The sequence below is a fragment of the Pseudomonas fluorescens genome (genome assembly GCF_902498065.1).
Classification (GTDB): domain Bacteria; phylum Pseudomonadota; class Gammaproteobacteria; order Pseudomonadales; family Pseudomonadaceae; genus Aquipseudomonas; species Aquipseudomonas fluorescens_BJ.
Genome location: NZ_CABVIR010000001.1, coordinates 627,308 through 847,168, shown reverse-complemented (window position 1 = coordinate 847,168; position 219,861 = coordinate 627,308). Strand labels below are relative to the sequence as shown.

The window sequence follows — 219,861 nt, the reverse complement described above, 5'->3', positions numbered from 1 at the left end:
TGGACTACGCCACGCTTTACGCCGAAGTGGTGTATCGCCAGCAGCGTCTGCGCGATGAACAGGTCAAGGTGGTTGCACTGGCCCTGGACAACGGCGTCGAAGCGATGCTCTGGGACCTCGCCGCGCTGTTCGAAGGCCTGACCTGCCTGACGCTGCCGCCCTTCTTCAGCCCGGCGCAACGCAAGCATTGCCTGGAACAAAGCCAGGCAGAGCGGGTAATTGCCGAACCTGAGCTGGCCGCTGAAATGCAATCGGCCGGGTATGAGCAAACCGGTGAGTTCTGGCGTCGTACTTTCGATGGGCCGAACCGGATGCCCGCAGGTACTGCGAAACTGACCTTCACCTCCGGCACCACCGGCACACCGAAAGGTGTGTGCCTGAGCGCCGACAGCATGTTGCGCGTCGTCCATGAGCTGGATCAGGCCAGCAAACCGACCAACCCCCTGCATCATCTCGCGTTGCTGCCCTTGGCGATCCTCCTGGAAAACCTGGGCTGTTATGCCGCGCTGTACGCCGGGGCGACCTTGAGCCTGCCGAGTCAGAAAACCCTGGGCATTCAGGGTGCCAGCGGTGTTGATGTGCCGCGACTGCTGGGCTACCTCGCCGCCCGTGCCCCGGAAAGCCTGATCCTGGTGCCGCAGTTGCTGTTGCTGCTGGTCAGCGCCGCCGAACAAAAAGCCTTCTCGCCCTCCTCGTTACGTTTTGCCGCCGTGGGTGGGGCACGGGTGTCCGAGGAGTTGCTGCACCGCGCACAACGTCTCGGTCTGCCGGTCTACGAAGGTTATGGGCTGTCGGAGTGCGCGTCGGTGGTGTGCCTGAATCGGCCGCAAGCCCAACGCCCCGGCAGTGTCGGCAAACCCCTGCCGCATGTGGAGATTCGCCTGGCGGACGACGGTGAGGTGCTGATCAAGGGATCAACCTTGCTGGGCTATCTGGGCGAAGCGCCACACACCGACGAATGGTGGCCCAGCGGTGATCTCGGCGAGTTCGACGCCGATGGCTTCCTCTACCTCAAAGGGCGCAAGAAGCATCAATTCGTCAGCAGTTTCGGGCGCAACGTCAACCCTGAGTGGGTCGAGGCCGAGTTGACTCAACGCCGACACATCGCTCAGGCCTTCGTCTACGGCGAAGCCATGCCACGTAACCATGCACTGCTTTGGCCGCATCGCCCGGACTGCAGCGACGAAGAACTGGCCGCCGCCGTGGCCGAGGCCAACGAGGCGCTGCCCGATTACGCCCAGGTCCATCACTGGACGCGCCTGGATCAACCCTTTACACCGGCCAACGGGCTGCTGACCGCCAATGGTCGACCGCGCCGCGACGCCATCGTCGCGCTTTACCGCGCGCAACTGACTGAATCGACACTTTCCGAGGAATCGGCATCATGAGTTTTTTCGACACCCTGCAAGAAGCCACGCAACAGGAACGACACGAACTGTTCAACCTGCCCATCATCCGCGATGCGCTGGAGGGCAAGGTCAGCCTGGAAGGCTACCGGGCCTTTCTGACCCAGGCCTACTACCACGTGCGCCACACCGTGCCATTGATGATGGCCTGTGGCGCGCGGCTGCCCCTGCGCCTGGAGTGGCTGCGCGAGGCCGTGTGCGAGTACATCGAGGAAGAATACGGTCACGAAAAATGGGTGCTCGACGACATCGAAGCCTGCGGCGGTGACAAGGCGGCGGTACTTGAAAGTCGTCCGTCCCTGCCGATCGAGTTGATGGTCAGCTTCCTCTACGACCTGATTGCCCGGGACAACCCGGTCGGTCTGTTCGGCATGGTCAATGTGCTGGAAGGCACCAGCATCGCCCTCGCCACCCACGCCGCCGGCAGCATTCGCCAGCGTCTGGACTTGCCCGAAACCGCCTTCAGCTACCTCAGCTCCCACGGTTCCCTGGACATCGAGCACATGCAGACCTACCGCCGGTTGATGAACACCCTTGACGATCCAGCCGATCAGGCCGCGGTGATTCACGCCTCGAAGGTGGTCTACAAACTCTACGCGGATATGTTCCGTGGCCTGCCGCGTGACGGGGGGAACTCGCATGCGCCTGTCTGAGGCTCGCGTGGTGCTGACCGGTGCCAGCGGCGGCATCGGCCTCGCCATCGCGTCGGCCCTGTGCGCCAGTGGCGCACGGGTGTTGGCGGTGGCCCGGCATCGGGAATCCCTGGAGCCATTACTTGCGCGCTATCCGCAGCACCTGTGCTGGGTCGGCGCCGACCTGACGTTCCTCGCCGACAGACGCAAAGTACTGGCCGCCGCCGAAGCCATTGGCGGCATCAACCTGCTGATCAATGCCGCCGGGGTCAATCACTTCGCCATGCTTGAACAGCTGGATGACAGCGACATCAACGCGATGCTGGCAGTCAACATCAGCGCGCCCATCTGCCTGACCAAACTCTTGCTGCCGCTGCTCAAGCAAGCCGACAGCGCGATGGTGGTGAACGTCGGCTCGACCTACGGCTCGATCGGGTACCCCGGTTACGCCAGCTATTGCGCCACCAAATTTGCCCTGCGCGGATTTTCCGAAGCCCTGCGTCGAGAGCTGGCGGACACCCGGGTCGGCGTTCTGTACGTCGCTCCCCGCGCCACCCGCACGACCATGAACAGCCCGGCGGCGCAGGCCTTGAATGACGCGCTCAAATCCAATGTCGATGATCCGCAAACCGTCGCCTCGGCCGTGATCCACGCGATTGCCGGCGACCGCCGCGACTTGTACCTGGGCTGGCCGGAGCGCTTTTTCGTGCGCCTGAACAGCCTGCTGCCCAATCTGGTGGACCGTGGCTTGCGCAAGCAATTGCCACTGATCCGTCGCCTGAGTCAGAAGCCCGACAACGAGAACCTCAAACCATGAAAAAATTCGCCGCTTGCCTGCTGTTGGGCGCCCTGAGCCAGAGCGTCTGGGCCCTGGACAACACAGATCAACAGCGCCTTTCCGGCATCCAGCAAAGCTGGGCGCACATTCAATACGAGCTGCCCGCCGATCAACGCACCACTGCGTTTGAAAAGCTCGCCGCCCAGGCGACAGCCTTTACACGGGAGCGCCAGTCGGTAGCCGAAGCCTGGATCTGGTCCGGCATCGTCACCAGCAGTTGGGCCGGCGCCCAAGGCGGGCTCGGTGCGTTGAGCAAGGTCAAGGACGCCAAGGCCGATCTGGAAAAAGCCCTGACCCTGGACCCCAAAGCCCTGCAAGGCTCGGCCTATACCAGCCTGGCCGCGCTGTATGACCGTGTGCCGGGCTGGCCCATCGGTTTCGGCGACGCTGACAAGGCCGAGCAGTTGCTTAAACAGGCCTTGCAACTCAACCCGAATGGCATCGATAGTCTGTACTTCTGGGGCGATCACCTCTACCGTCAAAAACGCTACAGCGAGGCCAAAGGTGCGCTGCAAAAAGCACTGCAAGCCGAACCAAGGCCAGGCCGGGAAACCGCCGACGCCGGACGTCGCAAAGAAATCGAAGCGTTGCTGGTGGACGTCAACAAGAAACTCGAGTGACAGGAGTCTGTGTGCGTTTATTACTGATCGAGGATGACGTGGCCCTCGGCGAGGGCATTCATCAGGCCCTGTGCCGCGAAGGCTACACCGTCGACTGGTTGCAGGATGGCAGCAGCGCGTTGCATGCGCTGCTCAGCGAAACCTTTGACCTGGCCGTGCTCGACCTCGGCCTGCCGCGCATGGACGGGATCGAAGTGCTGCGCCGCTTGCGTGACAGTGGTTCCAATCTGCCGGTGCTGATCCTGACTGCCCGAGACGCCACCGAAGACCGCATCGCCGGGCTTGATGCCGGTGCTGACGACTACCTGATCAAACCCTTCGATCTGGCTGAACTCAAGGCCCGTCTACGGGCCTTGTTGCGGCGCAGCGCCGGCCGCGCCCAAGTGCTGATCGAGCACGCTGGCATCAGCCTGAACCCCGGCACGCAGCAGGTCAGCTATCAGGGTGAGCCGGTGGCACTGACGCCCAAGGAATATCAGTTGCTCCACGAACTGCTGTCGCCACCGGGCCGGGTCATGACGCGCGATCATTTGATGCAGTTGCTGTACGGCTGGAACGAAGAAGCTGAGAGCAACACCCTGGAAGTCCATATCCATCACCTGCGCAAGAAATTCTCCACCGACCTGATCCGCACGATCCGCGGTGTCGGTTATTTGGTGGAGGAGCGCCGATGACGTCTATACGGCGCCGCACCCTGACGCTGATCATTGGCTTGATGCTTGCTGGCCTGGGAGTGATCAGTGCGTTGAACCTGCACGACAGCAACCACGAAATCGCCGAGGTCTACGACGCCCAACTCGCCCAGAACGCCCGGTTGCTACAAGGGGTGATGCGCATGCCCTTGGCGACCAAGGAACACGCCGAGCTTTATCAGGCGTTCAACAAGGCGCTGGGTGAAGCCGAGCCAAGGGTCGACGGCCATCCGTACGAAACCAAGATTGCCTTTCAAGTCTGGAATGCCAAGGGCGAAGTGCTGGTGCATACCGCCAGTGCCCCCTCCTTCATCGCGCCCCCGGCGAAACCGGGTTACAGCGATGTCGTGGACCTGAACAACCGCCACTGGCGTGCGTTCATGCTCGAAGATAAACAAAACAACCTGCGCATCTGGGTCGGCGAACGGGACGATGTGCGTTCGGACCTGGTGGACCGGATCGTTCGTCATACCCTGTGGCCCAATGTGCTGGGCAGCCTGATTCTCGCGGCGATGATCTGGATGGCGATCGGTTGGGGCCTCAAGCCTCTGGCCGACATGGCGGCCACCCTGCGGGCACGGCACAGCGGCTCATTGGAACCTCTGCAATTGAATCCGTTGCCCAGTGAGCTGGAACCGATGCAAGCCGCACTCAACCGCATGCTCGCGCAGATACAGGAAGTGCTCGGTCGCGAACGTCGCTTCATCGCCGACGCGGCCCATGAAATGCGCACGCCCCTGGCAGTGCTGCGGGTGCATGCGCAAAACCTGCTGGAGGCCGGCACCGAGCAGGAACGTCGGGAGTCTCTGGCGTTTCTGATCGCCGGGGTTGATCGCACCAGCCGCCTGGTCAATCAACTATTGACTATGGCCCGCCTGGAACCCAAAGCCACCGCCCCGGTGTTGCATGTCATTGACCTGAGCGCCACCGTGCGCGCCAGCCTGGTTCAACTCACGCCCTGGATCCTGAGCAAGAACCTTGAATTGGCATTCGACGTCAGTGAGCAGCCCTTCGAAATGGTTGCCGACGCAGCTGTGATCGATATTGCCCTGAACAACCTGATCAGCAACGCCGTAAATTTTTCCCCTGAACAGGGCGTTATCACGGTGAAGCTCAGTCAGGCGGACGGGTTTTATTCGCTGAGTGTCGAGGACCAAGGGCCCGGCATCAACGAATCGGATCGCGGGCGATTGTTCGAGCGTTTTTACAGTCGCGGGAATGCGCAAGGAGCGGGATTGGGCCTGACCATCGTCAACACCATCGCGACTCGACTGGGGGGCCATATCACCCTGGCCAACCGCCCCGAAGGCGGGTTGTGCGCAACCTTGTCGATTCCGGACGGCCATCCTCGCAACCCATTGCAGCGCACCACCCGAGATCTGCCGCCGAACACCTGAAACCGCTTGAAACGCCGCCCCTGCGAGAACTGCCTTGCCGGTGCGGCTCAAGACGGTATCTACAAGGGATCGGGGCCTCGCAGTAAATCCTGTTCCCGCTCACACAACTCCACCACGTAATCCCACAATACCCGCAGCCGCACGGATTTGTGCAGCTCGCGGCGGGTGCTGATCCAGTAACTGCGCTGGATGCTTTCATCCGGCAACAGCGGCACCAAGTCCGGATCGGCGCTGGCCATATAGCACGGCAGCACCGCAATCCCCAGCCCCGAGCGCGCCGCCTGTTGCTGGGCGATCACACTGGTGCTGTGAAACACCACCTGCGGGTTGCGACAAAAGCTGTTGAGAAACATCAGCTCCTGACTGAACAGCAAGTCATCGACATAGCCGATCCACGCGTGGCGCCCGAGGTCTTCGCGGCTGCGTAACGGTGGAGCGTTGTCGAGGTAGGCCTGGCTGGCGTACAGCGCCAGGCGATAGTCGGTGAGTTTGCGCGTGACCAGCATGTCGGCAGCCGGGCGTTCAAGGTGGATACTGATCTCCGCTTCGCGGTTGAGGATGCTGACAAATCGCGGCACCGCCACCAGTTCCACCTCCAGCCCCGGATAGCGTTCGAACAAGCCGTTCATGCGACTGGCGAGGAACATGATGCCCAGGCCTTCGGTCACCCCGACGCGAATCTTGCCCAGCGGCGCCGTCGATTGAGTGATTTCTTCCTGAGCCAGCAACGCGACGTTTTCCATCGCTTCAGCGTGTTTGAGCAGCGCTTCACCCGCTGGCGTCAATTCATATCCCTGAGCGTGCTGGACGAACAGCGCCGTGCCGAGACTTTTTTCGATGGCCTCGATGTGCCGGGCCACGGTGGCGTGAGTGGTATTCAAACGGCGGGCAGCGGTGAGCAAACGCCCGCTGCGCTGCAACTCGAGAAAAAACCGCAGGTCATTCCAATCGAACATGAACCTTCCTTAGGGCTGCGCTGTTTAAAAACGCACAGCAGCTGCGCAAAAACTAACATTCTTTTGACGAAAGCTAACAACTAGGATGACCGACAACAAGAACAACAATACGAGGTCAGGGATGCAGACTTCCCTTGATGAATACGACTACATCGTGGTCGGGGCCGGGCCGGCGGGTTGTTTGCTGGCCAATCGATTGTCGGCCAACCCGCAACACCGGGTGCTGCTGCTCGAAGCCGGCGGCCGCGATAACTACGCGTGGATTCACATCCCCGTGGGTTACCTGTTCTGCATCGGCAACCCGCGCACCGACTGGTGCTTCAAGACCGAAGCGCAGGCAGGCCTGCAAGGTCGCGCCCTGAGTTACCCGCGCGGCAAGGTGCTCGGTGGCTGTTCCTCAATCAACGGCATGATCTACATGCGCGGCCAGGCCAGTGACTACGACGGCTGGGCGGCCGATGGCAATCCCGGCTGGCGTTGGGACGATGTATTGCCGTTGTTCAAGAAAAGCGAAAACCATTTTGCCGGCGACTCGCAATTTCACGGCGCCGCCGGGGAATGGCGGATCGAACGTCAACGACTGTCCTGGCCGATTCTCGATGCCTTCCGCAGCGCGGCCGAACAAAGCGGCATCGCCAGCATCGACGACTTCAATCAGGGCGACAACGAAGGCTGCGGCTATTTTCAGGTCAATCAAAAGGCCGGGATTCGCTGGAACGCGGCCAAGGCATTTCTCAAGCCTGTCCGCCATCGTCCCAATCTCACCGTGCTGACCGACGTAGAAGTCGACCGCGTGCTCCTGGAAAACGGCCGTGCAGCGGCGGTCAGCGCACGCTGGCAGGGTCAGGCGAAAACCTTCAAGGCGCGCAAGGAAATCGTCCTTTGCGCGGGTGCCGTCGGTTCGCCGAGCATCCTGCAACGCTCCGGCATCGGCCCTCGCCCCCTCCTGGAAAAACTGGGCATCGGTGTGGCCCATGAGCTGCCCGGTGTAGGCGGCAACCTGCAGGATCACCTGCAACTGCGGCTGATCTACAAACTGCAAAACGCACGCACCCTGAACCAGATCGCTGGCAGTGTGTGGGGCAAGATGGGCATGGGTTTGCGTTACCTGTACGACCGCAGCGGCCCGCTGTCCATGGCCCCGAGTCAGCTCGGTGCGTTTGCCCGATCGGGGCCGGAGCAGACTTCGGCGAATCTCGAATACCACGTGCAGCCGCTGTCGCTGGAACGTTTCGGTGAACCGTTGCATGCCTTCCCGGCCTTCACGGCTTCGGTCTGCGACTTGCGACCGCAAAGCCGTGGGCGAATCGACATTCGTTCGGCCGATCCGCAGGACGCGCCGCTGATTCAACCTAATTATTTGAGCCATCCGGAAGATTTGCGTATCGCCGCCGATGCGATCCGCCTGACCCGACGCATCGTTTCCGCCCCCGCCCTGCAAGCGTTCAAACCGGTGGAGTACCTGCCTGGAGACAGTTTGCAAAGCGAAGAACAACTGCACGAAGCCGCTGCGCGAATCGGCACGACGATTTTCCATCCGGTCGGCACCTGCCGAATGGGCAACGACGTGGATGCGGTGGTCGATGCCGAACTGAAAGTCCACGGCATTCCCGGCCTGCGCATCGCCGATGCCTCGATCATGCCGCGCATCACCTCGGGCAACACCTGTTCGCCGACGCTGATGATTGCCGAGAAGGCCGCGCAACTCATTCTGGAAGCACCCACAAGGAGTCTTGCACCTGACAAAAACGCACTGACCGCAGTCTCTTGAGCAAAAGGAATAGCGGCACCGTCCACAAGACGTGCCGACAGTGGAACAACAAAAACAATCACTGTGAGGGATACCGATATGTCAGAACATGTTCAGCCTCTGGAAATCACGCGCAGCAGCACCGACGCCGGCCGTGACACCCGCAAAGTCATCTTCGCTTCGTCACTGGGAACGGTGTTCGAGTGGTACGACTTTTTCCTCTACGGCGCCCTCGCGGCGGTGATCAGCAAACAGTTTTTCGCCGGGGTCAACGACACCACGGCATTCATCTTTGCACTGATGGCATTCGCCGCCGGCTTCATCGTACGGCCCTTTGGTGCGCTGGTGTTCGGGCGGCTGGGGGACATGATCGGGCGCAAATACACCTTCCTCGCTACCATTGTTCTCATGGGTGTCGCGACGTTTTGCGTCGGGCTGCTGCCGACTTACGCGAGCATCGGCATTGCAGCGCCGATCATCCTCGTGGTGCTGCGCATGCTTCAGGGCCTGGCCCTGGGCGGTGAGTACGGTGGCGCTGCGACCTATGTCGCGGAACACGCGCCCATCGGCAAACGCGGTTTCCACACCAGCTGGATTCAGTCCACTGCAACCCTTGGCTTGCTGCTGTCGTTGCTCGTGGTGCTGGGTTGCCGCTACTTCACCGGCGACCAGTTCGAAGTCTGGGGCTGGCGGATTCCGTTCCTGTTTTCCATCGTGCTGCTGGGCATCTCGACCTGGATTCGCCTGAGCCTGCACGAATCGCCCGCGTTCGTGAAAATGAAAGAGGAAGGCAAACTCTGCAAGTCGCCTTTGCGCGACTCCTTCGGTAAATGGGAAAACCTCAAAGTCGTGCTGATCGCGCTGTTCAGCATCAACGCCGGGCAAGCGGTGACATTCTACGCGGCGCAGTTCTACGTGCTGTTCTTCCTCACCCAGTTCCTGAAAATGGACCCGGCCCTGGCCAACAGCCTGCTGATCGTCAGCGTGATCATCGGCGCGCCGTTCTTCATCTTCTTTGGTTGGCTGTCGGACAAGGTCGGGCGTAAACCGGTGTTGATGATCGGCCTGTTGCTGGCTACCGCGTTGTACTTCCCGATCTTCAAATCCATCGCCCACTACGCCAACCCGGCCATCGACCAGGCCAGCCGCCAGGCGCCGATCACCGTACTGGCCGACCCGGCCACTTGCACCTTCCAGTTCGATCCGGTGGGCAAGGCGAAATTTGACAGCCCGTGCGACAAGGTCAAAACCTTCCTGGTGAAACAGGGCTTGCCCTACATCAGCGAAGCGGCCCCGGCCGGCAGCGGTGTGCAGGTCAGCGTCGGCGAGGTGAAAATCGATGGCTACGACGAAGCGGCCCTGCGCGGCGCGGTAACATTGGCGGGGTATCCGTCAAAGGCCGATACGCAACAGGTCAACAAGCCGATGATCGTGGCGCTGATGGTTGTGCTGATCATCATCTCCGCGATGTGCTACGGCCCGCTGGCGGCGCTCATGGTCGAACTGTTCCCGACCCGCATCCGCTACACGTCGATGTCCTTGCCGTATCACATCGGCAACGGCTGGTTCGGCGGGTTCCTGCCGACGGTGTCGTTTGCGTTGGTGGTGTATACCGGGGATATCTTCTATGGGCTTTGGTACCCGGTGGTAATTACTGCGGTGAGTCTGGTGGTGGGGATGATCTGTTTGCGTGAGACCAAGAACGTGGATCTTGATACCAACTGAGTGAGGTTTGAACGGGGTGTGGGCAAGTGAGTGGGGGTTTATCCGTTTCTTCGGTAACGGCCACTTAAGGTTCCGCCCCTACGACGGGTCACTTGGAAGAGCGCCGCCATCCTTGGCCGGGGGCGGCTACCGCCACCGGCCGGCCTATCCCTTGCAGCGTACGCGTTCCCCCTGTGGGAGCTGGCTCGCCAGCGATGGACGTTAACGATAACGCGTGCTGTCTGAATGCACGCGCTGTCTGGACCTCCATCGCTGGCAAGCCAGCTCCCACAGTGGGTTGTTGGCAAACATGGGGGTTCACCGCCGATGACTTTGATGGCCATCAGGTCGGCTATCAAGCAGACTTTAAAGCACGCTATGACGCTCTTCGGGAGCGAAGCAAGAGCGCGAAAGTCGCGCTCATCGACTGCATGCGAGTATTACTGATCAAACTGAATGCCATGCTGAGAGACGGCACCGAATGGCGCTGACAAATGGCAGGTTGAAGACAGTTGCTCCCACAGGGTTTCAGGTACATCCGCGAGAACAGGTCGGCTGTCCGGCCGTCTTAGCGAGCAGGCTCGCTTCAACAGGAGTCCGTGGCCCCTTCCGCGGGATCAAACCGCAATCCATTTCCTCAAGTGAACAGAATTACCGCAAACGCGATCCGTTTTCGCTACTCTGACCCGATGCACCCATCGCCCCGCCACTCACCCGACCGAGGCACCATGATCATTTCATCCGCATCCGACTACCGCGAGGCAGCCCGCCGCAAACTTCCCCGTTTCCTGTTCGACTACATCGACGGCGGCGCTTATGCCGAACACACACTGAGGGCCAACAGCGCCGACCTGACGGGCATCAGCCTGCGTCAGCGCATTCTGAAAAACGTCGAAACCCTGAGCCTTCAAACCACCCTCTTCGACCAGCCCCTGGCAATGCCGATCATCCTCGCGCCCGTCGGCCTGACGGGCATGTTCGCCCGACGGGGTGAAGTGCAGGCGGTCAAAGCGGCGGAAAACAAAGGCATTCCCCTGTGCCTGTCAACCGTGTCGGTGTGTTCGATCGAGGAAGTGGTGGCGCAAAGCCAACAATCCATCTGGTTCCAGCTGTATGTGCTGAAAGACCGGGGCTTCATGAAAAATGCCCTGGAACGAGCGAAGGCCGCCGGCGTAAAGAACCTGGTGTTTACCGTCGACATGCCCACGCCCGGCGCGCGCTACCGGGATGCGCACTCGGGGATGTCCGGGCCGTTTGCATCATCGCGGCGAATGCTTCAGGCGATGACCCGACCCGACTGGGCCTTCAACGTCGGCGTCATGGGGCGCCCGCATGACCTGGGCAATATCTCGAAGTACCTTGGCAAAGCCGTCACGCTCGAAGATTACATGGGCTGGCTGGCGAACAACTTCGACCCGTCGATCAGCTGGAGCGATCTGGAGTGGATTCGTGACTTCTGGAAAGGCCCGATGATCATCAAAGGCATTCTCGATCCTCAAGACGCGCGGGACGCCGTCAGCTTTGGCGCGGACGGTATTGTGGTGTCGAACCACGGCGGGCGACAGCTGGACGGCGTGCTTTCCACGGCCAAGGCCTTACCGCCCATCGTACAAGCGGTGGGGAATGATCTGACGGTGCTGGTCGACTCCGGGATCCGCTCGGGGCTTGATGTCGTGCGGATGCTGGCGCTGGGCGCAAAAGGCGTGTTGCTGGGGCGCTCCATGGCGTACGCGCTGGCCGCCGACGGTCAGCGCGGGGTGGAAAACATGCTGGATATTTTTGCCAGGGAAATGCGCGTGGCGATGACGTTGACCGGGGTGACGTCGATTGCTCAGATCGATGAATCGACGCTGGTGCAGGCGGTTCGGTGAGCTGATCGTGATCATTAAGAAAACCGCGCAAAGGCGCGGCTTTTTTAATGAGGCCAGCGTCAGAAACTCGCTTTGACCGACACCATGAAGTTACGCGGGTCGCCGTAATAGTTGCCGAAACTCTCGGTACCGATGGTGGTGTAGTAGCGTTTGTCGAACAGGTTGTTGCCGTTCAACGCCACCGACCATGTGTCGTCGATGCGGTAGCCGATCCGACCGTTCCAGATTGCATAACCCGACTGAGTGATCTTGTCACCGGTGGCCGGAGAGACGCGGAAATTATCACTTTGCGCGTTGACGCCGGCACCAATGGTGAACTGCTCGAGAGCACCGCCCAGCGCGTAATCACCCCACATGCGCAACACGTGTCTCGGCACGTAACTGTTGAACGCGGCGCCGTTCAGGCTGGTGTCGATATCGTCCAGGGTTTTGGTCTGGGTGTAGGTGTAACCCGCGAGCAATTGCAATCGTTCGATCACTTCACCGCTGATTTCGGCCTCGAAGCCCTGAGCGCGCACTTTTCCTGCGTTGACATAGCAGTAGCCATCCGATGACGGGCAAGAGGAGTTGAAATCCGTCTGCGCCTGGTCCTTCTGGACGGTACGGAACAGGTTGAACGAGCTGTTCAGGCGACCGTCGAACCAGGCGCCCTTGATCCCCAATTCATAACTCTGTCCCACCAACGGTTTGAGGGCCGAACCATCTTCCGATCGGAAGTTGCCTTGCGGGGTAAAGATATCCGAGTAGCTGGCGTAAGCCGTCAGGTTCTCGTTCAAGTCCAGCAGCACGCCGGCAAACGGCGTCACCTGGCCTGTTTCCGTGGTGCTGGCGTGTTCCGAGGTGCCTGTATTGATGAAGTCGTAGTCGGTTTCCGAGTTGTACCAGCTCACACGACCGCCGACGACGAGGGTCAACGGATCCGCCAGTTTCAGGCGCAACGTCGAGTAAACACCTTTCTGTCTGGTCACGGAATTGACCGGCCCGCCGCGAGACGAGTTGTCGATGAAGTAGCTGTCGTCCGGTTCTGGAATGTGCTTGTCAGGGTTGAACACATTCTGTCGCTGCGGCAGAAACGCTACCGAGTAGAAATCGTCTTTTTTCGCACGGCTGGCGTTGAAACCCACCACCAATTCATGTTGTTGGCCGAACGCGTCGAACTTGCCGTCCACGTAGGCATCCAGGCCGTAATCGACCTGATCGTAGTCATACATACTGCCCAGCATGCCCGTGGTGTTGATGCCTGGGGTCACCGCGCCGGAGGCAAACGCATACTTGATGTCCTGGGTATTTTTTGTGTAAACGCTTGCGACCTTCAGGGACCAGTCTTCGTTGATCTGATGTTTCAGATCACTGAAGACGGTGGTGCGCTGGCTGCGCCAGGTATTCCAGGAGGGGTCGAGGCAGGTGGAGCGGCTGAGTTTCAGGTCACTGCGATCCCGATACCGCGGCAGACCGCCCCAGCAAGGATTGGCGTCGACATCTTCATAAGCCACGCCCAGCCCGAGTGTCGTGTCGGCGCTCACATCAAAATCGAGGGCGCCGTAATACACCTGATCCTTGCGATTGGCGTCGTCCACAAAGTAATGCCGGCTCTGCTCGGCGACCACGGCCCGACCGCGCACCGTGCCGGAGTCGTTCAGCGGTCCGCCGGTGTCGACCTGTCCGCGATAATTGTCCCAACTGCCACCGGACAGCGTGATGTCGGTATGCGGCGCGGTCTGGCCACGCTTGCGCACGAAATTCACTCCCCCGGCCGTGCCCCCCGAGCCCTTCATCATTCCCGCGGCACCACGGAGGATTTCGACCCGGTCGTAATACGCCATGTCACCGCTGAAACTGTCGGCCTGAACATACAGGTTGCCCATATCCAGCGGCACGCCGTCGTACTGATACTGGCCCGACATGCGGAAGCCGCGCGAATAGAAATATTTGCCACCCATGGTCGAGTCGTAAACAGTAATACCTGGCGTCTTTTCCATGACCTGTTCGATGGTATTGAGGTTCTGGTCATCGAGCATCTTGCGGGTCATCACCGTGACCGATTGCGGCGTTTCCTTGAGCGAGTGCTCGCCCTTGCCGATGGTCACCGCGCCCGTGGTATACGAGCCGCTGTTCTCGGTGGTCGCGCCCAGCATCTGCCCGTTGATGTTGGTCGCACCCAGTTCCAGCGCCGAACCGGCGGCCGGTACTGGCCGCAGCACGTACGTGCCGTTGGCTTGGGGTTCAGCTTGCAGACCGCTGCCGCCCAGAATTCGCGCGAACCCTTCACTGACACCGAACGTACCTTTGAGTCCGGGGGACTTCAACCCTTCGGTTTGTCGCGCATCAAAGGAAATGGCGGCGCCCGCCGCACTGGCGAAATGGCTGAGGACCTCGGTCAGACTGCCGCCGGCAATGTCGAAGGATTGAACCGAAGTTTGCTGTTGCGCCGCCATCGCCGCGACCGGCCATACGCACATCGACGTTGCCGCGATCAATCCGACGTTCACCGCAATCGCCAGGCGACCTGACGTGTAGACCCGAGACATGCTTACCCTCCCCCAAAGACCATCAATAAAAACTCACTGAGGGATGAGCCGAACGATGTGGTTGAAAAGTGCAAAAGATTGAAAATATTTTTTGTCGCCTCAGCCGGAAACATTGACCCAATAGCGGCTGAATCGGCTGATGCGCAGGGAAAAACCACTTTCCAGCGCAGCCAGCGCCAGGTCCGTGTTATCGATGGGGAACGCGCCGGACACCTTCAGATCGGCGATGCGCGGATCACAGCGCAGCACGCCAGTGCGGTAGCGCGACAAGTCGGTCAGCAACTCGGCCAACGGACGATTGATGGCGATGATACTGCCTCGCTGCCAGGCGCCCGTCGAAGCATCATTGCGTCGTACCGTCCCCAGAGAAGCGGGATTGAAACTGAGGGACTGGCCAGCCTCGAGGCGCACCTTCGAGCCACCGCCATATGAAGTCACCTCCACCGCTTTCTCAAGCACGGCCACCTCGCCCTCCTGATTCCCGGACCGGACGATAAACCGTGTGCCCAGCGCCAGCACCTCGCCATAGCGGGTGACCACCTTGAGTGGTCGCTGCAAAGGATCGACGGCGGTCGTGACAATCATTTCGCCCCACAACAGTTCCAGCACCCGTTGGCGCCCATCGAAACGCAGGTTGACCGAAGTATCGGTATTCAGCAGCAATGAACTGCCATCCGCCAAGCGGAACTGCCGGCGCTCCCCCACGGCGGTGCGGAAATCGGCAAACAGGTTCCGGGTTGTTTCGCTGCGCCATCCCAGCCAGCCCAGTGAACCGGACGAGGCCAGTACCACGACGCTACGTAACACCTGTCGACGGGAGCTGTCAGCGCCGCGCAGGGCCGGTGAGGCCAGGGCGCCAGGCACGCGACTCATTTGCTCGCCAACGGCGGCCATGCGCTGCCAGGCTTGAGGGTGCGCAGGGTCGGCGAGCAGCCATTCGTTCCATGCCGCGCGATCGGAATCGGTCGCGACACCTGACTGTAACCGGGCATACCACTGGGCCGCGACGCTGATCGCTTTCAATTCGGCGGGTGAAAGACTCATGCCAGTTGCAACTGGATTTGCATCAGGCAGCAATGCTCCATGGCCTTGGCCATGTGATTGTTGACTGTGCGCACGCTGACGCTCAGGCGCTCAGCAATCTGCGGGTAGGTCAGGCCTTCGAACTGAGACAGGATGAACGTCTGTTTGACCTTCGGCCCCAACCCTTGCAGCAAACGATCGATTTCCATGAGGGCTTGCAGCAGGATCGCCTGTTCTTCCAGCGAAGGTTGTTGCCATTCGGGCATGGTCGCCAAGGCTTCCAGATACGACTGTTCCAGCGAACGCCGGCGGAACAGGTCAATCAACAAGCCCTTGGCGATCATCGACAGGTACGGCCGCGGCTCGCGTATCTCCAGCGCGTTGCGCGCCTTGATCACCCGGACGAAGGTGTCCTGTGCCAGATCCGCCGCATCGAAGGCGTTGCCCAAGCGCTTGCGCAGCCAGCCATTGAGCCAACTGTGGTGGTCGCAATACAGATCATTGACGGCGCTGCGCAGGGACAAATCGTGGGCGGACATGACAATGGAATAATTCTCGACTGATAATGAATCGCATTGTCATCGGTACGGGAGGTGATTGGCAATAGCTGTATTGCCCAACCCCCTCCTCCCCCCGAAGGGGTGACGGAGTCGTTAGCGTCAGAGATGCTATCTTCGCTGAAGCGACCCTCATTCAACGTTTTTGAGAATCTCGAACGTCACTTGATCGGGATAGAACGCCACGTAATCTTTAATCTGTTCTACCGACACCTTGGGGTTTTCATAACTCCAGACCGCATTGGCCCCCTCATGCCCCGGGATCTGCAGGCTGAAATAGCTCGCGTCGCCCTTGTAAGGGCAATAGCTGGTGTGATCGGTGCGGGCAAAATACTGCTCGGCGATGTCCTCCCGCGGGACGTAATACACCGGAGGGTAATTGGCCTCCAGCAGCACCAGCGCGCGGGTGGACGCGGCCACCTGAATACCGTGAAACTTCACCAGCAGGCAGCCTGGCTGCTCGGCAATGGTGATGACAGGACTGGGACCGGAGCTTTTCATGAAATGCGTTCCTCGGGACGATGATAAACCTGTGGGAGCGTGCGAGCGGCGGTCCGACTTGCCCGCGATGGGTCGCGCAGCGGCCCCAAAACGTGAGAACACAACGTCAGGTATAACCCAGATTTTGCCATCACGACGGCTTCGCAGCCGAACGGGATCAAGTGCTTTATCCGTCCGAGGACCGGCTCACCGCTTCCCCATGCCTCGATATCACGCGTCATCGCCTCCAGCCGCTCGCGCACCAGCTGCAGCGCATCGCTACCGAGCAACAGGTGCGCAGGTGGCACCTCACTGTCAATCAACATCAGCATGGCTCGCGCGGCTTTCACCGGATCGCCCAACTGTTTGCCGCTCTTGTTCTGCCGCGCGCTACGGATCGGGTCGAAAGTGGCATCGTATTCGGCAATGCTGCGTTCGGACCGATGCATTGAGCGCCCGGTCCAATCGGTGCGAAACGATCTCGGCGCAACGGCCGTGACCGCGATGCCGAATGGCTTGAGTTCCTTGCTCAAGGTGTCGGAAATCCCCTCCAGTGCAAATTTGCTCCCGCAGTAACAGGCAATGCCAGGCATCGTAATGAAACCGCCCAGGGTCATTTCAAAGCGGTCACCCACACCTCGCCGATGCAGTACCTCAAGACCAGGCGCCTGCATCCAATGAATCGAAATACACGAACTGTACATCCATACAGATAAAGATTGCTCCATTGCTCATCAGCCGCCATTCTGTGCACCTCCCGGCAGTTGATGAACGATGGTGGTTATGCGGTTGTACCTCTGTGAAAAACCTTCCCAGGCCAAAGACATTGCGGCCGTGCTCGGCGCCCGGCGTCGCGGCGACGGCTGCTGGCTGGGAACGGACGTCACGGTAACCTGGTGCATCGGCCACCTGCTGGAAACCGCGCCGCCGGATGCCTACGACGCGCGCTACAAACGCTGGGTGCTGGCGGACCTGCCGATCATTCCGGACAAATGGAAAATGACCGTCAAACCGCGCACTGCCAGCCAATACAAGGCCGTCAAACGTCTGCTAGGCGAGGCCGATGAACTGGTGATTGCCACAGATGCCGACCGTGAGGGCGAAATGATCGCCCGGGAACTGGTGGAGCATTGCCGGTACCGCGGGCCGATCCAGCGGTTGTGGCTCTCGGCGCTGGACGATGCATCCATCCGCAAGGCATTGGCCGCGCTGAAACCGGGAGCGGAGACCTTCAGCCTTTATCATTCGGCATTGGGCCGCTCACGGGCCGACTGGCTGATCGGGATGAACATGAGCCGATTGTTCACGCTGCTGGGGCGCCAGTCCGGTTATCAAGGCGTCTTGCCGGTCGGTCGGGTACAAACGCCAACCCTGCGCCTGGTGGTGGACCGCGACCGCAGCATTGCCGATTTCGTCCCCGTGGCTTACTGGGCCATCGATGTGCAGTTGCTGCACGATGGCACCGCGTTTACCGCACAGTGGCGTGCGCCGTCCGATGTTTGCGACGATCAGGATCGCTGCCTCGATCAGGCGCTCGCACAGCAGGCAGCGGCGGCGATTGGCAGTGCAGCGAGTGCCCGAGTGATCAAACTGCGTACCGAGCGCATGCGCGAAGTGGCGCCCTTGCCGTTCGATCTGGGCACCTTGCAGGAAGTCTGTTCGAAGAAACTCGGGCTCGGCGCTCAGGAAACCCTCGACATCGCCCAGGCACTCTACGAAACCCACAAAGTCATCACCTATCCTCGTAGCGACTGCGGTTACCTGCCGGTGAGTCAACACAGTGAAGCGCCCGGTATTCTTGCCGCCCTGCGCCAGGCAGACCCGGCGCTGAACGCCTTGCAGGACTACCTTGAACCGCAACGGCGTTCACGGGCCTGGAACGACGCCAAGGTCAGCGCTCACCACGGCATCATCCCCACGGCTGCGGCAAAAAACCTCGATCGACTGGTGGGCAAGCAGCGAGCGGTCTACACGCTGATCCGTGCGCGTTATCTGGCGCAGTTTCTACCCAATCACGAATACGACCGGACTCAAGCCGACTTCGACTGTGCCGGTGAAGCCTTGCGCGCAGTCGGCAAGCAGATCGTCGAACCTGGCTGGAAACGCGCCCTGCCCGAGGCCCTTGCTCCGGCCAAGGGCCGCGAAATACCGGCGCCGCAAACACTGCCAACGTTGAGCGAAGGCCGTGATTGTGCCGTGGCCGAGGTGAAGCTCAAGGACCTCTGGACGCAACCGCCCAAACCGTTCACCGAGGGTGATCTGATCAAGGCGATGAAAAACGTCGCCAAACTGGTGAAGGATCCACTGCTTAAACAAAAGCTCAAGGACACCACCGGGATTGGCACCGAGGCCACCCGCGCCTCGATCATTCAGGGCCTGCTCGACCGTGGTTACCTCATCAAGAACGGCAAGGCCCTGGCCGCCACCCCGGCTGCGTTCAGCCTGATCGACGCCGTGCCACGCGCGATTGCCGACCCCGGCACCACAGCGATCTGGGAGCAGGCGCTGGACATGGTGCAGAGCGGCGAAATGAGCCTTGAGGAATTCGTCACAAAACAAGCGGCGTGGATGAGCAAGCAGGTTGCCCGCTGCTCCGGCCTGAGCCTGACCATCAGCGGGCCCGCAAGCCCGGCCGGGCGAGGTGCCACGCCCTGGAAAAACAAACGCAAACCGGCCAAGCGCAAGCCGTCTACCGGCGCCAAACGGGCAGCAAAACCGGCGAATAAAGCTTGATGGCACTTCGAACGGACCTTGATGGTCTAGTGTTCTTCAAACCCGGCTACAGCCCTGTTTCCTGAAAAGGCATCGACCATGATTATCGTGCATCACCTGAACAACTCGCGCTCCCAGCGCATTCTATGGCTACTGGAAGAACTGGCCATCCCTTATGAATTGAAACTCTATCAACGCGACCCGAAGACCAACCTGGCTCCGCCGGAACTGAAATCGATCAACGCCCTGGGCAAATCGCCAGTCATTGAAGACGGCACGCAAAAGCTGATTGAGTCCGCCGCAATCATCGACTACCTGATTCGCCGCCATGGCGAGGGGCGCCTGCAACCCGACCCGTCCACCCCGGCCTACGATGAATACGTGCAGTGGCTGCATTTTGCCGAAGGCTCGGCCATGTTGCCGCTGATGTTGAACCTGTACGTCGGCCGTCTCGGTGAGGCCGGTGCGCCGCTGCATCCGCGGATCAACGCGGAAGTCGCCAACTACCTCGGCTATCTGAACACGGCATTGAGCCAGTCCGATTATCTGTTGGGCAATGAGTTCAGCGCCGCCGATATCCAGATGAGTTTTATTGGCGAAATCGCCCGCGCCCAAGGCAAGCTCGGCGACTACCCTCATGTAGCGGCCTGGATCGAGCGCTTTCAGGCGCGCCCGGCTTATCAAGCCGCACTCAAGAAAGGCGGCAAATACGACTTCGCGCCCCACTGATTGATCCCGCTCTGAACAGGAGCCAGTCCGCATGCCCTCGATAGAACTGCACGCCGCTCAGCGCGACGAACTGGAAACGCTTGAAAACCTCATGCAGTTCTATATGTACGACTTCAGTGAGTGGCTGCCGCTCAAACTCGGGGGGCACGGCTTCTTTCACATCCAGCCGCTTCAGGACTACTGGCGCAACCCCGCAACCCGCCCGTACCTGATCCACGTCGACGGGGAACTGGCCGGTTTCGTGACCGTAGATGACAATACCCATCTGGCTGGGGCCCAGTACAACGTCGGCTACTTTTTTGTCAGCCGACGCTTTCGTGGCCAAGGCGTCGCGACGTTTGTCGTTTCTACCCTCTTGAGCCAACTGCCCGGTCAATGGCAGATTTTCCACATCGACGCCAACCCGCCTGCGCGGCTGTTCTGGGGCCGTGTGATACCTGATCTCACGGGGGGCGCGTTCTCCCGGCATCAGCAGCCGGTAGACGGTTATCCCTGCACCTTTTACCGCTTCCAAAGCACGCAGCCATCGTCCTGATTGGCGCTTTCCCCTGCTGCTTTCTAATTCCAAACGGCTTTGTCCGACAATATGTAGTGACTGAAAATAATCACTACAAAACCGTTGACGCCTCCGATTTGCCCTTGCATGATGCAGACATCTCCCCGATCGGGAGTACAGCAACATGTTTGAGCAAGCTCGTCTGACCGCCGAGCTGTTTTTCCCGGATACACGCTGCTCACAAGGCAGATTGAAGAAGCTGACCTGGCCCGAACGTCCAGAACAAGGACGAGAAGCGCTGGCGATCAATCCTCATGAAGCTTGTGGCCGACCCTGAAAACGTCGGCAGTGGCCTGAAGGTTTTCGCTGCTTCTCTTCGTTGTGACGCTATTGCGTAGCAGTTATTCAACACGACTACATGCAACAGACGCGGGCCCCCGTCAATCTCGACGGCCGACCGCTGACGTCCTGGTTTCGGTGCCAGGGATCAACTAACCGATGGGCTACCTGTATTAGCGAATCAACTTTGAAAGATCACCAAATGGTCAAGGGGCATATTATGAATCTGAACAATCAACCTACTATCGATGAACTGGCTCGTATGTTCGCTGCGCAAAAAGACAGCCACGACAGCCACATTCTGTGGATCAGCAAATCGGGCCAGGTTCATATGGATTGCCTGTCGCCGCACGCCCATGAAGCCGAGTTCGACCAGAACAACCAGAACCTGTTGGCCCGACTGAAAATGTACCGTCGCGGCCAGGGTTATGTCGGCAAGAAAGCCGCAGCCGACAAGGACTTCATTGGTAGTGTTCTGCAAACGCTGAAGCAGGCCTGGGCCTCGATGCAGAACCAGAATGAAGTTCGGGTGATTGATCGGTTCTACTGATAAACCATCGCAACAAAAAAGGCCCCGCTCGAATAAACGAGCGGGGCCTTTTTGTTTGTCTCCAGTTTGCCAAACAAAGCTATTGTTAAGCGTATCCGCTGTTGGTCCCTGGAGACTTGCGATGAAAAACAAGCTGATATTTCCACTATTGATGGTTTTGACGAGTGCTGTTCAGGCAAACAGCGTCGCCGGTGTCCCCTCGTTCGCGGTCGAGTGCCCCGGCAAGTTTCTCGTCCAGGCGGATCAGGATGGACCGGTAATGATCAACAGCAAGGAAGCCGACACCAAAGTCATCAATGATCGCCACTTCGAAGCCAAAGGTGCCGGCATTACCCTGTCCATCGTCCTCGCCGATGATGACTCGGTGGCCGTGACCTCCACCGGCAAGGCCCCCGACGGAGTGTGCCAGTCAGTGGATGACTGAGCTCGATGACTCGGCCATTCCCGACACCAGCTCCATAAACGCCACCGACGCCGCACTGTGGTAGTTGTTTTTACGCCGCAGCAGCGCGGCCCCGCGTTTGGGCGCCTCCCCCAGCAATGGAATCCTGCGCAACGCGCGGTCCTGAGTGGCGATGGGTTCCGGAAGGATGGTGGCGATAGCCGTGTGACGGATGACTTCTAGCAAGGTGCTGACCGAGTTCACCTCGATGGCCACTTTGGGCGTGATCCGCTGATCAGCAAAATACTCATCGATTCGGGTTCGGGTGACGAAATCCGTGGCCAACAAGGCAAATTCCAGCTGCGCCACCGCCTCAGCGGATAGCGCGGCCCGGCTTTGGTACAACGGATGATCCCGCCCCACCATCACCCCCAGGGTTTCGGTAAAGGCCGGGATCGATTCAATGTCGGCATTTCTGACCTCATTAAACGCAATGGCGATGTCCAGTGAGTCCTCCAGCAGCCCGGCCTCGATGTCGGCCATCGACAACTCGAAAATCTCCAGGTGAATATTCGGGTAACGCACCACGTAGTCGCGCACCAACGGCCCGACCAGATACGCCATGAACGTCGGCGTCATCGCCAATCGCAACGTCCCTCGGGACAAGTCCTTCACGTCATGCAGCGCCCGCTTGCCCGCCTCCAGTTCCACCAGCACCCGCCGGGCGCACTCGATGTAGGCCTCACCCGCATCGGTCGGCTTGACTGTGCGCGAGGTGCGGTCGAACAGGCTCACGCCGAGGGTTTCCTCCAATTGGCGGATCTGTTGCGACAAAGTCGGCTGGGACACGTGCAATGCCTCGGCAGCACGGGTGAAGCCACCGTGGTCGGCGACCGCGAGCAAGTAGCGCAAATGTCGGAGCAACATCGGGTTCAACCTATAGGCAGGGCTTATGCGAAGCATTGTATATCGATCTTGGACGCTATGAATCAATCGGCAGAAGATGGCTTCACACCCAAGCAATAGCCCACCCGATAGGAAAACCACCATGCAACAGTCCCACGCTTACAACGACCCGAGCCTGACCTTGACCACCTCGATCCTTGATGCCAAGGCGCGTAAAAACCTGTCCTGGCAGGACCTGACCGATGGCACCGGCCTCGGTCTGGCTTACGTCACCGCCGCCCTGCTCGGTCAACACCCGTTGCCGGAAAGCGCCGCCAAAGTGATTGGCGAGAAACTCGATCTGGACGCCGACGCCGTGGCCCGCCTGCAAATCATTCCGCTGCGCGGCAGCCTCTCGGGTGTGCCGACCGACCCGACCATCTACCGCTTCTACGAAATGATCCAGATCTACGGCACCACCCTGAAAGCGCTGGTCCATGAACAATTCGGCGACGGCATCATCAGCGCGATCAACTTCAAACTCGACATGAAGAAAGTCGAAGACCCGGAAGGCGGCTCCCGCGCCGTGATCACCCTCGATGGCAAGTTCCTGCCATTGCGTCCTTTCTGAGTTGAACCCGGCCCGCACTCCGATGCGGGCCCGATCCTGAACCCGAATTGCTTGTTTGCTCACCACATTGGTCTGGAGGATGCCCCATGAAAAAAATTCTGTTGGTGCTGTCGTTGTTAGCGGGCGTGTCTGCCCAGGTTCAGGCCCAAGAAGCGGCGGCTACGTACGAGTACGGCATGAAACTGGATATCGCGCATGTCGTGAGCATCTCGCCGATTGCCAATGAATGCGGGGTTGTCCCCGTGGAAATGACGTACCAGGACTCCAAAGGCGTCACTCACATTCTGGATTACAGCGTGTTTGGCACCGGCTGCTCGAACTGACCCCCATCACTTGAAAGGAAATGCCCCATGAAAGCGCTCATCGACGGTTTTTTGAAGTTCCAGAAAGAAGCCTTCCCGCAACGGACCGACCTGTTCAAGCACCTGGCCACCACGCAACACCCCGGTACGCTGTTCATCACCTGCTCCGACAGTCGTGTGGTGCCGGAACTGCTGACCCAGCAAGAACCCGGTGAACTGTTCGTGATCCGTAACGCAGGCAATATTGTGCCCTCCTACAGCCCACATCCAGGCGGTGTCTCGGCAACGGTCGAATACGCGGTGGCCGTGCTGGGCGTTACCGACATCGTGATCTGCGGCCATTCCGATTGCGGCGCGATGACGGCCGTCGCCAGTTGCAAATGCATGGACCACCTGCCCGCCGTCAGCGGCTGGTTGCAACATGCGGAATCGGCGAAGGTCATCAACGAATCCCGGCCGCACGCCAGCGACGCGGCGAAAGTGAGTTCGATGGTGCGGGAAAACGTGATCGCGCAACTGGCTAACATTCAGACGCATCCGAGCGTGCGGCTGGCTCAGGAAAAAGGCCTGCTGAACCTGCATGGCTGGGTCTACGACATCGAAACCGGTTCGATCGATGCACTGGATGCCAACAGCCGCACGTTCGTGTCGCTGATCGAACATCCGACCACGTGCGCCCTTCACGGCAAAGCGGCTGAAGCGGCTTGATCCGTGCCCCTGAGGGTCATCGCCCTCAGCCGGCAGCGCGCAGCACATCAGCGTCAGCGCTAAATAGCCGAGAGGTGAAGATGCAGCGCGCCCGGTTCACGGGAACGCTGCACCCCGCTTCATTTGTCTTCCGGTTTGGCTGACGATGACGGCCGGATCTCCGGGCTTTCCTCGGCGTTCGGCGCTGCTGGAAAGCTCCCAGGCGTGAACACGTGAGTCAGCAATTCCCTGGCATCTATTTCATTGACACCACTCACCGTACGGGCCAGCGCAACTGCCTGTTCACATTGCTTATGAGTGTTGACGCGACCACTCAACATCACCGTTCCGGCGAGGGTTTTGACGTGGACTTGCAGGCCAAGGCCCGGATCGGCCAACGCCATGGCCGACTTCACCCGGGCAGTCAGCCACGCGTCGTGCGCGGCCATTTCCAGTTGATGAGAGTAGTGCTCAAAGGATTGAAGTTTCATGGCGTACCCCTGTCTCAAGACGCAGTCACAGACACCCTTAATTATAGTGCGGTCCGCGCTTGAGGTCGGGAACTCAGCGTTTGACCGACAGATCGATCTGGGTCATGCGGCTGCGGATCGTGAACACGCCATCGCCCGAGAGAATCGCGCTGCGGGCAAACAGACGCCCGCTCTCCCAGTTCGAAAGACCCAGTTCCGGTTTATTCAGCGCGTACTGCCCGTCGACCCAGCGGGTAATCCCGTTGCCGACAAAAGGCGCATTGACCGCGTTGTAGAAGCGTTCATGGGCCTCGGCATTTTCACTGATCAACGACACGGTGAATTGCGGGCTATAGCGATTGAACAAGGTGATGGCCTGGCTCAGGTCGTCGACGATCTTGAGGCTGACTTCCGGGGTTTCTTCCCACTCCCACTCGCGGCCCAATTGGTCTTCGGGCAGTGGCTCGGCCAACGCTTCGGTCTGGTAGCCGTCGGCGCGATAGACCTCGACGGTTGCGGTCCGCCAATGGCTCGGCAAATACGCTTCGCTGCCCTCGACGATGTGCAATTTGCAGCCCTCTTCCCGGGCGGTGCCGGCTTTTTGCAGGGCGTCCAGAAACAGCGGCACCAGTTCGGCGGCACGATCGCGGTGGATCAGGCATACGTTCAGGGTGTTGCAGACTTTACGGTCCAGGGAATTGCGCACGACGGCGGCAAAACGCTTGGCGTCGGCGTCCTTGTCGGCGACCAGCCAGGCGCCGCCGGTGCCATGCAGGCTGACGGCAGTGCCGACCTGTTGCGCGATGCTGCCCAACTGACTGACCGCGCGCCCCGAACCCCGGGCGACCGCCAGTGACAGGCGCCGGTCGGCGAACATCGCCCAGCCGGCGGCGTGATTGACGCTTTCCACCAGCGACACCGCGCCCACCGGCAAACCGGCTTCACTCAATGCCGGATTCAACGCGTGGGTGACGATGGCTTGCGCCGTGCCCAAGGCATCGCTGCCAATGCGCAGCACCGCGGTGTTGCCGGTGCGCAACACGCCGGCGGCATCGGCGAAAACATTCGGCCGGCCCTCGAACACGAAGGCAACGATGCCCAACGGCGAAACCACCTGCTCGACTTTCCAGCCGTCATGCTCGACGCAACTGATCACTTTACCGCGCGTAGCGGAGGCATCGCGCCAGGCCCTGAGGCCAGCGATCATGTCGCGGCGCATGCGTTCATCGGCCAGCAACCGTGTGGTTGAGCGCCCACGTGACTTGGCCCATTCGATGTCGGCGCGGTTAGCAGCCTCAATCAAATCCCAGCAGTCCTGGTTTTCCAGGCGCAGGGCAAACAGGTCGAAAAACGCGCTGATCGCTTGGTCGGAAACAACGGACATCGCCGTAAACGCTGCTTCGGCCCGCTCAATCGCGACCGACGCCGCTTTCTGGTCTGCCACGGGAATCAGCAGCAACTCGCCGCTGAGCTGCTCCACCAACAGGTGGTCCCCGGGCTGAAACCGCAAGGCCAGTTCGGGGCTGACCACAGTGACACGGTTACCAGCGAAAGGGATTGGCGTGCCAGCGACTAGACGTTCGAGCGCAAGAGACATGAAGCGGTTTCACCATGCAGTGGGCGGTCGGAAAATGTATAGCAAATTTCCAGGAGCGTCATTAACCGGTGGGCATCCGGCTCCTTTCTGACCACGAACAGCAAAGGCAGTACGCCGCGCCTCCTGTGGGAGCGAACCTGTTCGCGAAAAAACTCCCGGACCAGCGGTCAGAACACCGACCAGCCAATCCGCTGACTCAGCAACTCCAGGGCGGCCATGCCCGCAAGCGAGTTGCCGGCCGCGTTCAGTTCCGGCGACCAGACGCACACCGTGAACTGCCCCGGCACCACCGCGACGATCCCGCCGCCCACGCCGCTCTTGCCGGGCAAACCGACGCGATAGGCGAAGTTGCCCGCCTCGTCATAGAGCCCGCTGGTGGCCATGATCGAGTTGACTTGCTGGGTCTGGCGGGCGCTAAGGATCTGTTCGCCGCTGTGCTTGCAGAAGCCGTCGTTGGCCAGAAAGCAGAACGCCCGGGCCAGGTCCACGCAGCTCATGCGCAAGGCGCAGTGGCTGAAGTAGCTGCGCAGCACCGCTTCGACATCGTTGTGAAAGTTGCCGAAGGATTGCATCAGGTACGCCATGGCGGCGTTGCGCGCACGGTGCTGGTATTCGGACTCGGCGACCTTGCCGTCTACCATCACCTGCGGATTGCCCGACAGACGCCGGACGAAATCACGCATCGACAACGCCGGGGCGGCAAAGCGCGACTGGTTGATGTCGCAGATCACCAGCGCGCCGGCGTTGATGAACGGATTTCGCGGGCGCCCGCGCTCGAATTCCAGCTGCACCAGCGAGTTGAACGGCTGGCCGGAAGGTTCGTGCCCCAGGCGCTGCCAGATGGCTTCACCGGAATGCTCAATGGCCTGCACCAGGCTGAACACCTTGGAAATACTTTGCACCGAGAACGGCGTGTGGGCGTCGCCGGCGCAAAACAATTCGCCGTCATTGCCATACACGGCGATGCCCAGTTGATTGGCCGGCACGGTGCCGAGGGCGGGAATGTAATCAGCCACCTTGCCCTGACCGATCAGGGGCCGGACTGCGTCAAGGATCTCGTTCAACAGCGCTTGCATGCCGGGTTCCGAAGTCTCGCCCCATGGGATTGCGGGGACACTGACGCTAGACGCTGTCGGTCGGCAGCGAATCACAGATGCCTGAGCACAATCTTATAAACTCCACGCCCCCTGTGGGAGCGACGGTGCCTGTGTATCAGCATGTATACAGAGCCGCCCTTGAAACACCCCGGCCATAAAACCCCACCCCGACGACACATCGCAGATACACCCGATTGATGAAATGTGCCTGTCGATTGGCTCAGCCGATCAAAGCGCTCAACTCACTCAATGCAACGGAGTATCACCATGTTCAAGCTCTCGACTGCTTCCCTGACCCTCGGCCTGATCATTGCGGGCGGCTTGGCCCTGTCCAACGTCGCATCGGCCTCCGAGTCCGAAGCGTTCAGCATGAAGCAACTGGCCCACGGCTACAGCCAGGTTCAGGCCGACACCGCGGAAAAACCGGCTGAAGGCAAATGCGGCGAAGGTAAGTGCGGCGCTGGCGAGTAACCCTTGCGCGGGGCCACGAGCCCCGCATCCCTGACTGAACGGAGACCACGTCCATGAACTCTGCAATCTCGTCGGCTGTGAAAGGCCTGCACCTGAATCTCGACCGTGCCGGTAGCTGGCTCGCTCCTCTGACCTTACGGCTGTTCATCGCCTGGGAATTTTTCGAGTCCGGCCTGGAAAAATGGAACGGCGAAAACTGGTTCGCTGATATCCAGGATCGTTTCCCGTTTCCCTTCGACCAAGTGCCGGCCACGCTGAACTGGGAACTGTCGATGTGGGCCGAACTGATTTGCGCCCTCGCCATCCTCGTCGGGCTTGGTACGCGGATTTCGGCCGTCGTGCTGATCGTGGTGACCATCGTCGCGACGGCTGCCGTTCACTGGCCAGCCGATTGGTCTACATTGAGTGAGCTTGCTCAAGGCTACTCCATCAGCAACAAGGGCTACGGCAACTTCAAGCTGCCGCTGATCTACCTCGCCGCCCTGCTGCCGCTGTTGCTCTCGGGTGCCGGCAAGCTCAGTCTCGATACGTTACTGGCTCGATTCTTCTGGCGTCGCAACCACCGCTGAGGCGCCGGCGTTTCGATAACGACCGCGCCCGCACCCACATGGCCCGGGGCATTTATGATTTCTACGGTTATGGCGCACTGGTCTCGGTGTTCGGCTACCATCTGTTTCCCGACTTCATTGGCGGGCAGAATGAGGATTCGCGCCGCCAAGGCATCGAGAACTCGAAACGAGTGCTGCGCGAACTAAACGGATGCAGGCGCTGAGAAGCTTTAAAGCCACACAGCCGCAGTAAGCTACCCTCCAACTCACTTGCGAAGACAGGAGCCACCATGAGCGTGACCACCCAATGGATCGAAATCGACAGCGCTGAAGGTAAATTCGACGCTTACCTGGCGATTCCGCATACCCAGAAAGGCCCGGGGATCGTGCTGATCCAGGAGATCTTCGGTGTGAATGAACACATCCGCTCGGTCGCCGAGCAATACGCCGCCGACGGCTACCTGGTCATTGCACCAGACCTGTTCTGGCGCAGCGGCCCGCGCATCGAACTGACCTACGACGAAGCCGGCTGGAAACGCGCCGTCGAATTGATGAATGCCACCGATGTCGGCAAAGCACAGAAAGACATCGAACTGGCCATCGACGCCCTGAAAGCACAGCCGGGTCTGGATGGCGGCATTGCCTCCATCGGTTATTGCTTCGGCGGCTTGCTCTCGTACCACACCGCCGCCAATGGGCTGGTGGACGTGGCGATCGCCTATTACGGCGGCGGCATCCAGAACCAACTGGACCGCGCCGACGAAATCGAAGTGCCGCTGCTGATGCACTTCGGCGAACAGGACAGCCACATTTCGCTGGACGACGTGGAGAAAATCGCCGAGCGTTTCGACACTAACGATAACGTGGAAATCGTGGTTTACCCGGAAGCCGAGCACGGCTTCAACTGCTCGCATCGCGACAGCTACAACCAGCGCGCAGCCGTTGAAGCCCATGGCAATACCTTGATCTTTTTGGGTATGGAACTCTAAGGCCGGCACGCGTTTCGCAGGAGCCAGGCTTGCTGGCGAGGGTGTCCTCGAATACGCCATTGCCAGCAAGTCGGATCGCCGCACCGCGCGGCTGACCCTCTCATCAAGCCCAGCCAATCTGCATTGGCCGGGCTTTTTAATGGCTATCGCGAAGGATCAGCCGGTGCAGCCGTTCAGCGAGGTCGATGGAACGTCTATTTCCAGTGAATGATTTTTGCAGCACCGCTTATTCAAGGCAAAAAAAATCCCAGGCAGCTGATGGACGCCCGGGATTTAAAAATGCATAAACCGTGGTGGTGAACGCGGGGCGGATATTACGGAATATTTCACCTTGTAACAAGATATTTTAACTCACCATCCGGTTACTAATACTTCCAAGTCCTTAAATATCCACACTTTTTTTGAGGTCGAGTGACGACAAGCGGTCAACTACAGGTACCAGCGATATTCACGCGCATTGATGTCCTGCATAAATGCCAAATGGTCCTGACGTTTGTTTTCGCAGTACACGTTTACAAACTCCGCACCCAATCCTTCGCGCAACTGCGGGTGGTGTTGCATGGACTGAACGGCCTCCAGCATCTCCAACGGGAAGTTGATGCCACTGCTGCGGTCTTCATTGAGCGGCGCGATCGGTTGACGACCGGCTTCGAGTCCTTGTTCCAACCCGACCAGAATCGCCGCCAACACCAGATAAGGGTTGGCATCGGCGCCGGCGAGGCGATGTTCGATGCGCAGATTCCTGGCGTCCGACTCAGGAACCCGCAGGCAGGCGTCCCGATCTTCGAAGCCCCAACTGGCACGCGTCGCGACATTCACGGTGCCGCTCAAGCGACGCAGCGCGTTGTGATTCGGCGCGAAGATCGGCATGCAATGCGGCAACAATTCCAGGCAACCGGCCACGGCATGGCGCAGCGGTTGTTGGTCATTGGCTGCCAACAGATTGTTGCCCGCCTCGTCGTACAGGCTCACATGAACATGCATGCCGCTGCCGGGATGTTGCAAGTAAGGCTTGGCCATGAAACTGGCGCGGTAGTTGTGCTTGAGCGCCACGCCGCGTGTGCTGCGGCAGAACAGCGCCGCCCAGTCGGCTGCCCGCAGGCCATCATCCAGGTGACCGAAGTTGATCTCGAACTGACCCGGTCCCAGCTCGGCAGTGATCACTGTGGTGTCGATGCCTTGCGCCCGTGCCGTCTCGACCATGTCATCGAGCACCGGCGCAAACCGCGACAGCCGCTCGATGTGCATGTTCGGCTGATCGTCCGCATCGTCGGTCAACGGATCGCGCGCAAACTGTGGCAAGCCGTCACGTAACTGGCGATCGAACAGATAGAACTCCAGCTCGAAGGCCACCACCGGAAAAATCCCTTTGCGAGCGAGGCGGTCAAGAACCTGCGCCAGTACTTCCCGTGGTTCGAAGACGATGGGTTTTTCAGTGCCGCTGGAGGTGATCAACATCTGCCCCAGCGGCTGTTTTTCCCAGTCGACGATTTTCAGCGTGCCTGGCACCAACCGACGGGGCGCATCCGGGTCGCCGTCGTTGAAACAGTAGTCGCCGATTTTGAACAGTCCACCTTGAGTCCCAAGCAATACACAATTCTGCGGCAGCTTGAGCGCACTGCCGGCGGCGACCTTTTCGAGCATCTCGATTGGATAGCGCTTGCCGTAGAAATGCCCGGGAATGTCCAGGGCAATCAGGTCCACGTAGCGCACATCCGGGAAGCGCTGGCGAAACGCGCGAACTTCAGCAACCAGATCAGAGCAGACAGCATCCATCATGTTGTTCCTTGTTGTTTTATCAGGTGTAAACCCAGAGCACCCGGGTGAGCTGATCGGTGAGATTGCCGTAGCGGCAATGGGCATGGCTGGCGAGCTGAAAGCTGTCTCCGGCCCCCAGGGTGACCGGTTGATCGTCACCCAGCCAAAGCGTCAGTTGCCCTTCCAGGACATAACCGCCCTGCTCCGAGCTGTCGTTCATGTGCCGGTCACCGCTGCTGGCGCCGGGTTCGAGCCGGCTTTCGAGCATCGAGAACGAGGCGCGCATTTTCGGCGAGACCAGGATGTCGGTGATGCCGTCGGCGTAATACAGCGTGCGGCGCTCATCCGGCCGGGTCACCCATGGCAAGGCCATGGGTTTGGGCAGGCTGTAGAAATAGGTGGTCGGTACGCCAAGGGTTTCGCTGATGGCGGTCAAATCCGCCACGGTCGGACGGGACAATCCACGCTCGACTTGTGAGAGGAATCCGACGGAGCGACCGATTTTGTCCGCCAGTTCCTTGAGCGTGTATTTTTTGTGTTTGCGCAGGTCCTGAATCAGGATCGCCAGCGCCGAAATCTCTTCTTGCATGTCCATCTGAAAGCTTCCAGAAAATGTGCGGTTCAAAGGCTGTCGCGCAACCGATACCAGGCCTTGCCGATAGCTTCCAGCGGCGCCGCCATGTATTTGCCGCCGGGGAAACGGCTGTTGACCAGGCCCTGATACAAGGCCAGCTCATCTGCCTGACCGAGTATCGCGTCGGACACAGCGCGGGCCCCGGCCAGGGTCGGCAGTACACCGTGGCCAGAATAACCCTGCAGCCAATAGAGATCGCCGCGTCGACCAATGTCAGGCGTGCGCTTGAGTGTGAGGTCGATATGCCCGCCCCAAGCGAATTCCAGTTCGACGCCCTTGAGCTGGGGAAACACCCGTTGCAGGAACGGCCGGGTCGCGGCAGCAATGTCCTTCGGCATGCCACCCAGGTAGGTGCAGCCACCGCCGAACAGCAAGCGGTTATCCGGCGTACGACGGAAATAATCGAGGACGAATTGATTGTCGGTGACGCAGACATTGCTCGGCAGCAGCGCGGTCGCCTGCGCCTGAGAAAGCGGCGCGGTGGCGACCTGATAGGTGCCGACCGGCAACACACAACTCGACAGTTGCGGATCGAGCCGATCCAGGTAGGCATTGCAAGCCAGCACCAGCACATCGGCCCGGATGCGCCCGCGCTCAGTGGTGACCACGTACCGGCCACCCTCCTCGCGGTAATTCAGTGCCTTGCTTTGCTCATGAATGCGACCCCCGGCGCACTCGATAGCCGCCGCCAGGCCGAGCGCCAGTTTCAACGGGTTAAGGTGACCGCCTTCAGGATCAAACAGACCTGCCTGATAGCGCTCACTGGCGACCCACTGCGGCAACGCTTCACGGGGAATGAATTGCAAACCATCGTGGCCCCATTTGTGGCTCGCTTCGTGTTGCCACTCGGAAAGCAGGCTCACCCGGCGCGGCATCACCGACGTCCAGAGGTGGCCGGGCCGGTAATCACAGTCGAAGTCATGTCGGCCGGGCAGCGCGCGCAACTCCTGTGCGGCCCAGCGCATGCTGTCCCACAACCGCCGCGCGCGCTCATAACCCAGCGCGGCCTCCAGCGGCGGCATATCGCACGACCAACCGAGAATGGCCTGACCGCCATTGCGCCCCGACGCGGCCCAGGCCACCCGACTGGCTTCCAGCAGCGTCACGCGCTTGCCCGCCAGCGCCAGTCGCAACGCCGTGTGCAAGCCACTGAAGCCGGCGCCGATGATCAACACTTCGGTGTCCTGCTCGCCCTCCAACGCCACACGATCCACCAGTCGATCTGCGCACGTGTGGGCGTAGTAACTGGCAACGTGGCGTGTGGATTGCTGGAACATGCGGGCCTCATGAAATTTTATTATTTAAATTTCATGAAAAAATACACACTTTATTTCACGCACGCAAGAACCTGCAGGAGCGAGCATGTTCGTTCCTACAGGGATCCAGGTGGTTTCCAGTTCGCGGAAGGCTCCCACGGAGCTCACGGCTCATGTTGATAACGGGATAAGTGATCGCAGGGACAAGTGAAGCGCGGCCCTGGCTGCTGGCGAGCAGACCAGTGAGGTCACCAACATTTGAAATGTGTTTGGCGAAGACGGTCTATCAAATGCCGCCACGACTCGCGGCCAAGCCCTACAAACAATCCCGAACCGCCTGACGCAGTGCGCCTGACTTGGCCCATGGCGGCCCTTGATACAGCGAGACCCGGCTGCCCTCTTTCGATTTCACAATATCCAGAATCTCGTCGGCCGTGATAATGCTCGGCGCCTTGATCCGGTAGCCATTGGAAATCGGCGTTTGAGTCGTATTGGAAATCTGTGTCTGCCACGCCGGCAATACACAGGCGGCATACTCCTTAGGCGCCTTCTCGCTGTATTTGCTGAAATTCGGCTCACCTGGGACCAGTGACGCGGGCAAGGAACAGCCTGCCAGTAGCACCACTACGACTCCTGCAATCAACGTCCGCATGACGCACCCTTATTCGGAAAAAAGGAAATGTAGCGCGCCGTCATACGGACATCCATTCATTGGGTATTTTTCATTGTTTGTCGGTGGTCTGGCCGGGGTCCGGATAGGACCGCTCGTTCAGGTAAGTCATCCACCGCTCATACGCTTCGTGCTGCCATTGAGTCACACGCTCCCATTCCGGGCCGCTGAGCTGATGAGCAGAAATGAGCGTCATCATCTCTGTGGTCGCCGCGTCCAGATCGACGATCAGCTCATGCGCGTGAAACCTGAAGTCATCGGTCGTCGTCATTTGAAGTTGCCTCTCCCCTGCGAAAATTCGCCACATCACTACGACAGCAGATCTGTTCGTTCGCACGCATCTTCCCGACCAAAGGTTATTGCGGGTGTTCGGACGAACAAAACGTCCTGCGTCAGGAATAGAGACTAAAATTTCGTAGCGGACAATGTTCAGGAGGTCGTCATGTGGCTCAACGAATCTGAAAACGAACTTCGACGTGACCTGCAAAGCGTTGCGTCGGATCTGAGATGGTCGGCGGTGGAGCTTCTACGCTTGGCAGATCAATTAAAGCTGTCTGGCAATGATGTCGATGCGCAGGCGGTGCTGCGGCTGTGCGACCTGTTCCAGGGCGACGAACAGCGCTTGGCCGGCTACGCCGAAGAAGTCAAAGCCAAGGCCATCAGTCGTAACAAAGCGCACTAAACAGGAGCGCGGTCATGAACAAGCCTCTATTCGCGCTGGTTTTCGGACTGTCAGCGTTAGCGGGCTGCAGCACTGAATCGCGCCTCTATGGCGACCTGCCATTGGTCGCCAAAGTTGAGACGGGAATGAGCAAGGATCAGGTCGAGCAAATCGGCGGACCGCCTCACACCATCACCGAGCGCACGGCGGTGCCCGGCACGTGCTTTGACTACAAGCTGACGAAAGCCGGCCATCAACAGGCGTACAACGTCAGTTTCGATGATCGGGGCAAGGTCGATCACACCAGCTTTATCACCTGCGCGGAATGGAGCCGCCTGCAAACAAAAGCCAGGGAACCTTCCCACAGCTCCGGCGGGGGCGGCGGTTATTGAGAAAAAGCCCCGGAAAAAACCGGGGCTACAAGCGTTTTACTTAAGCGTCGTCTGGTTGCTTGCCGGCCGTTTGGCCCGGGATTTGTAACCGGGAAGCGCCGCGGCAAAGGCCAACGCCTCTTCCCGGCTGGCAAAAGCGCCCAGCCGATCACCTTGGGTGCACACCCGCCATGGGCCGTTGTTCACGCTGAGTACGTCATAACCGTTCATGTGCATCTTATTCAGCATCGGAACGCTCATAAGTTACCTCCATTTTCGGTACTGATTCCAGGATTGACCCTGCCTACCTTACACCCACGTTTCGCCGGGGTGCCGACCAGACGTCGCGACAGGATTCCGTCATTCGATTGCACTTTCAGTCCTTGTGGCACCTCCAACCAGACCAAGAGGTCCGAGTAAACGTGGGCGGCCTGAATATTGCATTTTTATTACCGATTTATGACAACGGGCAATCAGGTAACACATGAAAGTACGCGCAACCGTCATTTGCGAGCAGGACCGGCACATTCTCCTGGTGCGCAAGCCAAGGTCTCGCTGGACGTTGCCCGGCGGAAAGGTCGAGCCTGGCGAAACCACGGCAGGCGCCGCCATGCGCGAGCTTCAGGAAGAGACCGGGCTCGGGATCGACGGCTTGCTGTACCTGATGGAACTGGAAACGGGCGGCACCCGCCACCACGTGTATGAGGCATCGGTGCTCAACTCGTCGGAGGCCCGACCGCAAAATGAAATCTTTGACTGCCTGTGGTTTCCGCTGGACGCGGTACAGAACCTGAACACCAGCGACGCCACGCTCAGAATTGTCAGAGCGTTTCAGCGTCGCCTGTAGCGTTCAACGGTTGTCAGCCCTGGTCGCCACCACCCACCGGCATGATCATGCCAGTGATGTAGGATGCTTCGTCACTGGCCAGAAACAGAATGGCGCCTGCCTGCTCATCCAGCGTGCCATAGCGTTTCATCAAACTGCTGTCGAGCGTCTGATCGACGATCTGCTGGTACCACACTTTTTCCTCGGCGCTTTGTTCGGCGCTGTTGCGCGGAATCACCCGCGGCGGCGCTTCAGTGCCACCGGGTGCCGTGGCGTTGACTCGCACGCCACGACCGGCAGTTTCAAACGCCAGGCACGCGGTCAGCGCATTCACCCCGCCCTTCGCCGCACCGTACGGCACACGGTTGATGCTGCGCGTGGCGATGGAGGATACGTTGACGATGGCGCCGCTGCCCTGCTCCAGCATGAACGGCAGCGCGGCATGGCAGCACCATAACGTGGGGAACAGCGAACGACGGACTTCGGCCTCGATCTGGTCGGCTTCGTAATGTTCGAACGGTTTGGCCCAGATCGTCCCGCCGACATTGTTGATGAGGATGTCGAGACGACCGAAGCGCTCGACGGCGGTTTGCATCACGCGGCTGCATTCGCCGTACTGCTCAAGGTCCGCGGTCAGCGCGAGCACCTGGCTGCCCGTCCCCAATTGCTGTTGCACTTCGAACACCAGCTCGGAGCGGTCGACCAGAATCAACCGAGCCCCCTCCTCCGCCATACGTTCGGCAACGCGCCGACCGATGCCTTGGGCGGCACCGGTGATCAACGCGACTTTTTCGTGAAATCTGTTCATACGTGCCTCGAATCGAAAATCGCTCTCGATCTGTAGGAACTGGCAAGCCAGCGCCTACAGAACGGCGTCGCCACACATTTTTATGCCGCGCTGGCGGCGAATTTTTCGTAGTAGAAATTCACCGGCGCAATGCCTTGTTCGCGAATGTACTGGCTGACCGCTTCGACCATGGGTGGCGGGCCGCACAGGTAGACATCGACATCGCCCTCGTTCAAATGTCTGGGCTCGATGTGCTGGGTCACGTAACCCTTGAGCGGATGCTGACTGTCGGGGCTGGCCACGCAGGCGCTGAAGCTGAAATTCGGGATGCGCGCAGCGAAGGCTTCCAGCCGATCCATTTCCACCAGATCGAAATCGTTGGTCACGCCGTAGATCAGATGCAACGGGTGCTCACTGCCCTGTTCGGCTATTTTTTCCAGCATCGCGGTGAACGGCGCCAGCCCCGTACCGCCGGCCAGCAGCAACAACGGCCGACGGATGTCGCGCAGGTAGAAACTGCCCAGCGGCCCGGCCAGGCTCATGCTGTCGCCAGCCTTGGCCATGCCGGTGAGGAAACTGCTCATCAAGCCACCGGGCACGTTACGAATCAGGAAACTGACCTCACCGTCACGCTGCAACGAGCTGAACGAATAGGCGCGGGTCTGCTCGCTGCCGGGAATCCCGAGGTTCACGTATTGCCCCGGCAGGAACGCCAGTTTGCTCAGTGCCTCACCTTTGATCGACAACGCGATGGTGCTGTCGGACAACTGGCGCACGGCGCTGATGGTGGCCTCAAAACTGGCCTGTTGCGTGCGACAGACCTCCGAGGAAGCTGGCACGCGCACCACACAATCGCTCTGGGCGCGCATCTGACACGTCAGGACAAAACCTTGCTCGGCTTCGTCCGCCGTGAGGGCGTCTTCGATGTACTCCTCACCGAGGTCGTAGCGACCGGCCTCGGCGAAACACTTGCAAGTGCCGCAGGCGCCGTCGCGGCAATCCAGCGGAATGTTGATGCCTTGGCGGTACGCGGCATCGGCCACGGTTTCGCCAACGTTGGCGTCGATGAAACGGGTGACGCCGTCTTCAAAATTGAATGCGATGGAATGAGTCATGACGGCCGCCTCACAGGTGGTAAACATCGATGACCTGGCGAACGTAGTCGTTCTTCAGGATCACTTTCTTGGCCTTGATCAGCGGGTTTTCGCCGCGCACATCCAGGGTGTAGAAACTGCTGCCGAAATAGCTGTCAACGGTCTTGTAGCGGAAGCTCAACGTGTGCCAGTTGAAGCGCACCTTGCAGAGGCCGTCAGCCTGTTCCAGCAGCTCGATGTTGCTGATGTTGTGCGAGGTGCGGGTGTCCGGCACGGTGGCGCTGGAACGCTCGGTCTTGATGCGGAAGACGCGGTCTTCAAGACCGGTGCGGTTGCCGTACCAGATCAGCGAGATTTCCCGCTGCGGATCTTCAGTCAGTTCGTCGTTGTCGTCCCAGGACGGCATCCAGAACGTCGCATCCGGGGCGTACAACTCCAGCCATTCATCCCATTGCCGATCATCGAGGTAGCGCGCTTCGCGGTAGAGAAAATCGCGCACGGTTTCATAGGTGAGGGTCATTGCACGGTCTCCAGGGCAATCAGCTTCGATTGCTCGGCGGCCAGAGCCTTGAGCATGGTCTGCTGCCAGTATTTGTGCTGCAGCACGAACAGGCCTTCGTCCTCGGTGCGCACGCCGCTGAGCAACGGATGCAAGTCGATTTCCTTCGCCGCATCATCGGCACCTTCGACCCAGTGCTCGGCGCCACGGGACATGTCGTTCCAGGCGGTCACGCTGCCCTGATAACCGGTCTGGCAGGAGCGAAACTCTTCCAGATCGTCCGGGGTGGCCATGCCGCTGACGTTGAAGAAATCCTCGTACTGACGAATCCGGCTCGAACGGGCGTGATCGCTTTCGCCTTTGGGGGCGATGCAGTAAATGGTGATTTCCGTGCGGTTGACCGAGATCGGCCGGGCGATGCGGATCTGCGAGCTGAACTGGTCCATCAGGTACACGTTCGGGTACAGGCACAGGTTGCGCGAGTTCTCGATCATCCAGTCGGCGCGGGCCTTGCCGAAGTCCTGGGCCAGTTCATCGCGGCGTTCATAAAGCGGGCGATCTTCCGGGTTGGCCCAACGGGTCCAGAGCAACATGTGGCCTTTGTCGAAGGAATAGAAACCGCCGCCCTGCTTGGCCCAGCTGCCGGCACTCATGGTCGGATTGGTGTCGCCGGCCTCGCGCTGTTTGCGCTGGTTCTGGGTGGCGGCGTAGTTCCAGTGCACCGAGCTGACGTGATAGCCGTCGGCGCCGTTTTCGGCCGTGAGTTTCCAGTTGCCTTCGTAGATGTAGCTGGACGAACCGCGCAGCACTTCCAGGCCATCGGCGGACTGGTCGACGATCATGTCGATGATCTTCGCCGACTCGCCCAAGTGCTCAACCAGCGGCACGACATCGGCCTTGAGGCTGCCGAACAGGAAGCCGCGATAGGATTCGAATCGGGCGACTTTGGTCAGGTCGTGGGAGCCTTCGCAATTGAAGCTCGCCGGGTAGCCAGCCGCTGCCGGGTCTTTGACCTTCAACAGTTTGCCGGAGTTGTTGAAGGTCCAGCCGTGGAACGGGCAGGTGTACGAGCTCTTGTTGCCGGATTTGTGTCGGCAGAGCATCGCGCCACGGTGACTGCAGGCATTGATAAAGGCATTGAGCTCACCGTCCTTGTTGCGCGCGATGAAGATCGACTGGCGCCCCATGGTGGTGGTGTAGAAGTCGTTTTTGTTGGGGATCTGGCTTTCGTGCGCCAGGTACAGCCAGTTGCCTTCGAAGATGTGTTCCATCTCGAGATCGAACAGCCGCGGGTCGGTGAACATCTCGCGCTTGCAGCGATAGATTCCTTGTTCTGGATCGTCCTCAAGCAGGGAGTGAAGATATTCGGGTCGCAGGGTCATGGCCGCCGCCTCCATTGTTATTGTTCAGGCAAGGCTCATGCTAGGACGGGGCAATGGGGTGGACTATCCACTGGGTGCAGATCTGTATCCATTTAGTGCAGAACGTATTTTCGGAATCGGACTACATAACTGCTTACAACTTCTGCCATAGACTGCCCGCCTGACTACAAGGAGTGGTTCTATGGCTAATCACGGTTACATGACCATAAACGGAAAAGCTCAAGGATTGATTTCAGCGGGCTGCTCAACCCAGGACTCTATCGGCAACAAATATCAGGCTGCGCACACGAACGAAATCATGGTGCTGTCCTACAGCCACAACATGACCAACGTCGGCAACATCAACAGCGCGACGCACAGCCCGATCATCATCACCAAAGCGGTGGACAAATCATCGCCGCTACTCGCCCAAGCGCTTTCAAACAGAGAGGAAATCAACTGCACGATCAGTTTTTACCGTGTGTCCTCCTTCGGCATACAGGAAAAGTTCTACACCGTGTCGATCAATGGAGGCGTCATTGTCGACCTGACACTTGAAGTCCCTCACGCCATTTTTCAAAACGACGCAGAGCCACAAGAGCAGGTGGCGATTCGTTACCGCGACATCGCGTGGACCCACCATCTGGCTAAAACCGCCGGTTACGGTTCTTGGGGGGAAGAAGGGTGAATTCCAGCCGTCACGACCTTGCGGACGTCAACAGCGTTGCCGGGAAACTGGTCGGGCAAGCCCATACTGTCAGCGCTCGATATCTTGCCCACGGTTCGGCGCGGGTACAGTTCAATCGGGAAGTTGCCTATTACGCGAAGCGTATTGCCGATGATGTCGCGCAAGGCAACAAAACGCCGAAGCAAGGCATACAGGCGCTTCTGCAAGAACAACGCGACCTGCTTATCCAATCGCAAGCCGTCGCGCGAAATGCTCAGGGCGCGATGACCGCACGGCTTAAAAGAACACCGACCTCGACGCTGACTCAGCCAGTATTAAAACCTGACCCTGAACGCTTGTTGCGCTTTGTCCATGCGCAAAACTTAAAGTCGACTACCGCGAATTCGCCCGATGCATTGAAGGCCGCCTCTTCGCCGCATCCGGTGTCGGATTTAAAGTTTTTTCCTCGAGAACGATGTCCAGCGGAAGTCCCGCAAGAAGACCCCGGTTTCTACATCGTTCCCAGAAGCACGACGGCTGACAAACTCGAAGCTCAGCTTTTCACCTCAGCCTCCCCCGCTGTCATCGCAAAATTCAAGGCCCTGAATCCGAATCTGGATCAGGTGAAAGCCGGGACGATGATCGTTCTCAGCGATCCAAACAATCATCTGTGTACTTTCGAAGAAGCGTTGTTGATGCAGGCGGCGGGCAATGTAAACAGAGCCTTGGAACCGCTGAGTTCGGAAGAGGCCGATTTCATGGCGCGGCACTATGACGAGATTGCGTTCCTGATTTCCAAGGGGTCACTCGGGGCTAGTGCCGGGCTGACGATGTTCTCGAAGAATCTGAAAGACGTAAGCGGCATTTTAAGTGACATCGAGAGTTTGCATACCCGGACCTTTCAAGCCAAGGGTCACCTGAACTCCCCCGAGTTCTATGCCGAACGCAAACGCCTGCTGGCTCAGTTGGACGTCCAGCTAACCAAACTGACAAAAAAGAGCATCGGCTTTCCGGATCATCCCAATCTGAAAAACGTGTTGGGCCTATCGACGAAAAATCTTGTACATCGCTGGAGAAAAGCTGGGGCTGTTGGTCAGATTCCTGGTTATGCCACACATATTGACGCTGTTTCTAAAGCGGCGAAGTACGTCAAATATGGTGGTTGGGTTGGCACTGCGGTGGGTGGTGGAGCGTCAGTCATCAAGGTTCAGGGTGTTTGTGCAGAAGGGAATGTGGAGGCGTGCGAGAAGGTGAAATTTACCGAAGCTGGAGGTTTTTTAGGAGGGATCTTGGGCGGAGTGGCAATCGGAGCAACATTATCGGCACCCGCGGTAAGCAGTCTATGCGTTGCACTTTCTATACCGACGGGTGGGACGGCCGGTCTCGTATGCGGCGTGTTAATAGTCGGTGCTGGATCTTACGTAGGTGGCTCGGCCGGGGGAATTCTCGGAGAGAGTGCAGGGGAAATAGTCCACGAGAATACAAAATGAGCACTGCTCGGTTTGTTGTAGGTTTGCTATCCGCATCTGTATTTTTATGTATGTCTGTTTGGTGCTGGGTCGCGCTTTATATGGCTTATAAAAAAATCGAAATGCTTTTACATCTATTCCCAAAAAGCGTTGGAGTAAAAACTTTGACTCCTTTAAGGCATGCAGGAATCTGGGGGAAATTGATGTTGATTGGAGGGATAACCGGTTACGTTGCTTTTCCACGACTTTATCTGAAAAATGGTCAGTTAAGCAGTGAAGACCTACAAGCCATTCCAAACTCACTGAGACTTAAATTGGCAATTATGCACTGGCTTCTCGTAACACTTGTGTTAGCGATGCTTGCACTTTGCTTTATCAGCAAATCCGGATTGTTTTATTAGCGGCACCCTAAAAATTTACGCCGGAGAAAAAATTCATGAGATCGCTAAATGAGCCAGGGAACTGTTGACGTGTTGATCGCCGGCATCGGCCTGATTTACTTTGCAGCAGCATTAGTTTGGATCACTGTCGCATTGCACATGGCTTACACCAAGATGGACTGGATGCTTGAGCAGCTTAAAAATTGTACGGCGATCATGGTGCGAGCCCCTCTCAAGCATGGTGGTCCATGGGGACGGCTAATGCTCATAAGAGGCATTTCCGGGATCGTGACTTTCCCGAACTTTTATCTGAAAAGAGGCGAATTGTGTCCGGAAGATTTGGAAAAATTTCCCGCGAATTTAAAGCGAAAATTGGCCGTTTTGCAGTGGACCTTATTGGGGCTCTTATTTGTGATGTGCTGTCTCGCAGCCATAGCCAGGTTTGACCTCGCATAAAACATGCTAATTGGCCGCATGATTCACTCCCGCCGCTTCAACGTATCCGAAGGCAACTCCCCAAACTGCTTGCGATAATTATCCGAAAATCGTCCCAAATGCAGGAACCCATAATCCATCGCCACCTCAGTGACGTTCCGCACATTGCAGGTGGGATCGATCAGGCATGCATTAATGCGTTCCAGGCGTTTCTGCCGAATGTAGTTTTTCGGCGTAGTGCCGGCGTTGCGTTCGAACAAGCCATACAACGAACGCAGGCTCATCCGCGCCTGGCGCGCCAGTTCTTCGCTGTCGATGTCCTGCTTGAGGTTGCGCGCGATGTAGTCGGCAATCACCTCGAACGTAGCCGTCTGTGAACCGAGGCTAATGCGGCTGACGTTGGTCTGCATCAGGCTGAGCATTTTGCTGACGATGATTTGTGCGTAGTGCTCCTGCACCTTGGGAACTTGCTCGGTGGCTTCGGCTTCCTGGCAAATCATCGCCAGCAGGCCGACAAACCCTTCCAGTTCATTGAGCTGATAACGGTTCTCCAGGAACCGCACGCCCTGCGCCGGATACCGCCAGCGCTGCTCGTTGCAAACCGATTCCAGCAATGACGTCGGGACTTTGAGGATGAATTTTTCGCAATCGTCGGAGTACGTCAGGTCTACCGGATCGTCGGGGTTGATCAGCAGCAACTCGCCGGGGGCAAAATAGTGCTCCTGACCGTGACCGCGCCACAGGCAATTGCCGCGCAGCAGCACTTGCAGGTGATAGATGGTTTCCAGTGCGCCGGAGGTGACGCGAACGCTGCCGCCGTAGCTGATACGGCACAGGTCGAGACTGGCAAATTTGCGGTGATTGAGACTGGCCAGCGGATGCCCGGCTCGGGGCATCAGGATGCAATGATTACCGACATGCTGATTGACGTAGCCCGACACCGCGTAGGGGTCGGCATGGTCGAATACGGAGCTGCGCTGACTCAACAGTTGCGCTTGCATCATCGGGTCACTCTCGTTGTTGTTATAAGTTGCGTCGGGCCATTCTAGGGCACAGCCTGCACCGATGTGTCATCTGAGCGACTAGTGGGAGCGAGCCTGCTCGCGAAAAGGCCATCAGCTTCAACATCAATGTTGACTGACACTCCGCTTTCGCGAGCACGCTGGCTCCCACCAGGTTTGGCTGTCGAGGGGATCAGTCCTCCAGTGCGCGAACCCGCTCGAGGCGCTGCTGCTCTTCAGGCTGGGCAGACGACTGCAAGGTGAAATCGAACTCGATTTCAGCAAAACGCCCGCTCACACCATAAGCCGCCGCACGCGTCTGATCATCGCTGAAAGTGATTTTCGCGATCAGCTCGTCACGGGTGGCGTAGGCGAAATCGTCGTGCAGGTATTGGTCGCCATCAAGGTTGATCTGGGTGGTCAGGTGGCGATGATCCGGCGCCGAAATGAAGAAGTGCACGTGCGCCGGGCGCTGGCCGTGACGGCCCAGTTGATCGAGCAGTTGTTGGGTCGGACCGTCCGGTGGGCAGCCGTAGCCCGACGGCACGATGCTGCGGAAGCGGTAGCGACCTTCGGCGTCGGTGACGATACGGCGACGCAGGTTGAATTCCGATTGGGTGGTATCGAAGTACGAATAAGTGCCGCCGGTATTGGCGTGCCAGACATCCACAATCGCGCCGGCCAACGGTTCGCCCGCGGTGTTGAACACGCGGCCCTGCATGAACAGCGTCACACCCGGGTCGACGCCATCATCCAGACGCGCTTCGCCCTGGGACAACGGTGCACCCGCCACGTACAGCGGCCCTTCGATGGTCCGCGGCGTGCCGCCAGCCTTGCCGGCCTGCTCGTCTTCGGCGTCCATCAGCAGGTCCAGGTAATGTTCCAGACCGAGCCCGGCCACCACCAGACCCGCTTCCTGACGCGCACCCAGCACGTTGAGGTAGTTGACGGCTTTCCAGAACTCTTCCGGGGTCACGGCGAGGTCTTCGATGATGTTCACCGAGTCACGCAGGATGCGGTAGACCAGGGCTTTGGTGCGTGGATCGCCGGCGTCGTTGTGCAGGCCGCTGGCCTCTTCGAGAAACTTCTGGGCGCTGGCAGTGTGGGAAATTTTTACGTTCATTTTCTGGGTTCCTCATCTTGTAATTATTAGCGTGGCGAACTGAACAGGCTGGGTTCAGCGGTCATCCTCGCGGATGGACGAAGGATGCCGGCACATCGCGGTGACTTCGATCGCCATGTACGGATACAACGGCAATTGCATGAGCAGGTCGTGCAGTTCCTGGACGCTGTCGACATCGAACACGCTGTAATTGGCGTAGAGCCCGGCGATGCGCCACAAGTGACGCCACTTGCCTTGATCCTGCAGGCGCTGGGCCAGGGCTTTTTCGTCGGCCTTGAGCTGCGCGGCGCGTTCGGGGTTCATGTCGACCGGCAAATTCACGGTCATCTTTACGTGGAACAGCATAATGCTCTCCTCAGGCTGAATGAATGGCAGTGGATGTCTTGTCGCGACGGAAAAACGCCAGGCGTTCTTCATCCAGGGTCACGCCCAGACCCGGTGTTTTCGGTACATGCAGCTCGAAATCGCGATAAACCAGCGGTTCGCTGAGAATGTCTTCGGTCAGCAGCAGCGGGCCGAACAACTCGGTGTCCCACGCCAGTTTGTTCAGGGTGATAAAGGCATGGGCCGACGCCATGGTGCCCAGGCCACCTTCAAGCATGGTGCCGCCATACAGGGCGATGCCGGCTGCTTCGGCGATTGCGGCGGTTCGCAGAACGGCGCGCGGGCCGCCGTTCTTGGCGATCTTCAGGGCAAACACCGACGCCGCGCCTTCACGGGCGAGGTTGAATGCATCTTCCACGCACTCGATGGATTCATCGGCCATGATCGGCGCCGGGCTCACGGCGTTGAGCCGCGCCATGCCCGAGCGGTTATTGCGCGAGATTGGTTGCTCGATCAGGTCGATGCCGTTGCTGCCGAGAATCCGGCAGGCGCGCAATGCGACGGCTTCGTCCCAGGCCTGATTGACGTCGACCCGCACGCTGGCGCGATCGCCGAGGGCTTTCTTGATCGCAATGACGTGGGCCAGATCGCGGTTGACTTCGCCGGCACCGATTTTCAGTTTGAAAATGCGGTGGCGACGCAGGTCGAGCATTTTTTCCGCTTCGGCAATATCCTTGTCGGTGTCACCGCTGGCCAGGGTCCAGGCCACTGGCAGCGCATCCCGAACCCGGCCGCCGAGCAGTTCGCTGACCGGCAGGCCAAGGCGTTTGCCCTGGGCATCAAGCAACGCGGTTTCGATACCTGACTTGGCGAAGGTGTTGCCGCGGATACTGCGCTCCAGGCGCAACATTGCAGCGTTGACGTTGGCGCTGTCCTGACCGAGCAGCAGCGGCGCGAAGTGTCTGTCGATGTTGGTCTTGATGCTGTCCGGGCTTTCATTGCCATACGCCAGGCCACCGATGGTGGTGGATTCGCCAATGCCTTCAATGCCATCGGCGCAGCGAACGCGAATGATCACCAGCGTCTGGTTCTGCATGGTGTGCATCGCCAGCTTGTGCGGGCGGATGGTCGGCAGATCGACGATGATCGTCTCGATCGATTCAATGGCAGTTGCAAGCATGGCGATACCCGTCAGGTTCTTAAAGTTCTGGAACTGATTCTGGTACGGCTTTTTTCGGGAAGCCAATATAGAATTGGTCTGACTTCATACCTTTAAGGTATGCAAACTGCTTTGCGGAGGCCTCATGGAACTGCGTCACCTGCGGTATTTTCAGGTGTTGGCTCAACACCTCAACTTCACCCGCGCCGCCGAATTGCTGCACATCGCCCAACCGCCGCTGAGCCGACAGATTCAGCAACTTGAAGATGAACTCGGGGTGCTGTTGCTGGAACGCGGGCGGCCGCTCAAGCTGACCGATGCCGGGCGGTTTTTCCATGAGCACAGCACAGCCCTGCTCGAGCAACTGGGCAAGGTCTGCGACAACACGCGACGCATCGGGCTGGGTGAAAAAACCTGGTTGGGCATCGGTTTTGCGCCGTCGACCCTTTACGGCGTGCTTCCGGAACTGATTCGCCGTTTGCGCAGCGGCGAACCTCTGGAGCTTGAGCTGGGGCTCTCGGAAATGACCACGCTGCAACAGGTGCAGGCGCTCAAGGCCGGACGGATCGATATCGGTTTTGGCCGCATCCGCATCGACGACCCGGCCATCATTCAGACGGTGTTGACCGAAGACCGGCTGGTCGCCGCCCTGCCCGCTGGTCACCCCTTGCTGGGCGGGCCGATCAGCCTTCGCGAACTGGCGAACGAGCCTTTTGTGTTGTATCCCGGCAACCCGCGCCCGAGCTACGCCGATCATGTGATCGCGTTGTTCGAATCCTATGGAGTGAGCATCCATGTGGCGCAATGGACCAACGAGCTGCAAACGGCGATTGGCCTGGTAGGTGCAGGAATCGGGGTCACCCTGGTGCCGGCCTCGGTGCAATTACTGCACCGCGACGACATCGGTTTCACGGCACTGCTGGAAGATAATGCGACCTCGCCGATTATTCTCAGCAGGCGAGTGGGCGATGTCTCGCCAGGGTTGAATCATTGTTTGCAAATGATTGATGAGCTGTTACCGCAAACGGTCTGAAGCAACCCGGGGCGAGCCCTGTAGGCTCGCCCCGGATCATGGCACTGCGATTTAGGCGATTTCGATATCGGACTGCGTCAAACTGGTAACCCCGGTGAGCTGGATCGCGAAGTCAGCCTCGGCCCCCAGATCCGTTGTCCCGTACAGCACACCGTCAATCAACTTCAGTTGCCCGACATCGGTGAAGGCCGTATTGCTGTCGAGCAGCTGGAAACTCCCCAACCCTGACAGATCAATATGATCGATACCGGATTTGAAGTCTGTGATGATGTCCCAGGTCGCACTGGTCTTGCCCAATTGACTCAGGTCGTCGAACTTGAACGTGTCACTGCCTAACCCCCCGGTAAAGACGTTCTGCGAGGTATTGCCGGTCAGCACGTTGTCCAGGGCGTTGCCGACCAGGTTGAGCTTGACGCCAGCGTTGGTATTGCTGAGGTCCAGGTTCTCCAGATTGGCGCCCAAGGTGATGGTGGCCACCTTGGTGCTGACAACCCCGCCGAAAACGAAAACAGTGTCGTTACCCTCGTTAGCCGACTCGATCAATTTGTCTTCCAACACATTGGTGCTGGTCAGGTCGACATTGTATTGGTCGTTGCCCGCGCCCCCCACCAACGTATCAACTCCCTCCCAGCCATCGAGTTTGTTGTCGCCACTGTTGCCGGTGATGATGTTGGCCAGTGTGTTGCCGTCACCATTGATGTTGCCGGTTCCCGTCAGTGTGAGGTTCTCGACGCCGTTCTCATCCAGGTTGAAGGTGATGCTGGACAGGACGGTATCCACCCCGGAGCTGTCAGAGATCTGGTCACCGATGTTATCGACGATGTAGGTGTCGTTGCCGGCGCCACCGATCATCAAATCGGCCCCCACGCCACCATCGATGCGGTTGTTGGCCGCGTTGCCTGTGAGGATATTGTCCAGGTCATTACCGGTCAGGTTGAACGCTACGGCGTTGACCAGCGTCGCATTCTCCACGTTGGCGCTCAGGGTGTAGGTACCCCCTGCGGCGGCAATGGCGACCTTGACCAGATCAGTACCCTCGTCTGCGTTTTCCGTCACGCTGTCGCTCAGGTTGTCGACTGTGTAGGTATCGTCGCCCAGCCCGCCGATCAGGATATCGACGCCCAGCCCGCCAATGAGTATGTCGTTGCCCGCACCGCCTGTGAGCGTATCGTTGCCGGCACCGCCGTCGAGGGTATTGTTCGCGCTGTTGCCGATCAGTTCGTTGTTCAGCGCGTTGCCCGTCAGGTTGAGCAGCGTGTTGCCGGTCAAGCTCGCATCGAGATTTTCCAGATTCGCGCCCAGGGTCAGCAGGGTGAAAGTCGCCAGTGCCGCACCGCCCTGCAGGCGCACGGTATCGACCCCCTCGCTGGCGTTTTCAGTCAGGGTATCTTCCAACTGGTTCTTGGCGTTCAAATCGACCAGATACAGGTCATCGCCCTTGCCACCCTTGAGGATGTCGACCCCCAGACCACCGTAAAGCTGGTTGTTGCCGGTGTTGCCGATCAGCGTGTTGATCAGGGCGTTGCCCGTCGCATTGATGTCGGCGCTGCCAATCAGGGTCAGGTTTTCAACATTGTCGGTCAGGGTATAGCTGACCATCGACTGGACCAGATCGGTACCCTCGTTGGCCAGTTCCTGCACGATGTCGCCGGCCCCCACAATGTAGGTGTCATTGCCCTTGCCGCCGGCCAGCAGGTTGGCGGCGCTGTTTTGCGAGCCGTCCAGGATGTTGGCTAACGTGTTGCCCGTGGCACTGACGACGGCGCTGCCGGTCAGCGTGATGTTTTCCAGGGTCAGCTTGTCGGCCAGGGTGAAATCAAGGCCGGTTTCCACCGTGTCGATGCCGGCGGTATCGGTGATTTTGTCGCTGACGTTATCGACCACGTAGGTATCGTTACCCGCCCCGCCCTGCATATCGTCAGCACCCACGCCACCGTCAATGCGGTTGGCCGCCGCGTTACCGATCAGGATGTTGGCCAGCGCATTACCGGTCACGTTGAAGGCCACCGTGTTAGTCAGCCGGGCGTTTTCCACGTTGTCGCTCAAGGTGTACAGCCCACCTGCCGCAGCGATAGCGATATTGGCCTGGTCGGTCCCTTCATCGGCCAGCTCTTCGATTTCGTCACCCAGGTTATCGACCACGTATGTGTCGTTGCCCTCATTACCCGCCATGAAATCGGCACCGGCCCCGCCGTCGATAAGGTTGGCAACGTCATTGCCCACCAATGAGTTGTCGCCAGCACCGCCTTTCAGGTTGAGCTTGACCCCAATCGCCTCCGAGGCATCAATGTTCTCGACGTTCGCCACGAGACCCAGGGTGACGGTCGTGGCGAGACTTGAATTACCTCCGTAGACCAGCAGCCAGTCATCGCCCTCGTTGGCCTTTTCAATGACTTTGTCGACGATGGTATTGGTCTGGCTCAGCTCAACCCCGTAACCGTCATCGCCCTTGCCTCCTTGCACGGTGTCAACACCACCTGCACCTACTATCAGATTGCTGCCATCGTTACCGGTGATGATGTTGGCCAGACTGTTGCCAAAACCGTCGGTGTCGGCGCTCCCCAACAGCGTGAGGTTTTCAACGTTGTTGCCTAACGTGTAACTCAGCTCGGTCTTGACCAGATCGATACCACCGTTCAAGCCTTCGACCACCGAGTCGCCAGCCCCGACGATGTAGGTGTCGTTGCCGGCCAGGCCGGTCAGCACGTTGGCGGCGCTGTTTTGCGAACCGTCGAGGACGTTGGCTATCGCGTTACCCGTGGCGTTGACGGCGGCACTGCCGGTCAGCGTGATGTTTTCCAGGGTCGGCTTGTCGAGCAGGGTGTACTCGAGGGCGGTTTCCACGGTGTCGATACCGGCGGTATCGATGATTTTGTCAGCAACGTTATCCACCACATAGGTGTCGTTACCCGCGCCACCGTTCATCGTGTCGGCGCCCGTACCGCCATCGATGCGGTTGGCCGCCGCGTTACCGGTCAGGGTGTTGGCCAGCTCATTACCGGTCAGGTTGAAGGCCACGGTGTTGGTCAGCGTGGCATTTTCCAGGTTCGCCCCCAGCGCGTAGGTGCCGCCCGCCGTAGCGATGGCTACGTTGACGGTGTCGATCCCGGCGTCGGCCTCCTCGGTGACGGTGTCACCGACGTTGTCGACGACATACGTATCGTCACCCAGGCCACCGATCAGGGTATCGGCGCCCAGCCCGCCATTGAGGGTGTTTTTGCCGGCATTGCCCTGGATGATGTTGGCAGAAGCGTTGCCGGTGAGATTCAGCGACAGCGTGCCGGTATCGCGGGCATCGACGTTCTCCAGATTGGCGTCCAGCACCAGTGTGGTGACCGTGGCGTTGCTGAACGCACTGGCCAGCGTCAGGGTGTCGATGCCTTCGCCGGCCTTCTCGACCACCTTGTCTTGCAACTGGTTGGTGGCCGTCAGATCGACCACATACTGGTCATTGCCCTTGCCACCGATCAGCGTATCCACGCCCTCGACACCGTCGAGTTTATTGTTGCCGTCGTTGCCGGTGATGATGTTGGCCAGGTCATTACCTTTGCCATTGATGTTGTCACCGCCGATGAGCGTGAGGTTCTCGACGTTGTCATCCAGCAAGTAGGTCTGGTCGGTCTTGACCAGATCGATACCACCGTTCAAGCCTTCGACCACCGAGTCCCCAGCCCCGACGATGTAGGTGTCGTTGCCGGCCAGGCCGGTCAGCACGTTGGCGGCGCTGTTTTGCGAACCGTCGAGGACGTTGGCTATCGCGTTACCCGTGGCGTTGACGGCGGCACTGCCGGTCAGCGTGATGTTTTCCAGGGTCGGCTTGTCGAGCAGGGTGTACTCGAGGGCGGTTTCCACGGTGTCGATACCGGCGGTATCGATGATTTTGTCAGCAACGTTATCCACCACATAGGTGTCGTTACCCGCGCCACCGTTCATCGTGTCGGCGCCCGTACCGCCATCGATGCGGTTGGCCGCCGCGTTACCGGTCAGGGTGTTGGCCAGCTCATTACCGGTCAGGTTGAAGGCCACGGTGTTGGTCAGCGTGGCATTTTCCAGGTTCGCCCCCAGCGCGTAGGTGCCGCCCGCCGTAGCGATGGCTACGTTGACGGTGTCGATCCCGGCGTCGGCCTCCTCGGTGACGGTGTCACCGACGTTGTCGACGACATACGTATCGTCACCCAGGCCACCGATCAGGGTATCGGCGCCCAGCCCGCCATTGAGGGTGTTTTTGCCGGCATTGCCCTGGATGATGTTGGCAGAAGCGTTGCCGGTGAGATTCAGCGACAGCGTGCCGGTATCGCGGGCATCGACGTTCTCCAGATTGGCGTCCAGCACCAGTGTGGTGACCGTGGCGTTGCTGAACGCACTGGCCAGCGTCAGGGTGTCGATGCCTTCGCCGGCCTTCTCGACCACCTTGTCTTGCAACTGGTTGGTGGCCGTCAGATCGACCACATACTGGTCATTGCCCTTGCCACCGATCAGCGTATCCACGCCCTCGACACCGTCGAGTTTATTGTTGCCGTCGTTGCCGGTGATGATGTTGGCCAGGTCATTGCCTTTGCCATTGATGTTGTCACCGCCGATGAGCGTGAGGTTCTCGACGTTATCATCCAGCAAGTAGGTATGAGCCGACTTGACGAGGTCGATGCCACCGTTCAAGCCTTCGACCACTGTGTCATCCGCGTCGACGATATAAGTGTCGTTGCCGAGCCCGCCTTGCAGGGTGTCGGCACCTGCGCCACCGTCCAGCACGTTGGCGGCAGCATTACCGATCAGCACGTTATTGAGCGAGTTGCCGGTGAGGTTGAACGCAACGGTGTTGACCAGCGTGCCGTTCTCAAGGTTGTCACCCAGCACGTAAGTGCCGCCGGCGGTTGCGATGGCGACCTTGACGGTATCGGTTCCTTGATCGACCCCTTCGTTGATGACATCAGCGAAGCTGTCGACAATATAGGTGTCGTCACCTGCCCCACCGCTCAACGTGTCGGCGCCAGCACCGCCGTTCAGGATGTTGGCTGCGTCGTTACCGATGATGTTGTTAGCCAGCGCATTGCCCGTGATGTTGATCTGCACACCGCTGTTGCTGAAACTCGCGTCGGCTTCTTCAAGGTTCGCGGCCATGGTGATGTTGACCGGTCCCAGGCTGGAATCCCCACCCCAGATCTCGACAAAATCGTAGCCTTCACCCGCCTTCTCGATAATGACGTCGACCACTTTGTTGTCGTCGGTCAACTCGATGACATAACCATCGTCACCCACGCCGCCCTGATAGGTATCCGCGCCGCCGAAGCCGTCAAAAAAGTTATTGCCGGTATTGCCGATCATCAGGTTATCAAGGGCATTGCCCTTGGCCTTGACGTTGCCGGTGCCAGTAAAAGTCAGGTTCTCAATATTGTCCCCGAGACGGATAGTGACCGACGACTTGACGGTATCGATTCCTCCCGCCGCACCCACGCCGGTTTCACTGACGACATCGCCCAGATTATCGACAATATAAGTGTCGTTGCCAGCGCCACCATCAAGCTTGTCGGCCCCGGCCCCGCCATCGAGCAGGTCGTTGCCGGCGTAACCCAGCAAGGTGTCATCACCCGAACTGCCAGTGATGGTGTCATTGCCACTCAGGATAAAGGCATAGGTCGCCTGGGTATCGCCCGGCGTTTGGGCGAACTCGGCCAGTTGCGCTGCGCTTTTGGATATCCCGGTGAGGGTGTATATCGGCACTCCGTTTTCCGCGTAGGTACTGCCCGTCACGGTGCCGGCGACAACGCCTGGAGAGGGGTAAGTGAAGCTCCCGGTAAAGACTTGCGTGTGCACCCCGTCACTGATGGTCAGCGAATTACTGGTAGCAACGGTGACAACCCAATCCCAATCCTGATCCGCTAGAAAACTGAAGCTATTCGATAAGGTTAAAGACGCCATGGTTAGTCACCTGATTATCAGTATTTTTTTAGTGGAGGTGTGCTGGAAGGGCTCACTGGAACGACACAGGGCCAGCAGAGAGCCATCATCGGAGCATAGTTGGATCCATCTAAAAAAAAACATCACAAGTGACTAATTCGAAACTTTCCCGCTGAGCGGTTATACCCAGACGGAATAGGGGTCAAACAAGGGTGTGGCAGTGCAGATTCGATTGAAATTTGACGTCAGGCAATCGTCTTTCAATCCTCCTGAAGGGCTGTCACAGGGACGACTTTTTTAGTGCCTGTCGCCATCCCAGATCCAGTTCCAGATTCCCGGCAGTTTTACCGCATCAGAGTTGTCGCGAACGGTACGCGCCATGGCAGCTCGTTGCAGCGCTGCCGTGTCGTCATAAAACGGCTTTTCAGCCAGCCTGACCCCAGTGGCCTGCGCACTGTCGAGCAGAATTTGCAGGTACTCCAGGGCATGCCGGGCGGTGTAGCGATTGAGATCGTGGAAGGTCACCACCACCGGAATCACCCCATCCACCGTCGGCAGCTCCCCCAAGGCAATACGCTCGCGGACTTCCGATAACTGGCGCAGCATGTTGGCCCGGCGGCGGGGGCTGGCGTTGAAGCCCCAAATCTTGCCGTCGTTGGCGCTCAGGTCGGTCAGCAGCACATGCATGCCGTGTTTTTGATAAGCGGCGAAGACCCGTTTGTCGTAGTTCCAGAAGGGTGGACGTACCAGGGTCGGCGGCGCACCGGTGATCGTGGCGATATCGGCACTGCCTTTGGTCAGCGACTGCTCCAGCTCTTCCGGGCTCAGTGAGCGGTGATTGGTGTGCCAGTGGGTGCCGGTGTGGAAGCCCAGAATTTGCCCGTCCGCGTGCTCACGGCGCATGACCTCGCGGCCGATCTCGCTGTCGCCCGCCCGTGGCGCGCCGGTCTGCACAAAGAACACCGCTTTGAGGTTCGGTTGCACCGGATTGATGGCGAGGCTGTCGAGAATCGTCATCGTCGGATTCCAGAAACTCGACGCACTGGGCCCATCGTCAAAAGTCAGCAGGAAGCGGATCGGAGGTTGCGCGCGCAGACGCTGTTCGGTCTGCGGCGTCATTTCGATTGGAGAAGCAATGCAACCCGCCAGCCCGAGAGCGACGGCCATTGCACAGAGAACCTTGAACAACTGTTTCATGATTTGCCTTGGCCAGACCGTTGCGCCCGCACATGGCTGCGGGCGCAGGTTGGATAAGGTACACAGTGTTTGGTTCCGACGCTGCACGGCGTCGTCGGTTACTGGTTAAAAGCCTGCTGGAACGAGTTGTCGATAATCGGTGCGGTCGCCAATTCAGCCGGCAGCGCCTTGACCTTGAACAGGAAATCCGCCGTGCTTTGCAGGTCTTTCGCGGCCGGTGCATCCACCGGCCCCACGGTCATGTGGGCCTGGCGCAACCAGTGACGCGAAACGTTTTGATCGAGATTGGCCTTCTTCGCCCACAGATCGGCATATTCGTCGGTGTGGTTGTCGACCCAGGCCCGCGCCTTTTTCAGGCGGACCAGGAAGTCGGCGATGGCTTCGCGCTTGCTGTCGATCGACGGTGTCGAGGCAGCGATGGCACTGAGGCCTGGCATGAGGTTCTTGGCGGTGAGAATCGGTCGCGCACCAGAGAACAGAATCTGTTGGGAAATGTACGGTTCCCACACCGGAAACGCATCGATGCTGCCCTGAGGCAGCGCGGCGGCGGCATCAATCGGCATCAGTTTGATGAAGTCGACGTAGTCTTCCGGCAGGTCGGCTTTTTCCAGAGCGCGCAGGGTCAGTTGCTGACTCCAGGCGCCAGGCCAGTACGCGACTTTCTTACCCTTGAGATCGGAGATGGTTTTGACCGGTGAATCCTTGGGCACCAGCAACGCAATGGTTTCCGGGTTCTGCCGCGAGACGCCGATCAGTTTTACCGGTGCCTGTTTGGCGGCGAGGAACAGGAAGCCTGAATCGCCGAGAAAGCCCAGGTCCAGTGCACCGGTGTTCAGCGCTTCGGCCAATGGCGCGGCGGCCTGGAAATGCTTCCAGTCGACGGTATACGGCGCCCCCTCCAGCACACCTGAAGCCTCCACCGAGGCACGCACGTTGTAGTAGTTCTGATCACCGACGTGCAGGACAACGGGCTCGGCGGCGTAGGCCATTGGTGCAGCAAACACAGCGCTGGTCAGCAAACTGCGAACAAATCCGGACAGGTTCATCGGGGGGCTCCTTGAGAGTGAATGTCATAGACCATAACGCTCTTACAAGATGCTTTTTAAATTCGATTTACGCATAAGCTCATGACTGTCCGCCAACACTGTTCAGCCAACAACAGTGAGTCGACAGACTGTTTTCACTGCAACACCCATCTGCAACGTCTTTGGCATGGAAACCTTTAAAACACGTGATCTCCACGACATGGCACAGAGCCTGCGATATTCCCGGCGTTCGTGTTTCAGGAGCCTCGATTGATGCCCTGGCTGACCGTCGAGCAATACATCGGTTTCAGCGCCGACAACCGCTACGACAAGGCCTGGGTCGCACAACTGATCGATGAAGTCGGCCTCACCGGGTTCGCCCAAGCCTTGCCCAAGGCGCTCTCCGGCGGCATGGCGCAGCGGGTCGCCATCGCTTGCGGCCTCTACTCGCGACCCGACGTGCTGTTGCTCGACGAACCTTTTAGCGCGGTGGACGCGTTCACCCGGATGAAACTGCAGGACCTGTTGCTGCAACTGGCCGAGCGTCACGCCATCGCCCTGCTGCTGGTGACCCATGATGTCGATGAAGCGCTGTACCTCAGCAATTGCGTCCTGGTCATGGACAATCGCCCCAGCAGCATTCGCCAGGAACTGGCGGCACAACTGAAGGCCTAGTCGTTGAACGAGTTGCAATGGGTGCATGTCATTTGAATCACCCCAAACGATCCGTAGGGGGCGGCTCCTACAGGCGAAGCGTCTAAGCTGAAGGCTTCAGCCAGAGGATTCAGTCGATGTGCGGAAGACTCTCGCAATACCGGGGCATTCATGACTTCGTGGCGGTGCTGAGTATTCCCGACGCACTGATCAACCATGTTGGCGATGAACCCTTGGCTCGATACAACGCCGCGCCGACGAATCAACTCGCGTTGTTTCATCGGGAAAGCAATGGGCTCCGGGCCGACAAGGTGCGCTGGGGATGGCGGCCGCACTGGGCGAAGGACCGGGCGGCGCCGATCAATGCACGCGTGGAAAAAGTCGCACACGGCCCGTTCTTCCGCGCCATCTGGCCGCACCGTGCGATTGTGCCGATCGATAACTGGTTCGAATGGGTCGATGCCCCAGACGCAACGAGACAGCCTTGGCTCATCCGTCGGCAGGACCGCGCACCGATTTTCTGTGCGGCGATTGGCCGGTTCCCCACAGACAGCGAGGCAGCAAGAGACGGCGACGGCTTCGTGATTATCACCGCGGACAGCGCCGGCGGCATGCTCGACATTCATGACCGGCGGCCGGTGGTGTTATCGCCGGAACTGGCGCGGGAATGGCTCGACCCCGCCACCCCCATGGAGCGCGCCGAACAAATGGCCTTGTTTCAGGGGGAAAGCAGCGAAGCGTTCGAGTGGTACAAAGTCAGCAGAGCGGTAGGTAACGTGAGGAATCAAGACGCGTCGTTGATTGATGAGAGTGCGTGAACTATCAATACCGACAGCAGCGCGAGCGTTAATGATAGTCATTAATGCAAACCCATAACTCAAACGTTACACAGACTGTTTCACTCAAGAAACACTTGTTGATAGGGGGTGCTTGGCAGTGTCAACCGCTTGTCCGACATCTCTATCGTCGTACATACATTTACAATCACTACGGATAGCATGCGCGCCGCATTTCCATTGGTATCGCCCAGTTGACCAAATAGTCAACAAATAAGGAAATCCCTACTACTACAAGCCTTACAGAGAATTAAATGCGCGACGATTTTACAATCAATCAAGTCGTTGGTCTGGAGTGCGTTTATCTTTCGACGACAGAACACTATCGGCTGGACTGTTTTATCGAGCAGTACATAAAGACCCGTAACCTGCGATCAGTTCCGGGGATAGACGGCACCTTGCGTTTAACGCTCAAACACTATCCGGGCAAGCCGCCGGTCATGGTCAACGAAGTGAACGCATGGATCGACAAAACCCTCGGTTATCGGGCGTTGCACCCAGATGTATTGCAACTGGACGACGTTTGAAACGACCCACGGAACCCGTTTGGCACAAAAACTGAACGAACCCGTCGTCGAACGACTCTGACCAGCTGAGGCTCGCTGAGCCTCATCCTTTTTCAGCCTTGTCATTTCTGCACGAACTCGCACCGCAGATCTCTCTGAATGTCCTGTTCTACGACTAAGCCAAATGACTTGGCTGGCTTCACGAGAAATACATGAGCGAACTCGTTCCTTATGCAGTGCATTACTTGTTCGACGGTGTGCGACAACACTTTTTCAAACTGGCCGTACATTTTACCGATGTCGAAGCGATTCATTCGGCGTCCGCGCATGCTTACCCGAAATCCGGCCGTAAGATCGCCGAACACGCCACCCTGGAAGCGGCACGGCTCAAAGCACAGCAACTGGGCATTACCCAGGTTCGCTGGAACGTGTCGATCTGATTGACTGGCAAAAAATAGCCCCGCTCATTGCGGGGCTTGTTGTATGCGCAGTTCTATCAGGGCTCCGACTAAAATTTTTTATCCAGATCTGACAGTTCCTTCCCATCGTCGGGGTGCTTCCAGTCAGGCGTCGAACGCTTCTGTTGCTCGATCTCTTCTTCCGTCGGTTCATCCATGTCTTCTTCATCCGGATCAGGACGCTTTTGTTCAGTTGCCATGCTCACCTCTCTTCCTAAGGGATCAGTCATCAACTTTAAGCGTAGAACAGTTTCGGGCACCTGGCTCAGAGCCACCAGCGCAGCAAAAAGAAAAACCCCATGCTCAACAACATGCTGAGCAAGGTGTTGCGGGTGTACAGCACCAGCCCCACCGCCACCAGCGAACTGATCAGGTACGGGTTGTCCCAGTGCAGGTTCAGTTGCTTGTCTGGCATGAACACGATCGGGCCGCAGATCGCGGTCAACATGCCCGGCACCGCGAAACCAAGGAATTGCCGGGCATTGCTGCTCAGGCGCAGCGGCAGCCGTGGCTCGAGAAATACATAACGGTTGAGGAAAACCAGAACCCCCATACCGACAATCACTGCCCAGACCATCATGTGCGCCCACCGTAGAATTTGTTGCAGATGAAGCCCGCGGTCATGCCCGCCAACCCCGACAGCACCAGCGCCGAGCCCCATTGCCAGTAGCTGAACAACACCGAGCAAAACAGCGAAACCGCCACACAGACCACCGTCGGTACGTTGCGCACCACCGGGGTGATCAGGGCAATGAAGGTTGCAGCGATGGAGAAATCCAGGCCCAGATGTTCCAGCCCCGGAATGCTGCTGCCCAGCACGATGCCGGCCAGCGTGAAGAGGTTCCAGGCGATGTAAAACGTCAGGCCGACGCCCAGTGCGTACCAGCGGTTGAACTGCTGTTTGTCATGCTGGCTGGTCAGGGCAAACAACTCGTCGGTGAGCAAAAAGCCCAACCCTGCACGCCAGCGACCTGGCAGCGGCGAAATCACCGAGCGCAGGCTCATGCCATAGAGCAAATGCTGCGACGTCAGCAGTAACGTGGTCAGCAGAATCGAAAAGATCCCGGCACCGCCCTTGAGCATGCCGATGGCCACCAGTTGCGCCGCCCCGGCAAATACGATGCTCGACAATCCCTGGCCTTGCAGCGGCGTGAGGTTGGCTTCGATGGCCATGGAGCCGGCCAGCAATCCCCACGGCGCGGTCGCCAGGGACAACGGCATGATTGCCGCGGCGCCGCGAAGAAAGGCACTGCGCGGCATGAGTGTGTGAGTCATAACGCTCTACAAACAGGAAAAGACGCCTGACTGTGCCAGCAGTCGCGCCCGATGGCTTGAACAATCTTGCGCACTTGTGCCGATTTTCGTGATTGACAAAAGGCCCGCCGACTTTTAAAACTGAGCGCCTCATTTAGGGTGTAAGCAAACATGTCCGCAACCTTCAACCTCAACATTGACGTCATTGGCTTGATTGCCAAGGCGCAAGGTTGCGTTGCGCACGCCCTCAAATCGAAGAAACAGTCGCTCATGTGACCGGGGCGCGCTGTCCCGTCAGATGAGCTGACAGGACATTGAGCGCGACGGGCACCCTCCCCCTGCTTACTTCCTTCTACGCTGCTGACGGTGACTAAATCGGTCAACTTTCAGGAGTAAGTGCATGTCATCGTTTCAAGGTATCTGGGTTCCGCTCGTGACGCCGTTTCAACACGGAGCAATCGATTTCGTCGGGTTGCGCCGGCTCGTCAGCCATCTGCTGGAAAAAGGCGTCGATGGCCTGGTGGTGTGCGGCACTACCGCTGAAGCGGCGGCGCTGAGTAAACATGAACAATTGGCAGTGTTGGATGCCGTGCTGGAGTCAGTGCCTGCAGATCGGGTGGTCATGGGGCTGGCCGGTAATAACCTGACGGAACTGCTGCAATGGCAGAGCGAAATCCTCAAGCGGCCACTGGCCGGGTTGCTGGTGCCGCCGCCGTATTATATCCGCCCGTCCCAAGCAGGCCTTGAAGCGTTTTTCAAAACGGTTGCCGATGCGTCCACGGTGCCGATCATTCTGTACGACATCCCGTATCGCACCGGCATCGCCTTCGAACAGGCAACGTTGCTCAACATTGTCGCCCACGAGCGAATCGTCGCGATCAAGGATTGCGGCGGCAATCAAGCCAACACCCTGGCGCTGCTGAACAGCGGCAAGGTCGACGTGTTGTGCGGCGAAGACAATCAGATTTTCAGCGCCCTGTGCCTCGGCGCCAAAGGGGCGATTGCCGCCTCGGCCCATGTGCATCCAGAGTTGTTCGTGGCGCTGTATCAACAGATCCGCGACCAGCGGTTGGCGGAAGGCCGGACCACGTTTTTCCGGTTGCTGCCGTTGATTCACAGCCTGTTCATCGAACCCAATCCAGCCCCGGTGAAAACCGCACTGGCCCTCGAAGGCTTGATCGGCGACGAACTGCGCGCGCCGATGCAACGCAGCAGCGAGGCCATGGTGCTGCGTTTGAAGGCCGTGCTCGCCGGGCTTGGCAGCAACAATCGATAGAGTGACGACGCCCCGCCCGAGTAACATGGAGCGATTCGCATCACGCGTCAGGGAGTCGACATGCTTTACCGAATTGCCGCCGATGGGCTGGTGCTGTTTCACCTGTTGTTCATTCTGTTCGTGCTGTTCGGAGGGCTGCTGGTGCTCAAATGGCGCCACCTGGCCTGGTGGCACCTGCCGGCCGCCGCGTGGGGGGTTGCGGTCGAGGTGTTCCACCTGACCTGCCCGCTGACACAGTGGGAAAACCTCATGCGCAACGCGGCCGGGCAAGTCGGCTATGGCGGTGGTTTCATCGAACATTATGTGTGGCCGGTGATTTACCCGGCCGGGTTGACCCCGAGTATCCAGTTGGGGCTCGGCGGCGTGGTGTTGCTGATCAACATGTTGGTCTACGTGCGGGTGTTCCGGCAGCGCAAGTCACGCCGGACTTCCACCCTTTCAAACTCCACACGATCCCTGTAAGCGGTCTTGAATTCAATGCAATGTCCAAGGGACTCATCGCCGGCAAGCCAGTTCCTGTAAGGTTCTCGTCGTTCCGGACATTTGTTTCCAGGCCGTTCGCTCGAGGATTCAGAACATGTTGTCGATTGAAGACCTGGCGTTGCTGGAGGCCATTCGGGAAACCGGCAGCCTGTCGCGGGCGGCGGTGCATTTGGGCAAGGCGCCATCGACCGTGTCGTATGCAGCGCGGCAACTGGAAGAGCGTTTCGATGCCTTGCTCTTCGATCGCCGTCGCTACCGCTTGCAGCTCACCCCGGCCGGGGAACTGTTGGTAAACGAGGCGGCGCGGCTGATGCAGGACGTTTCGCGCCTGACCCAACGGGTGCAGCAAGTGGCCAATGGCTGGGAGAGTCGGCTGTGGATCGTCACCGACGAACTGCTGGAGTTCGACACCTTGATTCCGGTGATTCATGAGTTCGATGCGCTTGAATCCGGCGTACCGCTGCGCATCACTCAGGAAGTGCTCAAAGGTGTCTGGGAAGCCCTGCGTGAAGGCCGGGCGGACCTGATCATCGGCGCCACCAACGAACCGCCGGCCATCCCTTCCTTGCGCTGGATGCAACTGGGGGAAATGGAATGGGTGTTTGCAGTCTCGCCCAGCCACCCGCTGGCCAGGGCCAGGGAACCGATCTCACGGGCAACGGTGACGCAGCACCGGGCGATTGTCGTGGCCGACTCGTCCAGAGCCACCGAGGGCAGCACTTATGGCGTCACCGGCGGACAACCGGTGCTCGCCGTACCGACCATGCGCGCCAAAATACTCGCCCAGTGCGACGGCTTGGGCGTAGGGTGGCTGCCAAAACACCGGGTCGGTTCGTTACTGAAAAACGGCACACTGGTGGCAAAGCAAATGGCCGATCCACGCGAGCCGAACATCCTTTATGCCGGCTGGCGCGGCGACCATGACGGTCGCGCTCTGGGCTGGTGGCTGGAAAAACTCAAGCAATCGTATCTGGCGACCAAACTGGTGCAGGGCAGTGGTGGGTTTGCTTGAATTCAGTTGGCAATGACGCTCATGTTCCGGCCGCTGGCCTTGGCCACGTAAAGCGCCTTGTCCGCAGCGCCAACCAGGTCGTCCGGCTGGGCCTGTGATGCCGGATCGTAGGCGGCGACGCCGATACTGACCGTCACCATGCCTTCCGCGCTTTCGCTGTGGCAAATACCGGCCTGCGACACGGCGCGACGGATCTTTTCCGCGACCAGGAACGCCCCCACATAGTCAGTGCCTGGCAGCACCACCGCAAACTCTTCACCGCCGTAGCGCGCCGCCAGATCCCCGGGGCGATTGATATTTTCGGTGATGATCGCGCTGATCTTGCGCAAACACTCATCGCCGGCCACATGGCCGTAGTGGTCGTTGAACGGTTTGAAGTGATCGACATCGATCAGCAGCAGCGCGAGGCTGCTCTGGCTGCGCCGGGCGCGGCCCATTTCCGAGTGGATGAACAGATCAAACTGACGGCGGTTGGACAGCCCCGTCAGCGCGTCTTCCAGGGCCAGCAGTTCCAGGCCGCGATTGACCTCGAGCAGTTTGTCCTGAGCGTCCAGCAACTGGCTCTGAACGCGGTTCTGCTGCTTCATCAGATTGATCAGGCGATAACCCAGTACGCCGAGAAAACCCAGCAACAGGGCGACGATACCTGCACTGAGCATGGACTCTTTACGCCAGCTAGCCAGGACTTCGTCCTTGTCGAGCGCAGCGAAAACGACCAGCGGATACCCCTCGACCCGGCGATACCCTACTACCCGCACCACGCCATCCATCATGGATTTGATCATTGCCGTCCCAAAATCCGCCGTGGGCAACAACTGTTTGAACAGCGGGCTGTTAATGAGGCTGGCGCTGATTTCCGCTTCGTTGAACGGCCGGCGAACGATGATGGTGGCGTCGTTGGCGATCAGGTTGATCACGCCGTTTCGGCCCATGTCGATGCTGTCATACAGGGACAGAAAATGATTAAGGTAAATCGTCGCCAGCGCCACACCGGCAAAACTTCCATCAGCATGATTGATCCGGCGCGACACCGTCATGATCCATTCGCCGCTGGAACGGCTTTTGATCGACGGGCCGATGTGAGGCCCACGGTCGGGATGATCACGATGGAAGATGAAATACTCCCGGTCGGCATTGTTGGCATCAGTCAGTGCGGCGCCGTTGGAATTGGCAATCCAGCGCCCCGTTTCGTCATACACGAACAGGCCGTGCAACTGGCTCAACTCTCTGCGCTGGGCGCTGAGCAAGCGCTCCAGGTGTGGCAACCCGGCCGGATTGAAGCCCTCGGTTTCGAGGCGTTCCACCAGCGTAAACAGCAGCGTATCGGCTTGCTTGATCGTCGCCTGCGCTTGCGAGGCCAGGGTCTGCGCAAGGTTGGACATCGCCACTTCCTTGTCATGCAGATTGTACTGGCGCGAATTCCACGCTTCCCAGATCACGATGACAATCATGGACAGGCACACCGCAACGAGCAGCACCACCGCGGAGCGCACCTTGAGCGTGGCTCCGGCCTGTTCGGTGATCAAAGGCACGCTGTGGCGCAATTGTTCAATTCGGTCTTTGACGGACGGGTTACCCATGACGCTCCCTGACTCCTGCTGAATGGCGACTGATCCCGTTCGCCTTTTAATTATCAATGTGCCTTAACCCCACACCGGTTAGCGTGGCGTCTGTTTCACAGCGTCAAGCCACGCCGGGTTCAATTGTGTCTGTTCGGTCTCGATGCCCAGCGCTTCCATTCGTGCCTTGTGCAGGTCCATTTCACGTATCAATTGGCTGTGATCACTTGAGTTGCCGTCCAGTTGGTGCATCTGGCTCAACCCCAGGTGATAGAAGCGCAGCAGCTTCATGGCGCTCGGATCCCCCGCATCCACCGCCGTCGTCACCTGGTGCATGACGTTGGTGATGCTCATCAGGCTGCGTTTGAGCTGCCAGCCGTAGACCGCCGGCGCCATCCACGCCTGGGTCCAGAACGTGCCGCGCATCAGCGCCGCCATCAACAGCACCGCGACAAACACGCCGCCCACGTTGAAGCGTAGATTGTCACCCCCCGGTTCGCCGAACATCGCCACTGCCGCAGTGGACAAAACCATCGCCAGGGCGAGGAAAATGAGGGCGATGATGATCGTGCTGCGGCGCGTCTGGCTTCGATAGATTTCGGGATTCTGCGGCTGGATTTCGAACATCGCGACGGGTTTCCTCGGAGGGGTAGGCAAAAAGACTGCGAGGCATTATCGCCTCTGCGGGGGATTTAGCTATGCTGGGGCTCCTTTTCATCTTTTCATCGTCAAAGGGGAACATGGCGATACTGCGCAGTTCGTGCCATCTTCTTTTATGGATACATACTATTCAGATGTCATGCGTCCCCGGCGGGTGACATCGTTTTAAGGATCATTGAATGTCCCAACGTCAAGTAATCAACGCTTCGGTCAGCCCGAAAGGCAGCCTGGAAACCCTCTCTCAACGTGAAGTGCAACAACTGAGCGAAGCCGGATCCGGCAGCACCTACACCCTCTTCCGCCAGTGCGCCCTGGCCATCCTCAATACCGGCGCCCATGTCGATAACGCCAAGACCATCCTCGAAGCCTACAAGGACTTCGAAATCCGCATCCACCAGCAGGATCGCGGCGTGCGCCTGGAATTGCTGAACGCCCCGGCCGACGCCTTCGTTGATGGCGAAATGATCGCCAGCACCCGGGAAATGCTGTTCAGCGCCCTGCGCGACATCGTCTATACCGAAAACGAACTCGACGCCCAGCGCATCGACCTGAGCACTTCCCAGGGCATCAGCGACTACGTGTTCCACCTGCTGCGCAACGCCCGCACCCTGCGCCCCGGCGTCGAGCCGAAGATCGTGGTGTGTTGGGGTGGCCATTCGATCAACACCGAAGAATACAAATACACCAAGAAAGTCGGCCACGAACTGGGCCTGCGCAGCCTCGACATCTGCACCGGTTGCGGTCCTGGCGTGATGAAAGGCCCGATGAAAGGCGCGACCATCGCCCATGCCAAGCAGCGCATCCACGGCGGTCGTTACCTCGGCCTGACCGAACCCGGCATCATCGCCGCCGAAGCGCCGAACCCGATCGTCAATGAGCTGGTGATCCTGCCGGACATCGAAAAACGTCTGGAAGCGTTCGTACGCGTCGGTCACGGGATCATCATTTTCCCCGGCGGCGCGGGCACGGCCGAAGAATTCCTGTACCTGCTGGGCATCCTGATGCACCCGGACAACAAGGGCCTGCCCTTCCCCGTCATCCTCACCGGGCCGAAACACGCGGCGCCGTATCTGGAACAACTGGATGCGTTCGTCGGCGCCACCCTGGGTGAAGCGGCGAAGCAGCACTACGAAATCATCATCGACGACCCGGCTGAAGTCGCGCGGCAGATGACTGCCGGCCTGAAAGCAGTGAAACAGTTCCGCCGCGAGCGCAATGACGCGTTCCATTTCAACTGGCTGCTGAAAATCGACGAAGGCTTCCAGCGCCCGTTCGACCCGACCCACGAAAACATGGCCAACCTGAAACTGAGCCGCAGCCTGCCGGCCCATGAACTGGCGGCCAACCTGCGTCGCGCGTTCTCCGGCATCGTCGCCGGCAACGTCAAGGACAACGGCATCCGGCTGATCGAAGAACACGGGCCGTACCAGATCCGCGGCGATGCGGCGGTGATGCAGCCGCTGGATCAGTTGCTCAAGGCTTTCGTGGCCCAGCACCGGATGAAACTGCCGGGCGGCGCGGCGTATGTGCCGTGTTATCGGGTGGTTGCGTAACAAGACCTCAGAAGAGGTCAAGTCGCGAGCCGTGCATTGCTCATCCGGGCGCCATCGCTGGCAAGCCAGCTTCTACAGGTTCGGCGTTGTGTGAAGGTCTAAGGACACCTGCCATTCCCGTAAGAGCCGACTTGCCGGTGATGAGGCTCTAGAGCCCTGCGTCGCTCTCAGAGGTGATCCGCATCGATCACAGCCTTGGCAAAGGCCTGCGGGTCTTCCTGCGGCAAGTTGTGGCCGATGCCGCCGCTGATGAGTCGGTATTCGTATTTGCCGGTGAAGCGCTTGGCGTAATCCTCGGCGGCCGGATGCGGCGCCCCGTTGGCGTCGCCTTCCATGGTGATGGTCGGCACCGTAATGACCGGTGCCTTGGCCAGCCGCTGCTCCAGCGCTTCGTATTGAGGTTCGCCCTGAACCATGCCCAACCGCCAGCGATAGTTGAAAATCGTGATGGCAACGTGATCCGGGTTGTCCAGCGCCGCCGCGCTGCGGTCGAACGTCGCGTCGTCAAAGCGCCATTTCGGCGATGCCAGCTCCCAGATCAACTTGGCGAAGTCGTGGCGATTTTTTTCGTAGCCGGCCTGGCCACGCTCGGTTGCGAAGTAAAACTGATACCACCATTGCAACTCGGCCTTGGGCGGCAAAGGGTTCTTGCCCGCGGCCTGATTGCCGATCAGGTAGCCGCTGACGGCGACCAGTGCCTCGACCCGCTCCGGCCAAAGCGCGGCAACGATGTCCGCCGAGCGCGCACCCCAGTCGTAGCCGCCCAGCACCGCCTTCTTGATCTTCAGCGCATCCATGAAATCGATGACGTCACTGGCCAACGCCGCAGGCTGGCCGTTGCGAACAGTCTTGTCGGACAGGAAATGCGTGTCGCCATAGCCGCGTGCGTAAGGGATCAGCACCCGGTAGCCCTTGGCCGCCAACAGCGGCGCGACTTCGCTGTAGCTGTGAATGTCGTAAGGCCAGCCGTGCAGGAGAATCACCACCGGCCCATCGGCGGGGCCGACTTCGGCATAAGCCACACTCAGCAACCCGGCATTGACATGCTTGAGCGGGCCGAACGTGTCGGCTTTGAGGGTCGCGGCAGCGGCCACCACCGGCTCCGCGGTCGCGGCTTGCGCATTCGCAGCCCCGAGAGCACCGAGCTGCATCAGCGCGAACGCGAGGACCGAAGGGCCAAGGAAACGGCGACGACGCGAGGCGGATGGACTGCTCAACACATTGATCTTCATGATGATTTTCCTGCAGGTCATTGATCTGGTGTTTGGACGAAATGAATCAGCCATCGCGGCTCGCTGAGCAGACTGAGCGCTCGACATCGACAACGATGAGCGTAGTGGAAAGATCAGCCGCCCTGATTGGCGCACTCTGCGAATTTTTTGTAACCGGCGACTTTCTGCATGCCACTGGAATCGAGGTAGGTCAGCCGGGCATCGACAATGCCGCAGGCGCCGCCGTTGTCGACGATGGACACGACTTTCTTGATATCCAGATGGGTGCCGTACGCCGTGCTCTGCGCCGGGACTTGAACATCGGCATGGGCCGAAAATGCCGCAACGTTCAGGACCGCGAAGAAGCTGGCGGCAATCAATTTGTTCCAGTTCATGGTGATTTCCTCAGGGTTGCAATGGGCAATGGTTGCGAGGCACTTGTGTTGTCTCGATGGAACCCATTTAACCGGCCCGAGGTATCTGCCATGTGTCGTAGAACCACGGGTATTAAGGCGTAAGGTGTCAGACAGGGCAGCAGATACACTGAGATACAAAGCCTATGGGCAGGTGCACCGTGGCTGCCTAGAATGCGCAACGTGCGAATAAAAAGAGGGTTGGGCAATGGAACATGTAAACCACATCCTGATCGTCGACGACGACCGGGAGATTCGCGAGCTGGTCGGCAATTACCTGAAGAAGAACGGCCTGCGCACCACGGTGGTTGCCGACGGTCGGCAGATGCGCAGCTTTCTCGAAGCCAATCAGGTGGACCTGATCGTGCTGGACATCATGATGCCCGGCGATGACGGCCTGCTGCTGTGCCGCGAATTGCGCTCGGGCAAACATAAAGCCACGCCGATCCTGATGCTCACCGCACGCGATGACGAAACCGATCGAATCCTCGGCCTTGAAATGGGCGCCGACGACTACCTGACCAAACCCTTCGCCGCCCGCGAGTTGCTGGCGCGGATCAACGCGGTATTGCGCCGTACGCGAATGCTGCCGCCCAACCTGCTGATCACCGAAACGGGCCGACTGCTGGGCTTTGGCCGCTGGCGCCTCGACACGACCGCCCGCCATCTGCTCGACGAAGACGGCACGATGGTCGCCCTCAGTGGTGCCGAATACCGTTTGTTGCGCGTGTTCCTCGATCACCCGCAACGGGTACTCAGCCGCGACCAGTTGCTCAACCTGACCCAGGGTCGCGACGCCGACCTGTTCGATCGCTCAATCGATTTGCTGGTGAGCCGTTTGCGCCAACGCCTGATGGATGACTCGCGCGAGTCGACCTACATCAAGACCGTGCGTAGCGAAGGCTATGTGTTCTCCTACCCGGTGGAAATGCTCGGCGCGGAATCATGAAATGTGCCTGGCGATGACCACGTGCGCCCTTCACCTGCGAAAGGTTTTGTATCCGTCTGTATAAGAACCCGCGACAGATACGCAGGCAGCGATTTCGCTGTGTTCAAACACACATCAGCGATACACCCGGACGTTTAACTGTGATCACCGGATAGCAACCGCTACCGACTCACTCAAACTAAACGCACGGAGAATCACCATGTTCAACTTCTCGAAAGTTTCGTCCCTGGCACTCGGCCTGGCACTGATAGGTGGCCTCGGCCTGTCGAATCTGGCCTCGGCCAGCACCGTGAGCGCAGTGTCTGCCGGCCAGATCCAGCAGTTGCTGGTGGAAGGTGGTTCGGATCGGCTGCAACAGAATCGTGTGGCTGAAGGCGGTGCAGAGCGTTTGCAAGAGCTGCGCGAACGTGTCGCCGAAGGTGGCGCCGATCGCCTGCAGGAACTGCGTGAACGTGTCGCCCTGATCAGCCCGGACAATGCAGTACGCGGCGGCGTGATCGTGGCGGATAACCGCGCAGAGTTCGGTTCGAAATATCAGCGGTATTGATCCAGCGGTCTCCTGAAACACCCAAAAGCCCGGTTCCCCGGGCTTTTTGCTGTGTGGCCAACAGCGCCCGGTGATACCCATAAATCCTCAGGTCTGACGCAAAAGCCCGCTCAATTCCTCGGGACAGTGACCGTGTGCTCGTACTAAGCTTTGCGGCTCATTCGATCAAGGAAGATTCATGAAACGTATTGCCGTTTGTCTGCTGTCGCTATTGACGCTCACTGCGGTCGCGGCAGACCTGAACATGCTGACAGACAACCATCCACCCCTGCACTTCCGGCAGGGTGATCAGCTGGTGGGTTTTGGTGTGGATGTCGTGCAGGCGCTGGCTGACATGGCTGGCGACCAGGTGCATTTTCAACAAGTCCCGCTACCGCGCGCCTTGCACGTGGCCAGCACCGAACCCGCCACCGGGGTGTTCACGGTGTTGCGCACCGCCGAACGTGATCGCCAGTACCAGTGGGTCGGTCCGCTGATGGAGGTGGAAATCGCTCTGTATTCCACTGAAAACACTCGGCAACCGGTGCGCAGTCTGCTGGAGGCCAGTCATCAGGGGCGCATTGTCGTTCCCCGAAAATGGCTGGTCTACAGCTACTTGCAGAAACAGGATGTGAGCAGCCTGTACGGTGTGGAAACGCCCGAACAAATGATGCGTCTGGCCCGCCTGGGGCGCGCGGAATTCGTCGTGGCCGACACCCTTTCCGTCGCCACCATGGCCCGCGAAGAAGGCTTGCCACCCGAGCAGTTGCACTACCAGATACCGCTGATGAAGGAAGCCACCTACATCGCCTTTTCGCCGTTGACCGATCCGCGCCAGATCGCACGCTGGCAACAGGCGCTGGACGCGATGCGCCTGGACGGTCGCCTGGAACAGCTCAAGCAGCGCTGGCTGGTGGACCGCACACCACGCTGACGGCGCGGATCAACGTTCTCGATAACGACTATGCCTCAGGGTGTTTTTTCATCGCCAGGCTCCAGCACTACAGTGGCCACATCTTCTTCCCACAGTTCTGGAGCAACCTCATGAAAAGCATCATCGGTCTTGGTTTCGCCCTTTCGGTTCTTGGCGCTACATCCGCCATGGCTGCCCCGCATGCCACGTTGCCCGTGGTGGCGGCGGCGAAAGTCAGTCAGCCGGCTACGTTGAATGTGAATACGGTTGGCGTTGATCGTAAAGACACTCAGGCGAGCAAACTCTACGTGGCTGATAACCGTCCTGAGTTTGGTTCGAAGTATCAGCGTTATTGATTGGCTGGTTTGTGTGGCTGTGAACAGGGAACCCCGGGAGGATTTGATCTTTCCGGGGTTTCCTGGTTTTTGATGGGAGCGTATGCCCCCAATCTAGAACCCAGCCAAGCGAACAGCCAAAGCCTTGGCCTGACTCGCCACATCCGTCACCGCCGTACTCTCCCACCACATCCCCCGCAACGGCGGTCCCATGGCAAACAGTCGACGGGCCACCTGCCCATCACTCCCCTGCACCGCGCCATCGACCGCCGCCGCAATCCCCAACGCCAACGGCCCGGGCCGCACCAGTCCACGGGCCAACAGCTGCTGCGGCAGCGGTCGCGCCACACGTCGCCAGTCGTACTCGATGCCACTGGAATTGATCAACGCTGCGCCACTGACGACAACCGTTTGCGCTTCACCCCGTCGACGAATGCGGATACTGACACCGCCCGAAGCCGGCTCCAGCCCTTTGAACGAAGCCGCCTGAATCCGCAACCGCCCTTCCCCGTGAAGCCGCTCCACCAACTGCGCACTCAACGGCGGCGACCGGTGATGATGACTTTCCCACCACGGCCGCACATGCCGCACAAACTGCCGACGCTGCACGTCCGTCGCCTGATTCCACAACCGGCCGATGTGCGCCCGCACTGTGTCCAGCGGCGCCTGCCAGTCGATGCCCTGCGCAATGGCATCTCGACAATGCCGGCGCAACTCACGCACCAACTGTCGCGGCGTACGAATGCTGTGATCCTCGGCCAGAAAATCCGCCCAGGCCGGTGGTTGCCGCCGCACATGCGGCAGCAGCCCATGCCGTGAAAACACTTCGATGGGCCCACGATGCCCGGCCTGTTCCAGCGACACCACAGCATCGACCATGGTCAGGCCAGAACCGATGATCAGCACCGTCGATTGCGGGTCGAGCTGACGCATGGCTGCCACATCCCAAGGATCGAGCGCTGCGGCGTTCAAGCCGCTGGACTCGGTCTGCGGCGTGCGTGCAGCGGGGAACATTCCCGTGGCCAGGACCGCATAAGCGCCCTGCAATCGCTGCCCGTCACTCAAGCTCAGCCGCACCGAATCGCTCAACGTTTCCAGGTCAACCACCTCGGCCCGCACATGCTCGACGGTCGAGCCGTTCAACGCGCCCAGCGCTTGCGCTTCGGCCAAACGTTGCTGCACGTACAACCCGAAAATCCCCCGGGGCGGAAATAGCTCGCTGACCGGTACATGCTGCTCATCGGACTCCGGCCAGCCACCGGCGGCGATGTACTCGGTCAGCCACTGAGTCAGGTCATCCGCGTTGTCCGGGTCGACACTCATACGCGCCGCGTTGCCATTCAGCGTATGGCCCAGCTCGACCGCGCTGTACGCCTCGCCCCGACCGAGTTCCGCTCGGGGTTCGATTACCAGCAACGAGCGCTTGCCGGGCAAGCGCAACAACTGCGCCGCCAGCATCGCACCGCTGAGGCCGCCGCCGACGATCAGGATGTCCGTGTGGCGGATAGCGTCGGTCGCCTGTCCGCTTTGGGTTTCAGTCATGGCGCTCTCACTGCTCAGTGTTTACCTAAATAAAAGTCATGCAGATCGCCCCGCGCCAACAGCGCCTCGCTGCTGCCGGACAACACCACACGGCCGGTGTCGAGCACGTAAGCCGTCGAGGCGTATTTGAGCGCCACATTAATGTTTTGCTCGGCGATCAGGAAGCTCACCTGCTCGTCGCGATTGAGCTGGGCGACGATCTCGAAAATCTCCTGAACGATAATAGGCGCCAAACCCATGGAAGGTTCATCAAGCAGTACCAAAGTAGGACGCGTCATCAGCGCCCGACCGATGGCGACCATCTGCTGCTCGCCACCGGACGTCAGCCCGGCCTGGGTCTTGCGCTTGGTTTTCAGACGCGGGAACCAGGCGTAAACCCGCTCCAGGTCCCGGGCCATGTCCTGGCGGCTCAACCCCCGTACAAAACCGCCACTGCGCAGGTTGTCCTCGACCGTCAGTTGCGCGAATACGTGCCGACCTTCCAGCACATGCACCATCCCCTGACGCACCCGCAGACTGGGATCGACACCCGCCGTATCGCGACCGAGAAACTCGATTGTGCCGCGACTGACCTCCGCCCGCTCGGCCCGCACCAATCCGGAAATCGCCTTGAGCGTGGTGCTTTTACCCGCGCCGTTGGCACCGAGCAACGCGACGATGCCGCCCTTGGGCACCGTCAGCGAAACCCCGGCCACGGCCAGAATCGCGCCGTCGTAGATCACCTCGATGTCGTTGACCCGCAACAGATCGTTGGCGGCTATGTCGCTGGCGGCTTGGCTCATGGTTTATTCATCCCCGGTGCAGGTGCGTGGCGTCAGGCCTTTTTCCTTGGCGAACGCCGCGGATTTTTCATCGATCAGGGGTCGCAGCAAAGCGCGGTCGGCGGCGATCCAGTCGCTGATCAGCGTCCAGTTCGCGCCGTCCCACTGCTGAACCCGTGCCGAACCGCCACCCTCGTGGTCCTTGCACGACAACTTGAGATTCTGCATCAGGCCGAAATAGCCCATGTCCTTGAGCCGCGCATCGTCGATGTTCAGGTGTTCCAGGCCCCAGCGGCCTTCTTCGCCATTCAACGGACGCTTGCCGAATTTGCCTTGGGCGGTGCGGATCGCTTCCACCATCACCGCAGCGTTCACCAGCCCGGAGTTGTAGTAGACGCTGCCGAAGTTTTTCAGGTCCTTGAGGTCGCTTTTGCCCTTGTCGAGGATGAATTGCTTGAGCTGTTTGTGGATCTCGAAATCACTGCCGGCCGGGTATGGCGTCAGTGCCAGATAGCCTTTGGCAGCCGCGCCGGCAGGCAACACGTCTTCGCTGGAACTGGCCCAGATGTCGCCGACGATGTGGTCCACCGGGAAGCCGAAACGCGCGGCGGTTTTCACTGCGACCGGCGTCGACACACCCCAGGTACGCAGGAACACCCAGTCCGGGTTGACCTGGCGAATCTGCCGCCATTGCGCCGATTGCTCGTTACCCGGATCGGCCACTGGAATCTGAATGTTCTCAAAGCCGTACTTTTCTGCCAGTAACTTCAGCGGCCCGAGGGTTTCCCGGCCATAAGCGGAGTCGTGGTAGACCGTGGCAATCTTTTTGCCCTTGAGTTTGTCGAAACCGCCCTCGCGCTGGGCGATGTAATTGATCAGGCTCGATGCCTCGCTGTAGAAGGTCAGCATCACCGGGAAGTTGTACGGAAACACCGTGCCGTCTGTGGCTTCGGTGCGCCCGTAGCCCAGGGTGATCAATGGGATCTTGTCGACTTCCGCGCGCTCGCTCAGCGCATAGGCCGCCGGCGCACCGTTGGGTGAATAGATCGCCACCGGCGCGCCATCCAGCCCTTTCTTGAAGCGCTCGTAGCACTCGATGCCCTTCTCCGCCGTCCACTCGGTTTCGCATTCCTGCCAGACCAGTTTGACGCCGTTGATTCCGCCTTCCACATCGTTGATGTAGTTGAGGTAATCGAGCATCCCGGCCCATACCTGTACGCCGCTGGAGGCATAGGCGCCGACGCGATAGGTGGCCAACGGGAAGAATTGCTGGTCCGGCGAGGCTTGAACCACCGGCACTGCACTGCTGAAAACGGCCAGCGTCAAAGCGGCGCCGACCAACGAACGTTTCAAGGATGCACGCATGTTGTCTCTCTATCTAATAATGGAAAGGATTCAGAAGCGCAGCGGCCAGTGACTCAGCCGTTCACGAAGGTTGCCCAGCAGGCGGATCAGACCTTCCGGTTCCTTGATCAGGAACAGGATGATCAGCGCGCCGAAGATGATTTTTTGCAGGTTCTGCAGTTGCCCGGCATCCACTGAACCACCGAACAAGGCTTGTCCGGCGTGGCTGAGCAGGATCGGCAACAGGCTGATAAACGCCGCGCCGACAAAGTTGCCGGCGATGCTGCCCATGCCGCCGATAATGATGATGAACAGGATCTGGAACGACCGATTGATATCGAAGCTGCTGGCGCTGGCGGTGCCCAGATAGGCAAAGGCCCACAGCGCCCCGGCGATGCCGAGGTAGAACGAGCTGACGGCGAACGCCAGGTGTTTGTAGCGCACCACCGGAATGCCGATCACGGCGGCGGCGGTGTCCATGTCGCGGATCGCCATCCAGTTGCGACCGATCTGGCTTTTTACCAGGTTCACCGCCACCCAGGTCAGCAACAGCACGGTGCTCAGGGTCAGCAGATAGCGACCGAGCGGCGTGTTCAGGTCACGGCCGAACAGCGCCAGTTTCGGCGCAGAAATGGTCCCGGACGATCCGTAGTTATAGAACCAGGGAAATTTGACGAACAGCCACTCCAGGAAAAACTGCGCTGCCAGCGTGGTGACCATCAGGTAAAAGCCCTTGATCCGCGAACTCGGCAGGCCGAAGACGAAGCCCACCACCGCACTGATCAATCCGCCGCCGAGCAGCGCGACGGGCAAGCCCAGCTCAGGCAAACGCAACAAAAACCCATAGGTGGCAAATGCACCGACCGCCATGAACCCGGCCGCACCGACCGAGGTCTGGCCGGTGTAGCCGGTGAGCAAATTCAGGCCGAGGCCGGCCAGTGACAGCACCAGAAACGGGATCAGAATCGCGTTCAGCCAATAGTCGTTGCCGGTCAGCGGCACGACCACGAAGGCGATCAACAACAAGGCGAGCAGTCCGAACGGAACGCGGCGCTGGATCAACACCGACGGCGCGGTTTCGTGGGTAAGGGATATCGACATGGGTTCAGACTCGCTCGATGGCGCGCTCGCCGAACAGGCCGGCGGGACGGATGTACAGAAAGGCCAAGGCCAGGACGTAGGCGAACCACGGCGTGATGCCGCCGCCAATCAACGGACCGATGTAGACCTCGGCGAGGTTCTCCGCCGCGCCGACAATCAGCCCGCCGACAATCGCCCCGCCAATCGAAGTGAAGCCGCCAATGATCAGCACCGGCAAGGCTTTGAGCACCACCAGCGACAGCGAAAACTGCACCCCTTGGCGCGCGCCCCAGAGCAATCCCGCCACCAGCCCGACAACCCCGGCCACGGCCCAGACGATCTGCCAGATGCGGTTGAGGTTGATGCCGATCGACAACGCGGCAGTGGTGTCATCCGCCACCGCACGCAACGACACGCCGATGCGGGTCTTGTTGAACAACAACGCCAACACCGTCACCAGGACGATGGCGACAGCGGCAGCAATCAGGTCGAACTGGCTGACCATCATCGCGCCAATGAAAATCGGCACATCGTCGATGCCCAGGTCCAGCGCCCGCACTTGCGAGCCCATCAAGCCTTGAGCCAGGCCTTCGATGATGAAGGACAGCCCAAGCGTGGCCATGAACAGGGTGATCTGCGAGCGATTGACCAGTGGCCGCAGCACCAGCCGTTCGATCAGCAACGCGCCGATGATCATCACTACTACGGTCAGCAACAGCGCCAAAGCGAACGGCACGCCCTGATCGTGCAGGCTGACGAAGGTCAGCGCGGCGAACAACAGCATCGCGCCCTGGGCAAAATTGAACACGCCGCTGGCCTTGTAGATCAGCACGAAGCCGATGGCGACCAGCGAATACAGGGTGCCGGCAAGCAGGCCGCCGAGCAGGGTTTCGAAGAAGAACGTCATCAGTGCGCCACTCCCAGATACGCCGCGATCACTTCGGGATCGGCCTGCACTTCGGCGGGCGTGCCGTCACCGACCTTGCGTCCGTAATCGAGCACCACGACGTGGTCGGACAGGCCCATGACCACGCTCATGTCGTGCTCGATCAACACCACCGTGGTGCCGAGGTCGCGGTTGATGTCGGCGATGAAACGGGCCATTTCCTGTTTCTCTTCGGCGTTCATCCCCGCCATCGGCTCATCCAGCAGCAACAGGCGCGGGCCGGCGATCAAGGCGCGACCGAGCTCTACGCGTTTTTGCAGGCCGTAGGACAGATTGCCCACCGGCACATCGCGATGGGCTTGCAGCTCAAGGAATTCGAGAATGCCCTGGGCTTGTTGGCGGAAGGCTTCGGCTTCGCGTCGTGCTCGCGGCAGGTTCAGCGCCTGTTCGATGAAGCGGCTGCGCAAGTGCCGCGACAGACCGGTGAGAATGTTGTCGATCACGCTCATCTTCTTGAACAGCGCGTTGTTCTGGAAAGTGCGGCCAATGCCTCGGCGCGCAGCGGTCAACGGGTCGATGCGTTTGAACGGCTGTTGTTCGAAGACAATCGAACCGGCGTCGAAGCGGTACACGCCGTTCAGCACGTTGAGCAGCGAACTCTTGCCCGCGCCGTTAGGGCCGATCAGCGCGCAGATCTCGCCCCGACGCACGTCGAAGGACAGTTCGTTGATCGCTTTCACGCCTTTGAAGGACAGGGAAATGCCGCTGACTTGCAGGATGGAATCGGTCGAGGTCATGCGATGTCCCGTTTGAATTCAGTCAGCCAGGTTGGCGCGGCTATCACCTCAGGCGTGCGCGTGGCCTGCCAGATGTAATGCAGGTTGTGAAACCCGAGCAGTCGGCGAACGCGATTTTTGATCAGCCGTTGCAGGCCTTTTTCCGGGCGAGCGATGGCCCACTCGCAAAGACGTCGACGCCAGGTGCCTTGGGCGGCGAGGCGACTGTCGATTTCCTCGGCCAGCAGTTGCAGACGTTCGGTCGACAGCAACAGCCCGGATGGCGCCACTTCACGACGGTCGCGACTGGCACTGCCGGGGCTTTCCGGGAAGGCCAGCGATTGGCCGCTGCTCAGCCATTGCTCCAGCAACACCGTCAGGCCGGCCTGCCATTGCGTGCCCTCTTCGCTCCACAGTTGCGCGCCCTGGTTCCAGCGGTTGAGGCGTTGCGGGGTGTCCACCGGCCCGAGCAGGTCGTGGAAATTCAGCAGCGTTTGGCCCTGATTGAGCCACAGTTGCTGCGTTTGCCGGCCCTGAACAAAGGCGTGCGTGGGACCGCGGCGCCACAGGATTTTGTGCAGGGATTCGGGGGCGAGGTTGTCCGGCAGCGTCAGCCATTGCCCGCCAATGTGTTGCGAGGCCAGGGCCAGCAGCAACAGATTAGGTTCGAACGCACCGCTGAGGGCCAGGCGCGAATCCTCGGTGAAACCTTGCTGGCGCAAGCCGTCGGCCAAGCGCTCGACATCGCGCAGGGCATCGATCCAGCGCCAGACAAACCACTGGCCGTGGCGTTTGTGGCGTAGCGCCGGTTGCAACGGGCTGACCTGCGCCCAGTGGCGCAATTGCTCCAGCGCAGTGGGCAGCTCGACCCGCCACTCGGCGGTGTCCGCGACGGGCGGACGTTTGAGTTCATGCACGCTCATGGGGTGACCTCCTGTTCATGGGTAAAAGCGTGCGGTGGTCCGCTGGGCTGAAATCTTTTACACACCACAAAACCCTGTGGGAGCCGGCTTGCCGGCGATGGCGTCTAGGCCGAAACGACTTTCTTCTCCTGCTGCCGCAACGCCGCCAGATCCCGATACCCAGCGCCCGGATGAATCTGCGGCAGCCGCGGCCCTTCGCCGAACAGCTTCTCGCGCAAGGTCCCCGGCGCGTACTCGGTCTTGTAGACCCCACGCTTCTGCAACTCCGGCACCAGCAATTCCACGGCGTCGATAAAGGTTTCGTGCGTCAGTGCATAGGCCAGGTTGAAACCGTCGACATCGGTCTCCTCAACCCACTCTTGCAGCAGATCGGCCACCGTTTCGGGACTGCCGACAAACAGCGGACCAAACCCGCCAATCCCGACCCAGTCGGCCAGTTCGTTGGGCGTCCAGACCTTGTTCGGATCAGCCGTGGAGAACGCCTCCACCGCCGATTGGATGGCGTTGGTGTGCACATGTTTGAGCGGCTCATCCGGCTTGAACTGACTGAAATCGATCCCGGTCCAGCCCGAAATCAACGCCATCGCGCCTTCGTAACTGACCCAGGTTTTGTATTCCTCGAACTTCGCCTTGGCCTTGGCGTCGGTCTCGCCGAGGATCACGGTTTGCAGGTTGAAGATCAGGATCTTCTTCGGATCGCGCCCCGCTTCCGCCGCACGACGGCGGATGTCGGCCACGGTCTTTTTCAGCAGCACTTTCGACGGTGCCGCCACGAACACGCATTCGGCATGTTCGGCGGCAAACTGCTTGCCGCGACTCGATGCGCCGGCCTGATACAGCACGGGCGTGCGTTGCGGCGAAGGTTCGCAAAGGTGAATGCCCGGCACCTGGAAGTGTTTGCCGACGTGCTGGATTTCGTGGATTTTGCTCGGATCGCTGAAGATCCTGCGCTCGCGATCGCGCAGGATTGCACCCTCCTCCCAACTGCCTTCCCAGAGTTTGTAGCAAACCTCCAGGTACTCTTCGGCGAAGTCGTAGCGAGCGTCGTGTTCCGTCTGGTTTTTCTGCCCGAGGTTCTTCGCACCGCTTTCCAGGTACGAGGTCACGATGTTCCAACCCGCGCGGCCCTTGGTCAGGTGATCGAGGGTCGACAGACGACGGGCAAACGGATACGGGTGTTCAAAAGACAGCGACGCGGTCAGGCCGAACCCCAGATGCTCGGTGACCAGCGCCATCGGCGGAATCAGTTGCAGTGGGTCATTGACCGGCACCTGCGCCGCCTGGCGGATCGCTGCGTCACCGTTGCCGTTGTAGACGTCGTAGATGCCCAGTACGTCAGCGATGAACAAGCCGTCGAATTTGCCGCGTTCGAGGATTTTCGCCAGATCGGTCCAGTACTCGAGGTCTTTGTACTGCCACGAGCGGTCCCGTGGGTGCGCCCATAAACCGGGCGACTGGTGACCGACGCAGTTCATGTCGAAAGCATTGAGACGAATTTCCCGGGCCATCAAACGGCGCTCCTGAAACTTGGGGGATGAATGCCGTTGAGGCGAAAATTACCGATGAGGTGGAGTTTCCAGCGCAGCGGTTCGTGCAGTGAGCCGGGCAAGGTGGTGCGTTGTCCGGTGAGTTCGAATTCGGCGTTGCTGACGGCGCTCAACGCATCGGCACTGGCCAGATGCGACTCGGCGATGGCGATACTGATTTCGGTGTCGTCTTCGTGACTGTTCAGAAAAGCTTCGGCACGTTCCAGCAGTGCGGCAGCGACTTCGATGCGAATGTGCAAATCACCGAAACGGCTGATGACGTAAGGGTCATCCTTGATGTGGCTCTGCTGACGAACGAAGCGCAGGGTCGCATCGAGCAAACTGCGGGCGTTGTGCAAGTCATGCTGACTGTTGGCCAGGGGTTGCCCGGCAACAATCGGTTGGGTCAAGGCATTCATAGTGGACTCCTCAGTTCCAGGCGTGGCGCGCAGGCTTGACGCCGTTGAGCAGGTAGTGGCCGATCAGGTGATATTTCCAGCGTGCAGGGTCGTGCAGCGTGTGCGTACGAGCGTTGCGCCAGTGACGGTCGAGGTTGTACTTGCCGAGCACCGAACGGGTGCCGGCCAGCTCGAAGAGTTTGCTGCTGGCGAGCAGTGCGATTTCGGCCGAGAGGACTTTGGCCTGGGCGACCACCACTGAGGCGTGGGCCACGGTGTCTTCATTGGCGTCAAGCAACGCCGCATCGATGGCTTGTCCGGCCTTGTTGAGGATCGCTTCAGTGCCGTGGACCCGCCATTCGAGGTCGCCGATGGCGGCGATGCTGAACGGGTCCTGCCAGCCGTGGTCCTGTCCGCTATCGATCCAAGGGCGGGATTCGCGTGCATAGCGCTTGGTTTCTTCCAGCGCGCCGACGGCGATGCCGGTGTCCACCGCGGCTTGAATGATTTGCGAAATCGGGCCGTCGGCGGTGGGTTCGTCGAACGCCTTGTGAGCCGGGATCACCGCGCTCAACGGCACCTTCACCGCGTTAAGGGTGACACCGCCGCTGGCCGTGGTGCGCTGACCGAAGCCGTCCCAGCTGTCGATCACGGTCAAGCCTGGATTGTCGCGTTCGATGAAAGCGATGAAGGCCTGGTTCTGCTCGTTCACCGCCACCGCCGGGACAATGTGCGCGAACAGCGCGCCGGTGCAGTAGAACTTCTCGCCGTCGATTTGCGCCGTGTCTTTGTCGAAACGGATACGGGTTTCAAAGGCACCGGCGTTTTTGCTTTTGGCTTCGGAGAAGGCATTGCCGAAGCGGTAACCCTGCAGGACTTTGCCGAAGTAGTAACGCTTCTGCTCTTCGGTGGCGGTTTGCAGCAGGATGTCGAGCACGCCGAGGTGGTTTTGCGGGATCTGGCCGAGGGAAGAGTCGGCGGCGGAAATGATCTTGATCACTTGCGCCACGGTCACATAGGAAACGCCGGCGCCACCGTATTCCTTGGGAACGGTGATGCCCCATAGGCCGCTGGCGGAAAACTCGTCAAGCTCGGCGACCGGCAAACGTCGCTCGCGATCGCGCACGCTGGCCTCGACGGCGAAGCGGGCAGCGAGTGTGTGAGCGACGGCAATCGCCTCGGCGTCCGAGCGGATCACATGGGCGGTGCGAGGGGTTTGGGCAGAGGCTGTCATGGGCCGACTCCGGGATTCTGGTGGATGCACCAGAGCTTTTGCAGGAGTCGTGCCTGAAATAATTTACGTTATTTATCAGTATGTTGAAGAATTATCAGAGAAAGTCTTGCAGCTTAAAAACAACAAAGTGTCCGTCCAGTGTTGATCGGCGAACAGTTAGATCACCACGTTGCGCACGAACCGAACGGCGACCGGCCCATCATTGCGATAGCTGTGCGGCTGGTTGCTGGCAAACATATAGAACTCGCCGGCGGCGATCTCATGGGGCGTGTCGCTGAGCATCAGGGTCAGGCAGCCTTCGAACACATAGATCTGTTCGCTCCAGCCTTCGGCATCCGGTTGCGATGGGTATATTTCGCCCGGTTGCAGGCACCATTCCCATTGCTCGACCTCGCGGGTGGCGGTGGCTTTGGACAACAAAACGGCCTTGCTGCCCGGAATTACCCCGGCCCAGGCCAGTTCGTTGATTCGGCTCGGGTCGCGGGCGTCCGGCGCCTGGATCAGGTCGCTGAAGGCCACGTCCAGCGCTTCGGCCACACGGTCGAGGGTGGTCAGGCTGACGTTCTTTTCGCCGGCCTCGATGGCCACCAGCATGCGGCGGCTGACCCCGGACTTTTCCGCCAGCGCGGTCTGGCTCATGTCAGCGGCGTGGCGCAGACGCCGAACGTTCAGGCTGACGTGCTGAAGGACCGAAGCCCGTTGCGTTGAATCTTTGTGCACTATATTGCTCACTTGGCGGGGTTGGGCAGTATACTGCGCAACATCCGGCGCATTGTGCGTCGCCCTCAGGTAGCGCGCAAGGTCATGACGTCGTTGAACTCCTCCCAGGCTTCTTCCCGCAAGTTCAGCAAGGCCGAGTGCGTGCTGGTGTTGATCACCATGGTCTGGGGCGGAACCTTCCTGCTGGTGCAGCATGCGATGACCGTCAGCGGCCCGATGTTCTTCGTCGGCCTGCGCTTTGCGGCGGCGGCGATTATCGTCGCCCTGTTCTCCTGGCGTCATCTGCGGGAACTGACCCTGTTCGAACTCAAGGCCGGCGCCTTCATCGGCGTGGCGATCATGCTCGGTTACGGCTTGCAGACCGTCGGCTTGCAGAGTATTCCCAGCAGTCAGTCGGCCTTCATTACCGCGTTGTATGTGCCCTTTGTGCCGTTGCTGCAATGGCTGGTGCTGGGGCGGCGCCCGGGGTTGATGCCGAGCGTCGGGATCATGCTGGCGTTTACCGGGTTGATGTTGCTGTCGGGGCCTGCGGGTGCTTCGTTCAATTTCAGCCCCGGTGAAATCGCCACGCTGATCAGCGCTATCGCGATTGCTGCGGAGATCATCCTGATCAGCACCTACGCCGGTCAGGTCGATGTGCGGCGAGTGACGGTGGTGCAATTGGCGACCACCTCGGTGTTGTCGTTCTTGCTGGTGGTGCCGACTCAGGAAGTCATTCCGGATTTTTCATGGTTACTGCTGTGCAGCGCCCTCGGCCTCGGTGCCGCGAGCGCGGCGATTCAGGTGGCGATGAACTGGGCACAGAAGAGCGTTTCGCCGACGCGGGCGACATTGATTTATGCGGGTGAGCCGGTGTGGGCCGGGATCGTCGGGCGGATCGCCGGGGAGCGGTTGCCGGCGATTGCGCTGGTGGGCGCGGGGTTGATAGTAGCGGCGGTGATTGTGAGTGAGTTGAAGACCAAGGGTAAGGCTGTGGCGGCCGAGAAAGCGTTGGAGCGGGAAACCCAAGGTTAAGCCTCGATATCTGCGGTGTCTGATAAGTAGCTATCGCGGGCAAGCCCGCACACAGGGCCGGAGGTGCACACGCGATGCGCATAACAACCAAGAACTTTGTGGGAGCGGGCTTGCCCCGGGCGGCGCTCCGACGATGGCGTCGGCACAGGCAATATCACTCTTCCTGAAACAATGTGAACCAGGCTTTTTCCGTCTACCTTGTAGGATTCTGCCACAGCTTGCCGTTTGGTGATCCAGGGACTGGCACGTATGATGCTTCACAAACTTCCGCAGATTAGAAGCCTATGTCCCTGATAGTTCTACTGCTTCTGCCCTTTGTCGGCAGCTGTCTGGCAGCTTTGCTGCCGCACAACGCGCGTAACACCGAATCTTTGTTGGCTGGCGTCGTTGCCCTTATCGGCACCGTCCAGGTCGCTTTGCTGTACCCGCAAATCGCTCATGGCGGGGTTATTCGCGAAGAATTTTTCTGGCTGCCCAGCCTCGGCCTGAACTTCGTTCTGCGCATGGACGGGTTTGCCTGGCTGTTCTCGATGCTGGTGCTGGGCATCGGCACGCTGGTGTCATTGTATGCCCGCTATTACATGTCACCGGACGACCCGGTGCCGCGGTTCTTCGCGTTTTTCCTGGCGTTCATGGGCGCCATGCTCGGTTTGGTGATTTCCGGCAACCTGATCCAGATCGTGTTTTTCTGGGAGTTGACCAGCCTCTTTTCATTCCTGTTGATCGGCTATTGGCACCACCGCGCCGATGCACGACGCGGCGCCTACATGGCGTTGATGGTCACCGGTGCGGGCGGTTTGTGCTTGCTGGCGGGGGTCATGCTGCTTGGCCATGTGGTCGGCAGCTATGACCTGGACAAGGTCCTGGCCGCCGGCGATCTGATTCGCGCACATGCCCTCTACCCTATCCTGCTGCCCCTGATTCTGATCGGCGCCCTGAGCAAAAGCGCACAATTCCCTTTCCACTTCTGGCTGCCCCACGCGATGGCGGCGCCGACACCGGTCTCGGCTTATCTGCACTCGGCGACCATGGTCAAGGCCGGGGTGTTTCTGCTGGCGCGGCTGTGGCCATCGCTGTCCGGCAGTGAAGAATGGTTCTACATCGTCAGCGGCGCCGGTGCTTGCACCCTGTTACTGGGTGCGTATTGCGCGATGTTTCAGAACGACCTCAAGGGCCTGCTCGCCTACTCGACCATCAGTCACCTCGGCCTGATCACCCTGCTGCTGGGATTGAACAGTCCGCTGGCCGCCGTGGCCGCGGTGTTCCACATCCTCAACCACGCCACCTTCAAGGCGTCGCTGTTCATGGCCGCCGGGATCATCGACCACGAAAGCGGCACTCGCGACATTCGCAAGCTCAGTGGCCTGATCAAACTGATTCCGTTCACCGCCACCCTGGCGATGGTCGCCAGCGCCTCGATGGCCGGTGTGCCGTTGCTCAACGGTTTCCTGTCGAAAGAGATGTTCTTCGCCGAAACCGTGTTCATCAACGCGACCGCCTGGGTCGAGATGACGCTGCCTATCGTCGCGACCATCGCCGGCACGTTCAGCGTCGCTTATTCGCTGCGTTTCACGGTTGACGTGTTCTTCGGCCCGACCGCCACCGACCTGCCGCACACCCCGCATGAACCGCCACGCTGGATGCGTGCGCCGGTGGAGTTGCTGGTGTTTACCTGCCTGATCGTGGGGATTTTTCCGGCACAGGTGGTCGGGTCGTTACTGGCCGCCGCTGCCCTGCCGGTCGTCGGCGGCACCTTGCCTGAATACAGCCTGGCGATCTGGCACGGCTGGAACGCACCGATGATCATGAGCCTGATCGCCATGTCCGGCGGCATCGTGCTTTACCTGCTGCTGCGCAACCAACTCAAGCGCGGACGTTTCAAATACCCTCCGATCATTGGCTTGTTCAATGGCAAGCGCCTGTTCGAACGCAGCCTGGTGATCATGATGCGCCTGGCCCGCCGCCTGGAGCGGCGGATCAGCACCAAACGCCTGCAAACCCAGTTGTTTCTGATGGTGCTTGCCGCCGTGCTGGCCGGACTGATCCCGATGCTGCACAGCAGCCTGAGCTGGGGCGACCGGCCGAAGATTCCGGGCTCGATCGTGTTCGTGACGTTGTGGCTGCTGGCGATTGCCTGTGCGTTGGGGGCGGCGTGGCAAGCCAAGTATCACCGGCTCGCGGCCCTGACCATGGTCAGCGTCTGTGGCTTGATGACGTGCATCACGTTTGTCTGGTTCTCCGCACCGGACCTGGCGCTGACGCAACTGGCGGTCGAGGTGGTGACCACGGTGCTGATTCTGCTGGGCCTGCGCTGGTTGCCGCGTCGGATCGAAGAAGTCTCGCCGCTGCCAAGCACCCTGCGCAAGGCGCGCATCCGGCGTCTGCGCGACTTGCTGCTGTCGATTGCCGTCGGTGGCGGCATGGCGTTGCTGTCGTACGCGATGCTGACGCGCCAGACCCCCAACGATATTTCCTCGTTCTACCTCAGCCGCGCCCTGCCGGAAGGCGGCGGCAGCAACGTGGTCAACGTGATGCTGGTGGATTTCCGCGGCTTCGACACCCTCGGCGAAATCACCGTGCTGGTGGCCGTGGCGCTGACCGTGTTTGCGCTGTTGCGACGCTTCCGCCCGCCGAAAGAAAGCCTGCAACTGCCGGCCCAACAGCGTTTACTCGCGCCGGACGTGGTCACCGACCTGGTCAACCCGCGTCACGCCAGCGACACCGCGTTGGGTTTCATGATGGTGCCAGCGGTGCTGGTGCGCCTGTTGCTGCCGATCGCGTTCGTGGTGTCGATCTACCTGTTCATGCGCGGGCACAATCAGCCAGGCGGCGGTTTTGTCGCGGGGCTGGTGATGTCGGTGGCGTTCATCCTGCAATACATGGTCGCCGGCACGCAGTGGGTCGAGGCGCAAATGAGCCTGCGACCGCTGCGCTGGATGGGTACCGGTCTGCTGTTTGCCACCGTCACCGGGCTCGGCGCAATGGCGGTCGGGTATCCGTTCCTGACCACCCACACTTGGCATTTCGAACTGCCGGTGTTTGGCGACATCCACATCGCCAGCGCGCTGTTCTTCGACATCGGCGTGTACTCGGTGGTGGTCGGCTCGACGCTGTTGATCCTCACCGCCCTCGCCCACCAATCGGTACGCGGCCACAAAACCGCGGCCCTGCCCAGATCCGTCGCCACGAAAGGAGCCGTCTGATGGAAGAAGTCATCGCAATCGCCATCGGCGTGCTGGCCGCGTCCGGCGTCTGGCTGGTGCTGCGGCCACGGACGTTCCAGGTGGTCATGGGTCTGTGTCTGCTGTCGTATGGCGTCAACCTGTTCATCTTCAGCATGGGCAGTCTGTTCATCGGCAAGGAGCCGATCATCAAGGATGGCGTGCCTCAGGACCTGTTGCATTACACCGACCCCTTGCCGCAAGCGCTGGTACTGACTGCCATCGTGATCAGTTTCGCCATGACCGCGCTGTTCCTCGTCGTGCTGCTCGCTTCGCGCGGTTTGACCGGCACCGACCATGTGGATGGCCGGGAGCCTAAAGAATGAATGCGATGACGCACCTGATCGCCGCGCCAATTCTGCTGCCGCTGCTGACTGCCTCGATCATGCTGATGCTCGGCGAAAAACACCGACCGTTAAAAGCCCGGATCAATCTGCTTTCCAGCCTGTTGGGCCTGGGGATTTCCGTACTGCTGTTGCAATGGACGCAAACCACCGGCGTGCCCGGCTCCATCGGCGTTTATCTGCCGGGCAACTGGCAAGTGCCGTTCGGGATCGTGCTGGTGGTCGATCGCCTGTCGGCACTGATGCTGGTGCTGACCGGAATCATCGGCGTCAGCGCGCTGCTGTTCGCGATGGCCCGATGGGACGGCGCCGGTTCGAGTTTTCACGCGTTGTTCCAGATCCAGATGATGGGTTTGTACGGCGCGTTCCTGACGGCGGACCTGTTCAATCTGTTCGTATTTTTTGAAGTGCTGCTGGCCGCTTCTTACGGCCTGATGCTCCACGGCTCGGGCCGGGCGCGGGTGTCGTCGGGGCTGCATTACATCTCGATCAACCTGCTGGCCTCGTCGCTGTTCCTGATTGGCGCAGCGCTGATCTACGGCGTCACCGGCACGTTGAACATGGCCGACCTGGCGCTGAAAATCCCGTTGGTGCCGGAAGCCGATCGCGGTTTGTTGCATGCCGGCGCGGCGATTCTCGCCGTGGCGTTCCTGGCCAAGGCCGGGATGTGGCCGCTGAATTTCTGGCTGGTGCCGGCCTATTCTTCGGCCAGCGCACCGGTGGCGGCGATGTTTGCGATCATGACCAAGGTCGGCGTCTACACTTTGCTGCGCCTGTGGACCTTGCTGTTCTCCGGTCAGGCGGGGGCCTCGGCGTACTTTGGCGGCGACTGGCTGATCTACGGCGGCATGACGACCATCGTCTGCGCCGCCGTGGCGATTCTCGCCGCGCAACGTCTGGAGCGCATGGCCAGCCTGAGCATTCTGGTGTCGGCGGGTATTCTGTTGTCGGCCATCGGTTTCGCCCAGCCAAACCTGATTGGCGCGGCGCTGTTCTATCTGGTCAGCTCGACCCTGGCGTTGAGCGCGTTGTTCCTGCTGGCCGAGTTGATCGAGCGTTCGCGTTCGGCCAATGAAATGCCGCTGTTCGATGACGGCGACCTGATTGCGCGGCCGCTGGAATCCCTGCAACCGCCCAAAGGCATCAACCTCGATGACGAACAGAAAGCCGTGGTCGGCCAAGTGATCCCCTGGACCATGGCCTTTCTCGGTCTGAGCTTCATCGCTTGCGCGCTGCTGATCATCGGCATGCCGCCGCTGTCCGGTTTTATCGGCAAACTCGGTTTAATGCACGCCCTGCTCAACCCGCTGGGCCTGGGCAATGGCGCGGATGAACCGGTGTCGAACGCCGCGTGGGGCTTGCTGGCGCTGCTGATTGTCTCCGGGCTGGCATCGTTGATTGCTTTCTCACGCCTGGGCATCCAGCGCTTCTGGACGCCTGAAGAACGGCCGTCGCCGTTGCTGCGACGGCTCGAATGCGTGCCGATCTTCGCGCTGCTGGGCCTGAGCATTCTGTTGACCTTCAAGGCTGAACCCCTGCTGCGTTACACCCAGGCCGCCGCGCAGACTTTGAACAATCCGCAGCAGTACGTGATGGCGGTACTTGGCACCCGTGCGGTTCCGAGTCCGGAAGCCAAAGCCGCGGTCGCGGAGGTGCAACCATGAAACGTCTGTTTCCTGCCCCATGGCTGTCGCTGGCGCTCTGGTCGTTGTGGCTGCTGTTGAACCTGTCGATCAGCCCCGGCAATCTGCTGTTGGGTGCGGTGCTCGGGTTTTGCGCGCCGTTGATGATGCGCAAGTTGCGACCCCTGCCGATCCGTATTCGTCGCCCAGGTGTGATCCTGCGCCTGTTTTTCATCGTCGGGCGCGACGTGCTGGTGTCAAACCTCGCCGTGGCCTGGAGCGTTTTGAACGCCGGCCGACGCCCGCCCCGCTCGCACTTCATCAAGGTGCCGCTGGACCTGCGCGATGCCAACGGCCTTGCAGCGCTGGCGATGATCTGCACGGTGGTACCCGGTACGGTCTGGTCGGAACTGGCGCTGGACCGCAGCATTTTGTTGCTGCACGTCTTCGATCTGGATGACGAAGCGCTGTTCATCGACCACTTCAAGGCAGCCTACGAACGCCCATTGATGGAGATCTTCGAATGAGCCCGCTGCTGTCGAACGCGATTCTGCTGAGCCTGTTCATTTTTTCGCTGGCGATGGTCCTGACCCTGATCCGCCTGTTCAAAGGGCCGTCGGCGCAAGACCGGGTTCTGGCGCTGGATTACCTGTACATCGTGGCCATGCTGATGATGCTGACCCTCGGCATTCGTTATGCCAGTGACACCTACTTCGAAGCAGCGCTGCTGATCGCGCTGTTCGGCTTCGTCGGCTCGTTTGCCCTGGCGAAATTCCTCCTGCGTGGCGAGGTGATCGAATGAACGCTGAACTGTCTCTGTGGGTGGAAATCCCGGTGGCGATTCTGCTGGTACTCAGCAGTGTTTTTGCGCTGATCGGGGCGATCGGGCTGGTGCGCATGAAGGATTACTTTCAACGCATGCACCCGCCGGCCCTGGCCTCGACATTAGGTGCGTGGTGCGTGGCGCTGGGCTCGATCATTTACTTTTCGGCGCTCAAGTCCGGGCCGGTGCTGCATGCCTGGCTGATCCCGATTCTGTTGGCGATCACGGTGCCGGTGACTACGTTGCTGCTGGCGCGGGCGGCGTTGTTCCGCAAGCGTATGGCCGGGGACGATGTGCCGGCTGAGGTGAGTAGTCGGCGGAGTGAGAGCGGGAGTTAAATTCAGGGATTTGTGTTGATGGCAGGGCCTCATCGCTAGCAGGCTAGCTCCCACATTGGATCTTCATTGTTTACATGCCCCCTGTGGGAGCGAGCCTGCTCGCGAAGGCGTCAGTCGAGGCAACTCAGATCCAGGCAACAGCCAACAATCCCGCCCCCAACACCACACACAACGGCGAATAAACCCACGTATCCAGCCGGGCAAATTTTGAGCCTTTGACCTGCTTGAAAAACCCCACCAGGTTCGAATCGCCAATCGCCCGGGCGAACATCAGCATCGCAATGGCGCTGATCACCCATTGCAGCGATTGATGGGACACCGCCGGCACCCACCAGCCAACGCGCAAACACACCAACGCAGCAATCAGCAGCAATCCGAAAGCCACCAGCAACGTCAACCACCCCGTGGGCTTGAACGCGGGCCGCGATCTTGCGCCGCCCTCCTCCGGCACCTGCGGAACGGCCGCGACGGCAGCCCACTGGCCACCCAGCGCCCAGTAGACATGTATCAGGCTGATCACCGCGAAGATCGTCACCAGCCATTGAGCCAACACAAATGTCATGGTCGGGAATCCTTGAAAGGGATTTGAACAGAATGATCCTAGTCGGCATTTTTAGAAGTGCGCGGATGATCGACGGTGATAAAGCGGCCGCCGCCGAGCAACCCGACGGCACGCAGGACTTTGATGTCTCGACCGGCAAGCAATGGGAGGTTGGCAGCCAATTCGACTATCTGGACGGTCGCGGCTCGGCAACCTGTGGCTGACTTATGACTATGCGCCGCAATGGCAAGGAGGCGTCGATGCGCGGTTTGCAGGAGCCGGCTTGCTGGCGATATCCCTTCGCCGGTCTCGCCAGCAAGCCGGCTCCTACAGTCCGGCGATATCAACCGCTCCCCATCATTTCAACTCGGCGGAGACTTTGTCCGCCACATCCTTCGGCACCCACGCCTGCCACACATCGGGATGCGCCTTCATGAACGCCTCCGCCGCCTGACGTGGCGGGGTGTGTTTTTCGCTCATTTCAGCCAGCGCCTTGTTCAATGGGCCGATCGGAAAATCGACTTTGCTGAAGAATTCGGCAATCTGCGGATACTGTTTCTGGAACGGTGTGGACACGCCAATCGACAGCTTCGAGGGCAACGAGCGCGTCGGTTTCGGATTGGGATTGTCGGCGTCGGTCAGGGTTTTCCAGGCTTCGGCGTCGAACGGCGGCTCTTCCAGCTGAACCAGTTTGAAACGCCCGAGCAACGGTGTCGGTGACCAGTAATAGAACAGAACCGGCTTGCCACGACGGATCGACGAACTGATTTCCGCATCCAGCGCCGCTCCGGAACCGCTGCGGAAATTCACATAACTGTCGTTCAGGCCATAGGCCGTGAGCTTCTGCTTGTTGACCACCTCCGAGGTCCAGCCGATCGGGCTGTTGAGGAAGCGCCCCTTGCCCGGGCTTTCCGGGTCACTGAACACGTCCTTGTACTTCGGCAGGTCACTGACACTGCGCAAGCCGGGTGCCAGCGGCTTGATACCCTTGGCCGGATCGCCCTTGATCACGTATTCGGGCACCCACCAGCCTTCGGTGGCACCCTTGACGGTATCGCCCAGGCTCGCGACTTTGCCTTCAGCTTCAGCCTTGACCCAGACCGGGCTGCGACCGGCCCATTCTTCGCCAATGACCTGAATGTCATTGTTGGCCAGTGCGGTTTCCAGGGTGATGGTCGTTCCCGGCAAGGTATCGGTCGGCAGCCCGTAGCCCTTCTCGACAATGATCCGCAGGATATCGGTGATCAGACTGCCGCTTTCCCAGTTCAGGTCGGCGAAGTGGATCGGCGCCTGGGCGGCGAATACCGGAATGGGCGAACCCAGACCGAAAGCGATCAGAACAGTGGCCAGCAACCGTCGAAATCCGTTCATGCTTTTGCACCTCGTGCTGTTCACAGCAATAGCAGGATGGCCTGACAAAAAGACCGCAAGCCTCAAAATACTCAGTCAACTGACTGTAGTAGAGGTTCCTGCTTTCGAGGGGCGAGGATTACTTTTCAGAAATTTCCTGCAAGCGCGCCAGCTCTCTTCTGACCATGCTGGCGTATTCCGCCGGGCGCAACGTGTAGATCTGCGACGCGACCCAACCCAGCCAGGCCCCCTGCAGGATGGACTTCTGCTCGAACAGCCGTCGGGCTTCCACTTGAGCGCTGGCCTGGTTCTGCAGGTGGAAATCGGCGCGAGTCAGGGGCATTACTCGCTGGCCTTGAAAGTCACCAATTCGCCCTTGCGCCACTTGGCGGCCTTGGCCGTCACGGCTTTCAGGGTTTTGGTCAGACCTTCCTGCAACTGTTGGTGGGCGGCAAACACCATGACCACGCTGTGACCTTCCTTGAAGACGATCCCGTGACCGTCGGCGGTGGTCACGAACGCGTAATCGCCGAGGCCATACACCGTCAGTTTTATTTCGCGGAACTTGATATCGAGCTTGCCGCCTTCGCGACTGGGCAATACCGAAGCGCTGAAATGATCGCCGACTTTAAGTTTCAGGCCGGGCTTGTCGTCCACCACCAGAGCTGATTCGGTGTCGATCTCGGCAATGTAAATGCCTTCGGCGTTCTGTTCGGTGATGTAAACAAAACGTGACTGGAACTGTTTGACCAGCTTTGCGCGCAAATCACCCAGCACGAACAAAGCATGCATATCGAGATTACTTACTGCCAAGGAAACATCCCCACATCTGAAATGATGCTGCACGCTGGCAAACAGCGCACAGCAGAAAAAAGCGGCAATGCCGAAGGTGTCGCCAAATGACCCGTGTTGAAATCCAGAAACGAGCAGAGCGCTCATTCATCGCGAGGCGTAAGAAGACTAATGGAAAGTCACTCGCGTCGTCTTGCCTGGTGTTCGTCAGAGGTTGAAGGAAAAAGCCCTTCTGACAGCCAGAAAAAACGGATTACCAACCTTAGGGAAAAAACTCCTTAAAAAAAGCACTTTTCCGACATATCGCCCGCAAAAAATTGCTTTAGATAAACATCAGTCGCGCACCAGTGACGGTGATTCTAGAGCAGCGATGCTCATCGAGACTACCCAAAACGACGTACACACGTCGGTAAAACAACGAAAAGGACTTCATATGTGCACCCTGACACACTTCACTCCGTCCTTGGCGCCTGATCCAAGCAACGCCTCGACGCCATACCCTGCGGGGTTTCAACACCCTGAGTTCAGCCCTGAAGCGCTTGCCACACCGCGTTTTCAGGTTGTCCTGGCCGGTAATGCGTTCTTCCACATCAAAGAAATTTCCACCGGTCATGTCAGAGGTTTCCGCAGCGACCACAACGAAGCGTGTGCGCTCGCCCGAAAGTTCGAACTGCATCGCTGAGCGCTGCGCTCAGTCCCTTCTTATATACGTTTCGTCATGCCGACGACTTAACTCAGCCGTCGGCGGGCAACTACTGCCATACTGCCGAACCAATGAAATCCGTTCCCAAGCCGGACGGCGCTCAACACAACAGAACATTTCCAAGGGAAGGCTGCTACGTGACGGAATTTGATATCGGTGAATTTTTTATCCGGGGCGAAGCCAGAGAAGTCGAAGGCGAATTTCAGGCGGTGATTATCATGCGCGCCAAACCGCCGCTGACCACAGTGACGTATCACCAGGTCGAGAAGGATCGCTGGTTCAAAACCTCGGACGTCGCCGAAATCGCTGCCAAGGAGGCCGCCATGGCCCTGAAGCTGGCGGTCGATGATGGGGCATTGAAAGCCTGAAATGGGCATGGACATGTCCGGCGCCGGACAGCGCGACTTCATGCCCCCCAGCGCGGAATCAGGCCAGAGCGTGCCTCGCCGATAGCGTCGGCACCTCGGCCCGAGAGGTGTCTGCAGCGTGCCAACCTTGCACAGGTTGCACGCTTTCAAATTGACAATTAATCAGATCAGTTTGCGCTTGACCGCTTCATCCAGCGTGCTTTGGGTCAGGTGCTTGAGCAACACGTCCCCTCGTTCATTGAACGGCAACCCGACAATCAGCAGAATCTGCAACCAGGTCCGAGTGCTCTCCTGTTTGACGATTTTGCCCAGCACGTTACCTTCCTGATCCTTGAACACCGTTTCCAGCGTGAAGGTATTGCTGAACGTAGTCGGGATCACGAACAACGTGAATCCCGTCAACCAGGCACTGGCGATATTGCCCTGCTCGTTATTGGTCAAGGTACTCGTGACGTACACGTTCGAGTCAACTTTGTCCGTGGTCACGTTTTTGAACTGTCCGGATTCCTTAAAGGTTTCCAGCATGTTCTTTTCCACCAGCGCCGCATTGCCCATGCCACCCGACAGTTCGCCGTTGAACTGCTGCTGAGTGGTCACGTGCAGATAAGCACTGGGCTTGTCTTGCCTGGCCTGAGCCGGGGGCCACTGATCCACTGGTGGCAAGTCATGCTGGGAATAGGAAATACAGCCCGTCAGGGCACTGCTGACCATCAACAGCAAAACCAAAAGGTATTTATTCATGTGCAGCCAATTCCTTTGACAGTGGACGCAGTTGAGGTGTGGCACCGGCCAGCAATTGAGCGACCAATTCGCGCAATTGAGTACCGCCCAGGCGGGGATTGAGATAATCGGCGTTCCACAGGCCAACATTCTTGTCGAGCTTCACCTGCTCGACCGACCTGGCCAGTTGCTTGCCCTGGCGGTCTTCGATGATCAGTTCGCCCGCGAGGTCGTATTTATCGACGTAGATCGGACCGTCGACCCAGATCCAGATAGTCAAGGTCACCAGCGCACCGGGAATGTAAGCCGGATGCATGGTGCGTTTGCCTGCCAGCGAGGTCAGGTTGAACTTGAGCACCACGTCGTCCTCCCCGGCCTTGGCCGGGAACACCACGATTCGCTTGAAGTAATCGCTTTTGTCGACATAGGCGCTGATCTGCTCCGTCAACTGCCGGCTGCCGGCGACACGCACTTTATCGTCCAACTCAGGGGCGGAAATCACGACATCGCTGATCTCGGCACTACGATCGAGGGTCGATGGCGCGGGTTTCAAGGGTTCACCAATGGGGCCCAGCGGTGTGAACGACACACAACCAGTCAACGACAGGCCAAGTGCGATGGCCATCAGATAAACAAGACGCTTCACTGCTTACATCCTTTTCATGCGGGATCGGGGACGCGTCGACTCGAAAGAAAATCGAGCAAGGAGTGGGTAGTTCAGCACTGGAAGGCGGTAAACCTGGGAATCGAGTGTCGTCCACATCCTTGTTCGAACTCTTCGCATGGCGGCTGATTGGCGCCAAAAACGCGACAGCATCGTAATCGTTGCAGCCCTGCCAGGCAATCGCATACTGCCACCATCATGGCGAATCTCGAGAAAGCTGCTAAACCCCTATCGAACTCTTGGTGCGCGGCTCCCTCTGATGCAATGACACTGCACGGCCGAATGCATACTCGATGCGACTGAATAACCTCAAGGAGATGAAGATGGATTCACCTACACACGATTTGAAAGGCTTGTTCGACCAACTCGGTCTGGACTCCAGCGAAAAAGCCATCGACGATTTCATCGCCACTCACTCCCCTCTGCCCGATGATAAAAAGCTCATCGATGCCGAGTTCTGGACGCCGCAACAGGCCGGTTTCCTTAAAGAGCAATTACGTGAAGATGCCGATTGGGCGCGGGTAGTCGATGACCTGAACCTGCGTATGCACCAGATTCACTAGTCAATGCAGGCTGTCGGGGGCTTCGGCACTTAATTGCGCCAACCAGGCAGCCCTGCACTCCTCCGCTTCATCACGGCGGGCGAACGCCGTCCCCCGGCGTTCGCCGTTCAGCAGCACGACCCAGCAGACGCTCTGCCCCTGCGCGCGCAAACTGGCAGGCACACCGCTGCCGATCATGACGGCAACATCGACTTTGCTACGCATGCTGACCTCTCCAACTTCATTAGCAGCCTAACTATGTAGGCATGGTAATGAGTTCATCGACGAGGAAACAGCAACGGTGTTGCATAGATCAATTGCCGGAATCGCAACAATGCCAACCCTGTCAGCGAGGACTTTGCGGCTTATACCCCAACCGCAACCCACCCCAATGCCGCCCCTTGAGCATGATTGGCACCGAAAGATCGTGCATCAACTCCCCGGTATCGCGCGTATAGGTCTGCAACAGAACAGCCTGTTGATGACTGCCACAACGAATCCCGGTGCGGTCGGCAAATTTGCGTTTGGTGCGGTTCTGCAGCGTATCGACCTGCGCATCACCGGTCAGTGGCTGACAGAAAACCTTGTTGTGGGTCGGTACGTAACCCTGCTGCGTACACGCGATGGCGAACACCAGGCCTTCATGAAGCGGCAACAACGGCTCCTGAATCGCCGGTAACACCTGATCGGTGTAACGGTCGAAACGCGTCTGAAACTTGGCCGGGCTGGTATTGGGGATAGCCTGGTAATTGCGATCGAACAAATCATCAAGACTGACAAGGCCCTGGTCGATATCAGCTTCGAAACGCGCCGTAATCTGACGCGCGCCTTCGCGGGCCAGGTCATAAACACGCTGGTGATAGTCATCCAGTCCGACTTCGGCGAGACGTTCGCTGATGGTTTCGGCCTGCCCCTCCATCTGCACAGCGGCCTGAGCCAGACGCTGGGTCTGTTGATCGCTGATCGCCAGATCGCTGCGCATCTGTTCAATGGCGTGAAACAGGCTGTCGAGTTGTTCGCGGTTGGTCTCGGCGCCCTTGGCGATTTCGCCGACCTGGCTTTCGACGCCAGCCGCCAGGCGGGCAATGTTTTCCAGGTGCTGACCGGTGTGCTCGACCTGCTCGACACCGATATCGAGGTCGCTGGACAACTGCCGAATCTGCTCCACCACTTGTGCGGTGCGTTGCTGGATATCGGCGACCATCTCGCCAACTTCGCCAGTGGCCGTCGCCGTGCGTGCGGCCAGGCCTCGAACCTCGTCGGCCACCACCGCGAACCCGCGACCGTGCTCCCCGGCCCGGGCCGCTTCGATGGCGGCGTTCAATGCCAGCAGATTGGTCTGACTGGCAATGGACTGGATCACCAGCGTGACCCGCTGGATGTCGTCGCTGCGCAGGCTCAGGGCTTCGATCAGCTCGCGGCTGTTGCTGGCGCGCTGACTGAGTTGATGCATGCGGCTGATCGATTCGACCAGCTCCGTGCGCCCGGCCGCGCTGCTCTGATGGGCTTCACTGGCGGCACTGAGGGCGGCGCGACTGAGGGTCGAGGTGGCTTGTTCGGTGGCGATCATCACTTCGGCGTTGCTGACAATCTGCGCCGCCGCACCGAGTTGTGATTGCAGTTTGTCGGCCAGTTGCTTGACCGAAAACGCCACGCCGGCGGCTGACAGGGCGTTGTGACTGGTGGTGTAGGAAAGATCGCGAGTCAGTTCGGCGATGGCGCCGGAGCTGTCGACGGGTGCAGCTGCAGCGGTGCTGCGGGAACGCAAGCGAGGCAGCCAGACAACCAGCAAGGCCAACGGCAGGCCAACATAAAGCGACCAGCCACCCAGCGTCATACCGCATAGCAAGAGCATCAGGGCGATGCTTTGCAGCGTCGGCGTCAACCAGCGGGTATTCGGTGCAAGCACTGGTGCAGGCAATGCCCCAACCAGAGATCCGTCTCTCGTCATCTTCGTCACCCCATGCGTCTTCTAATTGTTGTGACTGCATTAAACGCCACTACAGGGCCATTATCCATGGTCCATTAGTAGTGGGCGTTGAAGCAGATCAATAGAAGTGCCCGAGGTTTTCCGCAGACGAAAAAAAGCATCGCGGGCAAGCCTTGCTCCTGGAGGAGTGAGGCTTGCCCGCGATGCGGGCGCTACGAAATCAGGCCTGACGCTGGTGCTTGTCGATCTGTTCGTGACGCTCTTGCGCTTCGATGCAGTACTTGGTGGTCGGGCTGATCAGCAGACGCTTCAGGCCAATGGCCTCGCCGCTGTCGTCGCACCAGCCGAAGCTGTCTTCCTTGATGCGTTCCAGCGCCTGTTCCAACTGAGGCAGCATGCGCTGGTCGCGATCGATCGCGTTCACCAGCCAGGTGCGCTCTTCTTCGACAGACGCCGCGTCAGCCGGATCGGCTGGGGTGTCCAGGCTCTCGATGGCGATGCGGTTCTGTTCGATGCGCTCATGGGTTTCGACTTTCATGTTCTGCAACAGCTCAGAGAAAAAAGCATGTTGCTCGGCATTCATGTAGTCATCCGCCGGCATGGCCAGCAACTTGTCCTTTGTCATTGATATCTCTATAAAAAAACGTGCATTAAGGCGAATTAGGGAGCGTTCCGGCGGACCTGGTCTGGCCATCGGAAAGGCGCCGTTTATTCCAAGCGCCACCCGGCACTCAATTTACGAGGGGCGGCAGTCTAAGGCCGACTTGAGGCCTCAGCAACTGAAAAGACAGCGAATTTGTCCGACAAAGCCCTGAAAAGTGCTCTATGGCAGTCTTTGTGGTGATTATCGGAGTGCGTTTATAGCAAGAAATTCAACCGAGCGGCTGTATATAGAAGACAAACGGCCTCGACGACGGTGTTTCTTGAACCCATTTGCAGGGCAGTGAACCTCAGCTAAGGTTGTCCATCCCGAAATGGCAATCTTGAGGAGAGGTTCAATGAAGCTGATCGGCATGCTGGATTCGCCCTATGTACGGCGGGTCGCCATTACTGCCAAACGCCTGGGCATCGACCTCGATCACCAATCTGTTTCGGTGTTTCGGCACTTCGAGCAGTTCCAGCAGATCAACCCGGTGGTCAAGGCGCCGACGCTGGTGCTGGATGACGGCGAGGTGTTGATCGACTCGACGTTGATCATCGATTACCTGGAGGTACTGGCCGGACCGGGTAACAGCCTGATGTCTGGCGAGCCGCCTCAACGCCTGCGTTCGTTGCGCCTGATCGGCCTGGCGTTGGCAGCCTGCGAGAAATCGGTGCAGCTTTATTACGAACGCAACCTGCGGCCCGCAGAAATTCAGTTCGAGCCATGGGTGGAGCGGGTCGAGGGGCAATTGGCGGCGGCGTATTCGGCGCTGGAACGGGAGCTGGAATTGCACCCGTTGAAGGTCGATGGTTCGATTGATCAGGCCGGAATTACGTTGGCGGTGGCCTGGAGCTTTACCAACCTGGTCGTGCCTGATCAGGTGGACGCCCGGCAGTTTCCGCAGATCAGCGCGTTTACCGCGTATGCCGAGGGGCTTGAGGCGTTTATGAGTACACCGATTGAGTAGATGGATGTGTTGCGCCTGACCTGCTCCCGGTGGCGCTCGCAAAAACGCCGCTTCTACCCAAGGCAGAAGCGGCGCAGGCATGGACCTCAGCGGATCAATGCATGAACAGGGCAATCAGGATGATGATCGGGATCGGTACACCGAGAAAAAACAACAGTAGTGAGCGCATGAGAATTCTCCTGGGTTAACGAATAGGGGCTGTGGCGACATAGGCATCGGATTCGACATACACCACCGCATCCCGACGACGACCACCAAAGGTTGCAGCGAAGCTGGCGAAGAACGCGCCGATCAACAGTGCCACGAACATCCACAACGCCGTCATGGCCGCCACTTTTGCTGCGGTGTCGGCCGCTTGTCTCGCGGCTACCTTGGCGTCTTCCACGGCTTTATGCGCAGCGGCATAGACTTCATCGACACGACGCTCAGCGTCCGCTTGCGTCAGGTTGGTCCGTTGCGCCACCAGTTGCGCCAGATAGGTACGGTCCTCAGCCGCCAGTTGACCGTCGTTGCTCAACGAGCGAACGAAGATGCGAGTCACGGTGCCACGCGCCGCGTCATCGCTGATGGCTGCGGGACGATCGTCGCGAAACAGACTGTCGACGAAATAGCCGTATTGATCGCTGGGCGTATTCCCGGCGGCAGTGCCCGCCGCTTGCGTGGCCACACTTGCAGCACCGCCGACAACACTCGCCCCGGCCTGCACCCCACCGCTGACAATACTGCTGACCGAGCCGACGACCAGCGTTGCGGTCACCAGGGTCGCCACGCACCAGGCCAGGAAGCCATGAGCGGTGTCGCGAAAGTAGACTTCATCGCCATGCATGTTCGCCCATTTCACCCGCAGGCGACCGGCGATGTAACCCCCAAGCCCGGAAGCGACGATTTGGGTAACGGCCAGCCAGACAATCGTTGAAACGCCCAAACCCTTGGCACTGACGCCTTCATGGGCCCACGGGGAAACCGCCGAAAAACCCAATCCGAAACCGAGCAGCACCAGGATCAGCGACAACGCCGCCGCCGCAGCGGCCCCGGCGAAAATCGCTCCCCAGGAAACGCCCGACAACGTGCTTGACTCTTCTGCGGCAGGATAGAAACCATCAGGGGATCTATTCATTGTTATGTCGCTCCAGGCAGGAAAGATGTTGTTACAACTCGTCAAATGAGGAATTGCAGTCAACGTGCCAGTCGCCCGTTTTCAATAAATAGATAAATTTCAATGATTTACAAAGTTTGAACTTCTCATTCCCATGCATTTTGCAAGGAGCGGCCGCATCGCAGCGGGTTTTATGCATTGCCCTACTTGCGCTTGTAGCTCTTGTTACCGCTGGGTGTCAGGCAATACACCCCGCCTCTCGGGCCAGTGCAAAACGACCCCGAACCGCAGGCGCAGCCATCGGCGCTCTGCAATAAGGTTTGCGGGCGAGCCTGGCTTGATTCGCCATAACGAGCCGAGCAGCTTTTCTTCGAAGCGCTGATAGAGCCGTCATTACACACAAACAGGTCGCCATCACAGCGATCGATACCGCCCTTCTTTCCTGAACACGGCGTGTTACCCGCCCAGGCACTACTGCTGATGACGTACAGCAACAACACAACAATCGGCATCCCGACACGGCAAATCAAAGTGCGCACAGTCGAACTCCCTTTCAAGGTTATGGCCATATGATATCAACGTTCCGGGCCGCCCCATGAGCCACATGAAAGTTAATTTAAAAAGTCACCGGCATTTCTTGGCAGAATGCCCACACACTTGCCTTGAACTGACTATCAGGTCCGCCCTATGACCCGCATCTTGACCATCGAAGACGACGCCGTGACCGCCCGGGAGATCGTCGCCGAATTGAGCAGCCACGGGCTCGACGTGGATTGGGTCGACAATGGTCGCGAAGGACTTGAGCGCGCGGTCAGCGGCAATTACGACTTGATCACCCTCGACCGCATGTTGCCCGAGCTCGATGGCCTGGCGATCGTCACCACACTGCGAACCATGGGCGTGGCGACGCCGATCCTGATGATCAGCGCCCTCTCCGATGTCGATGAACGCGTGCGCGGATTGCGTGCCGGCGGTGACGATTACCTGACCAAACCGTTTGCCACGGATGAAATGGCCGCCCGGGTCGAAGTGCTGCTGCGCCGGCAGAACACCGTGACCGCCCAGGCCACCACGTTGCGGGTGGCGGACCTGGAACTGAATCTGATCAGCCACGAGGCCAGCCGCGACGGTCAACTGCTGACGCTGTTGCCCACCGAGTACAAGCTGCTGGAATTCCTGATGCGCAACACCGGCCAGATTCTCTCGCGGATGATGATTTTCGAAGAGGTCTGGGGTTATCACTTCGACCCCGGCACCAACCTGATCGACGTGCACATCGGCCGCCTGCGCAAAAAGATCGACCCGCCCGGCAATGTCCCACTGATTCGGACCGTGCGAGGCTCGGGTTATGTCATTGCCGAACCCCTCTAAAGGCTGGCGTTCGTCCAGCAGTCGGTTGCTGGCGCTCTACAGCTCGCTGTTCGTGCTCTGGAGCGGGATTCTCATGGGGGTCATGTATTACGAGGTGTCCACCTATCTGGACAACCTGGCCAAGCACTCGCTAATGCAACGTCAGCATTTGTTCTCGCGTTTTTCCGGCGAACAACTGGTGGACGCCCTCGCCGTCAGCATGACTTTCGACATTCGCGGCATCGATGCCTATGGCCTGTTCGATGCCGAGCATCACTACCTCAGCGGTGCCCTGCGCCACATTCCCAAAGGTTTGCCGCTGGACGGCAAGATCCACATGCTCAGCGACTGCGCCGACTCCGACGACCCGACGCTGCCCGCCGACAGTTGCGACGCGGTGGCGACCCAGACGCCGGACGGTCGCTGGCTGATTCTGGTGCGTGACAACGGTTCACTGTTCGCCGTGACCCGCATCATCCTCCACGCGTTGTTCTGGGGCGTGACCCTGACCATTTTGCCGGGCATCGTCGGATGGCACCTGTTGCGCCGTCGACCGCTGCGACGCATTCGCGGGATTCAGGCCAGTGCCGAGGCCATCGTCGCCGGCGACCTGACCCGACGTTTGCCGCTGTCTGATCGCCGTGACGAACTGGACATGCTCGCCGCCATCGTCAACGCCATGCTCGAACGCATCGAGCGCTTGATGAACGAGGTCAAGGGTGTGTGCGACAACATTGCACACGACTTGCGCACGCCGCTGACCCGCTTGCGGGCGCAGTTGTACCGCATGCAGCAACAGGCTGGCGAAGGGTCGGCAGAAGCGACACAACTCGATTCGGTGCTCGCTGAAGCGGATACGCTGATGGCGCGTTTTCGCGGGTTGCTGCGGATTTCCGAGCTGGAGGATCGGCAGCGGCGTTCGGGGTTTGTGCAGCTGGATCCGCTGCCGTTGTTGCAGGAACTGCACGACTTTTATCTGCCGCTGGCGGAGGAAGATGAGCTGGTTTTCAAGCTGCAATTGCCCGAATCACTGCCGGCGCTGAACGGTGATCGGGCGCTGTTGTTCGAAGCCGTGGCGAACCTGTTGAGCAATTCCATCAAATTCACACCGCCGGGCGGCGAGGTGATTTTGCGCGGGGTCAATGAAAATGGGCATACGCGGATCGAAGTGCTCGACTCGGGACCGGGCATTCCTGCGACCGAACGGGACGCCGTATTCCAGCGCTTCTATCGCGCCGAAGGTGGCAATCAGCAAAGCGGGTTCGGCCTGGGCTTGTCGATCGTCGCGGCGATTGTCAGCCTGCATGGATTTACGCTTGAGGTGGGTGAAAGCGAATTGGGCGGCGCACGGTTGCTGCTCGACTGCCGGCAGAACCTGATTACCCAGACCTGACCCGGATCTCCTGAACTGATACAAAACCTGTGGGAGCGGGCTTGCCCGGGATAGCGACCGGACAGACAAAATTATACTGCCCGACACTCCGCCATCGCGGGCAAGCCCGCTCCCACAGGGATTGATGGCGAAATCAGGCGGGGTAGTTTGCCCGTAAAGCCTCAAGACCACCCTGATAAATGCCGGCAAACAGCGCCGCCACTTCTTCCTCACTCACACCCACCGGCGCAAACCGACCCGACCACGTCACCCGGGCACCCTCGCCTCGTGCTTCGACGCGGATCGTCGCCAGATAATCCGTCGCCGGAAACGGTGCCTGCACAATCGAGTAGCTGTACGTCTTCCCGGCGTTATCAAACGACTCAAGCCGTTCCACCACCACTGCGCCATCGGCCGTTTGCAGACTGCGCACACGCCCGCCTTCGCTCAGTTCACTTTTGGGAATGAACGGCAGCCAGTCCGGCAGCGAATTGAAGCCGCCAATCAATTGCCAAACGCTGTCGGTCGAAGCCGGGATATCGATAAATGCTGATGCAGTTGCCATGTAGTCCTCTCTCTCAAGCAAAAAAATTCAGATCGCCAGGCTGTCGACCACGCCACCGTCCACACGCAATGCCGCGCCCGTAGTAGCCGAGGACAACGGCGAAGCGATGTAAGCCACCAGGTTCGCGACTTCCTCGACGTCCGCCACGCGCTGGATGATCGACGTCGGCCGGGCCTTGCGCACAAACGCATCGGCCTCTTCGCGCACACTGCGCCCCGATTCGGCCGTGGCGTCCTTGAGCATCTGCTCCAGGCCATCGGTCAGGGTCGGCCCCGGCAGGATCGCATTGACCGTCACGCCAGTACCCGCCAGCCGTTTGGCCAAACCATGAGACACCGCGAGGTTAGCGCTTTTGGTCACGCCGTAGTTGAGCATGTCTGCCGGGATCGCGATCCCGGATTCCGAGGACAGGAAAATCACCCGGCCCCAGCCCTGCTTGACCATCTCCGGCACATAATGCCGCGACAGACGCACACCGGAGATCACGTTGACCTCATAAAACCGCGTCCATTCGCTGTCTGGCGTGTCGAAGAAATCCACCTCGTTAAAGATTCCGAGGTTGTTCACCAGAATGTCTGCTCGTGGCTCGGCGGCGAACAACTGCTCGGCCCCTTCGGCGGTGCCGAGGTCCGCCGTCAGGCCACGCAGTTGCGCGCCCGGCACGCTCTGGCGAATGCTTGCCAGCGCTTGCTCGACCTTGGTCGTCTCGCGGCCGATCACCACCACCGTGGCACCGGACTCGGCCAGCGCCTTGCTGATACCCAGGCCAATGCCGGCGGTGCTGCCGCTGACAATGGCGAGTTTCCCCGTCAGATCGATCTTCATGCTCAAACTCCTGCGATGGGTAATGGAGCGCGTTCGGACACCAGTTTCGCTTCGCGCATGGCTTGCCAGAACGCAGCGGGAATCACCGCCGACAACGCGGCCACGTCTTCGGCAATCCGCTGCGGACGGCTGGAACCTGGAATCACCGCGGCAACCGCCGGGTTAGCCAGGGAGAACTGCAACGCGGCGGCCTTGATGTCGACCCCGTGAGCCGCTGCGATACCTTTGATCTGCTCGACTTTATGGATGATCGCCGGGCTGGCCTTCTGGTATTCGAAGTGCGCGCCGCCGGCCAGGATGCCCGAGCTGTAGGGTCCGCCGACGACGATCTCGACGTTCTGCGCCAGCGCGGCGTCCATCAGGCGTTGCAAGGCACGGTCGTGGTCGAGCAGCGTGTAGCGCCCCGCCAGCAGAAAACCGTCTGGTTGGGCTTCGGTCAGATCGAGGGTCAATTCGCACGGTTCCACTTTGTTCACCCCCAGTCCCCAACCCTTGATCACGCCTTCTTCGCGCAAACGGGTCAGCACTTTGAAAGCGCCGATACGGGCCTGATTGAAGTATTCCAGCCATTGATCACCGTAGAAATCCTGCGCGATGTCGTGCACCCAGACAATGTCCAGGCGATCGGTCTGCAGACGTTTGAGGCTGTCTTCAATCGAACGCATCGTCGCGTCGGCGCTGTAGTCGTTGACGATCTTGTTCGGGCGGCCGTGTTCGAACACACCGCTCTTCTCACCCAGATCACGGGCCGCCGCGTCTTCGACTTCTTCAAGAATCACCCGCCCGACTTTGCTGCTCAGCACATAGTCGTCACGGTTGTATTGGGCCAACGCCGCGCCCAGACGAATCTCCGACAGGCCCGAACCGTAAAACGGTGCCGTATCGAAGTAACGCACGCCGGCATCCCAGGCCGCGTGAACAGTGGCCAGCGCTTCTTCTTCAGGGATGGCGCGGAACATGTTGCCCAATGGCGCGGTACCGAAGCCCAGCGCGCCGGGCAGTTTGTCTTTCAAGCTCATGATTCAATCCTCGTCAGTTTCAGAGGTCAGTTGAATGACCGTTGAGCAGATCGTAGATTGCGACGTTCGGACCGTCCAAGACATAATGCGCAGCACTTGAGTCCCTACAGGTCTGACATGATCGACATCCGCCAATTGCGCTACTTCGTCGCCGTCGCCGAAGAAGAACACGTCGGTCGCGCCGCCGAACGCCTGCACATTTCCCAATCGCCCCTGAGCCGACAGATCGCCCAGCTCGAGGAACGCCTGGGCCTGACCCTGTTCGAACGCAGCCAGCAACGCATTCGGCTGACCCGCGACGGTCAGACGTTCCTCGCCGAAACCCGCGCCCTGCTGACCCACGCCAATCGCCTGGAATCCCTTGGCAAACGCCTGGGTCGTGGTGAAGAAGGCGGTTTGTGCATCGGCTACATCGAGAACGCCATGCATGCCGGCGTCCTGCCGAATGCCTTGCGCGTGCTGCGGGTCGACCGGCCGAACGTGCACGTCGCGCTATACAACCTCAGCTCCGCCGAACAACTCGAAGGCCTGCGTCAGCGTAGCCTCGATATCGCACTGGTTAGCGAACCGCCCGTCGCCGACGATCCGGACCTGCTGGGTTTTCAGGTGCTGGACGACCCTATGCTGCTGGCCTTGCCCGAGCATCATCCCCTCGCCCGCCAAGCAACATGGGGCCCGGCAGACCTGGCCAATCAGGAATGGATTGGCGTGCAACACCGCCAGAACTGTGCGAGCCGAGACGACTTCATCAGCGCCTGCATCCGCGCCGGTTTTACCCCGGACATCCGCATGGAGGCGACCGAACCGTTCACTGCGCTGGGGCTGGTGGCGTCGGGGCTGGGAATCGCGATGATTCAGAAAGGTTTGAGTCGAAACGCGCCACCGGGTGTGGTGCTGCGCGAGGTGCCGTGGATTTCCTTTACCACGCCGCTGTGGGCGGCCTGGCATCGGGTTAATTTGCGACCGTTGGTGGAGACGTTCAGGAAGGTGTTGACCGAGCCGGCGGATGTTTACAGCGGCTGAAGTTGGCGCTGAAACGACTGGCCCATGGATTTCGGTAAGAACCGGAACGACCTATCAGTTCTGCTAGTTCCCAGCCATTGGCGAAATCGCCAATACTGATCGAAGGCACGTTGAACCTTCGGAGCATCCCCATGCCATTACTGCGCGAACCCCTCTGCCACTATCGCTACGACGCCCTCGACCGGTTGATCGGCCATGCACAGCAGGACGCGCAACAGCATCGGCGTTTCTACTGCAAAAGCCGCCTGGCCACCGAGATACAGGGTGCGCTGCAGCATTCGATCGTCCAACACGACGACTGGCTGTTGGCGCAGCAGCGAAGTGAGGGCGATGCACTCGACACCACGCTGCTGGCCACCGATCAACAACGCTCCGTGTTGCACACGCTTAAAGCGAACCATCAGTGCCAGCCCATCGCCTATTCACCCTATGGCCACCGCCACCCTGAAAACGGGTTACTCAGCCTGTTAGGGTTCAATGGCGAACGGCCCGACCCGGTGACGGGGCATTATTTGTTGGGAAATGGGTATCGAGGGTTTAATCCGGTGTTGATGCGGTTTAACGGTCCGGACAGACTTAGTCCGTTTGGCAGGGGCGGATTGAACGCATATGCTTATTGTTTGGGGGACCCCGTCAATCTGAGTGATCCGAACGGTACAATCCCCGGCGTCCTCAACCGGATGTTAGGCCGGCCTGTCTATAAAAGCGGCCCGGGACTAACATTTAGTGCGGTTACTAAAAACAAAAATAACTACACGGACGTCACTACATTTACCCCAACCCTGGATACCACGCTTCATAGCTTTAATGAAGTCACTCATAGAATCAAAGCCAACGAGGGACACAGCACCCTGATTAAGTCAGTTATAGGCTTTGGTTATGACGAAGTCTCGATTAAAAAAGGGAATAAGATTTCGTTTATGCAGAGAAAGCTCACACCCGACGAGAACAGCTACTCTGATACACTTGGACTTGAATTAGAGTCGTTTTACAGTCAATTAGAATTACCAGAAGTCCCTATATCAATTGATCATCGTAACTTATTGAAAGCCAGGGATGAGTTCAGTAATTCCATGACCGTCGGACAGGTAAACACCGCTGCGGAAAATGGGCTTCTTAAGGGAGTGCGCCCAAGCAGAGCAAAGTTACTCATCAGAGATCCTCATTTCAGGTTTGACGGTGATCGTTGGTGGGAACAACGCACTAGCGACCGTACGATAGTTCAGTTTAAGGTTTAACATCAGACAAAATCACAACAGCTGAAGTTGGTGATGTCCTCACCAATCCCCTGTGGCGAGGGAGCAAGCTGCCCTCGCCACCATCACTCCAGGGCCCACAGGTTCCGGACTATCAGTTCTGCTAGTTCCCACCCATTGCGAAACCGCCAATACTGATCGAAGGCACGTTGAACCTTCGGAGCATCCCCATGCCATTACTGCGCGAACCCCTCTGCCACTATCGCTACGACGCCCTCGACCGGTTGATCGGCCATGCACAGCAGGACGCGCAACAGCATCGGCGTTTCTACTGCAAAAGCCGCCTGGCCACCGAGATACAGGGTGCGCTGCAGCATTCGATCGTCCAACACGACGACTGGCTGTTGGCGCAGCAGCGAAGTGAGGGCGATGCACTCGACACCACGCTGCTGGCCACCGATCAACAACGCTCCGTGTTGCACACGCTTAAAGCGAACCATCAGTGCCAGCCCATCGCCTATTCACCCTATGGCCACCGCCACCCTGAAAACGGGTTACTCAGCCTGTTAGGGTTCAATGGCGAACGGCCCGACCCGGTGACGGGGCATTATTTGTTGGGAAATGGGTATCGAGGGTTTAATCCGGTGTTGATGCGGTTTAACGGTCCGGACAGTGTGAGCCCGTTTGGTGAAGGGGGATTGAATACCTATGCGTATTGCCAAGGTGATCCCGTGAATCAAAACGATCCGACGGGACATAGATCTATTTGGTTATTGGGACTTGAACGACAAACTGTACGTGCACGCTATCCTCGACGCCCCCTTCCAAACGCTATGAACGGATTAATGGATCAGCCCACGCCAACGCCACAACCCGCGGCAAGAACTGAGACTCCTCTAATTCCCACTCAACCCAGGACCAATGGATGGGTGCCCGCAAGGCGCTTCACTACTACCCCCGTAATATCGGAAAACACTGTGGTTATTACTGAAACGATAAGTAACGACCAATTTGCCCCAGCGGCAACCGATATGGCATTCAGAGAGCGCTTGCAAAATAGACGAATGTCACCGGTGAACGTCGAAGTGCCAAACTTTTTCCAAAACCTCACTCCAAGTCCAACTCAACGCTCCGTCCAAGCTGCTCCCACAACCAGCCACGGCAGCACAGAAGCAATGAACGTCGACAGACTTCGCAGAGGTACATAACCTATCAGTTCTGATAGTGCTCAACCGCAACACCTTCGCCGACACTCAAACTCCATGCCCTCGAAAATCGAGCCTGACCGGATACGATGCACCGGACAGGTTTACTGCTTTAATGAAAAGACCCTGAAAACTTTCGAGCACCCCCACCATGAACCGCAACGACCTGCGCCGCGTGGACATGAACCTGTTGGTGATTTTCGAAACCCTGATGTTCGAAAAGAACCTGACCCGGGCCGGGGAAAAACTGTTCCTCGGCCAGCCTGCGGTCAGTGCTTCGCTGGCAAAACTGCGTGACCTGTTCGATGACCCGCTGCTGGTGCGTAACGGTCGTGTTCTGGAGCCGACCCAACGCGCATTGCAGATTCTCAAGGAATTGCAGCCAGCGATGGACACCATTTCCGGCGCGGTCAGCCGAGCGAAGGATTTCGACCCGGCCACCAGCCGCGACGTGTTTCGCATCGGTCTGTCCGACGACGCCGAGTTCGGTCTGTTTCCGCCGCTGCTCAAGCAGATCCGCGAAGAGGCGCAGAACGTGGTGGTGGTCGTGCGGCGGGTGAATTTCCTGCTGATGTCGTCGATGCTCGCCAGCGGTGAGATTTCCGTCGGGATCAGCTACACCACCGAACTCCCGGCCAACGCCAAGCGCAAAAAGTTGCGTGACCTGAGCGTGAAGATCCTGCGCGGCGACAATCGGCCCGGCGCCCTGACGCTGGATGATTACTGCGAGCGGCCGCACGCACTGGTGTCGTTTTCCGGAGACCTGACCGGGGCCATCGACAATGACCTGGCGCGCATCGGCCGCTCACGCCGTGTGGTGCTGGCGGTGCCGCAGTTCGCCGGACTGCGCGCGTTGCTGGCCGGCACGGACATGCTCGCCACGGTACCGGATTACGCCGCGTGCGCGCTGATCGAAGGCAGCAGCCAGTTGCGCGCCGACGACCCGCCGTTTGACATTAACCTGTCCGAACTGTCGATGGTCTGGAACGGGGTCAACGATAACGATCCGGCAGAACGTTGGTTGCGCTCGCGAATTGCCCAACACATGTCGGCGCCGCTGCCGGGGCCGGTGCCTGGATCGCGTTGAAGGACGGGTCGGTCTCGCGCAGGAAGATTGGCAGGTCCGTCATCGGCGGCATGGCCGGAATGTCGAAATACATCTGGATCACCCAGCCACGGTGATAACTGGCGTGATTGACCACGTGCATCAACATCGCGCCGGCGCTCATGGTGCCGCTTTCGCCCGAGACAAACGTGAACTCGACGGGTTTATCCAGCGATGCCTCGGTCTGCCGTTCGCTCCAGGCGCAGTACCAGTGATCGATGTCCTTTTGCGCCAGGCGCAGGTCATCGAGGTCGGGATGCAGCAGGTCATGCGAGGTCTTGAAGCCGTGCCCCCGGCCTTCGAGGTGAGCCTTCCAGATGCAGTCCACCACGTAGATGTGGTTCAGCGTGCCGATCATGTTTTTGAACACTGAGATCCGTTCCTTGTTGACCTCACCCGGCGGCAAATCAGCGAGGCTGTCAAAGAGACGTTGATCGGCCCAGCGTTTGTAATCGGCGAGCATGCGGGCAGTGCGTACGTTGATCATCAGAGGTCTCCCATTGCGATGGGCGCACTGCAAAGCATAGTCCCAAGGACGCGAGGCAGCGCGGACGCTGATCATCGGTCGATCAAAGCGTACCGGGGTGACGACCGCCGTCCAGCGGCAGATTTTGACCTGTCAGGGAGCCCGATTGTCACGCCTGCAAACGAGGCACCGCGCAGGAAAAAATGAGCGCTCAACACGAGCGCTCATTTCTGCCCAACTGGCTGAGGAACCCGGCCGCTCTGTTTTCAGGCAGCAGGCCGGCCACGCACCGGCCCGCACGTGCGGTGAGGCGAAACTGGCAGATCCGGGGTTACGGGTTGAAGTGATTGTGTGTGCGGCAAGGAACTCCTGACGGTCTCCGCGCATCCTAAATTATGTGGTACTTCCTTTACGCTTCACGCTTTCGGAGGACACCGTCATGCGCCGTCTGATCATCATCTCTTCCCTTGTGTTGTGCTTACCCTTCGGCTCGGCTTTCGCGAAAGTGGATGCGGGCGATGTGGCCACCTCGGCCGGGGTTTCCGCTTCGCTGTACTCGACGTTCAAGGACGACAAGCTCATGATCCCCGCCCGGGATGACGCCTCCAGCTTCGTGGCCAGTGGCGGTGCGATTCGTGGCGTGTATCTGGAATCGGTCATCAAGCAGATTCGCCAGGACAATCCCGGGTTAGACGCCAGCGACGAAGACCTGGCCAGAGCCATTCTGGTTCAGGAAGGCCTTTCGGTCGGGCAATAACAGCGTCCGGTTGACGCCGACAAGCGTAGCGGCTGGAAGATCAAAAATCGCCACCTCGCTGCGCTCGACAGCTCCTACAGTTGGACGTAAATCCCTGTAGGCGCGGTCGAGCGCAGCGAGGTGGCGATCTTTTTTCAGCCTCAACGATAGCGCGGTGCTGCCGTGGAGTTGCCGAACAATCCAGAAAGGGTTTTGCGCTGAGCTTCGTAACGATCCCACTGCTCGCCATCGTGCAGCCCCGGAATGGTCACCACTTCACCACTCGCAAGCCCTACCAGTGCGGCATCGACCATGTCTTCAGCGGACATCACGATCTCCTGCGGTAGGTTTTCCACCGGGTTGCCCGCCTCGCTCCAGAAGTCAGTCGCAGTGGCGCCGGGCAGTACGGCCTGAATACGAATGCCTTTATCCGCCAATTCGTGGTGCAGCGATTGGCTCAGGCCCAACACAAATGCCTTGGTCCCGCCGTACACGCCGTTGAGAATTTCCGGCGCAATCGCGACGATCGAAGAAATGTTGATCATGGTTCCGGTGCCACGGGCGACAAATCCGGGGGCTACCGCGTAGGCCAGGCGCATCAGCGCGGTGATGTTGAGGGTGATCATGTCTTCCATGTCATCCACCGGGCTGCCCAACAGCGGCATGACCGCGCCGACCCCGGCGTTGTTGACCAGCAATGTAATGCTCGCGTCAGTACGCAGAATGCCTTCAACACGGCGCAGATCGGCCTGGTCTTTCAGGTCGGCGGCGACCACTTCCACGGCGCGGCCGGTTTCGTTGCTCAGGTGATTGGCCAGCGCGTTGAGTTTGGCCTGGCTGCGGGCGACCAGAATCAAGTCATACCCCTGACGGGCGAGACGGTCGGCGTAGACCGCGCCGATACCGGAAGAAGCGCCCGTGATCAGGGCGGTGCCTTTGGACGAGAGAGTCATGTTCAGTTTCCTTCACAATGAGGCGAGGTGTTCGCCGGGTGTGAACAGTTATAAATTGAGTGACGCCTGTCTCAAATGACGTTTAAAGTACGTTTTCAGGACATTTCCATTTGAGGGTCTGGCAATGACTTCCGTGGCGTTTGTGGTGTTTGAAGGCTTCCAGTCCATGGCGCTGGCGGCGATGCCGGTGTTCGAGTACGCCAACTTCAGCGCTGGCGAGACGCTGTATGAGGTGAGCGTGGTGTCCGAAGACGGCCGCACTTTGCGCGCCTCCGGTGGCTTGAGCGTGGGCACCGAGGCGTTCGGTGAACAGGTGTTCGACACGGTGATCGTGGTCGGCGGCGATGCCATTCTCGAGCAGGCGCCCGAAGGTGTGTTGAATTACCTGCGCGCCAGCATCAAGACCGCACGGCGTACGGCGTCGATCTGTTCCGGCGCCTTCGTGTTGGCTCAGGCCGGTTTGCTTGAAGGGCGGCGGGCTACCACGCATTGGGCGTACGCCCGGGAGCTGCAAGCGCGGTTTCCGTCGATCAACGTGGAAGAGGATCGCATTTACGTGGTCGATGGATCGATCTGGACGTCCGCCGGAATGACCGCCGGCATCGACCTGGCATTGGCCATGGTTGAAAAGGACCACGGCGCCGAACTTGCCCGCTCCGTGGCGCAGAAACTGGTGATGTACCACCGACGTGCGGGCGGACAGTCCCAGCATTCGGCGCTGCTGGAACTGGAACCGAAATCCGACCGTATCCAGACCGTGCTCGGCTACGCCCGTGAACACCTCGCCGAAGCGTTGTCGGTGGAACAGCTGGCGGACGTGGCGAGCCTCAGCCCACGCCAGTTCAGCCGCGCGTTTCGCGCCGAAACCGGGCAGTCGCCAGCCAAAGCCATCGAAAACCTGCGCCTGGAAGCGGCTCGGCAAATGCTGGAACGCGGACGGCTGACCCTCGATCAGATCGCCACCGAGACCGGTTTCACTGATCGCCGGCGCATGCGTGAAGCCTTCCTCAGAGCCTTCGGCCAACCGCCGCAGGTAATTCGCCGCAGCGCCCGAGCCGAGATCCTGTAAGAGCCAGCTTGCTGGCGAAGGCGATCTCACGCACGCCATCGCCGGCAAGTCGGAACGACGCATTGCAGCGCCTACACTGATGTGTATGTGGACTGAGTACCTGGGGTGTTTATGAAAATCTCGGCCAGACTGGCGTTTTTCGCCATTGTCGGCACCCTCGCCTACCTCGGGCTCGCCGTGTGGGGGTTAGGCGGGTGGGCGGCGTTTTTCTCTCATGGGGCGCTGGTGGTCGTTGTGTTGGCGACGCTGCTGATGACGGTCGCCGCGCTGTTCACCGAGGTCAACCTCAGCTCCGGCGAACGTGAAGACCGGGCCAATCGCTGGGTGCTGCCGGCCTTCGGGGTGATCGGGATAGTGAGCGGTTTTCTACCCGCCTACACCGACCGGATCGACTTCTGGACCTTCGGTGGCGAAGGCGTGCGTTGGTTCGGGGCATGGGTGTTCATCGTCGGCGGTGCGTTGCGCCTGTGGCCGGTGTTTGTGCTGGGCAAGCGCTTCAGCGGACTGGTGGCGATCCAGCCGGGGCATAGCCTCGTGACGGAGGGGATTTATCGCCGTTTGCGCAACCCCAGCTATTTGGGGATGTTGGTCATTGCCGTGGGTTGGGCGCTGGTGTTTCGTTCTGGCGTTGGCCTGTTGCTGGCAGCGCTGACGGTGATCCCGCTGATCGCCCGCATCCACGCTGAAGAAGCGCTGTTGCGGGCGCAGTTCGGCAGTGAATATGAGGCCTATTGCAGCCGTAGCTGGCGGTTGATTCCCGGTGTTTATTAACGCCTCGGCTCCTTGGTGGATGGTGTTGTTACGAAGCAAGCAGGCGAAGCTGGCCGTCGGGGTCAACCTGCACGGTGACCGAGTCATAATCGGCCATCGTCGCATGCGGCGTTTCGATCGGATGATCGTGAGTCGAGGTAATGATCAAAAGGTCTGCGCCCGCGGCTTGTGCGGCGAGAATGCCGACGGTGGCGTCTTCGAAGATCAGGCAATCGGTCACTTCAGCACCTAACCGCAGGGCCGCCAATCGATACCCCGCAGGATCCGGCTTGCCGGCGCTGACGTCTTCCGCTGTGACCATCACCGCAGGCTCGGGAATCCCCGCCGCCGCCATCCGTCGCAGCGCCAGCGCCTTGGGCGCAGAAGTCACGATGGCCCACTGACTGGCAGGCAACGATTTCAAGAACGCCGCCGCACTGGCCACCTCGACAATCCCCTCGACGTCCTCGATTTCCGCCTCGGTAATCCACGCGGCTTCAGCCTCTGCATCAACACCCGGCAATGCCTGGCGGTTGACGGTGTCGATGGCTCGGGCGCCGTGAATGGTCGGCAGAAAAGATTCGACATCCACGCCGTGGCGCAAGGCCCAGCGAGTCCAGATGCGCTCGGCGGCGGCGATGGAATTGAGGACAGTACCGTCCATATCAAACAGGAAGGCGCGATAAGGCGTGTTGAAAACCGAGGGTTGAGCTGACAAGGATGAGCGTCCTTTTACAAGAGCCGGGCGGGTTTTGCCGAGCAATGTAGCATTTGCGAGTGAACGAAGCCCAAGCGTTGCGTGTCGTTTCAGCCAACCCTCTTTGACTTCAATGCACCTTCCACGCAATCGAGTAACTGCCCCAGCGCCCAAGGTTTCTTGATGAACGAAACCTCATGCCTCACCCCGGACGTTTCCGGCGTTTCGAAACCGGACATGATCATGATCGGTTTGTCCGGCCAGCGGTCGCCGAACTGATTGGCCAAATCGGCACCGTTAAGTTTGCCGGGCATGGTGATGTCCGTCAGCAGCAACGCGACGTTGTCCGCGTGCAGCTCCAGATAACCGGCTGCAGCGTCCGCGCTAATCTGCGGTTCGACTACGAAACCTTCCTCCTGGAGGATCTCGCAAAGAAACTCCAGGATCAGTGGGTCGTCTTCAACCACAAGAATCAACCCGCCAGGAAGGTGCTCGCCCGCCGTCGATACTGGACACATGAGTTTGCCACTCCCTGATTGCCTAATGATTTCGCGGGCTCAACTCCGCGGCTTACAGGTATGAGCAGCGGGCTCGGCGGAAATTCATTTTTGATACAACCAGATTGATGAAGTCAGCGGTACTCACCCATGTTCCATGAGCGACGGCGTTCGAGTTACTGCGCCATGTTGTCCTTTTTCATGGGGTCCTTGGACATCGCGTCTTTTTTCATGGCGTCTTTGCTCATGGAGTCCTTCGACATGGCGTCTTTCTTCATTGAATCCTTGCTCATGGAATCCTTGGACATCGTGTCCTTTTTCATGGCGTCTTTGGACATCGAGTCCTTGCTCATGCTGTCCTTGCTCATGCCATCACTGGTTGTGGTATCGGCGGCAAACACGCTGACGGCGCCTACGGCGAGGCACATGGACAATACGACGGTGGTCAACTTTTTCATGATGAAACTCCTTGAAGCACAGGTGCGAATGAACGCAGCGTGAGCTGCGTGGTGACGTTGCCGTCAGCTGCCACCGAACCAGTTGTAGCCCTGGTCTTCCCAGTAGCCGCCGCTGTAGGTGTTGCTGACGAAAATAGCCTGAATGTGTTTGGGGTTCTTGTAGCCGAGCTTGGTGGGCATGCGCAGCTTCATCGGAAAGCCGTATTCGCGCGGCAGCACCGCGCCGTCATAGGTCAGCGCCAGCAAGGTCTGCGAGTGCAGTGCGGTGGCCATGTCGATGCTGGTGTAATAATCGTCGGCGCATTTGAAGCCGACATACTTGGCATCGGTGTCGGCGCCGACTCGTTTCAGAAAGTCGCTGAAGCGCACGCCCCCCCAACGCCCGATCGCGCTCCAGCCTTCGACGCAGATGTGCCGGGTGATCTGTTCGTTCTGCGCCATGGCGCGCAGTTCTTCGAGACGCCAGCTGCGCTTGTCGGCGACCAGTCCGGTGACTTCCAGTCGATAGCTTTGCTCCTCGACGGTCGGCGCCTCGTCGATGCCGTAGAAGGCATTGAACGGAAACGGCCGGGTGATCATCGACGCCGGATAGGTCGGCGCCAACACATTGGGATTGAACAACCAGCCCTGTACCCGATCGTTGAACCGCGACATGGAGGACAACGCGGTCTCGACGCTGTCGTTATCGGTAATGTTGCAGCCCGACAACATGGCCACGCCACCGAGGGTCAGCCCACGCATCAGGAACGAGCGACGCGAGCGGTCTTCGATCTGCGGCGCAATGATGTTCCGGGCGTCTTTGAGGATGGATGACTCGTCCAGACCTTCAATGGGCTTTTTCATACGGGCTCCTTGCGACCGATAATCATGGCCAGCAGCGTTTTGGGAACGAGCGCGACCATCACCAGATGCACCGCAACAAATGCCACCAACAGCGCCATCGCGATGAAATGCACATGACGCGCCGCGTCGTAGCCCCCCAGTAACTCGCGCAACAACGGAAACTGGACGGACTTCCACAACACCAGCCCGGAGACCACCAGCAGCGTGATATCAAGCATCACAAACAGGTACGCCAGCCGTTGCACCTGGTTGTAATGACTCAGGTCGGCATGCCCCAGCCGTCCGCGCAATGCGGCCCACACGTCCTGCAGAACACCTTTGGGCGACACCGGGAAAAAGCGGCGTGAAAGACGACCGCTGGCGAGGTTGATGATCAGGTAGACAAGGCCGTTGATGGCAAGGAACCACATCGCCGCGAAATGCCATTGCAGCGCCCCGCCGAGCCAGCCTCCCAGCGTGATGCTCTTGGGAAAACTGAAGTCGTAAAGCGGCGATGCGTTGTAGATGCGCCAACCGCTGGTGACCATGACCAGCACCGCCAGGGCATTGAGCCAATGGGTCAGGCGCAGCCAGCGCGGATGGGATGAAGCAGGTATCGGCGACATGATCGGCTCCCGGCGGTTGTTGTTATTCGTTGGAGCCGAGTATGGGAGCCGACAGATCGCCAAATCCTCACGTAAAGTTAAATAAAACGTGATAACTCGCGACGCCCGGCTGCGGTCCTTGAGTGGCAATTGTGGTTAAAATGCCGCCCCCTCCAATGACCGACACCACCCGATGAATTCAGAAGCGCTCACCACCCTCCACGACCATCTGCTGACCGCCCTCGCCGCGGCTCCCGCAGAAACCCGCCGACTGTTTCACGGTCGAGGTCGCTGCTGGCCGGGGCTGGAGCAATTGACCGTCGACTGGCTGCAGGGCGTGGTGCTGGTGTCGCTGTTCAAGGAGCCCGAATCGGCGCAGCTGGAAGATTTGAAACAGCGGCTGCTGCAGATCTCCCGGTCGCCCGCATGGGCGACATCCGGCGCGCACACGCTGGCGTTGCAACATCGTTACCTGCTGCAAAGCACCACCGAATGGCTGGTCGGGGAAGTCATCGATGACATGACCATCACCGAGGGCGGCCTGCGCTATCGTGTGGACCTGGGCCGCAAGCAGAACACCGGGCTGTTCCTCGACATGCGCTACGGCCGCGATTGGGTGCGCGCCAATGCCGAGGGCAAGCGCGTGTTGAATCTGTTTGCCTACACCTGCGGTTTTTCCGTGGCGGCCATCGAGGGCGGCGCCGAACACGTGGTCAACCTGGACATGTCCAGCCCGGCCCTGAACCGTGGCCGCGATAATCACCGGCTCAACGGCCACGACATGAGCAAGGTGAGTTTTCTCGGCCACGACCTGTTCAAGTCCTGGGGCAAGGTGATCGGTAAAGGGCCTTATGATCTGGTGATCATCGATCCGCCGTCCTTCCAGAAAGGCAGTTTTCTGCTGACCAAGGATTACCAGCGCGTGCTGCGTCGGTTACCGGAATTGCTCACGCCACAGGGCACGGTGCTGGCCTGCATGAACGACCCGGCGTTCGGTGCGGATTTCCTGATTGATGGCGTCATGCGCGAAGCGCCGAGCCTGCGGTTCGAGCAACGGTTGGAGAACCCGCCGGAGTTTCCGGATGCGGATGTCGAATGCGGGTTGAAGGCGTTGGTGTTCCGGCAGTAATACCGAGCGCGATTACTGTGGGAGCGGGCTTGCCCGCGATAGCGTCTGCACATTCAACCTTCATGTCGGCTGGTACGCCGGCATCGCGGGCACGCCCGCTCCCACAGGGTTTTCGCTGAACTGACAATCGCCAATCGCCAAGGTTCAGCGCGGCTGCAACACCAACGCAAACAACTCCCCATGCCCATTCACATTGAGCTTGTGATAGACATTGCGCCGGTGCACCTTCACCGTTTCCGGCGAAATCCCCAATTGCTGGGCAATCGCCTTGCTTGAAAAGCCCTGAAGAATCAGACGCGCCGTCTCGATTTCGCGCACCGTCAGGCGTGCGTCAAAGCGATCCAGCAGGGTCGCCAGATCCCCGGCCAGCGCCTCGACCGCCGGGCCCTCCGCTGGCATCAATTGCAGGTGACGGCGCATCGCCGCCAACACCCAGTCGCGCACACAGAGCAGACGGCCCTGCTCTTGCAGACTGAAACGCGTGGAACGACCGAGTGACAACCCGAGCACGGCATCGTCGGCGTTGATCATGAACTGCAACTCGTCACCGCCCACCACCGAGCGGAAGTAGCTCAGGTAGTACTCGCTCTGCTGAAACTGGTCTGGCGCCACCGATTCAAGGCTGTGCAAACCATCGGCAATGCCTGCACACGCAGCCTGATAAAACGGATCGAGCAGGTACATGCCAGCGCTGTAACCGGCCAGTTCTTCACGCTCATCGGCGCTGCCCTTGGCGTCGAAATCGATCAGCAGGCGCGGCACGCGCCCCGGCCGCATCACCGCGACCAATGCGTTGTCCAGCGGCACCAGCAACCGCAGCGTGTCGACCAGCGCGCGCCAGAAACCGTCCTGGCCCAGTGCGCCAAACACCCGCGCCAGGCCCTGGTGCATCGGCAACTCTTTCAGCAACGCGTCCACGCTCTACCCCTTTCGAGTAACCCATGATGGGAATGGGTGAGTCCCCGGCCTGCCGATACGCTGCAAGCACCTGTTCATCACCGGCCTGCAGCAGGCCAGGAGTGCCGCATCATGAGTCGTCGCCATCAACAGATCAATCTCGGGCTGAGCGCGTGTTTATGCGTCTCGCTGTCGGCGGTAGCGGCCGAGGGCCCGACGGTTCATGTCTACAACTGGTACGACTACATCGGCCCCAACACCCTGCATGACTTCAAGCGCGACACCGGGATCGAGCCGGTTTACGACACCTTCGACAGCGCCGAAGTGCTGGAAGGCAAACTGCTGACCAGTCGCAGCGGCTACGACGTGATGGTGGCCAGCAACTTCAGCCTGCCGACGCTGATCAAGGCCGGCGCCCTGGCGCCGCTGCCACACGCGCAGATGCCTGACTTCAAAAACATGGATGCGGACCTGCTGGCAAAACTGGCCAACAACGATCCGGGCAATCAGTACGCCGTGCCATACCTGTGGGGCACCAACGGCATCGGGTACAACGTCGATAAAGTGCGCGCCGCGCTGGGCGACAAGGCGCCGGTGGACTCCTGGGACCTGGTGTTCAACGAAGCCAACCTGGCCAAGCTCGGCCAGTGCGGCGTGGCCATGCTCGACTCGCCGTCCGAGATGCTGCCGGTTGCCCTGCACTACCTCGGCCTGCCGCCCAACAGCACCAACCCCGAGGACTACAAGAAGGCCGAAGCGCTGCTGCTCAAACTGCGTCCGCACATTGCCTACTTCAACTCTTCGAAATTTATCAGCGACCTGGCCAACGGCAACATCTGCGTCGCGGTGGGTTGGTCCGGTGCGATGCTGGAAGCCAAGACCAACGCCGAGCAGGCCAACAACGGCGTGAAGATCGCCTACAGCCTGCCGAAAGAAGGCGCGCCGGTGTGGTTCGACACCCTCGTGTTGCTCAAGGACGCGCCGCACCCGCAGCAGGGCCTGGCCTTCATCGACTACCTGATGCGCCCTGAAGTGATTGCCCCGGTCAGTGATCACTTGTCCTACCCCAACGGCAACCGCAGCGCCACACCGCTGGTGGCCGAAGCGACTCGCAACAACCCGGCGGTGTACCCGTCCGCCGAAGCCTTGGCCACGTTATTCACCCTCCAGCCGCTGCCGCCGGCTACCGAGCGCGTGCGTACGCGGATCTGGAGCAAAGTCAAAAACGGGCAGTAATTGTGCCGTAAACCTGTGGGAGCGGGCTTGCCCGCGATGGCGGTGTGTCAGATGACATCAATGTTGGATGTGACGACCTCATCGCGGGCAAGCCCGCTCCCACAGGGTCCGCGTCAGATCCAACCACTTTTTTCTGCCACGAATTGAAGATGAGAGAAACAATGAAACCACGTGCCCGCGACCTGAACCTCCAGTTCGGCCAACTGCAGCCCGGCCCGCTCAATGCCATCACCGATGTGCCCGGCGTCCGGGTCGGCCACAGCAATGTGCGAGGTCGCACCGCCAACGGTCGCGACATTCTGACCGGCGTCACTGTGATCGAACCGCGTGTCGGTTCCACCAGCCAGCAACCGTGTTTTGCCGGCGTCCATGTGCTCAACGGCAATGGCGACGCCACAGGTCTGGAATGGATCCGCGAGGCCGGCCTGCTCACCAGCCCGATCGCCTTCACCAACACCCACAGCCTGGGCGTGGTGCGTGATGCGTTGATTGTGCTGGACCGCGAACAGCAACCGGATGACGGGCGACTTTACTGGAACATGCCGGTGGTGCTGGAAACCTTCGATGGCTTGCTCAACGACATCAACGGCTTTCACGTCAAACTCGAACACGTGGCCGAAGCCTTGCGCACGGCGACAAACGGGCCGGTGAAAGAAGGTGCGGTGGGTGGCGGCAGCGGCATGATCTGTCACGAATTCAAGGGGGGCATCGGCACGGCTTCGCGACGTTTGAATTCAGCTCAGGGGGGCTGGACGGTCGGCGCCATCGTCCAGGCCAACCATGGCATCCGCAACGAATTGCGCGTCGACGGTTACCCGGTCGGGCGCTACATGGAAAAGGCCGACTCGCCCTTCCTCAAGGCATCGCTGCCGCATCCGGGCATGGGCTCGATTGTGGTGTGCCTGGCCACCGATGCGCCGTTGCTGCCGCATCAATGTACCCGCCTCGCCCAGCGCGCCAGCCTCGGTCTGGCGCGGACCGGTGGCGGTAACGAAGACCACAGCGGCGATATCTTCATTGCCTTTGCGACCGGCAATGATGTGCCTCCCGCAGCCTATGAGAGCAAGAAGGCGCCGACCTGCGACCACTTGCGCATGGTCAACAACGACCACATCAGCGAGTTGTTCCTGGCCGCCACCGAAGCCGTTGAAGAAGCGATCATCAATGCGCTGCTGGCCAGCGACACCGCCGAAGGCAATGGCCATGCGGTGCCGGGACTGGACGCTGAAACATTGCTCAACGCATTGCGGCGGGCGGGCTGGCCGGGCGAACAGGCTTGACGGGATCAGGATGTCCACCGGAAGGCGCGCGCAGACTGACAGTGAAAGACGTCTGTCTGGATTTTTACGCCTGATCAGTTAATTGAGGCATGGCTCACGGCCCTATCGCCGGCAAGCCGACTCCTACTGGATTGCGGTGTTCCCGAATTCATCGAACACCTCAAACTGTAGGAGAACGCTGACCGAGCTCACTCCCACAGTTGATTGAATGGTCGGGTGTGGCGCGGTCAGCGTGCCCCATCGCCCCACCGCTCGCGAACAAACTCACTGGCCTTGTGCGTCAATTGATCCAGATGCCGGTCACGCTGTTTTTCCGCATCGAGCATCGCCCGCTTGCCGTGTTTTTGCAGCAGGTACGTATGAATCTGCCGCACCTCCAGCGAGCTGTAGATCGACGCCACGTCGAGCAGCCCCATCAAGCCGTCAGAGCGATGGTCACGGGTGTTCATCAACACCTGCGTACCGCGCGCACCCAGCACCTGAAAGCCCATCGACTCGAACCAAGGCACCTTGGCCACCGCGCAAGTCAGCTCGGCATGCGGATAGCGGCCGACCATTTCCCGCAGCATCCGCCGCGCCGCGCCCTGACGCCGATGACCGGACTGCACCGCCATGTACGCGACGCCGCACGCCTCGGGATCGTCCTTGATCGGCAGGTACAGCAAGAAGCCGATGACCTGCTCCGGATCGTCCACATCGGTCGCGACCAGCAACTCCACCGACACCCCTTTCGCCCCGTTCAGCGCCTCCAGATAGAGGTGAACCTCATAGCCGATCGCGTACTGATACACGTTGTACAACAGGTTGCTCGGCGGGATGGCGACCATGCTGATGTCGGTCAGGTTGTCGACCACCATCTGCAAAATCTGGCTGGTGAGGTGCTCGGGGCACGGGGTTTTGAAGTGGGTGATCTGGGGCATCGTGGCTCTGCTCTGACTCTGGCGGCGGACGCGCCTATCATAACGCGCCGACGCGACCGGGGTGGCGTGTCAGTTGGCAGCCACGCCGGATGTTCCGGCCCTATCGCCAGCAAGCCGGCTACTGCAAGGGAGCTTTGCCGTATGGAGATCCACTGTAAGAGCTGGCCTGCCAGCGATGGCGGCCGGGAGACGGGTGCAAAATTTGAGCGCGCCATCGCCAGCAAGCTGGCTCCTACAGAATGAGGGATTACCAGTCGTAAGACATTTCCACCGACGCCACGCGCTCCTGGCCGTAGTAGCAACCGAACGAGTAGTTGCAGTCCGAGACGTACTCGCGGTCGAAGACGTTTTGTACATTCAGGCGGGTCTGTAAACCGCGCAGGCTCGGGTCCAGTTTGCCCAGGTCGTAACGGATCGTGGTGTCGTAGACGACATACGACGGCACCTCGAACGAGTGCGACGAATCACCCGGCTTGCGTCCCGTGTACCGCGCACCCGCGCCGAAGGTCAGGCCGTTGAGTGCCGCTTGGGTGAAGTGATAATCCGCCCACAACGAGGCTGATACTGGCGCCTGTGCTTCGTTGCGGTTGCCCTCATCGCCATAGGTGCTCTTGGTGTAGAACGAGTCGATGTAGGTCGCCGCCGCCAGCACGTCGATGTTGTCGAGGCTGGATTTGACTTCCAGTTCGACGCCGCGTGAACGCACTTCGCCGTCCTGGGATTGATACTGTGGGTAGTCGTCGTCGCCGGTCAGTACGTTTTTCTGTTTGACCTGAAAGACCGATGCGGTGATCAGCGTCTTGTCGAACGGCTGGTACTTCACACCCACTTCGTATTGCTCGCCCTCGGTCGGCGCGAAAGCTTTGCCGCCGCGCTCCGGTGCCTCGGTACCAATGGTCGGCAGGAAGGATTCGGAATAGCTGATGTAAGGCGCCAGCCCGAACTCGGTGACGTAGGTCAGGCCCACGCGCCCGGTGAATTTATGGTCGCGCTGTGAAGCGACCGTGCGGGCGAGGATGTCCTTGTTATCGATTTCCGCCCAGTCTTCACGACCACCGATGGTCAGGATCCACTGATCCAGTTTGATCTGGTCCTGCACGTACACGCCCGTCTGGCGCAGGGTGTTGTCCCACTTCGTATCCAGCACCGGGACCGCGCTGCTGGTGTCGAAGTTGTTCTTGCCGTAGAGGTTGACCGGCGTCACGTTGTAAGCGTTGAGGCCGTCGTACTTGCGGTTGAAATGGCGGTAGTCCACACCCGCCAGCGTGGTGTGTTCGAGGGCGCCGGTGTTGAATTTATATTCCAGGTTGTTATCGAGGGTGTAGGCGATGTTGTGCTGGCGCCAGTCGACCTTGGTGCGACTGACGCGGGTGTAATCGGTGTCACCCGCCGCGTCGGTGGCGAAGGCGCGCAGGTACAGGCCCTTGTAGCGGTCGCGCACGTCGGTGTAACGCGCGGTCGAGCGGTATTTCAGGTCGTCGGTGAGGTTGTGGCTGAAGTCGTAGCCGAAGACGTACTGATCACGTTTGTAGTCGTTGAAACGCGTGTCGCCGGAGAAAAAATCCCGGTCGATTTTCTGCCCGGTAGGGCCGCGATCAAGCGAACCGATCCTTGGCAGCGACTGATAATCTTCGAGCCCGTCATCGCGCTGGATCTGCGCCAGCAAGGTCAGCGACGTGTCGTCGTTCGGCGTCCAGGTCAGGCTCGGCGCCAGCAGCATGCGTTCGCTGTGAGTGTGCTCGACCTGTTCGTTGCCTTTGTTCGCGACACCGATGAGGCGATAGGTGAATGCCTTTTGATCGTCGATCGGGCCGCTGGTATCAAAGGCGCCGTTGACCCGGTTGTAGCTGCCCGCGCCGAGTTTGACCTGGCTGCGCTGTTCGCTGGTCGGGCGCTTGGAGACCAGGTTGATCAGGCCGCCCGGCTGGTTCTGCCCGTACAGCACCGAGGACGGGCCTTTGAGCACTTCGATGCGTTCCAGGGTATATGGGTCGATTTGCGGTGCACCGCCGAGGCTGCCGGCGTAAGGAATGTACGCACCGTCGAGGTACAACGGGGTCGGTGCGAAGCCACGGCTGGTGATCTCGTCGGCAATCGAGTTGCGGTCGGTGAAGCCTCCGGTGTTCAGGCCCGGCGTGTAGCGCAGCGCCTGGGTCAGGTTGCGCGCGCCCTGGGTTTCGACCTGAGCGGCGGTGACCACGTTGATCGCCTGGGGAATTTCCAGGATCGGTGTGTCGGTCTTGGTGCCGGTGGCGCTGCGGGTGGCGACGTAACCCTCTACCGGGCCATAGGCCGACTCGACAACCTGGGCAGAAATGCTCGTCGCCCCCAGTTGCAACGCCGCGCCCTCCACCACCGGCAACAGTGAATAACTGCCATTGTCATGACGCACCGCCTGCAATTTGCTGCCGGCGAGCAGTTGGCGCAAACCGGCATCGACCGTGTATCGACCGCGCAGCCCTGCGGTTTTCTGACCACCGGCAGAGGCTGGCTCGAACGAAACCGTCACGCCTGCCGTGGAGGCGAATTGGGTCAATGCTGACGACAGCGAACCTGCCGGGATGTCAAATTGCGTTTCGACGTCGGCTTGTGCCCAAGCGGGTTGCGCCACCACCGCGAAACCGACAGGAACCGTCAGCGCCATGCCGAGCAATGCGGCATGTACGGCGCGGTTCAAGGGTTTGGCGGACAGTTTCAAAGCAGAAAAACGGATAGAGGGATTGCGAGGGGTCATGCAGTTTCCTTTCGCCCGATGGCAGTGATTGGCGGCGACTATTGCGCCTCTACCTACAAAGTCGAACGAGAATCAGAATCAACAACCCCTCATTGAAAATTCTTTTCGGATACGTCATCCAACCGCTTCCACACTCGCCCAATAGCGACTGAAGCGACGGATGCGCACGGGCAATGTCGAGGTCAGGTTGTCCAGAATGGTGTCGGTGCTGCCGAGGTGGAACGCACCGGAAATACGCAACGCCGCCACTGCGCGATCACACCCCAGGTGGCCCGGACGGTAGCGCTGCAACTCAAGGATGAAATCGCCCAGACGCCAGTCATTGACCACCAGCATGTCGCGGGTCCAGGCATCGGCCTGAGGGTTGGCGGATTGCACGGAGGCCACGCTGTCGTGCGCAAAACTCATTTGCTGGCCGGCGTCCACTCGCACTGGCGGGCCAGTCAGGCTGGCCGTGCGCACCTCGACGGCATGCTCCTGCACACAGACCTGCGTGCGCCCCGCTTCGCAGCGCACGATAAACCGTGTGCCCAACGCGCGGATGCTGCCTTCGGCCGTGTGCACGATGAAGGGCCGCGCCAGATCGTCACGCGCCGTTTCAATCAGAATTTCCCCGTTGAGCAAACGCACTTCTCGCAAGGTGTCGCTGTAGCGGATGTCCACCGCGGTGGCGGTGTTGAGTTGCAGTTGACTGCCGTCATCCAGACGCAGGCGGCGACGCTCGCCCGTGCCGGTGCGCTGGTCGGCCATCAACGTCGGCAGTGGCGTGGTGTTCCAGGCCAGCGTGCCCGCGCCGCCCGCCGCCAGCAGGATCGACAGGACCTTGAGCACGTCACGCCGTTTGGCACGGGCGCTGGTCAACGTCGGGCGGGCGATGCCTGGGGCGACTTGCCCGAGTTTGTCCTGCAAGCGTGCGAGACGTTCCCACGCCTGCGCATGGCGCGGATCACGCTCCAGCCAACGCCGATGGGCTTCACGGGTGGCGTCATCGGGCACCTCACCGCGCAAGTCGACGTACCAGCGCGCGGCAGCTTCGAGGGTTGCATGATCCAGCGATTGGGCACGCATGGCGCTTCAGTCCTCGACCAGCAGCAGGCAATGCGTCAGGGCCCGCACGGCATGCTTCTTCACCGTGGTCACCGAGACGCCCAGACGCCGGCCAATCTCCACGTAACTCAAACCATCGAGCTGCGCCATGAGGAAAATTTCCCGGGTCCGGCCGCCGAGGCCATCGAGCAAGCGGTCGATTTCCATCAGGGTTTCGATAATCAACGAACGGGTTTCGGGGGAAATCTCCACCGGTTCCGGGCTGAGCGCGAGGGTTTCCAGATAGGCCTGCTCCAGCGCCCGACGCCGGAACATGTCGATCATCAAGCTGCGTGCCACCGTACTCAGGTAGGCACGCGGCTCACGCAACTGCGGTGCCTTGCGCTGGGTCAGCACGCGAAGGAAGGTGTCCTGCGCCAGGTCCGCCGCGTTGTCGACGCAACCGAGCCGCTTGCGCAGCCAGCCGCAGAGCCATGAATGATGGTCCTCGTAAAGCGTATGCACGGCGTGTTGCAGCGAGAGATCGACGGAGGACATGGAAAAGGCCCGGAGGAGGATTTTTTGATAATGAATCTCATTTTCTTCCAGGGCACTGCATGTTTGCAAGACCGATCCTGCAACGCCTTCGGCGATGGCGTCGGTACGCCCCGAATCCGTATGGATGACGGGGCATGGATCGGCGGGATCTGTCAGCGTTTCACCACTGGTACGTCGCGCTCGCCTGCACCGTGCGCTGTGCGCCATACCAGCACCACGAGTAGGAATAGCAGGACGCGACGTACTCTTTGTTGGCCAGGTTGCTGGCGTTCACCGCCAGGCGCAGGTTGTCCTTGAGGCTGTTGATGTGCGGGATGTCGTAGTGCACCGCCGCATCCAGCAACGTGTAGCCCGGGACTTTCAACGTATTGGCGGTGTCACCCCAGGAAGAGCCGACGTAACGCGCCCCGCCGCCGACGCCGAAGCCTTTGGCGACGCCGTCATGGAAGGTGTAATCCGCCCAGACCGAGGCGGTGTGACGCGGCACGCCATAGTTGGTGGTGCCTTTGGCGGACACGGCCGGGCCGACGGCGATATCGGTCAGCGGCGCGTAGTTGACGGTGCTGTTGGATTTAGTGATGCGGTTGTCCAGATAAGCGTACGCGGCGGTGATGTCCAGGTTGTCGTTGAGGCTGGCCTTGCCTTCGAGTTCGAAGCCACGGGAGCGCACTTCACCGCTCTGTTCCTGGCAACGCCCGGTACCGCACAGGTGCGTCGGGTCCGGATCAAGTGTCGGCACGTTGCTTTGGCGCAGGTCGAAGACCGACGCGGTGATAAAGCTGTTGCTGCCCGGTGGCTGGTACTTGATCCCGACCTCGTATTGCTGGCCCTCGGTCGGTTTGAACACCGAGCCACCGTAGCCGGTGCCCGACTGCGGTTCGAAGGATTCGGCGTAGCTGATGTACGGAGACAGGCCGTTATCGAACAGATAGACCAGACCCACCCGGCCGGTGAACGCCTCGCTGTCCAGAGAGGTTTTGGTCTTGACGTTGTTGCGCAAGTTCATCGAGCTGTTGTGGTTGGTCGCCCAGTCGTAGCGGCCGCCCATCAGCAACACCCACTTGTCCCATTTGATCTGGTCTTGCAGGTACAGGCCTTTCTGCTGGTTACGCTGCGTCGCGTCACTAGTGAACGCCGGCGTGACGACCGGAACGCCATAGACCGGGTCAAAGATATCCAGCGTCGGCCCCGTGCCGAAACCGGATTTGGTATCGGTGCTGGTGTTCTGATAATCGCCACCAAACAGCACGGTGTGTTGCACGGGTCCGGTGTCGAATTTGGCCTGCGCCTGGTTGTCGAGGGTGTAAGAATCCAGGTCGACGTCTGTAGCAATGGTCGACCGGTTGGCGGTGCGGTAATCGGCGCGCAGGTTGCTGTTGTAGAGGCTGCGATAAACGCCTTCGCTGCGCAGGTAACGCGCGTTCTGACGCACGGTCCAGACATCGTTGATGTGGTGTTCGAACAGATAACCGAGGGAGAAATATTCGCGGTCACTCTTCTCGAAATCCTTGTCGCCGTCATAGAAATCGACATCGATGTCACGCCCGGTCGGGCTGTGCAACACCGAGCCCCACGCCGGTATCGAGCCGTACGACGCCGCCTTCGGGTCTTTCTGGAAATGCCCCAGCAGCGTCAGCGACGTGTCGTCGCTCGGGCGCCAGGTGAACGCGGATGACATGGACTGACGCTGGGTTTCGGTGTGTTCGAGTTGACCATCGGCCTCGTCGTACAGACCGGCCAGGCGATAGGAGTAAACGCCTTGATCGTCGAGCGGGCCGCTCAAATCGAAGGTCGTGCGTTTCTTGTCGAAGGTGCCGTACTCGACGCCGATTTCATGGAAGGGCGTATCCAGCGGCCGCTTGCTGACCATGTTCACCACCCCGCTGGGGCTGGCCTGCCCGTACAGCACCGACGACGGCCCGCGCAAAACGTCCACGCGTTCCAGGTCAAACGAGTCTTTTTGCGGCGAGGCATCGCGACTGCCCGGCATGCGCAAGCCATCCAGATACACCGCCGGAGAAAATCCACGGATGGTCATCTGATCCAGTCGCGAGGCCGTAGAGCCACGGGTTTCGGGAATCACGCCAGCGGTGTAGCGCAAAATCTGATTGAGGTTTTCCGCGCCTTGGGCACGCATTTGATCCTTGGTGACCACGGAAATCGACTGCGGCGTTTCGTTCAGCGCCGTATCGGTCTTGGTCGCCGACAGCGCACGCGTCGCGACATAACCCGCCACCGGGCCGGTCGGACTTTCGCTCGCATAGGCACCGTTGATGTTGGTGGCCTGCAACTCCAGAGAACCTTCGACCGCCTCGGGCGCAGGCTCGATACGATAGCGCGTGGCCGACAGCGCGATAGCGCTGAGGCCGCTGCCCTGAAGTAATTGCGTGATGGCATCGCCGGTGCTGAAGGGTCCGTTCAGGCCGTTGCTGCGTTTGCCCCGCGTCAACGCAGGATCGAAGGCCAACACCAGCCCCGCCTGCTCGGCCAGGCTGTTCAGCGCCTGGCTCAAATCCCCGGCGGGAATTGAAAAACTGCGCACAGCACTACTGGCGTGTGCACCAGAGACCGACGATTCGGCAGCCAACAGCGGCGCCGCGACAAAAGCCATCGCCACTGAAAGCGCCAGTGGGTGCAACGGACGAGCAAAGCGTGACATGGGAAATCCTGCGAAATGGAAGGCGTTACTAACCATGACGGCCATGTCGGAAAAACAGACAACGAATGCGATCGATTTGCATTAATATTTTTTGGGCGTGGGGGTGAAACGATGTTGCTGCCTTCACGCACCACCTTGTAGCAGCCGGCTTGCCAGCGATGGCGGCGCGTCAAACACACCGCGTCGCCTGGATCGCCGGCAAGCCGGCGCCTGCAGGTTGGGGTTTCAGAGGGGTTTGATCACCACCAGTAGATCGGTGAAGTGCTCGACCTGAATCGGCAGGTTGTCCGCCAATGTCGCCAGCGCAGCATCGGTGTCGTCGAGGCGGAACACGCCGGAGACGCGCAGCCCTTGCAACGCCTGCTCGTCGTATCGCACCAAGCCGCGTCGATAACCGGCAAGGGCCTGAAGCACTTCGCTCAACGGGCGGTCATCGACTTTGAGCAGGCCTCGAGTCCAGGCATCCGGATGGGCGTTGCCGAGGGGTTGCGGTGCTTGCACCCGGCCCTCTTTGAGGGTGGTTTGCTCGCCCGCCGCAACGTTAACTGCCTCGGCGCCGTTGGCTTTGGCGGCAACGACGGACTCCAGCACGCTGACCACGGTCGAACCATCGGCTGCGCGCTTCACCAGATAGCGCGTACCGAGCGCCGTCGCGGTGCCCTGATCAGTGCGCACCACAAACGGACGTCGGGCGTCCTTGGCCACCTCGACCCACATCTCCCCTTCCAACAACTCGATGACGCGCTGCTTGCCGTCGAACTTCACGTCCAGCGCCGAATGACTGTTGAGTTGAATATGGCTGCCGTCCGAAAGCGCCACCTCACGCCGCTCGCCCACGCCAGTGCGCTGATCGGCGAGCCATATCGGCATATTGTCCAGGCCGATCCAGCCACAGACCAACACACCCAGCAGCGCAATCGCCTGGGCGCCACGACCCGACACTCTCGGGCCCGGCCGCGCAAAGGCCTGCTTGAGGGCAACGCGTGCAGGCGCGGCGGGCAGCTCGTCAAAACCGCCCCACAACGCCTGCATGCGCTCCAGCGCGAGCGCATGGCGCGGATCGGCTTTGCACCAGGTGTCGAAAGCCGCGCGGTCGGCTTCCGTGGCCAGGTCGTCGTGCAACAACGTCAGCCAGTAAGCCGCCTCGAGGATCATCTGTTCTGAGGGTGGATGAGTGCTCGTCACGACGGCTGTTCCGCACCGTACAAGGTGTTGTAGCAATGGACGAGCGCACCGGCGACGTAATTCTTGACCGTGCTGGCCGACACCTTCAGCTCAATCGCGATCTCGCTGTAGGTGAGGCCGTCGAGCCGGCTGAGCAGGAACGCCTCACGGTTCTTTTCCGGCAACCCGGCGAGCATCACGGCAATTTTTTCCAGTGCCTCAAGCGCCACATGGACCGCTTCGGGGTCGGGCATGCCGGCGTCATGCGCCTGGATCGCCAGCGCCTCGAGGTACGCCTGCTCGATCCGTCGGCGTCGGGCGCCATCGATCAACAAGCGTCCGGCCATGGTCGCCAGAAACGCCCGCGGCTCTTTGATGGTGTGAGGCTCGGCGAGGGTGAGCACGCGAATGAACGCGTCATGGGCCAGATCGGCCGCACGGTGCGAGCAGCCGAGTTTTTTCCGTAGCCAGCCATGCAACCAGGAATGGTGATCGCTATAGAGGTCGGTGAATGTCCGCTGACGACGGGAAAAGTCGTCATCCGCTACGGAAAAATCGCGCATACGCAAAAATTTCTCAAATAAGAAAGATTACCAGTCGCGCAAACGATGACAGCAAAACCATGGCAGGGCAAGCGACGAAAAGACGCAGTGAAGCACAACGCTGCACAGCACGCTAAACGGCTATTGCGCAGGCGCAACCATCCGGAACCTGATGTTGATATCGTCGGAAACCACCGTGTCCGCCCACTCGCCGGCACCGATTTTGAAGTCGCTGCGTTTGAGCGTCAATTGACCATCGAAAATCCCGATGCCGCTCTCGGACTTCAGCAGGACCGGCACTTCCACAGCGCGTGTAATGGTCTTGAGCGTGAGATTGCCGGTGATCGCATATCGGTCGTTCCCCAGGGCTTTCACACCGGTCGACTCAAAGGTCCCCTGCGGATAAGTGGCCGAGTCGAACCACGCGGGCTTTTTCAGTTCTTCATTGGCGTCGTTGCTTCCGGCATCGATGCTGTCGAGTTCAATGGTGAGCCCGGCGCGGGCCGCCGAGGGGTTCGCCGTGTCGAAATCCAGCGTGCCTTCAAACTTGCCGAACGTGCCGTAAACCCGTGAACTGAACTGGTTGTAGGTGAAAGAAAGCGTGCTGGCGGACGCATTCACCTGCTTGTATTCAACGGCATCGGCGCACGACAACACGCCGAACGAGAGCGCGACAAACACGGCAGCAGAACGCGTAAAACGAAGGGTCATGGGATGCTCCGGCGGGACGCCCGATTGCAGTGAGGGTGCTGCACACGGTGGCCAGCCACAGGTGGACTAAAGCAAAAAATCGCCGTTTATGCCATGTCCGCACTGTCGGCGCCGACCACCTGACGCCGGGCGCGAATCCGATCGTGGGCGCGACACGTTTTGAGCAGTGGCTGAAGAGCACGTCGTCGCCCTATTGACGCTTATCGATATCGACCGGGACGGCGGCCGGTTCGACTCGCCGGGCGAAATCGAACCGGTCGTGCGCGGCCTCACTCGGTGATGACGTTCAGCGCCACGTCGATGTTGCCACGGGTGGCTTTGGAGTATGGGCAGATCTCATGGGCGCCATGCGCCAGTTTCGTGGCGATCTCGTTCGACAGGCCCGGTACGCGCAGGGTCAACCGACCCTGGATGAAGTACGCCTGACCGGTCTGGCCCAAATCAACTTCGATGTCCACCGCCGTGTCGGCCGGCAGTGTCACGTCCAGCTCCTTGGCCACCAGGCCGACGGCGGCGCTATAGCAGGCTGACCAGGCGCCGGCGAACAATTGCTCGGCGGTCGGGTGCGGCAGAATGTTCGAAAACTGGTGCGCTGGTTTTGCGCTGCCGGGCGAGGACAGCACGATGTCGAGGTTGCCGTTATGGCCACGCGACGTGTTACCGGCTGCGCTGGGGGTGGTGTGGGTTTTGCCGGTGGCCAGGACTTTTTCGATCTTGCTCATGATGAAAGCTCTCAATAGGGAATTTGTTTTCGCGTGCGCTTTTATCGCACGCGATTTTTATACAAAAATTAAACCGTGATGACGTTCAGTGCCACATCAATATTGCCGCGAGTTGCTTTCGAGTACGGGCAGATCTGATCAGCGGTGTGCGCCAGCGTGGTGGCGACGTCGTGCGGCAGGCCAGGTACGCGCAGAGTCAAACGCGCCTGAAGGAAGTAGGCCGGACCGGTTTGCCCCAGGTCGACTTCGATGTCGACGGAAAAGTCCGCTGGCAGCACCACGTTCAGATCATTGGCCACCAGACCGACAGCAGCGGTGTAGCAAGCCGACCATGCACCGGCGAACAGTTGCTCGGCAGCCGGGTGCGGCTGGGTGGCGGCGAACACATGAGCAGGCTTGGCACTGCCGGGTGTCGACAGGGTGATGTCGAGGTTGCCGTTGTGGCCGCCAGCAGCGCTGGCGGTGGTGTGGGTTTTGCCGGTGGCCAGGACTTTTTCGATCTTGCTCATGGGTGAATCCTCTGCGGTGCAATGGGTTTGATTTCTTGTCGCGTTCGATTATGTCGTGTGCGATGGATCAATATTCTCGCAGACACTCGTGGGTGTCAATAGGTGGTAACGCACCTCGTCGACGAACGGTATTTGCTGCATCGGCTTCCCCCCCGCCGACATCCACGTCACACTTGCACCCAGGCCAAATACAATCTGCCTCGCTACGCTTCGTCTAACTTCACAAAACGCCTTGCCGTCACCTGCGTGTGCCCGGCGGCTCTATAGTGTCCCGTAAATGCACCGGAGAATTTTCATGCTCAAGCGTACCCTGGCATTGACTGCCGGCTTGGCCCTGTCTTTTTGCACCCTGTTGTCGCAAGCCGCCGACACCCTGAAGGTCAGCGCGATTCCCGATGAAGCCCCCACTGAACTGTTGCGCAAATTCAAGCCGCTGGGCGCCTATCTGGAACAGCAACTGGGCATGAAGGTCGAGTTCGTACCCGTCAGCGATTACCCGGCCGTGGTCGAGGCGCTGGCCACCGACCGGATCGACATGGCCTGGCTGGGCGGCTTCACGTTCGTGCAGGCGCGCCTGAAAACCGGCAACGCGATTCCGCTGGTACAGCGCGAACAGGATGCCCAGTTCACCAGCAAATTCATCACCGCCGACCCCGCCGTCAAATCCCTCGCCGACCTCAAGGGCAAGACCTTTGCCTTCGGCTCGGTCTCCTCGACATCGGGCAGTCTCATGCCGCGTTACTTCATGCTGAAGGATGGCATCAAGCCGGAAGCCTACTTCAGCCGCGTCGGCTACTCCGGCGCCCATGACGCCACGGTCGCCTGGGTCCAGGCCGGCAAGGTGGACGCCGGAGTGCTGAACGCCAGCGTGTGGGAAAAACTGGTCGCGGCCGGCAAGGTCGATACCAACAAGGTCAAAGTGTTTGCGACCACCCCCGCCTACTTCGACTACAACTGGACCGTGCGCGGGACCCTCGACCCGGCGCTGGCGGCCAAGATCAAAGCCGCGTTCCTCGCACTTGATCCGGCGAATCCCAAGGACAAAGAGATTCTGGATTTGCAGGCCGCCAGCCGATTCATCGAAACCAGCCCGGACAACTACAAGGGTATCGAGGAAGCCGCCCGCGCTGCCGAACTGCTCAAATGACGTTGCATCTGACCCAGGTCAGCCTTACTCACGCCAACGGCGTTCAGGCGCTGCGTGGCGTAGACCTGCACATCCAGGCCCGCGAACAGGTCGCCATTATCGGCCCGTCCGGGGCGGGCAAGTCGAGTCTGCTCAACGTGCTCGCCACCGCCCTGCGACCGGGCGACGGCGAGCTGCAAGTGCTCGGCGAACGCGCCTGGCAGCTGTCGGCCGGTCAGCGTCAACGCCTGCGCGCACGCATCGGTTTGATCCATCAATCGCCGCCGTTGCCACCGCGCCAGCGTGTGGTCACGGCGGTTCTGGCCGGCAAACTGGGTCAATGGGGATTGGGCAAGAGCCTGCTGAATTTGCTGTATCCGCAGGATATTCCGGGGGCACGCGCGGCCCTGGCCAGGCTGGACCTGAGCGACAAGCTGTTTTCGCAATGCCAGCAGTTGTCCGGGGGACAGTTGCAGCGCGTGGGCATTGCCCGGGTGTTGTACCAGGCGCCCGAGGTGTTGCTGGCCGATGAGCCGGTCTCGGCCATGGACCCGGTGCTGGCCGAGCACACCCTGTCGGTGCTGTGCAGCCATGCCCGAGAGCACAGCGTTACGCTGGTCGCCAGCTTGCACGCGGTGGAGCTGGCCCTGGCGCATTTTTCACGGATCATCGGCCTGCGTGACGGGCAGATTATGTTCGACCTGCCGGCCAGCGCCGTCGACCGCGAGCGGCTCGACTCGCTCTACGCCAACGAGCAGTTGGAACGCTCGCCGGTGCCTCCCGCTCACTTGAGTGTGCAGATTCCCCGATGCTGACATACGCCACCCGCGATCCGGCCGCCCTGCCGCGCCTGTTGCTCAGCCTGTTGGCCATCGCCCTGCTGTGGCCGGGCATCCACTACAGCGAGCTGGACCTCAGTGTGCTGATCGCGAGTGACAGCCAGAACGAAATGGGCCGTTTCGTGTCCGCGTTCTGGCCACCGGCTCATGATGAGCCGTTCATCGAGCTGTTGCTGCAAGCCACCCTGCAAACCCTGGCCATCGCCACGGCGGGCATGGCCCTGGCGTTGCTGTTGGCGATTCCCGCCAGCCTGTTGGCCAGCCGAGCACTGTCGTTGTCGGCGGCGTCGCGTGCGGGTCGCCCGAGCTATTGGGGCCAACTGCTGCGCTGGCCGGTGCGCGGGCTGCTGATTTTCCTGCGCAGCGTGCCGGAAATCGTCTGGGCGTTGCTGTTCGTGCGTGCCGTCGGCCTTGGTCCGACCGCCGGGGTGCTGGCGATCGCGATTACCTACAGCGGCATGCTGGGCAAGGTCTACGCGGAGATTTTCGAATCGGTTGATCAACGCCCCGCCCATGCGCTGCTGCAATCCGGCGGTGGTCGGCTGGCGGCCTTTTGCTACGGGATCCTGCCCAATGTCTCGGCGGAACTGCTGTCGTACACGGTGTATCGCTGGGAATGTGCGATCCGCGCCTCGGTGGTGATGGGCTTCGTCGGCGCTGGCGGCCTGGGTCAGCAAATCGACCTGTCATTGCGCATGTTCGCCGGCGGTGAAGTGGCCAGTCTGCTGCTGACGTTCCTGGTTCTGGTGCTGCTCGCCGATCAACTCAGCCGCCTGCTGCGCTGGAGGCTGGCATGAATCGCCTGTTCAACCTGGCCCTGCTGCTCGGCATTGGCGGCGCGGTCATCGCCTCGTTCATCTACCTTGGCATCGATCTCGGCGAACTCGGCAGCACCGGCAACCTGAACCAGATGGGCGCTTATGCGCAGCGCTTTCTCAGCCCGGACTTGAGCCCCAATCATCTGCAAGCCATCGCCCATGGCGCCCTGGAAACCATCGCCATGTCCGCCCTTGGCACCCTGCTCGCGGCGGTGCTGGGTTTGCTCTTGGCATTGCCTGCGGCCGGGCGTTTCGGCTGGCCGTTACAGAGTGCATCACGGCTGGCACTCAACGCTTTGCGCGCGGTGCCGGAACTGGTGTGGGCCGCGCTGATGGTGCTTGCCGCCGGTCTAGGTCCCAATGCCGGCACGCTGGCGCTGGCCCTGCACACCACCGGCGTGCTCGGCCGGCTGTTCGCCGAAGCGCTGGAAAACACCCCGTCCGAACCGGCCGACGCCATCCGTTTGCAGGGCGGCAACGCCGTGTGGGCATTCTGTTACGGCACCCTGCCCAACCTGTTGCCACAGCTGCTGGCCTACATCCTGTACCGTTGGGAAAACAACATCCGCATGGCCAGTGTGCTCGGCTTTGTCGGGGCCGGCGGCCTGGGACAAATGCTCTATGTCAGCCTCAGCCTGTTTCAGGAAGCACAAGCCAGCACGGTGATTCTGGCGATGCTGATCCTGGTGTTCGCCGTCGATACCTTGAGCAGCTGGAGTCGGCAGCGCTGGGTCCAGGCGTGAGTGCCCAAAGTGATGCGTATTGACGTTGTCACTCATGACCGGAGCGCTGCCCGGGATCGCTCGCCTCTCTCTGCGAGGTCCGCAGGGAAAAATCCAAGTACCTTCGCTCTACATGCCTGTTGTCTTCACGTGCTTGCCGAGGAAATCCCCCACCAGACGCGCAATTTCATCAGGCTTCTCATCCAGCGCAAAATGCCCCGCCTCCAGCACATGAATCTCGGCGTTGGGCAAATCCCGGCGATAAGCCTCCGCTTCTGCAACCTCGAATGACGGATCGAACTGGCCCCATACCACCAGCGTCGGCGGTTGATGCTCGCGCAGCCACGCTTGCCACTTCGGATAGCTGGCAACGTTGTTGCGGTAGTCATAGAACAGGTCACTCTGGATATCGGCCTGCCCTGGCTGATTGAGGAAATTGAATTCGTCGGTCCACAGGTCCGGGTTGAACACCTCGACCTGCGGGTTGGCGCCGACATGCCGTTGCCGGGTCGTCGCCAACGAGAAAAAGCTCGCTCTCAACCCCGCCTCGTTGGCGGCCCGGTTGGCCCAGAATTCACGACGCTTTTGCCACAGCGGCCCCAGGCCCGCTTCATGGGACACCGCATTCTGAACAATCAGCGCCTGCACGCGTTCAGGGTGGGCGAGCATCATTCGCATACCGACGGGGCCGCCGTAATCCTGCACATACAGCGCGTAACGATTCAGGCCGAGGGCTTCGGTGAAATGCTCCATCACGCTGGCCAGATGATCGAACGTGTAGGCAAATGCCTTGGCATCCGGCGCATCGCTATGGCCGAACCCCGGGTAGTCCGGCGCCACCAGATGATAGTGCTGTGCCAACCGCGCCAGCAGCGGGTCGTACATGCGTGAAGAACTGGGAAAACCGTGCAGCAGCAACAAGGTGGGTGCATCCGCACGACCGGCTTCACGATAGAAAATGCTCAGGCCATCAACCTTGACACTGCGGTAGGCCACCGCCAACTGATCTGAGGAATGACCCACCGGTTCGGCGGCGTGGGAAGTGTTGACAAGCGACAGGCCCAACGTGCAACCCAGGGCCAGGGCGGACAGCAACTTATTCATCGGGGGCTCCGACTGAAGAGTGGACAGGAGGTATGGGCAAACACTGCCACCTCGATGTATCCCCCACGTATCGGATTTGTAATGGCCTGTATCTCTCGCGGCCGATCTTACTTAGCGATACCTCTTCATGCGCAGCCGTACGGAAAAGCGCTACACCAACCGCTCAATTTTCTGATGCTGCCACACCAATTTGTAATACAGCGTCTGCAACACCAGCATCCCCAGATACGCCACCGGAAACGCCATCCACACACCCTGCAACCCGAACTGCCCGTCCAGCACATACGCCACCGGCAACTGCACCCCGAGCACACACACAATCGAAATCGCCATCGGCACCAGCACCGTGCCGCTGGCGCGCATGATCCCGCCGATAATCGCCTGGAAGCCGAACACCAACAGGCTCCAGAGCATGATGTGCAGCAAGTGCTCGGCCATCGCCTGCGTGGCATCCTCGGTGAGGAACAACCCCAGCAACCAGTGCGACAACAAATAGCCCAACAGCACCAAGCCACCGGTGAGGCACACATTGATCAACAACCCGGTGCGCAGAATCGGCCCGATGCGCTCGATGCGCCCTGCCCCGATCGCCTGAGCGCCAAGAATCGACGCCGTGATCGCAATCGACAACGCCGGAAACTGCACGTAATTGACGATCTGCGTCACCGCCCCATATGCCGCCGTCGCCTGCGAACCGTGCTGATTCACCAATGCCAGAATCACCAGCTCCGACACCGACAACACCACCATCTGCAACCCGGTCGGCAAGCCGATGCGCAACACCTTGCCGAGAATCACCCGATCCAGGCGCATCGCTGCAAACATCTCGCGATCCGGCGCCAACGGATGCCCCTTGCTGATCAACCGCCACGCCAGCCACGCCATCGCCGACAGGTTACCCACCAACCCCGCATACGCCGCACTCTGAATCCCCAACATCGGCAACCCGAACCAACCGCGAATCAACGCCGGCGTCAGCGCCAAACCGATGCAAGTAGAAACTACCAACGCAATCAGCGGCGACACCGTATCGCTCACCCCGCGCAGCAGTTGGGTGAAGAGGACGTAGACCAGCAGCGACGGCATGATCCACATCATCACGTGGGCGTAGGAGACGGCGTCGTCGAGTACGTCGGCCGGGGTACCCAAGCCTTGCAAGGCGGGTCGTGCGAACACGCTGCCCAGCACCGCCGCCGTCAGGCCGATGATTGCGCCCAACAGCAACGTTGTGCCTGCGATGGTTTTCACCAGATGCGGTTCGCGCGCGCCCCACGCTTGACCGATGAGCACGCCCGCCCCCGCGCCGAGGCCGATGACCAGGGCGATGAAGAAGAACACGATGGGGAACATGCCCGAGACGGCGGCCAGGGCTTGGGTGCCGAGCATTTGGCCGATGTAGATGCTGTTGATAGTGCCCGACATGGATTGGAGGAAATTGGAGAGGACCATGGGGGCCAGGAAAAGGAGGTAGGTTTTCCAGAGGGGGTGTTGGGCGGTGGGGGTTTGCATTGGGTGGAGGTCCGTCTCGACTGCAGAGGTTGGGATTCTAGAGGATAGCGTTAGCGGTGATGAACAAAGTTGAATGAATGTTTTGGCGATGTTTTCGATCCATTCCGCAACGTTGGTTACCGGTCCTAGGACGGCATAAAAATTCCTACACAAACCTCGGAATGCGTCACCTTCCCCGCTGTTCTGATGAGGCTTATAGTCCGACCCGTCGCCCAAAATGGCGATTCGGGTTTGGCGACCTGATCGGATCGGATGCAAAAGCACTGTGCTTTAATGCAGTCGCTTTTGCATGCCCGCAAAGTTGTCTTTATGGCAGCTGTGCGCGGGAGACCTTCGGGTCTGCCGGTATTCCGATCCCGGTTCGCCAACCTGCGTACAGCTGTCACCCATTCGTTTGGCGACGATTGAGGGGCAGTCGACCTTTGCCTTGATCGGAGTTTCATCTATGGAAAGATACATGCCCCTCACCGGAATCGACCTGATCCCGGCCTCCCTGCTCATCGACACTCAAGCTCCACTCGACGTTCTGCAAGCCGCCGCTGACTACCGAATTCGCGCCGTTACTCAGGTGCTGGAAAACATCGCCTTTCGCGCAGAGATTGGTTGCGACACGGTGGTGCTGTCGGACTTCTCCAAACTGCTGGCCATTCCGTTGCGCGATGGTTGTGACTTGATGGATGTGATTGGGCGACCATTGCGGGCGCAGACGAAGGAGTGAATGAAAACGGGCGCTGAAGGCGCCCGTTTTTTGTTCGAACATAAAAAGATCGGACATCTTTTTTCTGCGGCATAACTCTTGTCTGCTTTCGGCTGAACGATCACGGCTTGCCCCAACCAATACCGATAAGAAGCAATCCGCTAAACGCTCTTGTAAGTCCTGCACCACGCGTGCCGGTTCGTGTGTCTTCATTGCCGTGTTGAAGGTTTACCGGACTGCATCAGGCGTTTGACGTGTGCCTGGGTCTATAATGGAAGACCCCTGTTAATCAGATCCCCCTGATCACCTCACAGCCCACCAGGCAGAACACGTGAATCTTTCGACACTTACTGCCGCGCTGCTCTGTTTATTTCTTGGCACTCCCGTCAGGGCCGAGCAGTATCAGGTCGTTACTGAAGAGTGGGCGCCGTACAACTATCAGGAGAACAATCAGCTCACCGGCATGGCCACGGAGATCGTTCGGGGCATCATGGCGCTGACCGGGGATGACTTTAAGGTGATGCTGCTGCCCAGTATGCGAAGCACCCACGCATTGAAGAGCCGGCCCAAGACCATAATGTATTCCCTATTCCGCACCGCGGAGCGCGAATCGTTATACAAGTGGGTCGGACCGATCGTGGAAGAGTCCATTCACCCCTATCAGTTAGTCAATGCGCAGCCGCCGGTGAATTCATTAGAGCAGCTAATGCACGCCCCACGGATCACCACGCGACATGCCGGCCTAATACCCGAGATGCTGCAGTCGCGGGGCTTCAACAACCTCGAAAAAAGTGCAACCGAGAGCCGGCAGCTCTATCGCATGCTGCTAGCCGGGCGCACCGACATCATCATAGGCGACACCGATGCGGGGGTGACTTATTACAGCCGCCAATTGAACATTCCCCCCGGCACGCTGCGACAGATCCCCATCGAGCTCTATCGCTCATCGCTGTACATCGCCTTCAGCCGCGACTGTGACGACGAACTGGTAGACGCCTGGGCCAGAGCCCTGGAGCAGTTGCGCCACTCTGGCGAGCTGAAGCGCATCCAGGATCGGTACAATCAACCGATCGGGCAATGAAAGCGAGGAGCCAACGCAAGCCCGCTTCGCTGTCTGGCGCCGCCCACGAGGTAAACAGATCGCAATCCGCTGTCAGCATGCAGATGAAGAAACTGGAGGCCGCGCTTGGACGGCAGTTGTTGAGTCGTGGCCCGAGGCACCTTCCACTGACCGCTGACGGCCAGACACTGTTGAGCTACGCCCGTCGCATGCTCGCACTGTACGCTGAGACCCAAGCGGCTTTTCACGGTGAAGAGTTAACCGGACGAATCCGCCTTGGCGTCGCGGAGGACTACGCGGCAAGGTATCTCACGCCGGTTCTGAAGCGGTTTTCGCCGCGCTACGCAGGCGTGGAAATAGAACTGACCTGTGAACAGTCGACCACGCTTATCCCGCGTGTGCGAAGCGGCGATCTTGATCTTGCGCTGGTGTCCAGGGACTCGCCTCAAAGCGGCACATTTCTCTTCAAAGAACCCATGGTTTGGGTTGGCTCACCCCAGTTCGAACTGTGGAGGCGAGACCCGGTGCCTATCGCAGTCTACGAAAGTGAAAGCCTGGCCCGGCGTTATGCAGTGAACTCACTGACCCAACAGGGACGCGAATTCAGGGTGGTATACAACAGCTCCAGCCTTGCTGGTCAGGTGGCAGCAGTTGAGGGTGGGCTCGCTATTGCCGCGATCACTCAGTGCAGCGTGCAGGCATCGCTTCACGTCTTAAGTAGCGAGCACAACTTAGGAAACATTGAACCTATGGAAGTTTCGATTTTACGTAGCCGAGCCTCTCGCGGGTCTAAAGCGGTCAATAGCCTTCATGCTTTCATCATCAGCGCGCTAAGACTTCAGGCTTAGTCATTCATCTGGTTTGGGGGCGGATGAGGTGGGGAACCGGACGGTGTTTGCCGAGGGCAAAGGTGTCGCCTGGAACAACGCGCAGAGTTACAACGCCGAACGGCTGCACCCCATCATCACGCGCACCAGAGGTAGGCCGCCCGCCCTATCAATGCCGTCGATGGTCACCATCACGCCAATGAAGTTCTCTTAAAAATTCTGCGGCGTAACATCTGCTCCATACCAACCAACAACACCCCGGAGCACACGATCATGAAACGCCAAACCATTCTCAGCATCGCTTTCTCGGTTTTTGCAGTTAACGCTTTCGCCGCTACCTCGACTCACCCGGTTGTCGCTGAAGGCGGCTCGGATCGTCTGATTGAAAGTCGTGTCGCTGAAGGTGGTTCGGATCGTTTGATCGAGAATCGTGTGGCTGAAGGTGGTTCGGATCGCCTGATCGAAAACCGCGTCGCTGAAGGTGGTTCGGATCGCCTGATGGAAAACCGCGTCGCTGAAGGTGGTTCGGATCGTTTGATCGAGAATCGTGTGGCTGAAGGTGGTTCCGACCGTCTGATCGAAAACCGCGTTGCTGAAGGTGGCTCGGATCGCTTGATCGAAAGCCGCGCTGCATAAACAAATCGCGTCACCGCAATACCCAAAAAGCCCGGCCTGATCAGCCGGGCTTTTTCGTGTTCGCGTTTACAAACTGCCTTCTTTGTCGATAGGTGACTGAAGAAACTCTGCTATCAGCGATGTGATCTGCTGTTGAATCACCTCACGCGGACGCCCATTGTCGCCATCCCGGCAAATGATGCCATCGCCGGGCACATCTTCTTCGAGCATTACCTCCGCACCCGGTTTGCAAATCGACAAGAAGCTGAAATGGCTTGCATCGCTGATTTCGACGTAACGGCTTGTCGCTGAGGGCAGGCGTTTGGCCAGGTTGGCAGACTCCAACTCAGCGGGAAGATCGTGCGACGGTACGCCAGCAGCGATCACCAGCGTGGGTACCGGCAACGCGGCCAGGCTTTCATCGGTCATGCCCCGTGAAAGACCCAGGTCCAATGTCACCACAGCAGTGACGCGTTTATCACGCAAATCGGCGCCCAGCGCGGCCTTTGATTCTGCGGTGCTTGCGGGGTTTATCTTTTCATAGACGGAGCAACTGGCTAACTGCGGGTAGGCTTTGCAGTTTTGCGCGAAGCGGTCTGGATCGAAACGAGCTCCGGCGATCTCCAGGGCGGTCATGCCGCCGAGTGAATGGCCCGCTACTGCAATTCGATCAGTGGCGACCACGCCGAATTTTTCAGGTTGAGCCGTGACGCTATCAATGGCCCGGCGCACATCAACGGGCCGCTGCCACAACTGCGCCGCTGCTTGAGGGCTACGGTCATGAGTGGTGGTGCCAGGGTGATTGATCGCGGCGACGATGTAACCCCTGTGGGCCAGAGCACTGGCAAGCCAGATCTGGTTGCTCCAGTTCCCCCTGTACCCATGGGAGAGCACCAACAAGGGATGCTTGCCAGCAGCGGGCGGCGCATCACGAACGGCAGAAGCTCCGACGAACACCACATCATCGCCGATCAATTGCGTGGCGGCGGTAGTTGCACTGGGGTACCAGACGACCATCTCCAGTGCGCGGCCGTTGTGCGAGTCCGGCAGTGTGGAAGACTGGAAGCCGACAGGGTTCTCGTCAGCGAATGCGAGAGTTGTCAGGCAGGTCAAAAACAGGGTGCAGAAAGCTATTTTCAATGTCGATTCTTCCTTGATTAGACAAGTGCATGGCCACCTGAACCCGCCGTCAGGCGCATCCCTCTTCGTTCGGAGTCGAAGCTTATGTGGCTGCCTATGAGCACGGACATTAAAGCTCACATTCGCTGCCGCGCATACTTTCATCGTTCGCGGTGTTTAGTGGGGAGGCGGAGTGTCGCGAGGGACTGCAGTCGGCCGATTCTGTTGAAAAAGTCGGTCTGCCCAAACTGCCTGATCATTGAGTGGAGAAAACGCCTTTTTTGCACGCTGCTACGTGAAATCCGAGTCCGGAAGCCCCTGCAAAAAGTAAAGTTTTCAATCTCGGACGCGTACTTTTCTGACGCGTAAACCATGGCCGGCTTTTTCAACAGAATCGGCCAAAAGCAGGCATTAGACGCGTGTACGAACCCAGCGGCTATTCACTGCTCTAAATCCCGCGGTCTGCCGAAGACGTTCACGGCGCCGACGCCCTATTGCATCGGTCTCGCTGATCCCGTCTCGCACCACCCCAAAAGCATCTGAGGTCAGGGTGTGGGGGCTGCCGGTGTTGATTCCGTACGTCGCACTATACGGCCATCGACGTCCAGGCCTCCCCAAGGGCTGCCCTGGCTACAGGTAAACTTGAGGCGTAAAAAAGCCCGCGCTGAGCGGGCATCGGAAATCATCCGAACTCATTCAGGCACCTGATTCAGGGTCACTCGCAGGCATACCGCGAGCTTCCTTATCGTTTTCGTCTTGATCGTCCATCTGTGGGTCGGCGTCAGGATTATCGACTCGACCGCTCTGTCCAGCTTCTGGATGCTCACTCGACACCGAGTTATTTGCATACACGTCAGTCATGTCTTCGTCGACAGGAGCCTCGTCGTCTGGAGGCAGCGGAACTTCGGGCTCGTCCCTCTTGGGGTCATGGCCGGTTTCGTTGTCCGTCGTGCGCGTTTCGGGCTGCTGTGATTTGTTGCCAGGTGCGTTCTCGTCAATGTCCATGCTGAACCTCCGTACTGATGCGCGGGATGTCCGTGCTTGATCATGAGAAACGGCAAAGCGTTACAAGTGCAGCGCAGTGGACGAACGGAGAAGAAAAACCCGGCTCAACGGCCGGGCTTTCTCTCCTATCTCCTATCGTCTGAAAGCGGTGTCTGTTCATCCGCCTCTGGGGTAGTCCTCTCACCAGGATCCTTCCAGTCTTCTGGACGATCATCGCTTGGATTTTTCAACGGATCGTATTTGTTCGGATCGTCTGGATCTAGCGTCGGCTCATCTGAACTTGGCTCAGGCTTGGATGGAACAGAACCTTGTGTTTGGTTTTGAAAACTCGAATCGGTAGACATACCCACCTCACCATTGAGGTCCAGCTTTTCTGGGCCGTAACAGTTTGAATTTGGCAGGTGAAAAGCGTGCGACTGAGCAGACGAGCGGGCAGTAAAAAGCCCAGCGGGCGGCTGGGCGTTTGGAGTTGCACGGACTTGCCCCCCATCTGCATCACAACTGACCAGTCATTTGCTGCCGACTGGACCAGCGCACGTGGGAATGACGACCCGCAGAGCTAGTCCCCCCCATAACCGGGAGCCATTTCTCGCAGCAACACGGCTCGCGATGAAACGGCAACAGCCCCTAGCGCAGCGCATGCTCACAATTAGCGCGCCCTAGCTCACCCCATACAAAATACCTGTACAGAAATAGCGCTACGCATTTTTACAGCGCTCGCAGGATTCTATCGGCCCAAAGATGGCCTTGGGCTGTATCGCCGCCAAACAGTAGTCAGCCCGATGGCCAGACCTCTATTTCTCGGGCCGGCCAGAAACCGGAGGTTACTGACCGTTCATCGGGATCGGATGATGTCATGACGACATCATCCCAATATAGCTGTACAAGACTTGTACGAGTAAAAACACTTGTATAAGTTTTAACTAGCCAGGAAATAACGCCGCTACTCGTTGCCGTCGAACAAGAGAATACCTGCGCAGGATGCGTACCAAGGGCGAATACATACCCTTGAAGGTGCCCCTAAATTGCTCCTCCCATTACGCAGGTACATCATGCCATCGCACACTCCCCGGCTCTCTACACGGACCAGTCTCTATGCCGGCTATGCCAGCCTGCTCGCGCTTATGTTGCTGATCGCCGCTATCTCGCTGTACGCCCTGGCTAACAGCAATAAGGACTTTTTTCTCTACGTTAATGGCGTTGATGCACGCACCCGCCTGGCCAACACACTGAACGACGCCGCCGCCCAGCGCGCGATTGCCCTGCGTAACATCGCCTTGAACAGCAATGTCACCGCGAGAGGACAGCAACGGGGCGCGATTGCCGTCAACGAACAAATGGTGGCCAGCAGCCTCGCCGCGCTACGCCAGGCAATTGATAACCATGATGATGTGTCGCCCAAATCACGTGAACTGTTCTCAACCATCGAGCAGGTCGAGAGCCGCTACAAACCGGTAGCGCACACCATTGCCGAACACCTGTTCAAGGGTGAAAACGACGAGGCCCTGCGCATGGTCAGCGAGCAGTGCACACCATTACTGGCCGAGCTGACCCAGGCAATTGGCGAATACCTGCGCTACACCAACCAGAAGGCAGACCTGCAGGTCAGCGAAAATGACGCAAACTATCTGTCACAACGCAACCTGCTGCTCGCCATTACTGCGCTGGCCGTCTTACTAGCAGCGGTACTGGGCTACGTCATCAGCCGCAACCTGCTGCGCGCGCTGGGTGCCGAACCGAGCGAACTCAACCAGCTCGCCCAACGGGTTGCCCAGGGCGATTTGCGCGCTAGCGAGCGCACGATTGAGCCACCACAAGCCAGCATAATGGCTGCCCTGCTGAGCATGCAGGAGAACCTGCGGGACATGACCAAGGGCATAAACCTGTCCTCACAGACCGTGGCCGAATCCAGCCAGGAGCTTAGCCAATCGAGCCTGAGAAACGCCGAAAGCGTGGCCATGGCACAGTGCGAGGTCGAGCAGATCGTCACCGCCGTTCACCAAATGGCCGCCACCGTGCAGGATGTCGCGCGCAATGCCGAATCCGCCGCCAGTGCCGCCAGCGAGGCCGATAGCGCAGCCCTGTACAGCCAGCAGAAGGCCAAAGATGCCGTCAACATGATCGGCGAGCTGGCCGAGACAATCGAACAGTCCAACATGGCCATGGGCCGGCTGAAGAATGAAACCGGCAATATCGGCGGCGTGCTTGAAGTGATCAAGTCGGTGGCCGACCAGACCAACCTGCTGGCCCTCAATGCAGCCATCGAAGCTGCCCGTGCTGGCGAGGCCGGACGCGGCTTCGCGGTGGTAGCCGACGAGGTGCGCAGCCTGGCACAGCGTACCCAGAAGGCCACCTCAGAGATTGAGGGGCTGATCGCCAGTCTGCAGAAAATTGCCGACGAGACCTCGCAGCATATGCAACGCTGCAAGCGCTCCAGTGCGCAGTCGGTGTCCGGCGTTTCCGAGGCCGGTGACGCGGTAAGCACGATCGTAACCATGATCGAGCGGATCAACGGCATGAACCACCAAATCGCCGCTGCCGCCGAGCAGCAGAGTACCGTTGCCGAGCAGATCAGCCGGGGCATCGTGACCGTCAGCGAAAGCGCCGAGCAATCCGCTGCAGCCTTCCGCAGCGCTCAGCAGGAAAGCGAAGGACTGGCACGCACCAGCGTGACATTGCGAGAGAACATCTCGCGCTTTCAGCTCTAGGGTTGGGATCATCATGTTCGTCAGTCCTAAAAGTTGCCCCCCTCAATATGGAAGACCTTCGGTTCGTCCGAAAAATATTCCTCCAAGCCCATCATGAACAGCCGATGGTCTTCACTCGCCTCAAAGCCCGGCGTGTGATCTTCGAGTGATTGCCACCTCACGATCAGGTTGAACATCTCCGGGCTTTCGATGCCTTGCGCGAGCAGATGGCCGCCGTAACCTTTGGCGCGGCTGAGCAAAGGAGCGACCTCGGCAAATGCACGTCGGAACGGTTCAATCCGTTCTTTGCGAACGGGGAGCAGAGCGATTTCATAAATCATGGCGTGCCTCTAAACTGACTTGAACGATTAAACGTACGCACTTACGAGAGGAGCGATGGCTCGACTGCAATCGCGATTTTTCCTTGAATACCGTTGTTGAGACTTTCCAGCCGGGCATGAGCGAGGGGAATCTCGGCAAGCGAATAGACGGCGCCAACGTGGGGCCGCAACTGACCGCGCGCTATCAATGCGCTCAACTCATCAAGCTTGCCGCGGTTCTGCCGGGTGAAAACGAAGTGATAACTCGCGTTCTTGCCCCAGGCCTGAACGACGTTTTGTGGCTGTGCAATGTCCACGATCGTGACGACGCGGCCAAGTTGCGCGAGTACGTCGGGGCTGCGTGACAATGTGTTGCCGCCGATGGTGTCGAACACAACATCAACGCCGCGGCCACCCGTCTCCCGAATGACGGCGTCAACATAATCTTCCTTTTCGTAGTCGATGATCACATCGGCCCCCATGCTGCGTGCGAACTCAACGTTTGCTTCTCGCACGGTTGTGAACACCCTTGCTCCCATGGCTTTCGCCAGCTGGATCGCGACATGACCGACGCCTCCCGCGCCGCCGTGTACAAGAATGCTCTCCCCTACCCTGAGCGCCGCCCGCACGACCAGCGCTTCCCACGCCGTCCCGCCAACCAGCGTCAGGCTTGCCGCCTCAAGATGGCTCAGCGAGGGAGGCTTCTTCCCGACGATGCTTTCGGCAGCGACGTGGTACTCGGCATAACTGCCAGGCCCTTCAAATATTTGCGGGGTGTACCAGACTTCGTCTCCCGGAACGAAGGTCGTCACACCAGGCCCAACTGCTTCGACAACGCCAGATACATCGTGGCCGGTAATGGCCGGCAGTGACACCAGGTCGGGATAATCGCCACGTCGAACCTGGTAGTCCAATGGATTGATGGAGGTTGCGTGCACCCGGACCAGGACCTGTCCCGTATGCGGCACGGGCTTGGGCACGTCGCAGAGTTCGAACGATTCAGGACCGCCAAATGATTTAAGTATCATCGCTTTCATGGTAAATCCTCGCATCGATAAAAAGGAATATCGAGATATCTCGATATATTGCGGTAAAAAATTACAGATCTTTCCCGATGATCTCGGCAAGAGCACTGATGGTTGCTTCATTGCGTTTGTAGTAGGTCCACTGACCGATGCGCCTGACTTCGACCAGGCCCACTCGTTGCAACGTGGCCAGATAACCGGACACCGTTGACTGCGACAGTCCGATACCTTCTTGAATACTGCTGACGCAGACGCCGACCGTGAGAACGTCACCTTCGTCCTGCGGAGGGAAGTTCTTTGCGGGATCCTTCAAACCTTTCAGAATTTCAAGACGCGTAGGGTTTGAGAGGGCTTTGAATATTTCGATCAATTCCATAACCCGAGGATATCGAGATTTATCGATATGTCAATGCGAAAGATTAGAACAATCTTGAGCTTCGAATAATTTCTGATCGATTTTTCATACAGAGGACGCAGGGTCACAAATGGTAGAAGACGAACCAAAAGCGGTCACCCAGGGCAAGTGACTATCCAGATGCTTTCTTCAGCCCTTTCAAGCGCACATTCGCTCTTTGCACAGCGGCCATTTTTTCAGGCCGCTTCATGCGTTTCCACTTTCTGATGTCTTCCTTGCTTCGCCCGCAACTCACACACAGATCACCACTGAGCTGGCAAACTGAGATGCACGGACTTTCGATTTCTTTAGCCATTGTCAGTCACCTTTGGCAACGCGTGATTGAGTCAGGCGTTTTTTCCAGTCGCCACCATGAGTGCGTTGGCACTCTTCCTCAGAGTCGAAGCGGACGCTGTGGTCTGAAGGGGTCAGGTCGATGTCGGCCTCCTTCAACGCGATAGCCGTCAGCTCAAAGACACGCGCCTTCGCGTCAACCAGGGCGAGCTTTCTGTCCGCCAGGGTTTCGAATACCCAGGTGACCTTCAGGGTTTCAGCCAGCGAGTTCAGGTCAGCGGTATGGGTGAGCCAGGTAAAGCCTTTGATTTCACCTTTTGCTGTTTCACACGCTTCGGTGAGCGTGGTAATCAACCGGCGTTCGATCCGCGCCAGTTCGCGTTTCCCTGGAGGCATTGCGGGTTCCTTTGGAGACAATGGAGGGCAGGCTCTGAATCAGGCCAGTCGAAATTCGACCGTCAGATGGCTGACTTCGTGAACCGGCTTGAGACGTTCACGAATGCTGTCGGCGTTCGCAGTGCTATCACCAAGGACACTGACGATGGCCGCATGGGCTTGCGGCCCCACCCGCCAGACGTGCAAGTCCGTGATGGTGACATCCCCCGGTTTTTCCACCCGTTCGCGGATTTCCTCGGCAACGTGCGCATCTGTCTGATCCAGCAGTACACCTGCGGTGACCCCCATCAAGGTCCAGGCCCAACGCGCGATAACGATGGCGCCGACGATGCCCATGACCGGGTCCAGCCACACCCAACCGAGATAACGCCCGGCGAGCAGTGCCGCAATGGCCAGAACCGAAGTGAGCGCGTCCGCGATGACGTGGACGTACGCCGATTTCAGGTTGTTGTCGTTCCCGTGATGGGCATGGGCATGGGCATGATCATCATGGTCGTGCTCATGACTGTGCCCGTGGCCCAGCAACAGCGCACTGACAATGTTGACAATCAAACCGGCAATCGCGATGAGCGTAGCGGTGCCGAACTGAACTTCCGTTGGTTGCAGCAGGCGCATGACAGACTCAACGCCAATTCCCAGGGCGACCATACCGAGAATCAGCGCCGAGGCGAACCCGCCCAAGTCTCCTACTTTTCCGGTTCCGAAACTGTAGCGCTGGCTGGAGGCGTGACGTTTTGCGTATCCGTAAGCGGCCGCCGAGATGCCCAACGCGCCGGCATGGGTTGCCATGTGAAAGCCATCGGCGAGTAACGCCATCGAGCCAGTGATATAGCCGGCGGTGATCTCGCCAACCATCATCACAACGGTCAGTGCCACCACCCAAAGCGTGCGCTTGGCATTTTCGTCGTGCGCTGAGCCAAGGAACACGTGGTCATGTGTGTGGTTGATGTGGGGGTTACTCATGAGTGTGTACCTGGATGCGTTCACTTGGAGTAACGGCGAATGGCTTCAAGAAGCTCTTCAACGCCCTTGTTACGCTCTTCTTCGCTGAGAGCAGGGTTCGCAACATGCTCCCGCGCGTGCTCCTCGATGATTTCCTCCATCAAGCCGTTGATGGCTCCGCGAGTGGCGGCAACAAGGTGCAGTGTTTTGGCGCAATCGAGATCCGATTCCAATGCCCGTTCAACGGCTTGGATTTGTCCGGCGATTCTTTTTACGCGTTTGAGAAGATCGTCTTTGTTTGCTGCGATATGGCCCATGACATACCCCCCCTACCTATGTTGCGCGCATGATAGGCATACCCCCTATACCTATGCAAGATTGGCGGACGAGTGATCATCTACAGCCCCAGGCGGTAAAGAATGACTTCAATGGCAGGCAAGCTGACGGCACGAATCAGGCATCCTCAAGGCTCGAACCGCAGATGGTGAGCAGGATAGTCCACGGCGACCACTGAGCAGCCGCGGCGAGCCACAATGGAATGGTGTGCATGCCGAAGCCCGCGCCGAGATCAACGGCGGTGGTTCCACTGGCTCGATTTGGGAGAACGGCTTCGATCTCGGCTTCGCCCCGAGATACGGCGGCATCAAAGCCGCCGGCCATCCACAGGTAGACAGGCGCGAGGTGGGTCTCGTAGTGATCAGCGACGGTGGCCTTGAATGTGGGGGCCAAGCGTCTAACGTTCAGGTTCTGGCCCGCAGTACGCGGTCCCAGTGAGCGGAGCGAGCGATTTGAACCGTTTGTTGGGCATTGATGCGCTTAAGGAAGCAAACCGTACCCCGCCGCGATGAGCAGCGGAGAGACCAGGAGCGTTGCCCAGAACCCTGATTTTGGAACGGCAATGACGCAAATGATTGAGGTGATGAGCACGTAGATGCCAACGATTTTGAGTAGTGCGAGGTCGCCAACTGATACGGCATGAATGGCTGCGTGCCCGGCGAGCATCAAAAGCGGCCCCAAAATGGTAAACCACAGTGCAGTACGCCGAACTTCATGCGCTCTGAACTGGTCGACGAAGCCGGCGCTCACGGCTTCGGCGAATGCTGTTTTGAACTTGATAATACCGAATGGAATATGAAAGACGCCCAAGGCGAACAGGGTCCATGCGACGATGTTTGACAATGTCTTATGCTCCGTAACGGTAAGGTGGAATGAGTGGGCCTAACGACCGGGTTGAGGGGCGCGCATGAAGCGGGCGAAGCCCGCAAAAGGCGCATCCCGCTCGAACGACTGGTTAGACCTCAGTGGGCTGCGCATGGCGACTGGGAGTTTCGCTCACGCCTCCGCGGCCATTGGCCAGCCGATTCGTGCGGCACGACGGAGATTGGATTGAACGACCAAGCGGTGGAACGGGGCGATGACAAGAATATAGAGACGACCCAGGCGGTTGTGGCAATGGACCACGGTTGACAGAGTCAGGTGACGTTTGCCTCCCGCCGACGGCTGATTGGAACAGAGGACGGAGAGCCTGAAGTCCAGGTGCTTGTCGTCTTCTCCAAGGATAACTTCGGTCGGGCTTGTGCCGTAGATCCTGAAGATGCCGACGCGGCCTGTCTCGCTCTCCGCACCAAGTGACGAAAGTTGCTTGGCAGTTTTGAGGCCGAATCTGCCGACCACCGCATCTCGGACTGCCATGAGGCTGCTGACCCACAGTGCTTGCTGGGAGAAGATGAACCTCGCCAACAGTTCGGGATTGGTCGACGCTCCGGGCGGAAGCTCGATTGAGTAAGCATCAGCAAGATTCGTCGATGCGTAGGCTCTGGCAATTGCCGACTCCGGAGGAAGCGATACCGGCGTTGCGCGATGCTGTTGGGTTGGCATGTGTGCGATCCAGTGGTTGGGTTCTGAGGTCTAACGCGCCGTTGAGCGACGCCGGAGGCGTCCGCTCCAACGGCTGGTTAGGCGTCATTCACATCGTTTCCAGCAGACGGAGATTCTTCTCTAAGTCCAATTCTTCCACCGTAACAGCAATTCCTTTTGAGTTGTCTGTGCACAGATGAATGATCTTTTGGTACTCGGGTGAGTGGTACTAACTATTAAGCGCTTCCTTTGATTTGAATCGAATAACGACCGTCATCGAGCCTGGTTCACCCTCTAACGGTTCCGATTCATAATCGGCTACGAGTATTTCTGCGCCGTGCGCTTCAAGCGTCGGAAAGACGGCGGGGACATAAGATTTAAAGCCATCCGGCTTCGTGAGTTCGAAGTTGGCAACCAGATATGCGCTCATCAATCTCTCCTTGACTCGTCGTGTTAGTCACTTGGTTTGTCATTTCGTCGAGGAACCTGGCTGCTGCAGGATAATCGGACGGCTCCTTGACGCTTAACGATTAAGCTAAGGGGCCGCGGCACGCGGTCCCAGTGAGCGAGGCGCCAACGTTTCCTTGTCGGATACTGAGCCCGATCAAGGCATCATAGAGCTCTTGCTGGCCAGCTGGCAGAACAGGGAGCAACGTCGCACGGCGCTTGTCGACATCGAACCAGGATTCAACCAACCATCCCACCAGATAGAGCGCCGAAAGACATCCGCCAGCGGTTGCAACGTTCCCTTGGCATACAAGAGGCTGGTCCACGGTCTCAAGTCCCGGCGCTTGCAAGCTCGATCGTGCATCCGGGTGTGTAGTTGCTTGGCCGCCGAGCAGCCCGAGCCGTTCGAGAATGAAAGCTCCGGCGCATATGGAGCCGATTCGCTGGCGTCTGGAGTCAAGTTCAAACGACGGCAGGAAGTCTGCCGCGGCAAGTGCAGCGGGTATCCCTTCCTTGCCGCTGACGAACAATACCGCGTCGGCACTATTAGCCTCGGAAAGCGGACCGTGCACCGAAACAGGCAGGCCGTGCGCCGATCGCACGATAGCGCTAGAACCCAATATCCGGACGTGCCAGTCCTCAGTGTTGCGACCCAAAATGTCCCACATCAGGAATAGGTCGATATCAGTGAATTGGTCGAAAGCAACCAGAACGATTTTCTTCAAGGCGAGCTCCATGAAAAGTGCTAGCGTGCAAAACGCAACGGCCATCTTTGCTGGTGTTCGCAGCGTATCAATCGGTTGCGCACCATACACAGTCTGTATGGCGCTAAATATGGAGCGAAATAACGGGTGGGAAAACTAACTCGCAACCATTGGATCGCGGCTGGTTTTGAGGCCCTCGACCAAATAGGACATATTGGTGTTTCGGCCGAGAGTCTATCGCGTCGATTGAATGTGACCCGCGGATCGTTCTATCACCATTTCCGTAATCGCGAAGACTTTGTCCGCACCTTGCTGGCCGCTTGGGAAGAAGACTACACGGAGCGCATGCTCGCTTATGCGGCGCAGGGTCGTAGCGCGGACGAAATCTTGAAACGCTACTTGAGTATTGCTGCTGAAAAACAGCCTGGGCGGGAAGTTTCCATCCGAGCCTGGTCGCTGCACGATCCGTTGGTAGGCGAGTTTCAGCAGCGTGTTGACACAAGACGACTGGACTTCGCGATACGGACGTGCCGCCGCTTGGTCCCTATGCCAGGCGAAGCTGAAGTGATTGGTCGGGTGGCCCATCTGTGCCTGATTGGTGGTCAACAGGCAGGGCTGCGGCGTGATGCCGCTCGCTTCAACAGTTTCCTGAGTCGAGCCTTTTCACTTTTCGAAGGGGCTCTTCCACCGTGGCGGGCCTAAGTCATGAGCTAAATTGGGTAACTGAATAAATAGAGGTCGCGTGCCTGCCTGGCCTGGATCAGTACAAGAGAAAGCGGTGTAGTCTTTCATCGCCCGAGCTACAGACTGAATCGCCCCTAATTTCGTAGTCACTCGATGACCGCTTCTGGCCGAATTGCAGTCGTTCGCAGAAGGTACATAACGGTCTTGGTACCCGCCTAGCTAACTTTTAAAACCCATTAAATCCTGAGCGATACCTACAGCCCTTTCTTACTTCGACGCATTACGTGGATCATCATGGCTATCAATATACTCAAGGCCTAGCGGACCCGTTCCGTAAACCTGTGAAATGTACTCTCCTGATTTAGCCCAGTGAAAGTGTGGCGTATTAGCCGGAAGTATCACCACGCTGCCTGGACCGTAAGCAACCAGCTTGGCCGGATCGAAAACAGTGCCGAAGCCAATATAGAAAACACCGGACATGACGGTGTAGATGCGGTCCTCAGGATGTGTATGGGGCATCAATTTTGTGCCATTCGGCACTTTGACTCTTACCACATAGGGGGCTGGCTTACTCGGGTCGCCGGCCACCACAGCCAGCTTCACTTCTTTGGGGAAGGCTGGAAAGCTGCGCCACTCAACGTCTTCATTATGTAATGCGCCGACCTTATCAAGTGGCAATGGGTGGGCCTGGGCGAACGCCATTGTTGCGCTGGTGGCAACAAGTGCAGCCAGACAAGCAGTTTTCATAATGTTCTTGATCATGAAAGGCACCTTAATTACGCCGTAAAAAAATTGATATCGTCACCTACGCTGCGAGTAAATCCGCTGGAGAAATCGAGGCGGGTCGAATGCGGCTTACTGTATTTGTCACTGACTGCAATGATAATGACGTTGTCGCGCATTACTGTTGATACGCAATGTAATCAATGCCCTGTCACATTCCCGTGGCCAGTGCTCCCCACCCTCATCACGCTCACCAGAGGTAGGCCGCTCGCCCTATCAATGCCGTCGATGGTCACCATCACGCCAATGAAGTTCTCTTAAAAAATCCGCGGCGTAACATCTGCTCCATACCAACCCAAAACACCCCGGAGCACACGATCATGAAACGCCAAACCATTCTCAGCATCGCTTTCTCGGTTTTTGCAGTTAACGCTTTCGCCGCTACCTCGACTCACCCGGTTGTCGCTGAAGGCGGCTCGGATCGTCTGATTGAAAGTCGTGTGGCTGAAGGTGGCTCGGATCGCCTGATCGAAAACCGCGTTGCTGAAGGCGGTTCGGATCGCCTGATCGAGAATCGTGTGGCTGAAGGCGGTTCGGATCGCCTGATCGAGAATCGTGTGGCTGAAGGTGGCTCCGACCGCCTGATCGAAAACCGCGTTGCTGAAGGCGGCTCGGATCGCCTGATCGAAAACCGCGTAGCAGAAGGTGGCTCCGACCGCCTGATCGAAAACCGCGTTGCCGAAGGTGGCTCGGATCGCCTGATCGAAAACCGCGTTGCCGAAGGTGGCTCGGATCGCCTGATCGAAAACCGCGTTGCCGAAGGTGGCTCGGATCGCCTGATCGAAAGCCGCGCGGCATAAACAAATCGCGTCACCGCAACACGCAAAAAGCCCGGCCTGATCAGCCGGGCTTTTTCGTGTTCATTGTCTCGTCCTCAATAGGGTTTTTACCTTCTGACTTCTTATCAGGAAGGTGCAATGGATACGGGAGCAAAACGCAGCCAGCGAGCTCACCCTTGCCTGACAATATCAACCGAGATCTCCACCGCCGCCATTGTTCCTCTATTCTCAAGCCAGTGCGTGGTGTTCCTGTCCTCGGGCCAGCCCACTCCCGGCCCATAGTCCGTGGCGACGCCGTCTCGGTGGTCGGTGATTATTCCTTGTAGTATGTAGACGGTGCCTGGTCTGTCTTTATGGTTGTGAATCGGCCCGAAGACGCCTCCGGGATCGATCGTCACCAAACGCATTCTAAGTTGGCGCCCTGTCATGCCCTCGATTTCAGGACCGAGGTCGACCGTTGCCAGTAACTTCACCGCCACCCCTTTCGTTTCAGGGGCCACCTGTTCGTTGCTCATCGCGCTCTTCTCTGTAAAGACAAAGGTCTTACTAGAAGTAAACACCCTTGAAGGTGTGATCAGTGGGGAGGCGACAAAGGGTCGAACTCGGACTATTTATTATTTTCTTAGCAAAAGGAGCTTTCTACATGGACGTCATAAATCAGATTCAGCCCGCAAATTGCGCAGGTATGGAGGACATCCGGCGCGAGATTGATGCCCTGGATCAGGCCGTTATCACGTTGTTAGGAAGACGATTCCAATACGTACTCGCGGCTTCGAAGTTCAAGACCTCTGCGGCCTCGGTACAGGCTTCGCAGCGATTCGCTTCCATGCTGGTGACACGTCGCGATTGGGCCACGGAAGCAGGCTTGAGCCCGGATGCAATCGAAAAAATGTTCCGCGACCTGGTAACCCACTTCATCGCCGAAGAAATGAGACATTGGACAGCTCAACAGTCTGAGTGAATGGCATTGATCTCCACGCGCGGAAGAACAAACAACAAGCGTGTCCGCCAGCTCCGAACCAAATCGAGCCACCAGTTTGTTGCGATGAGTCCGCGCCATGACAAATTCCAGATCAGCCCACTGCAACAACGCCAGGCTGACTGGAACATGCGCATCATTGCTGATCCCCGCCGACGCAGTTTCCACAGCCGGCCAAGCAGCAAAATGTTGGTCAGCCGTGGGGCTTTGCAGTCGGTTCTGGCTACATGAAAAGTACCTTCAACATCGTGTGACTCCAAACAGTCAACGTGATTCGGGCCCCGGGGAGATTACCGAGTCACCGATGCACTCCGAGTGCCCGCAAACGCACTCGTGCCAAGCCAGCGCCATAAGCTTTGCGCATCCTTCACCGCGCCATACACACACAACTCCCGAGACTGAAGCACCTCACGCGGTGTGCGGTCACCCACCCACACTTCGGTCAATGCTCGCACGCTGGAGTCCACGATCAGGGTCAGTTCGCGTCCGGGGTCGTCGCGGCACAGGTCTGCCACACCCTCCTCGACCACGAGCCACCACGCTTGTTCGCCGGGGCGAGCGTCGCGGAATTTGAAGTGGATGACCACCGGTCGGGGCGGGAACGTTTCGATGCGCACGAACCGACGCACATCCCACATGAGAAGGCCTGCGTCGAGTTCGTCATCGCGCAGACGACTGCCGATCCAGCGCGCCCCCCAATGACCCAGTGCCATGATGATGGGGCGCAGTTCCTCGCCCGCTGCGGTCAGACTGTACTCCCAGACTTTGCCTGTGGCCGTGCGGCGTACGACGCCCATTTCTTCCAGATGGCGCAGCCGCTGTGCCAAAAGGCTGGTGGACATTCGGGGGACGCCCCGGTGCAGTTCGTTGAAGCGTTTACTACCGCACAACAGCTCGCGCACGACCAATGGTGTCCAGCGCTCGCACAGGGCTTCGGCACCGCGTGCGACTGTACAGAACTGACCGTAGCTTTCATCCATCGCCTGGGCTCCGCAATTGAAACGCTTCAGATTTTGAACTAGCCCCGCCACTTCGCCCCGCGCACGCTGAAACCTCGAAAGCCATCCGTCAAAGGAGAACGCCATGACCAAGGTAGCCATTATTCAGCGCCCGCCCGTGTTGCTCGATCGCGGCGCGACGATCGTCCGGGCCGTGCAAGCGGTCGCCGAGGCTGCGGTGGCGGGAGCCTCGCTGATCGTTTTGCCCGAATCGTTCGTTCCAGGTTACCCGTCGTGGATCTGGCGGCTGGCGGCGGGAAAAGACGGCGCTGTAGTGGGCCAGTTGCACACCCGGCTGCTGGCCAATGCGGTCGATATCGCGAACGGTGACCTGAGCGAATTGTGCGAGGCCGCCAGGGTTCATGCCGTAACGATCGTGTGTGGCATCAATGAATGCGACCGGCAAACGGGTGGCGGCACACTCTATAACAGCGTAGTCGTTATCGGCACGGACGGCGCACTCCTCAACCGACACCGCAAGCTGATGCCCACGAACCCCGAGCGCATGGTGCATGGCTTCGGTGATGCCTCCGGGTTGCGTACAGTCGATACATCGGTCGGCCGCGTGGGTACGCTCATTTGCTGGGAAAACTACATGCCGCTGGCCCGCTATTCACTGTACGCGCAAGGGGTGGAAATCTACGTCGCGCCCACGTATGACACGGGCGATGGCTGGATCAGCACGATGCGTCACATTGCGCTAGAAGGCCGCTGTTGGGTGCTCGGCAGCGGCACCGTGCTGCGCGGCAGTGACGTCCCTGACGACTTCCCGGCGCGTACGCAACTGTTTCCCGACCAGGATGAATGGATCAACGACGGCGACTCGGTGGTGGTCAATCCGCAAGGCCGGATCGTGGCCGGTCCATTGCACCGGGAGACCGGCATTTTGTATGCGGACATCGACATCACACTGGTAGCGCCGGCGCGACGGGCGCTCGACGTTACTGGACATTACGCGCGCCCTGACATTTTCGAATTGCAGGTGCGGCGCACGCCGGCGACAGCGGTGCGCTACATTGACGAGTGAAGGCTAACCAGCGATCAAGGAGCAACGCCATGAACATTGAACGGTCTTACAAGGGCAGTTGTTTTTGCGGCGCGGTCGAACTCACCGTCAGCGGCGAGCCGGTCGGGATGGGCTATTGCCATTGCGAGTCGTGCCGGCATTGGTCAGCCGGACCGGTCAATGCCTTCACGCTGTGGAAACCCGAGGCGGTGCAAGTGACTCGGGGGGCTGACAACATCGGCACCTACAACAAGACACCGCAGAGTTACCGTAAGTGGTGCAAGACGTGCGGCGGGCACCTCTTCACCGAACACCCCGGGATGGGGCTGATCGATGTGTATGCCGCGATCATCCCGGATCTCGCATATTCGCCAGACCTTCACGTGCACTATCAGGAGAGCGTGCTGCGTATCAAGGATGGTTTGCCGAAGCTGAAGGATGTCCCCAACGAACTGGGAGGATCGGGGATCCGCATGGACGAATAGCGCTGACACCGGTGTCAATGAAAACGGGCGCCTTGTCGGGCGCCCGTTTTGTTCAGGGTTGCGTGCTGGGAGTAACGCTGATCAGTGCGATTTCTTTGAAACCGACGTTCCGGCTTTACTCAACCCTTTCGTGTTGTGGTCCCCTGGCGTCGAGGTCGAAATTGCAGTGGCTTTGGTCACGCCGCGCGTATCTTTGGAATTGGCGATGCCCGAAGTCGTGACCCCATGACCGCGCTCACCATTGCGATCATTGCCGTAGTGGTTTCCGCTTTCGCCACGGTCACGAACAGACTTGCCGGCATGATCGCTGCTCAGCCCATTACCACGGCCGTTACTGTTAGCGCTGCCGTGATCGGAACCGCTGTGACCACCACCTGTACCGCCGCCATGGCCACCGCCGTTTCCACCACCACCACCACCACCACCACCACCACCACCCTTCGCATAGGCGGCGTTCATGATAGAGAGGTCAGCTGGGAGTAAGGGGGCGGCTGCAAGCATCATGGCGCATGACATGACAGCAACGAGACTCTTGTTCTTAAAAAGCATGATTGCTTCCGTAGGATTGATATCGCGTACATTCAGACGCATTTGCCCCCCGACAGTTCAAGTCATGCGACAGATGGAATGCAATCAGCGCGCCGCTGGAAAAATCACCCCAATCCGCCGTTCAGGCATTAATCAAAGGCGCCGTTGAGCACTTCATAGATGAGCCCGGTTGCCAACGCGACCAGTATCAAATCGGTGCCCGCTTGCTGCCATTCGTATCCGTCATAATGCGGCAGCCGGCCGATCAACCGACCGTCCAGTTTTTTCGCAATGCCGGGTGGTAGAGGTTTGCCTCGAGCGAGGTTTTTCTGAATGCCGGGCGGCAAGGCAGGACCAGGACTCCAGTAGTCCCTGTAGCCGCCAACGATCCCGAGAATGCCTCCCCGATCGATACGTGGGCCATGACTCCAATCTCCGCCCCCGGCGTTTTTGCCTTGGCCTCCCTGCCCTCCCTGATTGCCATGGACCTGGCTGTTCTGCGGATATCCCTTGCCGTTTCCCTGGCCCTTTCCATTGCCGGGGTCGGCTAATGCAGTCGCTGTGCCGCTGACCAGCGCAAGACATGTAACGGCGGCAATCAATCTGCGAAATCTGTGCATGAGTCGTTCCTTCAGAGTGGCGGGATATCGCTTTGTACTTTAGACACTAATGACGAGGCGGGTTCCAGGATCTGCGGAGCTGCCGCACTGACAAGCTCGACGTAACTAGACTCCCCTCCGCCCGTCGCGCCCGACAACCAACCCCATACGAACGCCAGGGTGGTACGCCCCGCGTGGTCAACGCCCACCTTGCCACGCGACCAGCCTGCAAGCATCTCCCCTTGCGTAGTCAGGCACTGAAAAAGAAGCTCTATAGTATCGGGCCCCGTTATGCGCCCGACTTGATGCCCGATGCGAATCCGGCCGCCTTGGTAAGTGCCCGAAATGGCATCCTCCTCGACATGGTAAAGAAATACAGTGCCTGCACCGGATAGCCCTTGGGCGTTGTCCGCTACCGTAAAACGGCGCTTGTTCAAACGCTCGTTGATCTGAGCAAACGGGTTTTCCATAAATGTCGCACCCTTTAGTCGAGAGGTTCCATTCCAGCCTTCGATTATCCTAAGTCATTTCGACAAGCAGCCACTGGCAAAAGCAGACGCTCGTCGTCACTGGTCGCGCATCTCTCGGGCGACTTTTCATGAATACCATCGAATTCCGAAGGCGCGGTCGTTACCATGGGCGTCAGTTCGCAAGGAGGCATGCAATGGATCTGAAGTTCAGTCACGTCGATGTACTGGTCAATAATCTCGAAGAAGCCTGTGATTACTACGCACAGATACTGAAAGCCAGGATCTCCAAAACACTCGTCTGGGAGCGCGGTGGCCTGCATGTGCGCTATGCGATTGCGCTGATCGGCCAAGAGCGTTTCATGTTGGTCCAGCCGTTGGCGGGGAATCTGAAGGCGCTGCTGGACTCTTCGGGCGAGGGGATGATTTATCGCCATTGCTACTCGACACCGGACATCGAGACGGCCTATGACGAATTGATGGCTGCGGGTGTTCAACCGGAAGACGAAAACGGCAAGCCCTTGGCCCGCGCGAACCTGCAATCCCCATCCGGAGCACGCATCATCTGGCTACCCAAGCGCTTCGGGCACTTCTCTATCGAGATTCTGGAAGCCAAGGCGCTGGAAGAGTTTGTCGAAGCTGCATTTGCCTGAGCACTTTCGAACTCAGCTAGCGCACCCAGGCAATGCTATCCAAACCATCCACTCAGCACCCCTGCACCCAACACGACCAACGCCGTATTGAGGCAGACCAGCGCGAAGCCAAACCTTACCAGGTCGCCCTCTTCCGTGGCCTGGGTTTTCGCGAGCCCCAGGATCAGCATGACGATCGACAGCGAGCCCAGTGCGGCATGCCCTGCCGCGCTGTTCTGTACCGCCGCCAGCAATAGTCGAGAGGGTTCGGGCAACATTGCGATAGCCGGCATGAAGATCGCGTTGCCGCCCACATTCGACCCCGTCATGTAGCCTGACAACGCACCAAACAGGGCCACCATCGAGGTGGCGGCGGTGGGCGACAGGCCCGCCAGCAGTTGCATCAAACCCGCCAGGAAACCGGCTTTCACCATCATCTGCGACATCGCGAGGAAGAAGAAAATGGTCAGCAATGGCCGCTTCGCGCGCGTCGCCAACGCAGCGAGCACGCTGATGTCGGGCGCAGTCTGACGTGGTGTGTTGCGCGTATGAAATCCGAGTCCGATCAGCACCAGAATCAATGCCAGGCCCGGTGAGGCCAGTGGCTTCCAGGACACTTGGGCACCCTGTACGACCCAGCCGTCTTGCCACGCGGTGATCGTCCACGCCATCTTCAGCGCGACGATGTAGACAATCAGCAACAGATACGGCCAGGCCTGACGCGGCCATTGCACCGCACCGCGCACGCCATCGCTGCGGCGCAGGCGCCACAGTCCGGCAGATAGCACTGCAACGGCCGTCACCAGGCCCGCGGCAACGCCGGCCACTTCCGGCCCCAACCATCGACTGGCACTGTAAAGCACACCCACAAACAGCAGCCAGAAAACGCCCAGCGCCCTCCACTCCCGGGGCTCACGAACGCCTGCCAGATAGAGCGCCATCGCACTGAGGGCGAAAAAAACCGGTGCGCTGGTGAGTGCCGAGGTCGACGCCAGCGCGGCGGCGTCCAGGTGAGCCAGCGAGGCGCCAATGACCGTTGCCAGGCCCAGCGTTCCCCACGGCATGATCGCCATGCCGGCCAGCGCAATGCGCAGCGCGACCCGGCGCTCGAAGAGGCTGAGTAGCAGAGGCACCGTTGCGATCAATGACACGCCGAAACCGGTCATCGCTTCCAGCAACGGTGCTAGCCCGAGAACGATGAACGCCACTTGATCGCCGCGGCGCAAACCCAGTGAACGCACCCATTGGCTAAGCGCCAGGTTGACACCCAGGCGCTCGATAAAAATCACGAAGGCCAGACCCGGCACAATCACGAAAGCCGTGCTGGCAAACAGCACGGCGGTATCTTGAGCGGCGGCCACCATACTGCTCGGCTGCCACGCATCGGCGGCGCCGGCGAGCCAGAGCACCACGACGAGGAGAGTCCCGGCGATGGCCGCGTGAACGGGCGGCCGGCGCAGCACGACGAGCATGGCGGTGACCAACAGGACAGGGGAAAGATGAAACAGTGCGAGCATGCCAATTATCCTGTGTGAATTCCCGATCAAGGCGGCGAGAGCCGTTTGCAGGCAAGATAATATTTCGCACGGCTAGATAAAGGGCCGCAGTTTTCTGGTAGTTTTCGAGAAAATTTCTCGCGAGCCTGACATGGCAAAACACGACGCTGCCTCTGAACCACTGGACAAATTCGACCGTGCCATCCTGGACCTCGTCCAGCGCGACAACACCACTCCGCTGCGCCTGATGGCCGAGCAGGTCAATCTGTCCACGGCCGCCGTGCAGCGCCGCATCAAGCGCATGGAAGAAAGGGGCGTCATCACGGGCAATGTCGCCATCGTCGACCCCACGGCCGTAGGACGGCCGATCACGATCATTGTGGAAGTGATGGCCGAGCGCACGAGCATCGAGGCACTGGAGGCGATGAAGGCACACTTCGCGGTGCCTGAAGTTCAGCAGTGCTACTACGTCACCGGCGAAGTGGATTTTGTCCTGGTGCTAACCGTTGCCAGCATGCAGGAATACCAGGCGTTGGCGCGGCGATTGTTTGCCGAGAATGCCAACGTGACCTGGTTCAAGACCATCGTGGCGCTGGACCGTGTGAAAGTCGGGCTGGATGTACCGAGTGTGCCAGGGCACTAATCGTAGAACGGCTCAACCGACGTCCGACTCCCGACAAAAAAGCTGTCGGCAACAAGGCGCAGCGGCTGGAGATCCAGGTCACTGACCTTGTCGCCAATCAGCTGTTGAAAATGTCGATAGACCGCGGCGTACTCGCCCTCCTCCGATACGGCCTGGCGCACGCCGTCGATACTCAACAGTGCGCCACCGTTGTCCAGTCGCAGGATGCCTTCGGTGCAGCGAATCTCGATGCTCCAGAGTTCGTCATGGCCGTGGTCAAAATCAAACTCCGCGCGGACGTCGAGGTGACGCGCGTCAGACATTTTGATGGACGCGGCGATAGGCGACTGGCAATTGCTCGGGACTCGCAGCTCGGCAGATTCGACAAACAGCGGCAGCGCCAGCAAATGGGTGGCAATCGACAAGGCATTGATGCCGGGATCGAAAACGCCCAGGCCGCCGGGTTGCCAGATCCATGCCTGGCCGGGGTGCCATTTGCGCACGTCTTCCTTCCAGTCGATTTGTACGCTGTGCAAGGTACGGGTAGCCAGCCAGTCACGGGCGGCTTCGATGCCGGGCGCGTAGCGTGAATGCCAGGCGAACAGGCCGCTGACGCCTTGCTCGCCGACCTGATCCACCAACGCCATTGCTTCACCCAAGGTGGCGCACGGCGGCTTTTCCACCAACACGTGTTTGCCGGCGGCCAGCGCCTGTTGCACCAGCGCGAATCGTCCTTGTGGCGGCGTGCAAAAGGCAATCGCATCCACAGGCGGGCCGTTTTCAAGCAGCTCGCTCAGGGACTCAAAGTTCTCTACCCCGACGCAGGGCTGCCCTTGCGTTGCGACAGCGACCAACTGGAATGCGGGGTTGGCGTTGATCGCTGGCACGTGTTGATCCTGGGCAATCTTGCCGTAGCCCACCAGACCGAGACGGATCGGTTGCATCAATGACTCCTGTTTTTTTCTTATCTTGAGAAGTGAACTGCCGAGATTACGTTTGTGCAGCGGGGAAGTCATTGATGACGTGCTGAGTTTCATTTGCCACGTGAACACGACCCTTCAGTCAGTCCCTTCTCGCACCCACCGTCTGACCTCAGTCTGTATGGCATAAGCCGGCGCCTCCACCGTATTGAAATCCTGTGTATACCGCTGCGCAAACCCTTCCACCCCCCACTCCTGAAACTGCTGCACATGCTTGAGCTCGTGCGCCCAGAGCGCGATGTTCTGTTCGGCGGTTTGAGCGTCCCGAAACAGGATGATGTCGATCAGCGTCACGGCACCGACATCGGGGTTTTGCAGCATGGCAGTGGCTGCAGTGAATTGGCCGTTATCGCTGACTTTGTAGTGCGCGGCATCAAGGACGCCGGGGTCGTACCAACGCAGCAGTTGCTCGCGGATGTGCGACGGAATGGGTTGCATGCCGGCGCTGGCGGCTTGAGCGCGGGCCTGGGTCAGCCATAGCGCCAGGGCAGGTGCCGCGATCTGGTAGATGTCATCAGGCACGGGGCCGAACACCTGTCCCAGATCTGGCAGGCAGATGCAGCCGTCCAGGCACACCTGTTTCTCACCCGCCGGGCAGACGTCCTGGGCTGGCACTTCAAGCGTCAGGCAAAGAACAAGCAGCGCCACCAGGCGCGTGGTGATGGGCGGCATTGAGCCCTCCAGGGACGGAAGCAGGTCAGCGGCGTCGCCAATGAGGCGTTTCGGCGCCTGTTTCCTATTGTTCAATTGTAATGTTCCGCGAGCCGGTGAAGACACTGTGCAGTCACCTACGATGGGGCCTGAGGCCAGCGCTTGACTCTGTCCCTTAGGGCAACCCGCATCCTGCCTTATCTGAATCAGGTTCCGCCCTCAGGCGAATAAGGCAATCCATGAATACGCTATCGATGGTCACCGGAGCCAATGGGCATCTGGGCAACACCTTGGTCCGGGCGCTACTCGCCCGAGGGCAACAAGTGCGCGCCGGGGTCCGTGACCCGAACCGAAGCCCAGCCCTGAACGGGCTCGACTGCCAGATTGTACGCGCCGAACTGCAAGACCCTGACTCACTGTGCCAGGCCCTGCAAGGGGTGGACGTGCTGTACCAGGTGGCGGCAGTGTTCAAACACTGGGCGAGGAATCCACACGCCGAGATCGTCGACGTCAACGTGCAAGGTACGCGTAATGTACTGCGTGCCGCCGCCGAGGCCGGAGTCCAGCGTGTGGTCTATGTCAGCTCCGTGGCAGCGGTTGGCCACAACGGTCAGCGTCTAAATGAAAACAGCTGGAACAACGATCAGCAAAACCCGTACTACCTCTCAAAAATCCTCTCTGAACGCGCCGCCTGGGACACCGCCCAGGCCTATGACCTGCCAATGGTCGCTGTGTTGCCCTCGGCAATCATTGGCCCTCATGCCACGCGACTTACCGACACGATGGGATTTCTTGCGGCTGTGCTGGCGCGCAAACTGGTGCTGGACCCGAACTTTTATTTTAACTTTGTCGATGTGCGCGACGTGGCCGATGGCCTGATCCGCGCGGCTGAAAAAGGTCGCCCCGGCCAGCGTTACATATTAGCCAATCAGCAGGCTTCATCACTGGCCGAGGTGATCGAGGCGCTCAACACGCTTTGCCCCGGCTTTCGCCTGCCGCCCCGCGCACCAAAAGCCTTGCTGTTGCTGATCGCCTGGCTGCAGGAACAGCGGGCACGGTACACCGGTCAGCCCGCCGAATTGCTGCTCAGCCAGGTGCAGATGTTTTACGGAGTGCGCCAGGTTTACTGCATCGACAAGGCCATCAACGAGCTGGGCTACCAGCCGCGCTCGCCGCAGAACGCCCTCAAGCAGGCGTTTGCGCACCTGTTGGCGCGCTGATACCGGGCGCAACGCCAGGCAACGAGGTGGGGGCGAATTTCTGGTTGATCTGTTGTTGCAACTGCGTCAGGTGCTGTTCCCGATTCTGCAAGGCGAGAATCTGCGCTTGCAACTCCAGGCGCTTGAGCTCGATGCCCTGATTGGCCAGTGCCAGGGGAAATGGCGCCTGATGTTTCTTGGCTGCGAGCAACTCGCTCATCTCCCCCAGTTTGAACCCCACCGCTTGGGCGCTGCGGATCATCTGCACCAGCGTCAAGTGATGAGCCGTGTACAGCCGATAACTGCCACGGCGCTGGGGGGTCAGCAGGCCCAGTTGCTCATACAGACGAATGGCTTTCGGAGTGCACCCCGACAACGTGGCAAGTTCACCTATGTACATACAACCGCCCTCTCCTTCATCCCGCTCCGGCCCGCAGTTTATCGGCGGTGGCCAAAGGTTGTCTTGGCGCACCCGGTGTTCATTCAGATTCCGTCAGCGGCACCGTCTTGCAAGAGAAGAAGGCACAGGTTTTTTCCATCCACGTATCGGCCACTCTTGGCCGATTTCTGCCGGCCTTCAACGGCGTCTGGCGGACACGTGCCAGGCAAATATCCGTCATTTGGCTAATCAAAACATATGCCTCAACTATGGCTCGTTCGGTAGGTCGCAGCGCTCCAGTATCGATTGCCGGTACTTGTATGGCGAGTCCATCCAGCTGCTTCCAGCTGCTTTGCGATCATCCGGTTCATGAATCCATGACCAAGCAGAAGGACCGAACCTTCACAGCTAAGGGACTGAAGTCGTTGTGCAGCCTCAATGGCCCGCACCCTCGCCTTGCCGGCAGACTCAACATTCCCGGAGAAACCGCACAACCATAAAATACGAAGAATAAATGCCCACGTGAAGGGTGAAAGTCGCGGCAGTGCCCATTGCCCATAGGGTAACTGCGCCTCGCAAAAGATCTCATCCACGATGGTGGGTTGAAGGCCCAGGGCCCGGACAGATGTGAGCGCACGGGGCGCACTGCTTGACACGATTATTTCGGCGGTAACAGCCAGCTCCAAACTCGCTGCAGGGGCAGGCTGGTTCGCAATTTCGGATAAGTCATATTGCTCGATCCAGCGTTTCATACCAAGTGCTGAAACCTTGTCGAGCCCGGCCAGATTCGGCTGACCATGACGCATTAAGATAATTTCTTTGCCCACTGGAATCACGTCCTTGATTTGCTGCTGAACGAGTACGTAGATTGCACTCTGAATAGCGAACGGAATGCTCGTGCCTGAGCAATCCTGCTTAACGGAGTGCAATAATAACTTATGCCTCCGCGCGACACATTACGTGCGGTCGAACGGGCCTCCATCGATGCGGCAGCCGGCTTGAACACAAGCGGATTCACGCTCTGAATATTCCCGATGACTTTCGCAACATGAATCCTGAGCGGGACAGACTCGAAGACGCGGTGAAGTCTTTTCTCACTCCCCAGGCTTCGTACGCAAACCTCTGCCATCCTTCAAGAACTGACAAGCTGAGTAGAAAAACATGAATCGTCAAAAAAAGATAAAGCAGCTATTAAAGGCTCACGCAAAAAAGGCCAGTGCCAAATTGGCACCGCAAAGCAAGACTAAATACATTAGTAAAGCTGACCGACTGAAGCTGGCGGCTGAATCCAGTCAAGACTCAGATATGTCCTCTGAGAGCTGAGCTGCATCGCTTAAACACCACGAACGCTATGGCAATGCTTGCCGCTCTCGGCAAGCGCGTGCCACCGACTCACCTCAAAAACCTGAACACAGCGAATCACTGGTTAGCGTGCGGAAACAGTTTCGTTGGTTCGATGGCGGCCCTGCGCGACAGTCTGCAATCGGCTGTGGATTCAACCGGTCGATGCAACAGATTGACCAAATCGTTCAGCGGTTGTTGCGCGGTTGAGGCCTTTCACTTGATGGACAGCGAGCAATTGATCATTTTTGTCGGCCAACTGTTCGCCGATTTGAAATGCTCGCATAACCAAAGGAACAACCTGCCTGTCTTGTAGAACAACGAGACAAGATCCTTGCGCCACAAAACCATTAGAAAAATGTGATCTCGTAGCCAAATCGTGAGGCTGCGTTGACGATATGTTCCCCCATGATCTGGCGCGCCGCCGCCGCATTGCGATCGATGAACGCTTGCACGAGTTCTTCATGCTCTCCGCGAGCGGCATGCGGAATGTTGCTGAATACCGGGCCTCGCCGCGCGAAGGTCATTGTGATCAGCGCCCGCATCGGCTCGAGCACTGTGCGAATCATCGTCTCGAGATAATCGTTACCCGACGCTGCAGCAACAGCCCTGTGAAAATCGAGATCGGCGTTTACGGTTTCCAGGGTGGGTTCGCCCTCGTATTGCATGCGCAGGACCGCTGCCTGAATGATTTTCAGCTTGGCCGGGGTCATGTGCGAGGCCGTGAGGGCTGCGGCCTGGCTTTCCAGGACGGCCCGCACTTCAAACATGTTTCGGATGGTGTTGTCACCGTCCAGCATCGGCACACTCGCTTGCGGGGCCAATGGCTCTGACGATTGAGGGGCGGTGGAGACGAAGACGCCTACGCCCTGGCGTGACTGAATCAACCCCTGCGCACGAAGCGTGGCGATGCCCTCGCGCACCACGTTCCGGCTGACGCCGAAGTTCTGCGAGAGAAACTGTTCGGTGGGCAAGCGGTCTCCCGGTCGCAGCCGTCCGGAAGCAATCTCGTCGCTCAACGAGCGGGCGATGTGCTCGGCCAGATGAGGTCGCCGCGTTACGGGTTGCACATTCATTTCACTCATTCTTTTTCATCCCCTCACTTGTCTTCTTAATCTACATCAGAAGACTTGTTCCTGACAGTTAAAACTGAATTTCATCAAACGCATAAAATATATTACTTATTCAAATCAACTACTTAACTAGAATACAGACCAATTCCCGCCGGAACGACTCAGTTGTTCTGTTGAAGGACAACAGGACGTCATGTACGTTGTCCTCAACCTGACACGGGCGAATTCAAAAAATCGCTGTGCCAGCTTCGCAACCCGCTTGAGGCGCAGTCTTATGAAAATTGCCAACATTGAAACCATTCCGCTTCGTATTCCCTTCACCACGGGTGGCCGGTCGGCCGGCGGGGTCTGGGGGCCGAAAGACCTGCAAATGGTTGATTCTCTCGTGGTCAAGATCACCACCGACGACGGTATCGTTGGCTGGGGCGAAACCTTCGGCTTCACCGCGATCCCTGCGGTAAAAGTCGTGATAGACACAATCCTCGCACCTGAGCTGATCGGCAGTGATGTCACCCGACGGGAAAAGTTACAGGGCGATCTGCAAAAGAAATTTCACGTTTTCGGCCGCAGCGGTGCGTTTATCTATGGCCTCTCGGCGATAGACATCGCGCTCTGGGATATCGCGGGCAAAGCTGCCGCCAAACCGATCTACCAGTTGCTGGGCGGCAGTGAGGCCACGTCTCTTGCGGCGTATGCAAGCCTGATCCGTTATGCCGACCCCGAACTCATTCGCATCAATGTACAGCGCGCGGTCAACAGCGGTTTCCGCCACCTCAAACTGCACGAGGTGGATGTCGACGTTATCCGCGCTGCGTGCGAGGCCGCCGGCCCTGGCGTGGAAATCACCCTCGACGTCAACGCTCCGTGGACGGTGCGCGAAGCGCTGGACATGACCGAGAAACTTCGCCCGTTGAACCTGCGCTGGATCGAAGAACCGGTGTGGCCACCGGAAGACTATTCGGGTCTGGCAAGGGTGCGCGCGCATGGCGGCATACCGGTTGCGGCCGGCGAGAATGCCTCGACGCTCATGGACTTCCAGCACCTGCTTGAGGCCGGCGCAGTGGATTTCGTGCAGCCGAGTCCCGCCAAAATGGGCGGCATCACCGAACTGCAAAAAGTGTATGCGCTGGCTAACGCCCATGGCGTCACCGTGATGGTCCACGCCTTTTATGACGGCCCCGGCCTGCTGGCGGCGGTGCATGGAAGTGCGGCGCTGGGTGGTGCGAAATCACTGGTCGAATGGCGCTACTTCGATCTCGAAGCGCAACTCTATGGCAACGCCATCATTCCGCGTAACGGACGCATCGACGTACCGCAGGGGCCGGGGCTCGGCATCGAGCCGGACCAGGACGTCATCCGGGATTACCGCTTCAAACCTTGACCCCATAAGCCGCTTGTTCATTACAGCGTTGATCGAAGCCCAAGTGTCGGCCTCGATCAGCCATGACGACATTCTTGATAAAAACAACTACGAGGATTGATGACATGTTAGACAGGATCGTAGGGCCCATCTTGCCCGTCGCTTTTGTGATCGCGCTTGGCTACATCGCCGGTAAGCGCGGACGGCTTACCCATTCGGACAGCCTGCTGATCAGCCGGCTGGTGCTGGGCTGGATATTCCCGGCACTGCTTTTTGTCGGGATGGCGAGCACGCCCCGTGAACAGCTCTTCGACTTCAAATTCATCGTGGCCACGTTCATCGGCATCATGGGCATGTACACGATTGCGTTGGCGATCGGCTGGTTCAGCACTCGCGATCTCAAGGTTGCAACGCTCAAGGGTTTCGTCAACGGTTACCCTGACGCCGCCTTCATGGGCATCCCTATCCTGGGTGCGATGTTCGGCGCGGGCAGCATCTACTCGGTGCTGGTGCTGAACCTGGTCGCGAGCCTGGTGATGATCCCGCTGACAACCATGTTGCTCACCATCGCTGATGGCAAGGCCAGTGGCGGCCAGGCGTTTTTGTCGAGCCTTTCAGGGGCGGTACGTCGCCCGCTGATGTGGGCGCCGGCCTTGGGAATTCTACTTTCCGTGTTGCAGGTCAAGTTGCCTCCGCTTGCTGCGGAGTCTCTCACTCTTCTCGGAAAAGCCACGCCTGGTGTATCCCTGCTGTGCCTGGGACTGATCATGTCGTCGGAGAAACTGAAAATGTCCGGTGAGGTCTGGGGCAACCTTGGGCTCAAGCTGCTCATTCACCCGGTGTTGATGTTCGGCGCCACGGTACTGCTCGGCACTCATGGCCTGTACGCACAACAGATGATCCTGCTTTGCGCGCTTCCATCGGCGACGATCCCGGCGATGTTTGCGAACCAGACCGGCGCCTATCAAAGTGAAGCAGCGACCTCCATTCTGGTCAGCACCGTGCTGTCGATCGTGACGTTTTCTGCCGCGATCTACCTGATTGATGGAGGCCTTGCCTCTGCTTGACTGCTGAAACAGGTTTACACCTGTTTCACCCCAGCGCCCGATGCACCGCATCGGGCGTTTTGTATTCAACGACAGGTGCGGGCACTCGCTGAACCGAAATTGCCTGGTGACTTCAACAACCCCTAACGCCCCATCAACGAACTCGCCAACAACGCCTCCAACCCCATCGGCTTGGCAAAATAATAGCCCTGGGCCTGCCCTGCGCCCATTTCGCGCAGCAAGACCAGCGTCGCTTCATCCTCGACACCTTCGGCCACAACGCTGAGGTCCAGTGATTCGGCCATCCGCACAATCGCCCGGACGATCGCACGACTGCGAGCACTGGTGGTCAGTTCGAAGATGAACGACTTGTCGATCTTCAAGCCGCTGAAACGGTATTGATGCACATAGCTCAGGGATGAAAACCCCGCACCGAAGTCATCGAGCACGACTGACATGCCGTTGTCGGCCAGTTGCTGCATGGTCAATCGAGCGAGCGCCGGCTCCGCCACCAGCGCACCTTCGGTCAACTCCAGGCAGATCCGCGACGGCTCGACCCGGTACCGCGCCAACAGCGCAAGCACATCACTGGCGAAGTCCGGACGCGTCATGCTGTAGCTGGAGCAATTGACGTGCACCGGCGGCCAATTGGCGTGTTCGGGCTCTGCGAGGATCGCGGCGATGCTGGTCAGCATGTACAGGTCCAGGCGACCGATCAGGCGCAAACCCTCGACATCCGGCAAAAACTCGCCCGGCGCGATCACCCGGCCGCCCGGCTGATGCCAGCGAATCAGCGCTTCAAGCGCCAACAGTTCACCGCTTTCGACGCTGACAATCGGCTGAAAATACGGCAGCAATTCGTCGGTACGTTTGAGCGCGTTGCGCAAGGCCCCTTCTCGCTCAACCTGGTCAGAGACTTCACGGCGCACTTCCTGATTGAACACCGCGTAGCTGTCGCGCCCGGCACTCTTGACCCGGTACATCGCCGCATCGGCATCGCGCAGCAAGTCGGCGGGTTCCTGATGGAACTGACTGTCGGCGCTGACAATACCGATACTGCAGGACGAAAAAACTTCATAACCATTGATTAAAAACGGCAGGTCAAACGCCAGCAGGATCCGTTCGGCGATGTCGATCACCACCTCCGGCGGTGCCTCGGGAGCCAATACGGAAAACTCATCGCCCCCCAGGCGCGCGAGCATGTCGCTGTCGCGCAGACAGCCGCGCAAACGGTGGGCGGCCTGCATCAGCAGCAGGTCGCCAAAATGGTGGCCGTGGCTGTCGTTGACCAGTTTGAAACGGTCGAGGTCGATGAACATCACCGCCAGGTGCCCGCCTTCGCTGCCGAACTGCGTCCAGGCCAGATTGAGGCGCTGTTGCAGGTAGGTACGATTCGGCAGCCCGGTCAGCGCATCGTGGGCGTTTTCGTGCTGCAACTTGGCATTGGCGTGATCGAGTTCGCGGGTGCGGTTCTGCACCCGGGCTTCCAGCTTGAGGTTGGCGGCGTGGATCGCTTCGGCGGCCGTGCGTCGCGACAACGCGGTGTCAATGTGCCGCGACACGAACGTCAGCAGTTCCTGGTCGCGCAAGGTATACCGCTCCTGCGAGGTATAACTTTGCACCGCAAGCACGCCACGCACTACATCGCCATCGAACAAGGGAATGCCCAGCCAAGAGTAGGACCGGACATATTCCTCCGCCAGCTCGATTTCACCTTGCACAGACAATCGCTCCGCTTCGCCGGGGTCAATCAGGCAAGGTCGACGCTGACGAATAACATACTCAGTCAAGCCCCGGCGCCCTCGCCGGGCCACCGGGCAGGTCGTCTGCCGCTCATCGACGAAATACGGGAAGGTCACTTCACCCGTCGCGTCATCGAACAGCGCAATGTAGAAGTTACGCGCGAACAGCAGATCACCGACGATGCCATGCAAGGTTTGAAACAGCTCAGCCATGTCGCCAGGCTGGCTGGAGAGTTCAGCGATCTGGAACAGCGCGCTCTGCAGATGTTCGGCGCGCTCGCGTTCTGCCACTTCCTGCCTCAAGGCATCATTGAGCGCCGAGAGCTCCAGGGTGCGACGTATCACTGTTGCTTCCAGATCCTCGCGGTGCAGAATCCGGTCCAGCGCCATGGCCACGTGACGCGCCACCACCAGAAACAGCGCGCGGTCCTCGGCGCTGTAGGTCCGAGAAACGTCGTAGACCTGCATGGCAAGCATGCCAAACACCTCATCGGAGGCATTTTTCAACGGTGCGCCCATCCAGAACTCGGGACGATCACCTATGCAGAAAAAACGTTTCTCGGACTGGGCCGCAAGAATGCCGGCGGCGTCGATCAACAACGGTTGGCCAGTGGTCAATACCTGGCCGGTCAAAGACAGGTGCTTCAGGTCAAGGTACTCGTAGTGCGAGGACTCCACGGCATCAACGTCGATGATGTCGACGTAATACGGGTAGTCGATCTTGCCGCTGTGCGGGTCATACAGAGCGAGATAGAAATTCTCTGCGTCTATCAGGCTCGCCAGCAGCCGGTGAGCCCCCACCAGAAACACTGACCGGTCGCGGGTCGAACTGGCCAGGTAAGTAATTTCATACAGCACACGCTGAGTAATCTGCGCACGGGCAAGGGTATTGGTCTGTACCTGAATGCCCAGGCGCTGGGCAAACTCGGCGAGTGCCGGATTCGCGGCATGGTCGACTGGCGCCAGTAGCCAACCCAGCTCACTTTCGCCCTTGCCGGTCGGCCAGCGGTGCAGTTGCCCGGTCAGGCAAAAGGCTTCAAACGCTTCATTCGCGATACTTGCCGGCCACTGCGCCCGTGGGTCGCCCTGCCCGACCAGATGCATCTGTTCACCGGCGCGATAAACCACCCATGCGGTGGTGTGCCCCCAATTACGCGCTGAGTCCAGCAAGTGTTCGATCGTAGGTTCGTTGCCAGCGTACGCCATGCCGACAGTCTCCGAATTCCCTTTTCGTTGAGATGCAACCACGCCGCAATCGTTCGATTGCAGCGCAGAGCCGGTCAATGGACGAACACTCATCAACGCTCCCTGAGCCAATAGCTGGCGATACTCACTTAGTGCTTGCTAGCAATGTGCCAGTGAGCATCTCATTTAAAGCTAATAGAGTTTTTATTCAATAGATTTTTTCGGTTTGCTACACACGTTGATCTACGACGTGTATCTGCGTCAGCCCTACCCGCTCGGCCTGTTCTAAAACCTGCGCTGGCGTTGCATCCGCATTGGGCATGATCAGGCTGTTCTCTCCATCCCCAAAATGCAGTTGCAGCAGGTGCATTGCCGCCTCAGAGACTGACAGCCGAGACTGCTTTAACTCGAACACGTGAGTGCGGGCTCACTGTTGAACAGGTATTGCACAGCGTAGTAGCGCATGGCGGGATCCTCGGAATAGGAGAAGTGCACGCGGTTGAACTAACCTTCCATTGCCAATGATGCCCAGCATGCCCTCATCCGAGGAAATGAATATGAAATTCGCATTCGTCGCAGCCGCTGCCGCGGTCATGCTCACCTCTTCTCTTGCGACCCATGCGGGTGAAACGCCTCGGTACACCCGCTACGTCGCCCAAGGTGGCAACTGGGGAGCCTCGATCACCAGCGCAATGGCGCGCCATGTACTGGCTAACAAACAGCGCCGCTTCAGCAGGACGGCTGTATTGGAAAAACATGGGACGCAGCCCTCTTTCCTCAGCCGCACAGAAGACCAGCGAAATTTCCCTGCCAGTGGCGGTGACGGTGTTTCCTGATGATGCTTACTGCCCCCCGCAAACCTGGGCCCGACGCGCCTACAGCGACCTGATCTACTTCCATCAAGCTTAAAAAGGCGGTCACTTTGCAGCCTGGGAACAGCCGCAACTCTTTACTGAAGAACTCCGCACAGCGTTCAAGCCTTTGCGTTAACGGTGTCGGTCAATCGTGAGAGGATGCGTGCGGCCTGGAGCGGACAGGTGTCCCTCTGCCCAATGATCCAGTTTGTTTACCAAGGAGGGAGCGTACTTATGAAACCCGTCAGGATTCGAACCCTGGAAAGCGCTGATGCTGAGGCATTGCTGACATTTGAACTGGACAATCGCGAGTGGTTTGAGCGCCACATCGACGCGCGCGATGCTGCTTTTTACTCGGTACGAGGCGTCACCGAGCACATCACGGCTTATTTGTCTGGTTATGCCGCCGGAAACTGGCATCCCTTTGTCATCGAAGATTCAGGTGGAAAAATAGTCGGGCGAGCGAACCTGAAAGACATCGACACGTCCCAGCGGTCGGCAGAAGTCGGCTATCGGATTGCACAAAGTGCTTGCGGACAAGGACTGGCCACACAGGCGGTGAGGCACCTGGTCCAGGAGGCGCGCTTGCGTTGGAACCTTAAACAACTGGTTGCCAACGTGTACGCTGAAAATATCGGCTCGGCAAAAGTACTCAAACGCTGTGGCTTCTTGATTGAGCATCCATCCGGGCAAGAAGGGACAGGCAAGGAATATCGATTTGGCCTGTCGATTTAGACGAGGGGAAAAACAGCTATCGTTCATTCGCGGACAAAAAAAGCCCCGCCACCGAATGCGGTGCGGGGCAAAAAATTGGTTGGTTGCGGCCAACCAAAGGAGCTCTGTAGAAAATGTTTACGACCGGGGTCAGATGCAATCCTGCGCGGCGCGTTCAAAACTCGAAGGCAACACGTTCGAAGCCAGCAAGTGCCGCTCGTAGATGAACACCTTGCCGCCATTACCGGCCTTGTAGGCTTCCAGCACGTTGTCCGCCGAAACTTTGCTCGGCACCACGATGCGGTAGCTGCGCTGGGTTTGCGAGACAGTCGGGCTCAACGCTTGGCTCTGCAATTTCGGTACGACGCATTCAGCGTACTGAGCCGGGGTCTTGCGGGTCTGCAAGGTCAGGGTCGGGTCGTTCGGCGCGGAGGCACATCCGGCGAGCAACAAAGCGCCAATCGCCATGGCAGGCACAAATAAAAGACGCATCGGTCTCATCCTGAAAGGTTCGTTCATCACGTCACGCAGATTTCGTGAATGGTGTGTCGTTGGAGGTGATTTTCCGGGTATTGCCATCAAAGTAGAACTTGTGTTTCTTGATGGTCACTATTACCTCTAGCAATAGTTGCGCGCCGCGCAAACGGATACACACTCAATCACCACTGAAAAAGATGGATGAGGATCTCTCCTTGAGAACTTTTGACTTGATCCGCGACGCTGTTTTGCCCGATTTCCGTGACCGGGTCGCCGAGTACCTGATCCAGTACGAAACCGTACTGCTGGGCGAAAACGCGTTCGATCCGGAGTTGGCGCAGGCCACCGCCAATCAACTGCGCGGTTACTTGCGCGGGTTGAATACCACACGGGTGTTGGGCATGGCGGACTGGGAGGAGCTGGATCGGCGGGTGGTGAATACCTGGCTTTCAGCGACCGAGAATGACAACTAAGGTCTTGCGATCGGCAAAGCAGCCCACAAAGCAAAAAAGCAGTTTGCGTCATGACCGAGGATTCAAAAATAAACGGGCCAGCAGGGATTATGAGAGAAATCCCTCGCCGACGAACGAATGGCTGTTACCGGCCCAGGCTGTGTAAAAACGATTTTCAATCGGTACGGATGTGCTTGGGCACGGGATGCCGTTAACCCGGCACGTTGCAGATTTCGGCGGCTTTGGGAGATGGCCAGCGCGGTTGCAGCGACCCAATGGCAGCCATGCTTCTTTGCTTACTCTATTCGGTGAGAAACCAGTGCTCCGTGGTCGAATGCTCCGCTGACTCATTGAGCAAATTCAACACTGCCAGGGGATCGCCGGCGATGTCACCGTAGATGCGGTTGAGCATTGGGCCAGGCGATGCATTCACTTGAAAGCACGGAAAGTCTGCGTTGAAAAAACACGTGCGCCATAAGGATTTCCGCTTACCCCTGCCAGGCTCTCAACGCGCGAACGTAAATACTCGCTTTCTGCGGCCTCAATCTTATGAGCCAGTTCAACATCCATGTTCGTCATCCTTCTTGAAGATTTCCAAGTGAGGCAAAGCCTCACCGGGTCGATTCCGGTCGCTTACGACTTTGGTATCTGGTTAGTCAGGTGCAATGCAAATAATCAAGCTTGCAGCATGTCGGGATAGACGGTGGTGCTGGAGCCAAAGCAGATCGCCCCCCAGCACCTACGGCCCGGCTCGCCCGGAACGGCCGCTCAGGATTACTTCAGTTTCGCCAGCATGGCCACGGCGACTGCCTTGGCCGACTGTGGGTTCTGCCCGGAAATGACTTCGCGGTCTTCGATCACATTCTCGCTCCATGGCTTGGCTTCGGAGAAGTTAGCACCGGCGGCCGTCAGGCCATCCTGCGGGAACAGTTTCATATGGCCGCCGCCGAGGAAACCTTTGGCCTGCTCCTCTTCCGCGTCGGTGAAGGCGGTGACTTTGTAGCCCTTGTAAATCCAATTGGCTGGCGCTGCCGGCTGTTTGCCCGATTCCAGCGCGGAGACAAAACCGTGCGCGTCCGGGATCGCCGACAACATGGCTATGGTGCCATGGCAAGTGAAGCCGGTGATCTTGCCTTTTTCATGGAAGTTGGTCAGCAGTTGGCCCAGTTGCTTGTCCTTCAGCAGATCTTGCATCGGGATATGGCCGCCAGGCACGAATACGGCATCGAACTTGTCGTAGCCGATTTTCTGAACCTGCGCGAAGCTGATTGCCGGCGAGTCGCTCTTCGAGGTCAGCTTCAGCGTGGCCAGCAGCGCGAGACTTTCCTGACGGGCCTTTTCATCGCCGCCCCAGAAGCTCACATCATTGGATTTCTGGTCCGCGGTTGGCGCCTTGCCGCTAGGGGTGGCAAATACGACGGTTTGACCCGCCGCGACGAAGGTCTGCACCGGTTGCATTAATTCGTTCAGGAAGAAACCTGTCTGCATAACCTTGCCGTCTTTCAGGTCCAGTTGAGCCTGATCCGACAGTACGACCAATACCGTGCCGGCGTTGGCATAGTTAGCGGCAGCGGCTAACAGGGCGGCAATAATGGTTTTTTTCATGCGACTCTCCAGTAGGGATGGTTTGACGGAGCCATCTTATTACTAGAGCAGACGGCGATAGAGCCCCTGAATTGAATTTCACTTATTACATTGAGTAATCAATAGTTGGGGCTTACCGAGCGCGTATCGACGCTCGCGAGAGGGTCATTTTTTCTATCAGCGCCGCGATGTCCTTCGCACCAAAAACAACGAAATTTAACGCTGCCGGCGTCGGTGTCCAGACGGACGATCTTCGTGACAAACCCACCTTCAACGCTGACTTTCCGGACCAACTCCAGTGGCAGTTCAATATCCAGGGTCCCCTCCTGAACGACGCGATTCAGGGCATTGGCGCTCAAGCGAACCACGGCGTGGGTCACTTCCACCTTCCCGCCAACCCAAAGTCCTCCGTATGCGTGCCTGAAGGCCTCAAGCACATCGGCCACCGCGTCCACATCACCATTCTCGGCTTCGGCGTATAGATCGCTCACGGTGTCGTAATTCACACTGGCGTCGGTGACCAGAAAATTGGCCAGCTTGGACTTCAAAATCTCTTCGACCATCTCGGTGTCTCCCTGATATGAGTAGCAGTCCTGTTAATCAGACACCTGCTGTGCACTGGCGCTGAGTGCATGGGGCAATAATGTTACGCGTCGAATGGAGAATCCCACAAAAGCAAAATTGCCATGTGTTTCGCTCGTTAGTTCATACGTCGCAGTTCTCACTGCCCGTTCTTGTCTGTCTGGAGTTTTCTCGATGCCCTCGCCCAAATCCCTGCCCGCTGCGTTGTTTGGGCTGGCATTTGCCTGTCCGGCCATGGCCGAGGCCGAAGGCCTGGAGCTGGGGCAAGTGCTGATCCAGGCTGAGGAGCGCAGCGGCGAAAACCCATCGGTCGAGGACGCCAAGTCCCGGCTTGCTCAGGTGCCCGGCGGCACCAATGTGGTCGACCTGCGCCGTCCCCTGCAGGGCCGCGTGGCCAGCAACCAGGATGTGCTGGCTTATCAACCGGGGGTCTATGCCCAGTCTGCGGGCAATGAAGGGGTGAAAATTTCGATCCGTGGCTCGGGAATCAACCGTGCACCGGGCGCCCACGCCTCGGGGCTGTACGCCATGCTCGACGGTCTGCCGCTGAGCGGTCCGGGCGGCACACCCTACGAACTGCTGGAACCGCTGTGGCTCGACCATGTGGAAGTGCTGCGCGGCGCCAACGGTTTCGACAGGGGCGCACTGGCCCTGGGCGGCGCCATCAATTACATCAGCCACACCGGCTACGACGCACCGCTGTTGCAGGTGCGCTACGCCATGGGCAGCCACGGTTATCAGCAGCGCCAGGTCAGCTCCGGGCAAGTGCTGGGCGACTTCGATTATTACGTGTCCACGACCGATGCCCGCGCAGACGGCTACCAGGACCACACGGCCAGCGAAAGCCAGGGCGTGATCGCCAACTTCGGCTATCGCTTCAACCCGAACCTGGAAACGCGCTTCTACCTGCGCTATCGCCAGACCGACAACGACCTCGCCGGGCGGGTGACCAAGCACGCCATCGAGCACGACCCACGGGCGGCCAACCCCGCCTACGTGACGCGGGACGACCGCCGGGAGCAGCCGGGAAGTACCTTTTTCGGCAACAAGACCACCTACTACATCGATGACGATTCGAGTATCCAGACGGGCCTTGTCTACCACGACTATCCGATGGACTTGCGCGAAGGCCCCAACCGCTTGAAGGTGGCGTACACGGATGTCAGCGGCACCTTCGACTACAAGCGTCGCGACACCCTCTGGGGTCTGGAAAGCCACAGCACGCTGGGCCTGCGCGTGACCAAGCACTTGCCCAATGCCGGCGCCAGCGAATCGGTGCGCATCCCCACCGGCAACACCGCCGGCTATGCGCCGGGCACGCCCATTCGCAACTTCACCTACCAGGGTTCCGACACCGTTTTGCATGTGGGCAATGATCTGGAGATCGCCGACGACCTGTGGCTGACCACCGGCCTCGCGGCCATCTACACCCGCCGCGAAAGCGCCGTGACCTTCCCGCAAGGTGGCGGCAAAACCAGCCTCAACGACTGGGACTACGCACCACGCGTGGGCCTGCGCTACCAGCTGACGCCGGACTTGCAGCTGTTCGGCAATCTCAGCCGTTCGGTCGAAGCGCCGCACCCCTGGTCGCTGATCTACAGCTCCAACATTCGCTTCCCGGCCGGTAGCGGTGCCGCCACAGGCGCCCAGCGCGATCCGGTCGAGCTGCAAAACCAGACCGCGACCACCCTCGAAATCGGTGGCCGCGGCGACAGCGCGATGGGGCAATGGAGCCTGGCCTGGTACTACGCGCAGGTGCAGCACGAATTGCTCTCGGTGTTGCCGGATGCCAATGCCGTCACGCCTTACGAACTCAACGCCAGCCCGACCGTGCATCAGGGTGTGGAGGCCAGCTTGCAGAGCACTCTGTGGTCACCCGATGATGGCGGTCAACTGAGCTTGCGCCAGAGCTACACCTTCAGCGACTTCCACTACCGCGACGACGATCGCTTCGGCGACAACCGCCTGCCAGGCCTGCCGATGCACTACTACCAGGGCGAACTGCGCTACGACTGGCCCCAAGGTTTCTTCGCCGCGCTCAATACGCAGTGGGTGTCCAAAGTTGCGGTGGATTACGCCAACAGCTACTACGCCGATCCTTATGCAATTTTCGGCGCGACCGTGGGCTACAACGCGCCCAAGGACGACTGGCAAACCTGGCTGGACCTGCGCAACCTGACCGGCAAGCGTTACGCCGCCACCGTGACACCGGGCTACGACGACAAAGGTCTGGACGCGGCACGGTCCACGCCGGGTGAGGGTCTGGCGGCGTATGTCGGGGTGTCGTGGAGTTTGCGCTAGCCCTCAGGGTTGCTCAGTATTTCCACTACCGGCCTCGTGTCACTCGTTTATGAGGCCTCCAATCCCATGCCGGACTGATTAACCCCTGAGCGCCGCTTCAATCGCCGCCACATCGATCTTGCCCATCTGCATCATTGCGTCGAATGCGCGCTTGGCCACCGCGCGATCCGTATGGGTGATCGCCGCCGTCAGCACCCGCGGGGTGATCTGCCACGACACGCCCCACTTGTCCTGGCACCAGCCGCAGACGTTCTCCCGGCCGCCGTTTCCGACAATCGCGTTCCACAACCGGTCCGTTTCGGCCTGGTCGTCGGTCGCTACCTGGAACGAGAACGCCTCGTTGTGCTTGATCCCCGGCCCGCCATTCAGCCCGAGACACGGGAGGCCCATCACCGTGAACTCGACCGTCAGGACGTCGCCCTGCTTGCCCGCCGGATAGTCGCCGGGGGCGTGGTGGACAGCGTTCACCGCGCTGTCCGGGAATGTTTCGGCGTAGAACGTCGCGGCATCCAGTGCGGTACCGTCATACCAAAGGCATATCGTGTTTTTGCTGACCATTTCGGTTCTCCAGAAGTGGGGCTGACCTTTCATTCTCGCTGCGCAGTCAGCCGGGACGAATGTGAGTTTTTTCTGCTCGACATCTTCGAACGTGCCTGTGCGCACATCACCGCTGCGCACGTAGCGGGTGATCAGGCGCATTTCCTAACGTTAGTCGAACGAGACGCCGGAAAATCGACAGGGCGATGTCCGGATGACGGGCGCTGCGTGAGCCGTTTCACCAGGCCGCCTCGCAGACTTTTGCCACGCCTGAACCGGTCACCCTGAGCATCGGCGCCAACCTGTTCGACGAGCCGCAGCATGCACGTTGATGCGCAATGGGTTGGCTTTGCTGAACCAGGTAAATGCCGAGGACCGGACGGGCGCGGTCGGTTGTCCTTAGTCTTCAAAACGTCCCGCGCCCTCACGGTCGCGTTCGTATCGTCTACTGAGCGCAAATGCTGGCAGCCAGGACTCGCGACGGACAATCCAGCTTTCGTAGGTGGGCGTCAGTTGGTCCGGGGCATCCAGCGATCCAAGGTTCACTTCGACTTCGTCGTCGGTGCGGGCGAAAACCGACGAGCCGCAGCGCGGACAGAAGAACCGCCCGGCGTAGTCGCGTGTTTCGCCGGTGATCGTCACCGCGCTCTCGGGGAATATCGCGCAGGCGTTAAACAGCGCGCCATGATGTTTGCGACAGTCGAGACAATGACAGAGGCCGACCCGGTATGGCCGCCCTGATGCCTCGATTCGCACGTTGCCGCACAGGCAACCGCCGGTGAAAGGGTCCATGGTGCGCCTCCTCTGAAATCGTGCGATGGGAAGGCTTATCACGATAGCAGCCACCACCGGTCGCGACGAACTTGCTCCACAGACGCTTTTTATTTAATTTTTTATCTACAGATTCAAATTGAGGTATTGAACATGGCCGTTGCCCTCCAGCAACAAGCCTTTACCAAAAGCCAGTGCGTAACCGGACTGCGCGCTGCTGTCGGCATCCTCGATAAATGGCGTGCCTCCAGCGATCAGGCCTGCCGAATCCTGCGCATTTCCCGCAGCACCTATACCCGAGCCCGCCAACGCGATCCCGACTGGGCCGTGACGCTGGATGCGGATCAGATGCAGCGCATCAGTTTCGTGCTCAACATCCACGCGGCGCTGCGCCTGGTGTTCGATAACCCGGAAAACGTCTACGGCTTCCCGTCGATGGCCAACGACAACGATTTCTTCAACGGCCGCTCCCCGCTCGAGATCATGGCTCAGGGCGATATGATTTCCTTGTATGAGACCTTCCGGCGCATCGACGTGCTGCGAGGCGCGCAATGGTGAAGCTGAGCGAGCTGGCAGCACTTGCCGGCGAGCCATTGCAGGCCTATCGACTGGTCAACTCCAAGTTCCCACCGGTCGCGTTGTTTGATGACGTGGCGGACGCGGACGAGTTTGAAGTGCTGTATCAGATCCAGGAACTCACCAACCCGAGGCTGAAAAATGAAGTGGGTCGCCTTGAGCTGATTCGCCGCAGTGAAATCCCGTTCGGCATTCCCGGCTGCTCTTATGCGACGGCGCCGTTCACCCACGTCAACCCGGCAGGTTCGCGGTTCAGCGATGGCAGCTTCGGGGTGTTGTATCTGGCAGACACCCTGGAAACGGCGCTGGCTGAAGTGAAGCATCATCAGAGCCTGTATTGGTCGAACGTCCCGAGCCTCAACTACGAGCGGTTTGTTTTCCGCGGGTTGTCCTGCTCTTTTGTAGAGGCCGGGATGAAAGATGCGACGTCCATTTCGATGACGGATCCTGTTTATGATCCCGACGATTACACCGACTCCCGTCGTTTGGGGAAATGGGTCAAAGAGGCTGGCTGTCCCGGGCTTCGTTATAACTCGGTGCGGATGCACGGCCGTTATTGCTGGGCATTGATGACGCCGAAACCGGTTTTATCGGTGATTCAGGCGGCGCATTACGAGATGGTCTGGAATGGGCAGCTGACGAGCGTCAGTCAGATTCATGAGGCTTGATTGCGTTGTACCGAAGGTGCGTCCCAAAGGTTCAAACTCTGCTTGTGCGCGCTCTCCCATCCATCCATTGCTGACGTCGATAGTCACCATCAATTCAATGAAGTTCTCTTAAAAACTCCGGGGCGTAACATCGCCTCCATACCCAACAACGACACCCCGGAGCACACCCTCATGAAACGCCAACTCTTGCTCAGCATCGCTTTCTCGGTTTTTGCAGTTAACGCTTTTGCCGCTTCTTCTGCTCACCCGGTTGTCGCTGAAGGCGGCTCGGATCGTCTGATTGAAAGTCGTGTGGCTGAGGGTGGCTCGGATCGTCTGATCGAGAACCGCGTTGCCGAAGGTGGTTCCGACCGTCTGATCGAAAACCGCGTTGCCGAAGGTGGTTCCGACCGTCTGATCGAAAACCGCGTTGCCGAAGGTGGTTCCGACCGTTTGATCGAAAGCCGCGCGGTATGAATGAATAGCTTTATCGCGGTACTCAACGAGAAGCCCGGCCTGATCAGCCGGGCTTTTTTCTGCGTCACGTAAATGAGTCAGTCGAGCTATTTAAAGGTTGCCCTCTACCCCGCCAAAGAGGGCAACCACCTGGCTTATGTGTGATGAATTTCCCGATCCTTGGTTTCCGGCAGGAAGAACGTACCGAGTATGGCCGTCATTACCGCGATGACGATCGGATACCACAGCCCGTAGTAGATATCCCCCGTGGCCGCGACCATGGCAAATGCCACGGTCGGCAGGAAGCCGCCGAACCAGCCGTTGCCGATGTGGTACGGCAGCGACATCGAGGTGTAGCGGATACGCGCCGGGAACAGTTCCACCAGCCAGGCGGCGATGGGGCCGTAGACCATGGTCACGTAGATCACCAGGATGGTCAGAAGCAGCAGCACCATCGGGTAATTGGTCTTGGCCGGGTCAGCCTTCTCAGGGTAGCCGGCGTCCTTGAGCGCGGTGCCAAGGGTGGCGGTGAAGGCGTCGTTGCGGGTCTTGAAGTCGGCGGCCGGCATGCCGGTGCCCTCGAAGCTCGAGATCACCTTGTCGCCGATGCGCACTTGCGCGACGGTACCAGGTTCGGCTTTCTCGTTCTTGTAGGGGATTGCCCGTTTCGCCAGCACCGTCTTGGCGAGGTCGCAGGAACTGGTAAATTTGGCTTTGCCCACCGGGTCGAACTGGAACGAGCACTGGTCAGGATCAGCCACCACCGTGACCGGATTTTTCGCCTGGGCCGTGAACACGTCGGGGTTACCGTACTGGGTCAATGCATGGAAGATCGGGAAGTAGGTCACCGCCGCCAGAATACAACCGGCCATGATGATGCCCTTGCGGCCGATGCGGTCGGACAGGCTGCCGAATATCACGAAAAACGGCGTGCCGATCAGCAGCGAGCCGGCGATCAGCAGGTTGGCAGTCTGCGGATCGATCTTGAGCATTTGCAGGAGGAAGAACAGCGCGTAGAACTGCCCGGTGTACCAGACAACAGCTTGGCCGGCAGTGCCACCCAGCAGCGCCATGATCACGATTTTCAGGTTGTCCCAACGGGCGAAGGATTCGGTCAGCGGGGCTTTGGACGCCTTGCCTTCGGCCTTCATTTTCAGGAACACCGGCGACTCGCTGAGTTGCAGGCGGATGTACACCGAGACGATCAGCAACAGGATCGACAGCAGAAACGGAATCCGCCAGCCCCAGGCCTCGAAGGCTTCAGTACCAAGAATCGTGCGGCAGGCAAGGATCACCAGCAGCGACATGAACAGACCGAGGGTCGCGGTGGTTTGAATCCACGAGGTGAAATAACCACGCCGGCCCTTCGGTGCGTGCTCCGCCACGTAGGTCGCTGCCCCGCCGTACTCACCGCCCAGCGCCAGGCCTTGCAATAGGCGCAGTGTGATCAGAATGATCGGCGCCGCCACACCGATGGTCGCGTAGCCGGGCAGAAAACCGACGATGGCGGTGGAGATACCCATGATGACAATGGTGATCAGGAAGGTGTGCTTGCGCCCGATCATGTCGCCCAGTCGGCCGAACACAATCGCGCCGAAAGGCCGCACGGCAAACCCCGCCGCGAACGCGAGCAGCGCGAAGATGAAGGCGGTTGTCTCGTTGACGCCGGCAAAAAAATGCTTGGCGATGATCGCGGCGAGGGAGCCATAAAGGTAGAAGTCGTACCATTCGAACACGGTGCCCAAGGACGAAGCGAAGATGACCTTGCGCTCCTCCCTGGTGATTCCGTGGTTGGGCGCGTTGCCCGTGGTGGTGTTATCGATTACGGCCATCAGTCTTCTCCGTCTTGCTCTTGTTTTAGGCCGGAGCACCTCACTACCATCGTCGCACCCAGGCCCTGGGGCTGAAGTCATCGGACTACGGATTGCGCAAAGCCTGGCAACAGGCTGACCGCCTCACATCACTGCAAGGATCCCTGAAGCATAATCACCTTCGCGCAGATATCCACTCGCCATGATGTTTCGGATCGTCTGATCGAGAATCGCGTCGCCGAAGGCGGTTCCGACCGCCTGATCGAAAGCCGCGCCGCATGAATGAATAGCCCTACCGCGGCACTCGACAAAAAGCCCGAGCTCACCCACCGGGCTTTTTCGTGCACAAATAAATCAGCGCCCCTTAATGCCACTGGCACACCTGTGATACATAACACCTGATTGCGAGTCCGTATCCAATGAGGTTTGCCCATGTTTTGCTCCCCACGTCTGCTGCTGACCTGCGCCCTGTCCGGTTTGCTCGCTTGCGGCGCGCAAGCCGGCATGCCCTCCCCGGCGCCTGCCAGTTTGCAACCGCTGCTGATGGCGATGAACGAACGCCTGAGCATGGGTGATCTGGTTGCGCTGACCAAATGGGACAGCGGCAAACCGATCCTCGACAGTGCGCGGGAAGCGCAAGTCATTGCCAACGCCAGGAAGATGGCCGTGGATCGAAAATTGAACCCGGACGAAATCGCCGAGTTGATCGCCGCGCAGGTTGAGGCCAACAAGCTGGTGCAATATGGACTGCTCGCTCAATGGCAAGCGGCGGGCAAGGCGCCTGACACGCCACGGCCAGACCTCGCCAAACAGATCCGGCCACGGCTGGATGAGTTGCAAAATCGCCTGTTGCAGCACTACGCCGATTTCGCGCCCTATCGCAAAGACCCGAACTGCGCTCAGTGGCTGGCCAAAGCGCGGTCCGCGCTGATCAAGGATCAGTTGCATGGTCAGGCACTGATTCGTGCCACCGGGGATTTGTGCATAACGGAGTGATGGGCTACCGAGGCTGAAACGTCTGCAAGTACGCCAACACATCCTCGATCTTCTCCGGATCGCTGAGCCCCCAGAAAATCATCCGGGTGCCGGGCACCACTTTCTTCGGCGCTTCGAGGTAAGCCGTCAGCGTCTCGCGGGTCCAGACAATACCGGCGGATTTCATCGCGTCGGAGTATTGATAGTCCGCCACGCTACCCGAAGGGCGGCCGAAAATGCCGTTGAGTTGCGGGCCGAAGCCACCCCGCGCCGATTCCCCGACTTGATGACAGCCACCGCAGATCCGCGTGAACAGTTTCGCCCCGGCGTCAACATCGCCAGCCGCAACGGCGGGCGCGCAGAAGAACACTGCGTTGAACACCACGGCGACTGCAAGGGCTACGGTTTTCATCATGTTCGGTTCCGGATCAGTGGGTGATGACGCGAACGCAGACTAACTGAAAGGACCGGTTTTGATCACCAAAACTTGCGCCATCCAACAGTAGGCTAAGCTTGGATCAGCTCATTGCTCACGATGCTCGATTCTGCAGGGTTTTTGGTTGTTCTGGAGAGCGTCTGCAACAGCTATCTCAGACAGGCCCAACCCTTTCACGCAGGATTGACGTGATGACCGAGCCCCTCCTCAGTTTTGACGCGCTCAAGCGCGCTGCCGCCGCTGGTGAAATCGATACCGTATTGGTCTGCATGGTCGACATGCAGGGACGCCTGGTCGGCAAGCGGTTTCAGGTCGAGTTTTTCATCGACAGTGGCCACGAAGAAACCCACTGCTGCAATTACCTGCTGGCCGACGACATCGACATGGAACCGGTGCCAGGTTACGCCGCGGCCAGTTGGAGCAAAGGCTATGGCGACTTCGTCCTCAAGCCTGACATGTCCACGCTGCGCCGCGTGCCCTGGCTGGAATGCACGGCACTGGTGCTCTGCGATGTGCTCGATCATCACCATCGAAAGGATTTGCCGCACAGCCCGCGGGCGATTCTGAAAAGGCAGGTCGAGCGCCTGCGCGAACGCGGCTACACCGGCATGTTCGCCTCGGAACTCGAGTTCTATCTGTTTGATGAGAGCTACGAGGCGATCCACAAGCGCAATTATCAAAAACCGAAAACCGCCGGCCATTACATCGAGGATTACAACATCCTGCAGACCACCCGCGAGGAGCCAGTGCTGCGGGCGATTCGCAAGCATCTGCAAGCGTCCGGCATTCCCGTGGAAAACTCCAAGGGTGAATGGGGCCCCGGCCAGGAAGAAATCAACATTCGTTATGCCGATGCCATGACCATGGCCGACCATCACGTCATCATCAAACACGCCTGCAAAGAGATCGCGCAGTTGCAAGGCAAGGCGATCACGTTCATGGCCAAGTGGCGCTATGACACCGCCGGTTCCAGCAGCCATATCCATAATTCGCTGTGGGACAAAAACGCCAAAAAACCACTGTTCTTCGACGCGAAAGCCGAGTTCGGCATGTCGAAACTGATGCGCGCCTGGGTCGCCGGGCAGCTCAAGTACGCCAACGACATCACCTGTTTTCTTGCGCCCTACATCAATTCATACAAGCGCTTCCAGGCCGGCACCTTCGCACCGACGCGGGCAGTGTGGAGCCGGGACAATCGTACCGCCGGCTTTCGTTTGTGCGCCGAAGGCAGTAAATCCATCCGCATCGAATGCCGCATCGGCGGCGCCGACCTCAACCCTTATCTGGCCTTCGCCGCGCTGATCGCGGCGGGCCTGGCCGGTGTCGACGAGAAGCTCGAGCTCGCGGCGCCGTTCGAGGGCGACGCCTACCTCGACGAGCAACTGCCGGAAGTCTCGAAAACCCTGCGCGATGCCTGCTCCGCCTTGAAGGGATCGAGCATGTTGCGCGAGGCGTTCGGCGACGAAGTGGTCGATCACTACGTGCACACCGCCGAGTGGGAGCAGAAAGAGTACGACCGGCGAATCACCGACTGGGAACTGCAGCGCGGCTTCGAGCGCTATTGAGCACACCATGACTGCGAAAATTCAGCTTATTTCTCCGGTCGATGGCCGGGTGTACGTCGAGCGCCAACAAACAGATACGGTCCGGCTCCTTCAGGCGCTTGAGGCGGCTGCAACTGCCCAGGCGCAATGGAAGCGCCGACCACTGAGCGAGCGCGCAACTTTTTGCAGTGCCGCTGTGGACGCGATGCTCGCCATGAAAGATGAAATCGTGCCGGAGCTGGCCTGGCAAATGGGTCGACCGGTGCGTTTTGGCGCTGGCGAACTGCGCGGTTTCGAAGAGCGAGCCCGGCACATGATCGCTATTGCGCCTGAAGCGCTTGCAGCCGTTGAGCCCGCACCGGTCGCGGGTTTTCGGCGTTACATCACTCGCGAGCCGCTCGGTACGGTGCTCGTGATCGCCCCGTGGAATTACCCCTATCTGACCGCCGTCAACACGATTATTCCCGCGTTGATGGCGGGCAACAGCGTCATCCTCAAGCATGCATCGCAAACCCTGCTGGTCGGCGAGCGTTTCGCTGAAGCTTTTCGCCGAGCCAATCTGCCTGAAGGGTTGTTCCAGAACCTGCTGCTCAGTCATGCCAGTACCGCAGTAGCCATCGTCACCGGAGACATACAACAGGTGAACTTCACTGGCTCGGTGGACGCTGGCCTGCAAGTCCAACAAGCAGCCAGCACAGATTTCATCGGCATGGGCCTGGAGCTCGGCGGCAAAGACCCGGCCTACGTTCGCGCCGACGCCAACCTCGAACACGCCGTGGAAAACCTGGTGGACGGCAGCTTCTTCAACTCAGGGCAAAGCTGCTGCGCGGTCGAGCGCATCTATGTGGACGAGAAAATCTATCCTGCCTTCGTCGAGCGCTTCGCCGATTTGACTCGCCAGTACGTGTTGGGCAACCCGCTGGACGAAGCCACCACGCTGGGTCCGATGGTCTCGCCGGCCGCCGCTGATTTTGTTCGCGGACAGATTGCCGACGCGCTGGCCGAGGGCGCCAGAGCGTTGATCGATCCGAAAACTTTTCCCGCCGATGCACCGGGCAGCGCTTACCTGGCGCCTCAAGTGCTGGTGGATGTGAACCATCGCATGTCAGTGATGCGCGACGAAAGCTTTGGCCCGGTGGTCGGCATCATGCCCGTGACTGGCGACGACGAAGCCATCGCCTTGATGAACGACAGTGAGTTCGGACTCAGCGCCTCCCTGTGGACCCAAGATCTCGCCGCCGCCGAACGTCTCGGCAACGAGATCGCCACGGGCACCGTATTCATGAACCGCTGCGATTACCTCGACCCGGCGCTGGCCTGGACCGGGGTCAAGCACAGCGGACGCGGCGTCACGCTGTCGCGCCTGGGTTACGAGCACCTGACCCGCGCCAAATCCTTTCATCTGCGCCACGAGGTGTAGGCCATGAAACTGACTGGAAACTGGAACTACCCCACCAGCATTCGCTTCGGTGTCGGGCGTATTGCCGAGCTGGCCGAGGTCTGCCGCAGTCAGGGCATCCAGCGCCCGTTGCTGGTCACCGACAGCGGCCTGGGGCGCGCGCCGATCACCACGGCGGCGATAGATGCCTTGCGCGCCGCGGGCCTTGGCGTCGCGCTGTTCTGTGACCTCAAGCCCAATCCGGTCGAAGCCAACCTGGCCGGTGGGCTCGAAGCCTGGCGCGCCGGCCAGCACGATGGCGTGGTTGCCTTCGGCGGTGGCAGCGGCCTGGACATGGGCAAACTCATCGCGTTCATGAGCGGGCAGACCCGACCCGTTTGGGATTTCGAAGACATCGGCGACTACTGGACCCGCGCCGACGACAGCCGCATCGCCCCGGTCATTGCGGTGCCGACCACGGCGGGAACCGGTTCCGAGGTCGGCCGCGCGGCGGTGATCATCGATGAACGCACGCACACCAAACGCATCATCTTCCACCCGAAAATGATGCCGCGGGTGGTCATCAGCGACCCGGTACTTACCGTCGGTATGCCAGCAAAAGTGACTGCCGGCACCGGCATGGATGCGTTTGCCCATTGTCTGGAGGCGTATTGCGCCCCCGGTTTTCACCCGCTGGCCGACGGCATTGCAGTGGAAGGCATGCGCCTGGTGGCCAATGCCCTGGTGCGCGCCGTGCACACCCCTTCGGACCTCGAAGCGCGCGCACAAATGCTCGCCGCCGCAGCGATGGGTGCCACTGCATTTCAGAAAGGCCTGGGCGGCATGCACGCACTCTCGCATCCGGTGGGCGCGCTGTACGACACCCATCACGGCATGACCAACGCCACGTTCATGCCGTATGTGTTGCAGTTCAATCGCCCGGCCATCGAGGAACGCATCATTCGTCTCGCGGCTTATCTGCGGCTGCCCTCCCCCGGCTTCGACAGTTTTCTGGCCTTCGTTCTCAAGCTGCGCATAGACATCGGCGTGCCGCATACGCTGGTTGAGTTGGGCGTGGATGACCAGCAGGCCGACCTGATTGCGGACATGGCGATTGTCGATCCCTCGGCCAGCGGCAATCCCCTGCCATTGACCAGGATTGGGGTGGCGAGCATTTTCGACGCGGCTTATCACGGCCGCGTTTAGATGGGTAAAAGGAGCAGTACGACAAGGTGTTGAAGACCAGCCCATTGCGCAAACGCCAATGGATTGAATCAAAACCTGATGGGGTACACAGCATGAACCCAGCAAGCCAGCCCGGCACCGACGCGCACGACGATGACGTCAAGGTGCTGCACAGCATGGGCTATGCCCAGCAATTGTCGCGACGAATGGGGGTTTTCTCCAACTTCGCGATTTCCTTTTCGATCATCTGCATCCTCTCCGGCGGTATCAATTCACTGGCCCAGGGCACCTCGGGCGCTGGGGGTGCGGCGATCGGCATCGGCTGGCCCATCGGCTGCCTGATCTCCGGGGTGTTCGCCCTGGCCATGGCGCAGATTGCCTCGGCCTACCCCACCGCTGGCGGTCTCTATCACTGGGGTTCGATTCTCGGTAACCGCTTCACCGGCTGGCTGACGGCCTGGTTCAATCTGCTGGGACTGGTCACGGTGCTCGGCGCGATCAATGTCGGCACCTATTACTTCTTTTTCGGTGCCTTCGGACCGGCGCTGGGCATGGAAGACACCACCACGGTGAGGGTGATTTTCCTGGCGATCCTGACCGGCATCCAGGCCTTGTGTAACCATCTGGGCATCGGTCTGACCGCGAAACTCACCGACTTCTCGGGCTACCTGATTTTCGCCACGGCGCTCGCGCTGACGGTTGTCTGCCTGATCTCGGCCCCGAGTTATGAGTTCGCCCGGCTGTGGACTTTCGGCAACTATTCCGGTGAAGCCGGCGGCAGTGTCTGGCCACAGGTGTCGAACAGTTGGGTGTTCATGCTCGGCCTGCTGTTGCCGATCTACACCATCACCGGTTATGACGCTTCGGCGCACACCTCCGAAGAAACCCGCAATGCGGCCATGTCGGTGCCGCGCGGCATGGTCATGTCGGTGATCTGGTCGTTGCTGTTCGGTTGGGTGATGCTGAGTTCGTTCGTGCTAATGCTGCCGAGCATGGACGAAGCGGCGAAACAAGGCTGGAACGTGTTCTTCTGGGCCATGAATGCCCAGGTGAACCCCATCCTGAAACTGGCGTTATACGTGGCGATTTTCATCTCGCAGTTTCTCTGCGGCCTGGCGACCGTCACCTCCGTGTCGCGCATGATCTTCGCGTTTTCCCGTGACGGCGGCCTGCCCTGCTCGAAAGCGCTGGCCTCGGTCTCGGCGAAATATCGCAGCCCGGTGGCCGCCATCTGGACCGGCGCGACCTTGGCCGTGTTGTTCGACTGGGGCTCGTCGGTCATCTCGATCGGGGCAACGCCGGTCTACACCATCGTGGTCTCGTGCACGGTGATTTTCCTGTTCTTCTCTTTCATCATTCCCATCGTGCTGGGCCTGTTCACTTATGGAACTGCGAAGTGGCCGACCATGGGGCCGTGGAACATGGGGCGCGGGTTGTTCTCCTTATTCGCTGTGCTCTCGGTGCTCTCGATGGTGGTGATCTTCGTCATCGGCATCCAGCCACCGAATGATTGGGCGCTGTACATCACCATCGGCTTCCTGGTGCTGACGGCCATCGTCTGGTTCGGTTTCGAAGCGCGGCGTTTTCAGGGGCCGCCAACGGGTGACTTGATCATCAGGCGCCAGGCGGAAATCGCTGCGACTGAGGCGGCGTTGAACAAACAGGGGTGAAGCCTTTTCCTGTGGGAACAAGCTCGCTCCAGGAGGTTTCTGGTGCTCGATTTGTATCGGCGTGTATTTTTGCGCGGTGATCTTACACCGCGTTACACAAGCGCCGGATCAGGACACATCCGCGCTACATGGAAGTGAAAAAGTGGGCCACATCGGACGCTAAGACACGCTCCGATGACACCGACGTAGAAGAGCCCACCCCTCTCAGCAGGAACCGCCATGATCAATCAAATCGACACCGTGCTTTACACCGGCAAGACCCACACAACCGGGGGCCGTAATGGCGAGTCGCGAAGTGACGACGGCCGTCTGGACATCAAGCTTTCAGCCCCCGGCTCTTCCGGCAGTGGCACCAACCCCGAACAACTGCTGGCTGCTGGCTGGTCGGCCTGCTTCATCGGCGCCATGGGCAAGGCAGCCATCGCGTTGAAAGTGACCTTGCCGACTGACGTGTCGGTCGATACCGAAGTGGACCTGGGCAAGACCGAAAACGCCTTTTTCCTGCAGGCGCGCCTCAACGTCAGCCTTCCCGGCCTGGACCCTGCTGTCGCACGGTCAGTGGTGGATGCCGCGCACCAGACCTGCCCGTACTCGAAAGCAACCCGTGACAACATCGACGTCGTGATCAACCTGGTTTAACCGGAGCGACATCTGCCCAGGATTGTGGGCTCATCCAAAATCTGTAGGAGCCCGGCTTGCCGGCGATGGCGGTTTTACCGATGCCATCGCCAGCAAGCCGGCGCCTACTGATCGTGGGGTGTCCGGGATTGTGGGTTCAGGATTCATGTGAAATCCGTCAACAGTGTTTGTCCAGTCAACCAATATATGTGGCTTTTCTCGGCAAAGCCGCTCATTGCGCGCTATCCGGCCAACGCGACGTTGCCTGGGGGCTTCAGTCGCCGACATTCGCTAACGCCTCGGTCTGGGTTCTGCCCAACCCGAGTGGCCGCAATCGCGCTTTCACCCTGGATCAACTGGTTGGCGCGTATCGACAACTCTATCTGGCCCAACTTGGTGTTAAATAGCAGGCTGTCGCGTAATGCAGTGCAACGAGAACGGATATGAGAACCCCTTTTGAGAAAAGTGATGCCCCTGAGCCAACGCCCCGGTGTGATGGAAACATTCACTCCGTCACCCCTCAGCAGCCGGTGGTAAGCGCATGATCGAAGTCACTGAAGTGTCCATTGCCGAACTGCGCGCGGCGCTCGAATCCGGCCAGACCACCGCGGTCGAACTGGTCCAGGCTTACCTGGCCCGGATCGATGCCTACGACGGATCAGACACCTCCACCGCGCTCAACGCAGTGGTGGTGCGCAATCCCGAGGCACTGAATGAAGCGCGGGCGTCCGATGCCCGTCGAGCCAAAGGTGAAACGCTGGGGCCGCTCGATGGCATTCCCTACACCGCGAAAGACAGTTATCTGGTCAAAGGGCTGACCGCCGCCTCTGGCAGTCCCGCGTTCGCTCACCTGATCGCCTATCGCGATGCGTTCACCATCGAACGGCTTCGCGCCACGGGTGCGATCTGCCTGGGCAAAACCAACATGCCGCCGATGGCAAACGGCGGCATGCAGCGCGGGGTCTATGGCCGTGCCGAAAGCCCGTACAACGCTGACTACCTCACCGCCCCTTTCGCCTCGGGTTCGTCGAACGGCGCCGGGACGGCGACCGCCGCCAGTTTCGCGGCCTTCGGCCTCGCGGAAGAAACCTGGTCGAGCGGTCGCGGGCCGGCCTCGAACAACGGCTTGTGCGCGTACACGCCGTCGCGCGGGGTGATTTCGGTGCGCGGCAACTGGCCGCTGACGCCGACCATGGATGTCGTCGTGCCCTTCGCCAGAACCATGGCCGACCTGCTCGAAGTGCTTGACGTGGTGGTGGCGGAAGATCCCGACACCCGTGGCGATCTGTGGCGTCTGCAACCCTGGGTGCCGATCCCGAGCGTCGCCTCGGTGCGCCCTGCCTCCTACGCCGAACTTGCCGCGAACGCCGATGCACTCGCCGGAAAACGCCTCGGCGTGCCGCGCATGTACATCAACGCCGATCCCGACGCAGGCACGAGCGACGCACCGGGAATCGGTGGGCCGACGGGGCAGCGCATCCACACGCGTCCATCGGTGATCGGCCTCTGGGAAGAAGCCCGCAAGGCACTTGAAGCAGCGGGTGCCGAAGTGATTGAAGTCGACTTCCCGCTGGTCACAAATTGCGAAGGTGATCGTCCGGGTGCGCCGACGGTGTTTACCCGGGGCCTGGTGTCGAAAGAGTTCCTGCATCATGAGTTGTGGGACCTGACGGCCTGGGCATTCGATGATTTCCTGCAGGCCAACGGCGACCCGACATTGAACCGTCTGGTCGATGTCGATGGGCCGCTGATATTCCCCCACGACCCTGGAACCCTGCCCAACCGCGAAGGCGACCTGGTCGCGGGCATGGACGAATACGTGCGGATGGCCGAGCGCGGCATCACGCCGTGGGACCAGATCACCACACTGCCTGATGGCTTGCGCGGGCTGGAAAAAACCCGTCGAATCGACCTCGAAGACTGGATGGATCGGCTCGGGCTCGACGCGGTGCTGTTCCCGACAGTGGCCGACGTTGCGCCGGCGAACGCCGATGTCGACCCGGCCGCCGCGGACATCGCCTGGAGCAACGGCATCTGGGTGGCCAACGGCAACCTCGCCATCCGGCATTTGGGGGTGCCTACCGTCACTGTGCCGATGGGCGTGATGCCGGACATCGGCATGCCCGTCGGGCTGACGTTTGCCGGCCGCGCCTACGACGACTCGACGCTGCTGCGCTTCGCGTCGGCGTTTGAGTCGACGGGGAGCAAGCGCATGATCCCGCCTCGAACCCCAGCGTTGTCGGCTGCTAAAAAGTAGCTAAAAAGTAGAACGGACGGGATTGGGGCTTACGCTCCAATCCCGCTCTGCTCATCAAGTCGCAGGCGCCACCGACCCGTGGTAATCCTCCCCGGCGACCGCACGCAAGTAAGCCTCGTCGCCCTGCTTGCGCAACGCCCGCCACTCCTGCCAATCAATGATCCCCTGGCGATCCATCTCATCAGCCTGTCGCAGCAGTTCCTCATGATAAGCATCCGGACACTCCCGGCGCAGCGAGCTGTTTTCGAACGTACGGTGCCAGGCATCCAGGGCGCACAGTTTGCGCGCCTGGGCCGTCGTCAGCAGGTTTCTGAATGAATTCATGGCGGCGTCATCCGAAGTCATTTCTGAGTGGGGCCGCGGTAAACAACGCCGGTTCAGCACGCCCGACCGAAGGCAACGGGCGGCGGCTCAGCGTCAGTAGACCGGACCTGACCATTGAGCGTTTGCGGGCGAAAAATCTCGAACTCGCCGGTACCCGTCGCATCCAATGTGTAGGCCAACAGAGGTACACGACATGAACAATGATGACCGTGATAACGCACTCGACTCGCAGGCACCGTCAAACGCTCCGCCGACTGATTCGTCGGGCAAACCGGTGAATGTGGTCGAACGGGATTTACAGGACAGAGACCGTGAAGCCGAAACGGTCGATGAAACCCTTACGCCGTCCTCTACCCGGACCAAAGAGCAGGACGCCGAAACGCTCAAGCAAAAAACAGACGCGATAGAACGCAAGGTCGCCGACGGCAACTAGCCACGGCACCTCACTCGGACTTCTGCGGTTTCACAGGGCAAGGCGTTGGTCGAAATTTTCTTCCTTGAGAATATCGAACAACGCCTGCGCCGCCGCCGACAACTCCACCCCAGGTTTGGTCAACACCCCGATCGCCCGCTCCACCACCGGGTCGCGCAAGGTCATACACCGCGCGCCCAACTCGCGCATCTGCCCGACACACAGCGCCGGCACCGCGCTCACCCCCAGGCCGCTGGCGACCATTCTCCCGACTGTGGCCAACTGATGGCTTTCAAACTCCACCGGCAACTTCATCCCTCGCGCCTGCAAATGCTCTTCCAGCATCACCCGGACCGTCGACGGTCGCTGCAAGGTAATGAAAGGCTCTTCAAGCAACGTCTGCCAATCAATGTCTTGGCGTTCTGCAAAAGGCGAATCTAACGGCACCACCGCCACAAACCGGTCCCGGTACAACGGCGTGAATTGCAGCGATGAGCTTTGTGTCGGTTCAAACGCTACGCCCAACTCGACCTGCCGATCCCGCACCATTTCCAGCACCTGCTCATTGATCACGTCATTCACCGTGACGTTGACCTTGGGATAGCGCGCGCGAAAAGTTTTCAAGATCGACGGCAACAGATTGCCGGCAAACGACGGCATCGCCGCGAGCGTCACGCGCCCGCGCTGCAGCGTGAAACGCTGGCGCAGTTCGTCTTCGGTGTTATCCCAGTCCGCGATCAGGCGCCGGGCCAACGGCACAAGGGATTCACCTTCGGCGGTCAACGCCACGTTTCGTGTATTGCGGGTGAACAGGCGTCCGCCGAGGCCTTCTTCCAGGGCCTTGATGGTCAGGCTCAGCGCCGATTGCGACAGGTGCAACCGTTCACAGGCCACGGCAAAGCTCAAACTCTGGGCCACGGCCAGAAAGGCGCGGATCTGCTTGACTGTCATGACCGGTGTCTCCAACGTAGTACGAGCACTTGATTGGTGAGTTTTATCTATCAATCAACCTTAAAAATCAACTTAACAAATCAATTACCCGGCGAGACACTTCATCCCATACGGCTAGCCAGCCGCCCACAAAGAATAAAAGAGGTGCATATGGCAGGTTTCGACAAGCGCGTGAGTTCCTACGAGGAAGCTCTGGCAGGTCTTGAAGACGGCATGACCGTGATCGCCGGCGGCTTCGGCCTGTGCGGCATTCCGGAAAACCTCATCGCCGAGATCAAACGCAAAGGCACCCGCGACCTCACCGTGGTTTCCAACAACTGCGGCGTCGACGGTTTCGGCCTCGGCGTGCTGCTGGAAGACCGGCAGATCAAAAAAGTAGTGGCCTCCTACGTTGGCGAGAACAAACTGTTCGAAGACCAACTGCTGAAAGGCGAAATCGAAGTCGTCCTGACCCCGCAAGGCACCCTCGCTGAAAAAATGCGTGCGGGCGGCGCCGGCATCCCGGCCTTCTTCACCGCCACCGGCGTTGGCACCCCGGTCGCCGAAGGCAAGGAAGTGCGCGAATTTCACGGTCGCAAGTACCTGATGGAAGAATCCATCACCGGTGACTTCGCCATCGTCAAAGGCTGGAAAGCCGACCACTTCGGCAACGTCATCTACCGCCACACCGCCCAGAACTTCAACCCGCTGGCGGCCACCGCCGGCAAGATCACCGTGGTCGAAGTCGAAGAAATCGTCGAACCCGGCGAGCTGGACCCGGCGCAGATCCACACCCCTGGCATCTACGTCGACCGGGTCATTTGCGGCACGTTCGAGAAGCGCATCGAACAGCGCACCGTGCGTAAGTGATCCCCTGCCCCCGGACCGAATGAAGGAATAACAACAATGGCACTTTCTCGCGAACAAATGGCTCAACGCGTCGCCCGCGAAATGCAGGACGGCTTTTACGTAAACCTGGGCATCGGCATTCCGACCCTGGTCGCCAACTACATTCCCGAAGGCATGGAAGTCATGCTGCAGTCGGAAAACGGCCTGCTCGGCATGGGACCTTTTCCTACTGAAGAAACCATCGATGCCGACATGATCAACGCCGGCAAACAAACCGTGACCGCGCGTACCGGCGCGTCGATCTTTTCCTCGGCCGAGTCCTTCGCGATGATTCGCGGTGGTCATGTCGACCTGACCGTCCTTGGCGCCTTTGAAGTCGACGTGCAAGGCAACATCGCCTCGTGGATGATCCCCGGCAAGCTGGTCAAAGGCATGGGCGGCGCCATGGACCTGGTGGCCGGCGCAGACAACATCATCGTCATCATGACCCACGCATCCAAGGACGGTGAGTCCAAACTCCTGTCCCAATGCAGCCTGCCGCTGACCGGCGCCGGTTGCATCAAGCGAGTGTTGACGGACCTGGCTTATCTTGAAATCGAAAACGGCGCGTTCATTCTCAAGGAACGTGCACCCGGCGTCAGTGTTGAAGAAATCGTCGCCAAGACCGCCGGCAAACTGATCGTGCCTGATCACGTGCCGGAAATGCAGTTCGCTGCCCAGTGAGGAATCATTCCATGCAAGAAGTCGTCATTGTCGCCGCCACCCGTACTGCCATCGGCAGCTTCCAGGGCTCGTTGGCCAATGTGTCCGCCGTAGACCTCGGCGCTGCGGTGATCCGTCAGTTGCTGGCGCAAACCGGCCTGAACCCGGCTGAAGTCGATGAAGTGATCATGGGCCAGGTGTTGACCGCCGGCGCCGGGCAAAACCCTGCGCGTCAGTCCGCGATCAAGGCTGGCTTGCCGTTCACCGTGCCGGCCATGACCCTGAACAAGGTCTGCGGTTCGGGCCTCAAGGCCTTGCACCTGGCGACCCAGGCGATTCGTTGCGGCGATGCCGACGTGATCATTGCCGGCGGCCAGGAAAACATGAGCCTGTCCAACTACGTCATGCCCGGTGCACGCACCGGTCTGCGCATGGGTCACGCACAAATCGTCGACACCATGATCAGCGACGGCCTGTGGGATGCGTTCAACGATTACCACATGGGCATCACCGCCGAGAACCTGGCGGAGAAGTACAGCCTGACCCGCGAGCAACAAGACGCCTTCGCGGCGGCCTCACAACAGAAAGCCACGGCCGCCATCGAAGCCGGGCGTTTTGTCGATGAAATCACTCCGATCCTGATTCCGCAGCGCAAGGGCGACCCGCTGTCCTTCGCCACCGACGAGCAGCCACGCGCCGGCACCACCGCCGAATCGTTGGGCAAACTGAAACCGGCTTTCAAGAAAGACGGTTCGGTGACCGCCGGTAACGCCTCTTCGCTGAACGACGGCGCCGCCGCCGTGATCCTGATGAGCGCGGAAAAAGCCAAGGCTTTGGGCCTGCCGGTACTGGCTACAATCGCTGCCTACGCCAACGCGGGCGTCGACCCGGCGATCATGGGCATCGGCCCGGTCTCGGCCACGCGCCGTTGCCTGAGCAAGGCCGGTTGGTCCATCGACCAACTGGACCTGATCGAAGCCAACGAAGCCTTTGCCGCGCAATCCCTGGCGGTGGCCAAGGACCTGGAATGGGACTTGGACAAGGTCAACGTCAACGGTGGCGCCATCGCCCTCGGTCACCCGATCGGTGCGTCGGGCTGCCGTGTGCTGGTGACTCTGCTGCACGAAATGATCAAGCGTGACGCCAAAAAAGGCCTCGCCACCCTGTGCATCGGTGGTGGTCAGGGCGTGGCACTGGCGATCGCACGAGCTTAAAGCGTTCAACAGACGGCGCGGGGACCCACGAAGATCCGCGCAGTCTGGCAACACCCCCCGCTTTAGCGAGGGAGCATGTCTGTAGGAGCCAGCAAGACGGCTCCTACAGATTTGCGTTCATCGCCACAAACCGGTTTTGTGCCCGGCTTTCAGCCGAACTTCACCAGGTTCAGTACCGGCAAAGGTCCACCCGGAAACTGCGCCAGTCGTGCGCCGACGCTCAATTCCCCAAGGTCGATCCCGAAGAAGCCCAATCGCTCAATCAACGCGCCTACCTGAGCTTTCGCCTCGGCATCATCGCCCGACACAAACAGCACCCGCTGACCACCCTCCGCCGTCGGATCACTCTCCAACAAGCGCGCCGCCAAGTGATTGAACGCCTTGACGACCCGCGCCCCTGGTACCCATTCGGCGAACACTTCGCTGGACGTACGACCCTGCAAATCCACAGCCTTGAACGATGGTGCCTCGATCGAGTTGTTGGCGTCGATCACGATGCGCCCGGCAAAATCCGGTAAACCGGCCAATGCTGTCGGCAACCTGGACCAGTTGACCGCGACCAGAACGATTGGCTGGGCCGCCGCTTCTTCACGGGTGCCGGCACGCGCCGTCGGGCCGAGTTCCGCTACCAGGGCGGCCAGGGTCTGCGGGCCGCGACTGTTGGCGATGACGACTTCGATGCCCTGTCGGGACAAGGCTCTGGCAAACGCTGAGCCAATGGCGCCAGCGCCGATGATACCGATAGTACTCATGGTGATTCACTCCAAGGGGTTGTCGTTGGCGTGAATACTGCGCTTGCCATTAGCCCTTGATTAGCGGGTAATGACTTGAATGATTTTCAAGTATTCATAGCAGGTGCCAGCCGTGGAAACCCTCGCCAACCTCGAATCTTTTGTACGCAGCGCTGAAACAGGCAGTTTTTCCGCCGCCGCACGGTTGCTGGCGCTGACACCCGCTGCGGTCAGCCGCAACGTGGCGATGCTTGAACGCAATATCGGTGTGCGGTTGTTTCAGCGTTCGACCCGCAAGCTGTCGCTCACTGAAGCCGGTGAGGGTTTTCTGGCGAGCATCGGCGGCAATCTGGAGGCGCTGCAAGAGGCGATCAGTGCCGTTAGCAGTGACCGCGGGGAGCCGGCGGGTGTGCTCAAGGTCAGCTTGGCGCCGACGTTTGGCATCGGTCATGTGTTGCCGTTGTTGCCGCAGTTCCTGGCCCGTTATCCGTTGATCCGGCCGGAGTGGCACTTCGAAAACCGCCAGGTGGACTTGATTGCCGAAGGCTATGACGCTGCCATCGGCGGCGGCTTTGAATTGACCCCGCGGGTCATCTCGCGGACGTTAGCGGCGGCGGATATCGTCGCGGTGGCCTCGCCGACCTACCTGGCAGGACGTACGCTGCCGCGCACGCCGGCCGACCTGCTCGGACACACCGGCATTGTGATGCGCGGCATTCGCACCGGGCGGATTCGTCAGTGGGTGATGCATGATCGAGCGGGCCACGAAGAGAGCGCCGTGCTGAACGAGAACATGGTGCTCAACGATCCGGCCGCCATGCGTGAGGCCGCGATTCTGGGCCTGGGTGTGACGCTGCTGGTGTTGCCCGATGTCGTCACGCACATCCAGCGCGGTGAACTGGTGCGTCTGTTGCCGGACTGGCAGGCCGATGCCGGGCCGATCTCCCTGTACTACCCAAGCCGGACGCTGATGCCGGCCAAGACCCGGGTGTTCATTGATTTTGTGGTTGAGGCGTTTCAGCGCTAGACCGCGTTATCGTTCATCGCGGGCTTGCCCGCGATGAGGCCAGACCAGTCACCCGAAAAACTGAAAGATCAACCAGCTATTCGCCCCACTGATCACCGTAAACAACCCCCAAGCCAACACCCGAGTCGGCAACCGATTCACAAACGGCCCCATCAATTTCTGGTCATTGGTCATCCGGATCAGCGGATACAGCGCAAACGGCAACTGCAAACTCAACACCACCTGACTCAACACCAGCAGCTTGCCAATCGCATCGTCACCCATCAGCCACACGCCGACAAACGCCGGGATCAGTGCCAGCCCTCGCGTAATCAACCGCCGCTGCCAGCAGGGAATCCGCAGATTGAGATAACCCTCCATGATCACTTGCCCGGCGATGGTGCCGGTAAACGTCGAGCTCTGACCGGACGCCAGCAACGCGACACCGAACAGCACACTGGCCAACGCACCGCCCACCAGTGGATCAAGCAAGTGATAGGCGTCCTGGATGTCCACCACGTCGGTGTGCCCGGTCTTGTGGAACGCCGCCGCTGCAAGGATCAGGATCGCCGCGTTGACCAGCAGCGCCAGCGCCAGGGAACCGATGGTGTCGATGCGCGCCAGTTTCACCGCGTCCTGCTTGCTGGCCAGGTCCTTGCCGATCATCCGGGTCTGCACGATCGAGGTGTGCAGGTACAAGTTATGCGGCATCACCGTAGCCCCGAGAATCCCGATGGCCAGGTAAAGCGGCGCCGCATCGCCGATGGCCGACAGTGACGGCGTGAATCCCCGTGCGACGTCCGGCCAATAGGGCTTGATCAACAACAACTCAACGAAAAAACACACACCGATGGTGCTCACCAGCACCAGCATGATCGCTTCCAGTCGGCGGAAGCCACGGTTCTGCAGGGCCAGCACCAGCAGCGTGTCGAATGCCGTGAGGGCAATGCCGACGCTGAGCGAACAGCCCAGCAGCAGATGGAACGCCAGCGCGCAGCCGAGCACTTCGGCGAGGTCGGTGGCGATGATCGAGATTTCCGCCAGCACCCATTGGGTGCGCGCGGTCCGCGTGCTGTAGCGCTCGCGGGACAACTGCGCCAGATCGCGCCCGGTGGCGATGCCCAGACGCGAGCACAAACACTGCACCACCATCCCCGCCAGACTCGCCAGCAACACCACAAATAACAGGCTGTAACCAAACCGCGAACCGGCCTCGATGGCGGTGGCCCAGTTGCCCGGGTCCATGTAGCCGATGGACACCAACAAGCCCGGGCCGGCGAAACGCAGGACCCGTTTGAAAAATGACGCGCGAGGGTCAACGGCAACGCTGCCCGCCACTTCCGGCGGACAAAAAGGCGCAGTGGCGACTTTGGGCAAACTGAATTTCACGCAAACATTCCAAAAACCGGACGGGAGGGGCAGCTTAGACGTTTCGCGCTTTTGGGTGTACAGACAAACGCAAAAGACCGCCGCCCTTGCTGATGCTGTTGCTGTTGCTTTTGTGGTCTTCAGGGTTGTGCAGTACCCAGCAACTGCTGCCGCAACTCGGGATTGCTGGTGCGCGGGTCGAGCCAGATATCAAAAAACGCCCGGGCGAACGCCGGGTCTTTTATCTCGTACCGCAACTGCTGGCCGACAAAAAAGCGTGCGCCCCGCCCCGGTAAGTAAACCCCGGTGATTCGGGTGCCGGCCTGGACATCGACAAACGCCTGCTGCATCTGCGCCTCCCATCCCGCGAGTTGCCCGGTACTGACCGACGTGCCCGACAATCGTTTGATTTCATCGACGCTGGCCTGCACCAGATCGTCCCGGGAAATCCTGCGCTGATAGATCAGCTCCAGGGCAAACGGCTGGTCGCTCGCCAACGGCTGCGTGGCGCTCCAGAGTCGGGCGTTGTAGACATCGAAACCGAACATCCGGAACTCGCCGGTGCCAATGATTTGGGCGCCGGGTAACGAGTCCTGCCAATTGGCCAACGCTTGGCTGCCCAGCAATGCCAACAGCCACAGGCTATGACGCAGGGGTGATCGTGCTCGGGTCATGATCGGCTCCATTGCGCGCGAATGATTGATGAAACTTATACGCAAAATGTGTGACTGTACAAGTCTTGAGCTTTGTATACAAAAACCAACAATCCCTAGAGCAATCCATCTTCGGCAATGCTAACGTTGCCGCCTCACACAGGTCGGAGGCGCCTTCGTGCTGCTGCTCAAACTGCTGGTCATTCCCGGGTTTCTTTTACTGATCTCCCTCGCGGGCAAACGCTGGGGCCCGAGCGTTGCCGGTTGGCTGTCGGGGTTGCCAGTGGTGGTCGGACCGATTCTGTTCTTCCTCGCTATCGAACAAGGTGAAGTGTTTGCCGCGCAATCGGCGACCGCCGCGTTATCCGCGATGTTCGCGATGATTGCCTTTTGCGTGACCTACGCCCAGGTTGCCCAACGGGCGGGATGGCCGTGGGCGCTGACGGTTTCGCTGCTGGTCTGGGCGACAGCGGCGGTTGCACTGTCGGTGATCCCGCCCTCCCTGGTGTTCTCGGTAATCGCCGCCGCGACCGCGTTGCTGGCGGCGCCGTACCTGTTCCCCCATGTGCAGCCGATCATCTCGGGGCCGGCGCCGAAGTCCGACAAATTGTTGCTGCGCATGATTGCCGGCGCCCTGCTGACCCTGGCGGTCACTTGGCTGGCCAGCACCGTCGGTGAACGCTGGAGCGGCTTGCTCGCGGTGTTCCCGGTGCTGGGCAGCGTGATGGCTGTGTTTTCCCAGCAAACCCGCGGTCCAGCGTTTACCGCAGCGTTGTTGCGGGCCACGGCGACCGGGATGTATTCGTTTAGCGCGTTTTGCCTGGTCCTGGCGCTGACTTTGCCGAGCATGGGTCTCAAGGCCTTTGGCCTGGGCGTCGCGGTGTCCGTAGTCATGCTCGGCATCACCAAACGCCTGTTGGCCAAACCGGTAGCAACGCCCACAACACGTTCAACTTTATCGAACAAGTAGAACAACAACCCTGTACGTCAATCGAACAGGTTTCGCCCACCATTAGCCTCAGTTCCAGACCCACCACTGACTGAGGCCTCCACCATGAAATTCTTTTTCCACCCTTCGCCCAACCCGATGAAAGTCGCCCTGCTGCTTGAAGAACTGCAAACGCCGTACGAATTGATCGGCGTCGACACCTTCAAGGGCGAGCAACACCAGCCAGCCTTTCTGGCGATCAACCCGAACGCCAAAGTGCCGGCGCTGATCGATGGCGACGCCACTGTGTTTGACTCCCAGGCGATCCTGCTGCACCTCGCACAAAAACATCAGCGCTTCCTGCCGACCTCCATTGCCGGCCAGGCCGAACTGCTGTCGTGGCTGATGTTCATCGCCACCGGCCTGTCGCCATTCTCTGGTCAGGCGGTGCACTTCCTGCATCACGCCCCGGAAGACCTGCCCTACGCGAAAAACCGTTACCTCAAGGAAGTCGAGCGTCATTACCGCGTGCTCGATCAGCGCCTGTCCGACCATCAATACCTGGCCGGCGACACTTACAGCATCGCCGACATGGCGCTGTGGGGCTGGGCCAATTACGCGCCGTACATCCTCGGCGAGAACGGTTTGGCGGCGTACCCGAACGTCAAGCGCCTGTTCGATGAAGTCAGCGCCCGCCCGGCCGCCCAGCGTGCCCGGGGTCTTAAAGAGAAACTGGTGCTGAAAGCCGAATTCGACGAAGAAACCCGGCGCAATCTGTTTCCGCAAAACCAGGCGCAGTAAGCCACTGCGACCTGCAGCCCCCTGGGGTGAGGGCTCGCCTCGCCACAGGGACGCAGACGTGACCTGAACGGTACTCCCCCGCCCGACCGTCCGTTAGCCCACGCTGGAATGCATCACGACCTCCATGGGATGATCGCCCCCCCACCGCGAGACCACCCTGGAGATTTTGAATGTCACTGTTGAGTAAAAAAGCCGTTGTCCTGCTGCTGGCAATGGCTGCCAGCCTGGGGGCTTTGAATGCACAGGCGGCCAAAGAGACAGCGCCAGCACAGAGCGTCTCGATGCTGGGCGGAAAATTCAAATTCACCCTGCCGAAGGGCTTTGTTGCCAATCCGCTTCCGGCGGACGCGACCGGTGCGAGTGGCACCCTGTACACCAACGAAACCACGAAAACCGTGGTGATCGCCGCTGAAAACACCATCCCCGGCGGCGTCAACGCCAAGGACAACGACGGTGAGTTCCTCGACGCCACGGCGTCCGACTTCGCCACCCACCAAGCCAAGGCATTGCCGGATTTCACCAAGCTCAGCGAAAAAAGCATCACGCAGAAAGGCACCGGGCTGGGACTGCGACAGATCGACAGCATCGCCACCCAGGGCGGCGGCAAAACCCTCGACACCACGCTGATGGCCGCCTCGGGCAAGCGTATGGCGCTGATTCAGGTGATTTCCCGCCTCAGCGACAATGCCGGCCACGAAGCGCTGGTCAAGCAGATCGTTTCCGGCAAATAAGGCTCAGGGGTTGAGACGCTGCAACCAGGCGCTCAAGTCCTGCATCTCTGTGCCGCTGATGCTGTGACCGACGCCTGGGTAGGCGTGAAAGTCAGGCTTGAGTGACAGACGCTGCAACAGGCTGTCCGCCTCGGTGCCGTCGTTGAACGGAAGGCGTTTGTCCGCCGTGCCATGTCCGATGAAAATCGCCAGTTTCTGACGTTGTTCATCGGGTTTGAGCTCGGACTTGAGCACGGGCAGAATCCGCCCGCTCAACGCGGCAATTCCACCCACGGCCTCGGGATGACGTAGCGCGACCTCGTAAGACATGATCGCGCCCTGGCTGAAGCCCACCAGGAAAACCTTGTTCGGTTCTGTGTGATATTTCTTCGCAGCCTGTGCGACGAAATCCAGCAGCACCTGGCCGCTGGCCTTCAGATCATCCGTCTCGCCGTTGTAGGCGCCTTCACCTTTCTTGCGAAACCACTGATAGCTGCCCTCCTCCATGACCATCGGCGCGCGCACCGACAGGTAGTTGTAGCGGGCCGGCAGCTCATCCTTGATGTCGAACAGGTCGTGTTCGTTACTGCCGTAGCCGTGGAGGAAAACCACCAGAGGCTGATTGACGGATTCGGGGTTGGCCTGCTCCAGGTATTTGAGCGGCAGATCGGTGTGTAGCGGGGTTTGAGCGTGGACGGCGGTGGACGCCAGGAGTGTCAGCAGAGCGAGAAACTTCAACATAAACCTTCCTTCACAGAGCGCAGGATTCGGGGCAGAGCCTAACACTGTGAAGCCAGCCGGGGGATTTTCGGTGCGGCTGATGCCGTCATCGCGGGCAAGCCCGCTCCCACATTTGAAACGCATTCTCCTGTGGGAGCGGGCTTGCCCGCGATGAGGCCTTATGAAGCGCCAAATATATCTCGGTTAGTCGTTGATCAGTTTGCCAACCCGGATCGGCTCGCGCCCCGCGACTTTCGCCTGCCACGTCCCCGGTTGCGTGTAGCGTCCACGATCAATGGCAAACAACACGCCGCTGGTGCCAGCGCGCACGGTGGTCACCCGGTCGTTCAACGGGTCGACCACTTCAAACAGCGCATCACCCTTCTCGACCCATTCACCGGCTTCGCGCAGAAAACTGACCACGCCGTGATGGGGCGCGAACAGGTACTCCGTGCCTTCGAAAGGCATGCCTTCACAACATTCACTCGGTGCTGCCGGCCAGGTGCCTTTGATGAAACCCTGCTCGGCGAGGAACCCGAGAATGGCTTCGCAGTTGGCCTGGGCCTGATCGACCCGGGTATCGCCCATGCTGCCCAGCTCCAGCGTTGTCGCCAGGTTGGCCGGTGGAATCGCCGCCCCGGGGAACGCCCTCGCCAGGCGCAACCACGGTGAGGAACAGGATTCATCAAAAGAACTGCCGCCGGAATCTTCACACAACAACGCGACGCCCGCCTTCAGCCGAGCCGCCAGGGACTTCCATTGCGACCAGTGTTGCGGCAGTGCATAAATATGAATAGCCGCTTCGAAATCGCAATGCAGATCGAGGGTGATGTCGGCGTCGCAAGCGTGGCGCAGCAGCAAGCGGTGCATGGCTTCCAGTTGCGACTTGGGTGCAGGCAAACCGTCGAGAACCTGAGCCATGGTCTGACGAATCAACGCAATGTTGGCTTGGGCATCGGCGCCCAACTGATCGCCGATCAGCTCACCCACCGGCGCGCTGAGTTCGACGAACGAGCGATTGAAATTTTTGCCGCTGCCCAGTTCGAAACGGCCCATATGGCTGCCTTGCAGGTGCTGATCCAGACCGATGGGATTGGCCACCGGCACCAGTTCGATCACGCCTTGCAACTGGCCTTGAGCTTCGAGTTCGGCCAGGCGTTTTTTCAGCTCCCACGCCGTGCGCATGCCCGGCAGTTCGTCCGCGTGCAGGCTGGCCTGAATGTAAACCTTGCGTGTGCCCGCGCCATAACGAAACACGCTGAGGGTGCGCTCGGTGCCCAGGTGGCTCCAGGGCAATGGGTGGTCGATGCGTTGCATAGAAACTCCTGTCGAAACCGACGCTCAGGATCACGAAGCCAGCTCCAGCAATGGAAATATGTTGGCCGGGTAAATCACGGCACATAAAAAAAGTGGCAACCGCATTCACGGTTGCCACTTTCTTATACGGTTGAATTACTCGCCGTAAACATCAAAAGCGAAGTACTTGTCCTGTACTTGCTTGTACTTGCCGTTGGCGCGAATTTCAGTGATGGCGGTGTTGAATTTGTCCGCCAGCTCTTTATCACCCTTGCGCACCGCGATACCGGCACCGCCGCCGAAGTACTTGGCGTCTTCGTAAGTCGGGCCGACAAAAGCAAAACCTTTGCCCGCGTCGGTTTTCAGGAAACCGTCGTCGAGGTTGACCGAGTCGGCCAGCATCGCGTCGAGGCGGCCGGAGACCATGTCCAGGTTGGCTTCCTGCTGGGAGCCGTAACGCACCAGGATAATGCCGGCCGGTTGCAGCACTTCAGTGGCGAAGCGGTCGTGGGTACTGGCGCGAAGTACACCGACTTTCTTGCCCTTGAGCTCGGTCAGCGGGTCTTTCACGTCGGTGCCTTCCTTCATCACGAAGCGCGCCGGGGTGTGGTAGTACTTGATGGTGAAATCGACGTTTTTCTTGCGGTCATCGGTGATGGTCATGGACGACAGGATTGCATCGATCTTCTTGACCTTCAGCGCCGGGATCAGGCCGTCGAACTCTTGCTCGACCCAGGTACATTTCACTTTCATCTGCTCGCACAGCGCGTCGCCGATATCGACGTCGAAACCGGTGAGTTTGCCGTCGGGGGTTTTCATCGAGAATGGCGGGTAACCGGCTTCGATACCGATGCGGATCGGCTTGGCGTCTTCGGCCACAGCGGTCAGGGACAACATCGACAGTGCCAGGGCACCGAACATCACTAGCTTCTTCATTTATAACTCCTGTGGGCGGAGGCTTTTATTGGCAGCGTTCGATTGGTAGCTTTCGGTCAGAGCTTTTTTATTGGAAAAGACCGAAGTGGCGGGCAGTCTAGAGCGGCTTCAGGCCTGTAAATTGTGCATAGGCGACAAATATTTATAAGAAAGGCGAGCTAAATGAACGATGAGATTCGCACGTTGAACCTGATCCAGCACCACCCCGCCGAAGGTCCTGGCGCGATTGCCGATTGGGCTGCCTCCCGAGGATTGACGCTGAACGTCTTGCGCGCCGACCTTGGTCAACTGCCGCCAGTGAGCGCGGAACCGGTGATTTTATTGGGCGGGCCTTATGAGTCCAACGCCGGCCCCACGTGGCTGGAGGCTGAACGTCAGTGGCTGGCGCGCAGTCTGGATCAGGGCGCGGCGGTGTTTGCGATTTGTCTGGGGGCGCAGTTGTTGGCGCTGAGTCTGGGTGGGAATGTGCGGCGAATGGACCGGACAGAAACCGGCTGGATACCCGTGCGCTTTGTCGATGGTCAGGTTTTGAAGGTGCTGGAATGGCATGAAGACGCCATCGACCTGCCGCCCGGCGCGCAGCTGCTGGCCAGCAGCGATCAATGCCAGCAGCAGATGTATCGCGCAGGGCCTGCGCGGGTGGGTTTGCAGTTTCACCCCGAATGGAATGCCGAGTCGGTGGCGACGCTCAATGCGCACTTTGCCGAGGAGTCGCCGCTGCCACGGGGAGAACCGGACAGCGCCGCCCACGCCGCCGTTTTTGGCTGGTTGCAGGCGACGCTGGATGACTGGTGGGCGGTATCCGGCAATTGACCAAAGATCTGTAGGAGCCGGCCGCAGCAAGCCGGCTCCTACCGTCAGCATTCGCAGCCGATGGCGGCTGGCCGTTGCACCTCAGTGCTCAACTCAAACCCTTCATCCAGCCACCCGGTCACCCCGCCGATCATTTCCTTGACCGGGTAGCCCAGCGCCGCCAGCTTCACTGCGGCCTTGTTGGCACCGTTGCAATGCGGCCCGGCGCAATAGACCACGAACAGCGTGGACTTCGCCCACGTGGCCAACCCTTCAGCGGTCAGCAGTCGTCCCGGAAGATTGATCGCGCCCGGCACATGACCGCGCTCGAACGCCTGCGGACCGCGCACGTCCACCAGCACAAAATCCACGTCACCGGCCTGCTGGCTCGCGTTGACGTCGGAACAATCGGTTTCAAAGGTCAGACGGTTGCTGAAATGCATCAGGGCAATGGCCGATGGGGCGGCGGGAATCTTGCGGACCAGGCTGGTCATGAGCGGTACTCCAACGGTGTGGTTGTGGTGGGCGTGAGAAGACTTTATCCGCCACGCGCTTGCGGCTAAAGTGGCGCAGAAGACACTCACCGGGAACTTTCCGCCAAATGCAGCCCAACCCTGGATTAGTCGCGATTCTGGCCTACGACGGCCTCTGCACCTTCGAATTCGGCATCGCCGTGGAGATCTTCGGCCTGGCGCGCCCGGAGTTCGATTTCCCGTGGTACGAACACCGGATCGTCGCCGTGGATCAGGGCCCGATGCGCGCCATGGGTGGCATTCAGGTGCTGGCCGATGGCGGCATGGAACTGCTCGGCGACGCCCGAACCATCATCATTCCCGGTTGGCGCGATCGCAACGCTGCGGTGCCCGAAGCGTTGATCACCGCCCTGCGCCAGGCCCATGCGCGGGGCGCGCGGTTGCTGTCGATCTGCTCGGGCGTGTTCGTCCTGGCGGCGACCGGTTTGCTCGACGGTCACGGTGCCACCACGCATTGGCGCTATACCTCGGAACTGGCCGCGCGTTTCCCGAACATACGGGTAAACCCCGACGTGCTCTACGTCGACTCGGGCCAACTGATCACGTCGGCGGGCAGCGCCGCAGGTATCGATGCGTGCCTGCATCTGGTGGCACGGGATTTCGGCACCCAAGTGGCCAACTCGGTGGCGCGGCGGCTGGTGATGGCGCCGCAACGCACCGGCGGCCAGGCGCAGTTCATTCCGACACCGGTCAGTCCTGCGCCGCGCAGCGATCTTTCCCGCGTGATGCAATGGGTTCGGGAGCGTTTGCATGAGCCGCTGGAGGTCCGTGACCTGGCCAGCGAGGCGGCGATGAGTGAACGGACGTTCTTGCGTCGGTTCACTGAAGCCACGGGCATGCCGCCCAAAGCGTGGTTGCAGCATGAACGCCTGGCGAGGGCCCGTGAATTGCTGGAAAGCACGAGCAGAAATACCGACCAGATTGCCGAGCAGTGTGGCTATCGCTCGGTGGAAAGTTTCCGGGTGGCGTTTCGCAACGTGGTTGGCGTGCCGCCGTCGGTGTATCGGGAGCGGTTTGGGCGGGAGGTCGAAGCGAAGATTTGAAGTGGGTTTGAGGGCCTCATCGCGAGACAAGCTCGCTCCCACAATAGATCTCTGATCGTCACGGATCCCTGTGGGAGCGAGACCGGCTTGCCGGCGATGGCGTCGGGGCAAACACTTGATCTCTCAAGGCTTGCGCAAAAGGTACGTATCCATAATCCACCCATTGGCCAGCCGCGCCGCCTTGCGCACCCGTTCTATCTCGTCCGCCACGTCCTTGAGCTTGCCGCTGATGAGGATTTCATCCGGCGTCCCCAAGTAAGCCCCCCAGTAAATCTCCGTCTCCTGATCCGCCACTTGACGGTAGGAATCTTCCGCGTCGAGCATCACCACCAGGCTGTCGGCATCGCTCACCTGTCCTGCCGCCAGGCGCCGGCCCGTGGTGATTTCGAAGGAGCGTCCGATCCGGTTCAGCGGCACTTTATGCTGGGCCGCCAACGCCTGGACGCTGGTGATACCGGGGATCACGTCGAACTCGAAGACGCAGCGACCGGACGCCAGAATTGCCTGCAAGATCCGAAGGGTGCTGTCGTACAACGCCGGATCACCCCACACCAGGAATCCGCCACACTGGCCGTCGGATATCTCCTCATTGATCAGCCGCTCGAAGGTCAACTGCTTGGCAAGGTTCAGGTCTTCCACACTCGCCTTGTAGTCCACGTCTGCGCGCTCGCGCTCCGGGCTGAGGGCTTCGACGAAGCGGTAGGCGTGATCAGTGATGTAGCGCTGGCAAATCTCGCGACGCAGGTCGATCAGTTTGTCTTTGCTTTGGCCCTTGTCCATGAGGAAAAACACATCGACGAGGTTCAGTGCCTTCACGGCCTGCATCGTGATGTAGTCGGGGTTGCCGGCACCGATGCCGATGACCATCAGTTTTTTCATCAGCAGGCTCCCTCGAGGTCTGTGCCCGACACGCGCAAGCGCCAACGACCATTGAACCGCAATTCAATGGCGGACAGCGGTTCGACATCGATCAGATTGAACGCGGAACTTTGCAGCACATGGGTCAGCGCCGCGCGAATGACAAATGGATGGGTGATGGCAACGCAGTGTCCCGGTGTTGCCTCCAGCGATTTCAGCCAGGTGGCCACCCGCTCGCCGAGTTGCGTTACCGACTCGCCACCGTGAGGGGCCGAACACGGATCATCGAGCCAGGACTGCAACGCTTCGGGTTCCGATTGCTGCAAGTCGTCAATCCGCGCGCCCTTCCAGCGTCCGAAATCACACTCCCTCAGCGCCTCGACAATCTGCGCGTCACCGGCGAACAACCCGGCGGTTTGCCGGGCCCGCAATTCCGGACCGCAGAACAGGCGCGGCGCCTTCTTGAACCGGGAACCCAACGAACCTCTAGCCGATTGCCAATCCATCTCCACCGGCTCGTCCGTAGGAAAGCGCGCCAATTTCTGTGCGACGGTTCGAGCGTGGCACATCAGGGTCAAACGGGTCGCCTGCACGAAGGATCACTCGATAAAGGGAAAGGAAAACGGCGTCACGCCGCCAACAATCAGGCAATTGTGCCGCAAGAAACACGATTGGGGGCGTTTCGTTTCACACCTTGCCAACGCTTGTCGCCCTTGAAAAACAGCGGTCTGCGCCCCCCCTGTCAGCGAGGACCTACAAGGTTGATCGACATTGGTGTAGCCCTCTACATACGGGCATTTCGCCCCATTTTGGGGCCGGAAATAAGCGCACAAAAATTCACTAGACATGGAGCGCGCGTTCCATAAATACTCCTGCAACGGATTATGAAATCTAAACGCCACCCTCATCCAGCAGGAGCCCGGATGCCCTCTCCCAGCAACATGTACCACCGCCTCCGCTCCCACCCGACCGACAGCATCGCGCTGCCTTCGGCAAGCAGCGACTGACTGAAAAGAAAAAGAGCGGCGCCTGGCAACTGCAGCAAGCGACCGCCGATTCAATGCGTGGAAACCGACAGTGATAGTCAGGTTCGTGCCAACCGCCGAACCCTTTGATACAGGAGTGCATCCATGCTGGTCTTACGCCCAGTGGAGTTAACCGACCTGCCCCAATTGCAGCGACTTGCGCAAGAAAGCCTGGTCGGTGTCACGTCCCTGCCGGACGACACCGAACGCTTGCGCGAGCGGATTCTTGACTCCTGCGCCTCGTTCGATAAAGACGTGCGGCGCAATGGCCCGGAAAACTATTTCTTCGTGCTGGAGGATCTGACTACCCGGCGCCTGGCGGGCTGTTCGGAAATCCTCGCCACTGCCGGTTTCGGCGAGCCGTTCTATAGCCTGCGCAACCGACACTTCACCAGCGCCTCGCGGGAACTGAACATCGAGCACGGGGTGCCGGCGCTGTCGTTGTGCCACGACCTCAGTGGCCACACCTTGCTGCGGGGGTTTCACATCGATGCGGCACTGGTACGCACACCGTCCTCCGAACTGTTGTCACGGGCGCGACTGATGTTCATCGCCGCGCACCTGCAGCGCTTCGCCGAAGCGGTAATCACCGAAATCGTCGGCTACAGCGACGAAGAAGGACAGTCGCCATTCTGGGATGCGCTGGGCAAACACTTCTTCGACCTGCCCTACTCCGAGGCCGAGCGGCTTTGCGGGTTGGAGAGCCGGACATTTCTTGCCGAACTGATGCCGCACTATCCGATCTACGTGCCGATGCTGCCTCAGGCCGCACAGGACTGCATCGGCCGTATTCATCCCGACGGCCAGGAGGCCTTCGATATCCTTGAGCGCGAGGGGTTCGAGACTAACAGCTACATCGACCTGTTCGATGGCGGCCCGACCCTGTATGCACGTCTTGCCAGCATCCGCTCTATCGCGCAAAGCCAGAATGGCACCGTCAAACAGGGCTCGACCATCGATGCTCGCGGACGCTATCTGGTGAGCAACGACTCACTGCGAAACTATCGCGCCATCGTCGCCGATCTGGACTACACCGCCGGGCAACCCGTGGTCCTTGGCGCCGAGATGTGCGCGGCACTGAATGTCACCGAAGGCAGCCCTATCCGGGTGATCGCACTGTGAGCCACTTCACACCCAGTGCCCAACGACAGTGCTCGAACAAGCGTGTAGAAGGAGCTGCATCATGATTGTCCGTCCGGTCCACGTCACCGACCTGCCCGCCCTGTTGGCGCTGGTTCGACACGCCGGTCCCGGGTTTACCACCCTGCCCGCCTGCGAGGACCGCCTGGCGCACCGGGTGCGTTGGGCGCAACGGACTTTCGCGGAACAGGTTGAACGGGCCGATGCCGACTACCTGTTCGTGCTTGAAGACGACGATCAGCAAGTAGTGGGGGTCAGCGCACTGACGGGAGCCGTTGGACTGCGTGAGCCCTGGTACAACTATCGGGTCGGGCTGACGGTCAGTGCGTCACCGGACCTGGGCATCCAGCGGCAGATCCCGACGCTGTTTCTGAACAACGAAATGACCGGGCAATCGGAGATTTGCTCCCTGTTCCTGCGTCAGGATCAACGCCACGGCAGCAATGGCCGGTTGCTGTCGTTGGGGCGTTTACTGTTTGTTGCCGAATTTGCGCACCTGTTCGGCGAGAAGCTTATCGCCGAACTGCGTGGCAGTGCCGACGAGCAAGGCTGTTCGCCATTCTGGGACAGTCTGGGCCGGCACTTCTTCAAGATGGACTTCAACCATGCCGATCACTTGTCGGGGCTGGGCAGCAAATCGTTCATCGCCGAACTGATGCCGCGCCAACCGCTGTATACCTGCCTGCTCACCGAACAGGCCCAGGCCGTCATCGGCAAAGCTCACCCGAATACCGAACCGGCATTGAAAATCCTCACCGCCGAAGGTTTCACGCACAAGGGCTACATCGATATCTTCGACGCCGGCCCGGTCATCGAAGCACCGCTTTCGAAAATCCGCACGGTGCGCGACAGCCAGGCGCTGACGCTGGCCATCGGCACGCCGGACGACCAGGCGCCGGTCTGGCTGATCCACAACCGCCGACTGGAAAACTGTCGCATCACCGCCGCTCCCGCCAGACGGGTAGGCAACAGCCTGATCGTCGACCGGCTCACCGCCAAACGCCTGCAACTGCAACCCGGCAGCTCGGTACGCGCGGTGCCGCTGCTCAACCGACAGCAGCAGGCTGCGGCGGCTTGAAGAGCAACCTCACTCCTCGCCATGAGTGGTTTCGATCAGGCCCGCGCTGCAAATTCGTCATCATTCTTCCCCCCTTTGCGTGATAGCCTTTTGTTTTTCGGCGTTGACACTTTTGCTCAAGCCCTTCCATTCCATTGGTGGAACTCATATGTCCAGGCTTTCACATCAAGATTTGCGCCGTAACTTCCGTGAGCTGTTCGCTTCCAATACCTGCTATCACACCGCGTCGGTTTTCGACCCGATGTCGGCGCGCATTGCCGCGGACCTGGGTTTTGAAGTAGGGATTCTGGGGGGGTCTGTCGCCTCGCTACAGGTGCTGGGCGCTCCCGACTTCGCCCTTATCACCCTCAGTGAGTTCGCTGAGCAAGCCACTCGCATCGGCCGTGTCGCCCAATTGCCGGTGATCGCCGACGCCGACCACGGCTACGGCAACGCCCTCAACGTGATGCGCACCATCGTCGAACTCGAACGTGCCGGCATCGCCGCCCTGACCATCGAAGACACCCTGCTGCCGGCGCAATTCGGCCGCAAGTCCACCGACCTGATCGGCGTCGCCGAAGGTGTCGGCAAGATCCGCGCAGCGCTGGAAGCCCGGGTCGACTCGGAAATGGCCATTATCGCTCGCACCCACGCGGGAATCCTGCCGGTGCAGGAAATCATCAGCCGCACCCAGCAGTACCAGAAGGCCGGTGCGGACGGGATTTGCATGGTGGGCGTGCGGGACTTCGACCACCTGGAACAGATCGCCGAACACCTGAGCGTACCACTGATGCTGGTCACCTACGGCAACCCGCTGCTGCGCGACGACAAACGTCTGGCGGAGCTGGGTGTGCGGGTCACCATCGACGGTCATGGCGCTTACTTTGCGGCGATCAAGGCGACTTACGACAGCCTGCGCGAGCAGCGGCAGTACTTCACTCAGGCCTCGGATCTGAGCGCTACGGAATTGACGCATACGTACACGCAGCCTGAGGAGTACATCCGTTGGGCCGAAGAGTTTATGAGCGTTAAAGAGTAATTGCGGTGTGAGCCGTTCTGACGCCTTCGCCAGGCCGGCTCCTGCAGGGTTTTGCGTCATCCTTGCAGGAGCTGGCTTGCCAGCGATAGCGTCCGAACAGGCGACCTATTTCTTGGCCAACTCCATAATCATCCGCGACAACAGGTAAATCCGCGGTGCCACGCTTTCTACCTCCGCGTATTCCTGCGGCGTATGAATATTGCCGCCGACAATCCCGAACCCATCCAGCGTCGGTGTACCGACAGCCGCCGACAGGCTCGCGTCCGCCGCGCCGCCACTGCCCTCTTCCGTCAACTTACGCCCGATTTCGCCGTAGATCCCTTGAGCGATTGCCATCAGCCGATCCGATTCAGCCGTTTGCGGCATCGGTGGCAAACCGCGCTGAAGGGTGGTGGTAACTTCGGTTTCGGGTATCAGCTTGTCCTTGGAAACCCGCGCCAGATCCTTTTCGATCCGGTCGAATTCTTCCGGCACTGCCGCGCGCACATCCGCCCTGGCCGTGGCCTGATCGGGAATCACGTTGGTGCGGTCCCCCGCCTTGAGCACGGTGAAGTTGATGGTGGTTTTCTTTTCCTCATCCCCCAGTTTGCCCAGTTGCAGAATCTGATGTGCCACCTCCATCGCGGCGTTGCGACCCAGTTCCGGCGCGACACCGGCGTGGGCAGCCTTGCCTTTGACTTCGACGACGGCGGTGGCGCTGCCCTTGCGCCACACCACCAGACCATCCGCCGGGCGACCGGGTTCGAGGTTGAGGGTTACATCGTGGGCCTTGGCGGTTTTCTTGATCAGATCGGTGGCGACGTCCGAGCCGGTTTCTTCGCTGGCGTCGAGCAGGAAAGTGATTTGCGCATAGTCCTTGAAGCCGAGATTCTTCAGGACTTTCAACGCGTAGATGCCAGCAACGATGCCGCCCTTGTCATCCATAACGCCCGGCCCGTAGGCGCGGCCGTCCTTGATGTGGAACGGACGCTCGGCGGCAGAGCCTTCCTTGAAGACAGTGTCCATGTGCGCCATCAACAGGATTTTCGCCTTGCCGGTGCCTTTCAGGGTCGCGATCACGTGGCTGCTTTTATCGGGTGTGTTCGGCACGAGTTCGATGGTGGCACCGAGCTTTTTCAGTTCATCGATGGCGATGTCGCTGACCTGGGTCAGGCCCGGTTCATAGCCGGAACCGGAATCGATATTGACCAGCCGCTCCAGCAGTTTCAGGGCTTCACCTTTGTACTGCTCGGAATCGGCGAGAATCTGTTTGTGCGGTTCGGCAAAGGCTGCAGGGGCAAAAGCGCCGAACGCGAGCGTGAGGCCGAGGCTGGTGGCCAGCAGGGAGCAAGGGAGTTTGAACGTCATGAATCGATCCTTGTTTCGTGTCGGGAGCCCAGACCCTACCTGACTGAGTCACACGGCTCTATACCGAGTCGAGCAATTCGTGATGGGGTTCGCCATCGCCGCTACAGATGACGCGATTACGGCCGGTGGCCTTGGCTTGGTAGAGCGCCTGATCGGCATCGTTGAGCCAAAGCGTCGCGTCGGTGTGCGCAGGGGTGAAAGCGGCCAGGCCGATGCTCAGGCTTACCTTCAGCGCCGGGTTCTGTTCGTAACCGAGGGTGGCGAAGCGATCACGCAAGGCATCCATGGCCGCAGCGGCGCTGTTGAGCGCAAGGTCCGGAAGAATCACACAGAACTCGTCACCGCCGTAGCGGCCGGCCACGTCAGTGGCGCGAAGGTTCTGTTTGAGCACCTTGCTCAACTGACGCAAGACGATATCCCCGGCGACATGGCCGTAAGTGTCGTTGATGGCTTTGAAGTGATCGATGTCGATCAAAGCGATCGCCCCGCCCCGGTTCTGACGTTTACAGCGCTGGAATTCGACTTCCAACTGGTCCTTCCAGGCACCGTGATTGAGCAGGCCGGTGAGACTGTCGGTACGGCTCAGGGCGAGCAATTCGCGCTTTTGCCGGCCAAGCGTGGTGGCCTGGCGAAAGCAGATCCAGCCCAGCGCCAGCGGGTACAAACACAGCAAGGGCAAACAGGCGTATAGCTGCAGTTGACTGGTTTCAGGGATGAAGGCCGGAGTAAACAGAAAAAATCCGACGATAACGCCGAGAATTTGCGCAACCGTGCCCACCAGCAGGAATCGCAAACCGCCAATGGCCACATTGTTCATCGCCATCATGGCAATGGTGGCTGCGCTGGGCAGCGGATTGAATTGCATGGCGGCGACCCAAAAGCCGCCGAGAAAGGCGTCGATCAGCAGGTTACGGTGTTCGGCGTGGTAGGGGACTGTCGCCCGACGCGACCATAGGTAGGCCAGGTGTGGCCAGAAGATACCGTTGAAGAGCATGATCGCCCAGACCCACGGGGCCGGATCGAGCGGGTACATCGCGGCGGCCACACACACCAGTCCTGCAGCTAGCCCCAGGCTTCGCGATGCATAAAGCCTCCTGGCCAGTGAAAGTCCTTTTCCTCCCGTTTTTCCCATAGGGCCTCTGTGCCACTGAACGGAACCTGATCACACCGGGTTTGCGGGTGTGCTGGAAGTCTAACAGGGCAACGTCAAATAGCCATCACCGGCCGGCAATCTGAATACCGCGCTATAGACAGGAAGCGCGCCTCCAATGATTGGCTATACCTGAAAGGATAAACAACGATAAACAAGGAGGCCTATGCAGTCTTTTCAAGTGTTGATCATCGGCAGCGGTTTCGGCGGCCAGTGCGCGGCGATCAATTTGCTCAAGGCCGGTATCGACGATTTTCGTCTGTTGGAACGCCGGGACTTTTTCGGCGGCACCTGGTGCCAGAACACTTACCCCGGCGCCGCTGTCGATGTGCCCTCGCCGCTGTATTCGCTGTCCTTTGCGCCTTACCGCTGGACGCAAATGTTCGCCGAACAAGCAGAATTGCACCGCTACACGCAGCACGTGGTCGAGCATTTCGGCCTGCGCGACAGGGTGGAGCTGGAGGCGAACGTCGAACGCATCGAGTGGGACGACAACGCCAAGCTCTGGGCGGTGCACACCGCCAGCAAGGGCACGTTCTACGCGCAGTTCCTGATCAACGCCACAGGGCCGCTGAGCCAGCCTGTCGTCCCACGCTTCGAGGGCCAGGAGCGCTTTCAGGGCAAGACTTTTCACACCAACCATTGGGATCATGCCTACGACTATCGGCATAAACGTGTCGCCATCGTTGGCAGTGGCGCCAGTGCGGCCCAGGTCATTCCGGCGATTGCCCCGGACGTTGCACATTTGCATGTGTTCCAGCGCACGCCGCATTGGGTGCTGCCACGGGGCGATCGCACCTTTGGGCCATTCCAGCGCTGGCTGCTGGGCCTCAAACCCGCCTACAAACTGCTGCGCTGGATGATCTACTGGCAATTCGAAACCCGGGTGATTGCCTTCAAATATTCGAAACCGGCGATCCGCATGGTCCAGCAACACGCCCTGCGCTTCCTCAAACGACAAGTGCCCGACCCCGAACTCAGACGCAAACTGACCCCTGACTACACCATCGGCTGCAAGCGGGTCATCGTCTCGAGCACCCTGTACCCGGCGCTCGGCCGCAACAACGTAACCTTGCACAGCCGCGAACAGGGCATTGCAGCCCTCGACGAAACCGGCATCGTCATGCAGGACGGGCAGCATATCGACGTGGACCTGATCGTCTGGTCCACCGGCTATGACGCCACTGACGGGGTCATTTCCTACCCGGTCAGCGGAAAAAACGGCAAGCAACTCAGGGATTTCTGGGAGACCTACCCGCGCGCCTATCTCGGCACCAGCCTGCCGGACTTCCCCAACCTGTTTATCGTCACCGGTCCCAACACCGGCATCGGCCACACGTCGGCGCTGTTCATCATCGAATCGCAGATGAATTACATCCTCGACTGCATTCGCACGTTAAAAGAACAGGGTTTGCGCAGTATCGAAGTACGCCCCGAGGCAGAACGTACCTACACTGAAATGATCCACCGGGAGATGGAACGCACTGTCTGGAAGTCTGGAGGCTGCCACAGTTGGTATCAAAGCAAGAGCGGTCATGTGATCGCCATGTTCCCGGGGTTCAGTTTCAGCTACCACCGGTTGACCCGGACACTGAAACCCGCCGATCACATGTTGTCCTGATCAGAGAGAAGGGAGACACCTGATGCTTGTGCTGGTTGTCGCTATCGCGGTTTTCGCCGCCTGGAGCTGGTTGAGCTACCCGGCCATCGGCTATTGGCTC

241 protein-coding genes and 6 pseudogenes (2 of these 247 only partly in view) are annotated in these 219,861 nt (G+C 59.5%); 118 read left to right on the top strand and 129 right to left on the bottom strand.

The annotated features are described in order from the left end of the window. The 6 genes in view from F8N43_RS04270 to F8N43_RS04245 are tightly spaced (at most 11 nt apart) and all read left to right on the top strand, a layout consistent with a single transcriptional unit that may run on beyond the window. Positions 1–1,388, top strand: partial view of an AMP-binding protein gene (locus F8N43_RS04270; protein WP_150653257.1) — the 3' portion only. The gene continues 94 nt to the left of window position 1, outside the view; 1,388 of the gene's 1,482 nt are visible here — the last part of the coding sequence; its start codon lies off the left edge, out of view; its stop codon occupies positions 1,386–1,388. Further along, positions 1,385–2,059, top strand: a complete 675-nt coding sequence (locus F8N43_RS04265; protein ID WP_150636234.1) for a TenA family transcriptional regulator — start codon at positions 1,385–1,387, stop codon at positions 2,057–2,059. Before F8N43_RS04270 ends, F8N43_RS04265 begins: the two co-directional genes overlap by 4 nt. Beyond that, positions 2,046–2,855, top strand: a complete 810-nt coding sequence (locus F8N43_RS04260; protein WP_150630454.1) for an SDR family oxidoreductase — start codon at positions 2,046–2,048, stop codon at positions 2,853–2,855. The genes F8N43_RS04265 and F8N43_RS04260 overlap by 14 nt, the downstream gene beginning before the upstream one ends. Continuing rightward, positions 2,852–3,496 (top strand): tetratricopeptide repeat protein, encoded by a 645-nt coding sequence (locus F8N43_RS04255; protein ID WP_150630453.1) that lies wholly within the window; start codon positions 2,852–2,854, stop codon positions 3,494–3,496. The genes F8N43_RS04260 and F8N43_RS04255 overlap by 4 nt, the downstream gene beginning before the upstream one ends. An 11-nt stretch (positions 3,497–3,507) precedes the next feature. Continuing rightward, positions 3,508–4,170: a response regulator gene (locus tag F8N43_RS04250; RefSeq protein WP_150630452.1), complete on the top strand. Its 663-nt coding sequence runs from the start codon at positions 3,508–3,510 to the stop codon at positions 4,168–4,170. Further along, on the top strand, positions 4,167–5,585 hold the full coding sequence (locus tag F8N43_RS04245) for an ATP-binding protein (RefSeq protein ID WP_150630451.1): 1,419 nt from the start codon (positions 4,167–4,169) through the stop codon (positions 5,583–5,585). The genes F8N43_RS04250 and F8N43_RS04245 overlap by 4 nt, the downstream gene beginning before the upstream one ends. A 59-nt stretch (positions 5,586–5,644) precedes the next feature. On the opposite strand, the gene F8N43_RS04240 is transcribed toward F8N43_RS04245, so the two are convergent. Beyond that, complete coding sequence (locus F8N43_RS04240) at positions 5,645–6,541, bottom strand: LysR family transcriptional regulator (RefSeq protein WP_150630450.1); 897 nt, start codon at positions 6,539–6,541, stop codon at positions 5,645–5,647. Positions 6,542–6,662: 121 nt separating this feature from the next. Here F8N43_RS04240 and F8N43_RS04235 point away from each other — a divergent pair, with 121 nt between their 5' ends. From F8N43_RS04235 to lldD, 4 genes and pseudogenes are all read left to right on the top strand, one after another. After that, on the top strand, positions 6,663–8,312 hold the full coding sequence (locus F8N43_RS04235) for a GMC family oxidoreductase (RefSeq protein WP_150636232.1): 1,650 nt from the start codon (positions 6,663–6,665) through the stop codon (positions 8,310–8,312). 78 nt (positions 8,313–8,390) lie between these two features. Beyond that, the gene (locus F8N43_RS04230) at positions 8,391–10,016 is read left to right on the top strand and encodes an MFS transporter (RefSeq protein WP_150630448.1); all 1,626 of its coding nucleotides are present in this window, start codon (positions 8,391–8,393) and stop codon (positions 10,014–10,016) included. Positions 10,017–10,357: 341 nt separating this feature from the next. Then, positions 10,358–10,486: pseudogene (locus tag F8N43_RS04225) on the top strand (IS110 family transposase); the annotation flags it as partial. A gap of 237 nt (positions 10,487–10,723) precedes the next feature. Continuing rightward, complete coding sequence (gene lldD / locus F8N43_RS04220) at positions 10,724–11,866, top strand: FMN-dependent L-lactate dehydrogenase LldD (RefSeq protein ID WP_150636230.1); 1,143 nt, start codon at positions 10,724–10,726, stop codon at positions 11,864–11,866. 59 nt (positions 11,867–11,925) lie between these two features. Here lldD and F8N43_RS04215 read toward each other — a convergent pair whose 3' ends face one another. The 5 genes and pseudogenes from F8N43_RS04215 to F8N43_RS04195 form a co-directional block, all read right to left on the bottom strand. Continuing rightward, complete coding sequence (locus tag F8N43_RS04215) at positions 11,926–14,394, bottom strand: TonB-dependent siderophore receptor (RefSeq protein ID WP_150636228.1); 2,469 nt, start codon at positions 14,392–14,394, stop codon at positions 11,926–11,928. A 99-nt stretch (positions 14,395–14,493) separates the two neighbouring features. Continuing rightward, positions 14,494–15,438 carry a FecR domain-containing protein gene (locus F8N43_RS04210; RefSeq protein ID WP_150632817.1) on the bottom strand — a complete coding sequence of 315 codons (945 nt, stop codon included), beginning with the start codon at positions 15,436–15,438 and terminating at the stop codon, positions 14,494–14,496. Continuing rightward, positions 15,435–15,956 (bottom strand): sigma-70 family RNA polymerase sigma factor, encoded by a 522-nt coding sequence (locus F8N43_RS04205; protein WP_150636225.1) that lies wholly within the window; start codon positions 15,954–15,956, stop codon positions 15,435–15,437. Before F8N43_RS04205 ends, F8N43_RS04210 begins: the two co-directional genes overlap by 4 nt. 150 nt (positions 15,957–16,106) lie before the next feature. Continuing rightward, positions 16,107–16,475 carry a DUF427 domain-containing protein gene (locus F8N43_RS04200; RefSeq protein WP_150632819.1) on the bottom strand — a complete coding sequence of 123 codons (369 nt, stop codon included), beginning with the start codon at positions 16,473–16,475 and terminating at the stop codon, positions 16,107–16,109. A gap of 166 nt (positions 16,476–16,641) precedes the next feature. Then, a pseudogene (locus F8N43_RS04195) lies at positions 16,642–17,068 on the bottom strand (SDR family NAD(P)-dependent oxidoreductase); the annotation flags it as partial. A gap of 169 nt (positions 17,069–17,237) precedes the next feature. Between F8N43_RS04195 and F8N43_RS04190 the strand changes: the two are divergent. From F8N43_RS04190 to F8N43_RS04170, 6 genes are all read left to right on the top strand, one after another. Then, positions 17,238–19,187 (top strand): DNA topoisomerase III, encoded by a 1,950-nt coding sequence (locus F8N43_RS04190; RefSeq protein WP_150653256.1) that lies wholly within the window; start codon positions 17,238–17,240, stop codon positions 19,185–19,187. Between the two features lie 78 nt (positions 19,188–19,265). Then, complete coding sequence (locus F8N43_RS04185; RefSeq protein WP_150632821.1) at positions 19,266–19,895, top strand: glutathione S-transferase family protein; 630 nt, start codon at positions 19,266–19,268, stop codon at positions 19,893–19,895. 31 nt (positions 19,896–19,926) lie between these two features. After that, on the top strand, positions 19,927–20,430 hold the full coding sequence (locus F8N43_RS04180; RefSeq protein WP_150653255.1) for a GNAT family N-acetyltransferase: 504 nt from the start codon (positions 19,927–19,929) through the stop codon (positions 20,428–20,430). Positions 20,431–20,575: 145 nt separating this feature from the next. Beyond that, the gene (locus F8N43_RS29305; RefSeq protein WP_191623717.1) at positions 20,576–20,728 is read left to right on the top strand and encodes a hypothetical protein; all 153 of its coding nucleotides are present in this window, start codon (positions 20,576–20,578) and stop codon (positions 20,726–20,728) included. A 222-nt stretch (positions 20,729–20,950) separates the two neighbouring features. Then, positions 20,951–21,280 carry a hypothetical protein gene (locus tag F8N43_RS04175; RefSeq protein WP_150632824.1) on the top strand — a complete coding sequence of 110 codons (330 nt, stop codon included), beginning with the start codon at positions 20,951–20,953 and terminating at the stop codon, positions 21,278–21,280. A gap of 121 nt (positions 21,281–21,401) precedes the next feature. After that, a complete protein-coding gene (locus F8N43_RS04170) occupies positions 21,402–21,704 on the top strand; it encodes a hypothetical protein (RefSeq protein ID WP_150636219.1) in 303 nt (100 codons plus the stop codon). Here the strand turns inward: F8N43_RS04170 and cynR are convergent. Then, on the bottom strand, positions 21,690–22,589 hold the full coding sequence (cynR, locus tag F8N43_RS04165) for a transcriptional regulator CynR (RefSeq protein WP_150632826.1): 900 nt from the start codon (positions 22,587–22,589) through the stop codon (positions 21,690–21,692). The two genes, F8N43_RS04170 and cynR, sit on opposite strands and share 15 nt — an antisense overlap. Positions 22,590–22,710: 121 nt before the next feature. On the opposite strand from cynR, the gene cynS reads away from it, so the two are divergent. The 3 genes from cynS (at position 22,711) to F8N43_RS04150 (ending at position 24,188) form a co-directional block, all read left to right on the top strand. Then, positions 22,711–23,178: a cyanase gene (cynS, locus tag F8N43_RS04160; protein ID WP_150632827.1), complete on the top strand. Its 468-nt coding sequence runs from the start codon at positions 22,711–22,713 to the stop codon at positions 23,176–23,178. 86 nt (positions 23,179–23,264) lie between these two features. Then, on the top strand, positions 23,265–23,501 hold the full coding sequence (locus F8N43_RS04155; protein WP_150632828.1) for a DUF2790 domain-containing protein: 237 nt from the start codon (positions 23,265–23,267) through the stop codon (positions 23,499–23,501). A 27-nt stretch (positions 23,502–23,528) separates the two neighbouring features. After that, positions 23,529–24,188, top strand: coding sequence for a carbonic anhydrase (locus F8N43_RS04150; RefSeq protein ID WP_150653254.1), 660 nt, complete (start codon positions 23,529–23,531; stop codon positions 24,186–24,188). Positions 24,189–24,307: 119 nt separating this feature from the next. Here the strand turns inward: F8N43_RS04150 and F8N43_RS04145 are convergent, their stop codons facing one another. The 3 genes from F8N43_RS04145 to glsB all read right to left on the bottom strand — a co-directional run bounded on the left by F8N43_RS04145 (position 24,308) and on the right by glsB (position 27,310). Next, positions 24,308–24,658, bottom strand: a complete 351-nt coding sequence (locus tag F8N43_RS04145; RefSeq protein WP_150653253.1) for a BON domain-containing protein — start codon at positions 24,656–24,658, stop codon at positions 24,308–24,310. Between the two features lie 73 nt (positions 24,659–24,731). Continuing rightward, a complete protein-coding gene (locus F8N43_RS04140; RefSeq protein WP_150653252.1) occupies positions 24,732–26,234 on the bottom strand; it encodes an aldehyde dehydrogenase family protein in 1,503 nt (500 codons plus the stop codon). Between the two features lie 167 nt (positions 26,235–26,401). Next, complete coding sequence (gene glsB, locus F8N43_RS04135; protein WP_150636210.1) at positions 26,402–27,310, bottom strand: glutaminase B; 909 nt, start codon at positions 27,308–27,310, stop codon at positions 26,402–26,404. Between the two features lie 288 nt (positions 27,311–27,598). Between glsB and F8N43_RS04130 the strand changes: the two genes are divergently transcribed. The 3 genes from F8N43_RS04130 (at position 27,599) to F8N43_RS04115 (ending at position 29,339) form a co-directional block, all read left to right on the top strand. Next, a complete protein-coding gene (locus F8N43_RS04130; protein ID WP_150632833.1) occupies positions 27,599–27,802 on the top strand; it encodes a hypothetical protein in 204 nt (67 codons plus the stop codon). Positions 27,803–27,855: 53 nt separating this feature from the next. Further along, positions 27,856–28,371 (top strand): DoxX family protein, encoded by a 516-nt coding sequence (locus F8N43_RS04125; RefSeq protein WP_150653251.1) that lies wholly within the window; start codon positions 27,856–27,858, stop codon positions 28,369–28,371. A 269-nt stretch (positions 28,372–28,640) separates the two neighbouring features. Continuing rightward, positions 28,641–29,339: a dienelactone hydrolase family protein gene (locus F8N43_RS04115; RefSeq protein WP_150636208.1), complete on the top strand. Its 699-nt coding sequence runs from the start codon at positions 28,641–28,643 to the stop codon at positions 29,337–29,339. A 429-nt stretch (positions 29,340–29,768) separates the two neighbouring features. On the opposite strand, the gene F8N43_RS04110 is transcribed toward F8N43_RS04115, so the two are convergent. The 5 genes from F8N43_RS04110 to F8N43_RS04090 form a co-directional block, all read right to left on the bottom strand. Then, entirely contained in the window at positions 29,769–31,115 is a 1,347-nt protein-coding gene (locus F8N43_RS04110; protein ID WP_150632836.1) for a glutamine synthetase family protein, read from the bottom strand. Positions 31,116–31,137: 22 nt separating this feature from the next. Then, positions 31,138–31,692, bottom strand: a complete 555-nt coding sequence (locus tag F8N43_RS04105) for a helix-turn-helix domain-containing protein (RefSeq protein WP_150632837.1) — start codon at positions 31,690–31,692, stop codon at positions 31,138–31,140. 26 nt (positions 31,693–31,718) lie between these two features. Next, the gene (locus F8N43_RS04100) at positions 31,719–33,008 is read right to left on the bottom strand and encodes an NAD(P)/FAD-dependent oxidoreductase (RefSeq protein ID WP_150632838.1); all 1,290 of its coding nucleotides are present in this window, start codon (positions 33,006–33,008) and stop codon (positions 31,719–31,721) included. Between the two features lie 295 nt (positions 33,009–33,303). Further along, positions 33,304–33,639 carry a hypothetical protein gene (locus tag F8N43_RS04095; RefSeq protein ID WP_150632839.1) on the bottom strand — a complete coding sequence of 112 codons (336 nt, stop codon included), beginning with the start codon at positions 33,637–33,639 and terminating at the stop codon, positions 33,304–33,306. A gap of 70 nt (positions 33,640–33,709) precedes the next feature. Further along, the gene (locus F8N43_RS04090) at positions 33,710–33,928 is read right to left on the bottom strand and encodes a hypothetical protein (protein ID WP_150636206.1); all 219 of its coding nucleotides are present in this window, start codon (positions 33,926–33,928) and stop codon (positions 33,710–33,712) included. A gap of 171 nt (positions 33,929–34,099) precedes the next feature. On the opposite strand from F8N43_RS04090, the gene F8N43_RS04085 reads away from it, so the two are divergent. Both F8N43_RS04085 and osmE read left to right on the top strand, forming a co-directional pair. Then, positions 34,100–34,339: a hypothetical protein gene (locus F8N43_RS04085; RefSeq protein WP_008029106.1), complete on the top strand. Its 240-nt coding sequence runs from the start codon at positions 34,100–34,102 to the stop codon at positions 34,337–34,339. A 14-nt stretch (positions 34,340–34,353) separates the two neighbouring features. Beyond that, on the top strand, positions 34,354–34,710 hold the full coding sequence (gene osmE, locus F8N43_RS04080) for an osmotically-inducible lipoprotein OsmE (RefSeq protein ID WP_150632841.1): 357 nt from the start codon (positions 34,354–34,356) through the stop codon (positions 34,708–34,710). Between the two features lie 36 nt (positions 34,711–34,746). Here osmE and F8N43_RS04075 read toward each other — a convergent pair whose 3' ends face one another. After that, complete coding sequence (locus F8N43_RS04075; protein WP_150632842.1) at positions 34,747–34,950, bottom strand: DUF2188 domain-containing protein; 204 nt, start codon at positions 34,948–34,950, stop codon at positions 34,747–34,749. Positions 34,951–35,173: 223 nt separating this feature from the next. Between F8N43_RS04075 and F8N43_RS04070 the strand changes: the two genes are divergently transcribed. Next, the gene (locus tag F8N43_RS04070) at positions 35,174–35,536 is read left to right on the top strand and encodes an NUDIX hydrolase (RefSeq protein ID WP_150632843.1); all 363 of its coding nucleotides are present in this window, start codon (positions 35,174–35,176) and stop codon (positions 35,534–35,536) included. Positions 35,537–35,549: 13 nt separating this feature from the next. Here the strand turns inward: F8N43_RS04070 and F8N43_RS04065 are convergent, their stop codons facing one another. The 4 genes from F8N43_RS04065 to benA form a co-directional block, all read right to left on the bottom strand. Then, positions 35,550–36,323 (bottom strand): 1,6-dihydroxycyclohexa-2,4-diene-1-carboxylate dehydrogenase, encoded by a 774-nt coding sequence (locus F8N43_RS04065; RefSeq protein WP_150632844.1) that lies wholly within the window; start codon positions 36,321–36,323, stop codon positions 35,550–35,552. An 80-nt stretch (positions 36,324–36,403) separates the two neighbouring features. Continuing rightward, positions 36,404–37,417: a benzoate 1,2-dioxygenase electron transfer component BenC gene (gene benC / locus F8N43_RS04060; RefSeq protein ID WP_150653250.1), complete on the bottom strand. Its 1,014-nt coding sequence runs from the start codon at positions 37,415–37,417 to the stop codon at positions 36,404–36,406. Positions 37,418–37,427: 10 nt separating this feature from the next. Then, positions 37,428–37,916 carry a benzoate 1,2-dioxygenase small subunit gene (gene benB / locus F8N43_RS04055; RefSeq protein WP_150632846.1) on the bottom strand — a complete coding sequence of 163 codons (489 nt, stop codon included), beginning with the start codon at positions 37,914–37,916 and terminating at the stop codon, positions 37,428–37,430. After that, positions 37,913–39,277: a benzoate 1,2-dioxygenase large subunit gene (benA, locus tag F8N43_RS04050; protein ID WP_150632847.1), complete on the bottom strand. Its 1,365-nt coding sequence runs from the start codon at positions 39,275–39,277 to the stop codon at positions 37,913–37,915. Before benA ends, benB begins: the two co-directional genes overlap by 4 nt. Before the next feature lie 181 nt (positions 39,278–39,458). On the opposite strand from benA, the gene F8N43_RS04045 reads away from it, so the two are divergent. Genes F8N43_RS04045 through F8N43_RS04030 form a run of 4 tightly spaced genes read left to right on the top strand, consistent with a single transcriptional unit; the run spans position 39,459 to position 42,228 of the window. Further along, entirely contained in the window at positions 39,459–39,944 is a 486-nt protein-coding gene (locus F8N43_RS04045; protein WP_150632848.1) for an Hcp family type VI secretion system effector, read from the top strand. Beyond that, entirely contained in the window at positions 39,941–41,413 is a 1,473-nt protein-coding gene (locus tag F8N43_RS04040; protein ID WP_150653249.1) for a hypothetical protein, read from the top strand. The genes F8N43_RS04045 and F8N43_RS04040 overlap by 4 nt, the downstream gene beginning before the upstream one ends. Then, positions 41,410–41,793, top strand: a complete 384-nt coding sequence (locus tag F8N43_RS04035) for a hypothetical protein (protein WP_150653248.1) — start codon at positions 41,410–41,412, stop codon at positions 41,791–41,793. Before F8N43_RS04040 ends, F8N43_RS04035 begins: the two co-directional genes overlap by 4 nt. Positions 41,794–41,841: 48 nt before the next feature. Next, complete coding sequence (locus tag F8N43_RS04030; RefSeq protein WP_150653247.1) at positions 41,842–42,228, top strand: hypothetical protein; 387 nt, start codon at positions 41,842–41,844, stop codon at positions 42,226–42,228. Positions 42,229–42,251: 23 nt separating this feature from the next. On the opposite strand, the gene F8N43_RS04025 is transcribed toward F8N43_RS04030, so the two are convergent. From F8N43_RS04025 to F8N43_RS04005, 4 genes are all read right to left on the bottom strand, one after another. After that, complete coding sequence (locus tag F8N43_RS04025; RefSeq protein ID WP_150653246.1) at positions 42,252–43,211, bottom strand: AraC family transcriptional regulator; 960 nt, start codon at positions 43,209–43,211, stop codon at positions 42,252–42,254. A 190-nt stretch (positions 43,212–43,401) separates the two neighbouring features. Then, positions 43,402–44,331, bottom strand: a complete 930-nt coding sequence (catA, locus tag F8N43_RS04015) for a catechol 1,2-dioxygenase (RefSeq protein WP_150632852.1) — start codon at positions 44,329–44,331, stop codon at positions 43,402–43,404. A 54-nt stretch (positions 44,332–44,385) separates the two neighbouring features. Continuing rightward, a complete protein-coding gene (gene catC / locus F8N43_RS04010) occupies positions 44,386–44,676 on the bottom strand; it encodes a muconolactone Delta-isomerase (protein ID WP_008029082.1) in 291 nt (96 codons plus the stop codon). Between the two features lie 10 nt (positions 44,677–44,686). Then, the gene (locus F8N43_RS04005) at positions 44,687–45,835 is read right to left on the bottom strand and encodes a muconate cycloisomerase family protein (RefSeq protein ID WP_150636186.1); all 1,149 of its coding nucleotides are present in this window, start codon (positions 45,833–45,835) and stop codon (positions 44,687–44,689) included. Between the two features lie 124 nt (positions 45,836–45,959). Between F8N43_RS04005 and F8N43_RS04000 the strand changes: the two genes are divergently transcribed. Continuing rightward, complete coding sequence (locus F8N43_RS04000; RefSeq protein ID WP_150636184.1) at positions 45,960–46,847, top strand: LysR family transcriptional regulator; 888 nt, start codon at positions 45,960–45,962, stop codon at positions 46,845–46,847. 51 nt (positions 46,848–46,898) lie between these two features. Here F8N43_RS04000 and F8N43_RS03995 read toward each other — a convergent pair whose 3' ends face one another. From F8N43_RS03995 to F8N43_RS03985, 3 genes are all read right to left on the bottom strand, one after another. Next, positions 46,899–52,763 carry a calcium-binding protein gene (locus F8N43_RS03995; protein WP_150653245.1) on the bottom strand — a complete coding sequence of 1,955 codons (5,865 nt, stop codon included), beginning with the start codon at positions 52,761–52,763 and terminating at the stop codon, positions 46,899–46,901. Between the two features lie 276 nt (positions 52,764–53,039). Next, the gene (locus tag F8N43_RS03990) at positions 53,040–53,939 is read right to left on the bottom strand and encodes a polysaccharide deacetylase family protein (RefSeq protein WP_150636179.1); all 900 of its coding nucleotides are present in this window, start codon (positions 53,937–53,939) and stop codon (positions 53,040–53,042) included. A gap of 98 nt (positions 53,940–54,037) precedes the next feature. Further along, positions 54,038–54,928 carry an ABC transporter substrate-binding protein gene (locus F8N43_RS03985; protein WP_412072589.1) on the bottom strand — a complete coding sequence of 297 codons (891 nt, stop codon included), beginning with the start codon at positions 54,926–54,928 and terminating at the stop codon, positions 54,038–54,040. Positions 54,929–55,210: 282 nt separating this feature from the next. On the opposite strand from F8N43_RS03985, the pseudogene F8N43_RS03980 reads away from it, so the two are divergent. The 4 genes and pseudogenes from F8N43_RS03980 to F8N43_RS03965 all read left to right on the top strand — a co-directional run. Beyond that, a pseudogene (locus tag F8N43_RS03980) lies at positions 55,211–55,639 on the top strand (ABC transporter ATP-binding protein); the annotation flags it as partial. Between the two features lie 116 nt (positions 55,640–55,755). Beyond that, positions 55,756–56,436 carry an SOS response-associated peptidase gene (locus tag F8N43_RS03975; protein ID WP_150636176.1) on the top strand — a complete coding sequence of 227 codons (681 nt, stop codon included), beginning with the start codon at positions 55,756–55,758 and terminating at the stop codon, positions 56,434–56,436. Between the two features lie 272 nt (positions 56,437–56,708). Continuing rightward, positions 56,709–56,981: a hypothetical protein gene (locus F8N43_RS03970; protein ID WP_150632859.1), complete on the top strand. Its 273-nt coding sequence runs from the start codon at positions 56,709–56,711 to the stop codon at positions 56,979–56,981. A gap of 191 nt (positions 56,982–57,172) precedes the next feature. Beyond that, a complete protein-coding gene (locus F8N43_RS03965) occupies positions 57,173–57,400 on the top strand; it encodes a DUF6555 family protein (RefSeq protein ID WP_150632860.1) in 228 nt (75 codons plus the stop codon). A gap of 68 nt (positions 57,401–57,468) precedes the next feature. Here F8N43_RS03965 and F8N43_RS29300 read toward each other — a convergent pair whose 3' ends face one another. The 3 genes from F8N43_RS29300 to F8N43_RS03955 all read right to left on the bottom strand — a co-directional run bounded on the left by F8N43_RS29300 (position 57,469) and on the right by F8N43_RS03955 (position 58,693). Then, on the bottom strand, positions 57,469–57,618 hold the full coding sequence (locus F8N43_RS29300) for a hypothetical protein (RefSeq protein WP_191623718.1): 150 nt from the start codon (positions 57,616–57,618) through the stop codon (positions 57,469–57,471). 65 nt (positions 57,619–57,683) lie between these two features. Further along, on the bottom strand, positions 57,684–57,995 hold the full coding sequence (locus F8N43_RS03960) for an AzlD domain-containing protein (protein ID WP_191623720.1): 312 nt from the start codon (positions 57,993–57,995) through the stop codon (positions 57,684–57,686). Further along, positions 57,995–58,693, bottom strand: a complete 699-nt coding sequence (locus tag F8N43_RS03955) for an AzlC family ABC transporter permease (RefSeq protein ID WP_150632862.1) — start codon at positions 58,691–58,693, stop codon at positions 57,995–57,997. Before F8N43_RS03955 ends, F8N43_RS03960 begins: the two co-directional genes overlap by 1 nt. A 379-nt stretch (positions 58,694–59,072) precedes the next feature. Here F8N43_RS03955 and dapA point away from each other — a divergent pair, with 379 nt between their 5' ends. The 3 genes from dapA to F8N43_RS03940 all read left to right on the top strand — a co-directional run bounded on the left by dapA (position 59,073) and on the right by F8N43_RS03940 (position 61,443). Then, positions 59,073–59,948 carry a 4-hydroxy-tetrahydrodipicolinate synthase gene (dapA, locus tag F8N43_RS03950; RefSeq protein ID WP_150636174.1) on the top strand — a complete coding sequence of 292 codons (876 nt, stop codon included), beginning with the start codon at positions 59,073–59,075 and terminating at the stop codon, positions 59,946–59,948. 60 nt (positions 59,949–60,008) lie between these two features. Beyond that, entirely contained in the window at positions 60,009–60,410 is a 402-nt protein-coding gene (locus tag F8N43_RS03945) for a DUF2784 domain-containing protein (protein WP_150636172.1), read from the top strand. A 115-nt stretch (positions 60,411–60,525) separates the two neighbouring features. Beyond that, positions 60,526–61,443 carry a LysR family transcriptional regulator gene (locus tag F8N43_RS03940; protein ID WP_150636170.1) on the top strand — a complete coding sequence of 306 codons (918 nt, stop codon included), beginning with the start codon at positions 60,526–60,528 and terminating at the stop codon, positions 61,441–61,443. 2 nt (positions 61,444–61,445) lie between these two features. Here F8N43_RS03940 and F8N43_RS03935 read toward each other — a convergent pair whose 3' ends face one another. Next, positions 61,446–63,023, bottom strand: coding sequence for a sensor domain-containing diguanylate cyclase (locus F8N43_RS03935; RefSeq protein ID WP_150653243.1), 1,578 nt, complete (start codon positions 63,021–63,023; stop codon positions 61,446–61,448). A 78-nt stretch (positions 63,024–63,101) separates the two neighbouring features. Further along, positions 63,102–63,629 (bottom strand): DUF3087 domain-containing protein, encoded by a 528-nt coding sequence (locus F8N43_RS03930; RefSeq protein WP_150653242.1) that lies wholly within the window; start codon positions 63,627–63,629, stop codon positions 63,102–63,104. Between the two features lie 212 nt (positions 63,630–63,841). On the opposite strand from F8N43_RS03930, the gene ppnN reads away from it, so the two are divergent. Further along, a complete protein-coding gene (gene ppnN / locus F8N43_RS03925) occupies positions 63,842–65,215 on the top strand; it encodes a nucleotide 5'-monophosphate nucleosidase PpnN (protein ID WP_150632868.1) in 1,374 nt (457 codons plus the stop codon). Positions 65,216–65,382: 167 nt separating this feature from the next. Here ppnN and F8N43_RS03920 read toward each other — a convergent pair whose 3' ends face one another. Then, a complete protein-coding gene (locus F8N43_RS03920) occupies positions 65,383–66,447 on the bottom strand; it encodes an alpha/beta fold hydrolase (protein WP_150632869.1) in 1,065 nt (354 codons plus the stop codon). 113 nt (positions 66,448–66,560) lie between these two features. Beyond that, positions 66,561–66,821 carry a DUF2790 domain-containing protein gene (locus F8N43_RS03915; RefSeq protein ID WP_150636162.1) on the bottom strand — a complete coding sequence of 87 codons (261 nt, stop codon included), beginning with the start codon at positions 66,819–66,821 and terminating at the stop codon, positions 66,561–66,563. A gap of 226 nt (positions 66,822–67,047) precedes the next feature. On the opposite strand from F8N43_RS03915, the gene F8N43_RS03910 reads away from it, so the two are divergent. The 4 genes from F8N43_RS03910 (at position 67,048) to F8N43_RS03895 (ending at position 69,583) form a co-directional block, all read left to right on the top strand. Continuing rightward, positions 67,048–67,788, top strand: a complete 741-nt coding sequence (locus tag F8N43_RS03910; RefSeq protein ID WP_150632871.1) for a response regulator — start codon at positions 67,048–67,050, stop codon at positions 67,786–67,788. 199 nt (positions 67,789–67,987) lie between these two features. Next, positions 67,988–68,335 (top strand): hypothetical protein, encoded by a 348-nt coding sequence (locus F8N43_RS03905; RefSeq protein WP_150632872.1) that lies wholly within the window; start codon positions 67,988–67,990, stop codon positions 68,333–68,335. Between the two features lie 178 nt (positions 68,336–68,513). Continuing rightward, positions 68,514–69,248 (top strand): substrate-binding periplasmic protein, encoded by a 735-nt coding sequence (locus F8N43_RS03900; protein ID WP_150653241.1) that lies wholly within the window; start codon positions 68,514–68,516, stop codon positions 69,246–69,248. 110 nt (positions 69,249–69,358) lie between these two features. Then, the gene (locus tag F8N43_RS03895; protein WP_150632874.1) at positions 69,359–69,583 is read left to right on the top strand and encodes a hypothetical protein; all 225 of its coding nucleotides are present in this window, start codon (positions 69,359–69,361) and stop codon (positions 69,581–69,583) included. Between the two features lie 93 nt (positions 69,584–69,676). Here the strand turns inward: F8N43_RS03895 and F8N43_RS03890 are convergent, their stop codons facing one another. From F8N43_RS03890 to F8N43_RS03840, 11 genes are all read right to left on the bottom strand, one after another. After that, positions 69,677–71,104, bottom strand: coding sequence for an FAD/NAD(P)-binding protein (locus F8N43_RS03890; protein ID WP_150653240.1), 1,428 nt, complete (start codon positions 71,102–71,104; stop codon positions 69,677–69,679). 14 nt (positions 71,105–71,118) lie between these two features. Then, positions 71,119–71,886 (bottom strand): ABC transporter ATP-binding protein, encoded by a 768-nt coding sequence (locus tag F8N43_RS03885; protein ID WP_150632876.1) that lies wholly within the window; start codon positions 71,884–71,886, stop codon positions 71,119–71,121. Positions 71,887–71,889: 3 nt separating this feature from the next. Continuing rightward, a complete protein-coding gene (locus F8N43_RS03880) occupies positions 71,890–73,230 on the bottom strand; it encodes an ABC transporter substrate-binding protein (protein WP_150653239.1) in 1,341 nt (446 codons plus the stop codon). 30 nt (positions 73,231–73,260) lie between these two features. After that, positions 73,261–74,310, bottom strand: a complete 1,050-nt coding sequence (locus F8N43_RS03875) for a branched-chain amino acid ABC transporter permease (RefSeq protein ID WP_150653238.1) — start codon at positions 74,308–74,310, stop codon at positions 73,261–73,263. A 4-nt stretch (positions 74,311–74,314) separates the two neighbouring features. Then, entirely contained in the window at positions 74,315–75,196 is an 882-nt protein-coding gene (locus F8N43_RS03870; protein WP_150632879.1) for a branched-chain amino acid ABC transporter permease, read from the bottom strand. Beyond that, positions 75,196–75,972: an ABC transporter ATP-binding protein gene (locus F8N43_RS03865; protein ID WP_150632880.1), complete on the bottom strand. Its 777-nt coding sequence runs from the start codon at positions 75,970–75,972 to the stop codon at positions 75,196–75,198. The genes F8N43_RS03870 and F8N43_RS03865 overlap by 1 nt, the downstream gene beginning before the upstream one ends. After that, complete coding sequence (locus F8N43_RS03860; protein ID WP_150632881.1) at positions 75,969–76,874, bottom strand: AMP-binding protein; 906 nt, start codon at positions 76,872–76,874, stop codon at positions 75,969–75,971. Before F8N43_RS03860 ends, F8N43_RS03865 begins: the two co-directional genes overlap by 4 nt. A gap of 104 nt (positions 76,875–76,978) precedes the next feature. Beyond that, a complete protein-coding gene (locus tag F8N43_RS03855) occupies positions 76,979–78,382 on the bottom strand; it encodes an LLM class flavin-dependent oxidoreductase (RefSeq protein ID WP_150636150.1) in 1,404 nt (467 codons plus the stop codon). Continuing rightward, positions 78,382–78,819: an acyl-CoA dehydrogenase gene (locus tag F8N43_RS03850; RefSeq protein WP_150653237.1), complete on the bottom strand. Its 438-nt coding sequence runs from the start codon at positions 78,817–78,819 to the stop codon at positions 78,382–78,384. Before F8N43_RS03850 ends, F8N43_RS03855 begins: the two co-directional genes overlap by 1 nt. 10 nt (positions 78,820–78,829) lie before the next feature. Further along, positions 78,830–80,032, bottom strand: a complete 1,203-nt coding sequence (locus F8N43_RS03845) for an SfnB family sulfur acquisition oxidoreductase (protein WP_150632884.1) — start codon at positions 80,030–80,032, stop codon at positions 78,830–78,832. Between the two features lie 156 nt (positions 80,033–80,188). Next, entirely contained in the window at positions 80,189–80,752 is a 564-nt protein-coding gene (locus F8N43_RS03840) for a helix-turn-helix domain-containing protein (RefSeq protein WP_150632885.1), read from the bottom strand. Between F8N43_RS03840 and F8N43_RS03835 the strand changes: the two genes are divergently transcribed. The 7 genes from F8N43_RS03835 (at position 80,747) to F8N43_RS03805 (ending at position 88,114) form a co-directional block, all read left to right on the top strand. Then, entirely contained in the window at positions 80,747–81,766 is a 1,020-nt protein-coding gene (locus tag F8N43_RS03835; RefSeq protein WP_150653236.1) for a DMT family transporter, read from the top strand. The genes F8N43_RS03840 and F8N43_RS03835 overlap by 6 nt on opposite strands. A gap of 284 nt (positions 81,767–82,050) precedes the next feature. Next, positions 82,051–84,969: a monovalent cation/H+ antiporter subunit A gene (locus F8N43_RS03830; RefSeq protein WP_150632887.1), complete on the top strand. Its 2,919-nt coding sequence runs from the start codon at positions 82,051–82,053 to the stop codon at positions 84,967–84,969. Continuing rightward, positions 84,969–85,313, top strand: a complete 345-nt coding sequence (locus F8N43_RS03825) for a Na+/H+ antiporter subunit C (protein ID WP_003202835.1) — start codon at positions 84,969–84,971, stop codon at positions 85,311–85,313. Before F8N43_RS03830 ends, F8N43_RS03825 begins: the two co-directional genes overlap by 1 nt. After that, a complete protein-coding gene (locus F8N43_RS03820; RefSeq protein ID WP_150632888.1) occupies positions 85,310–86,995 on the top strand; it encodes a monovalent cation/H+ antiporter subunit D in 1,686 nt (561 codons plus the stop codon). The genes F8N43_RS03825 and F8N43_RS03820 overlap by 4 nt, the downstream gene beginning before the upstream one ends. Beyond that, positions 86,992–87,480, top strand: coding sequence for a Na+/H+ antiporter subunit E (locus F8N43_RS03815; protein WP_150632889.1), 489 nt, complete (start codon positions 86,992–86,994; stop codon positions 87,478–87,480). Before F8N43_RS03820 ends, F8N43_RS03815 begins: the two co-directional genes overlap by 4 nt. Beyond that, the gene (locus F8N43_RS03810) at positions 87,477–87,755 is read left to right on the top strand and encodes a K+/H+ antiporter subunit F (protein WP_045060409.1); all 279 of its coding nucleotides are present in this window, start codon (positions 87,477–87,479) and stop codon (positions 87,753–87,755) included. The genes F8N43_RS03815 and F8N43_RS03810 overlap by 4 nt, the downstream gene beginning before the upstream one ends. After that, positions 87,752–88,114: a Na+/H+ antiporter subunit G gene (locus tag F8N43_RS03805; RefSeq protein ID WP_150632890.1), complete on the top strand. Its 363-nt coding sequence runs from the start codon at positions 87,752–87,754 to the stop codon at positions 88,112–88,114. Before F8N43_RS03810 ends, F8N43_RS03805 begins: the two co-directional genes overlap by 4 nt. A gap of 124 nt (positions 88,115–88,238) precedes the next feature. Here F8N43_RS03805 and F8N43_RS03800 read toward each other — a convergent pair whose 3' ends face one another. Beyond that, positions 88,239–88,676 (bottom strand): DUF3995 domain-containing protein, encoded by a 438-nt coding sequence (locus tag F8N43_RS03800; protein WP_150632891.1) that lies wholly within the window; start codon positions 88,674–88,676, stop codon positions 88,239–88,241. Between the two features lie 65 nt (positions 88,677–88,741). Here F8N43_RS03800 and F8N43_RS29295 point away from each other — a divergent pair, with 65 nt between their 5' ends. Further along, entirely contained in the window at positions 88,742–88,879 is a 138-nt protein-coding gene (locus F8N43_RS29295; protein WP_191630122.1) for a hypothetical protein, read from the top strand. Positions 88,880–89,012: 133 nt separating this feature from the next. Here F8N43_RS29295 and F8N43_RS03795 read toward each other — a convergent pair whose 3' ends face one another. From F8N43_RS03795 to F8N43_RS03785, 3 genes are all read right to left on the bottom strand, one after another. After that, positions 89,013–90,026, bottom strand: coding sequence for an ABC transporter substrate-binding protein (locus tag F8N43_RS03795; RefSeq protein ID WP_150653235.1), 1,014 nt, complete (start codon positions 90,024–90,026; stop codon positions 89,013–89,015). A gap of 118 nt (positions 90,027–90,144) precedes the next feature. After that, entirely contained in the window at positions 90,145–90,348 is a 204-nt protein-coding gene (locus F8N43_RS03790) for a hypothetical protein (RefSeq protein WP_150632893.1), read from the bottom strand. Further along, positions 90,348–90,818, bottom strand: coding sequence for a hypothetical protein (locus F8N43_RS03785; protein WP_008035847.1), 471 nt, complete (start codon positions 90,816–90,818; stop codon positions 90,348–90,350). The genes F8N43_RS03790 and F8N43_RS03785 overlap by 1 nt, the downstream gene beginning before the upstream one ends. Before the next feature lie 412 nt (positions 90,819–91,230). On the opposite strand from F8N43_RS03785, the gene F8N43_RS03780 reads away from it, so the two are divergent. Continuing rightward, a complete protein-coding gene (locus F8N43_RS03780; protein WP_150632907.1) occupies positions 91,231–91,479 on the top strand; it encodes a hypothetical protein in 249 nt (82 codons plus the stop codon). Positions 91,480–91,637: 158 nt separating this feature from the next. Continuing rightward, the gene (locus tag F8N43_RS03775; protein ID WP_150632908.1) at positions 91,638–91,868 is read left to right on the top strand and encodes a hypothetical protein; all 231 of its coding nucleotides are present in this window, start codon (positions 91,638–91,640) and stop codon (positions 91,866–91,868) included. A 162-nt stretch (positions 91,869–92,030) separates the two neighbouring features. On the opposite strand, the gene F8N43_RS03770 is transcribed toward F8N43_RS03775, so the two are convergent. Next, positions 92,031–92,609, bottom strand: a complete 579-nt coding sequence (locus F8N43_RS03770) for a hypothetical protein (RefSeq protein WP_150632895.1) — start codon at positions 92,607–92,609, stop codon at positions 92,031–92,033. Beyond that, a complete protein-coding gene (locus F8N43_RS03765) occupies positions 92,602–93,234 on the bottom strand; it encodes a hypothetical protein (RefSeq protein ID WP_150632896.1) in 633 nt (210 codons plus the stop codon). The genes F8N43_RS03770 and F8N43_RS03765 overlap by 8 nt, the downstream gene beginning before the upstream one ends. Positions 93,235–93,575: 341 nt before the next feature. Here F8N43_RS03765 and F8N43_RS03760 point away from each other — a divergent pair, with 341 nt between their 5' ends. Further along, positions 93,576–93,815: a DUF2789 domain-containing protein gene (locus tag F8N43_RS03760; RefSeq protein ID WP_150632897.1), complete on the top strand. Its 240-nt coding sequence runs from the start codon at positions 93,576–93,578 to the stop codon at positions 93,813–93,815. Here F8N43_RS03760 and F8N43_RS03755 read toward each other — a convergent pair whose 3' ends face one another. The 3 genes from F8N43_RS03755 to F8N43_RS03745 all read right to left on the bottom strand — a co-directional run bounded on the left by F8N43_RS03755 (position 93,816) and on the right by F8N43_RS03745 (position 96,349). Further along, positions 93,816–94,019 (bottom strand): hypothetical protein, encoded by a 204-nt coding sequence (locus F8N43_RS03755; RefSeq protein WP_150632898.1) that lies wholly within the window; start codon positions 94,017–94,019, stop codon positions 93,816–93,818. A 121-nt stretch (positions 94,020–94,140) separates the two neighbouring features. Further along, positions 94,141–95,364 carry a methyl-accepting chemotaxis protein gene (locus F8N43_RS03750; protein ID WP_412071760.1) on the bottom strand — a complete coding sequence of 408 codons (1,224 nt, stop codon included), beginning with the start codon at positions 95,362–95,364 and terminating at the stop codon, positions 94,141–94,143. A gap of 580 nt (positions 95,365–95,944) precedes the next feature. Next, positions 95,945–96,349, bottom strand: coding sequence for a TraR/DksA family transcriptional regulator (locus F8N43_RS03745; RefSeq protein ID WP_007907888.1), 405 nt, complete (start codon positions 96,347–96,349; stop codon positions 95,945–95,947). Positions 96,350–96,722: 373 nt separating this feature from the next. On the opposite strand from F8N43_RS03745, the gene F8N43_RS03740 reads away from it, so the two are divergent. Beyond that, entirely contained in the window at positions 96,723–97,334 is a 612-nt protein-coding gene (locus tag F8N43_RS03740; RefSeq protein ID WP_150632900.1) for a glutathione S-transferase, read from the top strand. A gap of 184 nt (positions 97,335–97,518) precedes the next feature. Here F8N43_RS03740 and F8N43_RS03735 read toward each other — a convergent pair whose 3' ends face one another. After that, complete coding sequence (locus F8N43_RS03735; RefSeq protein WP_150632901.1) at positions 97,519–98,451, bottom strand: hypothetical protein; 933 nt, start codon at positions 98,449–98,451, stop codon at positions 97,519–97,521. A 182-nt stretch (positions 98,452–98,633) separates the two neighbouring features. After that, positions 98,634–98,942, bottom strand: coding sequence for a hypothetical protein (locus F8N43_RS03730; RefSeq protein ID WP_150632909.1), 309 nt, complete (start codon positions 98,940–98,942; stop codon positions 98,634–98,636). A gap of 175 nt (positions 98,943–99,117) precedes the next feature. Between F8N43_RS03730 and F8N43_RS03725 the strand changes: the two genes are divergently transcribed. Beyond that, a complete protein-coding gene (locus F8N43_RS03725) occupies positions 99,118–99,801 on the top strand; it encodes a response regulator transcription factor (protein ID WP_095055782.1) in 684 nt (227 codons plus the stop codon). Next, positions 99,779–101,173 carry a sensor histidine kinase gene (locus tag F8N43_RS03720; protein WP_150632902.1) on the top strand — a complete coding sequence of 465 codons (1,395 nt, stop codon included), beginning with the start codon at positions 99,779–99,781 and terminating at the stop codon, positions 101,171–101,173. Before F8N43_RS03725 ends, F8N43_RS03720 begins: the two co-directional genes overlap by 23 nt. Before the next feature lie 133 nt (positions 101,174–101,306). Here F8N43_RS03720 and F8N43_RS03715 read toward each other — a convergent pair whose 3' ends face one another. From F8N43_RS03715 to F8N43_RS03705, 3 genes are read right to left on the bottom strand one after another with little or no spacing between them, the layout of a single operon-like run. Continuing rightward, a complete protein-coding gene (locus F8N43_RS03715) occupies positions 101,307–101,717 on the bottom strand; it encodes an SRPBCC family protein (RefSeq protein WP_150632903.1) in 411 nt (136 codons plus the stop codon). Positions 101,718–101,744: 27 nt separating this feature from the next. Continuing rightward, positions 101,745–102,542 (bottom strand): SDR family NAD(P)-dependent oxidoreductase, encoded by a 798-nt coding sequence (locus tag F8N43_RS03710; RefSeq protein ID WP_150636141.1) that lies wholly within the window; start codon positions 102,540–102,542, stop codon positions 101,745–101,747. Between the two features lie 2 nt (positions 102,543–102,544). Beyond that, positions 102,545–103,561, bottom strand: a complete 1,017-nt coding sequence (locus F8N43_RS03705; protein ID WP_150636139.1) for an aldo/keto reductase — start codon at positions 103,559–103,561, stop codon at positions 102,545–102,547. A gap of 117 nt (positions 103,562–103,678) precedes the next feature. Here F8N43_RS03705 and F8N43_RS03700 point away from each other — a divergent pair, with 117 nt between their 5' ends. From F8N43_RS03700 to F8N43_RS03685, 4 genes are all read left to right on the top strand, one after another. Then, positions 103,679–104,584 carry a LysR substrate-binding domain-containing protein gene (locus tag F8N43_RS03700; RefSeq protein ID WP_150632906.1) on the top strand — a complete coding sequence of 302 codons (906 nt, stop codon included), beginning with the start codon at positions 103,679–103,681 and terminating at the stop codon, positions 104,582–104,584. A gap of 131 nt (positions 104,585–104,715) precedes the next feature. Then, positions 104,716–105,822, top strand: a complete 1,107-nt coding sequence (locus tag F8N43_RS03695; RefSeq protein ID WP_150636137.1) for an RHS repeat-associated core domain-containing protein — start codon at positions 104,716–104,718, stop codon at positions 105,820–105,822. Between the two features lie 188 nt (positions 105,823–106,010). Then, positions 106,011–106,988, top strand: a complete 978-nt coding sequence (locus F8N43_RS03690) for an RHS repeat-associated core domain-containing protein (protein WP_150653234.1) — start codon at positions 106,011–106,013, stop codon at positions 106,986–106,988. A gap of 148 nt (positions 106,989–107,136) precedes the next feature. Beyond that, positions 107,137–108,072: a LysR substrate-binding domain-containing protein gene (locus tag F8N43_RS03685; protein WP_150636133.1), complete on the top strand. Its 936-nt coding sequence runs from the start codon at positions 107,137–107,139 to the stop codon at positions 108,070–108,072. Here the strand turns inward: F8N43_RS03685 and F8N43_RS03680 are convergent. Continuing rightward, on the bottom strand, positions 107,978–108,577 hold the full coding sequence (locus F8N43_RS03680) for a DinB family protein (RefSeq protein ID WP_150653233.1): 600 nt from the start codon (positions 108,575–108,577) through the stop codon (positions 107,978–107,980). The two genes, F8N43_RS03685 and F8N43_RS03680, sit on opposite strands and share 95 nt — an antisense overlap. Before the next feature lie 418 nt (positions 108,578–108,995). Here F8N43_RS03680 and F8N43_RS03670 point away from each other — a divergent pair, with 418 nt between their 5' ends. Beyond that, a complete protein-coding gene (locus F8N43_RS03670; protein ID WP_150636131.1) occupies positions 108,996–109,313 on the top strand; it encodes a DUF2388 domain-containing protein in 318 nt (105 codons plus the stop codon). A 140-nt stretch (positions 109,314–109,453) separates the two neighbouring features. Here F8N43_RS03670 and F8N43_RS03665 read toward each other — a convergent pair whose 3' ends face one another. Continuing rightward, a complete protein-coding gene (locus F8N43_RS03665) occupies positions 109,454–110,245 on the bottom strand; it encodes an SDR family NAD(P)-dependent oxidoreductase (RefSeq protein ID WP_150634376.1) in 792 nt (263 codons plus the stop codon). Positions 110,246–110,369: 124 nt separating this feature from the next. On the opposite strand from F8N43_RS03665, the gene F8N43_RS03660 reads away from it, so the two are divergent. Both F8N43_RS03660 and F8N43_RS03655 read left to right on the top strand, forming a co-directional pair. Beyond that, positions 110,370–111,314 carry a GlxA family transcriptional regulator gene (locus F8N43_RS03660; RefSeq protein ID WP_150634375.1) on the top strand — a complete coding sequence of 315 codons (945 nt, stop codon included), beginning with the start codon at positions 110,370–110,372 and terminating at the stop codon, positions 111,312–111,314. 111 nt (positions 111,315–111,425) lie between these two features. Continuing rightward, complete coding sequence (locus F8N43_RS03655; protein ID WP_150636127.1) at positions 111,426–112,085, top strand: methyltransferase family protein; 660 nt, start codon at positions 111,426–111,428, stop codon at positions 112,083–112,085. A gap of 28 nt (positions 112,086–112,113) precedes the next feature. Here the strand turns inward: F8N43_RS03655 and F8N43_RS03650 are convergent, their stop codons facing one another. The 5 genes from F8N43_RS03650 to F8N43_RS03630 form a co-directional block, all read right to left on the bottom strand. Then, entirely contained in the window at positions 112,114–112,782 is a 669-nt protein-coding gene (locus F8N43_RS03650) for an HAD-IA family hydrolase (protein WP_150634373.1), read from the bottom strand. Between the two features lie 89 nt (positions 112,783–112,871). Further along, positions 112,872–113,279, bottom strand: coding sequence for a response regulator (locus F8N43_RS03645; protein ID WP_150634372.1), 408 nt, complete (start codon positions 113,277–113,279; stop codon positions 112,872–112,874). A gap of 155 nt (positions 113,280–113,434) precedes the next feature. Next, on the bottom strand, positions 113,435–113,716 hold the full coding sequence (locus F8N43_RS03640; RefSeq protein ID WP_150653232.1) for a pentapeptide MXKDX repeat protein: 282 nt from the start codon (positions 113,714–113,716) through the stop codon (positions 113,435–113,437). A 63-nt stretch (positions 113,717–113,779) separates the two neighbouring features. Continuing rightward, entirely contained in the window at positions 113,780–114,559 is a 780-nt protein-coding gene (locus F8N43_RS03635) for a molybdopterin-dependent oxidoreductase (RefSeq protein WP_150634370.1), read from the bottom strand. After that, a complete protein-coding gene (locus tag F8N43_RS03630; protein WP_150636121.1) occupies positions 114,556–115,164 on the bottom strand; it encodes a cytochrome b/b6 domain-containing protein in 609 nt (202 codons plus the stop codon). The genes F8N43_RS03635 and F8N43_RS03630 overlap by 4 nt, the downstream gene beginning before the upstream one ends. Positions 115,165–115,336: 172 nt before the next feature. On the opposite strand from F8N43_RS03630, the gene F8N43_RS03625 reads away from it, so the two are divergent. Further along, a complete protein-coding gene (locus tag F8N43_RS03625; protein WP_150634368.1) occupies positions 115,337–116,272 on the top strand; it encodes a class I SAM-dependent methyltransferase in 936 nt (311 codons plus the stop codon). Between the two features lie 144 nt (positions 116,273–116,416). Here the strand turns inward: F8N43_RS03625 and F8N43_RS03620 are convergent, their stop codons facing one another. Further along, a complete protein-coding gene (locus tag F8N43_RS03620) occupies positions 116,417–117,190 on the bottom strand; it encodes a helix-turn-helix transcriptional regulator (RefSeq protein ID WP_150634367.1) in 774 nt (257 codons plus the stop codon). A 111-nt stretch (positions 117,191–117,301) separates the two neighbouring features. On the opposite strand from F8N43_RS03620, the gene F8N43_RS03615 reads away from it, so the two are divergent. Continuing rightward, entirely contained in the window at positions 117,302–118,405 is a 1,104-nt protein-coding gene (locus F8N43_RS03615; RefSeq protein WP_150653231.1) for a polyamine ABC transporter substrate-binding protein, read from the top strand. A 161-nt stretch (positions 118,406–118,566) separates the two neighbouring features. After that, positions 118,567–119,685 (top strand): P1 family peptidase, encoded by a 1,119-nt coding sequence (locus F8N43_RS03605; protein WP_150636119.1) that lies wholly within the window; start codon positions 118,567–118,569, stop codon positions 119,683–119,685. Positions 119,686–119,912: 227 nt separating this feature from the next. Here the strand turns inward: F8N43_RS03605 and F8N43_RS03600 are convergent, their stop codons facing one another. The 10 genes from F8N43_RS03600 to F8N43_RS03555 form a co-directional block, all read right to left on the bottom strand. Continuing rightward, positions 119,913–120,605: a GNAT family N-acetyltransferase gene (locus tag F8N43_RS03600; RefSeq protein ID WP_150653230.1), complete on the bottom strand. Its 693-nt coding sequence runs from the start codon at positions 120,603–120,605 to the stop codon at positions 119,913–119,915. Positions 120,606–120,852: 247 nt separating this feature from the next. Beyond that, positions 120,853–123,339, bottom strand: a complete 2,487-nt coding sequence (locus F8N43_RS03595; RefSeq protein WP_150653229.1) for a TonB-dependent siderophore receptor — start codon at positions 123,337–123,339, stop codon at positions 120,853–120,855. A gap of 114 nt (positions 123,340–123,453) precedes the next feature. Next, positions 123,454–124,407: a FecR domain-containing protein gene (locus F8N43_RS03590; RefSeq protein WP_150634362.1), complete on the bottom strand. Its 954-nt coding sequence runs from the start codon at positions 124,405–124,407 to the stop codon at positions 123,454–123,456. A 6-nt stretch (positions 124,408–124,413) separates the two neighbouring features. Continuing rightward, positions 124,414–124,923 (bottom strand): sigma-70 family RNA polymerase sigma factor, encoded by a 510-nt coding sequence (locus tag F8N43_RS03585; RefSeq protein WP_150636115.1) that lies wholly within the window; start codon positions 124,921–124,923, stop codon positions 124,414–124,416. Positions 124,924–125,083: 160 nt separating this feature from the next. Next, the gene (locus F8N43_RS03580; RefSeq protein ID WP_150634360.1) at positions 125,084–127,582 is read right to left on the bottom strand and encodes a TonB-dependent siderophore receptor; all 2,499 of its coding nucleotides are present in this window, start codon (positions 127,580–127,582) and stop codon (positions 125,084–125,086) included. Positions 127,583–127,807: 225 nt separating this feature from the next. Beyond that, on the bottom strand, positions 127,808–128,767 hold the full coding sequence (locus tag F8N43_RS03575; protein ID WP_150634359.1) for a FecR family protein: 960 nt from the start codon (positions 128,765–128,767) through the stop codon (positions 127,808–127,810). Then, a complete protein-coding gene (locus tag F8N43_RS03570; protein ID WP_150634358.1) occupies positions 128,764–129,309 on the bottom strand; it encodes a sigma-70 family RNA polymerase sigma factor in 546 nt (181 codons plus the stop codon). The genes F8N43_RS03575 and F8N43_RS03570 overlap by 4 nt, the downstream gene beginning before the upstream one ends. Positions 129,310–129,429: 120 nt before the next feature. Continuing rightward, the gene (locus F8N43_RS03565; protein ID WP_150634357.1) at positions 129,430–129,999 is read right to left on the bottom strand and encodes a YceI family protein; all 570 of its coding nucleotides are present in this window, start codon (positions 129,997–129,999) and stop codon (positions 129,430–129,432) included. Positions 130,000–130,268: 269 nt separating this feature from the next. Beyond that, on the bottom strand, positions 130,269–130,721 hold the full coding sequence (locus F8N43_RS03560) for an Ohr family peroxiredoxin (protein ID WP_150634356.1): 453 nt from the start codon (positions 130,719–130,721) through the stop codon (positions 130,269–130,271). A 68-nt stretch (positions 130,722–130,789) separates the two neighbouring features. Continuing rightward, positions 130,790–131,230 carry an Ohr family peroxiredoxin gene (locus tag F8N43_RS03555; protein ID WP_150634355.1) on the bottom strand — a complete coding sequence of 147 codons (441 nt, stop codon included), beginning with the start codon at positions 131,228–131,230 and terminating at the stop codon, positions 130,790–130,792. 295 nt (positions 131,231–131,525) lie between these two features. Here F8N43_RS03555 and F8N43_RS03550 point away from each other — a divergent pair, with 295 nt between their 5' ends. From F8N43_RS03550 to phnE, 4 genes are read left to right on the top strand one after another with little or no spacing between them, the layout of a single operon-like run. Further along, on the top strand, positions 131,526–132,377 hold the full coding sequence (locus F8N43_RS03550; RefSeq protein ID WP_150634354.1) for a putative selenate ABC transporter substrate-binding protein: 852 nt from the start codon (positions 131,526–131,528) through the stop codon (positions 132,375–132,377). Further along, positions 132,374–133,171 carry a phosphonate ABC transporter ATP-binding protein gene (locus F8N43_RS03545; protein WP_150639369.1) on the top strand — a complete coding sequence of 266 codons (798 nt, stop codon included), beginning with the start codon at positions 132,374–132,376 and terminating at the stop codon, positions 133,169–133,171. The genes F8N43_RS03550 and F8N43_RS03545 overlap by 4 nt, the downstream gene beginning before the upstream one ends. Continuing rightward, positions 133,165–133,992, top strand: a complete 828-nt coding sequence (locus F8N43_RS03540; RefSeq protein ID WP_150639368.1) for a PhnE/PtxC family ABC transporter permease — start codon at positions 133,165–133,167, stop codon at positions 133,990–133,992. Before F8N43_RS03545 ends, F8N43_RS03540 begins: the two co-directional genes overlap by 7 nt. Further along, entirely contained in the window at positions 133,989–134,756 is a 768-nt protein-coding gene (phnE, locus tag F8N43_RS03535; protein ID WP_150639367.1) for a phosphonate ABC transporter, permease protein PhnE, read from the top strand. The genes F8N43_RS03540 and phnE overlap by 4 nt, the downstream gene beginning before the upstream one ends. A gap of 108 nt (positions 134,757–134,864) precedes the next feature. On the opposite strand, the gene F8N43_RS03530 is transcribed toward phnE, so the two are convergent. After that, complete coding sequence (locus F8N43_RS03530; protein ID WP_150639366.1) at positions 134,865–135,839, bottom strand: alpha/beta fold hydrolase; 975 nt, start codon at positions 135,837–135,839, stop codon at positions 134,865–134,867. 150 nt (positions 135,840–135,989) lie between these two features. After that, a complete protein-coding gene (locus tag F8N43_RS03525) occupies positions 135,990–137,348 on the bottom strand; it encodes an MATE family efflux transporter (RefSeq protein WP_150653228.1) in 1,359 nt (452 codons plus the stop codon). A gap of 445 nt (positions 137,349–137,793) precedes the next feature. Here F8N43_RS03525 and F8N43_RS03520 point away from each other — a divergent pair, with 445 nt between their 5' ends. From F8N43_RS03520 to F8N43_RS03505, 4 genes are all read left to right on the top strand, one after another. Beyond that, positions 137,794–138,066 carry a hypothetical protein gene (locus tag F8N43_RS03520; RefSeq protein ID WP_150653227.1) on the top strand — a complete coding sequence of 91 codons (273 nt, stop codon included), beginning with the start codon at positions 137,794–137,796 and terminating at the stop codon, positions 138,064–138,066. Between the two features lie 310 nt (positions 138,067–138,376). Continuing rightward, positions 138,377–139,126 carry a substrate-binding periplasmic protein gene (locus F8N43_RS03515; RefSeq protein ID WP_150653226.1) on the top strand — a complete coding sequence of 250 codons (750 nt, stop codon included), beginning with the start codon at positions 138,377–138,379 and terminating at the stop codon, positions 139,124–139,126. Next, positions 139,123–139,953, top strand: coding sequence for a LysR family transcriptional regulator (locus F8N43_RS03510; protein ID WP_224787784.1), 831 nt, complete (start codon positions 139,123–139,125; stop codon positions 139,951–139,953). The genes F8N43_RS03515 and F8N43_RS03510 overlap by 4 nt, the downstream gene beginning before the upstream one ends. 252 nt (positions 139,954–140,205) lie before the next feature. Next, positions 140,206–140,568: a hypothetical protein gene (locus F8N43_RS03505; protein ID WP_150653225.1), complete on the top strand. Its 363-nt coding sequence runs from the start codon at positions 140,206–140,208 to the stop codon at positions 140,566–140,568. A 66-nt stretch (positions 140,569–140,634) separates the two neighbouring features. Here F8N43_RS03505 and F8N43_RS03500 read toward each other — a convergent pair whose 3' ends face one another. The 3 genes from F8N43_RS03500 to F8N43_RS03485 all read right to left on the bottom strand — a co-directional run bounded on the left by F8N43_RS03500 (position 140,635) and on the right by F8N43_RS03485 (position 143,015). Next, the gene (locus F8N43_RS03500) at positions 140,635–141,687 is read right to left on the bottom strand and encodes an alpha/beta hydrolase family protein (protein WP_150639362.1); all 1,053 of its coding nucleotides are present in this window, start codon (positions 141,685–141,687) and stop codon (positions 140,635–140,637) included. Between the two features lie 675 nt (positions 141,688–142,362). Continuing rightward, entirely contained in the window at positions 142,363–142,671 is a 309-nt protein-coding gene (locus F8N43_RS29840; RefSeq protein WP_150634681.1) for a hypothetical protein, read from the bottom strand. Between the two features lie 125 nt (positions 142,672–142,796). Next, positions 142,797–143,015, bottom strand: a complete 219-nt coding sequence (locus F8N43_RS03485; RefSeq protein ID WP_150653224.1) for a hypothetical protein — start codon at positions 143,013–143,015, stop codon at positions 142,797–142,799. Positions 143,016–143,723: 708 nt separating this feature from the next. Between F8N43_RS03485 and F8N43_RS03480 the strand changes: the two genes are divergently transcribed. Then, a complete protein-coding gene (locus F8N43_RS03480) occupies positions 143,724–145,379 on the top strand; it encodes a methyl-accepting chemotaxis protein (RefSeq protein WP_150653223.1) in 1,656 nt (551 codons plus the stop codon). A gap of 26 nt (positions 145,380–145,405) precedes the next feature. On the opposite strand, the gene F8N43_RS03475 is transcribed toward F8N43_RS03480, so the two are convergent. From F8N43_RS03475 to F8N43_RS03420, 12 genes are all read right to left on the bottom strand, one after another. Continuing rightward, on the bottom strand, positions 145,406–145,699 hold the full coding sequence (locus F8N43_RS03475) for an antibiotic biosynthesis monooxygenase family protein (RefSeq protein WP_150639360.1): 294 nt from the start codon (positions 145,697–145,699) through the stop codon (positions 145,406–145,408). A gap of 41 nt (positions 145,700–145,740) precedes the next feature. After that, the gene (locus F8N43_RS03470; RefSeq protein WP_150653222.1) at positions 145,741–146,715 is read right to left on the bottom strand and encodes a zinc-dependent alcohol dehydrogenase family protein; all 975 of its coding nucleotides are present in this window, start codon (positions 146,713–146,715) and stop codon (positions 145,741–145,743) included. Between the two features lie 61 nt (positions 146,716–146,776). Next, positions 146,777–147,079 carry an ArsR/SmtB family transcription factor gene (locus F8N43_RS03465; RefSeq protein ID WP_017338400.1) on the bottom strand — a complete coding sequence of 101 codons (303 nt, stop codon included), beginning with the start codon at positions 147,077–147,079 and terminating at the stop codon, positions 146,777–146,779. Positions 147,080–147,230: 151 nt separating this feature from the next. Further along, the gene (locus F8N43_RS03460) at positions 147,231–147,413 is read right to left on the bottom strand and encodes a DUF1289 domain-containing protein (RefSeq protein ID WP_150639358.1); all 183 of its coding nucleotides are present in this window, start codon (positions 147,411–147,413) and stop codon (positions 147,231–147,233) included. A 2-nt stretch (positions 147,414–147,415) separates the two neighbouring features. Next, positions 147,416–147,787 (bottom strand): hypothetical protein, encoded by a 372-nt coding sequence (locus F8N43_RS03455; protein WP_150634676.1) that lies wholly within the window; start codon positions 147,785–147,787, stop codon positions 147,416–147,418. A 39-nt stretch (positions 147,788–147,826) separates the two neighbouring features. Continuing rightward, positions 147,827–148,750: a CDF family Co(II)/Ni(II) efflux transporter DmeF gene (dmeF, locus tag F8N43_RS03450; RefSeq protein WP_150634675.1), complete on the bottom strand. Its 924-nt coding sequence runs from the start codon at positions 148,748–148,750 to the stop codon at positions 147,827–147,829. A gap of 20 nt (positions 148,751–148,770) precedes the next feature. Then, the gene (locus F8N43_RS03445; protein WP_069900955.1) at positions 148,771–149,046 is read right to left on the bottom strand and encodes a metal/formaldehyde-sensitive transcriptional repressor; all 276 of its coding nucleotides are present in this window, start codon (positions 149,044–149,046) and stop codon (positions 148,771–148,773) included. Positions 149,047–149,182: 136 nt separating this feature from the next. Then, positions 149,183–149,458, bottom strand: coding sequence for a hypothetical protein (locus F8N43_RS29450; RefSeq protein ID WP_224787783.1), 276 nt, complete (start codon positions 149,456–149,458; stop codon positions 149,183–149,185). A gap of 87 nt (positions 149,459–149,545) precedes the next feature. Further along, entirely contained in the window at positions 149,546–149,908 is a 363-nt protein-coding gene (locus F8N43_RS03435; RefSeq protein WP_150653221.1) for a DUF6463 family protein, read from the bottom strand. Positions 149,909–150,061: 153 nt separating this feature from the next. Then, complete coding sequence (locus F8N43_RS03430) at positions 150,062–150,607, bottom strand: DUF2867 domain-containing protein (protein WP_150653220.1); 546 nt, start codon at positions 150,605–150,607, stop codon at positions 150,062–150,064. Positions 150,608–150,815: 208 nt separating this feature from the next. Next, positions 150,816–151,016: a DUF1330 domain-containing protein gene (locus F8N43_RS03425; protein ID WP_150653219.1), complete on the bottom strand. Its 201-nt coding sequence runs from the start codon at positions 151,014–151,016 to the stop codon at positions 150,816–150,818. Positions 151,017–151,116: 100 nt separating this feature from the next. Further along, entirely contained in the window at positions 151,117–151,758 is a 642-nt protein-coding gene (locus tag F8N43_RS03420) for a DJ-1/PfpI family protein (protein ID WP_150653218.1), read from the bottom strand. Between the two features lie 126 nt (positions 151,759–151,884). Here F8N43_RS03420 and F8N43_RS03415 point away from each other — a divergent pair, with 126 nt between their 5' ends. Then, on the top strand, positions 151,885–152,439 hold the full coding sequence (locus F8N43_RS03415) for a TetR/AcrR family transcriptional regulator (protein WP_150653217.1): 555 nt from the start codon (positions 151,885–151,887) through the stop codon (positions 152,437–152,439). A gap of 249 nt (positions 152,440–152,688) precedes the next feature. Here the strand turns inward: F8N43_RS03415 and F8N43_RS03410 are convergent, their stop codons facing one another. Then, positions 152,689–153,183, bottom strand: a complete 495-nt coding sequence (locus F8N43_RS03410; RefSeq protein ID WP_150653216.1) for a cupin domain-containing protein — start codon at positions 153,181–153,183, stop codon at positions 152,689–152,691. Between the two features lie 341 nt (positions 153,184–153,524). Here F8N43_RS03410 and F8N43_RS03405 point away from each other — a divergent pair, with 341 nt between their 5' ends. Beyond that, complete coding sequence (locus F8N43_RS03405) at positions 153,525–154,004, top strand: phage infection protein (RefSeq protein ID WP_150653215.1); 480 nt, start codon at positions 153,525–153,527, stop codon at positions 154,002–154,004. Between the two features lie 149 nt (positions 154,005–154,153). Here the strand turns inward: F8N43_RS03405 and F8N43_RS03400 are convergent, their stop codons facing one another. Next, on the bottom strand, positions 154,154–154,498 hold the full coding sequence (locus F8N43_RS03400) for a cupin domain-containing protein (RefSeq protein ID WP_150631553.1): 345 nt from the start codon (positions 154,496–154,498) through the stop codon (positions 154,154–154,156). A 128-nt stretch (positions 154,499–154,626) separates the two neighbouring features. Here F8N43_RS03400 and F8N43_RS03395 point away from each other — a divergent pair, with 128 nt between their 5' ends. After that, on the top strand, positions 154,627–154,944 hold the full coding sequence (locus tag F8N43_RS03395; RefSeq protein WP_150631552.1) for an isochorismate lyase: 318 nt from the start codon (positions 154,627–154,629) through the stop codon (positions 154,942–154,944). Positions 154,945–155,252: 308 nt separating this feature from the next. Here the strand turns inward: F8N43_RS03395 and F8N43_RS03385 are convergent, their stop codons facing one another. Beyond that, entirely contained in the window at positions 155,253–155,942 is a 690-nt protein-coding gene (locus F8N43_RS03385) for a winged helix-turn-helix transcriptional regulator (protein WP_150631561.1), read from the bottom strand. Positions 155,943–156,045: 103 nt separating this feature from the next. Here F8N43_RS03385 and F8N43_RS03380 point away from each other — a divergent pair, with 103 nt between their 5' ends. Together F8N43_RS03380 and F8N43_RS03375 are read left to right on the top strand one after the other, a co-directional pair. Continuing rightward, positions 156,046–156,987 carry a carbon-nitrogen hydrolase family protein gene (locus tag F8N43_RS03380; RefSeq protein ID WP_150631551.1) on the top strand — a complete coding sequence of 314 codons (942 nt, stop codon included), beginning with the start codon at positions 156,046–156,048 and terminating at the stop codon, positions 156,985–156,987. Positions 156,988–157,016: 29 nt separating this feature from the next. Continuing rightward, entirely contained in the window at positions 157,017–157,451 is a 435-nt protein-coding gene (locus tag F8N43_RS03375; protein ID WP_150653214.1) for a GFA family protein, read from the top strand. An 81-nt stretch (positions 157,452–157,532) separates the two neighbouring features. Here the strand turns inward: F8N43_RS03375 and F8N43_RS03370 are convergent, their stop codons facing one another. The 3 genes from F8N43_RS03370 to F8N43_RS03360 form a co-directional block, all read right to left on the bottom strand. Then, positions 157,533–158,000 carry a hypothetical protein gene (locus tag F8N43_RS03370; protein WP_150653656.1) on the bottom strand — a complete coding sequence of 156 codons (468 nt, stop codon included), beginning with the start codon at positions 157,998–158,000 and terminating at the stop codon, positions 157,533–157,535. Between the two features lie 128 nt (positions 158,001–158,128). Further along, complete coding sequence (locus F8N43_RS03365; protein WP_150653213.1) at positions 158,129–158,599, bottom strand: anti-virulence regulator CigR family protein; 471 nt, start codon at positions 158,597–158,599, stop codon at positions 158,129–158,131. A gap of 11 nt (positions 158,600–158,610) precedes the next feature. Next, positions 158,611–159,048, bottom strand: a complete 438-nt coding sequence (locus tag F8N43_RS03360) for a hypothetical protein (RefSeq protein WP_224787782.1) — start codon at positions 159,046–159,048, stop codon at positions 158,611–158,613. A gap of 194 nt (positions 159,049–159,242) precedes the next feature. On the opposite strand from F8N43_RS03360, the gene F8N43_RS03355 reads away from it, so the two are divergent. Then, positions 159,243–159,698: a VOC family protein gene (locus F8N43_RS03355; RefSeq protein ID WP_150639348.1), complete on the top strand. Its 456-nt coding sequence runs from the start codon at positions 159,243–159,245 to the stop codon at positions 159,696–159,698. 35 nt (positions 159,699–159,733) lie between these two features. Here the strand turns inward: F8N43_RS03355 and F8N43_RS03350 are convergent, their stop codons facing one another. Continuing rightward, positions 159,734–161,194, bottom strand: a complete 1,461-nt coding sequence (locus F8N43_RS03350; RefSeq protein WP_150653212.1) for an L-lactate permease — start codon at positions 161,192–161,194, stop codon at positions 159,734–159,736. Positions 161,195–161,324: 130 nt separating this feature from the next. Here F8N43_RS03350 and F8N43_RS03345 point away from each other — a divergent pair, with 130 nt between their 5' ends. Next, the gene (locus F8N43_RS03345) at positions 161,325–161,816 is read left to right on the top strand and encodes an Lrp/AsnC family transcriptional regulator (RefSeq protein ID WP_150631545.1); all 492 of its coding nucleotides are present in this window, start codon (positions 161,325–161,327) and stop codon (positions 161,814–161,816) included. On the opposite strand, the gene F8N43_RS03340 is transcribed toward F8N43_RS03345, so the two are convergent. Next, positions 161,813–162,739, bottom strand: a complete 927-nt coding sequence (locus F8N43_RS03340; protein WP_150631544.1) for a Gfo/Idh/MocA family protein — start codon at positions 162,737–162,739, stop codon at positions 161,813–161,815. The two genes, F8N43_RS03345 and F8N43_RS03340, sit on opposite strands and share 4 nt — an antisense overlap. A 114-nt stretch (positions 162,740–162,853) precedes the next feature. Further along, a complete protein-coding gene (locus F8N43_RS03335) occupies positions 162,854–163,447 on the bottom strand; it encodes a DUF4157 domain-containing protein (RefSeq protein ID WP_150653211.1) in 594 nt (197 codons plus the stop codon). Positions 163,448–163,665: 218 nt separating this feature from the next. On the opposite strand from F8N43_RS03335, the gene F8N43_RS03330 reads away from it, so the two are divergent. Next, positions 163,666–164,646, top strand: coding sequence for an NAD-dependent epimerase/dehydratase family protein (locus F8N43_RS03330; protein WP_224787781.1), 981 nt, complete (start codon positions 163,666–163,668; stop codon positions 164,644–164,646). Here F8N43_RS03330 and F8N43_RS03325 read toward each other — a convergent pair. After that, a complete protein-coding gene (locus F8N43_RS03325; RefSeq protein WP_150631542.1) occupies positions 164,612–165,025 on the bottom strand; it encodes a MerR family transcriptional regulator in 414 nt (137 codons plus the stop codon). The genes F8N43_RS03330 and F8N43_RS03325 overlap by 35 nt on opposite strands. 242 nt (positions 165,026–165,267) lie before the next feature. Continuing rightward, complete coding sequence (locus tag F8N43_RS03320) at positions 165,268–165,810, bottom strand: histidine phosphatase family protein (RefSeq protein WP_412071003.1); 543 nt, start codon at positions 165,808–165,810, stop codon at positions 165,268–165,270. Between the two features lie 355 nt (positions 165,811–166,165). On the opposite strand from F8N43_RS03320, the gene F8N43_RS03315 reads away from it, so the two are divergent. Both F8N43_RS03315 and F8N43_RS03310 read left to right on the top strand, forming a co-directional pair. Next, the gene (locus tag F8N43_RS03315; RefSeq protein WP_150631540.1) at positions 166,166–166,327 is read left to right on the top strand and encodes a DUF2986 domain-containing protein; all 162 of its coding nucleotides are present in this window, start codon (positions 166,166–166,168) and stop codon (positions 166,325–166,327) included. A 34-nt stretch (positions 166,328–166,361) separates the two neighbouring features. Continuing rightward, the gene (locus tag F8N43_RS03310) at positions 166,362–166,661 is read left to right on the top strand and encodes a hypothetical protein (RefSeq protein ID WP_150639344.1); all 300 of its coding nucleotides are present in this window, start codon (positions 166,362–166,364) and stop codon (positions 166,659–166,661) included. A 34-nt stretch (positions 166,662–166,695) separates the two neighbouring features. On the opposite strand, the gene F8N43_RS03305 is transcribed toward F8N43_RS03310, so the two are convergent. Further along, the gene (locus F8N43_RS03305) at positions 166,696–167,430 is read right to left on the bottom strand and encodes a FadR/GntR family transcriptional regulator (RefSeq protein WP_150631539.1); all 735 of its coding nucleotides are present in this window, start codon (positions 167,428–167,430) and stop codon (positions 166,696–166,698) included. Between the two features lie 262 nt (positions 167,431–167,692). Between F8N43_RS03305 and F8N43_RS03300 the strand changes: the two genes are divergently transcribed. Together F8N43_RS03300 and F8N43_RS03295 are read left to right on the top strand one after the other, a co-directional pair. Then, complete coding sequence (locus F8N43_RS03300) at positions 167,693–168,799, top strand: mandelate racemase/muconate lactonizing enzyme family protein (protein ID WP_150653209.1); 1,107 nt, start codon at positions 167,693–167,695, stop codon at positions 168,797–168,799. Between the two features lie 62 nt (positions 168,800–168,861). Next, positions 168,862–169,845: an AEC family transporter gene (locus F8N43_RS03295; RefSeq protein WP_224787780.1), complete on the top strand. Its 984-nt coding sequence runs from the start codon at positions 168,862–168,864 to the stop codon at positions 169,843–169,845. A gap of 122 nt (positions 169,846–169,967) precedes the next feature. On the opposite strand, the gene F8N43_RS03290 is transcribed toward F8N43_RS03295, so the two are convergent. Together F8N43_RS03290 and F8N43_RS03285 are read right to left on the bottom strand one after the other, a co-directional pair. Beyond that, positions 169,968–172,865 (bottom strand): EAL domain-containing protein, encoded by a 2,898-nt coding sequence (locus F8N43_RS03290; RefSeq protein WP_150631537.1) that lies wholly within the window; start codon positions 172,863–172,865, stop codon positions 169,968–169,970. 115 nt (positions 172,866–172,980) lie between these two features. Continuing rightward, positions 172,981–173,216 (bottom strand): annotated as a pseudogene (locus tag F8N43_RS03285) (hypothetical protein). A 92-nt stretch (positions 173,217–173,308) separates the two neighbouring features. Here F8N43_RS03285 and F8N43_RS29835 point away from each other — a divergent pair. Both F8N43_RS29835 and F8N43_RS03275 read left to right on the top strand, forming a co-directional pair. After that, on the top strand, positions 173,309–173,587 hold the full coding sequence (locus tag F8N43_RS29835) for a hypothetical protein (RefSeq protein ID WP_191630103.1): 279 nt from the start codon (positions 173,309–173,311) through the stop codon (positions 173,585–173,587). Positions 173,588–173,839: 252 nt separating this feature from the next. Continuing rightward, positions 173,840–174,340, top strand: a complete 501-nt coding sequence (locus tag F8N43_RS03275) for a GNAT family N-acetyltransferase (protein WP_150631535.1) — start codon at positions 173,840–173,842, stop codon at positions 174,338–174,340. A 129-nt stretch (positions 174,341–174,469) separates the two neighbouring features. Here F8N43_RS03275 and F8N43_RS03270 read toward each other — a convergent pair whose 3' ends face one another. Next, a complete protein-coding gene (locus F8N43_RS03270; RefSeq protein ID WP_150631534.1) occupies positions 174,470–174,811 on the bottom strand; it encodes a hypothetical protein in 342 nt (113 codons plus the stop codon). Between the two features lie 200 nt (positions 174,812–175,011). Between F8N43_RS03270 and F8N43_RS03265 the strand changes: the two genes are divergently transcribed. Then, positions 175,012–175,269, top strand: a complete 258-nt coding sequence (locus tag F8N43_RS03265; protein ID WP_150631533.1) for a hypothetical protein — start codon at positions 175,012–175,014, stop codon at positions 175,267–175,269. Between the two features lie 408 nt (positions 175,270–175,677). On the opposite strand, the gene F8N43_RS29750 is transcribed toward F8N43_RS03265, so the two are convergent. The 3 genes from F8N43_RS29750 to F8N43_RS03250 all read right to left on the bottom strand — a co-directional run bounded on the left by F8N43_RS29750 (position 175,678) and on the right by F8N43_RS03250 (position 177,395). Next, positions 175,678–175,818 carry a hypothetical protein gene (locus tag F8N43_RS29750; protein ID WP_318182890.1) on the bottom strand — a complete coding sequence of 47 codons (141 nt, stop codon included), beginning with the start codon at positions 175,816–175,818 and terminating at the stop codon, positions 175,678–175,680. A 204-nt stretch (positions 175,819–176,022) separates the two neighbouring features. Next, a complete protein-coding gene (locus tag F8N43_RS03255) occupies positions 176,023–176,853 on the bottom strand; it encodes a type 1 glutamine amidotransferase domain-containing protein (RefSeq protein ID WP_150631532.1) in 831 nt (276 codons plus the stop codon). A gap of 98 nt (positions 176,854–176,951) precedes the next feature. Then, the gene (locus F8N43_RS03250; RefSeq protein ID WP_224787779.1) at positions 176,952–177,395 is read right to left on the bottom strand and encodes a hypothetical protein; all 444 of its coding nucleotides are present in this window, start codon (positions 177,393–177,395) and stop codon (positions 176,952–176,954) included. Between the two features lie 193 nt (positions 177,396–177,588). Between F8N43_RS03250 and F8N43_RS03245 the strand changes: the two genes are divergently transcribed. Continuing rightward, the gene (locus F8N43_RS03245) at positions 177,589–179,715 is read left to right on the top strand and encodes a TonB-dependent receptor family protein (protein WP_150653208.1); all 2,127 of its coding nucleotides are present in this window, start codon (positions 177,589–177,591) and stop codon (positions 179,713–179,715) included. Between the two features lie 78 nt (positions 179,716–179,793). Here F8N43_RS03245 and F8N43_RS03240 read toward each other — a convergent pair whose 3' ends face one another. Both F8N43_RS03240 and F8N43_RS03235 read right to left on the bottom strand, forming a co-directional pair. Beyond that, positions 179,794–180,273: a VOC family protein gene (locus tag F8N43_RS03240; RefSeq protein ID WP_150631529.1), complete on the bottom strand. Its 480-nt coding sequence runs from the start codon at positions 180,271–180,273 to the stop codon at positions 179,794–179,796. Positions 180,274–180,651: 378 nt separating this feature from the next. Then, the gene (locus F8N43_RS03235; RefSeq protein ID WP_150653207.1) at positions 180,652–181,044 is read right to left on the bottom strand and encodes a GFA family protein; all 393 of its coding nucleotides are present in this window, start codon (positions 181,042–181,044) and stop codon (positions 180,652–180,654) included. 132 nt (positions 181,045–181,176) lie between these two features. Between F8N43_RS03235 and F8N43_RS03230 the strand changes: the two genes are divergently transcribed. The 3 genes from F8N43_RS03230 (at position 181,177) to F8N43_RS03220 (ending at position 182,723) form a co-directional block, all read left to right on the top strand. Next, positions 181,177–181,581, top strand: coding sequence for an antitoxin Xre-like helix-turn-helix domain-containing protein (locus F8N43_RS03230; RefSeq protein WP_150631527.1), 405 nt, complete (start codon positions 181,177–181,179; stop codon positions 181,579–181,581). After that, positions 181,575–182,267: an RES family NAD+ phosphorylase gene (locus F8N43_RS03225; RefSeq protein WP_150653206.1), complete on the top strand. Its 693-nt coding sequence runs from the start codon at positions 181,575–181,577 to the stop codon at positions 182,265–182,267. Before F8N43_RS03230 ends, F8N43_RS03225 begins: the two co-directional genes overlap by 7 nt. 171 nt (positions 182,268–182,438) lie before the next feature. Further along, positions 182,439–182,723, top strand: coding sequence for a hypothetical protein (locus F8N43_RS03220; RefSeq protein ID WP_150653205.1), 285 nt, complete (start codon positions 182,439–182,441; stop codon positions 182,721–182,723). A 134-nt stretch (positions 182,724–182,857) separates the two neighbouring features. Here the strand turns inward: F8N43_RS03220 and F8N43_RS03215 are convergent, their stop codons facing one another. Next, entirely contained in the window at positions 182,858–184,534 is a 1,677-nt protein-coding gene (locus tag F8N43_RS03215; RefSeq protein WP_150639339.1) for an MFS transporter, read from the bottom strand. A gap of 189 nt (positions 184,535–184,723) precedes the next feature. Between F8N43_RS03215 and F8N43_RS29440 the strand changes: the two are divergent. Together F8N43_RS29440 and F8N43_RS03210 are read left to right on the top strand one after the other, a co-directional pair. Next, positions 184,724–184,795 (top strand): annotated as a pseudogene (locus F8N43_RS29440) (phage infection protein); the annotation flags it as partial. Between the two features lie 150 nt (positions 184,796–184,945). Beyond that, the gene (locus F8N43_RS03210; RefSeq protein WP_150631523.1) at positions 184,946–185,509 is read left to right on the top strand and encodes a chorismate mutase; all 564 of its coding nucleotides are present in this window, start codon (positions 184,946–184,948) and stop codon (positions 185,507–185,509) included. Positions 185,510–185,513: 4 nt separating this feature from the next. Here the strand turns inward: F8N43_RS03210 and F8N43_RS03205 are convergent, their stop codons facing one another. After that, the gene (locus tag F8N43_RS03205) at positions 185,514–185,903 is read right to left on the bottom strand and encodes a c-type cytochrome (protein ID WP_412071001.1); all 390 of its coding nucleotides are present in this window, start codon (positions 185,901–185,903) and stop codon (positions 185,514–185,516) included. A gap of 212 nt (positions 185,904–186,115) precedes the next feature. Between F8N43_RS03205 and F8N43_RS03200 the strand changes: the two genes are divergently transcribed. From F8N43_RS03200 to F8N43_RS03170, 7 genes and pseudogenes are all read left to right on the top strand, one after another. After that, on the top strand, positions 186,116–187,489 hold the full coding sequence (locus tag F8N43_RS03200) for a glutamine synthetase family protein (RefSeq protein ID WP_150653204.1): 1,374 nt from the start codon (positions 186,116–186,118) through the stop codon (positions 187,487–187,489). A gap of 7 nt (positions 187,490–187,496) precedes the next feature. Further along, positions 187,497–188,888, top strand: coding sequence for an aldehyde dehydrogenase family protein (locus F8N43_RS03195; protein WP_150653203.1), 1,392 nt, complete (start codon positions 187,497–187,499; stop codon positions 188,886–188,888). A gap of 3 nt (positions 188,889–188,891) precedes the next feature. Then, positions 188,892–190,052, top strand: a complete 1,161-nt coding sequence (locus F8N43_RS03190) for an iron-containing alcohol dehydrogenase (protein ID WP_150653202.1) — start codon at positions 188,892–188,894, stop codon at positions 190,050–190,052. A 92-nt stretch (positions 190,053–190,144) separates the two neighbouring features. Next, the gene (locus F8N43_RS03185) at positions 190,145–191,701 is read left to right on the top strand and encodes an amino acid permease (RefSeq protein ID WP_150653201.1); all 1,557 of its coding nucleotides are present in this window, start codon (positions 190,145–190,147) and stop codon (positions 191,699–191,701) included. Between the two features lie 219 nt (positions 191,702–191,920). Further along, complete coding sequence (locus F8N43_RS03180; protein WP_150653200.1) at positions 191,921–192,340, top strand: organic hydroperoxide resistance protein; 420 nt, start codon at positions 191,921–191,923, stop codon at positions 192,338–192,340. A gap of 179 nt (positions 192,341–192,519) precedes the next feature. Beyond that, a pseudogene (locus tag F8N43_RS29435) lies at positions 192,520–192,726 on the top strand (G/U mismatch-specific DNA glycosylase); the annotation flags it as partial. A gap of 134 nt (positions 192,727–192,860) precedes the next feature. Further along, the gene (locus F8N43_RS03170) at positions 192,861–194,576 is read left to right on the top strand and encodes an amidase (RefSeq protein WP_150653199.1); all 1,716 of its coding nucleotides are present in this window, start codon (positions 192,861–192,863) and stop codon (positions 194,574–194,576) included. 54 nt (positions 194,577–194,630) lie between these two features. Here F8N43_RS03170 and F8N43_RS03165 read toward each other — a convergent pair whose 3' ends face one another. Beyond that, a complete protein-coding gene (locus F8N43_RS03165; protein ID WP_150631516.1) occupies positions 194,631–194,900 on the bottom strand; it encodes a hypothetical protein in 270 nt (89 codons plus the stop codon). 193 nt (positions 194,901–195,093) lie between these two features. Between F8N43_RS03165 and F8N43_RS03160 the strand changes: the two genes are divergently transcribed. Beyond that, complete coding sequence (locus tag F8N43_RS03160) at positions 195,094–195,333, top strand: hypothetical protein (RefSeq protein ID WP_150653198.1); 240 nt, start codon at positions 195,094–195,096, stop codon at positions 195,331–195,333. 30 nt (positions 195,334–195,363) lie between these two features. On the opposite strand, the gene F8N43_RS03155 is transcribed toward F8N43_RS03160, so the two are convergent. After that, positions 195,364–196,263, bottom strand: a complete 900-nt coding sequence (locus tag F8N43_RS03155) for a LysR family transcriptional regulator (RefSeq protein WP_150631514.1) — start codon at positions 196,261–196,263, stop codon at positions 195,364–195,366. A gap of 150 nt (positions 196,264–196,413) precedes the next feature. Between F8N43_RS03155 and F8N43_RS03150 the strand changes: the two genes are divergently transcribed. Genes F8N43_RS03150 through F8N43_RS03140 form a run of 3 tightly spaced genes read left to right on the top strand, consistent with a single transcriptional unit; the run spans position 196,414 to position 199,007 of the window. Beyond that, positions 196,414–197,112 (top strand): CoA transferase subunit A, encoded by a 699-nt coding sequence (locus F8N43_RS03150; protein WP_008026716.1) that lies wholly within the window; start codon positions 196,414–196,416, stop codon positions 197,110–197,112. A gap of 36 nt (positions 197,113–197,148) precedes the next feature. Beyond that, a complete protein-coding gene (locus F8N43_RS03145) occupies positions 197,149–197,814 on the top strand; it encodes a CoA transferase subunit B (RefSeq protein ID WP_008026717.1) in 666 nt (221 codons plus the stop codon). 11 nt (positions 197,815–197,825) lie between these two features. After that, positions 197,826–199,007 (top strand): acetyl-CoA C-acetyltransferase, encoded by a 1,182-nt coding sequence (locus tag F8N43_RS03140; protein WP_150631513.1) that lies wholly within the window; start codon positions 197,826–197,828, stop codon positions 199,005–199,007. A gap of 149 nt (positions 199,008–199,156) precedes the next feature. Here F8N43_RS03140 and F8N43_RS03135 read toward each other — a convergent pair whose 3' ends face one another. Then, positions 199,157–199,759, bottom strand: coding sequence for an NADPH-dependent F420 reductase (locus F8N43_RS03135; RefSeq protein WP_150653197.1), 603 nt, complete (start codon positions 199,757–199,759; stop codon positions 199,157–199,159). A 112-nt stretch (positions 199,760–199,871) separates the two neighbouring features. Between F8N43_RS03135 and F8N43_RS03130 the strand changes: the two genes are divergently transcribed. After that, positions 199,872–200,765, top strand: coding sequence for a LysR family transcriptional regulator (locus F8N43_RS03130; protein ID WP_150653196.1), 894 nt, complete (start codon positions 199,872–199,874; stop codon positions 200,763–200,765). A gap of 48 nt (positions 200,766–200,813) precedes the next feature. On the opposite strand, the gene F8N43_RS03125 is transcribed toward F8N43_RS03130, so the two are convergent. Together F8N43_RS03125 and F8N43_RS03120 are read right to left on the bottom strand one after the other, a co-directional pair. Further along, positions 200,814–202,133: an Nramp family divalent metal transporter gene (locus F8N43_RS03125; RefSeq protein ID WP_150631510.1), complete on the bottom strand. Its 1,320-nt coding sequence runs from the start codon at positions 202,131–202,133 to the stop codon at positions 200,814–200,816. A gap of 119 nt (positions 202,134–202,252) precedes the next feature. Next, a complete protein-coding gene (locus F8N43_RS03120; protein ID WP_150653195.1) occupies positions 202,253–202,786 on the bottom strand; it encodes a chalcone isomerase family protein in 534 nt (177 codons plus the stop codon). A 157-nt stretch (positions 202,787–202,943) separates the two neighbouring features. Between F8N43_RS03120 and F8N43_RS03115 the strand changes: the two genes are divergently transcribed. From F8N43_RS03115 to F8N43_RS03105, 3 genes are all read left to right on the top strand, one after another. Then, positions 202,944–203,735: a hypothetical protein gene (locus F8N43_RS03115; protein ID WP_150653194.1), complete on the top strand. Its 792-nt coding sequence runs from the start codon at positions 202,944–202,946 to the stop codon at positions 203,733–203,735. 84 nt (positions 203,736–203,819) lie between these two features. Then, positions 203,820–204,494, top strand: a complete 675-nt coding sequence (locus F8N43_RS03110) for a glutathione S-transferase family protein (protein WP_150653193.1) — start codon at positions 203,820–203,822, stop codon at positions 204,492–204,494. 170 nt (positions 204,495–204,664) lie between these two features. Continuing rightward, positions 204,665–205,225: a hypothetical protein gene (locus F8N43_RS03105; RefSeq protein WP_150653192.1), complete on the top strand. Its 561-nt coding sequence runs from the start codon at positions 204,665–204,667 to the stop codon at positions 205,223–205,225. A 3-nt stretch (positions 205,226–205,228) separates the two neighbouring features. Here F8N43_RS03105 and F8N43_RS03100 read toward each other — a convergent pair whose 3' ends face one another. The 3 genes from F8N43_RS03100 to F8N43_RS03090 form a co-directional block, all read right to left on the bottom strand. Continuing rightward, positions 205,229–205,945, bottom strand: a complete 717-nt coding sequence (locus F8N43_RS03100; RefSeq protein WP_150653191.1) for an alpha/beta hydrolase — start codon at positions 205,943–205,945, stop codon at positions 205,229–205,231. A gap of 183 nt (positions 205,946–206,128) precedes the next feature. Continuing rightward, on the bottom strand, positions 206,129–207,241 hold the full coding sequence (locus F8N43_RS03095) for a M14 family metallopeptidase (RefSeq protein WP_150639328.1): 1,113 nt from the start codon (positions 207,239–207,241) through the stop codon (positions 206,129–206,131). Between the two features lie 135 nt (positions 207,242–207,376). Next, positions 207,377–208,156 carry an ABC transporter substrate-binding protein gene (locus tag F8N43_RS03090; RefSeq protein ID WP_150631503.1) on the bottom strand — a complete coding sequence of 260 codons (780 nt, stop codon included), beginning with the start codon at positions 208,154–208,156 and terminating at the stop codon, positions 207,377–207,379. Between the two features lie 162 nt (positions 208,157–208,318). Between F8N43_RS03090 and F8N43_RS03085 the strand changes: the two genes are divergently transcribed. Continuing rightward, positions 208,319–208,969: a type 1 glutamine amidotransferase gene (locus F8N43_RS03085; protein WP_412071774.1), complete on the top strand. Its 651-nt coding sequence runs from the start codon at positions 208,319–208,321 to the stop codon at positions 208,967–208,969. A 44-nt stretch (positions 208,970–209,013) separates the two neighbouring features. On the opposite strand, the gene F8N43_RS03080 is transcribed toward F8N43_RS03085, so the two are convergent. Further along, positions 209,014–209,442, bottom strand: a complete 429-nt coding sequence (locus F8N43_RS03080; protein ID WP_150653190.1) for a rhodanese-like domain-containing protein — start codon at positions 209,440–209,442, stop codon at positions 209,014–209,016. A 107-nt stretch (positions 209,443–209,549) separates the two neighbouring features. Here F8N43_RS03080 and ftrA point away from each other — a divergent pair, with 107 nt between their 5' ends. Beyond that, positions 209,550–210,524, top strand: coding sequence for a transcriptional regulator FtrA (gene ftrA, locus F8N43_RS03075; RefSeq protein ID WP_150631501.1), 975 nt, complete (start codon positions 209,550–209,552; stop codon positions 210,522–210,524). 123 nt (positions 210,525–210,647) lie between these two features. Here the strand turns inward: ftrA and cobF are convergent, their stop codons facing one another. Both cobF and F8N43_RS03065 read right to left on the bottom strand, forming a co-directional pair. Next, positions 210,648–211,403 carry a precorrin-6A synthase (deacetylating) gene (gene cobF, locus F8N43_RS03070; RefSeq protein ID WP_150653189.1) on the bottom strand — a complete coding sequence of 252 codons (756 nt, stop codon included), beginning with the start codon at positions 211,401–211,403 and terminating at the stop codon, positions 210,648–210,650. Further along, complete coding sequence (locus F8N43_RS03065; protein WP_150631499.1) at positions 211,403–211,975, bottom strand: histidine phosphatase family protein; 573 nt, start codon at positions 211,973–211,975, stop codon at positions 211,403–211,405. The genes cobF and F8N43_RS03065 overlap by 1 nt, the downstream gene beginning before the upstream one ends. 537 nt (positions 211,976–212,512) lie before the next feature. On the opposite strand from F8N43_RS03065, the gene F8N43_RS03060 reads away from it, so the two are divergent. From F8N43_RS03060 to F8N43_RS03050, 3 genes are all read left to right on the top strand, one after another. Continuing rightward, positions 212,513–213,529, top strand: coding sequence for an arginine N-succinyltransferase (locus F8N43_RS03060; protein WP_150653188.1), 1,017 nt, complete (start codon positions 212,513–212,515; stop codon positions 213,527–213,529). A gap of 61 nt (positions 213,530–213,590) precedes the next feature. Beyond that, the gene (gene astA / locus F8N43_RS03055) at positions 213,591–214,625 is read left to right on the top strand and encodes an arginine N-succinyltransferase (protein ID WP_150639325.1); all 1,035 of its coding nucleotides are present in this window, start codon (positions 213,591–213,593) and stop codon (positions 214,623–214,625) included. Positions 214,626–214,773: 148 nt separating this feature from the next. Further along, a complete protein-coding gene (locus F8N43_RS03050; RefSeq protein ID WP_150631496.1) occupies positions 214,774–215,643 on the top strand; it encodes an isocitrate lyase/PEP mutase family protein in 870 nt (289 codons plus the stop codon). A gap of 105 nt (positions 215,644–215,748) precedes the next feature. Here F8N43_RS03050 and F8N43_RS03045 read toward each other — a convergent pair whose 3' ends face one another. Continuing rightward, positions 215,749–216,990 carry a M20/M25/M40 family metallo-hydrolase gene (locus tag F8N43_RS03045; RefSeq protein ID WP_150631495.1) on the bottom strand — a complete coding sequence of 414 codons (1,242 nt, stop codon included), beginning with the start codon at positions 216,988–216,990 and terminating at the stop codon, positions 215,749–215,751. A 58-nt stretch (positions 216,991–217,048) separates the two neighbouring features. Next, entirely contained in the window at positions 217,049–218,122 is a 1,074-nt protein-coding gene (locus tag F8N43_RS03040) for a diguanylate cyclase (protein ID WP_150631494.1), read from the bottom strand. Between the two features lie 184 nt (positions 218,123–218,306). Here F8N43_RS03040 and F8N43_RS03035 point away from each other — a divergent pair, with 184 nt between their 5' ends. Then, the gene (locus F8N43_RS03035; protein ID WP_150653187.1) at positions 218,307–219,761 is read left to right on the top strand and encodes a flavin-containing monooxygenase; all 1,455 of its coding nucleotides are present in this window, start codon (positions 218,307–218,309) and stop codon (positions 219,759–219,761) included. Between the two features lie 22 nt (positions 219,762–219,783). Further along, on the top strand, positions 219,784–219,861 hold the 5' portion of the coding sequence (locus F8N43_RS03030) for an alpha/beta fold hydrolase (RefSeq protein ID WP_150639322.1). 879 nt of this gene lie beyond the right edge of the window; 78 of the gene's 957 nt are visible here — the first part of the coding sequence; its start codon is at positions 219,784–219,786; the stop codon falls past the right edge of the window.

Bases quoted from the DNA above. Each gene is read 5' to 3' on its own strand.
- F8N43_RS04265 (WP_150636234.1), top strand. From the start codon at position 1,385: ATGAGTTTTTTCGACACCCTGCAAGAAGCCACGCAACAGGAACGACAC.
- F8N43_RS04260 (WP_150630454.1), top strand. From the start codon at position 2,046: ATGCGCCTGTCTGAGGCTCGCGTGGTGCTGACCGGTGCCAGCGGCGGC.
- F8N43_RS04255 (WP_150630453.1), top strand. From the start codon at position 2,852: ATGAAAAAATTCGCCGCTTGCCTGCTGTTGGGCGCCCTGAGCCAGAGC.
- F8N43_RS04245 (WP_150630451.1), top strand. From the start codon at position 4,167: ATGACGTCTATACGGCGCCGCACCCTGACGCTGATCATTGGCTTGATG.
- F8N43_RS04240 (WP_150630450.1), bottom strand. From the start codon at position 6,541: ATGTTCGATTGGAATGACCTGCGGTTTTTTCTCGAGTTGCAGCGCAGC.
- F8N43_RS04235 (WP_150636232.1), top strand. From the start codon at position 6,663: ATGCAGACTTCCCTTGATGAATACGACTACATCGTGGTCGGGGCCGGG.
- F8N43_RS04230 (WP_150630448.1), top strand. From the start codon at position 8,391: ATGTCAGAACATGTTCAGCCTCTGGAAATCACGCGCAGCAGCACCGAC.
- lldD (WP_150636230.1), top strand. From the start codon at position 10,724: ATGATCATTTCATCCGCATCCGACTACCGCGAGGCAGCCCGCCGCAAA.
- F8N43_RS04215 (WP_150636228.1), bottom strand. From the start codon at position 14,394: ATGTCTCGGGTCTACACGTCAGGTCGCCTGGCGATTGCGGTGAACGTC.
- F8N43_RS04210 (WP_150632817.1), bottom strand. From the start codon at position 15,438: ATGAGTCTTTCACCCGCCGAATTGAAAGCGATCAGCGTCGCGGCCCAG.
- F8N43_RS04205 (WP_150636225.1), bottom strand. From the start codon at position 15,956: ATGTCCGCCCACGATTTGTCCCTGCGCAGCGCCGTCAATGATCTGTAT.
- F8N43_RS04200 (WP_150632819.1), bottom strand. From the start codon at position 16,475: ATGAAAAGCTCCGGTCCCAGTCCTGTCATCACCATTGCCGAGCAGCCA.
- F8N43_RS04190 (WP_150653256.1), top strand. From the start codon at position 17,238: ATGCGGTTGTACCTCTGTGAAAAACCTTCCCAGGCCAAAGACATTGCG.
- F8N43_RS04185 (WP_150632821.1), top strand. From the start codon at position 19,266: ATGATTATCGTGCATCACCTGAACAACTCGCGCTCCCAGCGCATTCTA.
- F8N43_RS04180 (WP_150653255.1), top strand. From the start codon at position 19,927: ATGCCCTCGATAGAACTGCACGCCGCTCAGCGCGACGAACTGGAAACG.
- F8N43_RS29305 (WP_191623717.1), top strand. From the start codon at position 20,576: ATGTTTGAGCAAGCTCGTCTGACCGCCGAGCTGTTTTTCCCGGATACA.
- F8N43_RS04175 (WP_150632824.1), top strand. From the start codon at position 20,951: ATGAATCTGAACAATCAACCTACTATCGATGAACTGGCTCGTATGTTC.
- F8N43_RS04170 (WP_150636219.1), top strand. From the start codon at position 21,402: ATGAAAAACAAGCTGATATTTCCACTATTGATGGTTTTGACGAGTGCT.
- cynR (WP_150632826.1), bottom strand. From the start codon at position 22,589: ATGTTGCTCCGACATTTGCGCTACTTGCTCGCGGTCGCCGACCACGGT.
- cynS (WP_150632827.1), top strand. From the start codon at position 22,711: ATGCAACAGTCCCACGCTTACAACGACCCGAGCCTGACCTTGACCACC.
- F8N43_RS04155 (WP_150632828.1), top strand. From the start codon at position 23,265: ATGAAAAAAATTCTGTTGGTGCTGTCGTTGTTAGCGGGCGTGTCTGCC.
- F8N43_RS04150 (WP_150653254.1), top strand. From the start codon at position 23,529: ATGAAAGCGCTCATCGACGGTTTTTTGAAGTTCCAGAAAGAAGCCTTC.
- F8N43_RS04145 (WP_150653253.1), bottom strand. From the start codon at position 24,658: ATGAAACTTCAATCCTTTGAGCACTACTCTCATCAACTGGAAATGGCC.
- F8N43_RS04140 (WP_150653252.1), bottom strand. From the start codon at position 26,234: ATGTCTCTTGCGCTCGAACGTCTAGTCGCTGGCACGCCAATCCCTTTC.
- glsB (WP_150636210.1), bottom strand. From the start codon at position 27,310: ATGCAAGCGCTGTTGAACGAGATCCTTGACGCAGTCCGGCCCCTGATC.
- F8N43_RS04130 (WP_150632833.1), top strand. From the start codon at position 27,599: ATGTTCAAGCTCTCGACTGCTTCCCTGACCCTCGGCCTGATCATTGCG.
- F8N43_RS04125 (WP_150653251.1), top strand. From the start codon at position 27,856: ATGAACTCTGCAATCTCGTCGGCTGTGAAAGGCCTGCACCTGAATCTC.
- F8N43_RS04115 (WP_150636208.1), top strand. From the start codon at position 28,641: ATGAGCGTGACCACCCAATGGATCGAAATCGACAGCGCTGAAGGTAAA.
- F8N43_RS04110 (WP_150632836.1), bottom strand. From the start codon at position 31,115: ATGGATGCTGTCTGCTCTGATCTGGTTGCTGAAGTTCGCGCGTTTCGC.
- F8N43_RS04105 (WP_150632837.1), bottom strand. From the start codon at position 31,692: ATGGACATGCAAGAAGAGATTTCGGCGCTGGCGATCCTGATTCAGGAC.
- F8N43_RS04100 (WP_150632838.1), bottom strand. From the start codon at position 33,008: ATGTTCCAGCAATCCACACGCCACGTTGCCAGTTACTACGCCCACACG.
- F8N43_RS04095 (WP_150632839.1), bottom strand. From the start codon at position 33,639: ATGCGGACGTTGATTGCAGGAGTCGTAGTGGTGCTACTGGCAGGCTGT.
- F8N43_RS04090 (WP_150636206.1), bottom strand. From the start codon at position 33,928: ATGACGACGACCGATGACTTCAGGTTTCACGCGCATGAGCTGATCGTC.
- F8N43_RS04085 (WP_008029106.1), top strand. From the start codon at position 34,100: ATGTGGCTCAACGAATCTGAAAACGAACTTCGACGTGACCTGCAAAGC.
- osmE (WP_150632841.1), top strand. From the start codon at position 34,354: ATGAACAAGCCTCTATTCGCGCTGGTTTTCGGACTGTCAGCGTTAGCG.
- F8N43_RS04075 (WP_150632842.1), bottom strand. From the start codon at position 34,950: ATGAGCGTTCCGATGCTGAATAAGATGCACATGAACGGTTATGACGTA.
- F8N43_RS04070 (WP_150632843.1), top strand. From the start codon at position 35,174: ATGAAAGTACGCGCAACCGTCATTTGCGAGCAGGACCGGCACATTCTC.
- F8N43_RS04065 (WP_150632844.1), bottom strand. From the start codon at position 36,323: ATGAACAGATTTCACGAAAAAGTCGCGTTGATCACCGGTGCCGCCCAA.
- benC (WP_150653250.1), bottom strand. From the start codon at position 37,417: ATGACTCATTCCATCGCATTCAATTTTGAAGACGGCGTCACCCGTTTC.
- benB (WP_150632846.1), bottom strand. From the start codon at position 37,916: ATGACCCTCACCTATGAAACCGTGCGCGATTTTCTCTACCGCGAAGCG.
- benA (WP_150632847.1), bottom strand. From the start codon at position 39,277: ATGACCCTGCGACCCGAATATCTTCACTCCCTGCTTGAGGACGATCCA.
- F8N43_RS04045 (WP_150632848.1), top strand. From the start codon at position 39,459: ATGGCTAATCACGGTTACATGACCATAAACGGAAAAGCTCAAGGATTG.
- F8N43_RS04035 (WP_150653248.1), top strand. From the start codon at position 41,410: ATGAGCACTGCTCGGTTTGTTGTAGGTTTGCTATCCGCATCTGTATTT.
- F8N43_RS04030 (WP_150653247.1), top strand. From the start codon at position 41,842: ATGAGCCAGGGAACTGTTGACGTGTTGATCGCCGGCATCGGCCTGATT.
- F8N43_RS04025 (WP_150653246.1), bottom strand. From the start codon at position 43,211: ATGATGCAAGCGCAACTGTTGAGTCAGCGCAGCTCCGTATTCGACCAT.
- catA (WP_150632852.1), bottom strand. From the start codon at position 44,331: ATGAACGTAAAAATTTCCCACACTGCCAGCGCCCAGAAGTTTCTCGAA.
- catC (WP_008029082.1), bottom strand. From the start codon at position 44,676: ATGCTGTTCCACGTAAAGATGACCGTGAATTTGCCGGTCGACATGAAC.
- F8N43_RS04005 (WP_150636186.1), bottom strand. From the start codon at position 45,835: ATGCTTGCAACTGCCATTGAATCGATCGAGACGATCATCGTCGATCTG.
- F8N43_RS04000 (WP_150636184.1), top strand. From the start codon at position 45,960: ATGGAACTGCGTCACCTGCGGTATTTTCAGGTGTTGGCTCAACACCTC.
- F8N43_RS03995 (WP_150653245.1), bottom strand. From the start codon at position 52,763: ATGGCGTCTTTAACCTTATCGAATAGCTTCAGTTTTCTAGCGGATCAG.
- F8N43_RS03990 (WP_150636179.1), bottom strand. From the start codon at position 53,939: ATGAAACAGTTGTTCAAGGTTCTCTGTGCAATGGCCGTCGCTCTCGGG.
- F8N43_RS03985 (WP_412072589.1), bottom strand. From the start codon at position 54,928: ATGGCCTACGCCGCCGAGCCCGTTGTCCTGCACGTCGGTGATCAGAAC.
- F8N43_RS03975 (WP_150636176.1), top strand. From the start codon at position 55,756: ATGTGCGGAAGACTCTCGCAATACCGGGGCATTCATGACTTCGTGGCG.
- F8N43_RS03970 (WP_150632859.1), top strand. From the start codon at position 56,709: ATGCGCGACGATTTTACAATCAATCAAGTCGTTGGTCTGGAGTGCGTT.
- F8N43_RS03965 (WP_150632860.1), top strand. From the start codon at position 57,173: ATGAGCGAACTCGTTCCTTATGCAGTGCATTACTTGTTCGACGGTGTG.
- F8N43_RS29300 (WP_191623718.1), bottom strand. From the start codon at position 57,618: ATGGCAACTGAACAAAAGCGTCCTGATCCGGATGAAGAAGACATGGAT.
- F8N43_RS03960 (WP_191623720.1), bottom strand. From the start codon at position 57,995: ATGGTCTGGGCAGTGATTGTCGGTATGGGGGTTCTGGTTTTCCTCAAC.
- F8N43_RS03955 (WP_150632862.1), bottom strand. From the start codon at position 58,693: ATGACTCACACACTCATGCCGCGCAGTGCCTTTCTTCGCGGCGCCGCG.
- dapA (WP_150636174.1), top strand. From the start codon at position 59,073: ATGTCATCGTTTCAAGGTATCTGGGTTCCGCTCGTGACGCCGTTTCAA.
- F8N43_RS03945 (WP_150636172.1), top strand. From the start codon at position 60,009: ATGCTTTACCGAATTGCCGCCGATGGGCTGGTGCTGTTTCACCTGTTG.
- F8N43_RS03940 (WP_150636170.1), top strand. From the start codon at position 60,526: ATGTTGTCGATTGAAGACCTGGCGTTGCTGGAGGCCATTCGGGAAACC.
- F8N43_RS03935 (WP_150653243.1), bottom strand. From the start codon at position 63,023: ATGGGTAACCCGTCCGTCAAAGACCGAATTGAACAATTGCGCCACAGC.
- F8N43_RS03930 (WP_150653242.1), bottom strand. From the start codon at position 63,629: ATGTTCGAAATCCAGCCGCAGAATCCCGAAATCTATCGAAGCCAGACG.
- ppnN (WP_150632868.1), top strand. From the start codon at position 63,842: ATGTCCCAACGTCAAGTAATCAACGCTTCGGTCAGCCCGAAAGGCAGC.
- F8N43_RS03920 (WP_150632869.1), bottom strand. From the start codon at position 66,447: ATGAAGATCAATGTGTTGAGCAGTCCATCCGCCTCGCGTCGTCGCCGT.
- F8N43_RS03915 (WP_150636162.1), bottom strand. From the start codon at position 66,821: ATGAACTGGAACAAATTGATTGCCGCCAGCTTCTTCGCGGTCCTGAAC.
- F8N43_RS03910 (WP_150632871.1), top strand. From the start codon at position 67,048: ATGGAACATGTAAACCACATCCTGATCGTCGACGACGACCGGGAGATT.
- F8N43_RS03905 (WP_150632872.1), top strand. From the start codon at position 67,988: ATGTTCAACTTCTCGAAAGTTTCGTCCCTGGCACTCGGCCTGGCACTG.
- F8N43_RS03900 (WP_150653241.1), top strand. From the start codon at position 68,514: ATGAAACGTATTGCCGTTTGTCTGCTGTCGCTATTGACGCTCACTGCG.
- F8N43_RS03895 (WP_150632874.1), top strand. From the start codon at position 69,359: ATGAAAAGCATCATCGGTCTTGGTTTCGCCCTTTCGGTTCTTGGCGCT.
- F8N43_RS03890 (WP_150653240.1), bottom strand. From the start codon at position 71,104: ATGACTGAAACCCAAAGCGGACAGGCGACCGACGCTATCCGCCACACG.
- F8N43_RS03885 (WP_150632876.1), bottom strand. From the start codon at position 71,886: ATGAGCCAAGCCGCCAGCGACATAGCCGCCAACGATCTGTTGCGGGTC.
- F8N43_RS03880 (WP_150653239.1), bottom strand. From the start codon at position 73,230: ATGCGTGCATCCTTGAAACGTTCGTTGGTCGGCGCCGCTTTGACGCTG.
- F8N43_RS03875 (WP_150653238.1), bottom strand. From the start codon at position 74,310: ATGTCGATATCCCTTACCCACGAAACCGCGCCGTCGGTGTTGATCCAG.
- F8N43_RS03870 (WP_150632879.1), bottom strand. From the start codon at position 75,196: ATGACGTTCTTCTTCGAAACCCTGCTCGGCGGCCTGCTTGCCGGCACC.
- F8N43_RS03865 (WP_150632880.1), bottom strand. From the start codon at position 75,972: ATGACCTCGACCGATTCCATCCTGCAAGTCAGCGGCATTTCCCTGTCC.
- F8N43_RS03860 (WP_150632881.1), bottom strand. From the start codon at position 76,874: ATGAGCGTGCATGAACTCAAACGTCCGCCCGTCGCGGACACCGCCGAG.
- F8N43_RS03855 (WP_150636150.1), bottom strand. From the start codon at position 78,382: ATGGCCCGGGAAATTCGTCTCAATGCTTTCGACATGAACTGCGTCGGT.
- F8N43_RS03850 (WP_150653237.1), bottom strand. From the start codon at position 78,819: ATGAATGCCTTGACCCAACCGATTGTTGCCGGGCAACCCCTGGCCAAC.
- F8N43_RS03845 (WP_150632884.1), bottom strand. From the start codon at position 80,032: ATGACAGCCTCTGCCCAAACCCCTCGCACCGCCCATGTGATCCGCTCG.
- F8N43_RS03830 (WP_150632887.1), top strand. From the start codon at position 82,051: ATGTCCCTGATAGTTCTACTGCTTCTGCCCTTTGTCGGCAGCTGTCTG.
- F8N43_RS03825 (WP_003202835.1), top strand. From the start codon at position 84,969: ATGGAAGAAGTCATCGCAATCGCCATCGGCGTGCTGGCCGCGTCCGGC.
- F8N43_RS03820 (WP_150632888.1), top strand. From the start codon at position 85,310: ATGAATGCGATGACGCACCTGATCGCCGCGCCAATTCTGCTGCCGCTG.
- F8N43_RS03815 (WP_150632889.1), top strand. From the start codon at position 86,992: ATGAAACGTCTGTTTCCTGCCCCATGGCTGTCGCTGGCGCTCTGGTCG.
- F8N43_RS03810 (WP_045060409.1), top strand. From the start codon at position 87,477: ATGAGCCCGCTGCTGTCGAACGCGATTCTGCTGAGCCTGTTCATTTTT.
- F8N43_RS03805 (WP_150632890.1), top strand. From the start codon at position 87,752: ATGAACGCTGAACTGTCTCTGTGGGTGGAAATCCCGGTGGCGATTCTG.
- F8N43_RS03800 (WP_150632891.1), bottom strand. From the start codon at position 88,676: ATGACATTTGTGTTGGCTCAATGGCTGGTGACGATCTTCGCGGTGATC.
- F8N43_RS29295 (WP_191630122.1), top strand. From the start codon at position 88,742: ATGATCGACGGTGATAAAGCGGCCGCCGCCGAGCAACCCGACGGCACG.
- F8N43_RS03795 (WP_150653235.1), bottom strand. From the start codon at position 90,026: ATGAACGGATTTCGACGGTTGCTGGCCACTGTTCTGATCGCTTTCGGT.
- F8N43_RS03790 (WP_150632893.1), bottom strand. From the start codon at position 90,348: ATGCCCCTGACTCGCGCCGATTTCCACCTGCAGAACCAGGCCAGCGCT.
- F8N43_RS03780 (WP_150632907.1), top strand. From the start codon at position 91,231: ATGTGCACCCTGACACACTTCACTCCGTCCTTGGCGCCTGATCCAAGC.
- F8N43_RS03770 (WP_150632895.1), bottom strand. From the start codon at position 92,609: ATGAATAAATACCTTTTGGTTTTGCTGTTGATGGTCAGCAGTGCCCTG.
- F8N43_RS03760 (WP_150632897.1), top strand. From the start codon at position 93,576: ATGGATTCACCTACACACGATTTGAAAGGCTTGTTCGACCAACTCGGT.
- F8N43_RS03755 (WP_150632898.1), bottom strand. From the start codon at position 94,019: ATGCGTAGCAAAGTCGATGTTGCCGTCATGATCGGCAGCGGTGTGCCT.
- F8N43_RS03750 (WP_412071760.1), bottom strand. From the start codon at position 95,364: ATGATCGCCACCGAACAAGCCACCTCGACCCTCAGTCGCGCCGCCCTC.
- F8N43_RS03745 (WP_007907888.1), bottom strand. From the start codon at position 96,349: ATGACAAAGGACAAGTTGCTGGCCATGCCGGCGGATGACTACATGAAT.
- F8N43_RS03740 (WP_150632900.1), top strand. From the start codon at position 96,723: ATGAAGCTGATCGGCATGCTGGATTCGCCCTATGTACGGCGGGTCGCC.
- F8N43_RS03735 (WP_150632901.1), bottom strand. From the start codon at position 98,451: ATGAATAGATCCCCTGATGGTTTCTATCCTGCCGCAGAAGAGTCAAGC.
- F8N43_RS03730 (WP_150632909.1), bottom strand. From the start codon at position 98,942: ATGCCGATTGTTGTGTTGTTGCTGTACGTCATCAGCAGTAGTGCCTGG.
- F8N43_RS03725 (WP_095055782.1), top strand. From the start codon at position 99,118: ATGACCCGCATCTTGACCATCGAAGACGACGCCGTGACCGCCCGGGAG.
- F8N43_RS03720 (WP_150632902.1), top strand. From the start codon at position 99,779: ATGTCATTGCCGAACCCCTCTAAAGGCTGGCGTTCGTCCAGCAGTCGG.
- F8N43_RS03715 (WP_150632903.1), bottom strand. From the start codon at position 101,717: ATGGCAACTGCATCAGCATTTATCGATATCCCGGCTTCGACCGACAGC.
- F8N43_RS03710 (WP_150636141.1), bottom strand. From the start codon at position 102,542: ATGAAGATCGATCTGACGGGGAAACTCGCCATTGTCAGCGGCAGCACC.
- F8N43_RS03705 (WP_150636139.1), bottom strand. From the start codon at position 103,561: ATGAGCTTGAAAGACAAACTGCCCGGCGCGCTGGGCTTCGGTACCGCG.
- F8N43_RS03700 (WP_150632906.1), top strand. From the start codon at position 103,679: ATGATCGACATCCGCCAATTGCGCTACTTCGTCGCCGTCGCCGAAGAA.
- F8N43_RS03695 (WP_150636137.1), top strand. From the start codon at position 104,716: ATGCCATTACTGCGCGAACCCCTCTGCCACTATCGCTACGACGCCCTC.
- F8N43_RS03690 (WP_150653234.1), top strand. From the start codon at position 106,011: ATGCCATTACTGCGCGAACCCCTCTGCCACTATCGCTACGACGCCCTC.
- F8N43_RS03685 (WP_150636133.1), top strand. From the start codon at position 107,137: ATGAACCGCAACGACCTGCGCCGCGTGGACATGAACCTGTTGGTGATT.
- F8N43_RS03680 (WP_150653233.1), bottom strand. From the start codon at position 108,577: ATGATCAACGTACGCACTGCCCGCATGCTCGCCGATTACAAACGCTGG.
- F8N43_RS03670 (WP_150636131.1), top strand. From the start codon at position 108,996: ATGCGCCGTCTGATCATCATCTCTTCCCTTGTGTTGTGCTTACCCTTC.
- F8N43_RS03665 (WP_150634376.1), bottom strand. From the start codon at position 110,245: ATGACTCTCTCGTCCAAAGGCACCGCCCTGATCACGGGCGCTTCTTCC.
- F8N43_RS03660 (WP_150634375.1), top strand. From the start codon at position 110,370: ATGACTTCCGTGGCGTTTGTGGTGTTTGAAGGCTTCCAGTCCATGGCG.
- F8N43_RS03655 (WP_150636127.1), top strand. From the start codon at position 111,426: ATGAAAATCTCGGCCAGACTGGCGTTTTTCGCCATTGTCGGCACCCTC.
- F8N43_RS03645 (WP_150634372.1), bottom strand. From the start codon at position 113,279: ATGTGTCCAGTATCGACGGCGGGCGAGCACCTTCCTGGCGGGTTGATT.
- F8N43_RS03640 (WP_150653232.1), bottom strand. From the start codon at position 113,716: ATGAAAAAGTTGACCACCGTCGTATTGTCCATGTGCCTCGCCGTAGGC.
- F8N43_RS03635 (WP_150634370.1), bottom strand. From the start codon at position 114,559: ATGAAAAAGCCCATTGAAGGTCTGGACGAGTCATCCATCCTCAAAGAC.
- F8N43_RS03630 (WP_150636121.1), bottom strand. From the start codon at position 115,164: ATGTCGCCGATACCTGCTTCATCCCATCCGCGCTGGCTGCGCCTGACC.
- F8N43_RS03625 (WP_150634368.1), top strand. From the start codon at position 115,337: ATGAATTCAGAAGCGCTCACCACCCTCCACGACCATCTGCTGACCGCC.
- F8N43_RS03615 (WP_150653231.1), top strand. From the start codon at position 117,302: ATGAGTCGTCGCCATCAACAGATCAATCTCGGGCTGAGCGCGTGTTTA.
- F8N43_RS03605 (WP_150636119.1), top strand. From the start codon at position 118,567: ATGAAACCACGTGCCCGCGACCTGAACCTCCAGTTCGGCCAACTGCAG.
- F8N43_RS03600 (WP_150653230.1), bottom strand. From the start codon at position 120,605: ATGCCCCAGATCACCCACTTCAAAACCCCGTGCCCCGAGCACCTCACC.
- F8N43_RS03595 (WP_150653229.1), bottom strand. From the start codon at position 123,339: ATGACCCCTCGCAATCCCTCTATCCGTTTTTCTGCTTTGAAACTGTCC.
- F8N43_RS03590 (WP_150634362.1), bottom strand. From the start codon at position 124,407: ATGCGTGCCCAATCGCTGGATCATGCAACCCTCGAAGCTGCCGCGCGC.
- F8N43_RS03585 (WP_150636115.1), bottom strand. From the start codon at position 124,923: ATGTCCTCCGTCGATCTCTCGCTGCAACACGCCGTGCATACGCTTTAC.
- F8N43_RS03580 (WP_150634360.1), bottom strand. From the start codon at position 127,582: ATGTCACGCTTTGCTCGTCCGTTGCACCCACTGGCGCTTTCAGTGGCG.
- F8N43_RS03570 (WP_150634358.1), bottom strand. From the start codon at position 129,309: ATGCGCGATTTTTCCGTAGCGGATGACGACTTTTCCCGTCGTCAGCGG.
- F8N43_RS03565 (WP_150634357.1), bottom strand. From the start codon at position 129,999: ATGACCCTTCGTTTTACGCGTTCTGCTGCCGTGTTTGTCGCGCTCTCG.
- F8N43_RS03560 (WP_150634356.1), bottom strand. From the start codon at position 130,721: ATGAGCAAGATCGAAAAAGTCCTGGCCACCGGCAAAACCCACACCACC.
- F8N43_RS03555 (WP_150634355.1), bottom strand. From the start codon at position 131,230: ATGAGCAAGATCGAAAAAGTCCTGGCCACCGGCAAAACCCACACCACC.
- F8N43_RS03550 (WP_150634354.1), top strand. From the start codon at position 131,526: ATGCTCAAGCGTACCCTGGCATTGACTGCCGGCTTGGCCCTGTCTTTT.
- F8N43_RS03545 (WP_150639369.1), top strand. From the start codon at position 132,374: ATGACGTTGCATCTGACCCAGGTCAGCCTTACTCACGCCAACGGCGTT.
- F8N43_RS03540 (WP_150639368.1), top strand. From the start codon at position 133,165: ATGCTGACATACGCCACCCGCGATCCGGCCGCCCTGCCGCGCCTGTTG.
- phnE (WP_150639367.1), top strand. From the start codon at position 133,989: ATGAATCGCCTGTTCAACCTGGCCCTGCTGCTCGGCATTGGCGGCGCG.
- F8N43_RS03530 (WP_150639366.1), bottom strand. From the start codon at position 135,839: ATGAATAAGTTGCTGTCCGCCCTGGCCCTGGGTTGCACGTTGGGCCTG.
- F8N43_RS03525 (WP_150653228.1), bottom strand. From the start codon at position 137,348: ATGCAAACCCCCACCGCCCAACACCCCCTCTGGAAAACCTACCTCCTT.
- F8N43_RS03520 (WP_150653227.1), top strand. From the start codon at position 137,794: ATGGAAAGATACATGCCCCTCACCGGAATCGACCTGATCCCGGCCTCC.
- F8N43_RS03510 (WP_224787784.1), top strand. From the start codon at position 139,123: ATGAAAGCGAGGAGCCAACGCAAGCCCGCTTCGCTGTCTGGCGCCGCC.
- F8N43_RS03505 (WP_150653225.1), top strand. From the start codon at position 140,206: ATGAAACGCCAAACCATTCTCAGCATCGCTTTCTCGGTTTTTGCAGTT.
- F8N43_RS29840 (WP_150634681.1), bottom strand. From the start codon at position 142,671: ATGGACATTGACGAGAACGCACCTGGCAACAAATCACAGCAGCCCGAA.
- F8N43_RS03485 (WP_150653224.1), bottom strand. From the start codon at position 143,015: ATGTCTACCGATTCGAGTTTTCAAAACCAAACACAAGGTTCTGTTCCA.
- F8N43_RS03480 (WP_150653223.1), top strand. From the start codon at position 143,724: ATGCCATCGCACACTCCCCGGCTCTCTACACGGACCAGTCTCTATGCC.
- F8N43_RS03475 (WP_150639360.1), bottom strand. From the start codon at position 145,699: ATGATTTATGAAATCGCTCTGCTCCCCGTTCGCAAAGAACGGATTGAA.
- F8N43_RS03470 (WP_150653222.1), bottom strand. From the start codon at position 146,715: ATGAAAGCGATGATACTTAAATCATTTGGCGGTCCTGAATCGTTCGAA.
- F8N43_RS03465 (WP_017338400.1), bottom strand. From the start codon at position 147,079: ATGGAATTGATCGAAATATTCAAAGCCCTCTCAAACCCTACGCGTCTT.
- F8N43_RS03460 (WP_150639358.1), bottom strand. From the start codon at position 147,413: ATGGCTAAAGAAATCGAAAGTCCGTGCATCTCAGTTTGCCAGCTCAGT.
- F8N43_RS03455 (WP_150634676.1), bottom strand. From the start codon at position 147,787: ATGCCTCCAGGGAAACGCGAACTGGCGCGGATCGAACGCCGGTTGATT.
- dmeF (WP_150634675.1), bottom strand. From the start codon at position 148,750: ATGAGTAACCCCCACATCAACCACACACATGACCACGTGTTCCTTGGC.
- F8N43_RS03445 (WP_069900955.1), bottom strand. From the start codon at position 149,046: ATGGGCCATATCGCAGCAAACAAAGACGATCTTCTCAAACGCGTAAAA.
- F8N43_RS03430 (WP_150653220.1), bottom strand. From the start codon at position 150,607: ATGCCAACCCAACAGCATCGCGCAACGCCGGTATCGCTTCCTCCGGAG.
- F8N43_RS03425 (WP_150653219.1), bottom strand. From the start codon at position 151,016: ATGAGCGCATATCTGGTTGCCAACTTCGAACTCACGAAGCCGGATGGC.
- F8N43_RS03410 (WP_150653216.1), bottom strand. From the start codon at position 153,183: ATGATCAAGAACATTATGAAAACTGCTTGTCTGGCTGCACTTGTTGCC.
- F8N43_RS03405 (WP_150653215.1), top strand. From the start codon at position 153,525: ATGAAACGCCAAACCATTCTCAGCATCGCTTTCTCGGTTTTTGCAGTT.
- F8N43_RS03400 (WP_150631553.1), bottom strand. From the start codon at position 154,498: ATGAGCAACGAACAGGTGGCCCCTGAAACGAAAGGGGTGGCGGTGAAG.
- F8N43_RS03395 (WP_150631552.1), top strand. From the start codon at position 154,627: ATGGACGTCATAAATCAGATTCAGCCCGCAAATTGCGCAGGTATGGAG.
- F8N43_RS03385 (WP_150631561.1), bottom strand. From the start codon at position 155,942: ATGGATGAAAGCTACGGTCAGTTCTGTACAGTCGCACGCGGTGCCGAA.
- F8N43_RS03380 (WP_150631551.1), top strand. From the start codon at position 156,046: ATGACCAAGGTAGCCATTATTCAGCGCCCGCCCGTGTTGCTCGATCGC.
- F8N43_RS03375 (WP_150653214.1), top strand. From the start codon at position 157,017: ATGAACATTGAACGGTCTTACAAGGGCAGTTGTTTTTGCGGCGCGGTC.
- F8N43_RS03370 (WP_150653656.1), bottom strand. From the start codon at position 158,000: ATGCTTTTTAAGAACAAGAGTCTCGTTGCTGTCATGTCATGCGCCATG.
- F8N43_RS03365 (WP_150653213.1), bottom strand. From the start codon at position 158,599: ATGCACAGATTTCGCAGATTGATTGCCGCCGTTACATGTCTTGCGCTG.
- F8N43_RS03360 (WP_224787782.1), bottom strand. From the start codon at position 159,048: ATGGAAAACCCGTTTGCTCAGATCAACGAGCGTTTGAACAAGCGCCGT.
- F8N43_RS03355 (WP_150639348.1), top strand. From the start codon at position 159,243: ATGGATCTGAAGTTCAGTCACGTCGATGTACTGGTCAATAATCTCGAA.
- F8N43_RS03350 (WP_150653212.1), bottom strand. From the start codon at position 161,194: ATGCTCGCACTGTTTCATCTTTCCCCTGTCCTGTTGGTCACCGCCATG.
- F8N43_RS03345 (WP_150631545.1), top strand. From the start codon at position 161,325: ATGGCAAAACACGACGCTGCCTCTGAACCACTGGACAAATTCGACCGT.
- F8N43_RS03340 (WP_150631544.1), bottom strand. From the start codon at position 162,739: ATGCAACCGATCCGTCTCGGTCTGGTGGGCTACGGCAAGATTGCCCAG.
- F8N43_RS03335 (WP_150653211.1), bottom strand. From the start codon at position 163,447: ATGCCGCCCATCACCACGCGCCTGGTGGCGCTGCTTGTTCTTTGCCTG.
- F8N43_RS03330 (WP_224787781.1), top strand. From the start codon at position 163,666: ATGAATACGCTATCGATGGTCACCGGAGCCAATGGGCATCTGGGCAAC.
- F8N43_RS03325 (WP_150631542.1), bottom strand. From the start codon at position 165,025: ATGTACATAGGTGAACTTGCCACGTTGTCGGGGTGCACTCCGAAAGCC.
- F8N43_RS03320 (WP_412071003.1), bottom strand. From the start codon at position 165,810: ATGCGTCATGGTCAGCCGAATCTGGCCGGGCTCGACAAGGTTTCAGCA.
- F8N43_RS03315 (WP_150631540.1), top strand. From the start codon at position 166,166: ATGAATCGTCAAAAAAAGATAAAGCAGCTATTAAAGGCTCACGCAAAA.
- F8N43_RS03310 (WP_150639344.1), top strand. From the start codon at position 166,362: ATGCTTGCCGCTCTCGGCAAGCGCGTGCCACCGACTCACCTCAAAAAC.
- F8N43_RS03305 (WP_150631539.1), bottom strand. From the start codon at position 167,430: ATGAGTGAAATGAATGTGCAACCCGTAACGCGGCGACCTCATCTGGCC.
- F8N43_RS03300 (WP_150653209.1), top strand. From the start codon at position 167,693: ATGAAAATTGCCAACATTGAAACCATTCCGCTTCGTATTCCCTTCACC.
- F8N43_RS03295 (WP_224787780.1), top strand. From the start codon at position 168,862: ATGACGACATTCTTGATAAAAACAACTACGAGGATTGATGACATGTTA.
- F8N43_RS03290 (WP_150631537.1), bottom strand. From the start codon at position 172,865: ATGAGTGTTCGTCCATTGACCGGCTCTGCGCTGCAATCGAACGATTGC.
- F8N43_RS29835 (WP_191630103.1), top strand. From the start codon at position 173,309: ATGAAATTCGCATTCGTCGCAGCCGCTGCCGCGGTCATGCTCACCTCT.
- F8N43_RS03275 (WP_150631535.1), top strand. From the start codon at position 173,840: ATGAAACCCGTCAGGATTCGAACCCTGGAAAGCGCTGATGCTGAGGCA.
- F8N43_RS03270 (WP_150631534.1), bottom strand. From the start codon at position 174,811: ATGCGTCTTTTATTTGTGCCTGCCATGGCGATTGGCGCTTTGTTGCTC.
- F8N43_RS29750 (WP_318182890.1), bottom strand. From the start codon at position 175,818: ATGGATGTTGAACTGGCTCATAAGATTGAGGCCGCAGAAAGCGAGTAT.
- F8N43_RS03255 (WP_150631532.1), bottom strand. From the start codon at position 176,853: ATGAAAAAAACCATTATTGCCGCCCTGTTAGCCGCTGCCGCTAACTAT.
- F8N43_RS03250 (WP_224787779.1), bottom strand. From the start codon at position 177,395: ATGGTCGAAGAGATTTTGAAGTCCAAGCTGGCCAATTTTCTGGTCACC.
- F8N43_RS03245 (WP_150653208.1), top strand. From the start codon at position 177,589: ATGCCCTCGCCCAAATCCCTGCCCGCTGCGTTGTTTGGGCTGGCATTT.
- F8N43_RS03240 (WP_150631529.1), bottom strand. From the start codon at position 180,273: ATGGTCAGCAAAAACACGATATGCCTTTGGTATGACGGTACCGCACTG.
- F8N43_RS03235 (WP_150653207.1), bottom strand. From the start codon at position 181,044: ATGGACCCTTTCACCGGCGGTTGCCTGTGCGGCAACGTGCGAATCGAG.
- F8N43_RS03230 (WP_150631527.1), top strand. From the start codon at position 181,177: ATGGCCGTTGCCCTCCAGCAACAAGCCTTTACCAAAAGCCAGTGCGTA.
- F8N43_RS03225 (WP_150653206.1), top strand. From the start codon at position 181,575: ATGGTGAAGCTGAGCGAGCTGGCAGCACTTGCCGGCGAGCCATTGCAG.
- F8N43_RS03220 (WP_150653205.1), top strand. From the start codon at position 182,439: ATGAAACGCCAACTCTTGCTCAGCATCGCTTTCTCGGTTTTTGCAGTT.
- F8N43_RS03215 (WP_150639339.1), bottom strand. From the start codon at position 184,534: ATGGCCGTAATCGATAACACCACCACGGGCAACGCGCCCAACCACGGA.
- F8N43_RS03210 (WP_150631523.1), top strand. From the start codon at position 184,946: ATGTTTTGCTCCCCACGTCTGCTGCTGACCTGCGCCCTGTCCGGTTTG.
- F8N43_RS03205 (WP_412071001.1), bottom strand. From the start codon at position 185,903: ATGATGAAAACCGTAGCCCTTGCAGTCGCCGTGGTGTTCAACGCAGTG.
- F8N43_RS03200 (WP_150653204.1), top strand. From the start codon at position 186,116: ATGACCGAGCCCCTCCTCAGTTTTGACGCGCTCAAGCGCGCTGCCGCC.
- F8N43_RS03195 (WP_150653203.1), top strand. From the start codon at position 187,497: ATGACTGCGAAAATTCAGCTTATTTCTCCGGTCGATGGCCGGGTGTAC.
- F8N43_RS03190 (WP_150653202.1), top strand. From the start codon at position 188,892: ATGAAACTGACTGGAAACTGGAACTACCCCACCAGCATTCGCTTCGGT.
- F8N43_RS03185 (WP_150653201.1), top strand. From the start codon at position 190,145: ATGAACCCAGCAAGCCAGCCCGGCACCGACGCGCACGACGATGACGTC.
- F8N43_RS03180 (WP_150653200.1), top strand. From the start codon at position 191,921: ATGATCAATCAAATCGACACCGTGCTTTACACCGGCAAGACCCACACA.
- F8N43_RS03170 (WP_150653199.1), top strand. From the start codon at position 192,861: ATGATCGAAGTCACTGAAGTGTCCATTGCCGAACTGCGCGCGGCGCTC.
- F8N43_RS03165 (WP_150631516.1), bottom strand. From the start codon at position 194,900: ATGAATTCATTCAGAAACCTGCTGACGACGGCCCAGGCGCGCAAACTG.
- F8N43_RS03160 (WP_150653198.1), top strand. From the start codon at position 195,094: ATGAACAATGATGACCGTGATAACGCACTCGACTCGCAGGCACCGTCA.
- F8N43_RS03155 (WP_150631514.1), bottom strand. From the start codon at position 196,263: ATGACAGTCAAGCAGATCCGCGCCTTTCTGGCCGTGGCCCAGAGTTTG.
- F8N43_RS03150 (WP_008026716.1), top strand. From the start codon at position 196,414: ATGGCAGGTTTCGACAAGCGCGTGAGTTCCTACGAGGAAGCTCTGGCA.
- F8N43_RS03145 (WP_008026717.1), top strand. From the start codon at position 197,149: ATGGCACTTTCTCGCGAACAAATGGCTCAACGCGTCGCCCGCGAAATG.
- F8N43_RS03140 (WP_150631513.1), top strand. From the start codon at position 197,826: ATGCAAGAAGTCGTCATTGTCGCCGCCACCCGTACTGCCATCGGCAGC.
- F8N43_RS03135 (WP_150653197.1), bottom strand. From the start codon at position 199,759: ATGAGTACTATCGGTATCATCGGCGCTGGCGCCATTGGCTCAGCGTTT.
- F8N43_RS03120 (WP_150653195.1), bottom strand. From the start codon at position 202,786: ATGACCCGAGCACGATCACCCCTGCGTCATAGCCTGTGGCTGTTGGCA.
- F8N43_RS03110 (WP_150653193.1), top strand. From the start codon at position 203,820: ATGAAATTCTTTTTCCACCCTTCGCCCAACCCGATGAAAGTCGCCCTG.
- F8N43_RS03105 (WP_150653192.1), top strand. From the start codon at position 204,665: ATGTCACTGTTGAGTAAAAAAGCCGTTGTCCTGCTGCTGGCAATGGCT.
- F8N43_RS03100 (WP_150653191.1), bottom strand. From the start codon at position 205,945: ATGTTGAAGTTTCTCGCTCTGCTGACACTCCTGGCGTCCACCGCCGTC.
- F8N43_RS03095 (WP_150639328.1), bottom strand. From the start codon at position 207,241: ATGCAACGCATCGACCACCCATTGCCCTGGAGCCACCTGGGCACCGAG.
- F8N43_RS03090 (WP_150631503.1), bottom strand. From the start codon at position 208,156: ATGAAGAAGCTAGTGATGTTCGGTGCCCTGGCACTGTCGATGTTGTCC.
- F8N43_RS03085 (WP_412071774.1), top strand. From the start codon at position 208,319: ATGAACGATGAGATTCGCACGTTGAACCTGATCCAGCACCACCCCGCC.
- F8N43_RS03080 (WP_150653190.1), bottom strand. From the start codon at position 209,442: ATGACCAGCCTGGTCCGCAAGATTCCCGCCGCCCCATCGGCCATTGCC.
- ftrA (WP_150631501.1), top strand. From the start codon at position 209,550: ATGCAGCCCAACCCTGGATTAGTCGCGATTCTGGCCTACGACGGCCTC.
- cobF (WP_150653189.1), bottom strand. From the start codon at position 211,403: ATGAAAAAACTGATGGTCATCGGCATCGGTGCCGGCAACCCCGACTAC.
- F8N43_RS03060 (WP_150653188.1), top strand. From the start codon at position 212,513: ATGCTGGTCTTACGCCCAGTGGAGTTAACCGACCTGCCCCAATTGCAG.
- astA (WP_150639325.1), top strand. From the start codon at position 213,591: ATGATTGTCCGTCCGGTCCACGTCACCGACCTGCCCGCCCTGTTGGCG.
- F8N43_RS03050 (WP_150631496.1), top strand. From the start codon at position 214,774: ATGTCCAGGCTTTCACATCAAGATTTGCGCCGTAACTTCCGTGAGCTG.
- F8N43_RS03045 (WP_150631495.1), bottom strand. From the start codon at position 216,990: ATGACGTTCAAACTCCCTTGCTCCCTGCTGGCCACCAGCCTCGGCCTC.
- F8N43_RS03040 (WP_150631494.1), bottom strand. From the start codon at position 218,122: ATGGGAAAAACGGGAGGAAAAGGACTTTCACTGGCCAGGAGGCTTTAT.
- F8N43_RS03035 (WP_150653187.1), top strand. From the start codon at position 218,307: ATGCAGTCTTTTCAAGTGTTGATCATCGGCAGCGGTTTCGGCGGCCAG.